This is a genomic window from Paenibacillus sp. MZ03-122A (assembly GCF_024213325.1).
GTDB lineage: Bacteria > Bacillota > Bacilli > Paenibacillales > Paenibacillaceae > Paenibacillus > Paenibacillus polymyxa_B.
In genome coordinates this window covers 173,015-403,700 of record NZ_JANAVI010000004.1, presented here as the reverse complement: position 1 = coordinate 403,700, position 230,686 = coordinate 173,015, and the positions used below count along the sequence as shown (strand labels likewise).

209 protein-coding genes and 4 pseudogenes (2 of these 213 cut by a window edge) are annotated in these 230,686 nt (G+C 44.4%); 47 read left to right on the top strand and 166 right to left on the bottom strand.

Features of this window, described 5'->3' with window-relative positions; translation table 11 throughout:
• The 3 genes from NLX74_RS11900 to NLX74_RS11890 form a co-directional block, all read right to left on the bottom strand.
• Nucleotides 1–652, bottom strand: partial view of an N-acetyldiaminopimelate deacetylase gene (locus NLX74_RS11900; protein WP_250260836.1) — the 5' portion only. Its footprint begins 485 nt before the window's first position; the window shows 652 of its 1,137 coding nt (coding positions 1–652); it begins with the start codon at nt 650–652; its stop codon lies beyond the left edge, outside the window.
• 182 nt (nt 653–834) lie between these two features.
• Entirely contained in the window at nt 835–1,548 is a 714-nt protein-coding gene (gene dapD, locus NLX74_RS11895; RefSeq protein ID WP_061829691.1) for a 2,3,4,5-tetrahydropyridine-2,6-dicarboxylate N-acetyltransferase, read from the bottom strand.
• 212 nt (nt 1,549–1,760) lie between these two features.
• Entirely contained in the window at nt 1,761–2,669 is a 909-nt protein-coding gene (locus NLX74_RS11890; RefSeq protein ID WP_254328841.1) for a hypothetical protein, read from the bottom strand.
• A 233-nt stretch (nt 2,670–2,902) separates the two neighbouring features.
• Between NLX74_RS11890 and NLX74_RS11885 the strand changes: the two genes are divergently transcribed.
• Together NLX74_RS11885 and NLX74_RS11880 are read left to right on the top strand one after the other, a co-directional pair.
• A complete protein-coding gene (locus NLX74_RS11885) occupies nt 2,903–3,847 on the top strand; it encodes a DMT family transporter (RefSeq protein WP_254328840.1) in 945 nt (314 codons plus the stop codon).
• A 75-nt stretch (nt 3,848–3,922) separates the two neighbouring features.
• Nucleotides 3,923–4,771: a sulfurtransferase gene (locus NLX74_RS11880; protein ID WP_254328839.1), complete on the top strand. Its 849-nt coding sequence runs from the start codon at nt 3,923–3,925 to the stop codon at nt 4,769–4,771.
• A gap of 152 nt (nt 4,772–4,923) precedes the next feature.
• Here the strand turns inward: NLX74_RS11880 and NLX74_RS11875 are convergent, their stop codons facing one another.
• The 11 genes and pseudogenes from NLX74_RS11875 to NLX74_RS11825 all read right to left on the bottom strand — a co-directional run bounded on the left by NLX74_RS11875 (nt 4,924) and on the right by NLX74_RS11825 (nt 11,500).
• Entirely contained in the window at nt 4,924–5,394 is a 471-nt protein-coding gene (locus NLX74_RS11875) for a class I SAM-dependent methyltransferase (RefSeq protein WP_254328838.1), read from the bottom strand.
• Nucleotides 5,395–5,415: 21 nt separating this feature from the next.
• On the bottom strand, nt 5,416–5,871 hold the full coding sequence (locus tag NLX74_RS11870) for a DinB family protein (RefSeq protein WP_061829686.1): 456 nt from the start codon (nt 5,869–5,871) through the stop codon (nt 5,416–5,418).
• Between the two features lie 105 nt (nt 5,872–5,976).
• Nucleotides 5,977–6,234, bottom strand: a pseudogene (locus NLX74_RS11865) (GNAT family N-acetyltransferase); the annotation flags it as partial.
• Nucleotides 6,235–6,303: 69 nt separating this feature from the next.
• Entirely contained in the window at nt 6,304–6,936 is a 633-nt protein-coding gene (locus NLX74_RS11860; protein ID WP_254328837.1) for a hypothetical protein, read from the bottom strand.
• 206 nt (nt 6,937–7,142) lie between these two features.
• Nucleotides 7,143–7,640 carry a GNAT family N-acetyltransferase gene (locus tag NLX74_RS11855; RefSeq protein ID WP_235309193.1) on the bottom strand — a complete coding sequence of 166 codons (498 nt, stop codon included), beginning with the start codon at nt 7,638–7,640 and terminating at the stop codon, nt 7,143–7,145.
• Between the two features lie 110 nt (nt 7,641–7,750).
• Nucleotides 7,751–8,200 carry a hypothetical protein gene (locus NLX74_RS11850; RefSeq protein WP_254328836.1) on the bottom strand — a complete coding sequence of 150 codons (450 nt, stop codon included), beginning with the start codon at nt 8,198–8,200 and terminating at the stop codon, nt 7,751–7,753.
• A 510-nt stretch (nt 8,201–8,710) separates the two neighbouring features.
• On the bottom strand, nt 8,711–9,295 hold the full coding sequence (locus tag NLX74_RS11845) for a hypothetical protein (protein ID WP_254328835.1): 585 nt from the start codon (nt 9,293–9,295) through the stop codon (nt 8,711–8,713).
• Nucleotides 9,296–9,463: 168 nt separating this feature from the next.
• The gene (locus tag NLX74_RS11840) at nt 9,464–9,877 is read right to left on the bottom strand and encodes a GNAT family N-acetyltransferase (protein ID WP_075154544.1); all 414 of its coding nucleotides are present in this window, start codon (nt 9,875–9,877) and stop codon (nt 9,464–9,466) included.
• Nucleotides 9,878–9,965: 88 nt separating this feature from the next.
• Nucleotides 9,966–10,415, bottom strand: coding sequence for a GNAT family N-acetyltransferase (locus tag NLX74_RS11835; protein ID WP_254328834.1), 450 nt, complete (start codon nt 10,413–10,415; stop codon nt 9,966–9,968).
• Between the two features lie 174 nt (nt 10,416–10,589).
• The gene (locus NLX74_RS11830) at nt 10,590–10,802 is read right to left on the bottom strand and encodes a hypothetical protein (protein ID WP_254328833.1); all 213 of its coding nucleotides are present in this window, start codon (nt 10,800–10,802) and stop codon (nt 10,590–10,592) included.
• Nucleotides 10,803–10,930: 128 nt separating this feature from the next.
• Nucleotides 10,931–11,500, bottom strand: a complete 570-nt coding sequence (locus NLX74_RS11825) for a TetR/AcrR family transcriptional regulator (protein ID WP_254328832.1) — start codon at nt 11,498–11,500, stop codon at nt 10,931–10,933.
• 240 nt (nt 11,501–11,740) lie between these two features.
• On the opposite strand from NLX74_RS11825, the gene NLX74_RS11820 reads away from it, so the two are divergent.
• Nucleotides 11,741–12,490, top strand: a complete 750-nt coding sequence (locus NLX74_RS11820) for an SDR family oxidoreductase (protein WP_254328831.1) — start codon at nt 11,741–11,743, stop codon at nt 12,488–12,490.
• Nucleotides 12,491–12,855: 365 nt separating this feature from the next.
• On the opposite strand, the gene NLX74_RS11815 is transcribed toward NLX74_RS11820, so the two are convergent.
• From NLX74_RS11815 to NLX74_RS11805, 3 genes are all read right to left on the bottom strand, one after another.
• A complete protein-coding gene (locus tag NLX74_RS11815) occupies nt 12,856–13,245 on the bottom strand; it encodes a hypothetical protein (protein WP_254328830.1) in 390 nt (129 codons plus the stop codon).
• Nucleotides 13,246–13,419: 174 nt separating this feature from the next.
• Nucleotides 13,420–13,884 (bottom strand): hypothetical protein, encoded by a 465-nt coding sequence (locus NLX74_RS11810; RefSeq protein ID WP_254328829.1) that lies wholly within the window; start codon nt 13,882–13,884, stop codon nt 13,420–13,422.
• A 200-nt stretch (nt 13,885–14,084) separates the two neighbouring features.
• Nucleotides 14,085–14,288: a helix-turn-helix domain-containing protein gene (locus tag NLX74_RS11805; protein WP_010345194.1), complete on the bottom strand. Its 204-nt coding sequence runs from the start codon at nt 14,286–14,288 to the stop codon at nt 14,085–14,087.
• A 171-nt stretch (nt 14,289–14,459) separates the two neighbouring features.
• Here NLX74_RS11805 and NLX74_RS11800 point away from each other — a divergent pair, with 171 nt between their 5' ends.
• On the top strand, nt 14,460–14,747 hold the full coding sequence (locus NLX74_RS11800; RefSeq protein ID WP_010345193.1) for a hypothetical protein: 288 nt from the start codon (nt 14,460–14,462) through the stop codon (nt 14,745–14,747).
• Nucleotides 14,748–14,940: 193 nt separating this feature from the next.
• On the opposite strand, the gene NLX74_RS11795 is transcribed toward NLX74_RS11800, so the two are convergent.
• The 13 genes from NLX74_RS11795 to NLX74_RS11735 all read right to left on the bottom strand — a co-directional run bounded on the left by NLX74_RS11795 (nt 14,941) and on the right by NLX74_RS11735 (nt 30,352).
• Nucleotides 14,941–15,708: a hypothetical protein gene (locus NLX74_RS11795; protein ID WP_254328828.1), complete on the bottom strand. Its 768-nt coding sequence runs from the start codon at nt 15,706–15,708 to the stop codon at nt 14,941–14,943.
• 204 nt (nt 15,709–15,912) lie between these two features.
• On the bottom strand, nt 15,913–16,380 hold the full coding sequence (locus NLX74_RS11790) for a DUF2691 family protein (protein ID WP_254328827.1): 468 nt from the start codon (nt 16,378–16,380) through the stop codon (nt 15,913–15,915).
• A gap of 186 nt (nt 16,381–16,566) precedes the next feature.
• A complete protein-coding gene (locus NLX74_RS11785) occupies nt 16,567–17,454 on the bottom strand; it encodes a hypothetical protein (RefSeq protein ID WP_254328826.1) in 888 nt (295 codons plus the stop codon).
• A 199-nt stretch (nt 17,455–17,653) separates the two neighbouring features.
• Nucleotides 17,654–18,187 (bottom strand): YfiT family bacillithiol transferase, encoded by a 534-nt coding sequence (locus tag NLX74_RS11780; RefSeq protein ID WP_160789515.1) that lies wholly within the window; start codon nt 18,185–18,187, stop codon nt 17,654–17,656.
• Between the two features lie 158 nt (nt 18,188–18,345).
• Nucleotides 18,346–18,741 (bottom strand): contact-dependent growth inhibition system immunity protein, encoded by a 396-nt coding sequence (locus tag NLX74_RS11775; RefSeq protein WP_254328825.1) that lies wholly within the window; start codon nt 18,739–18,741, stop codon nt 18,346–18,348.
• 279 nt (nt 18,742–19,020) lie between these two features.
• Nucleotides 19,021–20,139 carry a hypothetical protein gene (locus NLX74_RS11770; RefSeq protein WP_254328824.1) on the bottom strand — a complete coding sequence of 373 codons (1,119 nt, stop codon included), beginning with the start codon at nt 20,137–20,139 and terminating at the stop codon, nt 19,021–19,023.
• Between the two features lie 130 nt (nt 20,140–20,269).
• Nucleotides 20,270–21,088: a site-specific tyrosine recombinase/integron integrase gene (gene xerA / locus NLX74_RS11765; RefSeq protein WP_254328823.1), complete on the bottom strand. Its 819-nt coding sequence runs from the start codon at nt 21,086–21,088 to the stop codon at nt 20,270–20,272.
• Nucleotides 21,089–21,508: 420 nt separating this feature from the next.
• Nucleotides 21,509–23,572: a methyl-accepting chemotaxis protein gene (locus NLX74_RS11760; protein ID WP_254328822.1), complete on the bottom strand. Its 2,064-nt coding sequence runs from the start codon at nt 23,570–23,572 to the stop codon at nt 21,509–21,511.
• Between the two features lie 283 nt (nt 23,573–23,855).
• Entirely contained in the window at nt 23,856–24,395 is a 540-nt protein-coding gene (locus NLX74_RS11755; RefSeq protein ID WP_254328821.1) for a CueP family metal-binding protein, read from the bottom strand.
• A 228-nt stretch (nt 24,396–24,623) separates the two neighbouring features.
• Nucleotides 24,624–27,011, bottom strand: a complete 2,388-nt coding sequence (locus tag NLX74_RS11750; RefSeq protein ID WP_254328820.1) for a polyprenyl synthetase family protein — start codon at nt 27,009–27,011, stop codon at nt 24,624–24,626.
• A 234-nt stretch (nt 27,012–27,245) separates the two neighbouring features.
• Entirely contained in the window at nt 27,246–28,184 is a 939-nt protein-coding gene (locus tag NLX74_RS11745; protein WP_254328819.1) for an ADP-ribosylglycohydrolase family protein, read from the bottom strand.
• A gap of 87 nt (nt 28,185–28,271) precedes the next feature.
• On the bottom strand, nt 28,272–29,357 hold the full coding sequence (locus tag NLX74_RS11740; RefSeq protein ID WP_254328818.1) for a hypothetical protein: 1,086 nt from the start codon (nt 29,355–29,357) through the stop codon (nt 28,272–28,274).
• A 2-nt stretch (nt 29,358–29,359) separates the two neighbouring features.
• Complete coding sequence (locus tag NLX74_RS11735; protein WP_254328817.1) at nt 29,360–30,352, bottom strand: hypothetical protein; 993 nt, start codon at nt 30,350–30,352, stop codon at nt 29,360–29,362.
• 212 nt (nt 30,353–30,564) lie between these two features.
• Here NLX74_RS11735 and NLX74_RS11730 point away from each other — a divergent pair, with 212 nt between their 5' ends.
• Entirely contained in the window at nt 30,565–31,215 is a 651-nt protein-coding gene (locus NLX74_RS11730) for a hypothetical protein (RefSeq protein ID WP_235309119.1), read from the top strand.
• A 32-nt stretch (nt 31,216–31,247) separates the two neighbouring features.
• Nucleotides 31,248–31,817: a DUF1697 domain-containing protein gene (locus NLX74_RS11725; protein WP_235309117.1), complete on the top strand. Its 570-nt coding sequence runs from the start codon at nt 31,248–31,250 to the stop codon at nt 31,815–31,817.
• Nucleotides 31,818–31,931: 114 nt separating this feature from the next.
• Here the strand turns inward: NLX74_RS11725 and NLX74_RS11720 are convergent, their stop codons facing one another.
• Nucleotides 31,932–33,677 carry a methyl-accepting chemotaxis protein gene (locus NLX74_RS11720; protein WP_254328816.1) on the bottom strand — a complete coding sequence of 582 codons (1,746 nt, stop codon included), beginning with the start codon at nt 33,675–33,677 and terminating at the stop codon, nt 31,932–31,934.
• A 285-nt stretch (nt 33,678–33,962) separates the two neighbouring features.
• Between NLX74_RS11720 and NLX74_RS11715 the strand changes: the two genes are divergently transcribed.
• On the top strand, nt 33,963–34,547 hold the full coding sequence (locus NLX74_RS11715; protein WP_254328815.1) for an RBBP9/YdeN family alpha/beta hydrolase: 585 nt from the start codon (nt 33,963–33,965) through the stop codon (nt 34,545–34,547).
• A gap of 79 nt (nt 34,548–34,626) precedes the next feature.
• Here the strand turns inward: NLX74_RS11715 and NLX74_RS11710 are convergent, their stop codons facing one another.
• The 13 genes and pseudogenes from NLX74_RS11710 to NLX74_RS11650 form a co-directional block, all read right to left on the bottom strand.
• The gene (locus NLX74_RS11710) at nt 34,627–35,163 is read right to left on the bottom strand and encodes an SMI1/KNR4 family protein (protein WP_254328814.1); all 537 of its coding nucleotides are present in this window, start codon (nt 35,161–35,163) and stop codon (nt 34,627–34,629) included.
• A 56-nt stretch (nt 35,164–35,219) separates the two neighbouring features.
• Nucleotides 35,220–35,879, bottom strand: a complete 660-nt coding sequence (locus tag NLX74_RS11705) for a DUF2625 domain-containing protein (protein WP_254328813.1) — start codon at nt 35,877–35,879, stop codon at nt 35,220–35,222.
• A gap of 36 nt (nt 35,880–35,915) precedes the next feature.
• Nucleotides 35,916–36,434, bottom strand: coding sequence for a hypothetical protein (locus NLX74_RS11700; protein WP_254328812.1), 519 nt, complete (start codon nt 36,432–36,434; stop codon nt 35,916–35,918).
• Nucleotides 36,435–36,459: 25 nt separating this feature from the next.
• Nucleotides 36,460–36,756, bottom strand: a pseudogene (locus NLX74_RS11695) (hypothetical protein); the annotation flags it as partial.
• Nucleotides 36,757–36,835: 79 nt separating this feature from the next.
• Nucleotides 36,836–37,846 carry a phosphotransferase gene (locus NLX74_RS11690; RefSeq protein ID WP_254328810.1) on the bottom strand — a complete coding sequence of 337 codons (1,011 nt, stop codon included), beginning with the start codon at nt 37,844–37,846 and terminating at the stop codon, nt 36,836–36,838.
• A 259-nt stretch (nt 37,847–38,105) separates the two neighbouring features.
• On the bottom strand, nt 38,106–38,378 hold the full coding sequence (locus NLX74_RS11685; RefSeq protein ID WP_254328809.1) for an Hsp20 family protein: 273 nt from the start codon (nt 38,376–38,378) through the stop codon (nt 38,106–38,108).
• 151 nt (nt 38,379–38,529) lie between these two features.
• Nucleotides 38,530–39,531 carry an ABC transporter ATP-binding protein gene (locus tag NLX74_RS11680; protein ID WP_254328808.1) on the bottom strand — a complete coding sequence of 334 codons (1,002 nt, stop codon included), beginning with the start codon at nt 39,529–39,531 and terminating at the stop codon, nt 38,530–38,532.
• Entirely contained in the window at nt 39,515–40,504 is a 990-nt protein-coding gene (locus tag NLX74_RS11675) for an ABC transporter ATP-binding protein (RefSeq protein WP_254328807.1), read from the bottom strand. The genes NLX74_RS11680 and NLX74_RS11675 overlap by 17 nt, the downstream gene beginning before the upstream one ends.
• 63 nt (nt 40,505–40,567) lie before the next feature.
• Entirely contained in the window at nt 40,568–41,503 is a 936-nt protein-coding gene (locus tag NLX74_RS11670; protein WP_254328806.1) for a DUF1177 domain-containing protein, read from the bottom strand.
• A 13-nt stretch (nt 41,504–41,516) separates the two neighbouring features.
• Nucleotides 41,517–42,788, bottom strand: a complete 1,272-nt coding sequence (locus tag NLX74_RS11665; RefSeq protein ID WP_235309097.1) for a M20 family metallopeptidase — start codon at nt 42,786–42,788, stop codon at nt 41,517–41,519.
• A gap of 134 nt (nt 42,789–42,922) precedes the next feature.
• Nucleotides 42,923–44,515, bottom strand: a complete 1,593-nt coding sequence (locus NLX74_RS11660; RefSeq protein ID WP_254328805.1) for an ABC transporter substrate-binding protein — start codon at nt 44,513–44,515, stop codon at nt 42,923–42,925.
• Between the two features lie 35 nt (nt 44,516–44,550).
• Nucleotides 44,551–45,459, bottom strand: coding sequence for an ABC transporter permease (locus NLX74_RS11655; RefSeq protein WP_254328804.1), 909 nt, complete (start codon nt 45,457–45,459; stop codon nt 44,551–44,553).
• Between the two features lie 36 nt (nt 45,460–45,495).
• Complete coding sequence (locus tag NLX74_RS11650; RefSeq protein ID WP_172828265.1) at nt 45,496–46,506, bottom strand: ABC transporter permease; 1,011 nt, start codon at nt 46,504–46,506, stop codon at nt 45,496–45,498.
• Between the two features lie 414 nt (nt 46,507–46,920).
• On the opposite strand from NLX74_RS11650, the gene NLX74_RS11645 reads away from it, so the two are divergent.
• Complete coding sequence (locus NLX74_RS11645) at nt 46,921–47,250, top strand: hypothetical protein (protein ID WP_254328803.1); 330 nt, start codon at nt 46,921–46,923, stop codon at nt 47,248–47,250.
• Nucleotides 47,251–47,343: 93 nt separating this feature from the next.
• Here NLX74_RS11645 and NLX74_RS11640 read toward each other — a convergent pair whose 3' ends face one another.
• Nucleotides 47,344–48,546: an MFS transporter gene (locus tag NLX74_RS11640; protein WP_254328802.1), complete on the bottom strand. Its 1,203-nt coding sequence runs from the start codon at nt 48,544–48,546 to the stop codon at nt 47,344–47,346.
• A gap of 506 nt (nt 48,547–49,052) precedes the next feature.
• Between NLX74_RS11640 and NLX74_RS11635 the strand changes: the two genes are divergently transcribed.
• Together NLX74_RS11635 and NLX74_RS11630 are read left to right on the top strand one after the other, a co-directional pair.
• On the top strand, nt 49,053–50,789 hold the full coding sequence (locus tag NLX74_RS11635) for a methyl-accepting chemotaxis protein (protein ID WP_302058581.1): 1,737 nt from the start codon (nt 49,053–49,055) through the stop codon (nt 50,787–50,789).
• Between the two features lie 306 nt (nt 50,790–51,095).
• Complete coding sequence (locus NLX74_RS11630; protein WP_254328800.1) at nt 51,096–52,673, top strand: S-layer homology domain-containing protein; 1,578 nt, start codon at nt 51,096–51,098, stop codon at nt 52,671–52,673.
• An 88-nt stretch (nt 52,674–52,761) separates the two neighbouring features.
• Here NLX74_RS11630 and NLX74_RS11625 read toward each other — a convergent pair whose 3' ends face one another.
• The 25 genes from NLX74_RS11625 to NLX74_RS11505 form a co-directional block, all read right to left on the bottom strand.
• Nucleotides 52,762–53,724: a helix-turn-helix domain-containing protein gene (locus NLX74_RS11625; RefSeq protein WP_250260786.1), complete on the bottom strand. Its 963-nt coding sequence runs from the start codon at nt 53,722–53,724 to the stop codon at nt 52,762–52,764.
• Nucleotides 53,725–54,176: 452 nt separating this feature from the next.
• A complete protein-coding gene (locus NLX74_RS11620; RefSeq protein ID WP_039274421.1) occupies nt 54,177–54,527 on the bottom strand; it encodes a hypothetical protein in 351 nt (116 codons plus the stop codon).
• 113 nt (nt 54,528–54,640) lie between these two features.
• On the bottom strand, nt 54,641–55,477 hold the full coding sequence (locus NLX74_RS11615; RefSeq protein WP_254328799.1) for a methyl-accepting chemotaxis protein: 837 nt from the start codon (nt 55,475–55,477) through the stop codon (nt 54,641–54,643).
• Between the two features lie 267 nt (nt 55,478–55,744).
• Entirely contained in the window at nt 55,745–57,202 is a 1,458-nt protein-coding gene (locus tag NLX74_RS11610) for a glycoside hydrolase family 1 protein (protein ID WP_254328798.1), read from the bottom strand.
• 31 nt (nt 57,203–57,233) lie between these two features.
• Nucleotides 57,234–59,147, bottom strand: coding sequence for a beta-glucoside-specific PTS transporter subunit IIABC (locus NLX74_RS11605; RefSeq protein WP_254328797.1), 1,914 nt, complete (start codon nt 59,145–59,147; stop codon nt 57,234–57,236).
• 106 nt (nt 59,148–59,253) lie between these two features.
• Entirely contained in the window at nt 59,254–60,087 is an 834-nt protein-coding gene (licT, locus tag NLX74_RS11600) for a BglG family transcription antiterminator LicT (protein ID WP_254328796.1), read from the bottom strand.
• Nucleotides 60,088–60,673: 586 nt separating this feature from the next.
• Nucleotides 60,674–61,690, bottom strand: a complete 1,017-nt coding sequence (gene moaA / locus NLX74_RS11595; RefSeq protein WP_254328795.1) for a GTP 3',8-cyclase MoaA — start codon at nt 61,688–61,690, stop codon at nt 60,674–60,676.
• 37 nt (nt 61,691–61,727) lie between these two features.
• The gene (locus NLX74_RS11590) at nt 61,728–61,961 is read right to left on the bottom strand and encodes a MoaD/ThiS family protein (RefSeq protein ID WP_254328794.1); all 234 of its coding nucleotides are present in this window, start codon (nt 61,959–61,961) and stop codon (nt 61,728–61,730) included.
• Nucleotides 61,954–62,397, bottom strand: coding sequence for a molybdenum cofactor biosynthesis protein MoaE (locus tag NLX74_RS11585; RefSeq protein ID WP_039274531.1), 444 nt, complete (start codon nt 62,395–62,397; stop codon nt 61,954–61,956). Before NLX74_RS11585 ends, NLX74_RS11590 begins: the two co-directional genes overlap by 8 nt.
• 85 nt (nt 62,398–62,482) lie before the next feature.
• Nucleotides 62,483–63,502: a ThiF family adenylyltransferase gene (locus NLX74_RS11580; protein WP_254328793.1), complete on the bottom strand. Its 1,020-nt coding sequence runs from the start codon at nt 63,500–63,502 to the stop codon at nt 62,483–62,485.
• The gene (locus NLX74_RS11575) at nt 63,495–64,649 is read right to left on the bottom strand and encodes a nitrate/nitrite transporter (protein ID WP_013311332.1); all 1,155 of its coding nucleotides are present in this window, start codon (nt 64,647–64,649) and stop codon (nt 63,495–63,497) included. Before NLX74_RS11575 ends, NLX74_RS11580 begins: the two co-directional genes overlap by 8 nt.
• 165 nt (nt 64,650–64,814) lie before the next feature.
• Nucleotides 64,815–65,345: a hemerythrin domain-containing protein gene (locus NLX74_RS11570; RefSeq protein ID WP_254328792.1), complete on the bottom strand. Its 531-nt coding sequence runs from the start codon at nt 65,343–65,345 to the stop codon at nt 64,815–64,817.
• A 22-nt stretch (nt 65,346–65,367) separates the two neighbouring features.
• A complete protein-coding gene (locus NLX74_RS11565) occupies nt 65,368–66,015 on the bottom strand; it encodes a response regulator transcription factor (RefSeq protein ID WP_023989699.1) in 648 nt (215 codons plus the stop codon).
• Nucleotides 66,016–66,022: 7 nt separating this feature from the next.
• Nucleotides 66,023–67,087 carry a PAS domain-containing sensor histidine kinase gene (locus NLX74_RS11560; RefSeq protein ID WP_039274412.1) on the bottom strand — a complete coding sequence of 355 codons (1,065 nt, stop codon included), beginning with the start codon at nt 67,085–67,087 and terminating at the stop codon, nt 66,023–66,025.
• The gene (locus NLX74_RS11555; protein ID WP_029515512.1) at nt 67,088–67,540 is read right to left on the bottom strand and encodes a GAF domain-containing protein; all 453 of its coding nucleotides are present in this window, start codon (nt 67,538–67,540) and stop codon (nt 67,088–67,090) included. It abuts the gene before it with no gap.
• Nucleotides 67,541–67,585: 45 nt separating this feature from the next.
• Entirely contained in the window at nt 67,586–68,269 is a 684-nt protein-coding gene (gene narI, locus NLX74_RS11550; RefSeq protein ID WP_081330765.1) for a respiratory nitrate reductase subunit gamma, read from the bottom strand.
• Nucleotides 68,269–68,835, bottom strand: coding sequence for a nitrate reductase molybdenum cofactor assembly chaperone (narJ, locus tag NLX74_RS11545; RefSeq protein ID WP_039274409.1), 567 nt, complete (start codon nt 68,833–68,835; stop codon nt 68,269–68,271). The genes narI and narJ overlap by 1 nt, the downstream gene beginning before the upstream one ends.
• Nucleotides 68,828–70,405 (bottom strand): nitrate reductase subunit beta, encoded by a 1,578-nt coding sequence (gene narH, locus NLX74_RS11540; protein ID WP_028542275.1) that lies wholly within the window; start codon nt 70,403–70,405, stop codon nt 68,828–68,830. The genes narJ and narH overlap by 8 nt, the downstream gene beginning before the upstream one ends.
• Complete coding sequence (locus NLX74_RS11535) at nt 70,395–74,069, bottom strand: nitrate reductase subunit alpha (RefSeq protein WP_254328791.1); 3,675 nt, start codon at nt 74,067–74,069, stop codon at nt 70,395–70,397. Before NLX74_RS11535 ends, narH begins: the two co-directional genes overlap by 11 nt.
• Nucleotides 74,070–74,266: 197 nt before the next feature.
• The gene (modB, locus tag NLX74_RS11530; protein ID WP_028542273.1) at nt 74,267–74,944 is read right to left on the bottom strand and encodes a molybdate ABC transporter permease subunit; all 678 of its coding nucleotides are present in this window, start codon (nt 74,942–74,944) and stop codon (nt 74,267–74,269) included.
• Complete coding sequence (modA, locus tag NLX74_RS11525; RefSeq protein ID WP_254328790.1) at nt 74,941–75,792, bottom strand: molybdate ABC transporter substrate-binding protein; 852 nt, start codon at nt 75,790–75,792, stop codon at nt 74,941–74,943. Before modA ends, modB begins: the two co-directional genes overlap by 4 nt.
• Nucleotides 75,793–75,821: 29 nt before the next feature.
• A complete protein-coding gene (gene ric, locus NLX74_RS11520) occupies nt 75,822–76,541 on the bottom strand; it encodes an iron-sulfur cluster repair di-iron protein (protein WP_254328789.1) in 720 nt (239 codons plus the stop codon).
• 109 nt (nt 76,542–76,650) lie between these two features.
• The gene (gene hemG, locus NLX74_RS11515) at nt 76,651–78,072 is read right to left on the bottom strand and encodes a protoporphyrinogen oxidase (protein WP_254328788.1); all 1,422 of its coding nucleotides are present in this window, start codon (nt 78,070–78,072) and stop codon (nt 76,651–76,653) included.
• Nucleotides 78,062–79,171, bottom strand: a complete 1,110-nt coding sequence (locus tag NLX74_RS11510; RefSeq protein ID WP_254328787.1) for a TIGR04053 family radical SAM/SPASM domain-containing protein — start codon at nt 79,169–79,171, stop codon at nt 78,062–78,064. The genes hemG and NLX74_RS11510 overlap by 11 nt, the downstream gene beginning before the upstream one ends.
• Before the next feature lie 14 nt (nt 79,172–79,185).
• Nucleotides 79,186–79,974 carry a YwiC-like family protein gene (locus NLX74_RS11505; RefSeq protein WP_235309064.1) on the bottom strand — a complete coding sequence of 263 codons (789 nt, stop codon included), beginning with the start codon at nt 79,972–79,974 and terminating at the stop codon, nt 79,186–79,188.
• 170 nt (nt 79,975–80,144) lie between these two features.
• Between NLX74_RS11505 and NLX74_RS11500 the strand changes: the two genes are divergently transcribed.
• Nucleotides 80,145–80,567 (top strand): hemerythrin domain-containing protein, encoded by a 423-nt coding sequence (locus tag NLX74_RS11500; protein WP_025718091.1) that lies wholly within the window; start codon nt 80,145–80,147, stop codon nt 80,565–80,567.
• A 29-nt stretch (nt 80,568–80,596) separates the two neighbouring features.
• Here the strand turns inward: NLX74_RS11500 and NLX74_RS11495 are convergent, their stop codons facing one another.
• From NLX74_RS11495 to NLX74_RS11475, 5 genes and pseudogenes are all read right to left on the bottom strand, one after another.
• A complete protein-coding gene (locus NLX74_RS11495) occupies nt 80,597–81,394 on the bottom strand; it encodes a hypothetical protein (protein WP_254328786.1) in 798 nt (265 codons plus the stop codon).
• Between the two features lie 78 nt (nt 81,395–81,472).
• Complete coding sequence (locus NLX74_RS11490; RefSeq protein ID WP_235309061.1) at nt 81,473–81,940, bottom strand: hypothetical protein; 468 nt, start codon at nt 81,938–81,940, stop codon at nt 81,473–81,475.
• 52 nt (nt 81,941–81,992) lie between these two features.
• Nucleotides 81,993–82,253, bottom strand: a complete 261-nt coding sequence (locus NLX74_RS11485; protein ID WP_254328785.1) for a DUF6097 family protein — start codon at nt 82,251–82,253, stop codon at nt 81,993–81,995.
• A gap of 173 nt (nt 82,254–82,426) precedes the next feature.
• Entirely contained in the window at nt 82,427–83,128 is a 702-nt protein-coding gene (locus NLX74_RS11480) for a DUF1963 domain-containing protein (RefSeq protein ID WP_268820013.1), read from the bottom strand.
• A gap of 20 nt (nt 83,129–83,148) precedes the next feature.
• Nucleotides 83,149–83,439: pseudogene (locus tag NLX74_RS11475) on the bottom strand (cell division protein ZipA C-terminal FtsZ-binding domain-containing protein); the annotation flags it as partial.
• A gap of 286 nt (nt 83,440–83,725) precedes the next feature.
• Between NLX74_RS11475 and NLX74_RS11470 the strand changes: the two are divergent.
• From NLX74_RS11470 to NLX74_RS11455, 4 genes are all read left to right on the top strand, one after another.
• On the top strand, nt 83,726–84,472 hold the full coding sequence (locus tag NLX74_RS11470; RefSeq protein ID WP_235309053.1) for an MORN repeat-containing protein: 747 nt from the start codon (nt 83,726–83,728) through the stop codon (nt 84,470–84,472).
• A 271-nt stretch (nt 84,473–84,743) separates the two neighbouring features.
• Complete coding sequence (locus NLX74_RS11465) at nt 84,744–85,829, top strand: WXG100 family type VII secretion target (protein WP_235309051.1); 1,086 nt, start codon at nt 84,744–84,746, stop codon at nt 85,827–85,829.
• Between the two features lie 33 nt (nt 85,830–85,862).
• Nucleotides 85,863–86,699, top strand: a complete 837-nt coding sequence (locus NLX74_RS11460) for a hypothetical protein (RefSeq protein WP_254328783.1) — start codon at nt 85,863–85,865, stop codon at nt 86,697–86,699.
• Complete coding sequence (locus NLX74_RS11455) at nt 86,692–87,177, top strand: DUF5381 family protein (protein WP_254328782.1); 486 nt, start codon at nt 86,692–86,694, stop codon at nt 87,175–87,177. Before NLX74_RS11460 ends, NLX74_RS11455 begins: the two co-directional genes overlap by 8 nt.
• An 18-nt stretch (nt 87,178–87,195) precedes the next feature.
• Here NLX74_RS11455 and NLX74_RS11450 read toward each other — a convergent pair whose 3' ends face one another.
• The 3 genes from NLX74_RS11450 to NLX74_RS11440 all read right to left on the bottom strand — a co-directional run bounded on the left by NLX74_RS11450 (nt 87,196) and on the right by NLX74_RS11440 (nt 90,033).
• On the bottom strand, nt 87,196–87,906 hold the full coding sequence (locus tag NLX74_RS11450) for a 5'-methylthioadenosine/adenosylhomocysteine nucleosidase (RefSeq protein WP_254328781.1): 711 nt from the start codon (nt 87,904–87,906) through the stop codon (nt 87,196–87,198).
• 42 nt (nt 87,907–87,948) lie between these two features.
• On the bottom strand, nt 87,949–89,124 hold the full coding sequence (locus NLX74_RS11445) for an aminotransferase class I/II-fold pyridoxal phosphate-dependent enzyme (RefSeq protein ID WP_254328780.1): 1,176 nt from the start codon (nt 89,122–89,124) through the stop codon (nt 87,949–87,951).
• A 69-nt stretch (nt 89,125–89,193) separates the two neighbouring features.
• Nucleotides 89,194–90,033: a MetQ/NlpA family ABC transporter substrate-binding protein gene (locus tag NLX74_RS11440; protein ID WP_254328779.1), complete on the bottom strand. Its 840-nt coding sequence runs from the start codon at nt 90,031–90,033 to the stop codon at nt 89,194–89,196.
• A gap of 290 nt (nt 90,034–90,323) precedes the next feature.
• Between NLX74_RS11440 and NLX74_RS11435 the strand changes: the two genes are divergently transcribed.
• On the top strand, nt 90,324–90,881 hold the full coding sequence (locus NLX74_RS11435) for a YdhK family protein (protein ID WP_254328778.1): 558 nt from the start codon (nt 90,324–90,326) through the stop codon (nt 90,879–90,881).
• An 85-nt stretch (nt 90,882–90,966) separates the two neighbouring features.
• On the opposite strand, the gene NLX74_RS11430 is transcribed toward NLX74_RS11435, so the two are convergent.
• The 5 genes from NLX74_RS11430 to NLX74_RS11410 all read right to left on the bottom strand — a co-directional run bounded on the left by NLX74_RS11430 (nt 90,967) and on the right by NLX74_RS11410 (nt 95,225).
• A complete protein-coding gene (locus NLX74_RS11430; protein WP_254328777.1) occupies nt 90,967–92,847 on the bottom strand; it encodes a stalk domain-containing protein in 1,881 nt (626 codons plus the stop codon).
• A gap of 165 nt (nt 92,848–93,012) precedes the next feature.
• Nucleotides 93,013–93,300 carry an antitoxin Xre/MbcA/ParS toxin-binding domain-containing protein gene (locus tag NLX74_RS11425; RefSeq protein ID WP_254328776.1) on the bottom strand — a complete coding sequence of 96 codons (288 nt, stop codon included), beginning with the start codon at nt 93,298–93,300 and terminating at the stop codon, nt 93,013–93,015.
• Nucleotides 93,301–93,313: 13 nt separating this feature from the next.
• Nucleotides 93,314–93,799, bottom strand: a complete 486-nt coding sequence (locus NLX74_RS11420; RefSeq protein WP_254328775.1) for a methylated-DNA--[protein]-cysteine S-methyltransferase — start codon at nt 93,797–93,799, stop codon at nt 93,314–93,316.
• Nucleotides 93,800–93,824: 25 nt separating this feature from the next.
• Nucleotides 93,825–94,385: a bifunctional transcriptional activator/DNA repair enzyme AdaA gene (locus NLX74_RS11415; RefSeq protein WP_254328774.1), complete on the bottom strand. Its 561-nt coding sequence runs from the start codon at nt 94,383–94,385 to the stop codon at nt 93,825–93,827.
• A gap of 51 nt (nt 94,386–94,436) precedes the next feature.
• Nucleotides 94,437–95,225, bottom strand: coding sequence for an isocitrate lyase/PEP mutase family protein (locus NLX74_RS11410; protein WP_254328773.1), 789 nt, complete (start codon nt 95,223–95,225; stop codon nt 94,437–94,439).
• Nucleotides 95,226–95,491: 266 nt separating this feature from the next.
• On the opposite strand from NLX74_RS11410, the gene NLX74_RS11405 reads away from it, so the two are divergent.
• Nucleotides 95,492–96,496 (top strand): chitosanase, encoded by a 1,005-nt coding sequence (locus tag NLX74_RS11405; protein WP_061828783.1) that lies wholly within the window; start codon nt 95,492–95,494, stop codon nt 96,494–96,496.
• A gap of 229 nt (nt 96,497–96,725) precedes the next feature.
• Here NLX74_RS11405 and NLX74_RS11400 read toward each other — a convergent pair whose 3' ends face one another.
• A complete protein-coding gene (locus tag NLX74_RS11400; RefSeq protein ID WP_061828782.1) occupies nt 96,726–97,097 on the bottom strand; it encodes a hypothetical protein in 372 nt (123 codons plus the stop codon).
• 453 nt (nt 97,098–97,550) lie between these two features.
• Between NLX74_RS11400 and NLX74_RS11395 the strand changes: the two genes are divergently transcribed.
• On the top strand, nt 97,551–98,360 hold the full coding sequence (locus tag NLX74_RS11395) for a GNAT family N-acetyltransferase (protein ID WP_254328772.1): 810 nt from the start codon (nt 97,551–97,553) through the stop codon (nt 98,358–98,360).
• A gap of 99 nt (nt 98,361–98,459) precedes the next feature.
• Here the strand turns inward: NLX74_RS11395 and NLX74_RS11390 are convergent, their stop codons facing one another.
• The 4 genes from NLX74_RS11390 to NLX74_RS11375 all read right to left on the bottom strand — a co-directional run bounded on the left by NLX74_RS11390 (nt 98,460) and on the right by NLX74_RS11375 (nt 101,259).
• Nucleotides 98,460–99,632, bottom strand: a complete 1,173-nt coding sequence (locus tag NLX74_RS11390; protein WP_254328771.1) for an MFS transporter — start codon at nt 99,630–99,632, stop codon at nt 98,460–98,462.
• A gap of 71 nt (nt 99,633–99,703) precedes the next feature.
• Complete coding sequence (locus NLX74_RS11385; RefSeq protein WP_013311367.1) at nt 99,704–99,982, bottom strand: ArsR/SmtB family transcription factor; 279 nt, start codon at nt 99,980–99,982, stop codon at nt 99,704–99,706.
• A 221-nt stretch (nt 99,983–100,203) separates the two neighbouring features.
• A complete protein-coding gene (locus tag NLX74_RS11380) occupies nt 100,204–100,941 on the bottom strand; it encodes an SDR family oxidoreductase (protein WP_069290117.1) in 738 nt (245 codons plus the stop codon).
• 39 nt (nt 100,942–100,980) lie between these two features.
• A complete protein-coding gene (locus tag NLX74_RS11375) occupies nt 100,981–101,259 on the bottom strand; it encodes an Atu4866 domain-containing protein (RefSeq protein ID WP_254328770.1) in 279 nt (92 codons plus the stop codon).
• 199 nt (nt 101,260–101,458) lie between these two features.
• Here NLX74_RS11375 and NLX74_RS11370 point away from each other — a divergent pair, with 199 nt between their 5' ends.
• Nucleotides 101,459–102,388 carry an AraC family transcriptional regulator gene (locus NLX74_RS11370; protein WP_254328878.1) on the top strand — a complete coding sequence of 310 codons (930 nt, stop codon included), beginning with the start codon at nt 101,459–101,461 and terminating at the stop codon, nt 102,386–102,388.
• Nucleotides 102,389–102,549: 161 nt separating this feature from the next.
• Here NLX74_RS11370 and NLX74_RS11365 read toward each other — a convergent pair whose 3' ends face one another.
• Nucleotides 102,550–103,200 (bottom strand): hypothetical protein, encoded by a 651-nt coding sequence (locus NLX74_RS11365; protein ID WP_254328769.1) that lies wholly within the window; start codon nt 103,198–103,200, stop codon nt 102,550–102,552.
• Between the two features lie 65 nt (nt 103,201–103,265).
• Nucleotides 103,266–104,303, bottom strand: coding sequence for a LacI family DNA-binding transcriptional regulator (locus NLX74_RS11360; protein WP_235309036.1), 1,038 nt, complete (start codon nt 104,301–104,303; stop codon nt 103,266–103,268).
• Between the two features lie 340 nt (nt 104,304–104,643).
• Between NLX74_RS11360 and NLX74_RS11355 the strand changes: the two genes are divergently transcribed.
• Complete coding sequence (locus NLX74_RS11355; RefSeq protein WP_254328768.1) at nt 104,644–105,696, top strand: 2,3-butanediol dehydrogenase; 1,053 nt, start codon at nt 104,644–104,646, stop codon at nt 105,694–105,696.
• 116 nt (nt 105,697–105,812) lie between these two features.
• On the opposite strand, the gene NLX74_RS11350 is transcribed toward NLX74_RS11355, so the two are convergent.
• Complete coding sequence (locus NLX74_RS11350) at nt 105,813–107,807, bottom strand: ABC transporter substrate-binding protein (protein ID WP_254328767.1); 1,995 nt, start codon at nt 107,805–107,807, stop codon at nt 105,813–105,815.
• Between the two features lie 180 nt (nt 107,808–107,987).
• On the opposite strand from NLX74_RS11350, the gene NLX74_RS11345 reads away from it, so the two are divergent.
• The 3 genes from NLX74_RS11345 (at nt 107,988) to NLX74_RS11335 (ending at nt 112,028) form a co-directional block, all read left to right on the top strand.
• A complete protein-coding gene (locus NLX74_RS11345) occupies nt 107,988–109,253 on the top strand; it encodes a VWA domain-containing protein (RefSeq protein ID WP_254328766.1) in 1,266 nt (421 codons plus the stop codon).
• A gap of 269 nt (nt 109,254–109,522) precedes the next feature.
• Nucleotides 109,523–110,866: an amino acid permease gene (locus NLX74_RS11340; protein WP_254328765.1), complete on the top strand. Its 1,344-nt coding sequence runs from the start codon at nt 109,523–109,525 to the stop codon at nt 110,864–110,866.
• A 7-nt stretch (nt 110,867–110,873) separates the two neighbouring features.
• On the top strand, nt 110,874–112,028 hold the full coding sequence (locus tag NLX74_RS11335; protein ID WP_235309026.1) for a VanZ family protein: 1,155 nt from the start codon (nt 110,874–110,876) through the stop codon (nt 112,026–112,028).
• 134 nt (nt 112,029–112,162) lie between these two features.
• On the opposite strand, the gene NLX74_RS11330 is transcribed toward NLX74_RS11335, so the two are convergent.
• The 7 genes from NLX74_RS11330 to NLX74_RS11300 form a co-directional block, all read right to left on the bottom strand.
• Nucleotides 112,163–112,816, bottom strand: coding sequence for a nitroreductase family protein (locus NLX74_RS11330; RefSeq protein WP_061828772.1), 654 nt, complete (start codon nt 112,814–112,816; stop codon nt 112,163–112,165).
• A 51-nt stretch (nt 112,817–112,867) separates the two neighbouring features.
• Nucleotides 112,868–113,260 (bottom strand): MarR family winged helix-turn-helix transcriptional regulator, encoded by a 393-nt coding sequence (locus NLX74_RS11325; RefSeq protein ID WP_025718154.1) that lies wholly within the window; start codon nt 113,258–113,260, stop codon nt 112,868–112,870.
• Between the two features lie 279 nt (nt 113,261–113,539).
• Nucleotides 113,540–114,916 carry an NADP-specific glutamate dehydrogenase gene (gene gdhA, locus NLX74_RS11320; RefSeq protein ID WP_235309024.1) on the bottom strand — a complete coding sequence of 459 codons (1,377 nt, stop codon included), beginning with the start codon at nt 114,914–114,916 and terminating at the stop codon, nt 113,540–113,542.
• 379 nt (nt 114,917–115,295) lie between these two features.
• Nucleotides 115,296–116,687, bottom strand: a complete 1,392-nt coding sequence (gene thrC / locus NLX74_RS11315; protein ID WP_254328764.1) for a threonine synthase — start codon at nt 116,685–116,687, stop codon at nt 115,296–115,298.
• A 214-nt stretch (nt 116,688–116,901) separates the two neighbouring features.
• Nucleotides 116,902–118,245, bottom strand: coding sequence for a TldD/PmbA family protein (locus tag NLX74_RS11310; protein WP_254328763.1), 1,344 nt, complete (start codon nt 118,243–118,245; stop codon nt 116,902–116,904).
• 3 nt (nt 118,246–118,248) lie between these two features.
• A complete protein-coding gene (locus NLX74_RS11305; protein WP_254328762.1) occupies nt 118,249–119,643 on the bottom strand; it encodes a TldD/PmbA family protein in 1,395 nt (464 codons plus the stop codon).
• 420 nt (nt 119,644–120,063) lie between these two features.
• A complete protein-coding gene (locus NLX74_RS11300) occupies nt 120,064–120,330 on the bottom strand; it encodes a hypothetical protein (RefSeq protein WP_254328761.1) in 267 nt (88 codons plus the stop codon).
• A 108-nt stretch (nt 120,331–120,438) separates the two neighbouring features.
• Here NLX74_RS11300 and NLX74_RS11295 point away from each other — a divergent pair, with 108 nt between their 5' ends.
• Together NLX74_RS11295 and NLX74_RS25840 are read left to right on the top strand one after the other, a co-directional pair.
• A complete protein-coding gene (locus NLX74_RS11295) occupies nt 120,439–120,666 on the top strand; it encodes a helix-turn-helix domain-containing protein (RefSeq protein ID WP_235309015.1) in 228 nt (75 codons plus the stop codon).
• A gap of 546 nt (nt 120,667–121,212) precedes the next feature.
• Entirely contained in the window at nt 121,213–121,437 is a 225-nt protein-coding gene (locus NLX74_RS25840; protein WP_367997038.1) for an IS3 family transposase, read from the top strand.
• A 224-nt stretch (nt 121,438–121,661) separates the two neighbouring features.
• Here the strand turns inward: NLX74_RS25840 and NLX74_RS11290 are convergent, their stop codons facing one another.
• Genes NLX74_RS11290 through NLX74_RS11280 form a run of 3 tightly spaced genes read right to left on the bottom strand, consistent with a single transcriptional unit; the run spans nt 121,662 to nt 124,559 of the window.
• Entirely contained in the window at nt 121,662–123,383 is a 1,722-nt protein-coding gene (locus NLX74_RS11290) for a DUF2326 domain-containing protein (protein WP_254328760.1), read from the bottom strand.
• On the bottom strand, nt 123,374–123,601 hold the full coding sequence (locus tag NLX74_RS11285) for an ABC-three component system middle component 6 (protein ID WP_235309010.1): 228 nt from the start codon (nt 123,599–123,601) through the stop codon (nt 123,374–123,376). The genes NLX74_RS11290 and NLX74_RS11285 overlap by 10 nt, the downstream gene beginning before the upstream one ends.
• Nucleotides 123,585–124,559, bottom strand: coding sequence for an ABC-three component system protein (locus NLX74_RS11280; protein ID WP_166156228.1), 975 nt, complete (start codon nt 124,557–124,559; stop codon nt 123,585–123,587). The genes NLX74_RS11285 and NLX74_RS11280 overlap by 17 nt, the downstream gene beginning before the upstream one ends.
• Before the next feature lie 784 nt (nt 124,560–125,343).
• Between NLX74_RS11280 and NLX74_RS11275 the strand changes: the two genes are divergently transcribed.
• From NLX74_RS11275 to NLX74_RS11260, 4 genes are all read left to right on the top strand, one after another.
• Nucleotides 125,344–128,337 carry a contractile injection system protein, VgrG/Pvc8 family gene (locus NLX74_RS11275; RefSeq protein WP_254328759.1) on the top strand — a complete coding sequence of 998 codons (2,994 nt, stop codon included), beginning with the start codon at nt 125,344–125,346 and terminating at the stop codon, nt 128,335–128,337.
• Between the two features lie 12 nt (nt 128,338–128,349).
• Nucleotides 128,350–128,730: a hypothetical protein gene (locus NLX74_RS11270; RefSeq protein WP_254328758.1), complete on the top strand. Its 381-nt coding sequence runs from the start codon at nt 128,350–128,352 to the stop codon at nt 128,728–128,730.
• A 147-nt stretch (nt 128,731–128,877) separates the two neighbouring features.
• On the top strand, nt 128,878–129,342 hold the full coding sequence (locus tag NLX74_RS11265) for an Imm30 family immunity protein (protein WP_254328757.1): 465 nt from the start codon (nt 128,878–128,880) through the stop codon (nt 129,340–129,342).
• A 189-nt stretch (nt 129,343–129,531) separates the two neighbouring features.
• Nucleotides 129,532–129,891, top strand: coding sequence for a putative zinc-binding protein (locus tag NLX74_RS11260; protein ID WP_235309002.1), 360 nt, complete (start codon nt 129,532–129,534; stop codon nt 129,889–129,891).
• Nucleotides 129,892–130,411: 520 nt separating this feature from the next.
• Here NLX74_RS11260 and NLX74_RS11255 read toward each other — a convergent pair.
• From NLX74_RS11255 to NLX74_RS11240, 4 genes are all read right to left on the bottom strand, one after another.
• Complete coding sequence (locus NLX74_RS11255) at nt 130,412–131,536, bottom strand: serine hydrolase (protein WP_254328756.1); 1,125 nt, start codon at nt 131,534–131,536, stop codon at nt 130,412–130,414.
• 620 nt (nt 131,537–132,156) lie between these two features.
• A complete protein-coding gene (locus tag NLX74_RS11250) occupies nt 132,157–132,681 on the bottom strand; it encodes a VOC family protein (protein WP_254328755.1) in 525 nt (174 codons plus the stop codon).
• 51 nt (nt 132,682–132,732) lie between these two features.
• A complete protein-coding gene (locus NLX74_RS11245; RefSeq protein WP_254328754.1) occupies nt 132,733–133,359 on the bottom strand; it encodes a type 1 glutamine amidotransferase family protein in 627 nt (208 codons plus the stop codon).
• Nucleotides 133,360–133,468: 109 nt separating this feature from the next.
• Nucleotides 133,469–134,431 carry a helix-turn-helix transcriptional regulator gene (locus NLX74_RS11240; protein WP_254328753.1) on the bottom strand — a complete coding sequence of 321 codons (963 nt, stop codon included), beginning with the start codon at nt 134,429–134,431 and terminating at the stop codon, nt 133,469–133,471.
• Nucleotides 134,432–134,814: 383 nt separating this feature from the next.
• Between NLX74_RS11240 and NLX74_RS11235 the strand changes: the two genes are divergently transcribed.
• Both NLX74_RS11235 and NLX74_RS11230 read left to right on the top strand, forming a co-directional pair.
• Nucleotides 134,815–137,988, top strand: coding sequence for a contractile injection system protein, VgrG/Pvc8 family (locus NLX74_RS11235; protein WP_254328752.1), 3,174 nt, complete (start codon nt 134,815–134,817; stop codon nt 137,986–137,988).
• Between the two features lie 5 nt (nt 137,989–137,993).
• Nucleotides 137,994–138,416 (top strand): hypothetical protein, encoded by a 423-nt coding sequence (locus tag NLX74_RS11230; RefSeq protein WP_254328751.1) that lies wholly within the window; start codon nt 137,994–137,996, stop codon nt 138,414–138,416.
• Between the two features lie 522 nt (nt 138,417–138,938).
• Here the strand turns inward: NLX74_RS11230 and NLX74_RS11225 are convergent.
• The 10 genes from NLX74_RS11225 to NLX74_RS11180 all read right to left on the bottom strand — a co-directional run bounded on the left by NLX74_RS11225 (nt 138,939) and on the right by NLX74_RS11180 (nt 149,982).
• Entirely contained in the window at nt 138,939–139,820 is an 882-nt protein-coding gene (locus tag NLX74_RS11225; RefSeq protein WP_254328750.1) for a carbohydrate ABC transporter permease, read from the bottom strand.
• 54 nt (nt 139,821–139,874) lie between these two features.
• Entirely contained in the window at nt 139,875–140,756 is an 882-nt protein-coding gene (locus NLX74_RS11220; protein ID WP_039273005.1) for a carbohydrate ABC transporter permease, read from the bottom strand.
• A gap of 26 nt (nt 140,757–140,782) precedes the next feature.
• Entirely contained in the window at nt 140,783–142,126 is a 1,344-nt protein-coding gene (locus tag NLX74_RS11215; protein ID WP_250266436.1) for an extracellular solute-binding protein, read from the bottom strand.
• Nucleotides 142,127–142,260: 134 nt separating this feature from the next.
• Nucleotides 142,261–143,061 carry a response regulator gene (locus NLX74_RS11210; protein ID WP_025723251.1) on the bottom strand — a complete coding sequence of 267 codons (801 nt, stop codon included), beginning with the start codon at nt 143,059–143,061 and terminating at the stop codon, nt 142,261–142,263.
• 2 nt (nt 143,062–143,063) lie between these two features.
• Nucleotides 143,064–144,830: a cache domain-containing sensor histidine kinase gene (locus tag NLX74_RS11205; protein ID WP_254328749.1), complete on the bottom strand. Its 1,767-nt coding sequence runs from the start codon at nt 144,828–144,830 to the stop codon at nt 143,064–143,066.
• Nucleotides 144,831–145,109: 279 nt separating this feature from the next.
• Entirely contained in the window at nt 145,110–146,102 is a 993-nt protein-coding gene (locus tag NLX74_RS11200) for a Gfo/Idh/MocA family protein (RefSeq protein WP_254328748.1), read from the bottom strand.
• 212 nt (nt 146,103–146,314) lie between these two features.
• Nucleotides 146,315–146,758 carry a HEAT repeat domain-containing protein gene (locus tag NLX74_RS11195; protein ID WP_013311410.1) on the bottom strand — a complete coding sequence of 148 codons (444 nt, stop codon included), beginning with the start codon at nt 146,756–146,758 and terminating at the stop codon, nt 146,315–146,317.
• Between the two features lie 216 nt (nt 146,759–146,974).
• On the bottom strand, nt 146,975–147,316 hold the full coding sequence (locus NLX74_RS11190) for a cupin domain-containing protein (RefSeq protein WP_254328747.1): 342 nt from the start codon (nt 147,314–147,316) through the stop codon (nt 146,975–146,977).
• Nucleotides 147,317–147,390: 74 nt separating this feature from the next.
• A complete protein-coding gene (locus NLX74_RS11185; protein ID WP_254328746.1) occupies nt 147,391–148,635 on the bottom strand; it encodes a PTS ascorbate transporter subunit IIC in 1,245 nt (414 codons plus the stop codon).
• A 324-nt stretch (nt 148,636–148,959) separates the two neighbouring features.
• Nucleotides 148,960–149,982, bottom strand: coding sequence for a substrate-binding domain-containing protein (locus tag NLX74_RS11180; RefSeq protein WP_254328745.1), 1,023 nt, complete (start codon nt 149,980–149,982; stop codon nt 148,960–148,962).
• Between the two features lie 338 nt (nt 149,983–150,320).
• Between NLX74_RS11180 and NLX74_RS11175 the strand changes: the two genes are divergently transcribed.
• The gene (locus tag NLX74_RS11175) at nt 150,321–151,514 is read left to right on the top strand and encodes a glycoside hydrolase family 5 protein (protein WP_254328744.1); all 1,194 of its coding nucleotides are present in this window, start codon (nt 150,321–150,323) and stop codon (nt 151,512–151,514) included.
• 213 nt (nt 151,515–151,727) lie between these two features.
• Nucleotides 151,728–152,359 (top strand): annotated as a pseudogene (locus NLX74_RS11170) (LysE family translocator).
• A 204-nt stretch (nt 152,360–152,563) separates the two neighbouring features.
• Here NLX74_RS11170 and NLX74_RS11165 read toward each other — a convergent pair.
• From NLX74_RS11165 to NLX74_RS25655, 4 genes are all read right to left on the bottom strand, one after another.
• Entirely contained in the window at nt 152,564–152,818 is a 255-nt protein-coding gene (locus tag NLX74_RS11165; protein ID WP_254328881.1) for a hypothetical protein, read from the bottom strand.
• A complete protein-coding gene (locus NLX74_RS11160) occupies nt 152,776–153,357 on the bottom strand; it encodes an NAD(P)H-dependent oxidoreductase (protein ID WP_235308961.1) in 582 nt (193 codons plus the stop codon). Before NLX74_RS11160 ends, NLX74_RS11165 begins: the two co-directional genes overlap by 43 nt.
• A gap of 73 nt (nt 153,358–153,430) precedes the next feature.
• On the bottom strand, nt 153,431–154,015 hold the full coding sequence (locus NLX74_RS11155; protein ID WP_254328743.1) for a TetR/AcrR family transcriptional regulator: 585 nt from the start codon (nt 154,013–154,015) through the stop codon (nt 153,431–153,433).
• 439 nt (nt 154,016–154,454) lie between these two features.
• Nucleotides 154,455–155,105, bottom strand: a complete 651-nt coding sequence (locus NLX74_RS25655) for a DUF4183 domain-containing protein (RefSeq protein ID WP_302058560.1) — start codon at nt 155,103–155,105, stop codon at nt 154,455–154,457.
• A 446-nt stretch (nt 155,106–155,551) separates the two neighbouring features.
• On the opposite strand from NLX74_RS25655, the gene NLX74_RS11145 reads away from it, so the two are divergent.
• On the top strand, nt 155,552–155,965 hold the full coding sequence (locus NLX74_RS11145; RefSeq protein WP_250266444.1) for a DUF4183 domain-containing protein: 414 nt from the start codon (nt 155,552–155,554) through the stop codon (nt 155,963–155,965).
• Nucleotides 155,966–156,125: 160 nt separating this feature from the next.
• On the opposite strand, the gene NLX74_RS11140 is transcribed toward NLX74_RS11145, so the two are convergent.
• Nucleotides 156,126–156,863, bottom strand: coding sequence for a cyclase family protein (locus NLX74_RS11140; protein WP_061828742.1), 738 nt, complete (start codon nt 156,861–156,863; stop codon nt 156,126–156,128).
• Between the two features lie 362 nt (nt 156,864–157,225).
• Between NLX74_RS11140 and NLX74_RS11135 the strand changes: the two genes are divergently transcribed.
• Nucleotides 157,226–158,509: a pectate lyase family protein gene (locus tag NLX74_RS11135; RefSeq protein WP_254328742.1), complete on the top strand. Its 1,284-nt coding sequence runs from the start codon at nt 157,226–157,228 to the stop codon at nt 158,507–158,509.
• Between the two features lie 147 nt (nt 158,510–158,656).
• On the opposite strand, the gene NLX74_RS11130 is transcribed toward NLX74_RS11135, so the two are convergent.
• From NLX74_RS11130 to NLX74_RS11110, 5 genes are all read right to left on the bottom strand, one after another.
• Nucleotides 158,657–159,724, bottom strand: a complete 1,068-nt coding sequence (locus tag NLX74_RS11130; RefSeq protein WP_013311421.1) for an ABC transporter ATP-binding protein — start codon at nt 159,722–159,724, stop codon at nt 158,657–158,659.
• A gap of 214 nt (nt 159,725–159,938) precedes the next feature.
• Complete coding sequence (locus NLX74_RS11125; protein WP_254328741.1) at nt 159,939–161,318, bottom strand: sensor histidine kinase; 1,380 nt, start codon at nt 161,316–161,318, stop codon at nt 159,939–159,941.
• Between the two features lie 2 nt (nt 161,319–161,320).
• Entirely contained in the window at nt 161,321–162,031 is a 711-nt protein-coding gene (locus NLX74_RS11120; RefSeq protein WP_254328740.1) for a response regulator transcription factor, read from the bottom strand.
• A gap of 168 nt (nt 162,032–162,199) precedes the next feature.
• Nucleotides 162,200–162,706 carry a hypothetical protein gene (locus NLX74_RS11115; RefSeq protein ID WP_254328739.1) on the bottom strand — a complete coding sequence of 169 codons (507 nt, stop codon included), beginning with the start codon at nt 162,704–162,706 and terminating at the stop codon, nt 162,200–162,202.
• Between the two features lie 159 nt (nt 162,707–162,865).
• Nucleotides 162,866–168,586, bottom strand: a complete 5,721-nt coding sequence (locus NLX74_RS11110) for a WIAG-tail domain (RefSeq protein WP_254328738.1) — start codon at nt 168,584–168,586, stop codon at nt 162,866–162,868.
• A gap of 189 nt (nt 168,587–168,775) precedes the next feature.
• Here NLX74_RS11110 and fabV point away from each other — a divergent pair, with 189 nt between their 5' ends.
• Both fabV and NLX74_RS11100 read left to right on the top strand, forming a co-directional pair.
• Nucleotides 168,776–169,963, top strand: coding sequence for an enoyl-ACP reductase FabV (gene fabV / locus NLX74_RS11105; RefSeq protein ID WP_254328737.1), 1,188 nt, complete (start codon nt 168,776–168,778; stop codon nt 169,961–169,963).
• A 299-nt stretch (nt 169,964–170,262) separates the two neighbouring features.
• The gene (locus tag NLX74_RS11100; RefSeq protein ID WP_013311427.1) at nt 170,263–170,415 is read left to right on the top strand and encodes a DUF1540 domain-containing protein; all 153 of its coding nucleotides are present in this window, start codon (nt 170,263–170,265) and stop codon (nt 170,413–170,415) included.
• A 173-nt stretch (nt 170,416–170,588) separates the two neighbouring features.
• On the opposite strand, the gene NLX74_RS11095 is transcribed toward NLX74_RS11100, so the two are convergent.
• The gene (locus NLX74_RS11095) at nt 170,589–170,828 is read right to left on the bottom strand and encodes a hypothetical protein (protein ID WP_061828735.1); all 240 of its coding nucleotides are present in this window, start codon (nt 170,826–170,828) and stop codon (nt 170,589–170,591) included.
• A 93-nt stretch (nt 170,829–170,921) separates the two neighbouring features.
• Complete coding sequence (locus tag NLX74_RS11090) at nt 170,922–171,293, bottom strand: DUF4190 domain-containing protein (RefSeq protein WP_061828734.1); 372 nt, start codon at nt 171,291–171,293, stop codon at nt 170,922–170,924.
• 223 nt (nt 171,294–171,516) lie between these two features.
• On the opposite strand from NLX74_RS11090, the gene NLX74_RS11085 reads away from it, so the two are divergent.
• Nucleotides 171,517–172,104 (top strand): hypothetical protein, encoded by a 588-nt coding sequence (locus tag NLX74_RS11085; protein ID WP_235308941.1) that lies wholly within the window; start codon nt 171,517–171,519, stop codon nt 172,102–172,104.
• Nucleotides 172,105–172,115: 11 nt separating this feature from the next.
• Here NLX74_RS11085 and lpdD read toward each other — a convergent pair whose 3' ends face one another.
• The 5 genes from lpdD to NLX74_RS11060 form a co-directional block, all read right to left on the bottom strand.
• Nucleotides 172,116–172,463, bottom strand: coding sequence for a prenylated flavin chaperone LpdD (lpdD, locus tag NLX74_RS11080; RefSeq protein ID WP_254328736.1), 348 nt, complete (start codon nt 172,461–172,463; stop codon nt 172,116–172,118).
• 180 nt (nt 172,464–172,643) lie between these two features.
• Complete coding sequence (locus NLX74_RS11075) at nt 172,644–178,148, bottom strand: S8 family serine peptidase (protein ID WP_254328735.1); 5,505 nt, start codon at nt 178,146–178,148, stop codon at nt 172,644–172,646.
• Nucleotides 178,149–178,715: 567 nt separating this feature from the next.
• Nucleotides 178,716–180,341, bottom strand: coding sequence for a S8 family serine peptidase (locus NLX74_RS11070; protein ID WP_069290144.1), 1,626 nt, complete (start codon nt 180,339–180,341; stop codon nt 178,716–178,718).
• A gap of 519 nt (nt 180,342–180,860) precedes the next feature.
• On the bottom strand, nt 180,861–182,642 hold the full coding sequence (locus NLX74_RS11065) for a SulP family inorganic anion transporter (protein WP_254328734.1): 1,782 nt from the start codon (nt 182,640–182,642) through the stop codon (nt 180,861–180,863).
• A 29-nt stretch (nt 182,643–182,671) separates the two neighbouring features.
• Complete coding sequence (locus tag NLX74_RS11060; protein WP_061828729.1) at nt 182,672–183,001, bottom strand: ArsR/SmtB family transcription factor; 330 nt, start codon at nt 182,999–183,001, stop codon at nt 182,672–182,674.
• Between the two features lie 544 nt (nt 183,002–183,545).
• Here NLX74_RS11060 and NLX74_RS11055 point away from each other — a divergent pair.
• The 3 genes from NLX74_RS11055 (at nt 183,546) to NLX74_RS11045 (ending at nt 187,702) form a co-directional block, all read left to right on the top strand.
• On the top strand, nt 183,546–185,003 hold the full coding sequence (locus NLX74_RS11055; protein WP_250260717.1) for an RtcB family protein: 1,458 nt from the start codon (nt 183,546–183,548) through the stop codon (nt 185,001–185,003).
• Between the two features lies 1 nt (nt 185,004).
• A complete protein-coding gene (locus tag NLX74_RS11050) occupies nt 185,005–186,285 on the top strand; it encodes an AAA family ATPase (protein ID WP_254328733.1) in 1,281 nt (426 codons plus the stop codon).
• 262 nt (nt 186,286–186,547) lie between these two features.
• Nucleotides 186,548–187,702, top strand: coding sequence for an MFS transporter (locus NLX74_RS11045; RefSeq protein WP_254328732.1), 1,155 nt, complete (start codon nt 186,548–186,550; stop codon nt 187,700–187,702).
• A 120-nt stretch (nt 187,703–187,822) separates the two neighbouring features.
• On the opposite strand, the gene NLX74_RS11040 is transcribed toward NLX74_RS11045, so the two are convergent.
• From NLX74_RS11040 to NLX74_RS11030, 3 genes are all read right to left on the bottom strand, one after another.
• Nucleotides 187,823–188,575 (bottom strand): amino acid ABC transporter ATP-binding protein, encoded by a 753-nt coding sequence (locus tag NLX74_RS11040; protein WP_254328731.1) that lies wholly within the window; start codon nt 188,573–188,575, stop codon nt 187,823–187,825.
• 14 nt (nt 188,576–188,589) lie between these two features.
• A complete protein-coding gene (locus NLX74_RS11035) occupies nt 188,590–189,258 on the bottom strand; it encodes an amino acid ABC transporter permease (protein ID WP_023989825.1) in 669 nt (222 codons plus the stop codon).
• A gap of 73 nt (nt 189,259–189,331) precedes the next feature.
• Nucleotides 189,332–190,183, bottom strand: a complete 852-nt coding sequence (locus tag NLX74_RS11030; RefSeq protein ID WP_069290151.1) for an amino acid ABC transporter substrate-binding protein — start codon at nt 190,181–190,183, stop codon at nt 189,332–189,334.
• A gap of 278 nt (nt 190,184–190,461) precedes the next feature.
• On the opposite strand from NLX74_RS11030, the gene NLX74_RS11025 reads away from it, so the two are divergent.
• Entirely contained in the window at nt 190,462–191,763 is a 1,302-nt protein-coding gene (locus NLX74_RS11025) for an MFS transporter (RefSeq protein ID WP_069290152.1), read from the top strand.
• Between the two features lie 128 nt (nt 191,764–191,891).
• On the opposite strand, the gene NLX74_RS11020 is transcribed toward NLX74_RS11025, so the two are convergent.
• On the bottom strand, nt 191,892–192,149 hold the full coding sequence (locus tag NLX74_RS11020) for a GlsB/YeaQ/YmgE family stress response membrane protein (protein ID WP_025686368.1): 258 nt from the start codon (nt 192,147–192,149) through the stop codon (nt 191,892–191,894).
• A 296-nt stretch (nt 192,150–192,445) separates the two neighbouring features.
• Between NLX74_RS11020 and NLX74_RS11015 the strand changes: the two genes are divergently transcribed.
• Nucleotides 192,446–192,709 (top strand): YkgJ family cysteine cluster protein, encoded by a 264-nt coding sequence (locus NLX74_RS11015; RefSeq protein ID WP_254328877.1) that lies wholly within the window; start codon nt 192,446–192,448, stop codon nt 192,707–192,709.
• 36 nt (nt 192,710–192,745) lie between these two features.
• Complete coding sequence (locus NLX74_RS11010) at nt 192,746–193,696, top strand: acetylxylan esterase (RefSeq protein ID WP_254328730.1); 951 nt, start codon at nt 192,746–192,748, stop codon at nt 193,694–193,696.
• 168 nt (nt 193,697–193,864) lie between these two features.
• Here the strand turns inward: NLX74_RS11010 and NLX74_RS11005 are convergent, their stop codons facing one another.
• Nucleotides 193,865–194,188 carry a DUF3817 domain-containing protein gene (locus NLX74_RS11005; RefSeq protein WP_069290154.1) on the bottom strand — a complete coding sequence of 108 codons (324 nt, stop codon included), beginning with the start codon at nt 194,186–194,188 and terminating at the stop codon, nt 193,865–193,867.
• A gap of 152 nt (nt 194,189–194,340) precedes the next feature.
• Between NLX74_RS11005 and NLX74_RS11000 the strand changes: the two genes are divergently transcribed.
• On the top strand, nt 194,341–195,345 hold the full coding sequence (locus NLX74_RS11000) for an LLM class flavin-dependent oxidoreductase (RefSeq protein ID WP_029515656.1): 1,005 nt from the start codon (nt 194,341–194,343) through the stop codon (nt 195,343–195,345).
• Nucleotides 195,346–195,666: 321 nt separating this feature from the next.
• Here NLX74_RS11000 and NLX74_RS10995 read toward each other — a convergent pair whose 3' ends face one another.
• The 4 genes from NLX74_RS10995 to NLX74_RS10980 form a co-directional block, all read right to left on the bottom strand.
• Nucleotides 195,667–197,289: a cellulase family glycosylhydrolase gene (locus tag NLX74_RS10995; protein ID WP_302058559.1), complete on the bottom strand. Its 1,623-nt coding sequence runs from the start codon at nt 197,287–197,289 to the stop codon at nt 195,667–195,669.
• Nucleotides 197,290–197,693: 404 nt separating this feature from the next.
• Entirely contained in the window at nt 197,694–197,945 is a 252-nt protein-coding gene (locus tag NLX74_RS10990) for a hypothetical protein (protein WP_025723818.1), read from the bottom strand.
• Between the two features lie 226 nt (nt 197,946–198,171).
• On the bottom strand, nt 198,172–199,932 hold the full coding sequence (gene dhaK, locus NLX74_RS10985) for a dihydroxyacetone kinase subunit DhaK (protein WP_254328729.1): 1,761 nt from the start codon (nt 199,930–199,932) through the stop codon (nt 198,172–198,174).
• A gap of 1 nt (nt 199,933) precedes the next feature.
• The gene (locus tag NLX74_RS10980) at nt 199,934–201,067 is read right to left on the bottom strand and encodes a glycerol dehydrogenase (RefSeq protein ID WP_254328728.1); all 1,134 of its coding nucleotides are present in this window, start codon (nt 201,065–201,067) and stop codon (nt 199,934–199,936) included.
• A gap of 189 nt (nt 201,068–201,256) precedes the next feature.
• On the opposite strand from NLX74_RS10980, the gene NLX74_RS10975 reads away from it, so the two are divergent.
• Complete coding sequence (locus NLX74_RS10975) at nt 201,257–202,288, top strand: PocR ligand-binding domain-containing protein (RefSeq protein WP_254328727.1); 1,032 nt, start codon at nt 201,257–201,259, stop codon at nt 202,286–202,288.
• 805 nt (nt 202,289–203,093) lie between these two features.
• Here the strand turns inward: NLX74_RS10975 and NLX74_RS10970 are convergent.
• The 21 genes from NLX74_RS10970 to NLX74_RS10870 all read right to left on the bottom strand — a co-directional run bounded on the left by NLX74_RS10970 (nt 203,094) and on the right by NLX74_RS10870 (nt 224,614).
• The gene (locus tag NLX74_RS10970) at nt 203,094–203,717 is read right to left on the bottom strand and encodes a suppressor of fused domain protein (protein ID WP_254328726.1); all 624 of its coding nucleotides are present in this window, start codon (nt 203,715–203,717) and stop codon (nt 203,094–203,096) included.
• A gap of 56 nt (nt 203,718–203,773) precedes the next feature.
• Nucleotides 203,774–204,262 (bottom strand): hypothetical protein, encoded by a 489-nt coding sequence (locus NLX74_RS10965; RefSeq protein ID WP_029515665.1) that lies wholly within the window; start codon nt 204,260–204,262, stop codon nt 203,774–203,776.
• Between the two features lie 10 nt (nt 204,263–204,272).
• Nucleotides 204,273–206,999: a hypothetical protein gene (locus NLX74_RS10960; RefSeq protein ID WP_254328725.1), complete on the bottom strand. Its 2,727-nt coding sequence runs from the start codon at nt 206,997–206,999 to the stop codon at nt 204,273–204,275.
• A gap of 21 nt (nt 207,000–207,020) precedes the next feature.
• Nucleotides 207,021–207,413, bottom strand: a complete 393-nt coding sequence (locus tag NLX74_RS10955) for a DUF4280 domain-containing protein (RefSeq protein WP_254328724.1) — start codon at nt 207,411–207,413, stop codon at nt 207,021–207,023.
• 15 nt (nt 207,414–207,428) lie between these two features.
• Nucleotides 207,429–207,953, bottom strand: a complete 525-nt coding sequence (locus NLX74_RS10950) for a hypothetical protein (protein WP_254328723.1) — start codon at nt 207,951–207,953, stop codon at nt 207,429–207,431.
• Entirely contained in the window at nt 207,935–208,582 is a 648-nt protein-coding gene (locus NLX74_RS10945) for a hypothetical protein (protein ID WP_254328722.1), read from the bottom strand. The genes NLX74_RS10950 and NLX74_RS10945 overlap by 19 nt, the downstream gene beginning before the upstream one ends.
• Nucleotides 208,579–209,991 (bottom strand): phage tail protein, encoded by a 1,413-nt coding sequence (locus tag NLX74_RS10940; RefSeq protein WP_254328721.1) that lies wholly within the window; start codon nt 209,989–209,991, stop codon nt 208,579–208,581. Before NLX74_RS10940 ends, NLX74_RS10945 begins: the two co-directional genes overlap by 4 nt.
• The gene (locus tag NLX74_RS10935) at nt 209,988–210,587 is read right to left on the bottom strand and encodes a hypothetical protein (protein ID WP_254328720.1); all 600 of its coding nucleotides are present in this window, start codon (nt 210,585–210,587) and stop codon (nt 209,988–209,990) included. The genes NLX74_RS10940 and NLX74_RS10935 overlap by 4 nt, the downstream gene beginning before the upstream one ends.
• Before the next feature lie 25 nt (nt 210,588–210,612).
• Nucleotides 210,613–211,389: a DNA and RNA helicase gene (locus NLX74_RS10930; protein ID WP_254328719.1), complete on the bottom strand. Its 777-nt coding sequence runs from the start codon at nt 211,387–211,389 to the stop codon at nt 210,613–210,615.
• A gap of 33 nt (nt 211,390–211,422) precedes the next feature.
• Complete coding sequence (locus NLX74_RS10925) at nt 211,423–212,001, bottom strand: RDD family protein (protein WP_254325073.1); 579 nt, start codon at nt 211,999–212,001, stop codon at nt 211,423–211,425.
• Nucleotides 212,002–212,069: 68 nt separating this feature from the next.
• A complete protein-coding gene (locus NLX74_RS10920) occupies nt 212,070–212,582 on the bottom strand; it encodes an RDD family protein (protein WP_367997040.1) in 513 nt (170 codons plus the stop codon).
• A gap of 62 nt (nt 212,583–212,644) precedes the next feature.
• Nucleotides 212,645–215,296, bottom strand: coding sequence for an Hsp70 family protein (locus NLX74_RS10915; RefSeq protein WP_235308898.1), 2,652 nt, complete (start codon nt 215,294–215,296; stop codon nt 212,645–212,647).
• Nucleotides 215,297–215,327: 31 nt separating this feature from the next.
• Entirely contained in the window at nt 215,328–216,017 is a 690-nt protein-coding gene (locus tag NLX74_RS10910; RefSeq protein ID WP_254328717.1) for an iron-dependent peroxidase, read from the bottom strand.
• Nucleotides 216,014–217,333 (bottom strand): normocyte-binding protein, encoded by a 1,320-nt coding sequence (locus NLX74_RS10905; RefSeq protein ID WP_103049361.1) that lies wholly within the window; start codon nt 217,331–217,333, stop codon nt 216,014–216,016. The genes NLX74_RS10910 and NLX74_RS10905 overlap by 4 nt, the downstream gene beginning before the upstream one ends.
• A gap of 47 nt (nt 217,334–217,380) precedes the next feature.
• Nucleotides 217,381–219,258, bottom strand: coding sequence for a serine/threonine protein phosphatase (locus NLX74_RS10900; RefSeq protein ID WP_254328716.1), 1,878 nt, complete (start codon nt 219,256–219,258; stop codon nt 217,381–217,383).
• A gap of 22 nt (nt 219,259–219,280) precedes the next feature.
• Nucleotides 219,281–220,111, bottom strand: a complete 831-nt coding sequence (locus NLX74_RS10895) for a PP2C family protein-serine/threonine phosphatase (protein WP_254328715.1) — start codon at nt 220,109–220,111, stop codon at nt 219,281–219,283.
• A 35-nt stretch (nt 220,112–220,146) separates the two neighbouring features.
• Nucleotides 220,147–220,674, bottom strand: coding sequence for an FHA domain-containing protein (locus NLX74_RS10890; protein ID WP_028542470.1), 528 nt, complete (start codon nt 220,672–220,674; stop codon nt 220,147–220,149).
• A gap of 65 nt (nt 220,675–220,739) precedes the next feature.
• The gene (locus NLX74_RS10885) at nt 220,740–221,288 is read right to left on the bottom strand and encodes an FHA domain-containing protein (protein ID WP_023989858.1); all 549 of its coding nucleotides are present in this window, start codon (nt 221,286–221,288) and stop codon (nt 220,740–220,742) included.
• Between the two features lie 32 nt (nt 221,289–221,320).
• Complete coding sequence (locus tag NLX74_RS10880) at nt 221,321–221,770, bottom strand: J domain-containing protein (RefSeq protein WP_235308890.1); 450 nt, start codon at nt 221,768–221,770, stop codon at nt 221,321–221,323.
• A gap of 130 nt (nt 221,771–221,900) precedes the next feature.
• Nucleotides 221,901–222,326 (bottom strand): hypothetical protein, encoded by a 426-nt coding sequence (locus NLX74_RS10875; protein WP_025685506.1) that lies wholly within the window; start codon nt 222,324–222,326, stop codon nt 221,901–221,903.
• Nucleotides 222,327–222,445: 119 nt separating this feature from the next.
• Entirely contained in the window at nt 222,446–224,614 is a 2,169-nt protein-coding gene (locus NLX74_RS10870) for a hypothetical protein (RefSeq protein ID WP_023989860.1), read from the bottom strand.
• Nucleotides 224,615–225,251: 637 nt separating this feature from the next.
• Between NLX74_RS10870 and NLX74_RS10865 the strand changes: the two genes are divergently transcribed.
• Nucleotides 225,252–227,339, top strand: coding sequence for a vWA domain-containing protein (locus NLX74_RS10865; protein ID WP_254328714.1), 2,088 nt, complete (start codon nt 225,252–225,254; stop codon nt 227,337–227,339).
• Between the two features lie 43 nt (nt 227,340–227,382).
• Here NLX74_RS10865 and NLX74_RS10860 read toward each other — a convergent pair whose 3' ends face one another.
• From NLX74_RS10860 to NLX74_RS10845, 4 genes are all read right to left on the bottom strand, one after another.
• Nucleotides 227,383–228,294 carry a serine/threonine protein kinase gene (locus NLX74_RS10860; protein ID WP_254328713.1) on the bottom strand — a complete coding sequence of 304 codons (912 nt, stop codon included), beginning with the start codon at nt 228,292–228,294 and terminating at the stop codon, nt 227,383–227,385.
• Between the two features lie 174 nt (nt 228,295–228,468).
• Nucleotides 228,469–229,722 carry an L-lactate MFS transporter gene (locus tag NLX74_RS10855; RefSeq protein ID WP_235308887.1) on the bottom strand — a complete coding sequence of 418 codons (1,254 nt, stop codon included), beginning with the start codon at nt 229,720–229,722 and terminating at the stop codon, nt 228,469–228,471.
• A gap of 190 nt (nt 229,723–229,912) precedes the next feature.
• Nucleotides 229,913–230,677 (bottom strand): LytR/AlgR family response regulator transcription factor, encoded by a 765-nt coding sequence (locus NLX74_RS10850; RefSeq protein ID WP_254328712.1) that lies wholly within the window; start codon nt 230,675–230,677, stop codon nt 229,913–229,915.
• Nucleotides 230,674–230,686, bottom strand: the 3' end of a protein-coding gene (locus NLX74_RS10845; protein ID WP_172828267.1) for a sensor histidine kinase. Its footprint extends 1,649 nt past the window's final position; the window shows 13 of its 1,662 coding nt (coding positions 1,650–1,662); the start codon falls outside the window, past its right edge — the gene reads right to left on this strand; it ends in the stop codon at nt 230,674–230,676. Before NLX74_RS10845 ends, NLX74_RS10850 begins: the two co-directional genes overlap by 4 nt.

Genomic DNA, 230,686 nt, shown 5'->3' with positions numbered 1-230,686 from the left:
GGGCTACAACCGTCTGTAATTGTCCCACCAGCTGACAAGCAGCCACTACCATATCATTCGCCTTGTGTGGATACGCAGCATGCCCACCCATACCCTTCAGGTCGATGAAAAGCTCCGACGTATTGGCAAATAGAATGCCCGGGCGAGTCGCAATTGTACCGACAGGATATTCAGGTGCAACATGCAGCGCGACAATTTCATCGGGTATCCAGTCTGCCAGCTCCGTGCTGTCCCGCATAGGCAAGGCTCCGCCCGGCCCTTCCTCAGCCGGTTGAAACAGCACAACCAGGTCATCCTTAATCGGATGGCTTGCAAAGTGAGTAACAATTCCCAATCCAATCGTCATATGTAAATCGTGTCCACAAGCATGCATATAGCCGGGATGGGTCGAACGGAAATCGTACCCCGTCTCTTCTTCAATCGGCAAACCATCCATATCACAACGATATCCATAGCGGCGTTCAGGAGCCGTTCCATGAATGAACACTAACACGCCCGTACGCCATGTACGAATGTCCAACCGCTCCTGAGGGAGCGTTTCCAAATAATCCAGCAAATATTGTTGTGTTTTGTATTCCTCAAAACCCGGTTCGGGAATTTGGTGTAAATCCCTTCGTATTTGGACAAAAGAACGATAGTCGACCGTACTCATTGCTGCTACGCCTCCTCTTTATAGCTCATCAGCTCTTATCGGGCAAAAGAACAAAAGGACAAAAGCCCGGCGCAGCCGCCGAGCCTTGTCCGTTGTGCTTCGTCCCTAAGTTATGCTGTCAGTGCATCATGCTTCTGACAAGGAATCGTTCACCTTTGGTACATTAAAAAAATTTTGCCTTCTTACAGAATGCGCAGTTCTTTCAAAATCTCAGTTTTAGATTTGGTCTTATCGTCAACCTGTTTGATCACACGTGCAGGTGTACCCGCCACTACGGAGTATTCAGGCACATCTTCAGTTACGACAGATCCGGCTGCAACAACTGCACCTTTACCAATTCGTACGCCTTCCAATACGACTGAGTTTGCACCGATCAATACATCGTCTTCTACTACAACTGGTTGTGCAGATGGTGGTTCAATGACACCCGCCAGGACAACGCCTGCACCGATGTGACACATGTTACCTACTTTAACACGACCGCCCAGCACAGCATTCATATCAATCATCGTGCCTTCACCAATGGTGACACCGATGTTAATCACTGCACCCATCATGATGACTGCGTTGTTACCGATGCCAACCATATCACGAATATATGCGCCTGGCTCAATGCGGGCATTGATGCCTTTCAGATCAAGCATAGGAACAGCAGAGTTACGGCGGTCATTTTCCACCACATAGTCTTCTTCTTTCGCGTTTGCGCTATCCAGTACAGGCTTGATATCAGCCCAATCCCCAAATACAACACCACTGTCTCCAGAAATAAAAGCTTGAACATTCTCGCCAAAAGATGCGGAAGCCAAAGCTCCTTTTACATATACTTTAACAGGCGTCTTTTTCTTGCTGTTTTTAATCACGTTGATGACTTCTTGTGTATTCATTTCGATGGACATAGTAAATCTAACAACTCCTTCATCGCTTCATACGACTTCGCAAGCCGGAATGATCTTATTCTCTCATCCTTTATAGCACAAAAGTGCAGGTCTCGCAATTATAGATTAGACCCTTATAGCTCTAACCTAACCCTTAAAATAACAATTTCCAGCGGCGTAACTGCCTTAAATTCATAATTGTAAGCCGCCGACCATCCCGCAGCAAAGTAGGGTTATTTATTAGCTTGCAGGCTCTCCAGCGATGTATAAATGAAGGATTCGAATCCTCCAGCAGGTTCACCTTGTGGAATGTTCACTTTCACGATGAAACCACCTGTTTTATTTTCTACAACAATATATTGCTGTGTCATCTTCGAACCGCTCGCTTGTAAGAACAGACGGCTACTGGACAGCGCTTGAGGTATGGCTGCTTTGTCCAGCTTTTGCACCTTGCCGATGGAGGCTAGATCCTTCTCGCCTTCTTTTTGAAGCTCATCCAGATTAAAGTCGGAGGGCAGCTTCGTAATTTCAGCATAATAGTTATCATCTACAGCCAAGGCAACACGGTTTTGATCGGGAAACAGGGACATCGGATCAAACACATACAGTGAATATCCCTCTCCTTTTGCCAATGTTGCTGTCTGCTTTTCCTTTTTTCCTTCAAGGGTAAGCTCAAAAGTTTGAGTCTTCGAGCGTTCTCCGCCTACTGCTTGGCCAGAACTTCCGTTTTGATTGCCATCTGTTGCAGCCTCTGTTTTTTGTATTTTCGTTAAAGTCAGTTGCTTCGCCGTCGCGTCGCCCTCTACTGCTTTTTCGTTGTATTCAAACGCTACTGTATCGCCTTCTTTAAGTCCAGCTATTACCGTGTCCAGTCCCTCCCCCAATTGGAAGGATTGAGCTTCGCCATTGGTTTCAATCTCTACCGTATGCGGGTCAGCAGCTCCATTGTATACACCTGTGCCTTTTTTAACCTCCGGCTCAGCGATTGGCTCCGGTTTAACTTGCGGCTGCTGTTGCGTTTGCGGTTGGTCTGACCCTTGAGGTGCGGTGTTATTGGTTTGCGGTTTCGTTCCACAGGCTGACAGAGCCAGCACTGCCACTACAGTCAGTAGTATGATTGAAAATGTGTTTTGTTTTTTCATAAAATCCACCTCCACTATGATAGACGAGCTTGTGCAGCAAAAGTTCTACGCAGCATCTCACTTAAACCCCTACCTCCTGCTCCCGTTTATTATATTCTCAGGATTTTGAAAAATCCTAATACCACGGGAATGTCAGGTACGGTATAATGGGCTGTATTAAACCCAATTTTCGAGATACCGCTTGGAAGGAACATAAACGTATTTATTTTCCTCCATACGGATGGAGCTGCCACATGAATCAAGCATATAAACCGTCGTTTTCCTTTGAATTATTGTACATCATAGGTATTATCGCTATTTCGTTCTCCTCGATCTTCGTAAGATGGTCTGAAGCCGAGGTGTCCGTCATCGCTATGTACCGTTTGTACCTAACCAATCTGATCATGCTGCCTTTGGTCTGGAAATACCGCACCGAGCTGTTTAGCCTGACCCGCAAGCAGTGGATGCTGATCCTCTGGTCCGGTATAGCGCTGGGGCTGCATTTCTTGCTCTGGATGGGCTCACTGCGACTGACCACCGTTGCAAGCTCTACCGTTATTATGACATTGGAGCCGATCCTTGTCATGCTCGGTTCTTTTTTGTTTTTCCGGACGGGCACGAATCGCGCTATGCTCATCGGAATGGGTATGGCTTTTATCGGCTCACTGGCCATCGGAGCTGGAGACTTTCATGTCTCGGGACAAGCCCTGCTCGGGGACGCACTGTCCTTCTTGGGTATGGTAGCCGTGTCCATCCATATGCTGATGGGTAAGCATCTACGCGAGCATTTGAGCGCGTTTGTGTATAATTTTTGGGTTTTCGCCATCGCAGCCACATCACTTGCGCTGTATAATATGGTCAATGCCATTCCTTTTACCGGATACGCTCCACGGGAATGGGGACTATTCCTGCTGCTTGCCATTGTGCCTACGCTGTTCGGACATTACCTGTTTAACTGGCTACTCAAATACATTAACGCCACCGCGGTGTCGATGGCGGTACTCGGCGAACCCGTTATTTCTTCCCTGCTAGCTTGGGTGCTGCTCGGGGAAAGGCTGTCTACTTTACAATTTGGTGCAGGCTTTTTCATCCTGTTCGGGGTATGGATTTTTATCCGATATGGAGCGAATTTTAAAAAGAAAGTCATCCATCAAAGTGAGTTGCCCGACACTGAGCACCCCCTGAAGGCCAGCTCTTAACTTATTTACCCCATTTTCATAAACCATACTCAATGGATTAAATTTACTGTTAAATAAAGGAAGGCGGAATCCTCTATGAAATCCATCGTATCCAAACGCTGGCTACTGGCCCGATTGTATGAGCCGGACATGATCATTGCCGACTGCCGTTCCCTGCTCGGACAAGCCGGGGCTGGACGGACTCAATTTAATGAAGACCATATTCCAGGGGCAGTTCACTTCGATTTGGAAGAAGACCTTACCGCTCCTCTAGGTGAGCATGGTGGTCGCCATCCATTACCTAATGTGGATACACTTGCCGCACGTCTGAGTCGTGCCGGGATCAACGCATCTTCACGCATCGTCGCTTATGATGACCAAGGCGGTATGATGGCTTCCCGCTTCTGGTGGCTCCTGCGCTATCTCGGGCATGAGCAGGTATATGTACTGGAAGAAGGCTACAGCGCTTGGAAAGAAGCGAAGTTCCCGGTGACGTCAGACCAGCCGATTCGCATTCCAAGTACATTCACACCGAATGTACAGCCGCAAATGCTCACAAGTATGCAAGAGGTGCAACGTGTATCCGAAGGTTCGCTTCCTCATGGCTCTTCCATATTGATTGATTCGAGAGAGCGGCCTCGCTACCTGGGGCTGGAGGAGCCCATAGATCAAGCAGCGGGGCATATCCCAGGTGCGGTGAATTTCTTTTGGAAAGAAGTATTGGACGAACAAGGTAGCTTTAAAAATGCGGAACAATTGCAGCAGCACTTTGCCGACCTTGATCCAAACGCAGAAATTATCGTGTATTGCGGTTCTGGCGTATCCGCCTGTCCCAATGTACTCGCCCTGAATGAAGCTGGATTTAGCAAGGTCCGTTTATATCCGGGAAGCTGGAGCGACTGGATCAGTTATGAGGAGAATCCGGTGGCGACCGGAGAGGAATAAAAAGTTTTCAACGGATATACAGGTTCTAAAGCCAAATACACTGTCCTAGCGATTAGGCTTACGGCAGTGTATTTGGCTTTGTTTAAAAAATCAACTTGAGCTGAGTGAAGCAATAAAACGATATAGTTGAAGTTGCTTACTTTTTTGAATAGCTATCCAATCTCTTGAACAAATATATATCTTAATTCATATTTTTTCTGTTGTTTTTCTGCATATATCAGAGTTTCTCTTATGGAACCCGTTTCCAATATACTCAAATCATTAAAATGTTCTTTTAAATCTTCTTCAGTAAAGAAGTGAGCATATTTCCCTTTCTTGTATTCATATGTTCCTTCTTCATACCTTTGGCTTGTAGTAAACTCTAATACCGATTCTTGAATAAAATTCGTTTTTAAGTCCCATTCTTTTGCTAGATTTATAGCTGAACTAGATATCTCAATTCCATCAACCTGAAAATAAGAAGAGAACGCCTTCGTATTTCTTCCATATCCAGCACCAGGAACCAAAATATCATGTACATGATTCTTTTTAAACAAATCTATAGCTTGGGTTACAGTTTGACTTGGTTCACAACCCCAAATCATCCCTTCTTCAGTAAATCTTTTGTTCCAATAATCCCCCATATGATTCACCCGCCTATATACTCACATAGCTTTTCTTTTAAGTTCATCAATCTGTCTGATATGATGTTGATCATGCCAGATAAAATCTCTTAAATATGATATTACAGTAAACTTCCCGTTAGCATATTCTTTAGTAAACTTATCGTCTTCAAAACTCTCTATACTCTCCAATATCATGTTACGGTACTGAATAGTCATTTTAATTAATTCTTCTTTCGTTTTTGTTTTTCCATATTCAATAGCATCCTGATTAAATTGTTCAAAATCCATATGTGTTAATGTCAAAGGTTTATTGTTTAATATCGGATTTATTGCTGCTTCAAAAAAGTATTTATCCCACAGCAGTATATGACTTACGACATCCTGAACTGACCATTTACCTTCAGCAATCGTTATTTGCCAATCCATTTCACGAATCTCAGAAACAAAACTGATCCATTCTTTGAACTCCTCTAGTAACCGTGACTTCTCATTCATGGTTTCACACTCCTTTTTTCAAATTATTCATTGTTCCTTTGCCATTCATCTGCCAAAATCGCATATTGATATACATTATGCCAAATGGGTTGTCCTTCTTCCGTTTTATAAAAAAATGCTTTCTTGATATGGTGACCTTCTTTTCGCATCAACAAGCGCTCCAAACGATGAAGCGTTTTCTGGATTACACATCGCAATAATCCGATGAGCCTTTAACTCTTCAAATCCATATTGCAATACTCTTCTACTTGCCTCAGTAGCATATCCATTTCCATAGTATCTTGGGTTGAATATGTATCCTATTTCCCATGTTAAAAACTCAAACGATACGGTTTGATTAAAATAAATGTGTCCTATCATTTTATTGTTTTCTCTTAATAATTATCGCCTCTGATACGTTTATTTAGCCTTTGCCTGAATTACTTTTACCGATCATTTAAACCCTTCTTCATTCATTCTATCTGCTCGTATCCAGCTCATTTCCTCAATGTTTAATAATTCTTTAAACTCTTCTACTAACTGATGCTCAGATTCCAGTTGTGTATAGTAATTATTATTCAAAATATCGTCTAATTGTTTTATTCGCTCATTATCTAGTTCAAAAAATCTAAATGTTTTTAGATTGCAATTTGTAAACTGTTTTGCTATTTTCTCATTGTATTCATTAGATCTCAGAACTTCTTCAATTAATTCAATTCTGATTTTGTCCCCTCTAGGGTCGACATATAAAAATTCAATGTGATCTTCCTCTGGATATCTTTCTTCTGCAAGCTTAATAATTGAAGTATCTAATAACACATATGATATATGAAGACTTGCTATCTCTTGTGAATTGTAAACCACACGGTATCCCCAACAGTGATCTTCAAAATTATAAAAATATAACACTGGGATTTTTTCTGAAATTTGAAATAGACTTTCTGGAATTTCTTCACTTTCTTCTGTATCTTTGGTTACGAAAACAAACCATTTGTCATTTAAATCCTCCGCGTATATAGGATCATGCTCAAGAATTGCTTCTTTATATTTCAATAGTGATAAGCATCCTGAAGTCAATTCACTCATTGTTTTGCCCCTTTTTGTTTCTTTAGTCATATTTCAGCTAACGTTCTTTTATTCATGAACCCCTAAGGGGTTGTCTGCTGAAATTCCTCTCCGAAATCCACCTCGCAGACCCAGACTCCGTAAGGAGCCGCTGCTTGAATATGATGTTAGACGATACCCTTGATCTCTTTTGAGTTGCTTAAAATAATCCCTATTACTACTGTATTTTAACTTCTCAAATCGACAACCATCGTGATTGATGAATCAACTTTCCCAACTTCTTTAAATCCGAATCTCTCGTAGAGCTTCATTGCCGCTGCATTGCTCGGATCAACACTGAGGGATAATTTTTTTATATTCCTTTTCCTAGCTTCTTTAAATAATTCATCCATTAAGGCCATTCCGATTTTTCTTCCCCTGTATTCTTTTAACAAAGCCATTCCTAGTTCGGGTACATCATTATCAATAAATCCAAATCCCTTATTATCCTCGTTAAAATATCGAACTGTTATTGATCCGACGGGTTCACCCTCATGGTTCATTGCTATAAATCCAAAATCCCCATCTCTTCCCCAACCTTCAATATACTTTGATATATAAGGGTCTTTTATTATCGCTTTATCGAATGGCTCTTGACCTTCTGGGACAAATAATGATTCATATAACATCTCCCATAAAAAAAACACATCATCTTTTATTATTGGTCGGATTCTGTATTGCATCATTGAAGTTACCTCATTTCTAGATTCTCAAAGGTTTCACATAACGTTTCTATATTTTCCATAAGAGCCGTAGCTTGAATATTATGTTATGCAATTCCTCCATCCTCTCCAAATCAACATTCCAAAGCTTGGCTTGCTTCTGTTAATTCATCATTTGCCTCTAAATATTTTAATGTTTTTTCAATATCGTCGTGGTCCATTGTTTTCGTTATAATAAGATGTTTAATATTAAATCCTGGTGGTTCCATTTCTTTTTTAAAGTGATTTACTAATTTTTGAGGGGTTGTCACCAAACTCCATCGTTCACTTCCATCCGAAAAAGTAAGGGTCACCTCCACCAAATCAAACTCCTTTGGATCATCATCAAACTTCCATCTTTCTAAAAAAGGCACTTCTATATTTCCTTCAATAAAATGAGCTTTTGATATCCAAACTGCTTTTCCATGGTTTCCAATAATTCTATACTTGTCCCTATCTTCTTTTTTTACGATGTATTTATTGCCCCTTGTAAGTGCATGAGCATAAACGCCTATACTTATACAAGTTATGATTGGTCCCTCCATCAATTCACTTCCATACCGTATTTAATGTCCTTCGCAATTTCTCATAACCTTTCCGCATTCATGAACCCCAAAGGGGTTGTCTGCTGAAACACCTCCCCAAAATCCTCCTCGTAGACCAAGGCTGTAGCGGAGCCGCTGTTTGAATATGATGTTATATGACGGTACTTTGGACTACTTTCAAAATACATTATTTCTTTAAGTATTTTCCCATGTTCTTTTTCGACTGATTTTTATAATCCTTGTTTGTCATCTATGAAGCATCTCCTTGAGAGTTATTCATCATACTGTCATATAACGTCATGTATTCACGAGCCTTCCTGCCTCAACCAACCGAAAGGAGCGGCTGCGACGCAGTTAGGCAGTAAAGGGTTATCCGGCTGAATATACTCTCCTGCTAATGAATCTACTTCTTCGAAACCGCTACTTTAAACTTCGGTCCGGACCAAGAAGTCATAGCCACACAGCGTTGAATATGTTGTTATAGGATAGGGACGCCTACTGATATACTTACTAATATTCTTCAAATTTATATTTTATTAATTTATTTATTTCAATTACTTGTTCTTTATTAAAATAGCCCATTAGGCAACCTTGATCTAAAATTGAAATATACAATTTCATGGATTGTTCAGTCTTTATTAGTTCGTTAAATTTCTTGAATATCTCCATATCCAACCAATCATCATCTACTTTCATTTCCCATCTGATAAGTTCATTCATATATTCAAAAGAGACCCATGCAGTACCATTCTGAATATCTACGTAATCCGTTATATTATTTAAATTAAGTTTTGTCATATTCTCTAATCGTATTATTATTCTTGCATAGTCTCCATGGTCCTCAATACATTCAGTATCTAAATACCAAATTTCCTCAGATACATTTATAAATTCACCATTCACTTCAACTTCTCCACCTAAAGTAAGTAGTAGCAAGTTGTAGGGATCTTCTTCATATTCATTTCTCGAAAATTCTTCCAAAAGTAATTCTTTCTTTAATTCTGCACTCATGAAGATGCCCAATTCAGAAAGTTTGTTTAGTTGATCTTCAAATATTATTTTCTTCTTCTTAAATAAACCAAACAACTTAAACACCTTCTTTTTATGGTTTGCGTCCCTTTTCTATAACGCTTGTATTCATGAGCTCCGTCAGGGGTTGTCTGCAAAAACCCTCTTCGAAATCCAACCAGACCTAGGCTCCATTGGAGACGCAGCTTGAATATTATATTTTAAATGTCACTTCCTTCATTGATTTACTCAACGTCAATTTTTGTTTAAATCCTTTGTCAGTATTATTTCCAGAGGTTCATTCTCAAGCATTAAACATCCAGCATCTCTATATCCAAGCTTTCTATAAAAATGTTGAGCTCCTTCATTCGACTGTGTTGAGGTCATGACCATTTCAAATCCTTTTTGTTTCATTAATTCTTCCCAATAGTGGACAACTTTTTTACCAATACCTGTTCCTCTATATTCCTCATCTATCCATATCATATTCATAAATGGTGTGTTGTCCCAAAAAAATCCATATCTCATCCAACCTATTTCTTGATTGGATTCTCTAATTATTAGAATTTCATTTTCTTTTATTTTTGGTCTTATCAGTGTCTTATGTATGTGCTTGTCTCTTAACGAGATATACTCATAATCTGATTCAATCGCAAAATCAATCTTCATTGTAAATCCTCCCTTCACTCTTCTCATTAAATATCTTCTTGGTAACACTTAGTACTGATGTCTCATAACGTTTGTACATTACATAAGTTTATAAAGTCTTTTTAAAAATGTATAAGTCACCTTCTTCTCTAACTTTAGTAAACCCACACTTTGAATAGAAGTGATGATTCTTCACACTCCAGCTAGGAGTATCCAGCCACCATTCAGTGCTGTCTGGAAATTTACTTTCAATTTTCTCCATCACCTTCGTTCCGATTCCTTGATTTTTAAAATTTGGATCAATAAAGATTCTTCCTAGATTATGCACTTGATTACATTCTACGAATATCAAAGCTCCCCCGATTATTTCTCCATTAAAGAGCACCTTGAAATATTCGCAATTTTGCATCATCTCTTCTTGCCAACTTATGGAGTCATATCCTATTGGCCCAACGGTTTCGTTGTTATTAAAATGCTTTGACTCATCCTCAAAACTGGCCTTTTGTATTTCAGCAAGTTTTTGTGCATCATTTTTTCTAGCTTTTTCTAGTGTCAGCACCCAACATACCTCCATTGTCTTTTTATTTTTTCTGGGGTTGTCTGCTGAAACCCCTCCTCGAACTCCATCCCAACAGGCCAAAGCTCCGTGAAGATTCGATGCTTGAATATTATGTTATCAGAAGTTACCGAACTTCTTCACTATGCATTCAAAATCAATCTGCAATTTTTTTTATCAGCGAATTTTCTTATATGGTCTTTTTTCATTTTGTAGTTTGATTATTAGTTCATATGCATCTCTTTCACTTTTCTGAGCTTTTAGTGACTCTTCTTCTGTTATTTCTATTTCTATCATTTGAACCACTATTCCACCAGCATCAAAAATAATGAATATTCCCCCATCTCTTCGAATTATATTAATCCCATAATTAGCAAAGAGTATATCCATAAAGTGACCTCCAGTTCTTTCGCGTTCTTTATACTATAGTTTTTAGTACTTTTGAGATCTTATTATTATGTTTTAGTAATTCAAGAATTTCTGATAACGTTTGTGTATAAAGCCTCTAAATTAGAGACTCAAATGGACGATGTTCGTTCGTGTCCCTCGACACCACGGTTCAGCAAATTCCAAAATTGTTCAACCATGACCGATGCCGGATATGGCATCGAACGGGTAATCCACCATTCCACTACCCCCACCGCTGCTGAAATTAAAAATTGCACCGTAATGTCCCTGTTCATTTCCTGATCGAGGTTGATCGAATCCAGATGCTCGCTCAGACTTTGCCGAAACATTGTCTCCATTTGGTTCCGAAAAACCGTACTTCCCTTGTTCGTTAGCATTCTAGAGTAGAATGAAGCATGCTGCTCCAAATATTCAAACGTGCTCAGTAGTGCGGTTTTGGAAGGGACATGAAAGAAATTATCTTCAGACATACAATTGCGCAGTAACTCGTTAATTTGAGCTTCCATGCATTGATCGCGTAGATCGTACTTGTCAGCGAAATGCAAATAAACCGTTCCGCGATTGACATTCGCTTCCTCCGCAATTTGATTGATCGTAATTCTCTCGAATTCCTTTTCTGACATCAGCCTCATAAAAGCATCAATAATGGCTTGCCTCGATTTTTGAATACGCCTGTCCATATCCTTCTCCCCTTTGTACCATCCGAAAAAATGAACATTTCGAAGTCCTCTGTTGAAAAATCAACAACCACGCTTGTTTCAACCATTGAACCCCATATATCGCTCTGATACATTCACTTTATAAAATTCATGTTGATGATTCAACATATGTTCAATTTTAGAGGAGCTATAATCATGAAATCTATTGTTTTACAATCTTTGGAATGATTTAAATCACATTGAATTAGGAAGGTTTAAAAATTGAAACTTACAGGAAACACGATTTTTATTACAGGCGGCGGTTCGGGAATTGGACGTGCGTTAGCAGAAGCTCTCCACAATCTTGGAAACAAAGTTATTATCTCCGGTCGACGTAAAGAGCGTCTGGAGGAGACGATTAAAGCGAATCCTGGCATGTCCGCAGTGGAATTGAATGTACAAGATCCTGCCAGCATAGAGGCGACCGCCAAGCAGTTAATCGAAGAATACCCGGATGTTAATGTCTTGATTAACAACGCCGGCATCATACAGCCCGATGACGCGGCGGGCGTGATCGATGAGGATGTTTTGATTTCGACTGTCACTACAAACTTGCTAGGTCCCATTCGGTTGACTTCTGCATTCATCGAGCATTTGAAGTCCAAAGAAGAAGCGGTTGTCATCAACACGACTTCAATACTTGGATTTGTACCGTTAGCGACAACTGCTGTATACTCCGCGACGAAGGCAGCACTTCATACCTATACGCTGTCTCAAAGGTACTTGCTTAAAGACACATCGGTCAAAGTAATAGAAATTGTGCCCCCATGGGTTCAAAGCAACAACGATGAACCGCGTGCGATGCTACTTGATTCATTCATTGATGCAACAATAAAGATACTTGGCACGGATACAGACGAAGTTCTGGTGGAAGAAGCGAAAATGTTTCGAAATAACCCTGGCCCGAACGAAGGTGTTTTTGTGACTCAGCTTAACGATATGATGAATTCTGAACCTCCAAATATTCATTGATCCACCTGTAATTTAATTTTCAAAAGTTTAGGCGAACATGAAGTAGACACTCAGCTCCGTCTATTTCATGTTCATTTTATTGCAACTTGCTCGTGAAGTAAGAAATAGCGCCAAGCTGTCACGTCAATGTTTGTCCCTTAAATAATTCCGTTGATTTCACATAGCGTTGGGCATTCCTGAAGTTCAAGCAATTTAAGGTGACCATTGGGAATACTCGTCAGACTTAACAGGTCGAATGTGTCCGGTGAATCCGCTCCTCCGAAATGCCTCTTCCAGAGTAATCGTCGAGCTTGTCCCGCTCCGATGCGTTTAATTCAATGTTAGATGATGTAACCTACTTCTTCGAGTTGCGTTCAAAGTAATTATTATTCTTGTTTCCATTTATGTGTTTCGAGTAGTTTTCCAGTTTCATAATAATACTTTATTACTTCAATCATAGGAATTAATTCTATACAAATGTTATCGCAATAATTGCCTAACTGACCACCAACAACCAGAAGAATTTCACTGTTTCCCTGTTTATCATTCATAAGAGTATATATATTACCATCAATTGTAATAGACACTATGAAATATTCCGGTCCGCCTCCAACTAATACTGAGTCTGTATCTGATACCTCAAAAAAAACTAATGTAAATTTATCTCCGTCGAGTTTTCTTAAAAAACTTAAAGTGTCTGCCCATGTAGGATTCATAACTATTTCTTCATTGAATGTGTTCCCATTCCATTCATCAATACTAATAGATTTTATCACTTTTTCGTTTCATCCTTTTTAGATGGTTTTATTTATTTAGGTGCTTTCATCTAACATTTCCGCCTCTATGACGTGACCTGACCCTAGATAGCTTATCTTAGGTCAGGTCGTGTGTTATCTGAATATGCTTCTGTGCTTGACACCTAATAACTTACTAGAACTTCTTTCAAAGTGTCAAATCCCTAGATGTAATATTATTAAGTCGTCATTATCTTCAACTAGATTACATAAGGTAATTAGTTCAGAGAGAATTTTTAATAAATTAGCTTTTCTTACTTCAATTTTTTCATATTCACCTTTATCGATTTGGTCTCTCCAAAAATAATTCCCTGTTAACTTTATTTCATTTGGAGCATTTTTAAATATCTCATACCAACCTGTAATAATTTTCTTTAGTACACTCGCTCCATTTGAATGCATAACTGTCAACCCACAGTAATTCAATCCGAATCTATTATCAGTTTCATTTGGTATCCACTTTAATGTATCTGAAAGATACTGAAAGAGTTCATCATCTAATTCAACTAAATAATCGATACCTGATTTACTTTTATTAATTCTCCCATTGTTATTCCTAACAATTTGATTTAATTCAAAACCAATTTTAGGAGCTATAAGAAACTCATGAATTAATGGCATTCTATTCACCTGTTTTCTTAAATGCTAGTCTTTCAGAAAACGTTTCTGTATTCATGAACCCCATAGGGGTTGTCTGCTGAAATTCATCTTCGAAATCCATCCCGCAGACCCAGGCTCCAAAGGAGCCGCTGCTTGAATATTATGTTATACGATGGAATCACTTCTTCGGTTAACCAACATTCATTCTTGATTCTAATCTGTCATTGTTCTGCTATATGTTCCAATAAATCTCCTGGCTGACAACCTAAAGCCGCACATAATTTATCAATCACTTCTAATGATACATATTCATTCGTATTGAGTTTCGCCATTGTAGCAGACGAGATACCTGTCATTTTCAATAAATCTTGCTTCTTAATCTCCCTGTCGATCAATAATTTTTGAAATGGTTTATAACTAATCATCTGATATTCCTTTCACACATCAAGTGAATTTTTCTTTAATTATATGAAAGTATATTTTCTTTATCAAAAACATCTTCAACATGTATTGACTTAATTATTTGATATGATAAAATTATGTTTAATAAGTTGAACTTTTATTCATAAAATCAAATACATTGGAAGGTGTTTAAAATGCATAATTCTTTAGAAGTCTTACTTGATTCACTGATTTATACTCGAATTGAATCTTTATATGGCGAGCTTATCAAAAACAACTCCAGCTACAACCAATTTTCATCCGAACGGAATCTCTACTTCAAGCAGTTACATGAAGGAGTACCGGAGAATATACAGAAGACCCTATTCCTTTACGACGATGCTGAGCTTTCTGTACAAGCTATTTTAGAACGTGAAATTTATTTGCAAGGTTTTAAGGACGCTCTTCATCTGCATAACGAATTACATATATCTTTAGAATGAGAGCCTTCTGGCTCTTTTTCATTTTGATTCTGTCGTATAACGTTAGGCTGTTCGTTAGATAGCTCTTATCTTAGGGGAATGGATGTCTCTGCCTGATTATTCTTCTACAAAACAACTCCTGGTAGATCAAAGGCCGAATGGCCCGAAGCGCGAATATTGTCTTAGCTGAAGGTACTGACTTCTAAGAATTACATTAAGTTTGTTCATGATTTTTTTTACTTTTGCTAGAATTACTTTTCAAGAGATTTCCTATACTATTTTTTCCTGATACTAAGGTGTCAAATATGACAAATGTCAGTAAAGCTTCATTTATAAATTCGAGTCTAAACAATGGCTCGTAGTCTGCAAAATATGACACCTTAACTACGATATAAACTAAAAGCAATAATAAATATAGTGATTTTCTATTTGTGTCAGGATTAAACGTTTTATCTAACCAAATTCTTCTTTTCTTCGAGTATTCATTTGCAGCTAATTTGTAGACAAATGAATTAAGAGACTTAAAAAGTCTATCTCCAAAGTAATAATAAAGTAAAATTACAATAATAGTGCATACGTAAAGAATAGCCTTATTATTCCCGTCTACACCTAAACTCATTAGCAATAATCCAGTTAATATATATAAAATAAATACTAGAACTGCCATTATAAAGAGAACAAGTCCTGGTACAAAAATGAAATAATATACATTAATTATTATAGAAAACAATAAAATTAATGGCGTTAGTAAAATCAAAAGTAAGAAATTAAAAAATTTATTATTTTTAAAAAAGACAATTGTTAGGAACAATAAAGCACCAATTGTAAAGATAAACAGAAACCCAGCAGTAATTACGTGAAATATAATGTCACTTGATTTAATAAATAAGAAATAAGAACAAACGCTGAAAAAACTCATGATAAAAAATGCCAATAAATTAATCTTTCTGTTGCTATTTGGCTTTATGAAATCAAACTTCATTAAATCTACTCCTGATTCCCTATTTATTTTTTCAACACTTTCAGCTTTCTGTATTCATGAAACCCAAAGGGGTTGTCTGCTGAAATGCCTCTCCGAAATTCATTCCGCAGACCAAGGCTCCATTAGAGCCGAAGCTTGAATATTATGTTATCAGATTTCAGCGTCTTCCTTGAATTACTTACAACAATCATTTTTTGTTTTTAATCACCAAACTGATAGTCTTGTCCTTGTATCATTTTCATCAGTTATATATTCCAGAGATTTATATCCCTTTCTCTTTATGTGATCATATAAGTCCTCAAGTTTTTCAAGGTCTTTGCAGTAAACTGTTATGTACACACTATCAATCACAAGAAGAATAATCTGACACTCACTCGCAATATATTCTTCATATGACATTACATCTATTATATTTGCTCCTTTTGGATACGCCTTTAAATTCGCAAATATTAAGTAGTACTTGTTGTAATCAATAATCTTTTTAAGATCTTCTCCATCCATTCCAGTAACCATGTCTGGAAAGAGACTACCCCCTAAAGTATCATCAACAATAAAATATGACTCTTCTCCACCAATAAACCAACTGAAAATAGTTATATCTATTGGCTTTAAAATCTCTCCAAGATGGTTTCCATAAGAATTTGGAATTTCAAAACTTATGCCTCTATTCATTTATTCACCCACTTCACGCTGATTTCTGATAACGTTTCTGTATTCACGACGATGAGAGGCTTAAGGCAGCTAAGCTGCCGGGTCCGACGGACTTTGCCTCGAAGATGTGTTCGCCTGATTCCACTTCTCTGCCGTTCCCTTCGGGCGAACCAAGGAGCCGTCAGGCTCCGCAGCGTGAATATGATGTTAGATGATGCCAATGCCCTCGTCGATTTGCTTACATAATTGTTTCCAATATTCCCATGCCTGTATATATTCCTTTAAGTCATTCGGATGATGACGCACACTAAGCCCTATTCGACAGTAAAGCTGGATCAAAGTTTCCTCAATCAATCTCGTTCTTTCAATATTCCCATGTTCAAGTAAATCCGATGCTTTAAACAATGTGTCAGAATTAATATCGTCAGGCGAAGAACAAAATGCATATAGAAAATCATATACGATTGGTCCCACCATTGGTGATGGATCAATCACACCAATTAATGTTGCATTATTATAGACGAAGTTATGAACTCCAGTATCACCGTGCAGCAAATATTTAGTTCCTTGCTTTGAATCATCATAAAATAGTTTGCTAGCTTTTAATTTAACGTAATTATAGTCTTCTGTTGATAATACATTCCTGAGATTCATCCTTGCTTCATCAATACTTATTTCATTAAATTCCTTCCATGTCTTTCGTGGGTATTCTATTCTTCCCCATGTACTTGTTTCTTTATGTTCCACGTATTTGTTGAGTAAATCCATTATCAATATTTTCATCCAACTACTCTTTGGACCACGATTAAAATGAGTTGTTCCATCAAGAAATGTATAAACAAAATATGAACTGTCTTCGGCTGAAAAAAGGACTTTCGGCAATAATACTGAGTGCTCATAGGTATGAAGCAGTTGTTCAACTAATCTAATTTGGCTTGGATTATCAAACTTTAAGATATATTTAAATTCATACTCTGATTCTAATCTTAAAACTAATCCAGAGGTTGTTCCTGATAGTCTTTGAAAACTTACAATTTGATCATTGATTTTATGTTTCTGAAATAGAAACTTTAACTGATTCGATAGTTGGTTCAATCATTGTAGGCTCCCTTACTTTAGATCTTGCATTGGTTTCATCTAACGTTCCTGTATTCATGACCCCCGAAGAGTTGTCTGCTGAAATACTTCCCTGAAATCCTTCTCGCAGACCCAGGCTCCGAAAGGAGCCGCTGCTTGAATACTATGTTATGCGTTGTTACTGCCATCTTTGAACTCCTTACAATTATCCTCTCTCTTATATGTCTTTCCATTTCTCTCTTCTTATTAGGTTTTCGATTTGGGATGCATGGTGTTTGTTGTGCCAAATAAATCTTTGTATAGCTGTCTCTAATGTAATTATTCCTAATACTTCAGTCTGTATAGTCCGTTTATAGTCTTCTATACTAAGTTCATTGAGCAACACCAAAAAGCGATGATGCAATACTTCAATAAGTGATAGCGAATTCTCTACGGGCAACTTCTTGTAATCAATTAATTCTCCCCACAGATCTTCTCTATATGTATTTGCTAATGGATTATTTTCAGTTAATCCTCTTTTAAATCTCAGGTACGCATTCATATCATTATCAGCTAAGTGATGTATGACCTGCCTTACTGTCCAACCGTTCGGCCGATACGGAGTCTCCAATTGGTATTGTTCGAGACCAATCAGCAATGTATTTAATCGCTTAATTAGTTCAGGAATTTGTTTAATAAGATTTATTATTTCATCATTTGAAAGATTGTTTTTGGGTTGAAATTGACCAATCGGATATTTGATTTGATCCATTGTATTTCTCCTTTCTTCTTTAGAATTTCAATAATTACGCATAACGTTCCTGTATTCACGACCCAGCTATGCTGGGTGTCCGGCGAATGTCGTACCCAGGGCGTATGCCCGCAGCGTGAATATTATGTTATGTGGTGTACCGGACTTCTTGAATCTACTTACAAATGATCGCTTCTGTATTTACTTATGTGCTCTTCTAATGTCTTTCTCGCTTCTTCATAGGTTCTAATCACTTCATCCAATTCGTTCTTCAACTCTTTATGTTCTTTCCAATATTCTTTCTCCACTTTGAGTATCGAACAAAATAAATCTCCGATATATAAATCTCCTGATCCGAATGGGTTCTGTATTAATTGCTCTAAGGCTAGAGGTAAAAGAAAATCTAGATTCATTTGTTGCCCAATCAAAAGTCTTAAATCTTCATTATTCAATTCACAAAGAGGTTTCTTCCTTAATCGATGTACTTGGATCACTAATGAAGAAGCAAAATTCGGTTCACCCCAATATTTTCCTTCAATTTCTTCAAGGGTTTTGGTTAGATCTACTTGTTGCATGGCTTCACCCTCTTAAATAAATGGTTTCCGGTATGTCACAAAACGTTCTCGTATTCACGACGCTCGGCGAATGCCGAGTGTGTCCGGCTCCTACCGGACCGAGGACGTATGTCCGATGCGTGAATATATTGTTATGTGGAGTAATGACTTCGAAGCTAGTACACCATCAACTCAAACGACTAGATAAAAGATCTTGGCACTTATTTAATAATATTCTAATTCGACAGGCTTGATTACATTCGAACTATTGATGGATTTAGAGTTGATTATTTATCAGTTCTAAAGATGCGTCTTAATATCTTGTGACCTCTTCCTGGCTGTTTTAATATGTTCATCGTAATCCAATCCTACCAAGTACTCAGGCAAATCACGATCAGGATAACAAGCTAACCAACATTGTTTTGATACTTCCATACAAATTTTTGCTGCGGACGACACCTTATCCAACCACTCATCTGGTTTTCTCCAAATCTCTCCTTTAACAGGAGTAAAATGAGATGCAGCATCTCTAATTTCTTTTATTTCATTGAAAAATGTTTTAAAAGGTTCTTTAATTTGATTTTCATCAGTTGTAATAACTACTATACGATTATCGGATCTTATAATAGATTGAAACTTTTGAATTCTTTGTTCAAGAGGGATAAACCTACCCTTATGCTTCCCTTGTAAAACTTCAATTTCATTACTTTCTAGTTTGTCTTTATTTCTTAAGTAATAATCGAAACCTATACTATTTATAAAGGCTTCAGTAAAAAAGTAAAAGCTTTGTGTTCCTAATCGTGAATAAGTCGCAACTGTATGATTGTAGCTAGAAAGAATCAGGTAATCCTCTTTTGTTTCAACATCCTTTCCATTGTCTTTATACTTTTTTGCAATTGCATGCATATCTTCATGTACCTCATATGCTTTTACCAACAAATAAAAAGCATCTCTAAGCATAAATTCTTCCTCTATCCCAACAGAAGGAAAATGCGCTCCTATCCCAATTTTCGATTGATATGGCAAGTCCGACGGCCATGGATCGTTGACAAATTCTATTCTCTCTTTGATCCATCCATATTCAATACCATATGAATACGGATTTCGATTTTCTTCAGCAAATAATTCATTAAAATCTCTACCAATCTTTCTGTGGTTTATTTTTGGTTTAATTACAGTTTTATACGTATTGTAAATCCGGACAAGGTATTCATAAAATTGTATTTCTCTAGCATGAAATTCTAAATCAGAAGATTCTTTTATAAAATTTGCAATCTCAAAAATTTTTTCTCTTACTGACTTGTTCATAATTCCACCAGAACTCTTAGGTGTTAATGAAGCAACTAGTTGCAAATAATAGAGCTTTTCAAGCATGTTTATTTTTGATTTTTCAATACCTTCTTCTCTACCAATATTCATATTTATGTTCCTTTCATCATTATTTCACATAACGTATTATTTACGAACTTCCCAAAGAATGCTCTCTTCGTCATATTCACGAACTTCGTGAATCCTGCACTTTTCTCCTTATTCCGGCACTTTCTGCGTTTCAATCCTCCAGCCCGCTCATCCGATCCAACGGACTTTGAATCCGCCCAATGTCCCGTCTGCTCACATGTGTATACCGCTCCGTCGTTCGCACACTCTGATGCCCTAGCAGTTCCTGAATATAGCGAAGATCAATCCCATTCTCCAGCAAGTGGGTCGCAAAGGAATGCCTTAGCGAATGGATACTCACCTGTTTGCGAATGCCCGCTTCAGCCAGCGCTTTTTCAAACACTTTCTGCGCTGAACGTTCCGTCAGGTGGCGGCCTTCCCTCTGCCCTGGAAACAGCCAGTCTGCTGGATGCTCCACCCCTATATACTGCTCGACCACCGCAAAAGCCGCTTCGGATAGCAGCGTTTGCCGATCCTTCCTGCCCTTTCCCTGACGAAATTTCAGTACTTTCCGTTCACGGTCGCAGTCTTCAAGACGCAACCTCACCACTTCGCTTACCCGCAGCCCGGATGTATACGTCAGGTACAGAATAGCCTTATGTTTTAGATTTTTCACTGCTTTCAACAGACGCATAACCTCATTCAGGGACAGCACATCTGGCAGTTTACTCTCCTTTTTCGGACGAACATAGGCGGAGGATTTGGGCTGCTTTAGCACATGGCGAAAGTAAAATTTCAGCGCGCTGATCGCTTGGTTAACATAAGCGTGCGAAAGGCCTTTTTCGAGCAGCGCCAACGCATATTTTTGCACCGTCGCATCATTTATGCTTGCTTCGCTCCCTTGCAATCCGGCAAAAAAGCGTTCCGTTTGCGATATGTATGCTTTAATCGTCTTGCTGCTGTAGCCCCTTGCCACCAATACATCGCGCATTTCTTGCCGCTGATCCGGGTTCCATTCACCTCGTTCCGAAGAAAAGGGAACCGCATCAGCCTACGCGTCCCGCCGATCTTTTTTTTATCCCGATAAAGTAGGTTTATCTTCATCTGACTTGCCTCCTTAGTATATCAGCCGTTCAAAAAATTGGAAATCTAATTTTACACAAAAAAAGGGACTTAAGATGGATATTCATCCCAAGTCCCTGATTCTTTCAGAGTGAATTATTGATCCATTAAGTCCAATTTTCATCATCATAAAGTGTCTTGCCTTTACTTGTCCAGTTCCTCCGTCACATCACCGCAGAAACAAAAGAAGAGCCTGATTATTTTATTAAGAAAATAAGATAAGCCGCAAAAAAGCCCGCGCTGATCGCGGGCTTAACTATATATTTAGTCAATACCATACCTAGACTTGTTACTCAACCTTAAACTGTTTTAATTCGTCTTGAAGCTTAGTGGACAATTGATTTAATTGTTTGGATAGCTCAGCAACCTGTTCGAAGCTTTCCAATTGTTCCTGCGTGCTGGCGCTAACTTCTTCAGTTGAAGCGGAATTCTCTTCGGTGGTGGAAGAGATGATTTCCAGCGCCTGCAAAATCTCATCTTTGTGCTTGTGGACTTTGGAGGTGTTGGTGCTGATCTGGATCATTCGCAATTTCAAATCTTCCAAATCCTTATTAATGCTAAAGAATACTTGCTTCGTGTCCTCCACCGATCTGGCATTTTCTTCTGCAATTTTCAGACCGTGAACCGTATGCTCAACTGATACGCTGGTTTTTTCTTCAATTACACGTACCTTCTTGTAGATTTCCTGTGTCGCCAGTGCAGTCTGCTCAGCCAGCTTGCGAACCTCTCCGGCAACAACAGCAAACCCTTTGCCCTGTTCTCCTGCACGTGCAGCTTCAATGGAAGCATTAAGCGCCAGCAGGTTGGTCTGCGTTGCAATTTGGTTGACCGTATCCACGATGCTTGAAATCTCATGACGGCTCAGATCAATCTCCTGAATAATAGACGACATCGCTTGTGTGGAATTGTGATTTTCTTCTGCCCATCTGGATAACTGATCTACTACAGCAAGCCCCTGTCCACTTTGCTCAGCAGAGAATTGCACCATCGTTTCGATGGCTTTGGCATCATTGGCAATTTCGTCAATTTGGCCGGATAATGCTCCGGTTTTTTGTAAAATGTTATCCGTTTCGATGGATTGGTAGTTCGTTGCATTGGCAATCTCATTAATTGCTGTCGCCGTATCGTTCATCGTGATCGCGGTTCTGGAAGAAATGGATTGCAAATCATTTGAAGATTGATTCAAGACTTGAGCTGAGCCACCCACCATTTGGAGCATGCCTTGAATTTTTTGAACCATATTGTAAATTCCTTGAGAAATTTGCCCGATTTCATTGTTGGATTGCGTATCAAACTGAACGGTCAAATCTCCATTTTCAATCAGCTTGATTTTTGCAAGCAATTTCGGGATTGATCTCAACAGATAACGGAGTGTTATATAACAAATCACAACGAGCAGGATGGTGGCTGCCGCAAAACCGCCAATGGTAATCCAGGTAAACGCTTTTAATTCTGAGAGCACCTCATCTTCAGAAATGGTTAAGCCTACAGACCACCCCGTATCTTTACTGGTTGCATACCCGATATAACGACGTTCCCCATTATCATTAATTAGCTGTACTCCAGACTCGCCGGCAATCATTTTCTTTCCGATCTCCCCAAGATCACCTGTGCTTTCGTTAATCTTTTCTTTCAGCACTTTATTTTGATCAGGGTGATACAAAATATCACCTGTTTTGGATGCAAGAATCGAATAACCTGTGCTTCCAAGCGAATAGCTTTGCATAACGGCAGGGATGTCTTTGAAAGCAATATCGACAGCAGCAAATCCGATTAATTGGTTACTGCTATCTTTAATCGGATAGAAAATGCCCATGAGCACATTACCCGAATTGACGTCCTTATAGGGTTCTGAGTAGTATAAACCGTCTGCTTCAACAGCTGGCTTGAAGTATGGGCGTGTATGGATATCGAAATCCGGTTTAGAAGCAACACCATCATTCTGAAGAAAGAAGCCTTTACCAGATATTCCTGCAATCCAAGCGTCGGCAAAAGATGGCTCTGCCTTTACAATGGCTGCAAGAGTCGCTACTGTTTCGGCAGCATAAGGAGAAGTTTTCACCATTTCTGCCGATGGGGTGGTTTCTAAATATTGCTTAAAAAGATTATTCGTTGACATTTGTTTGACAAGTGATCCCTTTTCCTTAAACAACGCATCGAATTGAGTGACAACGGCCTGCGTTTTGGTCTGGAGCATGGCCTCTTGCTGCTTGACAAGTATGCTTTGCGTGCTTGCAAACATGAACGTCCCCAAGGTTGCAAAGACGACAACGATAATGATTAACAAGACCATGGCTAATGTGTTCGCGATGCTGGATGATCTGATTACCCGCTTTTTTATATTTTGTGACATGCTGCCATCTCCCCGAGGAATATTGAGCGAAAAGCTCTTAGATAATATGTCGGAAGTTTGCAGCTATTTTAATAGGTTTTTAGTATACACAATTTAAAGTTTTGCTATCTGATTCCTCATAGATTCCCTCCTAACCTGTTCGTTAACTCCAGCAAAAGATTAGGGCAGCACAAAGAGCCTCCGTCAGACGTAGGCTCTTACTAAAAGCTATATATGAGAACGCAGAGTTTTGCGGATTTAGAGCGTTTCAGCGATCCGTAAGCTCAACCCTCATACTCCGTCGTTAACCCAACTGCATCGTTGTGATACACGTATCGTTTTTCTCATATGTAGAGAATTCAGTTTCAGCCGTTTTACCTTCATGATTCACGCTAATACGGTATGTTTTATCCCTCGGTAGCCATAGATCAATAAAACCATTGGATTGTGATTTCATGGCGGCGTTCTCCATGATGACATTCCCTTCGGAGTCGTGAACGGTCACATTGAACGCTCCGTTTTTTATTTCGCCTTGGCAGCCCGTTAGACTATGAGTTGCACAAGGGTGGGTCTGTTCCACATATGGCGCAATCGAAACAAAAAACTCGTTGTCAGACAAATCATAATTCACGGTCTGAGTATCGTCCTCTGTGACAATCAACTGACTGGAATTAATGGAAGCGGACTGGGCTGTTGCCTTGCCTGCACTGATATCATGCACCAATTGCTTGATATTTGTCTTCCCCGGGTTGTCCGTCCCTTCTCTCTGAATATTCCCTGCAATTAGGTACGTCCCCAATGCGGCAACAACCAGCCCTGAAGCGACTAAGATTCCTTTTTTCATCTGGAGTTCATCTCCTCGTCTGTTTTGTATTATTATAAGGGAGAATGCACCATAATGGGCAAAATGGGGTGCTGAAGTCACCAGATATTCACAGATCCGTGTTGTGTGCTCAGACATATTTATATCACATTAGAGGATTACCGATGAACGAAGGAACATGAGCAGCTCTTCTGTCTCAACGTAAAAGCACCCCATTACTCTTGTGGAGCAATGGGGTACATTCGTTTTTTAACGGTCCCGGTTCACGACATAATGTATTAAGTGCTTCAGAAAAGCAATATTGCGTGGGATCTCTTCCAATGCTTCCATAGCGAGACAATAGTGTTCCCACATCTCTTTACTGGCACCTCCAAGACCGAGGATGGACACGAAATTCGAATTGTTATTATCAGAATCTTGGCCAACAGGTTTTCCGAGTAAGAGCATATCTCCTTCCACATCAAGCAAATCATCTTTAATCTGAAAAGCAATCCCCATATGATAGGCAAATTTCTTCAAAGCAGCAATTTCCGACTCCTTGACCTGTGCAAGCATGGCTGGCATAACCAGACAAGCCTCAAACGCCACTCCGGTTTTGTAAAAGCACACCATATTCAGCTGCTCCAAGGTCAGTGCCTTTCCTTTGGAATCCAGATCCATCGCCTGCCCCATACACATATCTTCTGCTTTCTGGGCCGAGTATTGTATCAAAGAAAGCACCGTTTCAGCATTGAACTGGTCAAGTGACGATTGTTCTCCAATCGCCTTCTGGATCAGATACAGACCGGTTAATTCCGCGGTAGCGCTATTGTGCACCTGATGCAAGGTTTGACGCCCTCTACGGGTAGACGCATTATCCTGGGAAGGCAGATCATCAAAGATCAGGGATGCGGTATGCATATACTCCAGTGATCTCAGAAGAGGCATGATTGCCGATGCATCTAATCCATATTCGTTCACGCCCATGACCCAAGTCAATATAGGCCGTATCCGCTTCCCGTCCCCTTCGAGACTGTAATTTGCAGCCTCAATAAGCTGTTCTTTCATGGCCGGAATCCCTTGTGGCTTGGTAATTTTCAATTGGTTGTTAATCTGCTCACGGACCATTTTGACCGTATTGAAAAAGTCTTCTTTTTCCCTCGCATCGTTTTTCAGATGGGTAATCATCTGGTCCCGAAGCAGCTTATCTAAGAAATCTACATCATCCGCTTTTTGTACCATCTTCTGAATGAGATTATTAAATTCCGGATTTCCGGATGCAAAGATCTCCATCGTTTCATTATATTTTTCAATACCTACACGTTCTTTATAACGTTTGAGTCCATTCATTGCACGATCCAGTATCACCTCACGAGCCATGGCATCGGAGTCATATACGTTATGGATCAAATAGGAAATAACCACCCAGTATAACTCAAAGGGATTGATCAAATCCGGTCTCTGATGATGATATTTTAAATAGTAGGTATAAGGTGTTACCGCACCGTCTCTCATATCGTCAACCATATCCGCAAAATCATCAGCAAGCTGGTTATAGATACCATAAAAGAATGTTCGTTGCTCAAAGCCCTCATCCGCAGGAGCACTAATCACGGAACGGACAATCAAGCGGGACGAAGAGGACTTCAAAATAACGGGTATATAAAGCTCTTCATTGGTATAAGTAGCTCGCGTTAGATCCTTAACACGGTCAATATCTTGAGAATGAAAAAAGACATAGGCCTGCTCGAAAAAGGTTTGCTGTGTGTCTGGCCGCTGATGTTCCTTAATGTACTCAAATGCATCCGAGAGCTCCGAATGTATGTATTGAATCAACTTCATATGATTTCCAGTCCAATTGCCCAACTCAGGCACAGATCCACTGAGAAGCGCGGCACGTATCATACGGGAATATTGTTCTTTCTCTTGAACGTTCAGAACCTGGGAATCGAGAAGATCATCGATGAAAGGATAGGTTAGACCATAGGAGTAACCAAGCCTGATGGCTTCATCAAGTCTGCGAGCACGTTCCACAGGCGACACTGTATCGTCCATTTCTTCCATCACATGCAGAATAACCCCGACAATGATCTTAATCAGTTTGCGCTGGGCTTGCTCGGCATCCATCTCCTTGGGAATATGGGAGGATACGGACCTAAGTTTGTTGATCACCCAAATTATCGCGGTCTCTATACCTTCCCTCTGGGCCCACCGATACACCCCGGCCAAATTCATAAATTCCGGTTGGTCTCCCCCGTTTGCACGGGTGGATTGGATCAAGTGTTTTTTTACGTCTGCAATGACACGCTGAATCCGGGTATGTGTGTCAGGAGAATCCAGAGCTTTGCCTAGGTCCCTCATATAAATATAGGAGACACTTCGGTCCAGATAATCATCCAATTTGCCTGTATAATTCAGCCATTGAATGTATCTATTATAGTCCCGAGTATCAGGTTTTCTTTTTCTCCGCGAAAAAAAGGATAACCATGAGGAATGTTGAATATGATTTTTTTTCCACTTTTGAATGTCTTCTGTCAGGGTAGTCACATAAGATTTGTCTATGACCTGATCATACAGTAATGCAAAATACTGAATCGCCTTCCGCTCAGCCAGCTGATATCCTCTATTGGCTTGTAATTTTTCATTCATATGATGCATTACCTCTACTTCTCATTTTGTTAAACATGGTTGCATTTCTCCCTGAGGGAACGAATTCGGATCATGTTTTTATCTTTATACGGAAAATAATCTGTGAGGTTACGAAATTTAATGGGGTCGAGGCGATATAAGAAGTAATCCCAAGAGGTGAATCGTCATGAAATATAGTGAACAAAAAAAGCTGGCTCTGCTCCATAAGAAAAACAGCCCAGCTTGATCTTTATAGATATCTCCTTAGAGTGTTTGGTCCTTCTCGACCTTCTGCCATAAAGCCTCAGTCAGTTCATCTATCGTCTCCTTCATCGCCAGCTTCTCGCGCCAACGACTCGGGATACCACTTATTCCGTAATAAGCTCCTGCAATTTGCCCGTACACCGCCCCGGTCGTATCGGCATCATCCCCCAGATTCACTGCCAGCAGTGCGCCCTCTTCAAATGAATTCGAATGGTGGAATGCCCACAACGCAGCCTCAAGGGAACGAATGACATACCCGGTTCCTTGTATTTCGGGCGGCTCCTTATGCCGATAAGATCCCCGAATTATTTCTTCAATGGCTGCCGAATAAGCGGGCTCGTCCTGCCGCCACTTATAACAGACGTCCGCCGATAACATGGATTCTTTGTCCGCTCCTCGCAGACCTGCCACAAGGATTGAAGCAAGCACAGCACAAGCCTCCACACTTTCGGCTGCTCCATGGGTGGTTCGCGAGCTCATCTCAGCGTACTTCACCGCCTCTTCCGGGCGGTTCGCATAGGCCATAGCCACAGGTGCAAGCCTCATAATAGAGCCATTGCCGGCAGTCATGGGGTCAACGGACCCGCTGTACGGATCTCCGGTAGCTTCAAAGCGATGCAGTGCTGCTCTCGTTGCACCACCGATATCAAAGCACGTTCCCGTACTACTCATATATCCCAAGTGGTACCAATTGGTGTATCGGCGCATTTGATCTGCCGGATCAAAGCCATCTTTACGTACCATACTCTCGGCCAAGCAGAGCGCCATCGACGTATCGTCTGTCCACTGGCCCGGCTTTAACCCAAATACACCGCCGCCCACGATATCCGTTACAGGTTCAAATGTACCTGGACTGCTGAATTCCACAGTGGTTCCCAAAGCATCGCCCACAGCCAGCCCAACCAGACATCCCAAAAAACGATCCTTGATAAGTGCCATTTTGGTTTTACTCCCCTTTTCAAATGTAATAACTAACGCATATTTTCCCATCTCGCCAGGAAGGAAGCAAAAATGCTGTAACGCCTTTTATTCGTAGATCAAGGCTGTACAACGGCTATTCGGTTTTAATTCAATGAAAATTCCTGCCTCTTGATGGTAAACAAGTGGATACCGCTCCGTATCTACATCTTCCCGCACACCGCTTGATAGCCGCCATACCTGAAGCGGGACTCCTTTTCCCCATAAGAATAATCGGTCACCGCAAATGACCATATCCGCTTGGGGGAAAGGAAAAGCCCCGTCTTCAACAGGCTTACAATTTAGGGAGGGGATCGCTGGAAGCACACGTCGGTACCCGGGCTGGGTCATATCGAATAGGACAACAGCCGGTTCAACTCCTTCCTCTCCCCAATCTTCCTCCTCCAGTAAATCAGCATCCATCTGTCCCCAAACCGCCAATGTATCGGGTCCTGTCCAGCATACTGGCCCGTCCCAATCTATGGTTTGCCAAAGATGGCGAATTGACGGACCATTCTCCGATTCCCATGGATTCAGCAGCCAATCCGATAACGACCAAGTTCGGACCACTCCTAATGGAGCCCATACCCATCCCGTATCCGCAATCCACTTTCCCCCTGGTGAAATCAGTAGCCTCCCATGAAAATAATCTAGATAGTGCTCATTTTTGCTTTCGCTGTTATAAATAGGGGTAGGTCTTGCTGTCAAAAGCATGCCTGTTTCTACATCCGTCAGATCAAGCCGGTTCCATTCCGTCCCATGAACAAGAATGCATGCACCATCTTGGTGTACAAATGCCAGTGGAAACATACTTTTATCGTAGTGATATTCGTCCCGAGATAATTGCATTTTTTCTTGAGCATGGGCTAAATCATACACTGCCGCATGCCGTCCAAAACGATTGGAGATAGCTACGTACCTGCCGTCAGAACTGGTAACCATTTGGACATGTTGCATGGGATTAAAATCAGGAATACAAATACGTGTGCACAATTCTGCGTTGCCAGAGCGAAGTTCTAGTCTCCACAGTTCTGCTTGTGTGTTTAGTGCCAGCAGGGTTATGCTTTCCTGAGAGTCGCCCTGTAGTGGATGAATGGCTGTAAGGTGTCCGATGGACGGTGGTAAATCAGGTAAAGAAACGTGATGGAATGGCATCATTAAACCCCTTTTATTCTGGATAAATAATAATTTATACCCGCATTTGTGAAGCTGGATTTATCAACAAAAAATCTGATATCAAGCAATGCAGTTAATATTTTCATAAAAACTCCCGGTTTTTTCTTGCAAAACAACTTAAGATATGTAATTTCGCTAGGATTACTTTTGAGAACAAAATAGGAGTAATTCATCAAGATCAAGTTGGAGATAAACTGCTCTGTTGGAGATTGATGCTCATTGGTACAGTCGATCAGCACCTCTAATACCCTATTTTTATTAGAGTTATAGGCTTGTATAAACATCGTTGCTTCTACAAACGGCTTGTTGAAATCATCGAATGGAAAATCATATACATCATGACTACCCAGAATGAAGTTAACCCATTGGCCTTGTAAAAATTTTATTTTTTCCAGCGCTGCTTGTGTATCCATATCCATCTTACTTTTGTGAATATGCTCATGCAAAATGTTAATAAGAATGTGCAGATCATAATATTGTACGTCTTCCATTCTGTACATGATCCTATTATTTTTAATCGTTAAACGATCATAAATGTCGTCACCTAAACCCAGTTCAAATAAAAGATGTTGAAGGAAAAATAGTCTGTCCTGAGCAAACGTGAATTCATTGCCTCTCTCTGCTAGATGTGAAACTTGATATTGATAATAAAAACAAAATAAGTTTTTTCTCCTATAAGCAACATCTTTATGTATATCAAAAACATTAAAAATGAGCGAAAGCAATCGAATCAGGCGTTCAGCATCCAGTTCGCTTCGAATGACATGATCCATTTTTGTAAATAGCGACCTGTCAAACAGATCATGCCATCGCACTAGAGAAACATAATCCTGCTCGTTTATATTCAGGGTTAATATTCTTAAATTTTGCTCTTGATCGGGATAAGAATAAAATAGATATTCATGACTTAAATCAGAAATACGCTCATTAAAATAAGCTCTTAATTTGTAATCGTATATTTTAGAAAATGACATGCTTATCCTCCTTACAAGTAAGCCTGAGCATATTAAACTAAGTACAAAACATTTTCGAACTCCTATATTGTAAAATTAATCTGGATAGACTGGCAAGGCGGCACAATTACAGAAACATATGTTCTCCATATCTATATTATGATATCTTTAGGCTAGAAATGAAACGTTATTGTCGGAGGTCATAGCCTAAAATTAGAAAGGAATGCAAACCTATGAAACAATTAAGTGAAGCTCTGGCCCGTTTTGTACAACAGCAAAACTTATATAATGAAGCCTATGGGCTGTTCCAAAACCACGACATCCAGCCCCGGACGGAGAACCTAACAGATTGCTGGGACAGCCAGATTCCTGTATCCCCCGTACTTGAGTATCTGTATAGCCATTATAAAATGATCGATGCTAAGGCAGCTGGTACACACAAATTGAAAAATGCGGCAGTTGAAATCGGGGATGCCGCGGTTCTCTTTTTTGCTGCACCAGAACATCTGTATCGCCAACAGCTAGGCTATCGCTGGATTACATCTGGTGAGCTTGTCCAAGAATCTTCTTCGTGGCCGCCCCATCATGTCGTGATTGCCACTTTTAATGACGATCCAGTCATTGTCGATACTAGCGAACCCGATTCCCCTGTATATGCTGCATTCGAAGGCGGTGCACCGCAGCAGGTGGCTGACTCTTTGGCTAACTTCTTTACTGCTCTTTCCATCCTGATTGAAGGTGCCTGTACCTTTAAGGGAGAAGTGAAAGATGAAGAAACATACGAAACCAAAACAGAATATATCGAGCACGTAAAACCGCTGCTGCATCATCTGCTGGGCGAAAATCAAACCACGTATTTAATGGAATACCTATCCCTTTGTTAGAAATCCTTTTTTTGAAGAGAGGTGGAGCTTATATGATCTATATCGCATTACTGCGGGGCATCAATGTTGGCGGCAATAACAAGATCGAGATGAAGAAGCTCAAGCAAACGTTTGAAAATGCAGGTATGGAGCATGTGACGACTTACATTAATTCTGGAAACATTATTTTTTCTAGTCAAGGTCAGTCCAACGAGGAATTATCGCTCATATTGGAACAGGCGATTCTGGAGGATTTTAGCTTACCCATCCGTGTCATCGTCCGTAATATAAAGGAGATTCAGAGCATTATGGAGGCACTGCCGAATGAATGGTCTAATGATACACAGATGAAAAGTGATGTATTGTTCCTGTGGGATGAAATTAACGATATTTCCGTTCTGGACAAGCTTCCTTTAAAAACAGGAATAGGCCATGTAATATATACGACCGGGGCCGTTCTGTATTCTGTCAGCAAAGAACAAGTCACAAAAAGCGGGTTAACGAAATTAGTCGGCACCAAGCTGTATCAGCAAATGACGGTGCGGAATGTGAACACAACACGACAGATCTATAAGCTGATGCAAACGGCTGAACAGGAAGAGTTACGAGATACGAGCTCCTGACTGTAGTCCAAAAGCAACCTTAGAAGAGTAAACTCAAAAAGGGAGCCTATTTACGGCTCCCCAACTTTTTTTCTTCGATGTAATGTTTTCCCTAGTCTTTGTGTATTGGCCTCGTTAAATTTTAAAACCTTCGACCAGTTCATTCAGTCGGGCCGCGCTTTCCTTCACCTGATCAGACTGGTGTGCCACTTCAAGAGATTTCTCCGTCGATGAAACCATATTCTCTGCAATGTGCTGAGTGGATATAGCAGACTGTTCGCTGGCTGTTGCAATCTCATAAATCGCTCTTACCATGGTTTGGATAGTTTCATTTACCTGCTTAGAGGTGGCGTTCAAATCATTGACCGTGTTCGTATGCTCCACGGCATCATTGTAATATTGTCCTGCTGTATCCTCAAGCAGCTGATAATCCTTGCCTACCTGAGCTTGCAGGAAGTGCAATAATTCTTCGGCATTAGTAGTTAAATTCTCTACAGATTGCACAACTTCTTGAGTAACACTCTGAATTTGGTCTACCGCGTGTTTGGAGCCGTCTGCCAACTTGCGAATCTCGTTAGCCACAACCGCAAACCCTCGACCTGACTCACCCGCACGAGCCGCTTCAATGGATGCATTTAGAGCCAGCAAATTGGTTTGTGCCGTAATTTCTAAGATGGACTGAGAAAGTAAACGAATTTGGTCTACGCCCTTAGCTCGTTCTAGCGCTTCCTTCATCTTTTCATTGGCCTTCCGGTAAATTTCCTTGGCTGCTTTATTGGATTCACTAGCCGCATGCTTCAATGTTTCGGCTTTTACACTTGTATCATTGGCAGACTGAGCTCTTTCTTGAGTTTTGACCGAAATGTACTCTGCTGCCCGCTGCATTTCTTCCGCAGAATGGTTCATATTTTCGGTGTATGCCGAAGTCTCTTCCATAGCTGCTGACAGCTGTTCGACCGTGGCAGATACATCTCTAATCCGCTCATTGAGATCTGTCATATTATGATTCGTCTGGTCACTCAGTTGGTTAATTTGGCGTGACTCATTGATAACCCCCGTTATGACCATTGAGGTTGAATCTGTCATTTGTTGAATGGCACGAGCAATGACAGCGATCTCATTATTTCCTTTGAGCAAGGTAGGATCAAGTGCTGCCGTTAAATTCCCTTGGGTAATCTCCTCACAGTATTTCGTAATTGTACTCATCCGAAAACGGATATTTCGAATGGCCGCAAAGGAGATGGTGATAAGAATAGCCAGCACGAGTGCCAGAACCGTGATCAAAACAATTGTACGCATTTTAATCTCATTTTGCGTATTTTGATATAAGTTGGCGGATTGCTCATTGTTATAATCTGAAATCGTAGTCAACATCGTAACAATTGCCGTACTGGATTTATTAATCCGGCCTCTCTCTTCCGTGTCATACGTTCCGATATTTTTTTTGACTGCCATGATTTGCTCAATATCCTGATAATATGTGTCTATACTCCCCCGTAGTTCCTCGTACAATTTCTGTTCCTTAGCATCCAAATTCCTTTGTGAGAATTCATTTAGTCCAGTTGTAACGCTATCTTTTCCTTTCTGCACTTGCTTATACTGTTTATCTGTGTACTCCTTATTGTCAAGTATTTTGGTATAATTAGCCCGCATATTATAGAAATCACTTTTGACTTCAAGAATATTCGTTTGGTGTTGAAAGCGATCCACATACAAAATACCTTGACCCTCTTTAGCTTGATACATACCGATAACCCCTACCAACGATACAATGAGTAAACCCACTAAGCTGATTACAATCATGGAGATCATCGTTGTCGTAACCTTTAAATCTCTAAAACCTTTTCCTTTTTTAGTCCTGTCTGATAGCTTGTTACTCATCCAAACCCCTCCAGATCGTCTATGGATAATAGTTCACGCTGCAGATCACAAAACGTGATGATATATATCTATATATCGGTAGAAAGCGCTTAAATTTATAAGTAAAATAACGGTACTGCAAAAATAAGAATATTATAGTAGGCAACTTCATATTTGGACTTGCTATGTAACTCAAAATTTTAGATATTCATGGGCTTAAAAAATTTGCTAAACTAGAAGAGGAGTCCTTACACGAAGTGGGGCACATATAAACAACGAACGCTGAATGATGGGAGAGAAAGTATTGTGACAAACATACAAAATAAAAAACAAGTATATATAATCCACGGATACACAGCTTCGCCAGCCGATCATTGGTTCCCTTGGTTACAAGACAAATTACAGGAAGATGGAGTACCGGTAGGTATACTGGAGATGCCCAACTCGCAATCCCCCAAACTTAATGAGTGGATCGAGCATCTATTACAAAATATTAAAGTTCTACATAAAGACACCTATTTTATTGGTCATAGCTTGGGATGTGTATCCATATTAAGATACCTACAGCAAGTAAGTATCCCAGAACCACTTGGTGGTCTCGTTTTCGTTTCCGGTTTTACTGATCCAGTGCCGAGTCTACCGTCATTAGATGAATTTACAAATGGCCATTTGGATTATCAGCAAATCATGGATTCGCTAAAAGCGCGTTCAGTTATCGCTTCAAAGGATGACACAATTGTGCCCTTTTCACTCAGTAAGAAACTAGCTGAAGACATCCAAGCCGATTTCCATGAAGTAGACCATGGAGGACACTTTTTACAAAGTGACGGTTTCACCACCTTACCGATGGTACATCAAGTGTTAATTGAAATGATGAATGCAAATAAGTAGCATGACAGGCTTAATTTGAAAACTTACATAACCCGCAAAATGGAACCGGCGAAGGGTTCATTATTGCGGGTTCAATACATCAATACAATGCCCATTTTTCCGTACACAGCTCTATAAATGAATGGGCAACCTGTTCACATTCGTCATATCCCAAACTACCAGAATGAGCAAAAAGAACGGGATACTCATTGTTTCTTTTTTCCTCTCTCATATCAAACATATAGTGGTTTCCGCACCCATCCATCGCAAACGATACAGCACCCGGCATATATTCCGGTAACTCGTAGGCAAGGTTCATTTCTCTCAAATCTTCGGTATTGAAAAACTGAAAATAACGTTCTCCATTTTGAAACTCCCCGCCGTTAGAGTATCTCAAAAAATCCATATAGCTGTCAGGAAATTGCCCTTGGGGCAGATGCCAGCTCCCAGGATCTAAAGGTTTATATTGATCATAGAATGGAGACGACTTTGGAAAAGGGTTCACTTGTCTTTGCTTGATTTCGTGAATCTCTTGTTCCGATAGCTTTATGTTCCATGTTTTCAAAAAATTTGCGATTTGTTCATCCGTTGCTTCCAGACTTTTTACAAACTGCTGTTCAAAGTGAATACTCCACATATCAGCCAACCTCCATACCTCGATGCCTCTAAGAGTTGTTATTTCTACCGAGCAAGCTATTCCTTATCCACTACCGCCTGCCATGCTTTTGAAATGTCTATAGGCGACTTGCTGCTGGTCTCCCCTCCACCTTCCTGAGTCCATAGCGGCGGATAATATGCAAATACCTCTCCCGGCTGAAGTTGCTCCATATCCTTCTGCCAACCGTTCCAGCGGAATGTCTGGTAGAACAAGTCTAAATCTCCCTCAGCCAACCAGCCCAAGAAACCGGAATAGGCCAGCTCTGTGGATTCCCATTCTAATGCATCTGGTGCAAAATAGTAGATATGACCACTACGTCCGAATTTCCCTGTATCCAATCCAAAAAATCCACCTGCTGCATCATAAGCCACAATCAGCATCCCCTCAAGCGCAGGAACACTTTCCGGCTCTTGAAGCCCGTTCCATGAGGTCAAGCTACCAAAAATTCCAGAGCCACCTGCACCCAGCAAGGTGATCCAACCGTAATCAAACACGATTCCTCCTGTCTCATAGGCAACTGTTCCCAAATACGACTTCGTACTCACCTGCAAACGGTACAGCGTGTCCCCAGGAGCGGATTCCGATTTGGACGATACAATGTGATGAGAATTCCGGCCTTCTTTCAGAATATTTGTGACCTCTTCCCATGCATGGTTATCCTTATCCACCAGTTCATCAACCGTTAAAGTATGCATGTTCATTCCCCTTCCCGCATATCCTAAAATTCCCTTTCAACCCGCGAACTGATTTTTGAAAACCTGCGTTTGATCTAAAATCACCCACTGATTCACTTCGTCGTATCCTTTTACAATTGCCGTGACCTCATGCTTCGGATACATCCACTCGGATGGTGTCTTTTCCTCATATGTACGAGTGTCTGACAATCCGACCGCATGATGCTGGAAAATATGAATAATCGTACCGTGTGGGAAAAATGCTTCAATATAACCCTTTACCTTAGTCCCAACGGGCAGTGCATTTTTGATTTGATGCCATTCCTGGTTGAAGGTGTGAAGATAATTGGACCAGACTTCTTCAAACTCTTTTTTTGTAATTTGCGTATAATAGGGCTCTGTATTATCAATCGCTTTCTCAGCTAATAAGAAATGATACTGCTCGTGCTTGCGATTAGAGGCGATATACGTGCCATCATCCTGGATGACAATTTGTCGATAGGCTATTCCATCCGAATCTATTTCAAAATACCAGGTTCCCATGCCTGGCTCCGGGCAATCTTTAAGATACTTCATGTGCTCCTCCTATTAAAAAACCAAACCTTCGAATGCCTGCTGAAAAGGTTACGCCTTCCGCCTTGATGCTCGAAACACTTGTGTAATTCAGCTTTTTCTCTTTGCCACGAGCCGTTTTAGGCAAAACAAATGCCCGGTCACGCGTAAGAATCTCTACATTGGTTTCTCCATAGGTATCCTCAGTGGAAGAAATTCGCTTGCGAATGACATCCCCATCCATACAAATAAAGTATCCATTTTTAATTTCTACCACGTCCCAATGTTCTTCCAGCGTCTCCAGCCCGAAGTACGGTCGTAACGCGTTCGTTAGCCAACTATTCATCTGCTCCTCCTGTTCCGAGTACATCTCAATGGACTCAGCTCAATTTTTCCAGAGACTATAACATAACATGGCATACAGCTCATTTATTCCTATATATTACAGCTTGGATCAACTCCTCCTGAATCCAGCTACTTTTGGTAGACAGTTGGAGCAAATCAGCAGAGATCTGTTTGACTTGCTCTTGCAACACGTGTGATTGATCCGTTCCTTCCAGAAAGCGACTCAAAAAATGAAGAAATACGTCTACCTTCCTAAGCAGCATCAATATAGGCAAAGCATCAATCTCGTTGTGGCTTAAATGAACCTGGCGGCTGAAACCCCGGCAAAAATCCCGAACTGCTGTCGTCTCCTCCGGTTGTCCCAAAAATCCAGATAAGATGACCGCCGGCTCCATGACCCGAACGTCTAGCGTACAAAATTCAAAATCAAGCAGTGCAGTTACTAGACTATGATCCGAATCCTTTACTAACAAATTGGAAGCGTTCAAGTCTCCATGTACAAGCTGATGCGGCAACTCTTCCAATGCATGAAGCGAATCTGTAATCTCTTCATAAACTTCTCCTATCAATCGCAGCTCTTCATGTAAATCCTTTAGAGGCTCAGGCGGATGTAAACAAAAGCCTTGAATCGTTTCCCGGTTACACAATGGATAGGATTGCTGCAAAGCATAATACGGTCGATAGACTGGGGTCATATCAAGATTGAATGTCGCAAGCACAGCCGATAATTCGCCCGTAGCCTCGCCCAAAGAATAGGCAAAGCTTGAATCCTGCTTCAGGGGTGATATGCCTTCTATGTATTTGAACAAACACACATATTTACCGCTTTCCCTCTCCAGTTGAGCAAGCGTCTCTCCCGTGACCGTCGGAATAGGCTGGGGTATTCTGAATGATAGAGAATGCTTACTCAGCTCCTGCAAAACCGCATGCTCAAATTCAATTTTATCCCGATCCCTGTGTGTATCGTAGACGCGCAGCACCCCGCTTCGTCCACCACTCTTAACAAAATACGTCGTATTATTCCAACCCCCGGTTCGTTTCTGCAGCGTTCCGTTCCACTCCGGCCAGTGCCGTCTTAGTATTGCTTCCAAGGATGTATCCTCCCTTCTTCGTGTCCATAGCATCGGCTGACCCCGGTATGCGAGAAGTATGGTTATAATAGCTTTACAGGTAATTTCATTATTTTAGCATAGCAGATAGCCTATTTTATAGCAGAGGGCGACTCTAATTCATAAGAATTTAAACCGAAGGAGGGATACCTCACTTACAATGTGATCGAGTCTTTTTAAACAGGACGTACACAAAAAAACAGGACTGGTTAATCAGCCCTGTCTTGTACATCATACCCCTTTAGTCAATCTGGATCTGTCTCCGGGAACGATCGTCATCCTGACGTTTAGGAATTTCAAGTTTCAATACACCTTGATCCAGTTTTGCCTTAATGCCTTCTTCATCAACATGATCCACATAGAAGCGTCGGACAAATTCCCCAGAACGGCGCTCCCGTCGAATCATTTTATTCGTATCATCCTTCTCTTCATGATATTCATTCCGTTTAGCACGGATCGTCAAATAATTATGGGCAATATCGATGTCGATATCACGTCTGAAAGTTGCTGCCAAATGGAGCGAGGCTCAAAGTTCAAAAGAGGCTGAAAATACTGAAATAACCCGATCCTAAGCGATCTGTCAAAAATAGTTTTAGATTTCAACCAATTTGACCTTTTTTGACCTTTTAACTTCACAAGAGACTACATATTCTTTGTCAGCCAACTCAGGCTTGCCCTGCTATCGCTTGTTCAGGCGTGGAAGCTGGGTACAAGTGACAGGCCACCTGCCGCCCCGGTGCAACTTCGGCAAAGATGGGCTGTACTTTGCTACATATCTCCATGGCTGCCGGGCAGCGATTATGAAACGCACAGCCACTTGGCGGATTTTCTGGACTGGGCACATCCCCTTTAAGTACAATCCGATCACGTTCCGCTTCTGGATCAGCTACAGGTACCGCAGACATTAACGCCTTTGTATACGGGTGCAGCGGCTCTCTGAACACTGCTTGGGTCGGTGCGAGTTCGACCAGCTTGCCCAGGTACATCACACCCACGCGGTCGCTGATAAATTTGACGACCGACAGATCATGGGAAATGAACATATACGTCAGGTCATATTGTTTTTGCAGGTCCTTCATCAGATTGAGCACTTGCGCCTGAATCGACACATCGAGGGCCGAGACTGGCTCGTCACACACGATAAATTTGGGATGAAGCGCCAGTGCCCGTGCGATCCCGATCCGCTGGCGTTGACCACCCGAGAACTCATGCGGATAACGATGGGCGTGATAAGGAGACAATCCGACCACTTCGAGCAGCTCTTCCACCCGCTCTTTGAGCTGCGTTTTGCTTAGCTTTTCATGCGTGATAAGCGGTTCTTCCAGCACCTGCTGTACTGTCCATCTGGGATCAAGCGAAGCAAACGGATCTTGAAACACCATCTGCATATCCGTTCTGAATTTACGCAGCTGCTCTGTGTTTAGCTTACGTATATCCGTGCCATTAAACAGAATCTCTCCATCCGTCGGTTCGATCAATCTGAGTATTGCCCGTCCGGTTGTGGATTTGCCGCAGCCAGATTCCCCCACGATTGCCAGGGTTTCACCCTGCTGTACAGTCAGGTTAATACCATCCACCGCTTTGACTGCTCCCACCTGTTTGGAAAAAAGTCCTTTTTTGATCGGATAGTGTTTTTTCAAATTACGTATTTCAAGCAGTGTACTCATGATATCCCTCCTGCTGTAGCAAGCAGCGGCTTTTGTGTCCGGGTTCCACTTCTGTAAGCTCCGGGGCCTCTGCACGGCAAATTTCCTTAGCAAACTGACAACGTGGTGCAAAGCGGCAGCCTTTTGGCATATCGAGCGGGTTGGGAACCTGGCCCGGAATGGAAGCCAGACGCTCCTGATCACTGTTCAATTGCGGCAGTGAGGCTAGCAAACTTTGTGTATACGGATGCTTGGGATCTTTAAAAAGCGTTTTAACATCCGTTTCTTCTACGACTTGTCCGGCGTACATAATCACGACCCGATCGCACATTTCAGCAACGACACCAAGGTCATGAGTAATCATCAGAATGGAAGTTCCTTCGGACTTCTGTAGCTCACGCATCAAGTCAAGAATCTGTGCTTGAATGGTTACATCGAGTGCCGTTGTCGGTTCATCGGCGATCAGCAACTTCGGATTGCACACCATCGCCATCGCAATCATCACCCGTTGGCGCATACCGCCCGAGAGTTCATGCGGATAAGAAGTGGCTACTTTTTCTGGACGTGGAATTCCCACTTTCGTCAGCATTTCCACAGCCATGTCTTTTGCTTTGTGTTTGCTTACACCGTGGTGGTAGCGGGCAGACTCCGCAATTTGTTTGCCGATTTTGAACACAGGATTTAGCGAAGTCATGGGCTCCTGAAAAATCATAGCCATCTCGTTGCCACGAATCGAGCGCATTTTCCGCTCCGAAAAATCCAGCATGTTTTCACCGTTAAGCCGCACTTCGCCAGCGGCTACTTTCCCAAGTCCCTTGGGAAGGAGCTGCATAATGGAAAGGGAGGTAATGCTCTTGCCGCACCCGGATTCGCCAACGATTCCGAGTGTTTCGCCTTTGCCAACCGATAGATCGACGCCGTCCACAGCCCGGATGGTGCCAGCCGCAGTCTTGAACTCCGTCCGGAGGTTGGTTACTTCAAGCAGTTGTGTCATGCCCTCTTCCTCCTCCTTGTCCATCATTGAACCTTCATGTTCTTTTTATCTTAAGGAATAAGCTTATTCAGACTTACCCATCGTTTGCAGATGCTTCATGGTACCGTACAATTTAGTAATATGCTGAAACTCCTTTTCCGAATGAAAAGAGCATTGCCCACGTCCATAAGCTTTGGCTGTTTCTACAGCCAATTTGGCCGCCAGCGCAATATCGCTTTCGTGGCTGGCCCCCGTTGCACTGCCTGGGACAGGAGCAGCGGCTGTGATGGCTACACCAACCACTGGAGCGGAAGTGGCCACCGCTGGCTGCAAAATGCTGTTGATGTGATACAGGTCGTTACCATAAGGTGTGATGTCCTGCGTAGTTACAGCAAACGTGACACACGGTTCGCCAGTAACGGTCTGCACAATATCGACGAGGTCTTCACTAATTCGTAGCACGTAGCCTTCACGTACCGTTGGGGAAATGGCAATACCTTTATGGTTAATGACCCGATTCCCTTTAGTCGTATCAATAGACAGGATCGCTTCCATTTCGGGTGTCACTTCATATTTGTTCATCGTCAAAATATCTACGGGTGAATCCATAAATGGAACCGGATCATGGGGCTGAGTAGGTGCATCTGGACAAATATGTGTACAGATAATCACATCTCCATCAAGCACATCTCCTTTGGACTGCATGCTCAAAAGTTTAGCCGCCGCCGAAATTGCCGCTGCCGCACCGTCACCATCGGATACAAATCCGATCATCTCCGGTCGTGCTCCTAGTCCACCAAGTCGCCCTACTACACCCAAGGTTGGAGAATCGCCCCCCTGAATGCGACCCGTTTTACCGGCAATGACAATTTTAATAAAATCCGTAGAGCCCTTTTCACCTTGCACAGTGGTGACCGTAATCTCCGCTTGACCCAGTTGTTCCAAATAAGCTTTGACTTCTGCCCCGCTGGCGAACGGATTATCCAAAAGGTCATAAACTTCAAAAACTTGTTTCATCATACGGCAGATCCCCTTATGCTTCTTTTTGTGTTGTTTTCAGATATTTAAGCGCCGTCAAGGCGTATACTTTCGCAGATTGAATAATCTGCCATACCGGAGCTTTTTCATTAAAATTGTGAATGGTCGACAGTTCGGCAGGCCCGTATTGCAATACCGGGATGTTGTATTTGCGGAATGCACGTGCATCGCTGGTTGCCCATTGCAATACGCCATAGGCCTCTTTACCGCTGACCTCAGCGATAGATTCCACAAGCTCCTGTACAATCGGCTCGGTGGGCGGGGTCCAGTTGGCATTACCATAAAATCCGAATTGTCTGGGCTCCACGTCAATGCCAACACTTGCAAGCAATTCTTTGGCTTTGGCCAGTACATCCCGGTGGTCTACACCAAATGGAACACGGGAATCCACTTGCACTGTGCAACGGTCCGCAACCACATTGACTTTCGTGCCCCCCTGGATCGTACCAATGTTCACCGTTACATGATCAAACGCTTGTCCATAGCTTGGGTTCTCTCGTTCGCTTGCATAACGCTTGGAAATTTCAATGATCTCTTTGACTTCTTCCGGGATGTCCGGCTTGATGTCCCACAGTTGTTGCAGCGCTTCAATCCCTTTTGCCGCCTTCAAAATAGCACTTTCACCTGCAATTGGCTGCAAACTGCCATGACCCGGTGTGCCTTCAACAGTAAATTCAAACCAGCAGCTTCCTTTTTGCCCGATGGTCGGGTTTTGCGGGCCTGAAGGCTCTGCGATCACAGCAGCTGTTCCTTCAATCAGCTTTCTTTCCAGCACCCAAGGTACTCCAAGATGTCCCCCTGTTTCCTCGTCTGGAACTACAAGCAACGACAACGCACCTTCGAGTGGTACGCCTAGTTTGGAGAACAGCGCAACGGTAAATATTAATCCGCCCAGTCCGGCTTTCATGTCCGAAGCACCGCGACCCAGGAGATAGCCATCACGTATTTCACCACAAAACGGATCAAAATCCCAACGAGTACGATCCCCTGCCGGCACAACGTCTGTATGCCCACAGAAAATCAGTTTTTTTCCGTCCGCCGTTTCAGCGCCATAATCAGAAATGAGATTCCACATATTCGGCCCGGATTCATGCACCTTTGTTTCTATACCTGCTTCTTTAAGATAGTCCATAATGAACTGACTAATTTCGCGTGAGTCACCTGGAGGATTTTCCGAAGGAAATTGAATCAACCGCGAGCATAGCTCAAGCAATTCGTCCTGCCGTTTATCTATTTCATCAAGAACTAATGTTTTCCAATCTGTCATTTCCATTCAGTCCCTTCACGTTTTCCATTTAGCCAACTACATTTTTTACGATCCATCGGGATCAGCTTCATCCTTCAGGTGTAAAATGATAACCTTCGGCTGTAAAAACCGAAGGCATAAGGTAAGATCACAACTTACTCTTTATTCAATGAATAGAATCGGATAACCTCATCTGGGTAGTAGACATATCCAGTGACGTCTTTGCTCATGCCAACAACGCGATTGTATTCATACAGGTACGCCCATGGCGAATCTTGATTTATAAGTTCTTGTGCTCTGCCATACAGCTCTTTACGTTTATTTTCATCTTGCTCTTTGCCTGCTTGTTCCCAAAGCTTATCCACTTCTGCATTAGCGTAATGCATATAATTCGATGAACCGCCGCTGTACATCAGAAACCCGAGATGGTAACCAGGGTCGTTGACGAAGGAAGTCCATTTGGAAATGTATGCTGTCAGGTTGCCTTCTCGTTGCTGTTCAAGGAACTGTGCACGAGCAACATTGACAACATTCATCTTCACGCCAATCTTGGCAAGTTCAGCTTGAATCAATACGGCATCATCTGCCCAGTCCTGGAAGCCGGAGCCCAGTGTCAGGTCAAAATTAAACCCATTAGGATAACCCGCTTCTGTAAGCAGCTGTTTTGCTTTGTCCAAGTCGTGCTTGTAGCTGTAGCCCGCATCGGTGTAGCCAGGCGTGTTACTCGCTACAGAACTCTTCATTTGTTTCGCTTGACCGTACATGACATCGTCGATTAATTGGTCGTAAGGAATGGCATAAGCAATTGCTTGACGCACTTTTGGATCATTAAAAGGTTTGACTTTGTTATTCATGGCGAAATACAGAATCCGGTTACTTGCATTGGACTGAACCTTCAGATCAGCGTTGGTTTCCAGCTTCGAAACATCCTTTGCAGGAATCTCAATCGCCATGTCCACATCGCCTTTATCCAGCAAAAGTACACGGTTGGAAGCTTCCTTGGTAAACTTCATCGTTACTTTGCTCAGATTTGGCGCTCCTTGCCAGTAGCTGTCATTAGCATTAAAGACAGCTTCTGTCGCAGGGTCCCATTTTTCAAGTTTGAACGGGCCTGAACCTGCCGCATGTGTTTTCAAATAGTCACCATCGCCATTTTCTTTGACAAGCACATCATCCACAATGGAGAAGTTGTACAATGACAGGATTTGCAGAAACATATGATTGGGTTGGGACAATGTAACGACAACGGTGTGCTCATCTGGCGCTGTAGCGGTTTTAATGGAACTCATACCATACAGAAAGCTACCGGAATCGGAATTTTTAAGCCGCTCAAAGGAATACAACACGGAATTGGCGGTTAGCGGGTTGCCGCTTTGGAATTTAACGTCTTTACGCAGATGGAGCGTATAAGTCATGTTATCTGCGGACACATCCCATTTTTCAGCCAGCATGGGCTTAATGGCTTCCGTATCTGCCACTTCGCCGCTATCCGTAGACTTTTTGCCGTAGGTCACAAGCTGATCATAGAGCGCAAGCACAAGGGTGTCCGATGTAAGATCACTTGCTTCAGCAGGGTCCATGGTTGACCCTCCCTCCGAGTAAGCAAGTGTAATCGTCTTTGGTGGGGATGGGGCATCTGTGCCCTTCTCTCCAGATGAAGCGGACGGGCTGTTAGCATTGCTCGCACAACCTGCCGTCCATAGCAACGTAGACAAGACGACAATTAGAGAAAGACTTTTTTTCAACATGGCTTACGTTCTCCCCTTTAATGATCTATTTATTTTTATTTGCTAGAGCGCAGTCTAGGATCAAGAACATCCCGCAAACCGTCTCCAAGCAAATTGAAGCCCAAAATAGCTGTCGCAATTCCAAGACCCGGGAAGGTTACAATCCACCACTCACCGGAAATGATATACGCTCGCCCTTCTGAAATCATTGCGCCCCATTCAGCAATTGGGGGTTTCACACCGAGTCCCAGGAAGCTGAGACTGGCTGAGGTCAGGATGGCGAAGCCCATTCCAAGCGTTGCATTCACAAGCAGTGGGGCAAGTGCATTAGGCAAGATGTGGCGAAACAGAATCGTTCCGTTCGTTACACCAATCGCCCGGCTGGCCTCAACAAACTCCTTTTCCCGGAGAGAGATGGTTTGTCCGTGAATCAGCCTGGCGAATTCGGGTATGCCTACAATACCCACGGCGATAAGTGCACTCATCAGTCCTGGTCCCATCGCTGCAGCAATAGCCATGGCGAGTACTAGAGACGGGAAAGCCAACAGAATATCCATGCAGCGCATAATAATGCTGCCCATTCGACCGCCATAGAAACCTGCGATGGCTCCAAGCGGTACGCCGATGATAAATGAGATCGACACGGCGATCATCCCGGTCCATATGCTGATTCTGGCTCCGTAAATAACACGGCTGAGAATGTCGCGTCCGTAATTATCGGTCCCAAACCAATGTTCCACACTTGGCGGCAGCAGCTTGTTCGCCGGATCGGTTACATAAGGATCATGTGGAACGATCCATGATGAGAAGATGGCAATGAGCGTCCAGCCAACGATAAAAATGAATCCGATTAAAGCGAGTTTATTGCCAAACAGTAATCGCCAAAAGGTCTTACGTTTCGGTATAGCGGCTGCATTGGGCTGAGGTACAGCCGCTTTTGCCACCAAATCACTTGCAGTGCTCATCCGAGTACCTCCCCCTACTTTTGTGCTTCATTGTTATCACTCGTACCGGATACGTGGGTCAATCAATCCGTAAACCAAGTCGACTCCAAGATTGATAAAGCTATAAATCAGCGCACTTACGAGGGTAAATGCTTGAATCGGTGCGTAATCAGCCGCCAAAATGGAGTCCGTCACATAACTGCCCACTCCTGGCCAGGTAAAAATGGTTTCGGTAATAACCGCTCCACCAATCAGGTAACCGACCTGCAAACCAAGTACGGTAAGCGTTGGAATAAAAGCGTTAATGAGTGCATGCTTATAAATGACAATTCCTTCGCGCAGACCTTTGGCTCTGGCTGTGCGAACAAAATCCTGACCGATGACTTCCAGCATGCTGGAGCGCATCATCCGTGCCACAATCGCCATAGTGCCTGTGCTGAGACAGACAGCTGGCAGAACCAAATGGGATAAACTGCTTTTTAAAGCTACAAAATCACCGGTCATCAGACTATCCAGTACATAAAGTCCCGTAACGTGCGTCGGCGGATTGATATCACCGCTAATTCGACCCATGGGCGCAGGAGCGATGCCCCATTTAGCATAGAAAATATAAATGAATAACAGGCCAATCCAGAAAATGGGCATACATGCACCGATCAAGGAAAACACGCGAGAAATGTGATCAACAATCGATTCTTTACGGGTTGCCGCCAGAATACCGATCGGGATTGCCACCAGAATCGCAATAACCAAGCTTGCCAGCGCCAACTCGATGGTTGCTGGAAACCGGGTAGCAAAGTCGCTTGCCACTGACTGTCCGGTGTGATAAGCCTGACCCAGATCACCATGGAACAATCCCACTACATAATGAAAGAATTGAATGTACTTCGGTTGATCCAGTCCCATACTGCTGCGAATATTTTCAATCGTCTCGGGTGTAGCCTGCTCCCCCGCAAGCATCACGGCAGGATCACCTGGAAGCACTCTTGAGATCATGAATGTAATGACGACAATACCAAGCAGTGCCGGAATCATTTGTACCAATCTACGTAGTGTGTATACGGCCACAGCCCGTCCCCCCTTATCCGTAATCCCTCGTCTCTTTGTCATCTTTCTTTTCATAACTTGTTATTTTTATCATTGTACTAAGGAACAATAACGGTTTCCACGTCCTGAATAACTAAAAATAATGACGAAATTTGTCGCTTGCGCACTAAAGTGACTCAATATGTAATTTAAATGTTATATATTTATCCGATTTGAGAAATCAAAAACAGCATAATGCAAAACAGGCAATCCCCTTTTAAAAGGAAATCGCTTGTTTTTTGTAAATATGGATTGTAGTATTAGGTCGATTAGGAAAGGAGAATCACAGTATTGGAAACGAACTACAGAAAGCTGTTGGAACAGATGATGACACCCTATGATGAAATGCTGTAGAGTCTAATAGGTGATCACGCCGATCTTTCGAAGGTCGATTATTTGGAAAAGCACAGTGAGAAATATGGAAAAAGTGATGCCAATTATACCAATCGCTTGAAGGTGGTTTTGGCTATGTACAATCGCGAGGATCGATATGCCCCGCATTACGAACCGATTATTAGAAGGTTGCTCGTTAATGAAATTATAGACAGGGAAACGAACAGTTTTCAGGGGAGTGGCGATGCTCTGTATTACGCCGTTTTTTTACTGCAAGGTATATCTAGTATTGTCTTCGGCTACAGCTCGAACCACTCCGCGGCACGCTCCTCTTCTTCCAGCACCCTGTACATTCCTTCCCTCCACTTCACCGCATCTTCGCCACCAATATGAAATAGACAATTGAGACCTTTTGACTATCATTCAAACCAGCAAACAAAATAGGCTTCCCGTGAATATAGCGCGAAAGCCTATGGGTTCATCAAATTATTTGGCCTTCTGAGATACCAGTTCACGATTCCCTTTTCTCTTTCTTATCCCCAACATAATGACGGCCATAACAGCTACCAGAACTGCTATAAGAGCAAAAGGAATATATTTATCCACCCGATATAGCGTCGTTGTCAAAATAGGAGCAATAATCGCAGAAATGCCTTGGACAGTGGCCACCAGACCAGCGGCTCCTCCTTGCTGTTCTTTACTGACAGAAAGAGAAGCACCGGCCATAAATCCAGGCATTAGCAAGCCTGTACCTATACCAAACATAAAAAACGCTAAATTGTAAACGACCATGCTGGCTGACATGAGGAATAGCAGCATACCGACAATAAGGAACAGAGAGCCGAGCAAAATCATCGGCTTGGGTTGCCATTTAAGCCATTTCATTTGAACGATCTGTACAATCAACATCGCTGCCCCAGAAAACATAAGCCCAAAGGAAACCACTCTTGCTGTTTCTTCGGATGAAAGGCCTAATTGATCTTGAAAATAAAATCCGCCTATAACCTGGATGGTCACAATACTAATCATCGTAACCAAACCTGCAAACAAATACATTCGTAGACCAGGTTGAAAAGGGTTAATCCGAGCTGGCTTTTGCTGAATAACGGGCTTGGCAGACGGAATTGCCAGCGAGGCCACTACAAAGGCTACAGCCGCAATCACGATTCCAAAATAGAGAGGCCACAGCAAGCCTATTAAAGTAAAGGCGCCTGCAATAGCGGGCCCAAATACTAATCCAAGTCCATTGGCCGCGCTAATGATAGCCATCCCACTACCTCGATCTTCGCCCTCGGTCACATCTCCCATATAAGCTTGGGAGGATGACAATACCGCCGGGATAAACCCGCCGATCAAGCCGCGTGTAACAATCAGCAGGACTAACAGCATTCCCCCGCTGAGCCAACCCTTTAATCCTGCAAAAAGAGTAAGCGTAAACAGCAAGCAGCTTACACACATCCCTATGAATCCAAGCAAAATCACAGGCTTGCGTCCCTTTGCATCACTCAGATTCCCCCAAATTGGAGCCATTAAGGCCATCGTTATGGAGCCAAGCGATATAATTAACCCAGAATGACTTTCTCTTAACCCCAGCTCACGAATAAGGGGAGGCATAATTGGAGCAATGAGCATGAGCCCTAGCATAGCCACAAAAACACTGAAAAAGATGCTCCCTTTGATTCTATTCATCCTCGCACACTCCTCTGATATAGATTCTCTCTATGCAGAAGTATACGGAGCATACCAAGAAACTACTGCCTGTATACGGATAAATTTGCGGTTAAACGGATTTAATTTAGCATATAAAACAGCGGCCAGCCTTCAGGACAGTATAAGATGGTCTTAATTCTATGGTCCAATGGGCACCGTTGATTATAGTGACCCTTGACGCATAGTTCGCCTGGGTGCCGTAACATGATACGAAGTTTAGACGGTTGGAAAGATATTATCTTTCCCGGAAAGGGAAGTCTCTGAAAGAATCAGTCTCTTTTTATAAAGGTCGCTCCTTCGTTGTGAAATGAACTACATCGGTCTCTTCATCACTGACAAGATGAAAGGGCTTAATTTCCTGACATGTTATTACGATATATGATGTACAGTCTTTTATCTTTTGTAACTACCGTAGTTGTGGGTTGAGTCTGTATATCGATGTCTAAGGAGGAATTGCAGTGAAAAAAACAAAGATAGGATCAATAATGAAGGTGAGATCGTTAAGAACAAAGTTAACCATAATGTGCTTGATTATTTTAATTGTACCCACTTTCGTGATTGGAATCAGTTCTTATTTTGTTTCCAAGAATGAAATGAATGAATCAGGCAAAGTGGCACTTAAAAATAGTGTGCAAATGGTAATTGGTATGATTAGTCTCCTCAATGGGCAAGTCGAAGCCGGTAATTTAACATTGGAGGAAGCACAGGAAAAACTGCGTATCGAGCTGCTCGGTGTAAAGGATGCTAATAACAAAAGACCAGTAAAGATTGAATATACTGTAGGTAAAACAGGTTATCCGTGGGCAGTCAACCAAAATGCCGTTTCAGTGATGAACCCTTCAAATGAAGGCCAGGATTTAATAAATACCGTATCAGAAGACGGTGTGTATCTGGGAAAAGAGTTTGTAGAAGTCGGTACAAACGGCGGGGGATTTGTCACTTATAAATGGGCTTTACCTGGTACAGATCAAGTGGAGACGAAAATTTCGTATGTTGAAAGGGATCCTTATTGGGGTTGGATCATTGGTTCTGGAGCATATTTTAACGAATTTAACAGCGGGGCGACCAAAGTCCTTTATATTGTCCTGATTATTACGACTGTTGCGGTTATTCTGGGAGCAATTATCGTAAGCTTTGTTTCGGGGCGTTTTACGAAGCCTATTCTCGTGATCGCAAAGCGACTTAACTCCGTCGCAGACGGTGATTTAACGGTCGAAGAAGTCAAAATTCATTCAAAAGATGAGATCGGCGAGCTTGCACAGGACTTCAATCATATGATTAAAAATATTAGATTTCTGATCGGTGAGGTAAATCTGTCCACAAAGCAGGTAGCTACTTCCTCGAAAGAATTGACCCTTGGAACAGAGCACACTGGACAGGCAACCGAGCACATCACCATCGCGATTCAAGAATCGGCGGCCGGTGCTAAAGAGCAGCAGATGATGCTCCAGAAGACAACCAGCTCGCTTGAAGAAATTTCAATAGGTATGCAGCGGATCACGGAGAGCTCCTTGGCCATTGCTGATTCGTCTGCAGACGCGATGGAAATGGCGAGCGTTGGTGGTACTGCTGTACAACATACGGTGAAGCAAATGGACCTGATTAACCATTCCGTCAATGAAACCGATGCGGTTATGAGAATGCTGGATGAACGCACTCAACAGATCGACACGATGCTGCATGCCATTACGGACATCGCACAGCAGACCAACCTGCTTGCCTTAAATGCTTCGATTGAGGCTGCTCGTGCAGGCGAAGAAGGCCGTGGTTTCTCCGTCGTTGCTGCAGAGGTGAGAAAGCTGGCCGAACAATCGAACCAGTCTTCCGGGCAGATTTCCGAGTTGATTCAGAATATGCGCAAAGATATGGAGCATTCGCTTAAGACCATGGAACGCGTAAAACAGGATGTCGACTCTGGTATTAAAATTGCCAATGAAACGGAGCAGCAGTTTAACAAAATTGTGGCGTCCACCAATCATATCGCACAGCAAACAGAAGAGCTCGCGAGCATTACGGAGCAAATAACCGCAAGTGTCCAGGAAATTTCAGCGAGCGGAGAGAACGTCTCAAGTCTGGCGCTTCAAGCGGCGGACAACTCGCAGAATATTGCAGCGTCTGCAGAAGAACAGTTGGCTTCAATGCAGCAGATCACCAGCCTGGCAACGACCTTGTCGGATATGTCTCAGAAGTTACAGGACCTAACGGTCAAATTTAAATACTAGTGGAATAAACTGTAGTTTCCAATATGGTTTCATTAAAAGCCTTCTTACCGTGAGATTAGCATTAGTTCATGGTAAGAAGGCTCATTTTTTTCCGAAAACGTCGCGCTAAACTGACCATTCGTATTATGAAGGGCTCGCAAATCGTGATCTGTTAATTGGGCATAGTTTTTGTCGATTTTGTTCAGAATTGGTTCAGAAGCATTTAGTATAGTAATCCAGTAGTGTAAGAAATCATATTAGTAGGTTAGTCATCATGGAGAATCTTAGTAAGCTCATCGTGACACCGGAAATTTATGGAGGAAGTTTATGAGTAAATTCAGGTCTTTTTGTTTAACTTATCTTGCTGTTATCGTCTTATTTGGGACCTGGACATGGAGTTTTTCCGAGAGTGCTGTGTATGCAACCTCCTCACCAGTACCTAGTGTAACAGATGCTGTGTATGCTACTGAAACCACGGTAACGAGTTGGACAAATCCTTCTAAACAAGGTCAATCCGTAACGTTTAGCATCAAAACCATCTCAACCCCACAAATTACGAAGGATTTAACTGGCACCGTGGTTCTTATGGATGGTACGAATATATTAGATACGCTTACGTTGACGCCAAATGGGATTGCAAATGGATATGCCACTGCGACCTATACCACAAGCAATTTAAGCGTGGGAAGTCACCCGATTACTGCTATATATAGTGGGGATGCTCGATTTGTCCCCAGTACATCTGAGCCATACATTCAGGTCGTAAATGCACCTGCGCCTACAACTTCACTGAGACCTACAGCAACTACAGTATTGAGTTCGCTGAATCCGTCTAAGCAAGGTCAAGAAGTAAGATTTAGCGTGAGGACAACTTCAAACCCACAGACTTCGGGCGATTTAACCGGAACGGTCATCCTTATGGACGGCACGGATGTATTAGATACGCTTACGATGGAGCCAGTGGGCATTTCGAATGGCTATGCCAATGGGTACTACACTACAAGCGACTTAAGTGTGGGAAGTCACTCGATCACTGCTATTTACAGTGGAGATGCTCGATTTGCCCCGAGTACCTCTGAAGCGTATATACAGGTTATAAATGGAGATGCAGACACTGGGAATACTGGCGGAACTGGTGCTACTACTGGTAACGGCAGCAGTAGCAGTAAAAAAGATAAGAAGGATAGTACAGATAGCAGTGAGTCTATTTCTTCTAGCGAAACAACCACACCTTCATCACCATCGGTTTTACCGACAGATTTGCCGACTCCTGAAATCATGCCAGTAGAGCAATCAGAGGTTGTGCATGAAAAGTATATAACCGGTTATCAGGATGGCACATTCCGACCGGACCAGTCGATTACACGAGCTGAAACTGCCGCGATGATGGCTAGAATTATGAAGTTGGAAACAAAAGAAAGCTCATTGGCATACAAAGATGTACCTAGCACGTATTGGGCGAAGAATTCGATTATAGCACTCACGACACAACACTTCATGAATGGATATGCAGATGGAACATTTCGGCCAGAGCAACCCATTACCCGTGCAGAAATGGCAGAAATACTCGCATCCTGGAAGCAGCTTAAAGGAACGCAAACTGCAGCATCTCCTTATACCGATATCGAAAAGCATTGGGCAAGAGATTCAATTAAAGCGCTAGCTGAGGCAGGATGGATTACTGGTTTTAACGACAGCAGCTTCCAACCCAATCAATATATAACACGAGTAGAAACCGTTACAATTTTGAACACCACCTTAAAACGAGGACCCCTGGAAGGTACGACCCAGGCTACATGGAAGGATGTACCCGCAGATTACTGGGCATTCAAAAATATTGAAGAAGCGTCTCGTACCCATACCTCAACCATCAATTCAGAGGGTATTGAAACTATCGTGAATTAAGCACCAAATAAAAGCTGGAATCCTTTCTATACAGGGTTCCAGCTTTTTATTTGCCTGATATTTTTAAAAAACGGTCAAAAAATAAATTTTAAAATACCTTCTTTAAGGAGGATGGCTTCACTCCGTATTCCCGGAAAAATTGCTCTGAAAATGCACTCACATTGCTATATCCTACAGCCATCGCAGCTTCAGTCACATTGCTTTCTTGGCTTCGGAGCAGCTTCATCGCATAATCGAGACGAATTTGGCGCAAATATTCAAATACAGTAGTTCCAAAGCAGGCTTTGAATCCTTTTTTTAATTTAAAATCGTTTAATCCAACCTTTTGGGATAATGTGATCAGCGAAGGTGGATCAATCATGCTGGATTCAAGGATCTCCCGAGCCATATGCAGCTTTCTGACATCATCTTTAGACAAACCTTCGGGCATAGGTGTTAAATCAAATAATTGAATCATAAATCGATTTAAAATCTCAAGTGCCGCTGCTTCCATTAACAAAGGCGATTTATGCACACTTTTCAAGTCTTTGATCAAGTGTTCAATCATCACTATACTTCTGTGATCCAGTTCAAAACTAAAGTGATGGAATGCAGCTCCCTTAAGAATTTGATTAAATTCAATAGCTACCTGCCGACGAGCCGCTAACTGTGAAGCCGCATAATTAAACAACGAAATCGGAATGCCAAGTGCAAATGATTGGTATTGTTCGTTAACCGGAGGATGGAAACATGCTTTGAAATCCTGTAAAAAAATAAGAGCACCCTGCCCCATCGGGAGTGTATAATCCAGACCAGCCACATTCACATGACGTTGACCGGAAAGCGCAAATTGAAGTTCAATCATTTGGCCTCTGGAAGAAAAATTGGTCGGATACGGCTCGTGATATTGAATGTGCGAATATACAATCTCAATTCCGCTGTAAGTTGTAACTCGGTAGATATGCCCATGACCCGCTTCCGGTAACATCATATACGTATGCTCATTCTGTTGTCTAAACGGAGTTTTTTCCAAATAATGCTGATATATTAATGATAACGAGTTTGAATTCACAAGCGTCCACCTCAAATGTTTTCATTCATTCCGATGCTACAAATGAGAATCGTTATCAATAATAGTAGCCGAATTTGAATGGTTTGACCAGACCTATTGGAGTAAGCTGTGGAGACATTCGGGGGTCTATTAATCCCAATCCATATAAAACGTTGCCTTCAATTTACCCTTGTCACATGCTGGGCAGCTTAAATGATGAGGAGCATTGTTTTCAATGTGTTTCTTTTCCATGACGCTCGTGCATCTAGGACAAGCATAAGAACTCCTATACTGTGATGAGTCGGATTTCATCTCTATAAACAATTCATTGCGCATAGCCTGACAGGTCGGACACACATATAGAGCGTTATAAGCATCATATCTCGTGCCTATGAATTCCTCAATACGTCGTTTAAGGACAGTATCCTGTACAAACGAAGCAATGGAAAAGTTTCGATTATGGATAATGACTCTCATTCATAAATCCAGCGTTCAATGATCCCCTTTACTCTTTGCACATGTTGCTGTGATAAGGAACAAATAATAACCAATTCGTTTTTCCCATTCGTATCTAACCAATGGTGAACGTCATCCTCTTCATTAACCGTTTCATGAATGATTCTGATGGATTTATGACTTATTTCTGACTTAGCCGAAAAAATGGGGTTCATATCCATGATTTTCTGACCATTAGAAAAGGAGGTGTTGTAATAAGGAATCACCCAGTTCTCCTTATCCTGATCTTGTACTACATTTAGAAATACACGCACCCAATAATCCTCTAGTTCTGTGTAACTCTGTTCATTCAACCCATTCAAATTCATACATGTATCCACTCCAAGTTATTCATTAAATAAACGTAAAAAAGTCTCGGCCAGTGATCTACATTTCCATGACGGAATGCACAATTCACAGACCGAGACTTCTTTTTCATTCTTTATTTTACATCAACATCATTTGTGATTTTCTCTATTAAACCTCTCAAACCTTGGTTGGTTTCATTTAATTGATCGATAATATTCATAAACTCCGACACAAGCTTGGCCTGCTCTTGGGAAGATACAGTAATCTGCGTAATCTCTTGTTCCATGTTATAAACGGATTGTCTGACAGCTTGCAAGGATTGCTCGATTCGTCCAGTTGCTTCCTTGGTGCCCGTAGACATCTTGCGGATTTCAGCAGCGACAACTCCAAACCCTGCTCCTGCCTCACCCACCCGAGCAGCTTCAATGGCTGCATTTAATCCAAGCAAGTTTGTCTGCTCTGAAATATCCTTGATGTAGCCTGCCACCTCAGTCACATTACCAGAGTCCTCAACCGCCTTTTTCGTATTGCTTAAAATGTCCTCGGCCGTCGCACTAAGCTCCTCCGAATGAGCCGCCACATGCTGAATCCCTTCAACTAGCTTGCTTGTAACATCCTCTGCTTGACTCATCAACTTCTTCAATTGATCTTGATCATCCATACTATAGGTGATGCACATTACTGCCTCGATCTCATTCTGTTCATTCTTAATCGGATGAAAGTAAGCATCGGCAGCAAACCCGAAAACTTCGGCATCATAACGCACTCTGGTCTTTTCTCCGCCTACTAGCATTTTGAAGTTCTTGTGTACATCAGGAAGAGCTTCGCCTGCCTTGAAGTCATAGACTAAACTTTTACCCGACTGAAAGAATAGAAATTTTTCCCGATCCATTACGGAAATTAAAACATCTTGTCGTGCAGCTTCTCTGATAAACGGCATGGCAGTCAAAACAGCTTCTACTTGATTCATAATATGTATCCACTTCCTTATATTTTGATATAAGTCCTATCCTCTATTTCGACATTTTTATCCCATGTGTTTAGTGAATTTAAAAGATGTTGAGTCCCTAACCTATAAACAATCTCCGTAGTTTCCTGAAGGGAATCCATTTTTGTGGCCGGGATACATATCCATTCAAGGTATTGCTTTCATGTCAAAATGTAAATTCAAACAGCGCGTACCGATTAAAATGGGCACGCGCTGACCGTATGAATTTTATGAAACAGGCACTAAGATTTAATCCAGCTGCTCTCCATTGGTTTCGATCACATTCTTATACCAATAAAAGCTCTTCTTTCTGGATCTGGCAAGTGTCCCTTTGCCTTCATTATCCTTATCAACGTATATAAATCCATAACGCTTTTTCATTTCACCGGTTCCCGCGCTTACCAGATCAATACATCCCCAAGGCGTATACCCTATTAGGTCTACTCCATCAGCAATCGCTTCTTTCATTTGCTCAATGTGTTGCTTCAGATAATCAATTCGATAATCATCGTGAATGGAGCCGTCTTCTTCCACTGTATCTACGGCGCCAAGGCCATTTTCAACAACCATTAACGGGATTTCATATCGGTTATAAATGTTATTGAGGGACCATCTCAATCCCTGTGGATCGATCTGCCAATCCCAGGCACTTGCTTTCAAATGAGGATTCTTTAAGCCCATAGATAAGTTCCCTCCCACCTTCTCCTGGTTAGGATCGGCACTGACACAAGTAGAGGAATAATAGCTGAAGGTATAGAAATCTACGCAGCCTTCTTTTAAGATGTCCTCATCCTCTTCTTGCATTTTGATCTGAATGTTATGATCTCTAAAATAGCGTTTGGCAAATCCCGGATAAGCTCCTCTTACTTGAACATCTGAGCATAGGAAATTGCTTAAGTTATCCTTTTGTTGGGCCAGTAGAATATCATCAGGATGACATGTAAGTGGGTAGGAACACATATAAGCAATCATACAACCGATTTTAAAGTCCTTGTTGATTTCATGGCCCAGCTTTACAGCCTTTGCACTGGCAATAAATTGATGATGCAACGCCTGATACAAAACCTGCTCATCCTTCACTGTAGCATGGGCAAGCTCTCCATTCCCCTCCGGCATCATAGCTCCAGCCATGAACGCGCCAAATGACAAGGTTAAAATATTGATTTCATTAAAAGTTAACCAGTATTTTACGACATCTTTGTATCTATTAAAAAGCACTTCACAATATCTCACATAAAAATCTACGACTCTGCGATCTAACCAGCCATTATATTTTTGGGTCAAATGAAACGGTGCTTCATAATGTGAGATCGTAACCAAAGGCTCAATATTATACTTTTTCAATTCTGCGAATACACGATCATAGAACTGCAAGCCTTGCTCATTCGGCTCTGCATCATCTCCGTTAGGAAATATTCTTGACCACGCAATGGACATTCTAAAGACCTTGAATCCCATTTCCGCAAATAAGCGGATATCCTCTTGATAGCGGTGGAAAAATTCAATAGCTTCGTGACTCGGATAGTTCACCCCTTCTTCCAGTATAGGTGTAATTCTTCGGGAAGTCGTATGCGTTCCAGCCGTAATCACATCAGCAGTGCTTAAGCCTTTACCTTCTTCATTATATCCACCTTCAAATTGGTTGGCAGCCGTTGCACCTCCCCATAAAAATCCTTGTGGAAATTCCAATTTAGTTGTATTTTTCATTGTTTAATTCCTCCTCAACATTTAATTAAGATCAGACTACGACGGTCAATAAATCCTCTTGATACTCAATCGCCTTCTTCTCTGTTTCAATGACATCCAGGTAATTCGTAGTATTGGCAACGATAACAGGTGTGGTCAAAACATAACCAGCCTCTTTTATAGCTTCCATATCAAACTCCATAAGCAGCTGGCCTTTTTTAACAGCATCTCCCTGTTTCACTTTAGGATAAAAATGTTTGCCTTTTAATTTGACCGTATCTTTGCCTACATGGATGAGGACCTCAACACCGTGGTCACTTGTAATTCCAATCGCATGACCTGACGAAAATAATGATGTTAATACACCATCTACAGGTGAAACGACCTTACCTTCAGAAGGTTCAATGGCAATCCCTTTACCCAGAGCACCTGTCGAAAAGGCTTCATCTGTTACTTCAGATAAAGACTTCACTTCACCTTTTAATGGACTCATCACCGTCTCTTGTTTTACTAAAACTTCTCCTTTGGCTGCTCCTGGTGCGCTGTCTTCCTTTTTTGCTTCTTTCACTTCATCATCTTTAAATCCGCCAAAGAACATAAGCAAGAAACCTAATACAAAGCTTACCAGGATACCGATAACAGCCCCATAAAATCCGTTGTCTATTCCTGCCGGACTGATATAGCTCGGGATAGCGAAAATACCCAATCCACCAATAATGTAGCCTTTAGTTCCCATCATTCCTATAATACCGCCGCCTACTGCAGATGCTATACAGCTTAAAATAAATGGTTTCTTACGTGGTAATGTAATCCCGTAAATCGCTGGTTCTGTCACACCAAAAATCCCGGAGATGACGGCTGGAATGGAAAGTGATCTCAGTTTTACATTTTTGGTTTTAAACAAAATCGCCAGTACGACGCCTGTCTGAGCAAAGGAAGCTCCCAGCGTAGCCGCAAGAATCGGATCGAATTTAAGCACTGCTAAGTTGTTCATAGCGATAGGAACAAGTCCCCAGTGTAATCCAAAGATAACAAACACTTGCCAGAAAGCGCCCATGATTATGCCTTCAATAATTGGACTTAAGTTATACACAAAGAGGGTTGCTGCCCCAAGCAGTTGACCTGCCCAAGTCGAGAGAGGTCCAATCACAATCAATGCTAAGGGTACAATAACTAACAATGTGAAAAACGGAACCAAAAATGTTCTCACTACGCTAGGGATTAACTTTTTAAAGAAGTTTTCTATTTTTGAGCCTACATAGGTGGATATGATAATCGGAAGAACGGTTGACGCATAACTCATCAGAATGACCGGAATACCTAAGAAAGTGATATATACCGGTGACTCAAATATAGTCCCGCTAAATAGAGTGTATAGTGGCTTGCCCGAAGCTGTTATCGTGCTAAATGTCGGATATACAAGTGATGCACCTATAGCCATACCTATAAAAATGTTGGCATTGAACTTTTTAGCTGACGTATACCCCAGGAAAATAGGAAAGAAGTAAAACAAACAATCACCTAAAGCATTGAGAATTTGATAGGTACCCGATGTAGTGGCCAGCCAGCCCAAAGCTACAAATAGGGCAGTGAAGCCCTTAATCATACCCGTGGCACTTAAGACACCCAACGTGGGTGTAAATACACCTGAAATGGTATCAATGAATCTATTGAACAAACTCGCTTTTTCACCTGAGGCTTCTTCTGAATCTCCTGTCTGAAAACCGCCTACAGCAGTAACATCAGCATAAACCTCAGGTACATGGTTACCTATAACAACCTGGTATTGCCCGCCACTCTTTACCACAGTGACAACACCATCCATATTTTTCAAAACCTCTGTATTGGCTTTACTTTCATCTTTTAGTTTGAAGCGCAAGCGTGTAATACAATGAGTTAGACTATTCACATTTTCTTTGCCGCCGACATTTCTGATGATGTCTTTTGCTAATGTCTCATACTTCATTGTAACTTCCCCTTTATTTGTATTTATAAAAAAAGGCGAAACCAAATAGATCAAATTCGATCTAGGTTGGTTTCGCCTGCATTACCAGTAACAATCCAAGGGTTATTCAATTTTGTCTTTGGGTCACACGCTGAATATGAATCGTTATATACAGCTTCTCCTCATCTGATAATACCGTATCCAAGTATTTCTCAATCTTCAGCATGCACACATAGGCCTTTTTGTACTTTGCTTTCACTTGCCTCCACAAAAAATCGTCTTCCAGTTCTACTTTTTCTTTTTTATTTAATCGCTGAAAGAAGAATCTTAAATGTGTAATAAATCGCTCATAACTGATCGAGTGTTCATCTATGGTGGTATTATAAGAGTATTTAATAATATTCAAGATGTCGTGTATTTTTTGAGTTTGCTGAGCAACGTCTGCTACCTTGTTGTAGGAGCCGTTTACTTGAGCGTTGATTAAATGAAGAGCAATATTACCTGCTTCATCTTCTGACAATCGTTTGTCTGTTTCTTCTTCAATAAACTCCAGTGCTTTTAAGCCAACCGCAAATTCTTTGGGATAAAATTTTTTAATCTCCCAAATTAACGGATTTGCATTTTTAAACCCTTCATCAAACATTTTAAATGCATTGTTCATGTGATCCGTAAGCGAAACATATATATAATCGCTCAATTGTGCTTCTAATATGCTTTTTCCATATTCAATGATGTCATAGCATAACGAAACATATTCTGATGGAACATCCTCTAACAATAACTTGAATTTCTCTGAAGCATCTTTATGTTTAAGCACAAAGACCTTTTCAATTAGATGCTCTTCTACTTGTTCGCCTGTACTCTTTTTGAATGCAATACCACGACCCATAACAACAAATTCATCTCTTTTTTGATCTTTGGCTATTATGGCGTTGTTATTAAATATCTTCGTTATGATCATCTAACTGCCCCCCTTATCCCATCAAATTTAAAAAAGGATTTAGATGCTGGGCGAAATTTCAGATAGGTCACAAGACGGTAATAGCCGATCAAATCTTCGTCGTAAATCAAATTCAAATGTATTGATTTACAACTTTATGTTATGAAAACGCATTCATAATAAGAGACAAAAGCCTTACGTTTTCCATCATTGATCTTGAGTGCTCCCAAACCGATCTGATATTCCGTTCTGAAAATGGATATAGTCGGTTAACCACTTCCCATGACATCATTTTTCGGATGTCGATTCGTTGGTCGACGTCATCATCTTTGTTGTTCAGCACTTGTAAGGCTTTATATCACTCACCTTTCTGCGTTATTGCTGGGCAGATATTCATATCATGCAGGATATCGTAAAGCTCGTATTCTAAAAAGAAAAGGCAAAACCCAACACATGGAAATTGAATTCCATGCCTCGGGTTTTGCCTTTTCAGTAACAATCCCAAAATCATAATAACATCGAATTTAAGTTTTGCCAACAAAAATGTTTACGCCTTCTTTTCCGGAGCAACCACATCAAATACAGCACATTATTATGGTATAAAATGTCATCCACCAATGTAGGACATGTTAATCTTTTTTTTGTTGTTGGCTGTCTGCTCCGTACGTTCATCGGAATACCGATCTGTACGTTGTTCCCATACTGAAGTAATCACATCGAGCAATTCCTGGTCATTCGCCCCGTTGCGAAGCATCTGGCGTAAATCAAATCCGCCTGAAGCAAACAAACATGTATAAAACCTGCCATCGCACGATAAGCGGGCACGTGTACAAGACGAACAAAACGATTCAGAAACTGAAGTAATAAAACCAATCTGTGCGTCGCTGTCTTTATAACGATAACGCTTTGCCACTTCTCCAAAGTAATCCCGATCCATCGGCTCCAGCTCGTACGCACTCTTAAGTCGTTCAACGATTTCTTTTTTGGTTAGTACCTTTTTGAAGCTCCATCCGTTGTCATTCCCTACATCCATAAACTCGATAAAGCGAAGGGTTATTCCCTGCTCCTTAAAATAAGCAGCCATCGGCAAAATCTCCGAGTCATTAACGCCTTTTTGAACTACCATATTGTTCTTGATTTCAAACCCGATTTCTCTTGCATATTCGATCTGCTTCAAAATAACATCAGGCTTAATCCCCCGGCCATTCAACCGCCCAAATAGCTCGGGGTCGAGAGCGTCCAGACTGACATTAAGCCGTCGTAGCCCCGCGTCATAGAGAGGCTTAGCCTGCTGTCCTAGCAGCACACCGTTGGTGGTCAAGCCGACATCTTCCACTCCGTCAATGGATAGGATTTGGGAGACCAGGTCGGATAGATTCCTGCGCATTAATGGTTCACCGCCCGTGAGTCGGATCTTTTTTACGCCCAGGGATACAAAGAGCTTCGTCAGCCGGTGAATCTCTTCAAACGACAGACATTCATTTTGGGGAAGAAAGGCGTAATCGTCACCGAAAATTTCTTTAGGCATGCAATAGGAACAGCGGAAATTGCAGCGGTCTGTAACCGATATACGCAAATCACGAATGGGCCGCTGCAACTTGTCTTTCAGTGGATGAAAATTCATACGCCCCCTCCTTTCTAGTTGTTTAACATCGTTATCATTAGCCGCCGCTGACTGGGGGAATGAAGGCTGCAATGTCTCCATCCTGTAATACATCCGTAGACAACGCATACTCTTCGTTTATCGCAATTCGCACAGACTGGATTGGCATATCTGGATATTGATCTGTTATCCAATTGAATAAATCGCCTACTGTTTGGCCCGCCAAATCTGCCAATTCTTCTGTTTTTCCCGTCACCTCACGGAGTCCCGCAAAGTAGTACAGCTTAATCATGACTGATCTCCCCCGGCTTTTTCTTTTGACCTCCGACCCACTGCGTTCCATCTTCCCAAATCTCTCGTTTCCAAATAGGAACTATTTCTTTAATTCGTTCGATCGCATATTCATTTGCCTCATACGCATCCGAACGGTGAGGTGAAGAAACGGCAATGACAACGGCGATATCACCGATTTGAAGCTCGCCAATGCGGTGCGCGATTGCCACTCGCGTCCCTTCCCATTTCTGTTCGATTTCGCGACCAATCTCTGTGAGTTTTTTTTGGGCCATGGGGACATAGGCCTCATAAGCAAGGTATAAGGTCCGTACGCCTTGAGTCCATTCTCGTACGTGCCCTGTAAAAATAGTCACCGCTCCTGCTTCCGGCCTTAGGACATAATCCGCATAAGCCTGCGGGATAATGGGCTCCGTTACGATTTCAAATACACTCATCTTTTCCACCTTCCAGCCACCGGACAAGCCACTCTCCGGTGACAGACTCTTTTAAATGTTTCTGCTTTTTGTATCTACATCTCATTTAACCGAACAGCTGATGATATAGTTTTTGACCGTTGGCAACACTCCGTACACCGTGTATGAGAAGCCTTCCGTTTTTGAATAAAATCATTCGATGCTTAAAAGCATAAAATTCAACGAAATAAGGGGTTCTTTTTACACGATCTGCTATAAGCCTGCCCATTTTCTCTGCATCATCGAGCGTGATCGGACGTTGTGGGTCTGGAAGAACCTGGACCACGTTCCGTCCGCACAGAGCCGCATACGCCGAGCGACGTGATGCTGTCAGTGCAGGAAACGTAGGATGCTCTCCACAGGTTGGACAATCTTGGTTACGGATGCGGGAAATCCCTATGTCCATCTGCGTATTCTCCCATAGATCAAATAGATGAACCTTGCGGCGCATCTTATCACGTCTGTCGCTCAGCCACTTCATGGCTTCTGCACATTGGAGGGCAGCTGTCACCTGGACTGCGGGTGAGATGATTCCAGCCGTATCGCAGGTCTGATTGATCGCAGGCAACGATGGCAGAAGGCAGCGTAAACAAGCAGACTCTCCCGGCACGAATGGAAAAACAACGCCTGTGCTTCCAACACAGGCTCCGTAAATCCATGGAATTCCTATCTTCAGTGCAGCATCGTTGATAAGTAGACGAGTTTCGAAATTGTCCGTAGCATCCATCAGCAATATACTTTTGCTGGCAAGTTCTTGAACAAGCTCGGCATCCAAGTTATCGAGATATGTGTGCAACCGCACGTCTTCTCGTATGGCTTTCAGCCTTTTTTCAGCTGCCATAACCTTGGGCTGCATTTCCGCGGCGTCCTGCTCCGTAAACAACTGCTGACGTTGCAGATTCGACACCTCTACATAATCCCGGTCAACAAGATGCAGCTCTCCAACGCCCGCTCTTACCAATGTTTCGGCAATGGCGGAACCCAGTGCCCCGCAACCGATAATGGTGACGACAGCAGCGGATAGATTACGCTGCCCTTCGCCACCAATGGGTCTAAATAAGATCTGTCTGGAATAACGTTCATTCATTAGATTGTGTCCCTTGATAATACAGCCATATGACGAGGATCAGGCTAGCCAGCGCCACTTGGGAGAGGAGCATGAATCCAATGGAATATTGGCCAGTAGCGGCATGAATCGTCGATAACAGGATCGGAGGGAAAAAGCCACCGAGACCGCCCATCATGGATACAATTCCGTTAACTATACCTGCTTGTTTATTAAAATAAAATGGAACTAGCTTGAAAATGACACCGTTCCCCACTCCAGCACTTACAGCGATCGCCAAGCAGCCTACTGTATACAGGGTAATCCCTGGTGAAAAAGCCAAAAGAATCGCAGCGACCGTATAAACTGTGAACGTGCCTACCAGCAGGAACAGGGGCTGAAACCGATCCGCCAGCCAGCCACCGATGGGACGGAAGAATGTGGCAATCGCAATAAAGCCTGCTGTACGCATCCCTGCATCCACTTTAGCCAGCTCAAAATTCGATACCAGGAAATTCGGCAAGTACACCGTGAACGCTACAAATGAGCCAAAAGTAATAAAATAAAAGAGCGAGAAAAACCAAAGCTTTTCATTTTTGTAAACCCCTTTGATCTGTTCCATAATAGGCGTCTTTACTTTAGCTTCATGACGATCCCCTAAGAAGAAATTCAAAACGATAAAAACAAGCAGCAGAATGAGATACAGCTTCACTGTAAGGGCCCAGCCAATTTGTGTAGCCACAATAGGGGCCGAGAAGGTAGTGACGGCTGTTCCCAAATTCCCTATACCATACATTCCATTTACAAACCCATGTTTTTCCTTTGGATAATACTTCGGTAGCGAAGTCACCCCAACCGAGAACACAGCTCCTCCAATCCCAAGGAACAAGCCACCGATAATTAAATCCGTCATCGTAGAAGCTTCACTAATGTAGTAGACGGGAAACAAAAGCAAAATAAAGCTAACGAGAAAAACGATTCTTGCTCCAACGATGTTGGCATAATAACCAAGCGGAATGCGCAGAATCGATCCAAGCACGACCGGAATCGCCGTAACCATGGCCAATTTTCCGGGTGGAATAGCAATATCCTCCGTAATGAACGGCATAAGCGAAGAAATGATAACCCATACCATGAATCCAAGAATCAAGTTCAATGTTTGTAGCGGCAACTGCATTTTTCTAATCATTTAACTCACCTTTTCAACGTTTTTTCTGTCGAATTATTGATTTGAATTTATGTCCTCATTGTAGCCGCTAGTCGATCTGTTCGAATATAGGGGACTCCCCTTTACCTGACAGGGGACTCCCTGAAAATATAAAAAGCCGCTTCTATAAGAAGCGACTTGGTCTTTTTAAGAGATAAGTGTATTTAATTTGTCACATAACTTGGTTAGATCATTCCGATTGATCTGTTGCTCTGCCATAGGAAAAAGTACAGTTTCTTCTTTTATAAAATGTACAGTCAGCACTTCGAACGCCTCTCCCGCGTTCTTGGTCGCCTCCTGAATCTCATCAAGCGTGAGCAAACTCAGATCGCCCTCCGTTTGATAAAGAAAATGATCGATATAGCCCTCTATTTCACGGTGCTCCTCCTGTATACCGACGAGCGGTCCCTGCTCAAAACCAATGTAGGTTCCTAGCATAGAGAAGAAATGTTCTTCTTCCTTTTCGGTATGTTTCTTGAGGGGTACCCTAAAGTCGATAATCTGCATTCTCAGTTTTTCCAGTTGCTTGCGGCCTTCTTCCAAATCTAGTATTCTGTGCTGCTCAAACCACAATACAATGGCATGCCATTCATCCATCAGATATGTTAGATATCGATGCTCATTTTCAAGAATACGCATGGCAGGTTTGGAAAAGCGCAGTTTCTCATTTTCCAGCACGCGGATTTCCTCCATTCATCGGCTAAAAATCCAGCATTTTTTTCTTTAATGCATATTGGACCAGTTCAGGCCGGCTTCTTAAATTCAATTTTTCCATGATCTTCGCTTTGTTCGCTTCCACCGTCTTGACAGAGATGAACAGCTTTTCCGCAACTTCCTTGTTACCGTAACCTTTTGCGACCAGAGGCAGAATCTCCAGTTCCCGCTTGGACAGGATCTCATAAGGATCTTCTGATTGTGACGTTGTATCTTTTTTGATGAACTCACGAACGAGAGAAGTAGCCATTTTAGGATGGATATAAGTCCCACCCCCATGAATGGTTCGTATGGCAAGTAATAGCTCCTCATCTGGAGCATTTTTCAAAACATACCCTGAAGCACCATTCTTTAAAATATGAAAAAGATATTCTTCATCATCATGCATGGTCAGAATCAGAATTTTAGTATCAGGGTGGTCTTCTTTAATCTTGCCTGTGGCGATCAATCCACTCTCGCCTGGGGGCATGCTGAGGTCCATGATCAGAATATCTGGACGATATTTAGCTACCATTGTATACGCTTCAATGCCGTCTGCAGCCGTTCCAACAACCTCCATATCCGATTGGAAGTTCAAAATCATGGAAAATCCGCTCCGTACAATTGCATGGTCATCCGCTAACACAATTTTGATCACGTCTTTACTCCTCCTCATGTCCAATCGGAATTTTTAAAAATACTTTGGTTCCTTGACCAACATTTGAAAGAACGCCAAAACTTCCACCTACCAGTTCTGCTCTCTCCTGCATGCCATATAAACCAAGTCCCGTTCCAATAGGATTGCTCCCCTTTTCAAAGCCAACCCCATCGTCCTCTACAGTCAAACGAAGCGTATGATCGTGCTCAGACAAAGAAACTTTAACCATATCTACCTGGGCATACTTCAAGGCATTGAGAACAGCCTCCTGGCAGACACGGTAAATGACCGTTTCCTTTTCACTTCCATATCGCTTTTGGGGAAGATCCGACACAAATTCAACGACAAGACCAAAGCTTTGTTCAACCCTCTTAAAGTGGGAACGAAATGCCGCTTCAAGCCCAAAATCATCAAGTGTGGCGGGGCGTAGTTCCACAGACAGGTTGCGGATATCATCCAGCAATCGCGTCATGGATGCTTCAGTCTGCTTCATGTTTTTGATGAGCTGTTCATCATTCGTCATGTATTTTAACACCCGCAGCTCAACAACCGCACTCATCAATTCCTGGGCGACGCTGTCGTGCAGTTCCCTGGAAAGCCGTTTACGCTCATTTTCCTGCGCTTCAATGACATGCTTCATCATTTTGTTTTGATACAATTTTTCCTGCGTCTGAAATTGCGGAGTCAAGTCCCTCAACATCAACACCCTTGTTCCATGTTCAGAATCAATGGTGTGAAAAGAAGCGGCATAGGGGATCATTCCGTTGCTCTTTGTTTCCAGATAAACCTGAAAAGAAGCGAAATCCTTGGATTCTGGCATATTGAAATAACAATCAAGGCAGGTACGGGGCTCCGTTTCGCTTGTATAGCCCCTGCATGTTCCACACAAAGCTTTTTCCTTCCCTTCATAGAGTTGAATGAGGACGTCATCGCTCACAATCTCCTCCGCTGCCGGGTTCATAGCTAGGGTGTTCCCTTGCCCATCAAAAAAGAAAATGGCTTCTGTACTGTTCTCAAACAACTTCACCATTAGCGCATTCAAAGAGCCAGTCCCTACAGATAATGTCAATTACATCACTTCCTTCCCGTTCAACTCTCCAAATCCCCTATGCGCCAAAGCTTCCAAATCACGCATCATGGCTGCGGTCATCAGCAGTTCTTCCCGAAATCCACCAAGCAGTACGCCCGCGACGCGAGCATCATTCCATAGGGGAACAGCCCCGAGACTCTTGAGCTTCTCGGATTGAACGATCGGGTAGTTAAACAGGTTGTCTGCCCCCACATATTGATGAACAGATGGAATGAAAACGGATTTCCCAGTTTTGAACACGACTCCTGCTATGCCCTTTCCGGATTGCAGTACAATTCGCTTAAAGCGATCATTTAAATTACCGGCTGCATTTTTCCATTTAATTACGTATTGATATTCGGCCGGTTCAACCAGAGCAAGCGCCATGAAATCATAACCGAAATGTTCGCGTATTCGCTCAAGCTCCCTTTGATAATCCATCCTATTATTCATCGCTCTCTCCTAATAGAATTAGGAAAGAAGGCAGAGCCCGCTTTCCTAATTCGATTTATGTCTTCTGTAAAGGATATAACTTCTGCGCACATAATTCAACGGAACACTCCACACATGTACAAGCCGGGTAAACGGCCAGAATGCAAAAATCGCAAAGGCCATAAGGATATGAAGCTTGAAGGACATCGGTACGTCTCTCATCAGTGTCGGGTCGACACGGAATATGAATAAACCGCGGAACCAGATTGAGATCGTCTCTCGATAATCGAATTCTGGCTGTACCGCATTCGTTACGAGAGTCGCAAACATCCCCATGCATACAATGGCCAAAAGCAATACGTTTACGATCAAATCAGACGCTGTACTTAAACGGCGCACATTGCGTATTGTAAAACGGCGAGAGGTGAGAATCAACATACCGAGGAACGTCATGGCTCCGAATATACCACCAATATAAACTGCCCCAATATGATACAGATGATCATTTACACCCAGTGCATGCATCCAGGTTTTCGGTATGCCCAGACCGGACACATGCCCCATAATAACCGGGATGATACCCAGGTGGAACAAGAGGCTTCCGATCATCAATTGTTTTTTTTCAATAAACTCACTTGATTTCGCTGTCCAATTGAACTGGTCGTTTCTGTAGCGGAAAATATGGCCTACAATAAAGACGACCACGCACATATAAGGGAAAATGACCCATAAAAACTGCTCTAGCATCATCATTGCGCGGCCGCCTCCTGTTCTACGCAAGCTTTAAGCGTTTCGCGCAGTCCCTTCACCAGATGAAAATACGGGCTTTCCATTTTTTCCAGCGCTTTAAGCAAATGATATGTGCCGTCTTCCAGGATCGCGATTGGCATGCGGAAGTTTTCTGTCGTCTTCGGATCTTGCGCCCATTCGGCGGCATACAGAAATTCACACATGAGCGGAAGGTAATCTGGCAGCTCTCCATCTGGCATTTCAAGACCGTACATCTCATATAGCACCTTTAACTTGACCAACATTTGTCCCCGTTCTTTTGCATCTTCGAATTTAAAGTAAGTCATATATAGTGCACAATTCTTTTGAAAATCAAAGGTTTCCGTATACATTTCCTGAATCTCTTCCATACTGAACTCTTGCATAAGGGACCAGTAGGTGTTCGCATACGTATATGCCGGATGGTTCGGATCAAACGATGCTTCCAGAAAAGCTGGATGAAAATCCAGCTTTTCCGGGTACATGAGTTGCTGAGCGAAAAACCCGAATGATGGCTTGCATTCATACAACTTCGCTACATTAATCACGCCAAATACCCCCGTAGAAGTTTTCTTCATACATTTCTTTGCCCGTTTTCAAAGGCTCTTCCATCCCCATCGAACTTGCCATACTACAGCCGTCACATCCAGAGCCAGAACCCATGTTTCCCATGGTATCGCCGTAACCAGCAGATCCTTGAGCCCGGTACGGATTCGAATATCCTTCTTTATGTGATGTCGGAATGACGAAACGATCCTCATACTTGGCAATCGCCAGAAGTCGATACATCTGCTCAGTCTGCCGCGGTGTCATGCCGATGCGCTCAAGACGGCTTTCATCGAAAGATTGTCCTGTGGATTGGGCACGCATATAGGAGCGCATCATAGCCATTCGCTGCAAGGATTCCTTCACAGTTTGCGTGTCGCCCGCTGTCAGCATATTGGCAAGGTACTGAATAGGGGTGCGCATCTCTTCGATAGCCGGAAAGATCATATCGGGATTCTCAATTGAGTCTTTCCCTTCAAAGTAATTCATGATCGGACTGAGTGGTGGCACATACCAGACCATAGGTAATGTGCGGTATTCCGGATGAAGCGGGAATGCCAGCTTGTGCTCAATAGCAAGCTTGTAGACCGGCGAGTTCTGCGCTGCTTCAATCCAGTCCTCCGAGATACCGTCTTTTCTCGCTTGAGCAATCACTGCCGGATCACTTGGATCCATGAACAGGTCGCATTGCGCTTTATAAAGCTCTTTCTCATCCTGCGTAGAAGCGGCCTCAAGCACTCGATCCGCGTCATACAGCATAACGCCGAGGTAGCGAATTCGTCCTGTACATGTCTCGGAGCAGACTGTCGGCAGACCAGCTTCCACACGTGGGAAACAGAAGGTACATTTTTCCGCTTTGTTCGTCTGCCAGTTAAAGTACACTTTTTTGTATGGGCAGCCCGTCATGCAATACCGCCATCCACGGCAGGCTTCCTGATCCACGAGCACGATTCCGTCCTCGTCCCGCTTGTACATGGCGCCCGAAGGACATGACGCGACACAGCTTGGATTTAGGCAATGTTCGCAAAGCCGTGGGAGATAAACCATGAAAGACTTCTCAAAGTTAAATTTAATCTCTTCTTCGATTTTCTGAATATTTGGATCAAGCGGACCCGTTACATGCGCCCCCGCCAGATCATCTTCCCAGTTTGGACCCCATTCCAAATCCATTTTTTCACCCGTTACCGCAGAATGCGCGCGTGCCACAGGTGAATGCTTCTGTTCGCCAGCGTTGGTCAGTTGCTCGTAATTATAAGTCCAGGGCTCATAATAATCCTTCATTTCCGGCATGTCTGGATTGTAAAAAATCTTACCCAGTGCTATCTTGGACAGCTTGTTGCCTGACTTCAGTTCCAGTTTCCCTTTGCGGAGCTGCCAGCCCCCTTTATATAATTCCTGATCTTCCCAGCGCTTCGGATAACCGATACCCGGTTTGGTTTCCACATTGTTAAACCACATATATTCCGCACCTTTGCGGTTCGTCCAGGTTGTTTTACAGGTCACGCTACACGTATGACAGCCAATACACTTATCCAGGTTCATGACCATGGCAATTTGAGCTTTAATCTTCAAGCCAGTTAACCTCCTTCATTTTACGTACCGCAACGTACACATCACGCTGGTTGCCGATCGGACCATAATAGTTGAATCCATAACTAAGCTGAGCATATCCACCGACCATCTGGGTTGGTTTGAGATGGATTCTTGTAGGTGCGTTATGACTACCGCCGCGTGTATCCGTGATTTCGGAGCCTGGCACTTGAATGTGCTTATCCTGAGCATGGTACATGAACATCGTTCCTCTTGGCATCCGGTGGCTGACAACGGTCCGGGCGGTTACGACGCCGTTACGGTTGTATACCTCTACCCAGTCATTGTCGGCAAGATCGTGTGCCTCTGCGTCTTCGTTGTTGATCCACACCGTAGGACCTCCGCGAAACAGTGTAAGCATGTGCTGGTTATCCTGGTAGGTGGAGTGAATATTCCATTTACCGTGCGGTGTCAGATAACGGAGCACGAGTGAATCTTGCCCGCCTTTTATTTCCCGATCGCGAGGGCCGAACACCATTGGCGGCAGCGTCGGTTTGTAGATCGGCAATGATTCCCCAAATTGTTGGAAAATCTCATGATCAATATAGAAATGCTGTCTTCCCGTCAAAGTACGAAACGGAACGAGACGTTCAATATTCGTTGTAAATGGTGAATAGCGGCGTCCCTTCTTGTTCGAGCCAGTGAATACTGGTGTCGGTATAACTTCCCGTGGCTGTGCCGTAATACTTTGGAAAGTGATCCTTTCCGCTGCCCGATCGGCCGAGATATCTTTGAGTTCCACACCGTGAAGCTCTTCTGCCTGCTCATAAGCCTTTTGCGACACCCGTCCATTAGTCGCGGATGAAAGGTGGAGAATTGCATTGGCTACTTGGCGAGCTGTCTGGATTTTGGGCAGTCCGTCTTTAATGGATTCATCGTAATAAACTCCGTTCAACTTTTTCATTTCCTCATATTCGTCCGCTACGGAGAAGCTGACGCCATGCGCACCTGCTTTCCCACTAGTCAAATTCGGACCGAGTGAGATAAACTTATCGTGAATTTTAGTATAATCGCGTTCGATGATGCTGAAATTCGGCATGGTTTTACCCGGAATCGCTTCAATCTCGCCCTTGGTCCAATCCTTTACAAGACCCATCGGCTGTGAAATTTCGCCTATACTATCGTGTGCGAGCGGCGCAGTCACAAGGTCTTTATATATGCCTGGCAGGTACTCTTTTGCCATATCCGAAAAGACTTCCGAAAGCTGGCGGTAAATATCCCAGTCCGCGCGGGATTCCCACAGTGGATTAACAGCCGGATTAAACGGATGCACGAAAGGATGCATGTCTGTTGACGACAAGTCTGTTTTTTCGTACCAGGTTGCCGCAGGAAGTACGATGTCCGCGTACAATGGAGTTGTTGTCATCCGGAAATCAAGTGCAACCATCAAATCAAGCTTTCCTTCTACATCTTCTCTCCAGACGATTTCCTCAGGTTTCTGTTCTTCGTTCGGCCGGGCAAGCAGGGCATCAGATGCTCCGAGTAAATGTTTCATGAAATACTCTTGTCCCTTCGCCGAACTGGAAATCAGATTTGACCGCCAAACAAAGAGTGAACGCGGGAAGTTCTCGGCTGCTCCAGGATCTTCTACAGCGAAGCGTGTCTTACGTGATTTAATCTCTTCCACAGAATGATTGATGATGTCCTCGTTGGACTTCTTGCCTAATTGTGCAGCCTCTTCGGCGAACAGCAGACTGTTTTTATTAAACTGTGGATAAGAAGGCAGCCAACCCAGACGTGCTGCGAGTACGTTATAGTCTGCTGGATGTCTGTAACTGACATCCCCGCCAATCGGTGACTTCAAGGTGTCTGTTCCACTTTCTTCGTAACGCCACTGCTCTGTTGCAAAGTAGAAAAACGATGTAGCATTTTGCTGCCGAGCCGCCCCTTGCCAGTCTTTTGCAAAAGCAATCGTTGACCAGCCTTCGATTGGGCGGAGCTTTTCTTGACCCACATAATGCGCCCAGCCTCCACCGTTTACACCTTGGGAAGCAGTCAACACGACAAGATTCAAGATGGACCGATAGATCGTGTCACTATTGAACCAGTGGTTGATACCCGCACCCATAATAATCATGGAGCGACCTTTAGTATCGATAGCATTTTGGGCAAATTCCCGAGCAATCTGTACCACAACAGACGCCTTCACACCTGTGATCTTCTCCTGCCAGGCAGGGGTATAATGCGAAGCTTCGTCGTAATAATTTTTGGCGTTATTAGGGCTGTCATTGCGTGCGACACCATACTGGCTCATCATCAAATCGTACACAGTTGCTACGTAACGCTCCGAGCCATCTGCCAAGCGTACTTTTTTGGCCGGAATTACACGTTTGAACGTTCCATTACCGGCGTTATCAAAGTAAGGGAATACGATTTCTTCCCATTGCTCGCCATGACCTTCCACAGTGAGCGCGGGCTCAACCTTTGTTCCATCTTCCCGTTCCAGAATCAGGTTCCATTTCTTATCCTGCTCCCAGCGCTGTCCCATCGTACCGTTCGGGACCAGCATTTCCCCCGCCGCTTCGTCATATATGACCGGCTTCCAGTCCGCATGCGGCGAAGCATCCCCCAGGTCACTCGCCCGTAGAAAACGTCCACCTTTCCAGGCTCCCTCGTGTGGATCAAGCAGAATCATAAACGGCATATCCGTATATTGTTTGGCATAGTTAATGAACATCGGTTCTTGGCGCTCTTTGTAAAACTCATCCAAAATAACATGCGTCATAGCCTGGGCTACGGCAGCATCTGTACCCGGATTTGGGGCAAGCCAGTTGTCAGCGAACTTCACATTCTCCGCCAAGTCGGGAGCCACTGATACGACTTTTGTTCCCTTATATCGTACTTCCGTCATAAAATGAGCGTCTGGCGTCCGGGTAAGCGGTACGTTCGATCCCCACATAATCAGGTAACCCGCATTGTACCAATCAGAAGATTCCGGTACATCCGTCTGCTCCCCCCAAATTTGAGGAGATGAAGGAGGAAGATCGGCATACCAGTCATAAAAACTCAACATCTGCCCACCCAGTAGCGAAATGAATCGGGCTCCCGAAGCGTAGCTTATCATTGACATCGCCGGGATTGGCGTAAAGCCCGCAATCCGGTCAGGACCGTATTTACGAATGGTATAGATGAGTTGTGCCGAGATCAGACGCAGGACATCGTCCCAAGTGACACGGACATGACCGCCTTTTCCGCGAGCTGATTTGTAGAGCTTGGCTTTCTCCGGATCTTCCACAATGCTTGCCCATGCTTCCACCGGATTGGCATGCTCCTGGATGGCCGCCTGCCAGAGCCGCAACAGCTTACCGCGCATATAAGGATATTTCACGCGTAATGGACTGTATTCATACCAGGAAAATGTAGCCCCACGCGGGCATCCCCGCGGTTCAAATTCTGGCATATCTACACCGCAGGAAGGATAATCGATCTGTTGATTTTCCCAGGTAATGATGCCGTTTTTGACAAAAACCTTCCAACTACAGGAACCGGTGCAGTTCACACCGTGAGTCGTCCGAACCACTTTGTCGTGAGACCAACGCTGACGATATACGTTTTCCCATTCTCTATTTTTTTCCTCAAGGATTGACCAATTTCCCGAATAGCTTTCGATCGGTTTAAAAAAGTTGAGGTTGTATTTCTTTTTCATCGATGACCAACACTCCTTTTTAGAAAGAATCATCCCAACGCAAGTTCCAAGGGAAGACTCATTCGCTTACTCTCATTATGTAATTCATTCATCTCTGTTCCCATTAGGGAATGTCCTATAGCGCTACAGGAAATCCCTCGTTCTATGGAAAGATACAAAAAAGCTTCCCCTGCTAAAGGGAAGCTTGTATGAAGTAATTAATTGTTCTTTTGACCCGTTAACAGGAGCATGATAAAAGAAATGAGTATGATAGAGCATGTCCACGCCCACGCCATAGGAAGATGACCAGCATCCACTGCAATATAAATGGCCGTCGGAATCGTTTGTGTTTTACCCGGAATATTTCCGGCAATCATCAGCGTAGCACCAAATTCGCCCAGGCCGCGGGCAAAACCGAGTATGAAGGCAGCTTTAAAAGAAGGGAAAATTAAAGGGAAGGTGATGTATCGAAAAACCTGCCATTCACTTGCACCCATCGAACGTCCCGCGTTTTCCAAGTCCCGGTCAACAGAAGACAATCCCATTCTCAGCGTCCGATAGACTAGAGGAAAAGCTACTACCACCGCTGCTATAACCCCTGCCCACCACGAGAATATAATAGGCTCGCCAAACCATTGCTCCACAAACCGTCCGAACCCGCTTTTTCGTCCAAGTAATATGAGCAGTAAAAAACCAACAACCGTCGGTGGGAGTACCAAGGGCAGCATAAGCACGGTTTCAACAACCGTTTTCCCTTTAAATAATCCCAACCGCGACATTGACCATGCCACAAGCAAGCCTAATATGATTACGAGAACGCTGGATAACAGTGCAACCTGCAACGATAATCGGATAGGAGGCCAATATTCATTCCAATCTATATCTTGCATGCTCACTTCGGTATGGTAAATCCATACTTATCCATAATATTCAGAGATTCTTGCGATTGTAAGTATGCATAAAAGTCTTCGGCTTCTTGAATGTGCTTTGTAGCTTTGACAATCCCGACTGGATACTCAACAAGTGAATAGGTTTTGGGATTCACCTCAAAGGCGATTTTTGCCTTTTGTGAAGTCAATGCATCTGTTCTATATACAAATCCGACATCTGCATTCCCAGTTTCCACATATTGCAGCACTTGTCTAACGTCTTTCGCTTGAACCAGCTTGCTCTGTAACGTGTCCCAAAGCTTCGCTTTCATCAGCGCTTCCTGTGCGTAGTTACCCGCTGGAACACTTTCAGGAATTCCGATCGCAACTTTCTTCACTTCTTTTTTTGTTAAATCGGTTACACTCGCGATGTTCATCGTCCCGTCTGCAGGGATAACCGCGACCAATTCGTTCGTCAGCCACGTTTTTTGTTTTTTCGTATCTATTAACTGCTGATCAACAAGGGACTTCATGTTTTTGGTCGAAGCGGACAAAAACAAATCCGACGGCGCTCCTTGCTCAATTTGTTTTTCCAACGCACCAGAGCCGCCGAAGTTAAAATTCAATTTGATGTCTGTATGGGTTGATTCGTATGAATGCTGAATTTCTTTGAGCGCATCCGTTAAACTTGCTGCTGCGGATATGGTAAGCTCAATAGTTTCAGCCGTTTTCGAAGATGTCTGGCTGGAAGATCCGTTCTGATCCGCACTGCCAACATTTGAATCTAGTTGCTGTTTCGTACCGCATCCTGATAATAATAAAATGATGGAAATAACCAAAACGAAAACAGTGCTACTTTTAATTAATTTATGCATTTGGTTCGGCTCCTCATGTTAGTTCATCATCAATTAATCGGTTTCGCTATTAGCTGTGCCTGTCTCGTACGTTCGATCAGTGTACAATTTTCAAGAAGAATATGATTAAAAATATCTGCTTCCAGGTCTTCTAACCGCTTCAATACGAGTCGGTGCGTACCACAAGCTTCCTGCATCGGCTCAAAGCCGTTTGTGATCAAGCGCATTTCTTTCAGGAATTCCACCACCGTTTGATGCTCGTCTTGCAACTTGGACAAAATTAGATTCAACTCATCTGCTCGTTCCACTGTTGATTCTTGTAAAAATGCTTCAATCATCGGAAATACAAGGTCCTCCTCATTTTGAATATGTTCCGATAATTCCTGTTTAAGCAAGGTGAACAGTTCATTAACTCGCTTGAGATGCGGATAACGTTCACCGTGAACCCGCGTTAGTTTGGTTACATACGGCGTTAAGGCCGATAGTTCTTCCCGAAGCTTCGTATGATACTCATTTTGAATATAGGCGATTAGTTCTTTTGGTTCGAGTGAAGGAGGTTGCATTTGCTTATGCTGTGCCTGCTTTTCTTCCACTTCATGTATCTGCGTCAGCAGTTCACCAGCGTGGAGGCCTCGATCGGCTGCTGCTTCACGGAGCGATATTTTCCCTCCACAGCAGAAATCAATCCTCAGTTTGCGGAACAGATCTCCCGTTTTGGGTACTGCTTTCACAATGTCCGCCACCCATGTTTCTTCCGTTAACTGGCTCATCTTCCATTCCTCCATCTTATTTCGATTTTATGCTTAACTTTCATTCTACGTCTCCCTTAAAGCTGAACCAATCAGGGGGTTCCCTCTTTCACTAGTGGAAAGAGCCTGATTATAAAAAATCAGAAAGCAACTGTTCAGCCGCTTCTTTCCCTTGAGCGATGCAATCTGGAATTCCAACGCCCCCATAGCCGGCACCGCATAGAAAAACACCCGGTAAATACTGTGCGAAGTCCTGTCTCATCTTCGCCATATGCTCTTTGTGTCCAATCGGATATTGCGGCATCGATCGATCACACCTACTGACTTCAACGAATTCCGGTTCCGCTTCCAGGCCCATTAAATCTTTCAAATCTTTGCGCGCGGCATCCACAAGTTGATCGTCTGTCATCTGAATCCAATCCTGTGCGCCTGCATGTCCGATGTAGGTCCGTAAAAGCGTATATCCTTCAGGAGCAGTATGGCTCCACTTCGTCGAAGACCAAGTACATGCCGTAATCTTTTTGCCTTCTTTGCGGGGGACTAGAAATCCCGTTCCCTCAAAAGCAAAATTAAGATCTGTGTTTTTATAAGCAAGAGCAATATTGGCTACGGAAACATAGTGAATCTTGTGTAACCAGCTAGCACTTGCAACGCCGGAAAATAATGTAGCCGCTTCAAAAGCTGGAACAGCGCAGATCACCGCATCCGTATCTATTTTTTGTCCGTGTTCTAAAATGACCTGATAACCGCTTTCCTTCCTTACTTCAACTACACCTTGCCCCATAACAAAACGTACGGTATCCAGCCTTTCCTTTAGCCGCTCCACGATCGTAGATAATCCTAGCCGATAAGAAAGAAACATACTTTTCTTAGCGATATCCGGCAGTTTGTCTTGTACTGCTGGCTTTTTTCCCGCCCCTTTAGACATACCCTTAATCAAACTTCCATGCTTTTGTTCCATTAGTTTAAATTGAGGGAAAGTTGACATAAGGCTCAGAGAATGAGTATCCCCAGCGTAAATTCCAGACAGCAGAGGTTCTGTAATCTGGTCCAGAACTTCTTTGCCGAGACGCCGTTTGATAAAATCACCTAGTGATTCGTCCGCATCACCTTTCTTCGCCGTAATGATTAAATCCAGGGCTGCCCGTGCTTTTCCCAGTGGAGAAATAAGTCCTGTCCGAATGAAAGGAGTCAGCTTTGTTGGGATGCCCAGAATGAAGCCCATCGGCATCGTATGAAGTTTGCCCTTATGCAAAATACAAGCAGATTTGGCTTTCGGGTTTGTCGATACCAACTCTGCTTCCAGCCCCAACTCCATGGTCAGATCCAATATTGCCGTCTTTCTGGCCAAGAAAGCATCCGGTCCTTTTTCGATCATAAAATCGTTTTGGCGAACGGTTTGCAGCTTTCCTCCCAGACGTTCACTTTTCTCCACCAGTGTAATCTCCACTTCAAGCTGCCGATCCTCAGCCAGCTTTTTCACATAAAAGGCAGCACTTAAACCACTTATTCCTCCACCGAGAATAACGACTTTTTTAGAACTATTTTTCATGAAAACACTTTTCCTCTCCAACCCCGGGTATATAAGCGCAATAAGGGTCACTCTCCAAATAGTCTCCTGTTATTGCAAAAGCCCTTGCTCTGGAGCCCCCACAGATGGCCTTGAATTCACAGACTCCACATTTACCTTTAAGTAGGGACTTATCTCTAAGATTCATCATGATCGGAGAGTTGCGATAAATATCTGCCAGGCTATCGTTTCGTACATTCCCGCACATAAGAGGCAGAAAACCGCTCGGGTATACTTCGCCGATATGACTAATAAAAACAAATCCATCTCCATCATTTACGCCTTTAGGAGCACGTCCTAAAATATCTGCCCTCTTTTGTCCGTCTGCTACACTGCTCTCACCTGCATTGTGCTTTTGCTGCAGTACGACCCTCCGGTAGTGGGGAGCTTCTGTAGCCTTCACACCGTACGGCATCTGTTGCTGTATTTGATACAACCATTTCATTACGGCTTCATGCTCATCAGGAGTAATCATATCTTTCTCCATGCCACGTCCGGTTGGAACAAGGAAAAATAAACTCCATAACACGGCCTGCATTTCCTTTACCCTTTCTGCAATTTGCTCCAGATCATGGAGGTTATACCGGGACACCGTAGTGTTCACTTGAATAGGGATATTCAGTTCCTTTAAATAACCAATTCCTCGCATGGTTGTATCGTAAGAACCCACCGTACCCCGAAAATGATCGTGAATGTCTGCACATGAACCGTCCAGACTAAACGCCCACCGCGATAACCCAACTTGCTTTGCTTTTTCTACCGCTGCTCGTGTCACTTTAGGTGTGGCACTGGGGGTCATCGAAACCGACAGATTTTTCTCTTCAATTGCATATCGAGCCAGTTCAAACAGATCAGGACGCATCAAAGGATCTCCGCCTGTGAACACAACCAACGGATGATTCATTTCAGCGATTTGATCTATCAGCTTCTTACCTTCTTCTAGTGTCAGCTGGCGAGGATCCGGTTTGTACTGAGCTTCCGCTCTACAGTGAAGACACTTTAAAGCACAAGCTCGGGTAACCTCCCAGATGACTATAAACGGATCAGTATGATAATCACGCGGCGTTTTCAAAGGTATCATTGATGTCTCTCCTTTTAGAAGTATAAAAACAACACAAAAACATAGAGCATCATTGAAAATCCAATTTCCGCCATGCCAACTTGTTTTGCCTTTAATCCGAGTTTAGGAAGCCATATGGCCCGTATCAAAAAAATCAAAAAAGGAACAAACAGAGGTAACTTTAAGCAGGTAGCAAACAACAAAATCACCAAATGATAGATGACGGAAGCATAATGGTAACGTATATTTTTTCTTTCACGAATGATCGTTTTGACATACAAAGCAGTTCCGATAAAGTAAAGCACCAAAAGTAAGAATAGCTCTGTTGCTACTCCCCAATCCTCTCCTCCTCCCATATAAATAACAGGGTATATAAAAGAACAAAAGAGTAGAATTGCAACAATGTCATTAAGTAAAGCACGTTCATTTTTCGTTTTTGCAAAATAAATATTAGCCATAAAAAAGAGCAATAGAAGAGCTCCATACCAGATCAAGGCAGGCTCAAACCATATCAGTGAAATTAACAAAGGAAGTAATATCACTCCGTATACAACGGCGGGTTTGCGGTATCTTTCACTGCTGCCTGTTTTGATCCATTGGAGGACAGGAAAACTGAATAAGTAGATAAAAAACCAGCACACAAATAGGGGGATATGAATGAGTTCCCCTCGAGAAGCAGCTAAACCGAATAAAAATGGAAGAATGAGCATGGCCCAAGCTCCATGTTGATTGGGTATGTATCTGCTCATCCCCTTCAAACCCTTGATCCTTTTTTCACAATCTTTTTTATGTCTGTTATTTCGGTTAATCGATTCATCATCCATTCCCCCAAGATTGAGTTTTATCTTCTAACCTCATTCTAAGTATTATATGAAATTGAACCAATTAGGGAGTTCCCTTTTCCTTAGGGGGGAAAATCCTAACCGAAAAAATAACGCTATTTTCTTATGCTATACTGTACTAAAAAAAGGGTACAAAGAAAGGATGAACTGTTATGGGAGGACCTTCTTTACGTCAACTGCATGCTCATCATGCCATTCATCAAGGCGGGCTATCTGGCGCTCTAGATAAGACGAGAGAAGTAGAGGAATTACTCGAAGCAAAAGAATTCAAGGTGGCGCGCCAGGCTGCCGACCACTTGATCGAATATTGGGAAACCCGCATTCTTAGCCATGCTGATGCAGAAGAGGAAGGATTCTATCAGGAAATGGTCGAGAAAAAACCGGAACTGCAGGAGGCTGTCGTCAAACTTACACGGGATCATGATCTGCTCCGAATCATTGTAAAAGAGCTCAAAGCCATGATCCGTGAAGAAGGGCTTACGCCTGAAGTTCTTCAGCAGTTCCACGCGCTTCTGGTTGTCAATGCCATTCATAGTCGGGAAGAAGAACGTTTGTTGTTTGAGGAACCGTCATGATCAAGATGTGGCATAACGATTCACTTTCTCTATAAAAACGCACCGAAGAAATAGTCCAACGCCTCCTGCGAGTATCCGTCATCTCCTTGCCAAGCTGCTACGGAATAAAAATCATGATTGCCGTGCTGTCGTTTACGAGGCGTGTCCTGTGGAACCAGCAGTCCGGCATATCCCCACACCTCCATGACTACATCACGCTCGTTTTTGCTGGATGGAAACACATCCTTCCAGCGCTTTTCCAATTGACGTGCACTGCTTTGAGCATCACAGTTCTGAACAGCTTCGAGCATGTTATGAAGTATAGTCAGATCCTCATCGGAAATCTGAACAGCCTCTTCTTGACTGAACAATTCAAGGTCCATCCAGCAATACAGAAGGTGGTTCAGACGAATACCGCCCCATTTGATTCGTTCAAAATTCAGTACATTCAAATCTTCATTGACATATTCCTTATCAGACATCAATTTATTAAAATTACAATCCCCACAGCTACTGTAATTGGGCAAGACGACAGGCCGCTCCCCATAGGTGTGCAAAGGAAGTCCTGCGGTTAATGCCCAGCTCGATAAGGCGCTTCGTAAATGAACCTTTTTCGTGGAAAGACTGTGCAAAAACGCTGCTGCCACTCGCTCTTTTGTAGCCTTTTGCTGGTGCAGCTCATGCAGCCTGTTTATAATCTCGTTATGTGTAATGGTGATCGGATCGAACATCAAGCCCTTACTTTTGGCATATTCAAAATCCTCACCCGAAAAAGATTCCCGCTCCTGCTTCCAGCCTCTAGAGGACCAGAATGTGTTCATCAGTATTTTTTTCGCCTTTTTATCCACAACACATCTCCCTTACTCATCCAACACCCTCACCTTCAGCACAAAGCGCAGGGTTGTCGTGTATTTTATGTAAGATCACTATTCATCTTTATACTTAAAAGCAATGGCCGTATTTCCCGACCGTGGGTCAAAATAAGAAGAGATTTTCCCCCAGTTCAGTTCATATTCCATATAGGGGTAAGGCTTTGTTTGACGATAGCTTGGCTTTACGGACAAATGTTGCTGTAACAAACGATCATGCTCCCTTTGTCGCTTTCTCTCTCCTTCCTCAGACCAATTATCCCACGAAGTTGGAAATTCATCTCCCTGGAGCGAAATCTCCACGACAATTAGGTTTGTATCCTTAAAGCATACAGACAAAAAAAATTGCCGACACAGCAAAGAAACCTGATCGAAATGATACCAGATGTAGTCATTCCCTAGCTTTCTTACAGAATGAAAATATTTAGAATACCAAGTGGTCTCTAACAACTGATCTTCCGTTAAAGATGAGTAGATAGCACGCTCACCATCGACCTGAATGATTCCCGATTCCCAGTCATTCATTGCTGTCACTCCTTCAGCTATTATGCCAATCTCCTACAGTTACTCTCTGTCCTCATTTGTCCATATGATTGAAAATGGCCTGCCAGGCCCGATCTAGCACGCGTGTATGTAATTGCTTGGCATAAACATTTCTAACGATGGCAAGAACGATCACACCCACGAATACAACACTGAGCAAAGTGATAGAGGGAACCCAATGGTCAAACATGGCATTCGCCAGCACTTGCAGCAAATGTCGTTCTGGTTGTAAATATTCCACCGCTGCAACGATGCCTGCTGCCAGCAATATGATCACAGATATGATCATAAGCATTACATTGATTACTTTGTATTTAGCAAGCCCTCGCTGAAAAACGCGAGTTCCCGCATATTGCTAAAACATTCATATCTTTTCACTCCATTTTCGACAGCTTCTAAACTACGAGTATATTGGGTTGCCATGCTCTACAAAACGATCGGTTCCAGACTGCTCTCTAAATGAGCCTATTAGTAAAAATCAAAGTAACCCCGCCAGACTCCTTCATTCTGATGCTTGGCAAAATAAAAGCTGCCTCCATCCACAATATTCAATTGGGCTTTGGCATCTGAGGCAATCTGAAACACAAATTCATAGCCCTCGCCAAAGTCGATGCCTGGTTGAATAAAGCTGGGATAGCCACCGATTTTGTGAACCGCATATATTTCCTCTACGATGTCCCCAAAATAGTCGGGTTCCTCCTCGTCCATCTGGTTGAGAACATCGCCGTATTCCTCAGGGATATCTTCACCGTCCCAGACCGGATAATCATTCTCTTTAAGTTCGGGGAACAGCGGAAATGCTTTGATTTGCATAAATGCCGGACCAAAATCTTTTTCAACCAAATCCTCTACCGACGTATACTCACGAATACACATATATCCTTCCATGTCCTCATGATCCAGTACATGGGGAGACAGGAAGACGGTCAACAGCTTGACACTGTGCATAGCTTCAGGGACAAAGGGCAAGGCAGGCAAATACAATTGCATGATCGGAGCCATAACATTCCCCTGTACATCAATGGGTTGTTCCTCCGTTGGCAAAGCCACTGTAACTCTACCAATCCAGCTCTGTTCAAGGGAACCCGACGGTCTGCGACCCCCTGTATGAAAAATAGTAGCATTACGTTTTAGAATCGTTCTTAGCTTCTCAATAGAGTTGCTGGACAACGAAATCACTCCTTTCTAATCTAGAATAGAAACGCAACAACATCCTCGCCTGCTTTAAATCCAAACTCACTTAATCGATCTTCCATCTCTTGAATCTGATGTAGATAATCTTCCGGCATAGCTGGCAGACCCTGTTCATTCACTAATGTCCCGCCGAGTCTGGCGCGCGCATATTCGGCACTTTTCCACATTGCCTCAAACACAGTTTGCGGCTGCACGGTCCGTACCCCATCCATACTGAAAATCAAATCTGCAAAGCGATCCTCCGCGAGTGTACTCAACCCAAAAAAGCCAGGCTCGGTTCCCGTATGTACGCTAAATAGTTAAGCATCAGGCTCCACTTGATGGATTCCTTTTATGGTCTTCACAGGCTCATATTCCAACTCCACGGCAAGGATGCTAGATACATCCTCACTCCCATGTTCAGGTAAATTCATGAATCTCTCTCCTAACTAGCTGTTTTCACTTTACAGTTTCCTATAATTCTCAATATATATTAAACTATAAATCACCAAGTACAAAATAGTATAAAAACGGTGCTGGGTTGTTGAACATAATTTTTTAGAATTTCAAAGCTTCGAAAGGGGAGTACTCATGATGCAAAAACTTTGGCAAAAAGGGAAAGATCTGTCTCTGCCTATTATGGTGTCCGCATCGCTGATATCTGGAGCGCTGTCTGTAAGTACACCTGCGGCGAATGCGGCTGCAACCAGGGAATTGCTTCAGCTATCTGGTCAGACGACTTACTATGGAGAGGTTGAAAATGGGCAGCCCAACGGACGTGGTACGATCAAATGGAGCCAATATAAGCAGTATTCGGGTGATTTTGTGAATGGCAAGCGTTCAGGTACTGGAAAATATATAAATCAATACACGGATGCAGATGGACAAAATCATAAAATCGTATACAACGGCACATGGAACAATGACACGATGAGCGGCAAGGGTACGCAGACTGAAAAAGTGACGCAAATGGACGGAACCGTACGTTCGAACGAGATTCAAGTAGGTACTTTTCAGAACAATGGATTACAGAACGGCTACCAAGTGATCCACGCTGTGGCCGATCCAGACTACAGCTTCACTTATAAAAATGGAAAAGAAGTGTTAAATATCTTGCACAGTAATCAAGATCTCGTCCAAAGGTGGCAAAAAGGAGAGCTCTTCTCCGTAATTTATAAAAATGGCTCTGTCCAAAAGGAATACTCCATGTTCCCTGAAGAGACTGCTACCAAAGAACGTCAAAGACAAGCGTCCATCAAGTATTTCAAAGGAATTACCGCCAAGGTCACTCCTCACTTGCAGCAGTTTGAAAAGCTGTCCAAGCAGATTCCGCTAAAATAATTAATACGACGCGAAACATGCATTAGCCTCTACGCATGAAGGCCTCTCTTTCTAATGGAAAGCTCCATTTGAAAAGAGGGGCTTTTTTCGTTTTCGTTATGAATAACTTATAAGAACTTCGGATCATAACACTCCTACTTTTTTCCCTTATGAATCCTCAGGAACTCATACAAATGACTTATTTTTCACTTAAATCCCCTCCTTTTTTTGCTAACCCCCACTAGATTCACTAAAATATAAGTAATTATTTTAATCATCCGAGGTGGACATCATGGCTAAAATTATGGTTCCTCCTGAGAAACTAGAGGCGGTTTCCAGGCAGTTCGCACAGGCACGTGAGCTGGGGGCACAAATTTGCGGACAACTGTCACAGCATATTCAGATGTTGGAAAATAGCTGGGCAGGAACAACACAACAGCGCTTTTATCAGGATTTTCATAAAGCTCGTGGACAAATGGATGCTTTCACTCAAACTGTCGGTTCTGTCAGCACAGAGCTGCGTTCCATTGCAGTAAAATTCAAGGAAACAGATACCCAAGTAGACACGGGTATTAATAAAGGAGATCACAGCGGACAGATCGGCAGCAGTGAAGGGACAACTTCCGGGAAAAAAGGACCCGATCCAGCAGATATAGCCATTAACAGCATTTCAGAAGCCAATAAATGGCGCGGGCAACTGGGATTTGCCGGAACAGCTATCTATAGCGGTCTGGCTTCCACCCTTGTGCTCACCAAAACAGTAGAATTCAAGAAAAGTCTGAAGAATCCCACTCGAGCGGTTATACATAATGCGGCATGGGTGAAAGGCAAGGGTAACAATGCTTTTATGCGTAATTTAGGCAAAAGCCTAAACCGCCAATTCGCCAAACCCGGTATTGTGATGAAGGGGTTAAAGGGCTTTGATCGATTAGCTGGAAAGCTTCAAATGGGTAAGCTCGGCCTCGGATTCAATAAAGCCAACAGCTTTCCTCAGTGGACGCGGAACGTTATCGCCGGGGTGGAAAAAGGCCGATATGGCATAGCCACCCGCCAAATTCCCGGCATGATTGCCAAAAAGCTGTACCCTATTAATGCCACCATGAATATTGTGGGCGAGGGTATCAGTCTGGCTGGAAAATGGAAAAGCGGGAAGCTTACCGGAACGGATGTGGCTGTATCTGCTTCTAACGTAGCGATTAAAACCGCCGCAACTTATGGCGGTGCTGTGGCTTTGGGAGCCGTAGGCGGCGCTATCGGTGGTCCGGTCGGTGCAGCCGTCGGTGCTTATGTCGGCGGTACGGTGGGAAGCTGGGCAGGTGGAAAAGTCGCCAAATTCGCCGAAAAGGGGATACGTTGGGCCAGCAAACTATTTAAATGACATATACCTAACAGATGGAGAAGGAGCCTGACTATGGATAAACAAACGGTAATTTTAACGCTTGAGGAACTAGGCTTTGCCTTGACCGCACTGGGCGCAGAAGATATGGCTTCTGGTCTGCTCCAATCTTATTACGGGGAACTAACCGAAGATCGCTGGGAACTGCTTTTTCATGCTGCAACGCATAGCCTGATATCCAAGGGTCTGATGGAACAACGGGATGACGAGCAACAACAGCTCGAATTTGATGAGTTCATTGTTGAAATGCTAGCTCATCTGGTACAAAGTCGTCAGATGCTACGTGGCTACAAGGAGCAACAGGATAAGCAAAATACATTAACGATACACCATGGAAATGAACGTTTTCTGTATCATTTCTCCAGTCACAATGAACTCCATTTCTTTCGCTGGTCTTCTCCAGAAGACTGGCATCGTGACATTGATCAATTGTTCGGCCTACTTGCTTCGAACTTCAATGCGCACAGCCGATACGTCGATCTGACCGAAGAACAGTGGAATGAGTTAACCTCATCCAACTTCAGCATGCAGCAAATGACAACGTGGAAGCTTCATGAGTCGGCCCAACAAATAATACAAGACTGGCGAGAGGATTTTGATCGTAATCAGTGTAGCCTTAATAATTTGAGCCAAATGGTATACACGGATACGGATGAAGATGGTCCTTCTGTTACGAATCTGCTATTTGTTCTTAAAGGAATGAATGATGTGTGGATTGTAAGAAATACAGAACTGGATATGCAGGCCATCCCATGTCTGCGTATTGAAAGTGTAACCGAAGCTGACTGGAGAGAACGGATAACATATTTCATTCAGGAGTTTGTACGCGACGAGGCGGTATTCCGTGGATAAAATTGTATATCGAAGATCTTTGGCATTTTGGAAGGCCATGGGCAGCTTGATGTTTGTGCTGATTTGTCTGTTTTTGCTGCTGCTCATTTTTATCGACGAAGATATCTCAGCTCTACAAATCTTCTTCTTTATTACGTCCGCCATTGTCGGACTTCCTTTTTTCGGTAGCTATCTTGTGGTTTGTTTGAGCAGAACGCTTCGTAAGGATACCCACCTGTTCATCTTTGACGAACACAGCATTTCCGATGGTATTCGAACTGTCCCGTGGGCTGCAATCACTAAAGTCGAATTCGAAGGAGCCTCCATCCGCAAATGGCTGCGCCCTCGCTTTCCCGCCTTTATTTTTCATCTGAATGACCGCAGCACCTGGGAAGTCAGCACCGATTATGTGTTGAACGATATGGAGCTGAACCAAGCCGGGAAACAACTTCGAACTCTCATTAACCAGCATGGCAAGCCAAAGAAAAAACGTTCCTGAATAGTGCCATTGAATATATCAAAGCTTGTCTCTATCATATGCAGCTACAAGAGCCACAACCACTGCTGCCGAGTTGGCCGCAGCCAAATCAAGATTGGAGTCAAAAGAATCCGCCGCTTCTACACCGGCAAGATCAGACAAAGAACGGACAGCCAAAAATGGAACACCAAACTGGTACGCAGTCTGAACGACCGCGGCCCCTTCCATATCCGTCACTTTCGCTTCAGGAAACTGGCTACGGATAAAATGGGCGCGCTCAGCCTGGGAGATAAAAGAGTCTGCCGTCGTAATCAAACCTTTGACGATCTGCCCCTCAATCCTGGTCTCTGCCAGCGCTTCTGTCGCAAAAGCAAGCAGCGCTGGATCGACAGGATAACTTGCCGGCATCTGTGGCACCTGTCCGTAGGTATAGCCGAACGCCGTTCCGTCCACATCGCTGTAAGTCAGCTCGGTCGCCACTACGACATCGCCAACATGCAGCGCTGGATCGAGCCCACCCGCAGACCCGGTATTAATGACAAGCTCCGGGCTAAATCGCTCAATTAACAGCGCCGTAGTCGAGGCTGCGTTCGCTTTGCCAATTCCTGATTGCAGCAGAATAACTTCCTTGCCCTCAAGCTGGCCCGTATAAAAAATCCCGTTCGCAATCTGGGTCATCTTTATCCCTTCGATCTGCGCTTTCAAATCTGCTATTTCTTCCTCCATAGCTCCGATAATCGCTATACTCAAAGTTCTTTTCCCGCTCCCTCCATGAATTCCTTGTATTCCAGCTTATACTTGAAAAACACCCGTTGCTGCGATGCGCTGCACCGCCTCCAGCAGCCTTTCCTCACTGTTTACCAGACTGACCCGCACATGAGAAGCTCCTGCACGACCAAAGCCTTCTCCAGGAGCGACCGCAACATGCGCTTCGTCCAATAAAAAGTCTGCAAAGGAAGCCGATGTATACCCTTCTGGCACCTTGAACCAGGCAAAAAAAGACCCTTGAGGAGTAGCTACATCCCAGCCAATACCTCGTAACGCTGCAATGAGAACATCACGGCGCCGCTCATATAGCGCCGCGAGCTCATGTACCGGTTCCTGCGTGCCCAGCAATGCCACAGCTCCCGCATCCTGTACCGCTCCAAAAACAGTGCTGTAGGCATGCGTATGATAATGCTTGAGCGCACCAATGATGGACGAATTTCCCACTGCAAATCCGAAGCGCCATCCAGCCATGTTATACGTTTTGGAAGCCGTATACGTCTCGACGCCATACTCCTTGCCGCCGGGGATTTGCAATAAACTAATCGGCTTATATCCGTCAAATCCAAGAGCACCGTAAGCAAAATCATTCATAACCGGAAACTGGTACCGAGCGGCATAATTCAGCGTCTTTGTCAGGAAATCTGCAGTAGCTACTGCTCCAGTCGGATTGTTCGGATAATTAATCATGAGCAATTTGACCTGCTCTGCAATTTCTTCCGGCACGGTTGTATAATCAGGCAAGAAACCATGCTTCTCATCAAGCGGAATCGTATGAATTTTGGCTCTTGCCAGCGCAGCAGCGGAATAATATTGGGGATATGCCGGATCGGTCGTCAATAACCAATCACCTGGATTCAATAGCGCCTGTGGAATCCCCATTACGCCTATGGCTGAGCCGTTGAATATGGCAATCTCTCGGTCAGGATCCAGTTCCACGTGATACTCCCGTTTATAGAACGCGGCGACAGCCTCCAGCGTGCTTTTTTTTCCATGAAAAGGCGGATAACCCTGATTGATCGGTTGATCGACCGCTTCCTTCAAAGCGCTGATGATATGCGCCGGTGTCGGCTGATCCGGGTTGCCAGCTGCCAAATTGATTACATCTATTCCCTTACTTTTATGCAGATTCACCTTGTCATCCATTGCGCTAAAATAGTTGTCAGGCAGAGCCTTGACGAGATCAGAGGATGAAAAAATCACGTTCATCTCCACCTTCTATCCATAAGATACAGGCTGACAACGTCAGCCCGCAGAAGATAATACCCCATATTATTTGAAATAGCTTGGCAGCTTGTAGCCTTCATAATCAGGATTCGATTGGATGTACTTTTGGAATTCATCTGAATGATAGCCTTCAATAATGTCTTTGACGAAGGGCTTATCCTTGTTCTTGCTGTCCACAGCGACCACGTTCGTGAACGGATCTGTCATATTTTCAAGCTTTAATGCCGAGGTCAGCTTTATTCCATTCGATACAGCAAAGTTCCCTTGTATAGCCGCAAAATCAACATCCTCCAGTGCACGTGGCCCCTGTGCCGGGTCGGTAGCAACAAATTGCAAATGATGCGGATTAGAGGTGATGTCGTTCACCGAGGTTTGCAATGGATCAATATTGTCCTTTAACGTAATCCAGCCTACTTCCTTCAAAATATTCAGCGCACGCAGCATATTGACTGGCTCGTTGGGCAGGTTGATTTGGGCTCCCTCACTGATTTCGTCAAGGCTAGTATGCTTGCTGGAGTACAATCCCATTGGAGGAGTCGGGACCTGCACAGCACCAATCAGATCAATATTCTCCCGCTTATTCATAGAATCCAGATAGAGCGAGTGCTGGAACACATTAGCATCAATATCCCCCTTTGCCACGGCTACATTGGGCTGAACACCGTCTGTAAACTCTTTATATGTAATCGTATAGCCTTTCTTCTCCAAATATGGTGCCACACCATTCTTAAACTGATCACTGTATGGACCGGGATTAAAGCTGATATGCAGTGTTTTCTTTTCTTCACCCGCAGCGTTGTCCGACGTATTCTTGCTGGCGCAACCTGAAATAAAAAGCACGACTGCTCCCAGCAGCAATATAAATGAAATCCATGGTTTCTTCATTTTGATGTCTCCCCCTGCTCCTTGATACCCTCTACTTTTGGTGAGTTAGAATGTTTACAATCGCTTAAAATACCAAGTAACTTTATGCGTTTTGTAGATATTACAATGATTTTTTATTCACTGTCAACAACATTTAATTACGCATCTTCTGCATAGCAAAAAAGGGGGCACAAACAGAGATCCCCTTGAAAGCAAAACACTTCACACGTTTGTCATATACTTCCGTTTTAAATATACCCCATAGGGGTACATTTAAAATATATAATTAAAACCCTAAAGGAGCTGTAAATATGAGAATGCAATGGGCTTTGCTCGCTGGTACAATCATGATTATTTTGAGTGGGTGCGGAAACAGTAACACGCCGAACAAGGAACACACGACAAACAGCAGTCAACAGCACGACACATCGGATATGAACCATTCCACTTCCAGTGAGCTTCCTACCGGACTAAAAGAAGCTGAAAACCCAGCCTTCAAAGTTGGCAGCCAAGCGACTATTCGAGCTGACCATATGGCAGGCATGAATGGGGCTACTGCCACGATTGTTGGTGCTTATACGACTACTGCTTATACGGTCTCATATACTCCAACCACTGGAGAAGAAAAAGTGAATAATCATAAGTGGGTTATTCATGAAGAGATTAAAGATGCAGGCAACGAGCCCTATGCACCGGGAACGGAGGTTATCCTTACAGCAGATCATATGAAAGGGATGGATGGGGCTAAGGCTACCATTGATTCCGTCGAGCCAACGACCGTATATATGGTAGACTATACGCCGACTACAGGAGGGGAGTCTGTCAAAAATCATAAATGGGTGACGGAGAGTGAGCTTTCAGCCCATTAGACACTTACAACACAGGCGCTTATGATAGCAAAAGGGAGCCTGACATCGGCTCCCTTTATACGGCTTTATTTGGGTTTGGACAAACCTACTTCGCTAAATTCAGCTTGGCATCCTTGATATCATACAAAGCCCCTTTGTTGGTATCTACAAGCTTTTTCATTTGTTTGTTGGCTGTTCCATTTGCAGGCACGATTGCATTAAAAATAACACCATTTTTCTGTAATTGCTCGTTGATTTCATCTACTGAAAAACGGGCTTTACCCAGATCTGTATTCTTATCATGAACTGGTGCATCTGTAATGAATATGATCGTTTTGGAATTAGAATTTTTGGGGAATTTACTTATAGCTAACTGAATAGCTTCTAATCCCGATTCCTTCAAATCCCCACCAGCGGAAGGGCGCAACATATTCAAATTACCTTTTAACTTGTTTTTATCGGTCGTAAACTCCAAAAATTCTAAATCTTTATCTGCCTTCAGATTGATATCCCGAAATGCAACGACAGCAAATTGGGAACCTGCTGGAACGGAATCAACAAAGCCTTTCACCTTCTGTCTCACATAATCCAGCGTCCCTGTCATACTACTTGTAACATCTATGACGAACACAATATCCGTAGATTTGGAGAAGGTGGTGGATATCTTTTTCAGAATCGTTGTATTGGATTGTGATTCGGAAGCATCTTCATTTTCCTCCATTAATTGTTCACTTTCACTGGTTGTCAAAACCTGCGGTGGAGCAAGAAAAATCACAACGCTCTGAGCTGCAATATTCCACTTTACCTTCGCACCTAGCGCCTCGCTTACAAAGCGAATAGGAACCATTACTTTGCCGTTAATGAGCCTCGGCGCCGCATTGAGACGCACTAATTTACCGTTGATATAGGCATCTCTGGAGCCTACAGTTAACTTGATCGTTGTATTTCCTTTGGTTGCAGTAACGGTCTTGGTAGCTCCATCCCATTTCACTTTCGCCCCAAGCGCCTCAAAAACGGCACGAAATGGCACCAGCATACTTCCGCTAATAGAGGTCGCAGGCTGCTCATATTGTTGCAGTTTCCCGTCTATAAACACCTCAACCTGCTGAGCCTTGTTATTATTTATGGGAACAAATTGGGGTACAGACGCTGCCGAATTTCCCGACTGGTCGATCATTTTGATATAAAAGTAGTATCCACCCGTAGATAAATTCAGGTTACTCAAAGGGTAGGTAAACTTTGTTTCCGGATCGAACTGAATCCGTTTAATTAATTGAGCATCTGCATTTTTGACCATAACGTATGAAGTGTACGTGGGTTGAATATTTTTTATTTTCAAACGAACCGAAAATGACGTACCTGAAGAGTTGATTGTAAATGTACCCGGAAAATTTTCTCCAGACGGGATAGTTAAAGGGATTTCCGGTGACTCATCAACCGCTTGGTCCACTTTAGGCTCCACGACAGGCTGGGTTACTTGAGATTCAATTACTTTCGGTTCGTCCAACTGTTGAGCAACCTCGGGTTTACTGGGAGTGGAAATCTCTTTTATATGGGTCTCCACCTCAGGCTGCGTTACTTTCGGCTCCTCCTCCTCAAGTGGAGTTACTGTAGATTCATCGACTGACTGCACAGACCCTTTCATAGTTATAGGAAGTTCTATATGATTTTCTGATCCTGAATAAGGTGCTGGTCGTGAATCCGCAATCGTAATTGTAGAGTTGGCATAATCAATCGTAAAGTCACCAGAAGGAATTTCAATATAGTTGCTATACAGACGAATTGGCGTATCAGGCTTAATCGTAAACGGGAGATCGAATTTAAACACTCTGTTTACTCCATTACCATCATCAAGGGTAAGCTTAAGCTTATCTCCATTTCTGAATACTGTCGAATTGGCTGCGTGAACACTTTCTGTACACAAAGTGAACAACCCTACAAATATCGTTAAAAACGAAAGTAGGAACATCATTCTTTTGAGCTTCATTCTTATTTCCCCTTTTGCATCTATTCTTGTCGGTAAATCATAGCATAGGGTTAGATGAAGTTCATGCCATATGATTACAGTTATGGATATGCGAACTCACTTTTTCCACCATTCGCGCTCTGTTCATCTGTTCAATGTTCATATGTATCTCCTTGGTCCGCTTCTTCAACGTGGCATACGTAATATAGCCGCCTTCAGTGCTTTAGTCCCTTCTTCGCTTTTCAAATAATGCGACGGTGTTTCGTGGCCGAGTGCGGGGACTTTTCGATCCATCCAAGTCAGCAAATACTCCCCCATATCGGGCAGCAGCACAATCTGAATCTCCTTTGGAATTTTACTTTCGGCCACTTTTGCTCTTATAGCCGGATCTACCTGATCATACCGCTCCTGATAGAGCTGAACCATGTTGGCCCAGCTCTCCGGCTTAAACTCTTTCAAATATATGTCTCTCATCTACGAACCCTCCTTAGGGCCTCAGACAACGCTTCTCATGCTGGAGCAACCATTCTTTTCTCCATAGCCCTCCTGCATAGCCCGTTAGTTTCTGATTGGAACCGATAATTCGGTGACATGGAATCACAATGCTTAGCTTATTTTTTCCATTAGCACTGCCTACGGCTCGGATCGCTTTTTCATTCCCAATAGCAAGAGCAATATCTTTATAAGCTGTCGTTTTACCGTACCCCACGGACACCAGAGCATTCCATACTTTTTGCTGAAAATCCGTACCTTCAAAGGCATAAGGAAACGTAAACTCAAAGCGCTCACCTTTAAAATACTCGTCAAGCTGGGTAGCGCATTCCGCTAATACTTGGATTGGAACCTCTTCTATAGCCCTCGTTAAGAGCTCATTCCGATTAGAGAACATAATAGAATAGACAGCCTCATTTGTGCCCTGTATCTCTATCTCTCCAATCGGCGATACATACTTCAATACGTATAGTTCGCTCATAAAAGGATACGACCTCCTTCCTTTTCTAATCCTTACTCAACTTTCTATACTCACTAGGAGAACAATGGTTCAAGCTGCGAAACGCCTTATAGAAATGGGAGGGACTTTGGAAGCCCGTCTCATAGCAAATCTCAAGATTCGTAAGATTTGTACTTTTAAGAAGATAGGCTGCCTTATCTACTCTTATTTTTTCCAAATACGTACGCGGGGTTTCGGCGGTTTCCTGTTTAAAGATCCGATCCAAGTAAAAGGAGCTTATTCCGATATGATCCGCAATATCCTGCAATACAATTTTTTCCTTGTAATGATTGACCAAGAAGGTTACCACATTCTGCACAAGTCTGATATACGGCGAATGGTCTGTATGGGGCTGGCATCTTTTGCAAGCACGAAAACCCGCTTTTTCCACTTTGTCCAAATCAAAGTAAAACTCCACATTTATTTTTTTCGGCTTTTTGGATCGACAGGAAGGTCGGCAGTATATGCGAGTTGTTTTCACAGCGGTAAAAAACAACCCGTCATACTTACGATCACACGCTATAATTTTCTCCCACATTTCTTCAAAAGAAAGACTAAGGTTAGCCATGATCGAATGCTCTGTCCTTTCTATAGTTCATATTCATCAGTTCATATTCATCTAGCTCAAGGATTTTGCAAAATCCTCATATAAATGTGATGTATCTTGTAGCTCTATCAACTGTTCGGCATTCTTTTGCAAAGCAACTATTATCTTATCAGAAAATGCATTTCCAAAGCTAAACCGTTTAACACCTAACTGCTGAAGCTGGTGGACATTCGTCAGACCCGGCAGGGATAAAACATTAAGCGGAGCATGTATATGAAACACAACTTCCCTGATCTCTTCATCACTCTTTAATCCTGGAACAAAAATTCCGCTCGCACCACTATCCACATACGCTTTGGCCCGCTCTATGGTCTCTGAAAGTGGGGCATCCATCTGCAAATATGTATCCGTTCTTGCGTTTATAAAAAACTTTTGAAACCCACGCGCATCCAATGCTGTTCTTATTTTGGACAACAGGTTGCTGTGTAGGCCCACTTCTCGAAGCCCCTTTTGCGTTTTCAAAGAATCCTCAATATTAATCCCTGCAACTCCCACATCGGCTACCCTTAAAACATGCTCAACAATCGTTGCTGTATCCTCCCCATATCCTGATTCAATATCTGCCGACACTGGAATTTGAACATGCTCAGCAATCGTCCGAATAACGCTTACATGCTGGTCAAAATCAATAAGCTCTCCATCTGAGAATCCAAGCGTATTGGCAATTCCCCAGCTCGTCGTACCTATCGCCTTAAAGCCTGCCTTCTCCAGAGCCACCGCAGATAGCATATCCCAGGCGTTCCCTAAAAATAAAAGTTCCTCTGATGTGTGAAGTGCATGAAACTGATGAATTTTGTTCATAAATGTAGCCTCCTGATATGTGATGTATCTCATTTTATCAAGAGACTATCTTTGTTTCGTCCTCATTCTTGCACTTATGGTCTGTAGGAATCTGGGAACAACTAGGTCCATTTATTCACATATAAATCATAATTTTTGAAAAAAACGGTTATTTAAGCTCTATTCAATCCTATGCTTCTTATCTATACTCTTGCTAAATCAATTCGAGTTAGATGCAAATCTACGCTTTTAGTCTTTCACAATTACATTATTATAGGAGGAGTTATATGTATAAAACAAAGTTCCTTATGATCTTGCTAAGCTTTACTGTAATCGCTTCTTTCTCTAGCTTATCCGGCCCTTCACCTAGCAAGGCTTTTGCTGAAGAGAATGGAACTCCGGTGCAGAAAACGATCGATTTAAATGAGGGCTTCGACCATTCAAATGAAGCTAGTATAGAGCCATTATCCCTTACCAGCGAAGAAGCTACTAGCCAAGCAACGGTTACAGCTATTGATCATGATGCTAATTTCTCACCTTCAACACTTCAGTTTCTGAAGGCTAATACAGGACTCGACGGTGAGCAATGGGATAATATTATGAAGCTAGTGAACAAACCAGAGCAAGATTCTTTGAAATGGACTGAATTCTATGGCTATGCTGAAGATATCGGCGATAATCGCGGATACACAATCGGTATCTTTGGAGCAACAACAGGCGGTTCAAATGATACAGGACCCGATGGTCCGGACTTATTCAAAGCTTTTGATGCTGCTAGTGGAGCTAGTAACCCTTCCATTGCAGGTGGATTAACACGTGCTGGTCTGAAGGGGAAAATGAGTGGTTCGATTCTAAAACTCAGCGATAGCGATAGTGTAATCAAGAAGAAGATCAACGCTCTCCAAAACAATGAAGCTTGGAGAGAAGCCATGTGGCGTACGTTCTATGACACCTATATCGAATATAGTGTACAGCAAGCACAGAAACGCGGATTTAATACTGCTCTGACGATTGGATCATTTGTCGACACAGCACTCAATCAAGGCGCTACTGGTGATTCAGGTAGTCTTGAAGGAATCCTCTCACGCTCAGGCAGTAGTACGAATGAGAAGAAGTTCATGACTAGCTTCTATGCTAAGCGTACATTGGTTGTCGATACCAATGATTATAACCAACCTCCCAATGGTAAGAATCGTGTGAAACAATGGAGCTCTCTCTTAGCTTCTGGCGAAACAGATCTTAAGAACGCAGATGCAGCTGTGATCAAAGCAACTAATTGGGAACTGAAGTAAATATAATATACGTCATTAGGAGGGCATATCGTATGTCCTCCTTTATCTATTTTTCATGAACATTGAGTTGGCGATGACTGCTTACAACATCCCATTCTCCCATACAGTTCCTCTCATCATTCGAGTATGTAGGTCGCGTGTACAAATAGAGAGACTGTCCCAGAAGCCCGAAAGTTGCAAGCTCCTGAAACAGTCTTGTAAAATGGTTTATGAAGTCGAAATAAGGCTGTTAGATGATTCGATAGCCAGATGGCAGTCTACCGCTACTGCGGATATTACGGATTTGCTGCAACGTCAAACGTTGATTGGTAGAGATAATAGATTCCACATCATTCCCGCGAATCAGATCATCCAGGTCGGCGATGTTGCGATTGCCTCTAAACACACGGAAGTTACCTCTAAACCGCGTGCCAGTAAAGAGTACAAGGGTAGCATTGCTGCTGGTAGAAAAGAAACGCAGACTTTCGATGCCGTCGAGAATGTTATCGGTATTACGAATGCCTAGGTTTCCTCTGAATACTCTCCTGGAACCCCGAAAATTTTCTTCGTTGTAGACTGTAAGACGTGGATACGTTTGAGATACATATGCTTTGTTGTCCATGTTGTAATTCCTCCTTTCAACTTTATCTTATGCCTCACCATCCGATTGGCGCGGGCCTTGCAGCATCCATCTAAAAATGGTTATATGATTGAATAGAGCAGACGCAGACTTGAAAAAGGAACATATGTTCTGTATAATCTAGCTTAGCAATTTGGAAAATCCTGAACTAACGGAGATGCGGACATGGACGATAAATTTATTGAGGAACTACGTGAAATTAGCAGAAACGACAAGCGAAGATCCGAATTTCTTATTAAGGGTATGAAGGAAACACTTCAGGAAAGAAAAGAAAAAAACTTTATCGAAAGATGGATTTGGCGACAAAAAAATAAGAAGCTTATAGCGCGGAAGTTTAAATCCTAGTAGATATAACAACTGGATCTTCATAGCATCTTACTTTTCATAGCACTTTAAAAGTGCTTAGTTCATAGCTCATTTTTAGGAGGCCGAGTCATGATTGAGCTACTAGTCCCAAACGACGATATATTAAATCAAAATCAATTTTTGGCTGATGAAGTTCGATACAATTTGATCCATCGAATTTGTGAGTCAGAAGGGTCAACATGCCTCAAAACGTCTGATAAAAATATGATCTTTGCTCAATCCCCCGGACATAAGGCTTGGCTATGGATCTCACAACAAATCACAGATAATCATAAGTTGACCTATATAGAAGAACTCTTACGTTATTTAAAAGGAACCACACTATCAGGTGTATGTGGTGATGCCAAAACAGTCGAGAAGTTCGCAAAAGCTTACGCACAGCGTCATGCTGCTCAGGTACATACCCACATGGTCATGGAATCTTATTTCTGTCCTAAATATAAAAAGCCCTCGGGCGTTGAGGGAATGATCCGACAATCCATCCCAGAGGATGTACAATTAGTTGCCCAGTTTCTAGCTGGTTTTTCAGAAGAGGCTTTAGGTAGTTCTATTGATCCGGTTAGTCAAATATCGGTTGCGGAGAAGACCATCAGGACAGGAAATTTGTATCTTTGGATTGTAAATAACATGCCCGTATCCATGGCTAATATTGCTCACCGCTCGCCGAGACATGCTCGCATTAATGCTGTGTATACCCCGCCTAATTTGCGAAAGAAAGGTTTTGCCAGCGTTATGGTATCCGAGCTATGTTGCATTTTGGAAAATGAGCATTTAGTACCCATGCTATATGCAGATTTAAAAAATTCGGCTTCCAATCAAGTTTATAAAAATATCGGCTTTAAGGAAGGCGGCAAAATCACTGATATTGCGTTTGAATAAGCCCTCCTACTGCAAGAGAGCATATTATTGCTCATTCAAATCAAACAAGGCCCGCAATGTTATCCTTCGCTGGGCCTCCTCTTCACTTATCTATGCACTTTACTCCGTAACACCCAATCCCGTGTGAACTGAGGATCTTCGTGAAAGTAAATATACAGCTACAATGGCGATGACGACACCGGCTGCTCCAAACCAAGTGATGGAAGCCAGCGAAACCTGACCAACAACTACACCGCCGATTCCGGCTCCGGCTGCCATAGCAAGCTGCATCGTAGACTGATTGAGACTCAGCATCACACCGGAAGATTCAGGCACAAGTGTGACCAGATTATATTGTTGAGTAGGTCCAGTTGTCCAGGCTGCGAACGACCAAAGGATCAATAAAGCAAATACTGCACCTAGAGAATGAGCGGCGATAGGAAGTAAAAGCAAGGAAAAGACATGCAGCACCATGCCCCCGAATAATGTAAAGGAAATACCCTTTTTATCTGCGCTGTATCCACCGATTTTCGACCCGATCAGACTGGCGATCCCGAAGGCAAGTAATACTGAACTTAGCATATTATTCCCTACCCCTGATACATTCAGCAAGTACGGTGAAATGTAAGTATACGCGAGGGAATAACCCCCTCCCCAAAAGAAGGTAATAGCCAATCCCAAAGCGACTTCAGGCTTTTTCAGAAGAGCAAACTGTTGTAGTAAGGGGATCGGTTGATCTCCTTTCAAGCGAGGAAGCGTCATAACGATAACGATCAAGGCAATAATCCCTGTCAACGCAATGCCGAGAAATACGGTTTTCCAGCCATACGCAGAAGATATCATTCTTCCAAGTGGCACCCCGATAATCAGCGAGGCTGTAAAACCCATAGTGACTGTAGCAATAGAACTGGCCTGTTTGCCGGCTGGGGCAATTTTTGCTGCAATGCTCAGAGCTGTAACCACAACCATCCCCGCTCCGAGGGCCATAAGAATACGTGCAGCAATAAACATTCCAAAGCCCGGCAGTGCAAAGGACAGAACATTGGCAACTGCAAATAATCCAAGGGAACTCAAGAGCAGTTTGCGTCTGTCCCATTTAGCGGTTACTGCCATCAGGATCGGTGTTCCAATCGCATAAGCCAGAGAATAAACGGTAATCAACTGACCTGCAGCCGCCACTGTAATTCCCATCGTCGCCGAAATCTGATCCAAAATACCTGCGATGATATATTGAGATGTGCCTACCAAAAAACTGACAATGGCCAAAATATACACTTTCCACGTGCTCTGCATTTTTAAATAACGCCTCTTTTCTTTTTATATTTTTATATTTTTACAAATATCGAAATTAAGACTAAAAAAATTTATGTTATTAGGAACGGGGCATATTTCTGCGCTGCTTCCACATCCAAGCTGTAATAAATAAACGTCCCCTCTTTACGGTATGTGAGCAGTCCCGACTCTGCCATTTGCTTCAGATGGTGCGACAGTGTTGAAATAGCTACACTGTTCAGCTTCTCGCCCAGCACAGAGCAGCATTGGTCACTTTCCTCTTTTAGCAGAAGTGCTATTTTGAGACGAGTGGGTTCTCCAAGTGCTTTATATATTTTTACAGCTTGCTGCATCTCTGTTGTATCTTTCACCCTGTTCGGCTCCCTTCTGTTCCAGTCTTAATTTCGATGTTTGTCGAAATAAAGTTATCACAAACATTTGTAAAAGTAAACCCGTTTATTATAAAGGTACAGCTTTTTTAAACTCTGAGGTGTGAATAATAGTCTTTCTCATCCGATAAATAACCCCCCATCCATAAAGGATGGAGGGAAAAATGACTGAGTAGAGAGGGGGAATCTTGGACGCCATGGCGTTAATTCGGGCTTGCCGTGGGTCTGACAATAATTTCATTAACATCTACATCCGCTGGCTGCTCCATGGCATACAGAATGGAACGGGCAATGGCATCAGGCGAAATCGAAATACGACGGTACTCTTTCATTCCTTGCCGGGCCTCTTCATCTGAAATACTGTCAGCAAGCTCAGATTCGGTTACTCCTGGCGATACCAGCGTCACACGAATATCTCCCCCCACCTCCATACGCAACCCTTCAGAAATTGCCCGAACCGCATACTTCGTTGCGCAATACACCGCCGCAGTCGGGGTTACACTATACGCGCCAATAGAGGCAATATTAATAAACTGACCAAATCCTTGCTTTTTCATAATCGGAAGCCCTGCCGCAATCCCATGCAGAACGCCCCGTATATTTACATCAATCATGCGATCCCATTCCTCTACCTTCAGGGCTTCTAATTTTGAAAGAGGCATCACTCCCGCATTGTTCAAAATTACATCCACACGCCCAAATGTTTTTTCCGCGTACTTAATGAACGCTTCCATCTGGTCCCTCTTAGTCACATCCAGTTGCTGATAATCAGCCGATCCACCTTTCAAACGAATCTCGGATGTCAGAGCCTCTAGTCGCTCTGTGCGTCTGGCCCCTAATATTACATGAGCCCCATGGTGAGCAAGTAAACGGGCAGTAGCTTCACCGATCCCACTACTTGCCCCCGTAATAGCTACGACTTTCCCTTTAATATCCAACATGCTTATTCCTCCTCTAGTTTAAAATATCACTGAAACAGATTACTTTTTTACTTCCCTGTAAAAAACCATCCCTGCATGATACAAAACACCATTTTTGAATACACCATCTGCCGTAAATCCGGTGTCGTCCACATATTCGATATAGTCATCTTCTATGATATAGCTGCCTGTATAGGCACTTTGTCTCTGACTCCGTGCTTCATCATAACGGCCATTAGGCAAGAGTTCTTGACGGATATCTCCGTCTTCAGTTACCCACATCCCTATATAGGGATGCTGCGAAGCGTGTACACTTTTTTCCGCTTTGTTACTCTTCATGACTCCCACTCCTTTGCCCTTCTATTTTTTTCTCAATTGCTCATTAGGTGTTGTATCTGCATCTTATTATGAGAGGAATGTCCATCAGCCCGGTAGAAGAATCAGAGCAAATTATTGCCTAATCCTCCGAAGACCCTTAATATGTAATAAACTACTGAAAATGAAAATGGGCTACTTTGCAAAGAAGGGATGTGTCATGATGGGGGCAACCAAAATAGAGGGTTCTACCATGGAAAAACAAGCCGAGTTGGCAAGGCTCATAGAACGATTTTCAAATCAGGACGGAGTTCTCACTACAGCCATATCTTCGCTTCACTTCGTCCGAAGTTCAAATACAACCGTTCGTATACATCAAGTCCATGAACCTGCCTTATGTATTGTGGCACAAGGCAGAAAAGTCGTGATGCTCGCAGAGGAAAGTTACCATTACGGCACATCCGACTACCTTGTTGTGTCGGTGGATTTGCCGATCTCGGGGCAGGTTATCCAAGCGTCAGCAGAAGCTCCTTATTTGTGCCTTCGGCTCAATTTTAATCCACATCAGGTTTTGGACCTGATCAAAGAATCTGCTTTTCCCACAAGCCCAATGCCTGATTCCAGACGAGGCTTGTATGTAAGCCAAACCAACTCTCTACTGCTGGATGCCGTGATAAGGCTAGTGCATCTTTTGGAAAACCCGCAGGATGTTCCGGTGCTGGCTCCATTAGTCATTCGTGAGATACTGTATAGGATTTTACAGGGTAATCAGGGGGAATCTTTAAAACAACTGGTCATGACCGGCAGCCATTCCAACCGGATTGCAGAAGTCATAAAGCGGATTAAGCAGGATTATGATAAGCCGTTGCGTATTGAGGAATTGTCCAAATTAGCGAATATGAGTCCTTCGTCACTACATCGACATTTTAAAGAGGTTACGGCTATGAGCCCAATGCAATATCAAAAACAATTACGTCTACAAGAGTCCCGCCGCCTGTTGTTATCCGGATCAGCGGATGCGGCAGATGTCGGTTTTCAGGTAGGTTACGAGAGCCCCTCACAATTCAGCCGCGAATACGCCCGCTTGTTCGGCCTGCCTCCAATTAGTGATATCAAACGCTTGCGCTCGGATCAGGATCACCCGACCATTTGAACCCGTTGTTAGATGAACATCTGAAACTACTGGTCCTACTAACGCTTATCCCAATCGTACATGGTAGGATGTAAAAAGACAGTACAAAACAGCCGCTCCTCCGGTAGAGACGCGGCTGTTCAATATATTCCTCTATGCATGTGGTCATCACTATTTGAGCATCAATACGGATTATCCAGCTTGACGAACAAGGCTCGAATGACATCCTTCTCTGCCGAAGTTAGCTTTTGTCCTGCCTGCCATTGTTGAATCTCTTTCTTGACTTCCTTGGGTTCTCTATAGCTGAGAGCATACCCGATGCTTCCTATACCTTGTATGCGGTTGGTTTTGTCCATATTTGCCAATGCTCGAGTCATCGCAGTTCTATCTCTTGTAAACAAATCTCCCATAAGACCAGCATAGCTTTCGCTTAAAGCTCCATCCAATCCGTCAGAAGCCTGGATCACATTTGCAAAGCTTTCCGATGGAATAAAAGCGTGCTGCCTGCACAGATATTCGATAATTTCCAGGCTTTGATGTTCATTGATTTTGTTCATCTTTCCCCATTGAATTCCTGCTAAATGGTCCGTCATATGACGGACTTTTGCTTCATCACTGAGGGATGAATCCTTATAAAAGGACAGCACTAGCTCCTCTTTACTTTGCTGGGTATGCTGCGTATTGACTGCAATTTGCTTGGACTCCCCATTGTTTGCCCCGGACGGCGCCGCAGTTTCAGCATCCTGTCCCACTGGATGGGGAGTGCACCCTATGGTTACAGCCAGCAATAGTGCAGTACAAGCTACAGATACAAACCCATTACCTTTTAACATGAATCCACTCTCCTGTCTGAACAAACAATGGACGTTATAATTGCCCAAAATCCACTCATACCCTACTACTCGTCACGTCCCACCGTAGGCTTACGGATCACGGAGACGCTAGATTCCCTCACGATCAGACGAGGCTCGAATTGCACACGCTCATAATCCCCAGGTGTCTGTTCCTGAATCCTCTTGAGCAGCAGCTCCGCAGCCAACCGTGCCACCTCTTCCCCCATGATGGAAACTGAGCTGATCTGAGGAGTCGTTACCATAGCCCACAAATTGTTATCAATACCGACTACAGCAACCTCATCTGGCACCTTTACACCCAAATCCTTAAATCGATTGACGATCCCTATCGCCACCATATCATTAACCGCATAAATAGCATCCGGCATATGTTTGAGGCTGTAAAAATAATCGGCTGCACGCAGTCCTGTCTCAAAGGAAAAATCATCACCAAAATAAACGAGTGAAGGGTCCACATGCTGGAGAGACTGCTCATAAGCGAAGTATCTCTCCTCGATTTTGTCCTTCGCAGCGCCTGCATAGGCGATTCTTGTTCTGCCGATTTTAAGTAAATGCTCCATCACGAGTCTTCCCTCTTGTCGGGCCAGACTGACAATATCCGCTTTGACATCTTCGCCCAGCTTCTTGCCATAGTTAATAATGGACACGGGAACGCTGGCTTTGTTAATCATGTCTACCAACATTTTGGGATACGCCAGCGGCATAATGATGAGCCCGTCGACATGCAGCTTCTTGACCTCACGAACTGTTTCAAGCTCCATTCTGGCATTCCCGGCGGTATTGATTTGCACGACCCGGTAACCATGCTGCTTGGCGGCCTGCTCTACGGACCAAGCGATCTCTGGAATAATCGCGTTACGAATGTCTGGCACGGCCAGTGCGATTTGTCGTGTCTGACGAACTTTCAAGCTCTGAGCCGAGGTGTTGGGCGTAAACCCCATCTCTTCAATCACTTGCAAAATCAAGGCTTTCGTTCTCGGGCTGATGCCCTCACTATCATTAATAGCTCTGGAGACAGTCGCAATACCGACTCCTGCCCGCTTGGCTACATCCTCTATGGTTACTTTCTTTTGATCTGTCACGCCCAAAATCCTTTCAAGAACGGAATCGTTTTCTGACTTTCTAAGATAAAGTCTTAATGTTGATATTATACCACAGATTGAGTGTCTAAAAATTGAAGTCGTTTTCTTCTTGTCTTTGCCTCACCTAAAAAATTCGCAAAATCTCTTTGTATAAAAGTAAGGAGCCAAATATAGCACTGTAGTCACAAGTGATTATATTCACAAAAAAATCAAGTGCTTTTTGCATTAAATTGGTTTGACAATGTGTAAAAATTGTGACATATTATTTTTCGGAAACGTTTCCTAATTCATTCACTTTTATAGAAGCAATGATCATATATTCTTCAAGGAGATGACAAACATGCAAGCATTGAGATGGCATGGAGTAAAAGACTTACGATTGGAAAATATTGAGCAGCCCGCTGCTCTGGCAGGAAAAGTAAAAATTAAGGTAGAATGGTGTGGCATTTGCGGAAGTGATCTTCACGAATATGTAGCAGGACCGATCTTCATTCCCCAAGATGCTCAGCATCCATTGACTAGCGAAAAAGCGCCGATCGTAATGGGACATGAATTCTCTGGACAAGTTGTCGAAATCGGCGAAGGTGTAACCAAGATTCAAGTTGGCGACCGTGTAGTTGTAGAACCGGTGTTTGCATGTGGAGAATGTGATGCATGTAAACAAGGCAAATATAATCTTTGCGATAAAATGGGCTTCCTCGGTCTGGCAGGCGGCGGTGGTGGATTTTCTGAATATGTCGCAGCTGACGAGCACATGGTTCACAAAATTCCAGAAAGCGTATCTTTCGAGCAAGGCGCATTGGTAGAGCCTTCGGCCGTTGCTTTGTATGCTGTTCGTCAAAGCCAACTGAAAGTCGGCGACAAAGCTGTAGTATTTGGCGCTGGCCCTATCGGATTGCTGGTTATTGAAGCGTTGAAAGCTTCGGGTGCATCTGAGATTTATGCAGTAGAACTTTCCGAGGAGCGTAAAGCTAAAGCTGAAGAGCTGGGTGCTATCGTGATTGATCCTAAAACTTATGATGTGGTGGAAGAACTGCACAAACGGACCAACGGCGGTGTAGATGTAGCCTATGAAGTCACTGGAGTACCTCCTGTGCTGACTCAAGCTATTGAATCTACTAAAATTAGCGGACAAATCATGATCGTCAGCATTTTTGAAAAAGAAGCTCCGATCAAGCCTAACAATATCGTTATGAAGGAACGCAATCTGACTGGTATTATCGGCTACCGTGATGTATTCCCGGCTGTCATCAGCCTGATGGAAAAAGGTTATTTCCCTGCCGACAAGCTGGTTACCAAACGTATTAAACTCGAAGAAGTGATTGAGCAAGGTTTTGAAGGTCTCCTGAAAGAGAAAAATCAGGTTAAAATCCTGGTATCTCCGCAAGCCTAATATCGAAAACAAACCAGATGTCTGCTCTATGCAGACATCTTTTTATAAAAAAACGCTCTCCTTCCTGCGACATACTGTCGTCAAGATGAGTAGCGTTTTTTTGATTACCATGTGGATTACTGAGTTACATTTTTCAGAACATCGTCAATCATTTGACTGTTTGCAATTGTACCTGTATACAACCAGCTGGAATCCTTACCAAAATCGTATACATGGCCTTCTTTAACGGCTGGAATTCCCGCCCATACAGGATCTTTTACAATATCTTCTTTACTTACGTTTTTGCTGTTCACGATAAAGATATAATCCGCATCCAGCTCGGCCAGCTTCTCAAGCGATAAATTACTCCAGTTCGCCTTAGCCGTTTTGGAAATCTCCTGTACAACTTGTGGAATCTTGAATCCCAAATCCTTATACAATACATCACCGCTGGATAGATTCTGGTTTACGACATACACATTTTTATCCGTTACCCACAATGCCGCCGCAGTTTTTTGTCCTACCGTCTGACTCAGCTTGGCTTTAGCCTCTGCTGCTTTTTTGTCGTAGTTGCTCAATGCCTGCTTCGCTTCACTGCTCTTATTCAGCACTTCACCCACGATCAGCAGCTCTTGACGCCAATCATTGTTCATATTAGTGCCTACCACGTAGGTTGGAGCAATCTTAGAGTATTGATTATATTTGTCGCCTTCCACCATGCTCGCACTGTCCATAATGATTAAATCAGGCTTGAAGTTCAGAACCGCCTCAAACGGAAGATCTGAAGCAATGGTGGGAACGTCCTTCAGTTCTTTTTGCAGGTAACCTTGAACTGAATTTTTCCCTACCGACCATTGGGCTACAGGTTTAACCCCCAGCGCAACAAGATGATCCTCCAGATAAGAAGCGATCACACGCTGAGGCTGAGCCGGAATTTTTACCTCATGCCCAAGTGCATCCTTCAGCACCCTTTCCTGTGATGTTGGTTCCGCTGATGTTTTATTGGTCCCTTGGGAAGCGCCATCGGTTGCCGTAGGACTTGATGTGCCTGAGCACGCGCTGAGCAGCAGGGTAAAACTAAGCAATAAAATAAATGCCATGGAATGCTTTGCGTTTCTATTCATTCGTAAAATCCCTTCATCATGATTTTGATAATGATTATTATCCTCAATAACAGTATGCAGGGCGCCACTTATCGAATCAATGGAACATTCAGACATGCTTAATGGATTATCCAGACTGGTATCTCTCACAAAAGCAGATGAATATAGGCTGTCCCGGTAATGAACCGGGGATACACCCGTATATTTTTTGAATGCCCGGCTAAAGAAATAGACATCCGGGTACCCCACACTGACAGCGATATCCTGCAAAGTCGCATCCGTCTTCCGCAAAAGCTCCTTCGCCTTGTCCATTCGCAGTTGAATCAAGTACATAATCGGGCTACAATCCGTTTGTTTTTTAAATAACCGGGTCAAATGTCTCGGACTGCATTCCAACAATCCGGCCAAACGTTCCAGCGTTACGGACTCCGCATAATGGATCTGCATAAATCGAATGGCCTGTGTCACAATATCCCGCGCAGAAGTTCGAGCCTTCGGTTCCTGCAATTGCCGTATACATTCATATGCAAAATCATAGAACCGACCCTGAGCCTGAATCTTGGATAGCGTCTCTTGATCCTGCCATGCTTCATCCAGTAGTTGCAGCTTTTGATACAGTATAACCGGATAAGGCGGTGCAAAACCATGAACTATCGAAGGATGATTATACACCGTATGTCCAGATAGAGAAGTCGCTTTATATAGTACAAGGATATATTCAATCCCGCATTGCGAGGGTTTCATATTCAGTTCAAAGCCTTTGCTGCCATGCAGTATGTATCCTGAATGTGGCGTATCCTTCCAATCACCATCCAAACGCACGCTACCCTGCAATACAAATACAAAAGCCTGCGCTGGAAGACGATACGGTTGAAGCAACTCTTCCGGCTCCAGTCGAATATGCCGGACATCCATGACACGGATCGACGAATGGAGCCATAGGGACAGCAGTTTGTTTAACTCATCAGCTTCATGTCCCTTGCTCATCCCGATATAGGAACCTGCCTGCTTTTGCCGATCCTGCTTCACGTATCAAAGCCTCCGCTTCATAAATATCATACTTTTTTTCCAAACCAACCTTATTATATATCATCTTTTACTGCGTCTACCATGAGACAAATATTCCTGCACGAAACAAGGTCAATATACCATTTCCATGGTACAATTTGTATAAATACAAGATTTAAAATACATAGGGGGTTTGACAGCATGAGCGGTTCCAACATTGCATTGAGTACAGGAGCTAATGCACCATTCGGTAAGGAAGATACAGTGCGGGTCACCATTACATGGAAGCATGCACCTGCCGAACTGGATGTTAGCTGTTTTATGGTAGGAGCAGACGGAAAGGTTTGCTCAGATGACTATTTCGTTTTTTACAATCAACCCGCTGACCCGCACGGCCATGTACGATTACAGCGTCCAAATGACAGAACCACTGAGTTTACTGTAGCGCTCCAGGAACTGGAACGAACCGGGGTGGAAAAATGTGTGTTTGCGGCCACAGTGGACGGCCCAGGTACTTTTGCCGATGTGGTCGGCTGCTCAGTTACTGCTCAAGGCAAGCAATCCCATATCACCTACAGCATCACCGAAGCCACCAGTGAGACATCGCTTGTGCTGGCAGAAGTGTATCGTCATACGTCTGGCTTTAAGCTTCGCGCAGTGGGACGTGGTTTCAACGGAGGACTAAAGCCGCTTGCCGAGGCTCACGGTGTCACCGTAGAGGAGACGGAATCGCCAGCAGCACCGTCAGCGGATAAAGCTGACATGAAAGAAACTTCTCCTGTGAGTGGAAGAATCAATCTGCACAAGCAGAATGTACAATATTCACTAAAAAAGAAACAGATAGACCGTGAAAAGGCACGGGTAGCGGTTGTATTCGATGCTTCTGTTTCTATGTTCAAATTGTACACGGGTGGGACGGTGCAAAAAGCCTGCGAACGTGTGTTGGCTGTAGCCGCCTGTATGGATGACAATGGTGAAATGGATGTATGGTTTTTTGCAGACAAAGCCAAGCGTGCTCCAAGCGTCACAGAGAAGAATTTCGAGAATTACATTCATATGAATTATGCTGAGCCTAGTGAAGATAGTGAGCTAGGGTGGGGAAATAACGAACCAGAAGTCATGAAGGATATCATACTAAAATATACAAAAGAAGATCCCAACGATATAATCCCGACCTACATTATCTTTTTCAGTGATGGAGGTATTTATGAACAGAAAAAAATAGAACAACTGCTGATTAAAAGCTCGAGCGCCCCGATTTTCTGGCAATTTGTAGGTCTTGGTCAAGCCGATTACGGAATCCTTCGAAAGTTGGATAAGATGCGCGGACGCGTAGTGGATAATGCAGATTTCTTTGCCTTGGATGACTTCGACTCGGTGACGGACAGCGAATTATACGACCGTCTGCTGAATGAGTTTCCTGGTTGGCTCAAGCAAGTGCGGGCAAAAGGAATATTGCGGAGCTAATCCTTCACCGCAATGCGATACTCCTACATGATCACTTAAATATTCACCGAGCAGAGCAATAAAGGCAGAATGACCGCAGATAGAGCAATCATCAGCGCCAGCATTCTGCCTCTGTTTTCTTCAGTTTGTCCTCTATCGATTTCAATCTCCCTACCAGATCCTATTTCTTTCATTTCCTAATTGGATATTTTCATGTAGTATAAGTCTAATTGAAGTAACCCTGTTTGGGCTATGCTGAAGCTATACACTATATGAAGGAGGATTTCATATTGAAATCAAATGAAGCAACTTTGCACAAAAAGCTGCTCCCACGGCATATTACCTTTATGGCTATGGGTGGAGTCATCGGGACGGGTATTTTTAAAGGCAGTACCGAAACGATTAGCTTGGCGGGGCCTGGAGTTATTTTATCCTATGTCTTCGCGGGACTCCTGCTCTTGGTCGTTATGGGCGCAATTGCCGAGATGGCTACCGTCTATCCCAACATGAATATGAAGGATTTTATTCGCAAAGCTTTTGGAGAACGACTGTCCTTTATTATCGGCTGGTTGTATTGCTTCATGTGGCTGGCCGTCTGTATCATTGAGGTCATTGCTGCGGGAAGCTTCCTGCAATATTGGTTGCCAGATGTTCCTCTATGGGTACTCAGTTTAGTGAGTGCAGCTTTCATTATTGTCGTCAACATGCTGAGTGTTGGCGGTTTTGGGGAGCTAGAATTTTGGCTTGCGGGTATTAAGATTGCCATGATTATTATCTTCATCGCCTTGGGTGGCTGTATACTGTTCGGGATTATTCCCACTGAAACTCCACCTTATCTAAGCAACTACGCGCAGCACGGCGGATTTCTACCCAATGGCTGGTTGGCTATCTTTTCAGCGCTGCTGGTCGTTACCTTTTCATACGGCGGGTCCGAGCTGATTGGACTGACGTTGACGGAGACAGAAAATCCGGAAAAGGTACTGCCTAGAGTGGTTAAAAGCTTTATTCTTCGCGTTGTTTTGTTCTATACGTTGCCCATTCTCATCATTTGTGGCTTGATTCCCTGGAACCAACTGGATGCGAATACCAGCCCGTTTGTACAGGTATTGTCTTCTGTAGGGCTTCAAGGCTCGGCTCATGTCATGAACTTTATTCTGATCACTGCTGTACTGTCTGCCGCCAATTCGGGGATTTACGGGGCTACACGTATGCTACATTCGCTGGCTATCAATGGAGAAGGTCCCAAATCACTCGCCCGCTTATCTTCAAACGGGGTTCCGGTAAATAGTCTCAAATTGTGCGCGGTAGTCCTGATTGTCGGTTCCATGGTTGCTTATCTCGCTCAGGACGGACTGTTCCGTATTTTGATGGCTGTACCTGGCTTTGTCGTGCTGCTCGTCTGGAGCTGCATTTGTCTGTCCCAATTGAAATTGCGCAAATCTTATCCAGTGGAGCCTACTTTCAAGATATGGGGATTCCCTTATGTAACGGCGGTCACAGTAGGATGCCTATGGGTAATTGCGTTCCTATTCTTGCTGGACCCGCAAAATCGCATTAGCATTAGCGTGTGCCTGGCTTTCATGGCATTTCTGATCATCTGGTCTTTGGTGAAGTTCCGGAGAAAGCAGGCGTAAGCAGCACATGATTCAATCGTATCTATTTCCTGTTTCGTATGCCTTTCTTGCGTTTCCTTTTGCTGCGTTATTGTTTACACTGCCTTTTCTAATCGTGCAATATCGCAGGCATGGCTATATTCACAAAGCTAGAGCATGGCTGCTTTATTTGATGCTTTTATACTTGATGAACGTCTTCTTTCTGGTCATACTCCCGCTTCCGGCATCGCGTCATAATGCTGCATTAGCCGGGGGAGCGTTGCAGTTGATGCCCTTGCAGTTCGTTCATGACATTATAAGAGAAACTTCCGTCTCACCCGCCCATCCCTCCAGCTATGTTCATTTACTGAAGGAGCGCGCTTTTCTGCAGGTCGTTTTTAACGTTGTGATGACCATGCCTTTCGGTATGTTCTTACGTTATTATTTCCGTGCACGATGGGGATGGTGTCTGATTCTGTCCTTTATCCTGTCCCTCTTCTTTGAGGTGACACAGCTGACAGGACTATATGGATTTTTTGACCATGCGTATCGCGTGTTCGATGTAGACGATCTGATGGCTAATACCTTGGGCGGTATGCTAGGCTTTCTATTAGGCGAATGGTTTTCACGCTTCCTGCCCCGCTTGGAACATCTGGACAAGCATGTGGACATGGCAACGAAGCGAGTGTCCTATACCCGACGGGGCGTAGCCTTTTTCGTGGATTCTATCATATGGATCGGGCTACTCGGCATCATGGAGTCTCTGCATGTTCCTGCTGCTTTCTGGGTTTCCAGTGGAGTCTACTTTATGGGGGTCCCTTACCTGACGAATGGACGAACTCCTGGGAAATGGCTGGTGCGTATTCATCTTACAGGGACGGGACAACGGATTTCCCTGTGGGGGCTCTTCAAGCGTTACATTCTCTTGTATTGGTTGTATTTTGGACTTAATTACGTACTGGGTGGACCCGTGCTGTGGTCTCAAGTCTCTCCATGGGTAAGTGTTCTGATCAGCCTTTTGTTGTTGGTGATGAATGGATGGTTCTTTTTCCATCTGGTCATACGTCTAATCAAGAAAGCCCCGTTATTTTATGAGGAGCTTAGCCATACTTCGCACCAAATTATATGGCCCAAGCATTATCATCATCCTCAGAATGACACCGCTGATTCGGCAGAGACATCGGGAGAAAATACCGTGACATGATAACCGAAAGACTGACAACGTGATAAGCACCCGCGATCTACGTTGCATCCAAGCAAATAAAAAACAGGCGAAGCAAAGGGATTTCCTTTGTCCGCCTGTTTTTTTTGTTGTGTATAGATGTTAGTTCGTTTTCCTTATTTCCACTGTGCAATTTGATCAATAGGCAATCGTGTGGACGGATGACCATCGTTGATACCTTTACCCATGGAAATGAGCATAACAGGGACATAACGATCTTTTTCCAGACCAAAGGCTTCAGCAATTTGATCCTTTTCAAAACCGCCAATAGCGTTGGTGTCGTAGCCATGAGCGCGTGCTACCAGCATAAGCTGCATGGATACCAAGCCACCATCGATCAGGACCGTTTCTTTGTTCACAACTGGATCAAGCGCTGCAAAATGGGCTGCTACTTTTTCCTGTTGCATTTCTTTGACGTCTTTTGGCATATAGCCCAGTTCTACAGCTTCTCCGAAAATTTGTTCGAAATTATCAAAGTTGTTCAAATCTCCAAACACAGCGATCACTGCCGAAGATGTTTCTACTTGACGTTGGTTGAAACGGGCCAATGGTGCCAGTGTAGCTTTACCTTCAGGGCTGTCAATGACAAGGAAACGCCAAGGTTGCAGGTTAATGGAAGATGGTGCGCGTGTAGCTTCCGTCAAAATCTCGGTCATTTCCTCGCGGCTGATCTTCACGGACGGATCGTATACTTTTACAGAACGACGTCCCAGGGCGATTTCTTTAAAATCATTCGTTTTTACAGTACTGGATGTATTCGTATTATTCATTCCAATCTCTCCTTGTCCCTCTGTGGGTATAGTAATGTTAAAAAAATGTTGTCAGTCCATATCAGATATGTGACTATTCATCACTTGCAGCATATCAGCTAGTTGGTGCCGTTGGGTCTCGTCGAAGCTCTGTAGTAGCTGAGCTACAAACTGCGAGCGCTCCTGCTTAAAGATGACAATGCGTGCACGCCCATAATCGGTCAGGCTTACCAAGGTAACCCTGTTGTCCTCTGGCTTCGTGCGTCGTGTGACCATAGCTGTCGCTTCCAGTTGTTTCAAATGGCGCGTTACGGCTGCAGCGTCAATGCCAACCTCTTTTTGCAGCAGAGTTTGACTAATCTCCTCCACTTGATACAACTTGCACAATAGCTGCAATCTGGATGCGCTGACTCCTGCACAACGCTCAAACTTGGAGCTAATCTGCTTGTTCAGCAACAACAGCATGTCAAAAATATACTCAGGCTCGGATGGTGTCTGGGTGATATCAATCTCTCCTCCCTTAAGCATATCGCTGGGCTTGATGATCCGACCTTTGATCCATCAATTATTGATCTATCAAGTAATATACATCCTCTTTAAAAATAAATCAAGTCCCTGAGAAAAATAAAGTGCTCTTTGCAAATAAAAGCTGAGCGACTCACACAGAGCCACTCAGCTTTTGTTTCATTAGCTTACTTGTTCAATCATCATGTAATAGGAGATAAGGGTTGGTATACCGTTAAGTTAAACAATCCCGTGGGACAGCATTGCGTCGGCCACACGCACAAATCCTGCGATATTGGCCCCGACAACCAGATTGCCCGGTACGCCGTATTCCTCAGCCGCCTTCACGCTGTTAGCATAGATATTTTTCATAATATCATGCAGCTTGGCATCCACTTCCTCAAAGGTCCATGACAGACGCATGCTGTTCTGCGACATTTCAAGCGCCGAGACCGCTACTCCGCCTGCATTGGCTGCCTTGGCTGGTCCAAACAGAACTCCATTGCCCAAAAACACTTCAATGGCCTGTAGCGAGGATGGCATATTGGCACCTTCGCCTACAGCTTTTACACCATTGCTTACCAGCAACTGGGCTGCTTGCTCGTCAATCTCATTCTGTGTGGCGCATGGCAGTGCGATGTCGCATGGGATCGACCAGATCCCCGAACAGCCCTCTGTATAGATTGCGCCTGGACGCTCTTGAGTATACTCGCTAATCCGCAGACGATTCACTTCTTTCAGCTGCTTTACCAGCTGCAGATCGATACCGTCTGGATCATAGATGTAGCCATTCGAGTCACTACATGCCACGACTGTAGCACCGAGCTGCTGTGCTTTTTCAATCGCATAAATGGATACGTTCCCTGAGCCCGACACGACGACGCGTTTTCCTTCAAAGGACGATCCCTGAGCCTGCAACATCTCGTTTACAAAATATACACAACCGTAGCCAGTCGCTTCTGTACGTGTGAGACTGCCTCCGTAATGAATCCCTTTACCCGTCAGGACGCCACCTTCATGTCCTCCGCGAATCCGCTTGTACTGCCCGAACATGTATCCGATCTCACGTCCGCCTACACCAATATCCCCTGCCGGAACGTCGGCATCTGGACCAATATATTTATACAACTCCGTCATGAAGCTTTGTGTAAAACGCATCACTTCGTTATCTGATTTCCCTTTGGGATCAAAATCCGAGCCGCCTTTACCTCCACCGATGGGAAGACCCGTCAATGCATTTTTGAAAACTTGCTCAAAACCCAAAAATTTGACGATTCCCAGATATACAGACGGATGGAAGCGAAGTCCACCTTTATAAGGCCCTATCGCACTGTTAAACTGTACGCGGAAGCCGCGGTTGACCTGTACAACCCCTGCATCATCCACCCAAGGTACACGGAAGGTAATGACTCGCTCCGGCTCCACTAGCCGTTCCAGAAGCCCCTGCTGCATATACTTAGGATGCTTAGCCAATACCGGAATTAGCGAATCCAATATTTCCTTGACGGCCTGATGGAATTCATTCTCATGAGGATTGCGCGCGATAACCTTTTCAAAAACGGACTGTACATATTCGGCTGCTGCTTGTTGACTCTGCTCTGGACGGATCATGGTCATTATTTAATACACCCCTTTTATAATTAGCCCCTCTGTTAAATGACGGAACGACGTTATTCTGCACCTTCGAGAGTGGAACTTTATGTATTCATAAAATTTAGTTAACTATACATGATTTTTTATAATAATACATCTAATTCGCCTATAAAAAATTTTTGTATCCTTCATCAAATAACTCTATGAACCTCTCATTGCCTGTTAGTTTATTAAAGCTAAATCCCTTGATTCACGGGCTTTTTTCACGATTTCTAAGGCCCTAACACCTTACTCCACATGGCATTATAATGTGAACAAATTGAAACTAAAACATACAGCACATCTGGAAAATATGGAAATAAAAAAGAGGCTCGCGCAGGGCGTAGCCTCCTTTCCCATTCTTTTACATATAAAAAGCTTCAAGCTGACGCACAATTTCTGCCTCGTCATGCTCTACCACCTGCTGATGCTGCGATTTCGAGAATAATTGTTCAATTTGCGTCGGGAACTCCTGCTTGATGTCCACCAGACGAATAGCTTCATCAAATTTGGCCGGATGCGCTGTCGCAAAGGTCACACATACTTCGTCCGCGCCATTATACGCTTCATACGCGGCAATACCGCAAGCCGTATGCGGGTCGAGCAAATAATCGTACTCGGCTTTGTATTTTTTGATCAGCTCCAGACACTGCTCATTCGAAGCACCGAGCGCTTCAAAATCCTGCTGTACCCGTTTCAAATCCTCTGCACTGATCACAATCCGCCCCTCGGTCTTGAGGTTATTCATGTATTCAGATACCTTGGCTGTATCTTCTCCAAGGAAGTAATACAGGTATCTTTCGAAATTGCTCGCCACCTGAATATCCATCGAAGGACTGTATGTGCTTTTAAAGTCGCCTGGCTTGTATTCGCCTGTCTTCACAAAGCGCTCCAAAATATTATTTTCATTGGTGGCAATGATCAGCTTATGGATCGGCAAGCCCATTTTCTTCGCAAGAAAGCCGGAAAAAATATTGCCGAAGTTGCCAGATGGCACACTGATATTGATTTTTTTCGTACCCGCTGACTCCTGCGCCCGGAAATAGGCATAGAAGTAATATACGGTTTGCGCCAAAATACGCACAAAGTTAATCGAGTTAATCGCCCGCAAATGATGTTTAGCTTTGAAATCCAGATCGGCAAACAGGTCCTTAATGACCTTCTGACAATCGTCAAAGTTCCCTTTGACGGACAGATTCAATACATTTTCATCGTCAACTGTCGTCATTTGCAGCTCTTGTACCTTGCTCACCTTTTGGTGTGGATGCAAAATACAGATTTTAATGCCTTCCTTGCCACGCACACCCTGAATCGCTGCCGCCCCGGTATCGCCCGAGGTTGCACCCAAAATGTGAATGATCTCATTCTGCTTTTTGGACACGTAGGAATAAAACTCACCCATAAATTGCAAGGCCACATCCTTGAACGCAAACGTAGGCCCGTGGAACAGCTCCAAAATAGACAGGGAATCGTTGATCTTCTTCACTGGCGTAACTTCCGGGTGACGGAAGCTCGCATAACTGCGCTCCACCAGCTGCTCCAAATCTTCACGAGGAATCTCATCATTGATATACAGCGCAAAAACTTCCAGCAGCAGCTCTCTGTAGCTCAATGTAGCCCATTGTTCTAACGTAGCCGCCGACACAGTCGGAATCTGCTCCGGTACCATCAGACCTCCATCGTCAGCTAACCCCATGAGCACGGTATCAATAAATCCCTTGGCTTCTACTCGACCTCTAGTGCTAATATATCTCATATACATCCCCCAATAAAAATTCAATTCGAACCTTTTTTCGAATATATTATTGTCTATAATACCCTGTCGCGGTGCTGTAACCAAGCCTTTTTTTCATATTTCAAAGACTTTCTCCTACTTTACCATACCCTGATGCATCAGGCATCTGTCATCGCTAAGCAATTTAAACGTCAGGAACAGCCCGTGAGTCTGAAAAAAGAGGCCGCTCCAGTCATTAGGAACCTGAAATCGAGAGTGCAGCCAGCTTGAGCGAAGGGGATGTGCAGCTTCCCGTAAAACGCAAATCGTTGCCAACTTCCTCTACCTGCTGCAACACATCAAAGAAGTTACCCGATACGGTGATCTGATTGACTGCTCTGATCACTTGCCCCTGCTCAATCCAGTATCCCAGACAAGCCAGCGAAAAGTTACCGGACGCCGTATTCGTACCCGCATGCAGCCCTTGCAGCTCTACGATCATCAACCCGCGATCCGTCTTGCGAATCATGTCCTCCAACGTAGACGTGCCTGGTTCCACATACAGATTATGATACGACACACCAATTTTACCGTTATAGCTGCCCTTGGAAGCATTAGAGGTACTTTCCACCCCAGCCTTGCGGGCTGTCTTGCGGTTATGGAAATACGTCCGTAGTTCCCCGTCCTTGATGATCTCATTACGATGGGTTGCGCTGCCTTCAGCATCAAACGTACTGCCTGCGGGAACGTTCTCCATCAGCGGATCATCGATCAGCGTAATACGCTCGCTTGCTACCTGTTGCCCCAGTTTCCCAGCTAATCGCGAAAAGCCTTTATCCACCGACTCCGCTGAAAATACCGACGTATACGCAGCCAGCAATTGCGCTGCTGCATCATGACGGAAAATGACCGGATAGTTATCCGATTGGATCGTGTGCGCCCCCAGCTTGGAAACAGCCTCTTTTACGGCTTTATGCGCCACATCCACAATATCAATTTCCTCCACACTCCGCAAAGAGTAATCATGCCAGCCTCCGGTAACGGTCTCGTCATGGTCTGCTGCAATCACATATACATAAGCGGTCGCCAGACTTTTACGACGATGGCAGTGCAGTCCTTTGGTGTTCACAATCAGGACCTCATTTTCACGAATGCTGACCGAGCAATGTCGAGCCATCACAATCCGTGGATCTGCGGCAAGCGCTGTGCGCTCCATTTCCAGCGCCGCTTCGATCAGAATCTCAGGAGCCGTGTCAGCCAACACTGCGGCATAGACAGGCTGCTCAGGGTAGCTCTCAGAGCCTGCGAACAGCTCATCCTGTTCCTCGCTCTCCAATATGTCCGCATTGCTGCGTGCCTCTTCCAATAAAAAGTCGATCACGTCCGGTTCCAGCTTCTCTGTAGAGGCATAGCCCATTTTCCCGTTAATGACACCCCGGAAGGAAAGCCCACCGTTCTCCACGATGGTATATTGGTCAATCTCTCCCTTCAGTACCTTCACTGAGGTAGAGCGTCCATTTACATAGTAGATTTCCATATCCGCGTAGCCGATTTCCCGACCTTTCGTGAACAACGCTTCCTGAAATTGCTGAATATTCATCGCCTATTCCCCCTTCCGTCCGCCGACGGTCATCTCGGACACTCGTATCGTCGGCTGTCCGCAGTTGACCGGAAGACTTCCGCTGACCGAACCGCACATCCCCTGACCATGATCCAGATTGTTGCCGACCATATCAATATTTTGTAGGGTTTCGATGCCTTTGCCGATTAGCGTTGCGCCTTTGACCGGCTCGGCAATTTTGCCGTTGCGAATCATGTACGCCTCTTCGACTGCAAAATTAAACTCGCTCGTCGAGGTGTTTACCGAACCACCGCCCAGCGATTTGGCATAGATCCCGTACTCCGTATTGGCAATGATCTCTTCACGGGTAGACTCACCATTCGCAATAAATGTATTGTTCATACGGGACGCAGGCGCGAATTTATAGGACTGTCTTCGTCCTGACCCTGTCGCAGGCACACCCATCTGACGCGAGCCCATGCGGTCGATCAGATATCCTTTTAAAATACCGTTCTCGATCAGTACGTTGCGCTGTGTCGTTGCTCCTTCATCATCGATATTGAGCGAGCCCCACGCGTTCGGAATCGTTCCATCATCTATAGCCGTGACAAGCGGTGAAGCCACCTGCTGCCCGATCTTATTGGCAAACACGGAGGTCCCATGGGCCACCGCCGTAGATTCCAGCCCGTGTCCACACGCCTCGTGAAAAAGAACGCCGCCGAAGCCGTTCTCAATTACGACCGGCAGTCTGCCACTAGGCGCATATCCCGCTTTGACCATCGTGGTCGCAATACGAGCGGCGTGTCTCGCATTCTCTTCGATATTCAGGTTCTCCAGAAATTCAGTTCCTGCATATGCGCCCGGCCCGCGAAAGCCAGATTGTCTATGCTCCCCATCAGTCGCAATCGCGCTTATTCTCATACGTGTATACGTACGGGTATCCTCCACCAGCAGCCCGTTGCTATTGGCAATCAGCACGTTTTGGATTGAGTTACTGATCCCAATGGAGGTTTGCGTGATGGAAGGATCATATTGGCTTGCCGCCTCATGCGCCCGTCTCATCATATCAATCTTGGCACGCTTCTGCGAACCGTCAGGAATGATCGCAATCGGATGTTGGTTAGGGATAGCATGAGGATGGAGTGTAATGGTGTGTGTACCTGGTACTCCACCTCCGCGAATGGCCTTGGCAGCCGATTTGGCCAGTCGGATCAGGCTCTGTTCGCTCATATCACTGGTGTAGGCATACACCGAAAAATGCTCCTTCATGATCCGAATACCAATCCCAAAATCCCGGCCTGACAGCGCCGTGTCCACGACGCCTCCGGTCATGCCCAGTTGTCCATTCGTACGGTCCTCGACGAACACCTCTGCAAAATCTCCGCCCGTCTCCAGCGCGGCTTGCAGCATATCCTGAATCTGTGTTGGATGTATCATCACGTTCCTCCTCGTTTTTGCCATGTTTCTTACTGTACGGTTAAACGTTCAAGATCATATGCGGGTTCATATTTATTTCCCATAACTTTACTATACATGATGTTGGGAGTGGGTGTAACTATCTGGGCGGCAGTGTTGTGAGGAGCGTGAAGATTTCATGTGTGGAGATTGGGAGAGAGAAAATGGGAAAACCCGATCAGACCGTGAAGGGTCATGTCGGGTTTCTTCATTGAAAAAGGATTTAGTGGCTGGATTGAGAACGTATGTGCATGTAAGACCGCTAGGGGGACGATCATTCTTTTGATCGCTGTAGCCTCCAGATTTTTTGATTATATTTTAACGGTAAAAATCCGGGTTCAAAGGCGAACACTCAGCTTCTTCAGAACGATTCCGTCCCCTTCGCTGCTGCTTGGGTTTGCTTCATTTTGTTTCCATTTCTAACTGATTAGTTAAAATACTTTTCTCTAAACGGATATAGTACAAAACATGGTTTAGTTCAATCTCCGTTGAGTGTAAATAATAAGCCGCTTCCTTAACTGAATCCATGCTCAACGCTCCTGCTTTGGCAGCGATAATGTTAAACGCATCTCCAAGTAATTTAATACAAGTTTGAATCCTCTCTGTGTATTGCTTTTCAAGTTCTACTAACTTTTCATACTCCGCTACCATGTCACTCTGAGAAGTCAAAATATTCCCCACCTTTTGGTACGTATATGAGTACCAGTTTTACAAAAATTATATGTTACGTTTATGCGTATCGTCAAGAAAATTTTGTAAAATAAGGTGGGAAACCTAATGGCAAAGAAAGTAGTTGTGAAAATTAACGAAATTACGAGAACACACAATATCTCCTTGAGAGAACTCTCACGTTTATCTGATGTACGACACGCTGCTCTAAGCGAACTTCAATCAGGTAAACGTGAGAGCATTAATTTTAATCATATTGAAAGAATAGCCGAAGCCATGGATATTGAAGATATTCGGGAGATTATTGATTTGGTTGATGAGGTAGAACAAGAGTAGTTATCATTTGCTATTATTCCTTACCCAGAAACCCATAGGTATGCCGAGCAACCTCTTGACCATTAGTATTTGAATAGAGTACTATAAAGCCCTTTTCCAGCAAACGTTTGAGTTTGTCATTATTCTCTTTACCACGTCCACGTCCAGTTTCGATGGTCATGATTGGGAAGAGATTTTTCTGAACGGATTGCTATTATTGGATTTTAAGTTGAAAGTATCTTAAATGGTTATGTATTCTGTTCTAGCATCGAATTTCTTGTTCATTATTTTTCGTGCAAAATATAATACATGAAGGTTTCACTTGTTTGTTTAGCATCTGTTAAAGTGTATGCCAGCGGAAATTCGCCAGTTTGCTCTGTTACATCGTCAAGTTGATATTGCCATATATGGTATTGTCTTTTTTTGATTACGTTATCCTCCGATATTTTAGTTTAAACATAGAACTAATGTTCTTATTTTATTGTATCGTATACATGTTCGTATTAAAAGAGTTTACTTTGGAAAAAGCGTTCCTTAAGAGAAGAAAAGTTTATGTTTTGAAAACAAGTGAGAATAGGACGAAAAGACCCAGCACATGCTACTAGGCCGTTGAAACTTGAAGGTTGTCCCGAGGCCACCTTTAAAATCATGAAAACAGAATTCGTAAACCAAATGAACTTTCATAGCCTTCGTCACTTGGAACTGGAATTCTGTGATGATGTGAACTTGTATAACAAACACCAGATACATGGAACTCTGGATTATATGACATCCATCAATTACAGAAAATAGCCCTTAAAAAAGTTGTTTAATTTACTGTTAAAAATCTAACACCTCCCTTTTGATTAGCCAGGGCGATTACCTTGGTCATCGCATTTCCTCCCTTCGACGTAAAAAAGCCGACTGCGCTGAATTTCAGGGCAATCGGCTCTTAATAAATATCTATATAAAAAGAGAGCGTCCGGTAATCCTGGCGCTCTCCTGGTCACACGAGATGATTTTAATTTCAAGATAAGTTATTCCTCTATTTTAAATAACTTATTTTCCTGAGATAATTCTACAACAATATGGGCTTTATCAAGTAGGCTTACAGGCAACTTATCCTTCAGAATAGAAACCACTAATTGAATATTTTCTTTACTTACATAATCTGCAACTTTAATCAGTTGATTATCATGCATTAATTCTTTTTTGTCATTTAGAAGGAAGTGCAAACTCGGTATTTTTTCCTCATCAGCAAATAATATAGCTGCAAGATCAAAGCATAAAATCTCACCCTGTTTTTTGCCTGAGCTTAAATTAGCATTGAATGCGCTGAATTTATATATCTGCTGCTGGCTCTTTTTATGAATAACTTTATCATACTTCAATGCATACTTCTCACCGTATAATTCAAAAGAAATTTCAGAAAAATGTTTATTAAACTTATGAATTTGGCCTCTTAACTTTTCTTCAAAACTTCCTGAAAATAAAACATCATCAATTACTTTAATTTGAGCATCAATCTCACTAATATTTTCCTCTACTTCATCTAATTGCGAGATAATACTCTCATATTCACCCTTAATTCTATACTTATCATTCAACTCAGTTATAATCTTTTCTAACTCCTCAAAGGAGTCACCTTTAGATATAGTCATTGCCAACTCTCTCTCCTGAGATAACAATGTATTTAAGTTCTTTTCTTCAGTCTCAATTTTTACAGTTAAAGAAGGTAAATCAGCAGTTATAAACTTAATTTTTTCTACAACCATATTGTTGTGGTACGCTACTAACTCTTCAAAGGTCTTTTGTAAGTTAGAAATATTTGCATTAGCCTCAGCATACAGTACTTCCAATTGCTTCAAGTCAATATTAGCTTTGCTATTTTCAATCTCTTTTTTAGCCTCTTCTATGAGGTTCTTTCTAATTTTCATTTTACTTATGTTTGAACTACTTTTATTTATTTGAAATTTTACAAAGTTAAGTTGATCTAACTGATTTTCAAAATTTTCGTTCAAATTGAAATTTGATTTTTTCTCATTTAATTGAGCTATTTCTGCTTCAATCATTTCTAAAGCAATTTCATAAGCTGTTTTTGTTTGCTTTTTTTCCAGTCTTTCCTTGAAGGCTTCTTCTTGTTTTATTTTTGCCACTAATGCTTGCTTCTTTGCCCCTTCATCAAAGTCACAACCTAATAAGAACAAATATAAAGTCTCATATTCCACATCAGAGGTATACTTGTCCAAAGTCTTAAGTGTATTACTTATATTCTCATCCTTGTATCTAATATTGTGAGAGATGATCTGTCTGAATGTGGGTTTCTCAGCCTTATGGTCGGGAAAAAGAAGCCCCTGTAACTCGTCTTCAAAATCCTTATCAAGTATTGACTTCCCATTAATTTTCCTAATGTTCTTTTTTCTTGGCAGAAAATTGCGTTCAATTACTACTTCATCTGATGCCTCATCTGATAAATCCTCAACAAGAATAAGAGTAATCAATACTTCTTCGGTTACAAGAAAATCTTTAACCAACTCATAGACTTCCTTTTTATTCTCTGTATCAGAATATATTATTGAAGCGTTAGACCCTAAACAAAAGTCAATTAGCTTTAATACTGTTGTTTTCCCCACATTATTCCCAGTAGATTTATCATCATTGGATGGTGTTTCGTCAATGATTAGGTTCAAACCGGATTGAAAAGTCAGCTCTCTTATTGTCCCTGCGCGACTCGTTATTTTCAGTGTTTTTATGAACATAATTCCACCCATCCATCATCGTCTATCTTTGCAGAATCAATTAGATAAAGCCAATCTAAACAAAGCATGAAAGTGGGAAAAGACATGTTATATTGGCTTTTAATCCTATGATACAGATCAAATACTTGTTGTTTGGCATGTTGTTTAAGTTCTTTCAAAACTAAAGATCCATTATAGTAAATGCTAAGCTGTGGATGTATATTATCCGGCAATAACATGGCTATATCCCTCCGGATTCTTAAAAATTTTGCATCGTATAAAAGCATCTACGACTAAAATACAGACGCAGAGTTCCAATTCTTCATACGGAATTTCAATATAATTTTTGCTCTCGATAATTATCTTGGTTATGTTATCAATTATACTGTAGAAAAGTTCTTTAGAGTTAGCTTTTTCATGTTGATGCATTGTATACTGCTTTTTGATAATTTGAAAAACGGAAAAGCTTTTATTCGAGCCTTCCCTATCAAACTCAGCATATTTTTCATCTAACTTTTGGTAAAATATCTTGTAATCATCAATTGTGTCTTTGACATCCGATAAATCATTGAAGGTTATTTTCTTATCAATCTCAAAGGAATTAATCTCTGGCGATTCAATACAGTTAGCAAGATTCTCATTTGCAAGTATGTTTATGATGGTCGCAAGATTCGTATCTACTTTAAGTAGATCAACATCATTTCCAAGTTCCTTTTTTACAAACTCAAATACCTCACGCTGTTTGTCGATTTCCATGCTCAGTATAACATTTAATAATGTGTTTATATCCACAATGTCATCCGTGGGAGAAAAAGCAGCATTATGTGGATTAATAAAACTCATATCCCGAAGTTTGGTTGCATCCTTAGCAATTGAAACAAAAATGAAACGGTAACCTGAATACCTACGGAATATATCCTTATTTAACGAGCCTTCAATTTTTTGTTTTGTACAGGTTGAAGATACTTGAGCAACAACTTTGTGGTTTACATCCACCAAATCAATACCTTCAACATTCTGTTTAAGTATATTCATATTAACCAACGTAAGTCCAAACAATAAATTCATTAATTCGGCAAAAAACGTCTCTGAATATATATTCAAATCCAATAAATTGATCTTTCCTCGTTTTTCAATTCGTCTTGCCAAAACCTCCAGCTTTTCTTCTATATAATTGAAGTATTTACTTCGATTCATTAGTCATACATACCCCTATTCAGAAATGATTTTAACCACGTTCATTGACTATTCGACAAATCATTGGAAATTCCTCTTCCTATTGAAGTTCAATAAAAAAAGCGTCTAATAAAGACGCTCCATACACTTTACTACATGTCTACACACTCGACGTCAAAAACCAAGGTTCAGCACGACCGAAACCTCGATTTTGTCCTTCTCACCTTATTTTGAAATCAGCGCCATCCTTCGTGAAGGTCATGAAACCCGCAAAGTGTTGAAAACAAAGGATTTCTACGTATCTATTCGTTTCCCGTGCCCCTTATGCATGAAAATAATCTATGTTCCCGCACTCAACCCTAAAGCGATTTTTTGAATGCAGGAACATATTCAAATTACCCTCTAGCCCTCGTACATCAATGCTTATTATCCCGATATATTACTACCACGCACTTCACATGTATCGAGATGATGGAAGGGATATACTACCTATCACCTCCTACTTATATGTTTTTTCTACTTTACACTTCTCTCCTATATCACCTGCTTCCAAAAATACACATAGTAAATCCCCCAACCAATGGCCATTCTGTAAACTAAATCTCTCTTTTAACCGATAAATACATATGCTGGGTTGTTTATTAAATATCACCTCTAAACCTGTATAGCGCACAAACCTTGTAATACATATCTATCTTGACTCACAGTTCTACTCATCTGCGGCTTTTGTAATCAGAAGCAATTTCAAGATGACGTGCTTTACTTGGAAATACCCATCGCATCTAGAAAGGAGTCTTGAACTCACTTGAGCGTATTATCAGATGGGATCGGATATGAAAGCCTGCGCTTTTATGGTCCCTTTCAGCCACTACACATCGAACAACTTCAAATAACACGTGCCATTAACGATCATGCCTATTTACATATCAGTGGCATGCTCTCCGAAGAACAAGGAGCTGCATGCGTCGGACAGGATATGGAGCAAGAACCCATTGTGATTCGTCAGTTGGATGATCAGGGACAATTACTGAGAAGATTGTTCCATGGGATTGTCATGCGTATGTCCGTACATTGTGTGCGAGGCGTGTATACGTTTGAACTGGAGGCTGCTTCCCATTCGTACCAGATGGATATTAAGCGTAAAAGGCGCTCCTATCAAGATATTCACCGCACCTATGATGATCTGGTCACTGCGCTGGTTCGAAAATATCAATATGGAGATGCCATTGATACGGTAAGCAACTATGCCAAACTGGAGACATTTGTTTTACAATATGATGAGACCGATTGGGCGTTTTTAAAACGTCTCGCTTCTCGCTTTGGTTCCGTACTTGTGCCAGAGGTAACCGCAGCCTCGCCCAAGGTTTTCTTCGGGATGCCAGAAGGCAAGCAACATAAGGTAGAGCGTGATGTATTTTATCGTGTTCGAAAAACGTTTCATGAGCTGGATGCGGAAAAGCCTGACGAACGTGCTAGCTCGTATATCACCTATATGATCGAAAGCCTGCAATACTATGCGCTGGGCGACCTCATCACGTTACCCATTGGACAAGGCAAAGAATTGGTCGTGGTTCGAGCCGTAACCACATTAACGGATGGCTTACTGCGTACTCGCTATGATCTTCAATCCGAACAGGATATCCGCTATACCCGGCATGAAAACGATCAGGCCACCGGGATTTCACTGACAGGAACGGTGCTGAAGGTACAGCAGGATTTTGTACAGCTTCAACTGGACATTGACCCGAAGCAAGATCCTGCTAAAGCGTGCTGGTTTCCCGTAGCCACCCGTTATGTCGCGGAAGAACATAGTGGCTGGTACGATATGCCTGAGATCGGGGAACTGGTGGAATTGTATCTGCCTATACACCGCGAACAGGATGCCTATGTCACGGACTCGCTACAACAACAACGCCACGCAAATGGACAGCCGAATGTGAAGGTATGGCAACATGTGCAAGGTAGCGGCGTAGAAATGTCTGAGCATGATCTGACCCTATCCACCTCCGGTGAATTTTCCATTACACTGCATGAAAGTAGCGGCATTACGATTGACAGTCCGGGGAATGTGCAGATTCAGGGTGGTCACGTGAAGCTTGATGCTGGGCAGGAACTTTCGCTCGAAGCTGGAACGGCGCTGTATCTAAAAGGCGGAGCCAGCAGCATGGTACTGGATGGTGAAACGGATACCAAAGCTCCGGTAATATATCAGGAAGGTACGGTGAAAGCTCCTGTTTTCGTGACTGACCTCCCTCCTGTACCTGAGCCACCATTGATGAGCATCAAAGCCTATGAAGCAGCTCAATCAGCAGCCAAGGATTCATCTAGCAGTCAAGCCTCTACCCCTAAAGCAAAAGTCACCAGTCCAGCAGAGCTTCAACAGGCGAATGCCAAGATGGGGACAGTATCCAAGCTATTAGGCTCCATTCCAGTAATGGGAAAAGTGGCTGGCGTTGTTATGGGAGCACTAAGTGGACCTGCTGCGGGTGTGATTCTGCAAGCCACCGCAGCAATCCCTGTTCGTAGCAAAGGAACACCTACCGTTAGAAACAGTAGCAAGGGGAATGAAGTTCATCCGTTAAAATACTTGGCTGGTTTAACAATGCAGGGACTGGTCAGTCAATACGAGTATGAGCGAGCTCAGGAAGCCTATTATAACAAGTGGATTTTGGGGAAAGTGTATACAAGTGCTCGTCATGTGGCGCATTCCGGTGGAACATTGGAGCTGGTTCAAAACTTGCTGAAAGAGTCTAAGATGATGGTTCATGCGTATCAGCAGGTTCCTAAAAGTGTTCGTAAAAAATGGATTAGGGATTATATGAAGCAACAACCTCCTCCTAAGCCGCTTTCCCCAGAAGAAGAAAAATTACAGAGAGCAAGAAAGTATGCGCAAAGTATTCGTGACTGGGAAGCTAATCGTCCCGAACCCCCTAAAAAAAGCTTTGGCGAGGAAACCACACTCTTTTTCCAGGGCATGGAGGAAACAGTTCAAGCGAACGTTGAAGGCTTGAAACAGTTAAAAGATGCTCTTATCGAGCATCCTGTGGATACTATAAGTACTATAGTGTCGGGCCAATTTGAAGAGGCAAAGGGAGATTTGGTATTTGCTAAAAATTATATTTTGGATCAGGAAAATGCCAGAGATGAGTATCTCAAAGGTTTAAAAGAAGACGATAAACGGATGTTAGAGAAGGGCCAAAGTTACATGGAGGGTGAGACATTAGCTGGGATGCTAATTAGCTCTCTTCTGGGTAAGGGAAAAATAAAAGGTGGAAAAGGGACACATCATAATTCCAAAGATGTTTCAGAACCAAAACCCTTGAAGCCAACGAATGAGCCGAAATCGAGTGTAACTAAAACTGAGGGGACGGGTAAACCTAAAACCAGAATAGATATTATGAATACGGTTCAAGAGACATTGAGTCCTGCTGCGAAGAAAATAAAAGAATTAGACCCGGATGCTAAAGTGGGGTATAGAGGTTCTTTGGCAACAGGTCAGAAAGGCCCACATAAGGGGAACGCGCCATTTGATCCAACGGACTTTGATATTGATGCATTTATTGTCAGTGATAAGCTGGCTTCAAAATTTCGGATTGATGATACATGGAGGTCAGGGGCAAAAATTAAAGAGGTTGAACAATTACAAAGGCAAGCCGATAAAATCCTTAAAGAATCTTTAGATGGTCTAAGGAGAGTGGATAAGAAAGGGAGACCAGACAAGCTTACTTTTCGTATATTTACGCAAGAAGAATATAACCAAAAAATTAAAGCAGGTACTCAAATAATTGATCATGATTAGGAGAAAATTAATATGAAAAAATACCCTTACTTTACTTGTTCCCTACCAATAGAATCTGAGGAAGATATCTTTGGTGTTGCAAAGATTATTTCAGATAAACTGGTTGGTGGTATTCCATTTGGTGGATTAGAAGATTACATTTATGAAGAAGTTCCGGCAGTATATATTAATGCAAATATATTGGGTTTTGAGTTAGTTATACAAGGGTATGGAGGAGATGGTGGATATTTATTAGAAGTCAATCCAAGCCCATACAATGAAAGCCCAGACGATACTGAAAGAGTGACGGTAGAAATAACAAGATACATTGCCTCACTTTTAGAAGGAACGGAAAAAATAAAAATAAAATATGAACAAATTAATGAACAGAACTATATTGAAATTTCTGAATAGGTCATTTTTTTACGATTAAAAAACTACCCAAAGCTTATTCCTACTTGAATCATGAGTGGGGATGGGCTTTTTTTATGAAACAATGACTTGTCATCCCTCTCCATCAGAGTTAACATACACACTCAAACCGCAGGAGGGGAAGAGAATATGAATGAGAAAATTAATTTACTATATAAAATGCGTTTTATGGAAAACGAGGGGGACAATATAGAGGTATTTGAGAATATACTGAATGAAATGTCCCTTGAAGGAACGAATGATATAATTCTCGATCTTTGTACAATCTTCGAAGATGAAGTTGCTGAGCCGTCAGCTAATGATTATCTTATTGAAACTATATTTTATATTGCAAAACGTAATGATTTAGAAGAGGGCTTATACAAATTGGCTTTGGGCACTTCCAAAATGTTGCCCCATGCAGAATTTTGGGCAGAGAGAATCCATCGGACACTTTTAAATTCAAAAGAATTAGTAATTTCTTACGGTAAAGCTTTGGAGAAACTAGAAAATTCAACTAAACAGACAATTAAAGAAATTTTAATGGTGATTAAGAATGACGATTCAGATTTATATTTAGATAAGGTTAATTCTCTATTAGAAAAAATAAGTTGAAAATGGGGATCTGGCTGAATTGTATATACACAGTTAGCCCTATAATAGATTTTTCAAAATAATGTCGTGATCACGATCACGGTTTAGACTGTAAATTTAAGTTAAAATATAAACAATTTAAATTTGATTTCAGCTAAAACCAAAGATACCGTGATGGATCACAAAGAAAAAACAAGGAAGTGTACAAAGATGAAAAGAACTGATTTACCTCTTGTCTATTCTTGTTCTGGATGTTCCTCCGCAGCACAAACCGCTAACATGATCGCTATACAAATGGATCGAGAAAAAGTCGCAGAAATGTCCTGTATTGCTGGTGTTGGTGGTGATGTCAAACCCCTTGTCAGAACAGCAAAATCGGGACGTGACATCATTGCAATTGACGGCTGTCCCTTGTCCTGTTGCAAGAGTTGCTTAGCAAGGCATGCAGTTCAACCCAAACACCATTTCCTGCTGTCTGACTTTGACGTACCCAAAATAATAGGTGAAGATCCTAATCCCGATCATTATAGGAATGCTTACACACAAATCTTAGAACAAATTGGACAATAATTCTTAATCAAAATAAAAGTGTGTATCGAATTTTTACTGGTGGCTCCTAACACATCTTTAAGGGTCACCAGTATTATTTTTATACAGCAACATCTTTTTAATAAGGGGAATAATTATCGAATGTTTAAATGAATTTGTCTCACAATTTAAAATTGACAAAATTCCTATGCGTCCTTGTTCAAAAGAAGATTTTTTATGTACCAGACTTAAAGAGCAATTAGTTTGTTAACTGTTCCCAAACTATCAAGCTTTATTTCTTAACGTCAACATGTAATGTTCCATTGATCGTAGTAGTATATATTGCCCCCCCCCCCCCAGAAACCTGGCACACAAAGTCTCAAACCGACGTTCTAAAGGAGTGGATGTAATGTATGAAATACTAAATAAAATACAAATAAAAACTTGATATATCGCTAATAAATCATAAAAAGACACGAAATACGGTTTTTAAATGGAAAGTAAGCCATGATCCAGTAAGTATAAGCGGAATCAGCAGCATTTTTACAAAATAAAAAAACATTCAATTTCTTCCCTTATCATATGATAATTTGCTTCTTACCTCTTCTTGAAATGCAGTATCCGTTAATAATTTGTAAAAAAACAAATCCAGCTTCTGCTTGAGCCAAATATGATCCACCCCAGAATCATCTTGAATAAACATGGCTAGTTGAATGTCATTTCCCTCCCGATCCGTACAATATAAAGCCTCTGTTAGAACAGAAATGGTAGATCCACCTTTGTTTCCGAACTCTATTAACTTGGAGTTATCCACTTGTCGCTGAATTAGCATTTTTAGATATGGATTTATAGTAGAAGGAACCAATTCCTCCTTGTGTATGAGCTTCATGAGGTAAGCATATTCTTTAGTCGTTGAACGAGGAAGCTTGCGCGATTCCAGCACTTGAAGCTTTCGTACATAATTCTGCCTGGTGTTCCATTTCTGAATACATTCTAACCCCTGATCACGATTTAAAATCTGATGAATTTCAATAGATTTTTTCATAAATTCCTCGTAGCTCATCTCACTTATCTTTTGTATCGACTCTTTAAAGCCTATGTTTTCAGTCTCTTGGATATAAGGAGACATGAATCCCGCAGATGAAAAAGGAAAGATTTTATCATGAGAAGAAAGTGAGAGCTTCATAATATTCTCATTTATCTTATCCAAACCCATTTTCGCCATTAGAAATTCTGTATTGGCATTGGAGCTATATGCTAACATACCGTGAGTAATATCCAATAACGTAATTTTACCTTGAACCTCTTTATGGTTTGCGCGAATGGATTGGATCCAGTTATGATGAGCGTTACCATCGGAACCAGGGATATAAAATTTATTTAATTCCTCTAAAGGAACAAGTTCCTGCTCGTCTAATATTTTCGCCACAACTTGGCGAGCAAATTCGATAGCAATGATCACTTTGGCCGTGCTGGCAAGCGGCATTTTAACTTCTGAGTTATAGCTGATTTTCTCCATACCATTTTTGATCATAAACAAAGATGCTTTACTCGGATTTTCCTTTAAAAAGCTCAGAACATCCATTTCTGTTTTCTTATTATTTTGGCGCTTCGCAATGAACAAAAACAGGATACATATGAGAACAAATATTAAAATTATAGCTACTATCCATAAAATTATTTTCATGCTTTGCTCCTTAATGGACACGCTTAGGGTAAAGTTCACATAAATCATCACAGTTCCCCACAGGGATCACTTTTCTTTTAGAAGCTATATAATCATACAAATAACCGCCTATACCCATTTTTTTGAAAATAATTATAAAGGGAACCGCCCACCAAAGATACGGTATTCTTGTACAAATTTGTGCAATAGAGTCAATTCCGCGTTGTATTTTATTGGGATCATTCAGTGAGAAACTATGCATTCGCCTTTCTAATTCATTAACAAACAGGACACCAACCATCATAAAAAACCAGAATTTGTTTGTGTTGAAAGCTTACATATCCTAATCTTCTTGTTTTTCTTCGAATTGCAATTGATATTTTCCGGAAACTGATCTTTATAAAATGGTATAACTTTTTATATTTTCAAATCGAACCCCTTTTCCAAACTTTTTCTGCTATGCATTAATCGTTATTATTGCTCTTCAAGCCTTATGTACCAGACTTGAAGAGCCTCTCTTCATTTATCAACTAGATCCTCATTGAAGAGCAAAATACCAATGCTTCCTATATTCAATCTTTCCTTAACATCATTTCAGCAGATAGTCACTTTAATACACTTTACCAAAAAAGTGATTGCCTTTATTCTCCACTAAAGCTTTTAGCCCATTCAGCAACCCTACGACTACTTTCTTCTTCTGACAAATCCTCGATCCTGGTCATAATAGACCATCTTACTCCACAAGGATCCAATATACTTCCGAATCGATCACCTGAAACAAAGTTTGTAACTGGTTCCCTTACTTTTGCTCCTCTTGCTACTGCATTTTCAAATACCTGATCAACATTCAACACGTAAATTCCTAAAGAATAACACGCATTGTCTTCATCTGGCGGCAAAACCAATTGATATGCCGGATTCGCTGCTCCCAGCTGCAAAAAACCATTTCCAAAATCTAATTCCGCATGAACAATGATTTTATTGCCATTCTCATCAGGATATTCAGTAATATCCTTAACCCTTGCATTGAAAACACTTTTATAGAACTCTATTGCTTCCGAAGGATTCTTCACTGTAATAAAAGGGGTAATAGATGTAAAGCCGTTGGGTGTTCCCTTCTTTGTATATTTACCTGACACTCCCGTATATTCTCTGCTTTCAGTCATTTTAACTCCTCCTTTAAATGATCGTAACAGTTCAATTTTATGCTTATACCTTCATTGGATTGAATCCATCAACTCATAGTAATATCTGGATGCACGAGTCTTATTTAGACTATACCAGGCTTCTAATGTTTTAGAAGAAAACACACCCAGAGCTTTCAAGACGTGTACGGAAAATTCCAACGGAGCTGTTCCAGATGCTGTGATCAGTTTTCCATCCGTTACAGCAGACTCCGTTTTGTAATACTTTTCGCCCGTGTAGGTGGGACAGGTCATTTGGAGGTATTCCAGATCATTGCTTGTATGCCAACGTGAATTCAGCAATCCTGCCTGGGCAAGTCCGATGGTAGCACCACAAATCGCTGCAACCCATATCCCTTCCTCTAAACACCTCTCAGCGAATTTTAAGATGGGTTGGTGAATGGTTTCTGTCCATGTATCTCCACCGGGTAAAATCAATGTATCTGTGCTTTCAATGCTGCACTCATCCAGTTTGATGTTAGGCAGGATTTTCAATCCGCCCATTGTAGTTACAGGGGTCTTTTCCATTCCCACGGTAACTATTTTGGATGGGACCAGCCCCTTTTTATAATATCTCCCCGAGTTCAGTTCGGCAGTTAAATAACCTATCTCCCAATCTGCCATGGTGTCAAACACATAAAGATATACTGTATTATTCATTTGCAAATTCTCCTTATTTTATAATTCATCGAGTGATACCAACTCTCGGTAATCTATGATTATCCTCATTATAAAAAAGCTTCACTGACATCTGCTGTCAGTGAAGCTATTAACGTTGATAATATTCCATTAACTCCGACGCAACAGCGACAAGCTTTTTCTTCAAACTCTGTGGTTCGATGACTTGAATGGACTTCCCGTAGGGTAGGAGTAAATAAGGGACATATGTATGAAGTGATTTTTCCTCAAGCAAAAAGATGGCTTGATTGGATGCCCGCTCTTTCAGATGATGCCCCAAAAACCAATGCAGACATAAGTCATCCAATGCCTCTGGCCTGCCTTCGATCATTAAAGAAATTAAACCGTCCTTGCCTACTAAATCAGGTAACAGATTTTGCATAAAAAATTCACGAGCCGAAAAAGCCTCAGGACGCTTAAATATGGTGGGAGTACGCTTGATTTGTAGAATCCGATCTGCCCGAAAGCTACGGATCTCATTTCTTAGGTGGCAAAATGCAACAGTGTACCATTTGTTGTTCCAGTAAACCATTCCATAGGGGTCTATCACCCTATTCTTGGGTTGTTCTTCATGGCTTGTGCGATAATCCATTTCTACAGAAAATTCGTTGGCTACAGCTTGCTCCAATTCCGCCAATATCGGCTGAAGAGAAGGGTCTACCATGCGGTTAATCACTTCAAATCCGGCTAAATGACGGCTAAGTATACTTTCCTGCTCTTGATTCGAATACATTTTTAATTTTGATGTCGCATTGCCTAATGCCTCACTCAAAGGGTATCCAGCCTCTTTTGCAAAAATAGCAGCATGAAGGAGTGCCTTTTTTTCCTTCATATCAAATAGTAGAGGCGCTCTGATAAAATTATTCAGCAAGCTATACCCGCCATTATGACCTGGGTCGGATATTATCGGCACTCCACTGGCACATAGTGCATCAATATACCGATAAACTGTCCTTATATTTATTTCTAACTTTTCGGATATTTGCTTTGCAGTCATTTTTACGCCCGAATTCAACATCCATAGAATGGCCAGCATATTATCGTTTTTTGGCATAATAAGAACCCTCATCTTTCATTAAAGCTCAACTTTTATAAATATCTTCTTATACTCCCTCTTACCATCTATTATATGCTTTTTTCTACTCAAAACTCTCCCCCGGTATCTCCTGCTTCCAGAAATACACATTGTAAATACCTCTTCCAATGGTTCATTCTGTAAACTAAATCTCTCTTTTAACCGATAAATACATATGCTGGGTTGTTTATTAAGTATCACCTCTCGTTTCTTAATACCAAACAACCCCCGTAATACATTACATATCTATCTTGACTAACAGTTTGTACTCATCTGCGGCTTCTATAATTCAGAAGCGAATTCAAGACGACGTGCTTTACTTGGAAATACCCATCGCATCTAGAAAGGAGTTATGAACTCACTTGAGCGTATTATCAGATGGGATCGGATATGAAAGTCTACGCTTTTATGGTCCCTTTCAGCCACTACACATCGAACAAATTCAAATAACACGTGCCATTAACGATCATGCCTTTTTACATATCAGCGGGTTGCTCTCCGAAGAACAGGGAGCAGCTTGTATCGGTCAAAATATGGAGCAAGAGCCGATTGTGATTCGTCAGTTGAATGATCAGGGACAATCGCTGAGAAGATTGTTCCATGGGATTGTTACACGTATGTCCGTACACTGTGTGCGAGGCGTATATAGGTTTGAACTGGAGGCCGCTTCCCATTCCTATCAAATGGATATCAAACGTAAAAGACGCTCCTATCAAGATATTCACCGCACCTATGATGATCTGGTCACTGCGCTGGTTCGAAAATATCAATACGGAGATGCCATTGATACGGTAAGCAACCATGCCAAACTGGAGACATTTGTTTTACAATATGAGGAGACCGATTGGGCGTTTTTAAAACGCCTCGCTTCTCGCTTTGGCTCCGTACTCGTGCCAGAGGTAACCGCAGCCTCACCCAAGGTTTTCTTCGGGATGCCCGAAGGCAAGCAGCATAAGGTGGAGCGGGATGTATTTTATCGAGTACGAAAAACGTTTCATGAGCTGGATACGGAAAAGCCAAGAGAACGTGCTGGCTCGTATGTCATGATCGAAAGTCTGCAATACTATGCGCTGGGCGACCTTATCACGTTACCCATCGGACAAGGTAAAGAACTGGTCGTGGTTCGGGCCGTGACTACACTAACGGATGGATTACTGCGCACCCGTTATGATCTTCAAGCCGAACAGGATATCCGGTATGCGCGGTATGAAAACGATCAGGCCACCGGGATTTCGCTGACAGGAGCGGTGCTGAAGGTACAACAGGATTTCGTACAGCTTCAACTGGATATTGATCCGAAGCAAGAACCTGCTAAAGCGTGCTGGTTTCCCGTAGCCACCCGTTATGTCGCTGAAGAACATAGCGGCTGGTACGATATGCCTGAGATCAGGGAACAGGTGGAATTGTATCTGCCTACACACCGCGAACAAGATGCCTATGTAACGGATTCACTGCGACAACAACGCCACACCAATGGTCAGCCGAATATGAAGGTATGGCAACATGTGCAAGGTAGCGGCGTAGAAATGTCTGAGCATGAGCTGACTCTATCCACCTCCGGTGAATTTTCCATTACACTGCATGAAAGTAACGGCATTACGATCGACAGTCCGGGGAATGTGCAGATTCAGGGTGGTCACGTGAAGCTCGATGCTGGGCAGGAACTTTCGCTCGAAGCTGGAACGGCGCTGTATCTAAAAGGCGGGTCCAGCAGCATGGTACTGGATGGTGAGACGGATACCAAAGCTCCGGTGATTTATCAGGAAGGTACGGTGAAAGCTCCTGTTTTCGTAGCCGACCTCCCTCCTGTACCTGAGCCGCCATTGATGAGCATCAAAGCATACGAGGCGGCGCAAGCTCCATCAGCAGCTAAGACATCAAGCAGCACTCCTACCGCCAAAGTGACAAGTCCGGCTGCACTTCAACAGGCCAATTCTTTGTTGGGCACGGTATCCAAGCTATTAGGCTCCATTCCAGTGATGGGAAAAGTGGCTGGTGTTGTTGCGGGAGCGTTAAGTGGACCTGCGGCGGGCGTCATTCTAAAAGCAACCGCAGTTATCCCCGTTCGGAGCAAAGGAACTCCTACGATTGGAGGCGGTAAGGGGAACGGCATTCATCCGTTGAAACACTTGGCTGGTTTAGCAATGCAAGGGTTGATCACTCAATATGAGCATGAGCAAGCGAGACATGCCTACTATAGCAAATGGATTCTGGGAAAAGTGTATACAAGCGCACGTCATATAGCGCATTCCGGTGGCCCATTAGAGCTGGTTCAAAACTTGCTGGCAGCATCAAAAACTATGGTTCATGCCTATCAACAGGTACCTAAAAGTGTTAAAGATAGAATGCTGAGGGAATATAAAGAACAAGAAAAAGCTAGAACTGAAGCTGCTCTTAAAGCAGAAAAAGAAGCTAGAGCTAAAGCTGCCCTTAAAGCAAAAAAAGAAGCTGCGCCACCGGAGCTGACGGAAGAAGACTACGAAAGAATCTGGCAGGATTATCTTAGGGCAGCATATACCGAAGACTTTACACCCAAACTTAAACCGGGGAGTTTTCGAGGAGAAGATGGTCTTGTCCGTACTCGTGACGGTAAACCGGATCGCCAATACTATAGTGAATGGAAACATAATTATCCCGGCGATTTCTTCATGCTAACTAGGAAGCAAGGAGTATCCGACGAAGAGAAGAAATGGATGTTCTATGCTATTATCACAGAAAACCCTCTTATGTTTGGTGGTCGAGGGGGGATAGACCATACTAAAGAATTAAAGGGGATACTTTCAAAACTGGGTAGAGGAAAAGGGTTCTTTAATATTTCTTCTGGAGTAAGTGCAAAAGTAAGAGTCCAGGAATTATTAGCGAGACAACAAATAGAAGCTAGAGAAAACATAGCTAACCCAAAAAATAACCAAACTCTTGAAACCAAAGGCTACAAACCACAGCCAAATGAAAGGTTAACAACGAAAAACCAATATAAACAACAGGATCAACAGGCAAGGAAAACGCTACGAGAGACTGCCTCCAAGGCAACTAGAGAAGAAAATAGTAAAATTCAAAAGAAGGTCATATATAATGTAACTAAGAGTACAAATACAAGAAAATCCTCAAATATAAAAGAATATTTAAAAAAGGAAAAAGAAATTGTTAAATCGAAGAATACTATACCTGTAAATTCCTCTATAGAGTCTTTAACAAGAGACCAGGCCAGACAAGGAGCACAAGATCTATTGAAAAATGGGGAAATTAGCTTATCCAATTTAGAATCTATGATCCCCCCAGATACGTCAAATACATTTTTTCCAACAAGTACAATTAAAGATGGAGCAAAGTACGAATTTTTACTGGCTGATGGACAGAAGGCAATTATTCGATGGCATTCGCCAGATCCTATAGCTGCAAGTAAGTACTCTGGGTCAGTATCAGGAACACGTTGGACTGCACAAATAAAAATAGGTAATAAACAATTAAAAACCGATGGAACATGGACTAAAAATCAATCCTTAAATGAAGTTCACATTCCAATAGAGGGGAAATAAAAAAAATGAATCTTAAAGAAATTGAGAAATTACCCGATGTATTACCAACAGAAACATTAGCATTGATGTTTCAAAACGTATTGAATGAATTTAATACTGGTCAAATTGAGAAAAAGGATTTTTTATTAATTCTTAGCCAATTAACAGATAGACAAGTTATGACCTACGAGTTATTGGAAAGTGAAGTAAGAAATAGTATAGATAAGGTTCTTTACAGGTTATGGAATACTGATTCTTATGATGATGTAGATATCATTCTTTCAATTGTTGTAAACCTCGGACTAAAGAATTGCTTTCAAAAAATTAAAGATTCAATAAAGCAAGATAAGGATATAAATGAATTAATATTGGAAGAAATAATAGAAGCAATTGATGAAGTTGGTGAAAATATTTCGAATCCATATCATGGTTTAGAAAGATTCAAATAGCCATGTCAATAGCTTGTTAATAACTTCGGACAAATTTTGTTTATAATATTAACAGATATACAAACCAATAACTTAACACAAATATGATAGCCTTTTAAAGGCACAGTCCCACTTGAGATACGAGTAGGAATGTGCTTTTTTTATGCCAAAAATAAGCAGTCAATTAGCAGAATGAATCCCAATTCCTATATGAATAACACAACTTGCCATTCCTCACTATCAGGGTTACCAACCACATCATAACCTCTGATCTATTCACACAATTGGTCAGTAAATAAATATCAACACGTTCGTTTGCTTTCCATTTAATTTCTGAAAAAACTTTAAATTATAGAGTTACTTCATTAAGTATTCCCTTCACCTCAAACCTAGACTCACATAAAAATGCCCCCCTAGCATTTATGGACAAACCAAGAGGCTTGTTCCAACATCTACACTAGGGGATGCTCTTTAACTTTGGCAGGGAAATTTGTATCCCGATAGCTCTTTGCCCATACCGTTTATCAGCTATGCCTTGAATGTTTACCCCTTAACCGACCCGGCTGCGATCCCTTCCACAATCCGGTCACTCATGATGAGGAACACTAGCAAAATGGGCAAAATGCTGATCATCAACGTAGCTCCGATAGCTCCCCAGTCGGTCGTATATTGTCCGATAAAGTTCTGGACACCAACGGTCAGTGTTTTGTTTTCGTCCGAGCTGATGAACGTATTAACGAAAATAAACTCATTCCAGTTATAGATCATGTTAATAATAGATGTCGTTGCCATGACAGGGGTTGTCATGGGCAGCACGATTCGGAAGAACATCCGGTTGACGGAGCAGCCGTCCATAACGGCCGCTTCTTCCACTTCACGGGGCAAGGCGTAATAGAAACCCAGCAAGATCATCATCGTTGTCGGCAGATTAAAAGCAACATACGACAGGATGATGGAGAGTGAAGTATCTGTTAAATGCAGTTTGAGAAACATACTGAACAACGGAATCAAGGTGGAATGGACTGGAATCATCAGTCCGACCATAAAGAGTCCGAGAACCAGCTGACTTCCTTTCCACCGCATACGCGTAATGGCAAACGTTACAAAGCTGGCTAGCAGCACCGTCAGCGCCACGGATATGACCGTAATCCACACACTATTGAAAAAATACCGCCCGATATTGCCGCTGGTCCACACATTCATATAGTTCTCCCAATGCGGCTGGGACGGGAGTGCAAACGGCGGAAGGTTAAACACTTCCTGATTATTTTTAAGCGAGAACAGCATCAGCCACACCAGCGGTAAAAGCTGCGTCACCGCCAAGATGATTAAAATGATATACAAAGCGGCATAACCGACCCGAGTTAACATTTTGCCGCGGGTAGCGGCTCCTAGCGGATAGTTGGCGGCTGCCTGGGTTTTCATATCCGTTCCTCCCTCTTCCTGTCCTTTGTTACCCTCATCTATTAGCAAGCTGCATTATGAATACTGGATGGTGTCACTCGTAGCCGTAACCTTGCGGATCAGCCACGTAGCGATTAGACAGATGAGCAGCAGGGCAAAGGCTGTAGCACTGCCGTATCCAAAATCAAAGCTGCGGAATGCCTGGTGGTACATGTAAGAGGCCATCACTTCACTGGCTCCATTCGGTCCACCGTCCGTCATGACGTAGATGAGATCAAAATATTTGAGCGAGCCGACAATAGACAATATGATCGTAACGTTAATCACCTCGCGCAGCAGGGGCAATTTGATACGAGTCGCAATCTGCCAGGCACTGGCCCCGTCGATTCGGGCAGCCTCCATCAACGTTTCGGGAATGTTTTTCAGCCCGGCATAATAGATCAGGATATAAAAGCCTGCATATTGCCAAATAATCGGAATGAACAAAGCAAACAGCACCAAGGACGGATTAGCTAACCATTCAGGCGGATTGTGGACTCCGACCGACGCCAGTATGGAATTGAACACTCCGTTCGTTGGATGATACATTTTGAGCCACAGCTGTGCGATCGCTACAGATGACAACAGCATGGGAATCAGATAAATTTTCCGCAGCAGATTCGCTCCCTTGATTTTTCCTGATAAAATCATCGCAATGACCAGATAACCGATCAGACTGATGCCTGAAAACAAGGCCAACAGCAGCGAATGCCAGGCACTTTGCCAGAATGCACTGTCTGTGAGCAAATGTTGATAATTGTCCAGCCCCACAAAGGTCATAGAGCCGATTCCATTCCACTGATTCAGGCCGTAATAGCCGGTCAGTACGATGGGCACATATATTACGGCGAATAACAGCAGCAGAGAAGGCAATACATATAGAGCAATGACAAGCTTATTGGACATGACCTTTTCCACGGTCGGACCTCCTTAGGTGGTCAATTTCAATTTTCTTTCTCGATGGCAGCCTTATGCCGCTCGGCAAATTGTTGCGGTGTCACCGCTTTACCAAACAATGCCTGAATCATATTCAAATGTACCTGTGCTGCATTCGGCTTCATCTGTACATCGGCGAACAAGGTAATGCTGCTGGCTTGATTCAGTCCGTTCAGCAAATCGACATACAGCTTGGGCAATTTTTCTTTGGAGGTGTCCACTTTCGTCGCCGGAATTACGCCCGCCTGTGTGACCGATTGCTCTCCCCACTTGACTACGAAGTATTCAACGAACGCTTTGGCCTCTTCTTTTACCTTGGAATTTTCCGAAACGAACAAACCTACTCCCGGACCTCCTACCCAACTGTTCTCGTTGCCCTTGCCGCCTTCAACCATCGGGAATTTAAAGAAGCCAATTTGATCTTTAAATGCTTGCGGGATTGCAGGATTGGTCGTAAAATTCGGCAATTCCCAAGTAGCCATTAAATACATAGCCGCTTTGTCGTTCATAAACTCGGATTTTCCCTCATCATTGGACAAGCCGTTAAATCCTTTGTTAAAGGCATTCATATCCACAAGCGTCTGGACTTCGGAGGCCGCCTGAATTAAACCAGGGTCATCGAACGATCCTGAGCCGTCAATCGCTTTTTTCAGCGTTTCGTTACCTGCTATACGGTCCGCCAGATACATATACCAGAGCGAGCCGGTCCAGCGGTCTTTATTGCCCAATGCAATCGGTGCAACTCCGTGATCCGTAAGTGTTTTCACAACTTGCTTAAATTCGTCAAATGTCGCAGGTACCTTCAAGTTGTATTTTTGGAATATGGCTTTGTTATAATAAATAGGTGTAATGTTCAATTCAATCGGAAGCGCATACGTTTTGCCATTCAGCGCATAAGCTTCGGTCGTTCCCGGTACGAATTTGTCCTTCAGCTTGGAACCATTCAACAGGTCATCCATCGGCGTAAATAATCCACCTTTAACGTAAGGCTCCATAAAACCCGCTGCCCAGGTGATGCCGATATCCGGCAATTCATTGGAAGCTGACAGGACTTTGAGTTTGTTTTTATATTGTTCATTCTCCAGCACTTCCTGCTGAATGACGACATTCGGATGATCCTTTTGGTATTGATCTATAATCTGAGTCACAAGCTTGCTCTGCTGTGCCGAACTTCCCTCTGGCCACAGGTGCATCATTTTAAGTGTAACCTTTCCCCCTTCTCCACTGGAACCGCCTTGACCATCCTTACCAGCACCGCAACCGGATAGCACCAGCATAAATGACAGCAGCAGGGTCAACCCAGCAAACCATTTTTGATGTGAGCGCTTACGCAAACCATACTCGTTGGACATCGTTAGACCTCCGTTTATTGTATTTATATTTTTGTAACCGTTATCATTTGTAAGTTTAGCACTTCATTCCTGCTTCCAACAGGGTACACTCATTGGGTATAATTCCACTTTTATTGGGTTTGATCTGCCTACTGTCAGTCAATATTCTCTGGTCCTGTACGCATCTGCTGCCTGTAGCGGCTAGGACTTATCCCCTCGGTCGCTTTGAATACTTTAATAAAATATTTATCTGTCCGGTAGCCTGATCGCTCGCCGATTTGGGCAATCGTCAACTGGGTATGCAGCAGTAGCTCCTTGGCTCGTTGAATCCGCAGTCGATGCAGATATTCGCTGAAGGACAAACCACTTTGCTCCTTGAATAAAACACTAAAATAGCTCGCATTCAGGTGTGAATGCGCGGCAGTCTGCGCCATCGTAATGGATTCGTGAAGATGCTCCGCCATATAGGTGAAGGCACGTCGTACCGGATCACTAAGAGTAGCCGCCTGGAGATCAAGCTCTAGCAGAACAGGGTCAGCCAGCTTGTCCAGCTTCTCGTACCGCTGCCGCTCCTCTTCCAGCCGAAGCGCTTCATTGACCGCATTCAGCAGCTCCTGCTTATCAATCGGTTTGAGCAAATAATTGACGGCTCCCAGACGAAGAGCCTGCTGGACATAATCAAACTCCGCATAACCCGAGATGACAATGATCGCTGGTCGTCGTGAATCCCGTTCCAGAGAGCGGATTAAATCCAGACCACTGAATTCCGGCAACCGGACATCCGTAATCAACAGATGAACCGTCTCCGCACGCAGTATATTTAATGCTTCCAAACCATTATCGAATGTCACAATCCGGTATTTCCCGGCGGCCCATTGCTCCAGTGTCTGGTGTATCCCCTGACGTGTTCGCTGTTCATCGTCTACAATGACAATGGTTTTGGATGAAACACTCATTCCTACCGCCCTCCATATTCATCAGGAATTTCAAAAGCGACCACAGTTCCTTCCTGCTCAGCACTATGTATCAGCATACCGTCCGTTGGATAAGATGTGCTGTCATAATAGAGCGCGAGCCTGCGCTGCACATTCACTAGTCCCATACCGGTTCCCTTGCTTTCGCAGGCTGCTCCCCCCATCAACGCTGTACGCACAGCTGCAAGTTCTTCCATTGTCATTCCAGGTCCGTTATCTATGACCGCGATCTTGGTCCAACCCGATCTGGTCGAAGGAGTGACACTGATTTCAACGCGGCCGTTGCCGATGCGATTTTCGACACCATGCAAAATGGCATTCTCTAGAATAGGCTGGATCAGCAGCTTAGGAAGCGGAATTCTGGCTGCCTCTGAAGGCATATGAATTTGCCAGCTCAGACGTTCACCCAGACGCATCTCCATCAGTTCCAGATAACGACGGATTTGCGCCATTTCTTCCCCGAGGGTCACCCAAGAGTCATGGTGAGCCGGTTCGATCACATAACGAAATAGCCGCGACATAGACACCATCAGCCCGGCAAGCTCCTCCTCTCCCTTCTCCTGTAGCGACCAGTTGAAAGCATCCAGCGTATTAAAAAGGAAATGCGGATTGATCTGCGCCTGCAGAGCTTTAAGCTCGGTCTGGCTTTGTAAAACCTCCTTCTCGTAAATGACATGGATCAATTCATTGATATCGACAATCATCGTATTGTACTCTGCGTTCAATTCTCGCAGCTCGACCGCTGCTGCCGGTTCTGGATTCAGAGCCAACGCCCCTTCCCGTGAACGACGCATCGCCTGAATCAAGTGACCTATCGGTCTTGTAATCAACGTAGACAACATAAAGGACATAAACAGGAATAGCACGGCACCAAGAGATGCGGAAATGATAAGTGTAGTCCGTAAAACCGTAATTCCGTCTGTGACGACGCTAACCGGAATCAGAATCAGCAGCGACCAGCCCGTCCGCTCCGACTGCTGAACCGCCTTCACATATTCCCGCTCCCCAATATGAACCGTCTGTGTCTTGCTATGCAGTACACCTGACAAATCCGTCTGGTTCATTGGTTCACCCGACAGAAGCTGGCCTTGACGATCTACAAGCAGCATGGTTTCATCCGCTTCTTCATTGACCGCTGACGCACCATTCAGTCCAAAATAACTTCGCTCCATACGGGTAATCAAGTACCCTCCACGTGAGAACCAGCGATCCACCAGACTTACCTGCCGAATTGCCAGCAGTGACCGAGGGTCTTCGGGATCAATACCGATCCAGACCAGTCTTCCTTTCATCTGATTCGCTTCACGGATGTCTGCCTGTCCGATACGTTCCTCCAGACTGCCCTCTCTAATCGGAAACAACATCTTTCCTTCGGCGGTATACAGCTCCAGCGAGCCGACACTCGGCATATATGCCTGATAGCTATGCATCACTTGCAGCAGGGATTGGCGCTGTCCGAAATTTACCTTGCCCCCGTTACGCTCCTCCAGCAAAATATGCTGAACAGACGGGTGATTCGCGACCTGCTCCGTCAAGTTGTCCATCTGGCCGATTAATGCATCCAGCCTACCGCTTGCTTGTACCGCGGTCTGACCAATATGTCGCTCGGCACTGTCTTTTAACAGGTGAGATACATTGAGATAAATGAACGCACCCGCCACACTCATCATAATGAGCATCACTAGTATAAATCCGATAAAAATCTGATTACGTAATGTGTTTAATGTCTGAAACCTTGACCTTGAACGCATATGCCTTCTCCCCCTGAACCATCGCAGAAAAAATGGGTGCTGATAACGCTTTCCTTTTCCTATTCTATCGCATCATTCGTCTTTGTTGGCGTATTTTCAGCAGAGATTAATCAAAATGGGCAGGAATGCTATGAAATAGAAAGATCGTAGGGTAAACGAAAGAAATGACTCCCGACAAATGCAGGAGCCATCTACTGACCAGTTTAACCGAAGCTTCTTTCAAATCACCCAAACTAAGGTACCGTCCAGGCTCCAAAGCTTGGATATAAAATAGATATCCTATTGGAGCGCAGCCAAAATGCGGTCGCACAGCTCCATCGTTTTCACGTTGTCCCGTCCACTTGAATCAGGCGTCCGTCCTTCTTGGCAGCAGTTCATGAAATGTGCGATTTCACCAACAAAACCGCGCAAGTACAAATCACGGTATCCGCCCGACATCGCGGAGGCTGACGGTGTCAGAACCGTATCATTTTCCGCAAGGGATTTCCAAGGAAGCTCTGTATGACTCTCCGACTTGTGAATGATCAGTGTGTTTACCTCATCCGCGTTCGCAAAACCGTGATCAAAGGTTACCGTGATCCCTTCACTCTCGCGTGTCCATGCTGTCATACCTGCGAAGTATAGGCTGCCCACTACACCATTTTCAAATTTCAGGGCAATCGTATGGGAAATACACTCACCGTTATCGTTCGCAAATCCGGTAACCTGTACCACTTCCCCGAACAAATAACGTACCAGATCGACCATGTGGACCGCCGCCAGCTTCATGAAATCTTCGCCGGTTTTACAAAACAGGGTACTGTCCACGAGAAATTTTGCCTGAAATGAGCGTGCGGCTCCAAGCGAGCCACCCTCAATCAATTCTTTTAATTTTATGTATACAGGTGCGTAGCGCTTCATGAAGCCGACCATCAGGACAACGCCTGCTGCTTCTGCCGCATCTGCAATTTGGGCCGCTTCCTCCGCATTCCAACCCAGTGGCTTGTCTACAAAGACATGTTTTCCAGCCTTAATGCAGTCCAGTACGAGCGAAGGATGATCTGCCGCTTGTGCAATCACGACAACTCCATCACAGTCTTCCTGCTCCAGCATAGCCTTGTAATTGTCATAAGGTGTGCCGCTGCTTCCAAACCGCTGAAGTGCTGTCTTCGATCTGCTTAGATCTCTAGTCGAAATCGCCTGAATTTCAGCCCCTGCCCTAATGACAGCAGGATATATATTTGTTGAAGCGTGAAAGCCAGCCCCGATAAAACACAACTTCGCCTTGCTCATGTTAGTCCCTCCCATGTACACACTAAAATAATCCGATCCCATCGTACCATATTGCCGAAGTATATATACAGTGGATAAAGATAAAGGGCGTGATTCTTAAGAAGAACAAGCTAAAAAAACCTTAACAAAGATAATCCCTTATCCTTGTTAAGGCTCTGTCTGCATCACCAGTATTGATCCTTAAATACACATTCAATTACAGGGTTCAGACATTATCTTGTAGATAACGAAGCCCATTTTTGCTCCAGCCACTGATCAAATTCAGCACCCTTGTCGCCTTCGTAGATGTCATAAATATCGACTCTCATCTTGTGCAGCTTCTCGCGAAAATCGTTATAGGTATGGTCGGCTGGCAGGCTTTTTTTAATCCGCACCAGAATCTTCGTTAGACCCTTAACAAGTTCACCCTCTTTGCGCACAGGCGGCTGTACATTCTCGCCCCATTCCTGAAGTCTGCGGTAAGCGGCTTCCTGAACGGCATATACTGTATCATTATTCAAACGGTGTGTCAGCAAGTCAATCGTCTGCTGGTTCTTCCATGCACCCAGATCATTTACCGCGGCTAGGCGTGTTTTCCAATCGGAGGTTCGGTTTGCAGCTACTTTAAGCTGCTCATATACTTCTGCAAATTCTTGCTGAGTTTCGTTGTTTTCCAAAATCATCTCATCCTTTTCTAAAAATCACTATATTACTGTTCATCACGATTGCCGTTTGTTAAATATAACATACTTGCAGGTCTTCTTCTAAAAAAGATAAAAATGAAATGTATTGGACATGCCAGAAGGCATCATCCGCCTCAGTTGGCTGCCGCGGAAAGGCTTCGTAAATCCCTCCAGATCTCGGGGTAGATAAACCGTATTTTGTAAGGGGATTTACAGAAAATCTGCACGTGCTGGTGTAAATGCATCTAGCAGAATACCGCCATCCTCCAGTGGGATACAGCCATGAAGAGTATCGGATGGAAAATGAATGCTGTCTCCTTCTTTGACGGTCTGGACTTCCTTGGTTTCGCCATTATCAATTATGAACTCAAAACTTCCCTTTATTATATAAGTGACTTGTTCATGGACATGCTTATGCAACAGGATCTCCCCTGTTTGCGCTTTAGCAAACATCACTTTGACATACATAAGCTGGTCGCTATGGGCCAGCACTTTCCGGGTGGTATTACTGTCAACGATGTCAATTTGAATATCTTGGTCGTTAAAAAACATGGATAATTCCTCCTCTTTTTAAGCACAAATAATTTAGATAAGTTATTTTGAAAAAACTCATAAATCGATTTAGTTTAAAACCAGCGGAAAATAAGCCAAAGTACTCCGGAAAGGGTAGTAAAGTCGGGATCGGCGAACGTTACCCCTTCGGCACCCAAAAAAGAAAAGAGCGGCAAGGTGAGGGCCGGCAGCAGACAGAGCAAGAATCCATTAAGACAACTGGAAATAACAGCTCCTCTGAAACCACCGCTGGAATTGCCAAATATCGCGGCTGCTCCGCCAGCGAGGAAACAGGCCATGATCCCCGGCACAATGACAGGCAATCCAACAAACGGGAAAAGAAAGACGCAGGCAACGCCTGTGAAGAAGCTGACCAAGAAGCCTACCAACGCGGAATTGGGTGATTTATCGAACAGTACCAGAACATCCACACCAGGGATTGCTCCAGGTGCGAACACTTGGGAGAAGCCTTTGAAAGCGGGTACAATTTCAGTTGTGAACAGCTTAACACCTGCTTTTGCGATATACAAGCCGGCAGCAAAAATAGCTGACTGTTCGAGGATAAAGACGATATATTCTTTGCCATCCGATAATTTGCTGACATAATCAGAACCAGCAACCAGTCCAGATACCAGTAAAAGCACAAGCATCGTCAAGGTCGTTGCAACATTGGGGTCGCGCAAAAAACTGATGCGGTCATTAATGTTCACATTTTCAGTGTCATTTTCACGGTTGCCAAAAACTTTCCCTAAATAGGTACCTAGAATGTATGAGGTCATGGAAGCATGAGCAATCGTATATTCATCCGATTTAATAATGTTTTTGCTGGCATTTCGGAGTAGGTAAGGAAACACCGCCATATAGCTCCCGATTACCAAAGAACCGACGATGATCGTAGTTAGCGAACTGAGACCCAGACCTTTCATAACGGCTGTAGCGGCAAAGCTCATAAACAAAATCAAGTGAAGAGACAAATAAATGTACTTGAACTTGGTCAGGCGTGCAAGCACGATGTTAAGGATCATGGAAAAGAGCAGAATAAGCGCAGCATCCGCCCCGATCTGATCAATGGTCAGTGCCATAATGGCTTCATTGCTAGGTACGACACCTTTAAGGTTGAACGCATAAGAAAAAATTTGGCTAAAATTAGTGAGGACGCCTCCTAAAATGCCGCCGCCCACCTTGATCATGGTGAAGCCCATAAAAGAAAGGGTAGTTCCCGTAATAATTTCTGATACTTTCTTTCTCTGGAATATAAGGCCGAGTAATGTCACAATCGCGATAATGATGGATGGCTCCCTGATAATGCTCATAAACATTTCCATAGTGATCTCCGACTTTCTTTTATTTTTTTCCATTCTTACTAAATCGATTTAGTAATACACGAAAAAAATTTCCCTTCCGGGAATGTAAAAAGAAGCAGAATCATTTTTGTGAATTAAATCACAACTAACTCCATACATTATTCGTCTAAGCTCCATTCCTCCCCTCTCTTCAATCGCAACATCACTAAAATCAGGACATACATAAATGAAAGGGTATTCATGACTCGAATCATAAGACCATTATAGCTCTTTATTTTCTTTTTACAATAGAATTCATAAAAACGTTTTCAAAAAGATAAAAAGGACTTATTCAATCATTCAGTTCAGTTTTTGGACAGATTCTCTGTGGTTAATGACCGGATTCATTCGGATGATTTCTGACAGCTCCTCATGATCCTGTTCTTTTTGATCAATTTTCTCCAGCAGTAGCCTCGCACTTCTTTTCCCCATTTCAAAACTCGGCTGGGAAACGGTTGTGATCGGCGGATTATAAAAAGATGCAAAGGATACATCATCTATGCCAATCAAGGAAAAGTCATTAGGTATGGTCAGATGATTATTTTTTGCATAAATCAGTACCTGCTCCAAAATCATGTCATTCGTAGCAATGATTGCAGTGGGCGGATTCTCCATGTGGAATAGTTGTCCAATCAGATTGGGCATTTCATCCAACCTGCCGCTTTTGATGTAGTTTTCATTCACTGGGATGTCATGTTTGCCCAACGTATTTCGATAACCTGACAGTCGCTCACTTCGTGTAGTGATCGCTTTTTTGCCTAAGGGGAACGTGATAATCCCAATGTTGTTATGACCATGCTCAAAGAGTGCTTCAACCGCAAGCTCGCTGGCCTTTTCATTATTCAATAGCACCGTATCTACGCTGATTTCATCGATTTTTCGGTCCACAAACACGAAAGGATAGCCATTCTTGACAAGAGAAACATATAATTTCTTGTTCTCTTCCGTCGGGAAAATGATAAGTCCATCCACTTGCCGAGCAATCATCGACTGGACATACTTTTTTTCTTTGAGCGAATCATCATCGGTATTGCAGACAATGACCTGGACATTTTCCAGTTGACATTCATCTTCAATGGCACGCACGACTTCTGTTGTAAATCTCGATAAAATGGTTGAAGAAATAACTCCCACAATGAAGGTCTTCTTCTGTTTGAGACTACGTGCTACCTCATTGGGTATATAACTGAGATCCTCAATCGCTTGCTCGATCTTCTTCTTGGTGTTTTCACTCATATAGTTGTATCTCTTTTGCAGAAACTGCGAAACTGTACTCTTCGACACTCCGGCACGTTCTGCAACTTCCTTCATCGTTGTTACCATAATTACCCTCCTTTCTTTTTCTGCATGTCAGGCGTGTTATTTTATCAAATATATATTCTGCAACCTGTATGTAAAGTGAATTTCACTTTATTATATACCTTCTTTTACAGCAGGAAAATATAATAAATAAAGAGTTAGAGCGAGCCATCCAGCCCATAAACAACCGCTCCCACAAAAGCTAGACACTTAGCTTAACTATCCGTTGTTACGAATCTATTGAATTCGAACGAAATCTTAGAAAGATACGAATTTTATGAACTTGTTTGATGGAAGTTTTGAGCATAAAATAAAAATGTAATCGGTTACAATTTCTTTTAAATAAAGGAGGAAGCAGAATTATGAAGAAAAAAGGAATGAAAAAAACATTTTTCGTCATTGCCTCCCTCGTAATGGGCTTCACACTGTATGGCTATACTCCCGCTTCAGCAGATGCAGCCAGTGTGAAAGGATATTATCACACCCAAGGAAACAAGATTGTAGACGAATCCGGGAAAGAGGCGGCATTTAACGGTCTGAACTGGTTCGGTTTGGAAACTCCTAATTATACCTTGCATGGACTGTGGAGCCGTTCAATGGACGACATGCTAGATCAAGTGAAGAAAGAAGGCTACAATCTGATTCGTCTGCCTTACAGCAATCAGTTGTTCGATTCCAGTTCTCGTCCAGACAGTATTGATTATCACAAAAACCCTGATCTGGTCGGATTAACTCCGATTCAAATTATGGACAAGCTGATCGAAAAAGCTGGACAACGCGGCATTCAGATTATCCTTGACCGTCACCGTCCAAGCTCAGGTGGGCAATCCGAGCTGTGGTACACATCCCAGTACCCTGAGTCTCGCTGGATTAGCGACTGGAAAATGTTGGCTGATCGTTATAAAAGCAACCCTACCGTCATTGGTGCGGATTTACACAATGAGCCACACGGTCAAGCAAGCTGGGGCACAGGCAATGCCTCCACAGACTGGCGTCTGGCGGCACAACGTGCAGGGAATGCGATTCTGTCCGTGAATCCGAATTGGCTGATTCTCGTAGAAGGTGTAGACCACAATGTACAAGGCAACAATAGCCAATACTGGTGGGGTGGCAACCTGACAGGTGTAGCCAACTATCCTGTCGTTCTGGACGTACCGAACCGTGTCGTATATTCTCCACATGATTACGGCCCTGGTGTGTCTTCGCAGCCATGGTTCAACGATCCGGCCTTCCCGTCCAACTTGCCAGCGATCTGGGATCAAACCTGGGGCTACATCAGCAAGCAAAACATAGCTCCGGTACTGGTCGGTGAATTCGGCGGTCGTAATGTTGATTTGTCTTCTTCTGAGGGGAAATGGCAAAATGCACTCGTAGACTATATTGGTGCCAACAACCTGTACTTTACGTACTGGTCCCTGAATCCGAATAGCGGCGACACAGGCGGTCTGCTGCTGGATGACTGGACTACCTGGAATCGTCCGAAGCAAGATATGCTGAGTCGAATTATGAAGCCTGTTGTTTTCGTAGCGGAACAAGCGAAAGCGACCGCCGAATAAGCCTATCGCCTGCTCCGCGTAGTATACTCATTGTAAAAGCCGCTTTCCCTCCTTCAGGATCAGGTTATGCCAGACCTATGAAGAGGTGAAAAGCGGTTTTTTTAGGTAAACTTACATATACGTATAATAGATATTGAAGATTGACAATGAGCTATTTACTAAATTATCATTACCTTTTAATGTATTTCATAATGAAGAGGTGGTGCTCACAAAATGTTTGGAATCGTAAATTATGAAGTATTTTTGCTTACTGGAATCCTCCTAAATCTAATTCCTGGTGCAGACACCATGTATATAATCGGGAGAAGCATTGCACAGGGCAGAAAAGCCGGTGTGTATTCTGTTTTCGGTATCATTAGTGGTTCTTTGATCCATACGTTGTTAGTTGCTTTTGGTTTATCAATTATACTTACAAAGTCAATTATCGTATTCAACATGATTAAAGTAATTGGAGTTATTTATTTAGTTTATCTAGGGGCTAGAATGCTATTAGATAAAACAAATGCAAGTTTTAGAGCATCTGAATCCAATAAACAACACAGCAACAGAAAAACATATCTACAAGGGATGTTGACCAGTCTTACAAATCCCAAGGTTTCTTTGTTTTTCATTGCCTTTCTTCCACAATTTATTGATACAAAGGCTTCTGGGCCCATTCCATTTATCATTTTAGGACTTACATTTTCGTTCACCGGATATGGTGCTTGTTTATTGCCTATTTTTCCTCTTACATTACCCATAAAATAAAAGTCAACCAAAGGCTTAGCAGCTATTTAAACAAAATAACCGGGATAATCTTCATCGGATTAGGATTAAATCTTCTTCGAACAAAGGCTCCTCAATAAACCTGAATAATTGTTCTCAAATGTTCCACTAACAGGAACGTTTTTGAATTCATCATATGACCGCCTATGCTAAATGGTGGTCATATTTTTTTCAAGAATCAACACAGTACAATAACAGCTAAGCTTTCCCTGTGCTAGTTGATATGGAAACGGGGCAACGTTATCGATGGGAACCCAGCACAGTCTGTTTTTTATTCCTATGCATTATTGGGGCCCTGCCGGTCTAGCGATCGGATTTATTTTAATCGTTGCATCGATATTTATATAACGTTGATTGCAAACATGAGCGATTCCAAACACCGCAATGCGAGCTAGTTGCTCCCGATGCGGTGTTTTTCCTTTTCGCAGGTCAATTATGATCAGATACCACCATGGTTTACCTGTAGCCAATGGATTTGGGGCAGGCAGGTGAAAACCTAGCTCATGTTTCGCCCCAGCTGCTCCACCTTGCTCAGCCAATCGTTGCGCTGCTGATCCGATAATTTATTCATGAGATCAATCGCAGTAGAATGCACTGGTTTGACGCCACATAGATGCAGCGTGGAATCCTTCATCATTCGATGCCCAGGCTGTCCCTGAAAAAATCGGTAGTACCAGTGTGGACCGTCCATCGTTGTAATGAGGCGGGCCGTTCTTCCTTTTAGAAGCTTGTCAGGCAGGGGTTTTCCTTTTTGATACTTAAACGCAAATCCCGGCATAAAGGTACGGTCAATGAATCCTTTCATTAATGCAGGCAAGCTGCCCCACCAGATCGGAAAGACAAAAACGAGATGTTCTGCCCATTTAATCGACTCCTGTGCTTGAATCAAATCAGGCTCCAGCGGCAATTTATTACGATATCCACCTAATAGATTTGGATTAAAATCAAGCTCGGATAGCTGCAACAAACGAACCTCTGCCCCTGCAGCCTTCGCCCCTTTTACATAGGATTGAGCCAACGCTTCTCCATAACTGCCAGCGACAGGATTCCCTTGAATTACCAATATTTTTTTAGACATATAAACTATTCCTACCTTCATATTATGTTTTTAGTTAGAAAACACTAACTTTATATTTAAAAAGAAAAGGTCACTACTGACCTTTACTTAATAAAGCAGTTAAACGTTGTTTGACCTCTGTTGCAAATGGGACCAACTGCTGTGGAAGTTCACCTTCGAGGCTGGACACGGACAAGCGTGTAATAGCTCCAATGATGAGCACACCGGATAGCTGGACATCCTGCTTCGGCAGTTCACCTTGTTGAATCCCCTGTTCGATGAATTCAGTCAACGCCTCCAGCGGCTGACGGACATTTTGGCTCTGGCTTGCTTCAACATACAGCTCATGATGCTGTGATAGTAGAAGCAAGCCATACTGGTCCTCATCATGCATATTCAGCACTTCATCCACCAGTTGATGGAAACGACTGACGAAGCTCCCACTCTGCTTGCGATAGAAGTCAATTAATGTGGTGTAGCTATTGCAATATTGCCCGAATACTTCCAAAGCCATCGCATCTTTACTCTTAAAATGCTTATAAATCGCGGCATCCGTCACACCGGCAGCCTCTCCAATTTCTTTGACTGAAATCCCGTCAATTCCTTTGGTTGCAAATAAGCACATCGCTGCCTGCAGAATATCTTTCTTTTTGCTGTCTATATGTGTTTTCTTATTCATAAGCTTATAGTAAGCGATAACTAACTAAAATGCAAATTATATTTATGCAGGCTCATTCCCCCTTCATACCTTCATTTAAAATATATTGGTTTTAACCTAAAATATATGTTTTATAAGTAAATGATTATAAATACCTTAAATCATACGTGTATCACCCCATTTTATTCATATAAAATAGATATGTAATCGAATAAAACGGGCGCTAGAACAGGTGGGACTCATTATGCTTAAGGTGCACACAGTCACCCAGCAGGGAAAAGACTCAGGCAGTCTTGGCCTATGGAGCGACGAGCACATTTCCCCGCTGCAAAAAAGTCGTGCAAGCTATCCATGACCAAGGCTCCAAAGCCGGTCTTCAGCTTTGGCATGTCGGACGCAAAGGCTCGTTGCCCCAAGAAACAGCTGTATCTGCCTCTGGGTTGCCTCACCGCAAATCGTATCATCCACTGGATCGCACACTAAATTGGACAATTTCCACAATAATAGGTGTGCCGGAGAGAATTGCCTCTCCTTCGTTAAGGCGAATCGTCAGCGATGAAGGTGTTAGGCTATACAATGTGCTTTCTTGTATCATGCCATTAATGTATAGATTGGCGTAACTGTTGCTTCCGACATTAAAACGCTGAAAGACCTCCTGTACACCATCTACTGAAAATTGATCTGCCATAATCGTGATTGAAGATTCAATTGTAGCAGGCGCAAAATAAAAATACCGCTCAGCCGTAGGAACAATTTCAATATTTGAAATGTCAGCTGCCGGACCGGTTGGGCCTGTTATACCTTGGGCTCCAGTAGGGCCCGCTATACCCTGTGCTCCAGTAGGGCCAGGTGCACCTGTTGCACCTGAAATACCTTGTACTCCAGCCGGACCTGGCACTCCTGGCGCTCCCCGTGTTCCTGCTGGGCCCTGTATTCCTGGTATTCCTTGGACTCCCGGTGCTCCCGCAGTTCCCGGTATGCCTTGCGCTCCTGCTAAACCTGGAATGCCTTGTACTCCGGTCAAACCAGTTCCACCCTGTAACCCTGTCAAACCGGGGATGCCTTGTGCTCCTGCCGAACCCGGAACACCTCGCTTTCCTGCCTGGCCCATTCTTTTCCTCCGCTTGACAGGAGTATTTTTACACCGTCGTTGCATGATTAGTTTTCGATGCTTTTTGGCATGGAAGCCCGTTTTTGTTCTACCTTTGAATGAATAACTTGTTTTACACTTTTTACGTTTGTTGATCTTGCAATGTACGGTTCTCTTTCCTTGCCTTCTTAGTGATGAATCGCGTCTCCTCATACCAGCCGTATACACCTCCTTCTCACATGCTTATTTATGTATTGTATGCATATCCCCCTTTAGGGTTTTAGGCATTTGTAGCATGCCGATCCCAAGTATCCGCTTCCATTTATATTTGTAGCAAAATAGGGCTTCTCCATTTACCCTATTATTAATAGAAAGGTTAATATGCCGTTTCCAAATAGGTTAAAAAGTCATTTATTGATTAAGAGCCAGCAAAATGGTTCATACCACAAAGAAAGGAGATAAGAACCATGCCAATCATAAAACCTGTATATACAGCAGTAGCTACTGCTCCCGTAGCAACTGGTGGTGCCGTAACCACGACTGTAACCCCAGCCGTGACTCGTTTTTTTGCAACCATTACAGCCGGGATGATCGGCGCAACAACAACAACTGTTCCTGCCGCAAGCTTTGTTGATGACGCAGATGCTCCAGTTGTTGCTTTGCCGACATTAGCGGCTACGGATTCTTCTAATTATTATATTAACGGAGTTATTCAGCAGAGCTCCTTATTCACTCTAACCACAGCAAGTTTGGTCATTGCCTCCGTAGATATTACACCAGGTGTCCCAGTTGTTATAGAAATATCCGACTTTAGCGGCACGACCTCTACTATCACAACTCCGCCTACCATCTCTGCGCCTACGGTCACTATTATCACTTAACACTTTTCATATTTTTGATTCAAGATGGACTGAACGGTCATTTATGCTGTACATTACCCCATATAAGCTAGAAAAGACCGATTCAGATGTCGATATCTGAATCGGTCTTTTAGTTCAAGATGATTATATAATCGTTTTCAAATGACTGGGTACTGTATGATTAAGGCAAAATAGCAAAGGAGCGCACCGGAAATCCAGGGGAATCTTGAATGCTCGGAACGATATTATATATGACCGCGCCCGTCGGGGGTAGCTTGTCCAAATTCGTCAGCACCTCAACTTGATACCGATCCTGCTCCAATATGTAATATTCCCCTACCAGCTTGCCAGCATTGCGATAAGCTACAGAGGAATCAGTATCTAGTGTTTCATGTCCAATGGCAGCTACATTCCGTTCTTCTACCAAAAAGCGTAGCGCTTCCAGCGACCAGCCCGGACAGTGTGCATCTCCAGCGTCATCCTTGTTTGAGAAGGCATCTGAATCAGGCCAACGTTTGCTCCAGTCACTGCGAAAAGCGACAAAGGACTGATCAGCAATGCGTCCATGCTCTTTCTCAAAGTCCAAAATATCCGCAACCGTAAGTTCATAGTCAGAATTGGCTGCAACGGCTGCTGAACGGTCAATGACAACTAGCGGCAAAACCAGTTCCTTCAACGAAAGCTCATGCAAGTAACGTTTGCCCTTCACAAAATGAACGGGTGCGTCAATATGAGTCCCATACTGACCGGGAAAGCAGTATTGTTTTACAAAAAAGCCATCATCGTGGGTAAACAGGGTATCCACCTGAACATTATCGAATACTGGAAAATGAGGGATTTCAGGATAAAAAGCGTGGGACAAATCTACCCACTCTTTTTGCTTCAACAACTTCAAGATATCTGCTAAATGCTCTGCCATGATGCCCATTCCTCCTCAGCTTTATTACAAGCCATTTTACTTGAGGATTCTTCAAAAATCTATAAATCGAAATGAAATCGTTAACATTCTGAGAAAAACACATAAACAATTCCATATATTCATATATACATTTCCTATTCCGTGTGATTGTTAACGTTTTCATTATTACATATACGTCTTGATTGGAAAAAGAAGGGGTCTATTGAATTATATAAAAAATTCGACAAAAATTTTAGTATGTAACTTTTATTATATTAACAAATACTGGAACACAAAGTATGATAGAAAATGTAGAAACCACAGGAGCACCCGGGACTCCCTTCGTTCATCTACTCCATTAATCCAATATACGGAGGTATTTTATGAAAAAGAGATTTTCACTCGGAATCGCAGCGGCTCTACTGTTCACTACTCTGGCTCCTATAGGTGCACCTGCTCATGCAGCCAGCGATATTGGCAAGGAGACGCTCGGCAGCAAAAACGGATGGGCAGCCTTTTCTACAGGCACAACAGGTGGAGCTACGGCGACTACCTCCAATATTTTCACCGTAACGAATCGCAAGCAACTTGTCGATGCCTTAGGCAAAAGCAGCAACACAGTGCCTAAAATTATTTATGTCAAAGGCACGATCAACGCCAACGTCGATGACAATAATAAACCGTTGGGATTAAACGATTACAAGGACTCTAAATATGAGTTTGACGCCTACCTCAAAGCGTATGACCCGTCCACCTGGGGTAAAAAGGCTCCGTCCGGCACATTGGAAAAGGCACGCGAAGCTTCACAAAAAAATCAAGCCAGTCGCGTCATTATTGATATTCCGTCCAATACAACCATTGTCGGGCTGGGTAGCGACGCCGTCATTAACGGCGCAAACCTCCAGCTGAAAAAAGGGACAGACAACGTTATTATCCGTAATATTGAATTTCAGGATGCCTACGATTATTTCCCTCAGTGGGACCCAACAGACGGCAGCACAGGCAATTGGAATTCGGAATATGACAGTATTACAGTTAACGGCGCCACACATGTATGGGTAGACCACAATACCTTCAATGATGGGTCTCACCCCGATAGCCAAAATGGCACCTTTTACGGTCAAGAATACCAGCATCATGATGGACTTCTCGATGTGATCAACCAAGGCGATCTGGTTACGGTTTCTTACAATCATTTTTACGATCATGATAAATCGTCGATTATTGGCAACAGTGACAGCAAAACAGCAGATGAAGGAGCTTTACGTGTAACCTTGCATCACAACTATTATGAAAACACGGTACAACGCACACCACGTGTACGGTATGGACAAGTCCATCTGTACAACAATTACTATACAGGTGATGTAAAACGCTCCGAATATCCTTCACTGTATATATGGGGTGCAGGTAAATCCTCCAAAATCTTCGCCGAAAACAATGTCATTGACGTTGCCGGTTTATCTGCAGCTAAAATCGTGACTGTCTTTGGAGGAACTGCCCTGTCAGATACGGGCACAATCCTGAATGGACAAGCTGTTAACGCAGGCTCCAGCGTGGGTCTTAGCTCCTCTGTAGGCTGGAAACCATCGCTGAACGATAAAATTTCCCCATCCGCCAGTGTGAAGGCAGAAGTCACTTCCCAAGCCGGTTCCGGTAAGCTGTAAACTCTGCCCGCTAATACCAATAACCACAGGCGCATACAACCCTGCGATTTTACACCAAAAAGGCTGTTTCCTCCGTAGAATGATTCCACACGGAGAGAACAGCCTTTTTTTATTTCTCATTGGTTTAGTTATAAATTACGTTGCGCATTAACTGCCGTATTGTTCTACCAAAACCGGCTTTTCAAATGCGTTATCCAGCTTGCGAAGTTTAGCCTTTACCGCTTCTGGTGGCTCAACCGCAGGCGCATCTGGATGCAGCAACCATGATTTTACAAAATGCGTATCGGATAATTGAAAGAGTGGAGGCTCTTTCTCAAAGTCAATTTTCATAGCATAAGAACTGCGGGCTGCAAAAGCATCCCCTACAGGTGGGTGAAGCAGATCCGGAGGTGTTCCCGGAATAGCCGCCAGCTTCTGACCATGGCTGTCCAAACTTGGCATAGAAGCGAGAAGGCCCCATGTATATGGATGTTTCGGGTTATAGAAAATTTCATTAACCGTACCTGTTTCCACGATTTGTCCTGCGTACATAACGGCAACACGGTCCGCCATCTTCGCCACAACACCGAGGTCATGCGTAATAAAGATGATGGAAGTATCGATCTTTTTCTGAAGATCCTTCATCAGCTCCAAAATTTGAGCTTGAATCGTTACGTCCAACGCAGTCGTCGGCTCATCGGCAATCAGAAGTTTCGGATTAGCAGCCAATGCCATCGCAATGACGACACGTTGACGCATACCGCCACTAAATTCATGCGGATATTGGTTAAAACGCTGTTCAGGATGTGGAATACCTACCAGATTCAGCAACTCAATACCCCGCTTGCGAGCAGCATCCTTGGATATTTTTTCATGCTTGAAAAGCACTTCCGTGATCTGCTTGCCGACTTTCATCGTAGGGTTAAGCGAAGTCATTGGGTCCTGAGAAATCAGGCCAATTTCCTTACCACGAATTTTTTGCATCTGCTTTTCCGTTTTATTAATCAGCTCTTGTCCGTCAAACATAATTTGACCCTTTTGATAGATGCCCGGAGGGGTCGGAATCAACTTCATAACAGCTTGTGAGGTTACGCTTTTGCCTGAGCCGGATTCGCCCACAATCGCCAGCGTCTCTCCTTTATTGACATGAAAGTTTACGCCACGAATGGCCTGCACTAGTCCCTGACGGGTCTTGAAAGATATCGTTAAGTCCTTCACTTCCAAAAGGCGGTTCATCTCATCACTCTTTCATTTATTATTCATCACTATTATTGACCACTATCTAAAAAAACGACGTCCAGGAGTCAAGGTATATACGATTAATTTTACTCAGTTTAGTACCTACCAGTCAAGCTATATCTAAAATATCACCAAAAACCTATCATACTATGTTAGATAAATGGGATATTAGGCCGAAAAAACGATCATTTTTACCCATTTTTGTACTCATTTATAACATGTGCTGGATATAGCTGAAGCGTGCTCCACCCAATGGCGAACGGGTGCAGAGTAGTTCTCCATTCAACCGGGTAGCAATTTGACGACAAATAGCCAATCCAAGACCTGTGACACCATTTGAGCCCGCATAGAATCTTCCGAACACCTCGGCTGCCTCTTGTTCGGTCAGCCCTCCTCCATCATCATCCACATGCATAACCCATACAACCTCCGGTGTTGTCCCTGTCTCCAAATGAATGACAACCTCCGTAGAGGTGTGCCGAACTGCATTTTGCAACAAATTCAACATCATACGGAACAATTGCTCGGCCGGAACGGCCACATGCAGGCCCTCTCCCTCCACTCGAAGCGAGATAGAACGTTCAGCAGCCACCGGCATCAATAGATGAACAGCATCCTCCGCCATGCTTTTAAGATCAACCAGAGAGACAGGCCATTCCTCATTCAGCGCTTCCAGCCTTGATAGCTGCAGCAGCTTTTCCACCATGTCAATTAACCGCTGGGACTGCACTTTGATGATACTCAGCCCCTCGTCCTGGGATACCACTTGATCCTGAATGGCATATACATAGCCTTGAATGGACATTAACGGTGTCCTTAGCTCGTGAGATACATTTTGTAGAAATTCAATTTGACCCTGATGGTGCTGCTGAATACGGGCGGACATGGAATGAAAGGTACCGATCAGCTCGCCAATCTCACTTTTATCCGCCTGCGGAAAATCACTATCCTGCGGCTGATTAGGCTCATAGTTGCCTACCGCCTCCTTCAATCGTTTAAGCGGACGCACTAGACGCGAGACAACCATCAGACCAATGACGAGAATCACCAAAAAACCCGCGATGATAGACAGTAATGTGGTTCTCATTAACGGTACATACAGTGCTCGCAAAGAAGATAAGGGTGAGTATACAAAAATACGAAAAGGCTGTCCGGGCAATTCTTCATTCGTAAACAGTACCTTTTTACCTTGAAGCACAGCTACCCCTTCATGTGTAGCGGTCAGATCCTGGGGAGACGGATGAACCGATGCAAAAAATCCCTGGCGGATCAAAAGCAAACGCTCGATCTTTTTGCCTTCCATTCCAGAGACGCTTGAGTCGATGATGCGGTTATCCGTGCTTAAAATAAAGTAATCGGCAGATAAAAGCACGCCCTTGATAACATAGTTCAATTCAGCATTATCCAGTCGATCAAAGCCTCCGTCGCTCATAATATGGACGGCTTTGCGCGCCTGCTCATGGAGCTTGGATTTAGCCTGATTCACCAGAATGTCGTCGATAAGCCTGATGAATAAAACGACCGTAATACAGACGGTAATAAGCATGGCGATGGACAGGGAAAGCAGTATTTTAGCTCTCATCGTACGCATGGTTATAACTCCTGAACCGTTGCTTTATAGCCGAAACCCCATACGGTGTTAATGACGAGCGTAGAGTGAAATTCAGCTAACTTTTTACGAATCCGTTTGACCAGATCATCCACAACCCTCACATCACCTATAAAATCATAGCTCCACACCTGCTGAATCAGATGTTCTCTGCCAAAAGGTCTCTCCAGATGATTCGCAAGAAACAGCAGCAGGTCGAATTCACGTGAGGTCAAATTTAGCTCTTGTCCGTCCACTGTGACTTTACGAAAGTCAGCAAAAATACACAGATTGCCCGCATGGCAAAGATCTGCGCTTCCTGCCGCTTGTCTATCGTCCGATGCAGACATTCCGGCCTTGCTCAGTCTCAGCATCGCTTTAACCCTTCCTACCAACTCTCTTGGATTAAAGGGCTTGGTCAAAAAATCGCTGCATCCCAGCTCCAGCCCGTGAATACGGTCGTTTTCTTCTCCACGGGCAGAGATCATAATGATCGGCATTTCTGTAAAATCACGAAGCTGAGTCAGTAGAGAAAGCCCATCAATGCCAGGCATCATAATATCAAGAACGAGACAATCCGGACGGTTCGTACGGATATGCTCTACCAGTGTTTTACCACTGGAAAAGGAAGTGACCTCGTAGGATTCTTTTTTCAAATATTCAGATATTAATTGCAAAATGAACACATCGTCATCCACTACTACTATTTTTGTCATGGCCTTAACCCCTTGCCGTTGTTCTGGATGCTTCCATCCTCTCTTTAAGCTTAACAGAAGCCCAGCAGAATAGACAAAAGACGGGTATACCGTTCCCGGTCCCGTCTTTCTTATCATGAATCGCTGCTGTATATGCCAGGCGAGCTGAAAGCTAATTACACATCCATCTTATTTCTTGGTTGTTACTACTTTAGCAGCTGTTTTTGGCGCTTTTTTCACTGTTTTTGCTGGGACTGCTTTTTTAACTGGAGCTTTGTGGGTCACTTTTTTAGCTACGGCATGATGTGCACGAGTTTTATGAGTTGTTGCTTTGTGTTTAACAACATTATGTTTTTTTGCATGATGTTTAACTGTACGGTGCTGCACTTTCACTGCTTTTGTTTTGTGGCTTGCCACTTTTTTCGCAACGGATTTTTTGGCAGGGGCTTTCTTCGCTTTGGTTGTTGTTTTATGAGCTGTTGCAGCTTTTTTAACGGGTGCTTTCACCACAGGTGTTTTCGTCACAGGTGCTTTCGCCGGTGTTTTGGTAGCCGGAGTCGTAAACGCAGGAGCTTTGGTCGCTGGTGCAGTGCTCGCTGGAGTCGTTGTTGCTGTAGCGGCGAATGCACTGCTTGCTCCTCCCAGTACACTTACTACGGTCAATACGGCTGCTGCATTTTTAGTCCATTTTTTCATGATTGAATCACCTCTCCTTTAAAGTATCTTTAGCTTATCAGGAGAATTCGGGATAATTGTGGAGCAAATGTGTGAAAAGTATATGAAATAGCGTGCAGACTCATGTATTTAGAAATTACATGAGTCTGTACGCTATGAGTTCTACAATAACCATCTTCACTAGCCAATGGCGATCCAGGAAATAATACCATAGTTATGCGAGGTTTCGTTCCACTTGGTTACGACGATCACTGCTCCATTCGGCGTCTGAGATTTCAGCGTCGCATGAAAGAGAGGGTGGTTCGTCATCGCTACCAACGTGTAGTCTGGGTTTACAAAAGGCTCCCCGAATACAATGGTCACTTCCGTCTCTCCTTCACTACCTTTCAAAAGAAACGGCGCTCTGCCAAACTGCTGCAATGCGGGCTGATTCGCACAAGTACGGACCGGAGTGATGCTCAAATGCTCCGGCTTCACTGCGTTCAGCTCCAACTCACGTGAGCCTACAGAGCCTTCCACCAGATGATGACCCTCAATGCTCTGCTCTGCCACATGATGACTTTGTACCGCAGCAGCCTGCAGATGCTCTGGTCCCACAGCTTCCGGGCTCAGTACCTCGCTGTCGACGGCCTGAGCTTGCAGATGGCTGCGAGATATACTGTTTGCCTGAAGTCTGTCGCCACTGACACCTTCCTCTGGCAAAAGTCCGGAGAGATGAATATCTGTGGACAGCTGAGCCAGTGTCACCGAGCCCGGCTTTAGGTGATGCGAATCAATAACTTCCTCTCCAATGTGGTGGCTTTCAATAGCTTCCTCAGCCACATGGCGGGACTGTATCGTTCCATCTGCAAGCTTGCTGGACGTCACCGCACCTTCCTGTATAGCATCCTCAGCCACCGCCTGCCAGCCTACATGCTGTGGCTGAATTGCCCCTGCTTGCAGATGTTCCGACTGGATTGAATCCAGCGCGATATGCCTGGACTGCACCACGCCCTCTGCCAGTGCGGACCCTTGGATCGCCCCATCGGCCAAATGTTGAGCGTGTACGGCATGCTCCGTCAAATGCACGGAGTTTACGCTGGCTTCTGCCAGATTCGAAGCACGCACCGCCCGAAGCGCAAGCTTCTCAGCGTTCACGCTGCCTGCCTGAAGCGCGTGAACCGATACACTCCCGGGTGCAATATGCCGGGTCATCACTGCCGAAGCCTCCAAATGGGCAGAGGTGACAGATTCAGGAGCCAGATGGCTCGACTGGACGGCCTCTTCTGCCAAATGATTGGCTTGCACCGCTTCGTCCGTAATATGCCACGGCTGGACCGAATGAGGAGATATTTTGGCAGCAGTCACGCCATCATCCGCCAGTTTGTCGGACGTAACCGACTCATCCTGCAAAGCATCGGTTGATATTGCTTGGGATGCGATATGCACACCCTGAATGGTTCCAAGATGCAGATGGTGCGGCTGAATGGACTCCGGTGCGATATGCACGGACTTCACCGCCCCCTCTGCCAGCGCTCTGTCCTGTACTGCGCCCGTTGCCAAGTGCCGGGGGTGTACGGCATGCTCAGACAACTGTGAAGGGCCGACGCTGCCTTCCGCGAGATTCGTCGCTTGCACCGAGCGTGCCGCCAGCTTTTCCGAGGTGACGCTTTCTGCTTGAAGCGCACGACCTGACACACTGTCCACAGCCAGATGTCTCGCAAACACCGAGGAAGCCTGTAAATGATCAGAGGTGACGGATTCCGGGGCCAAATGGTTGGACTGGATGGACTCTTCTGCCAAATGATTGGCTTGCACCGCCTCGTCTGTAATGTGCCACGGCTGGACCGAGTGGGCTGACAGCTTGGCGGCAGTCACGCCCTCATCCGCCAATTTGTCGGACGTAACGGATTCATCCTGTAAAGCATCGTTCGATATGGCCTGTGAGGCGATATGCACACCCTGAATGGTTCCCGTTTGCAGATGGTGCGGCTGAATGGACTCCGGTGCGATATGCACGGACTTTACTCCCCCCTCTGCCAGCGCTCTGTCGTGTACTGCGCCGGGTGCCAAATGCCGGGGATGTATCGCCTGCGCAGACAGATGTGAAGGACCGACGCTGCCTTCCGCGAGATTTAACGCTCGCACCGAGTGTGCCGCCAGCTTTTCCGAGGTGACGCTTTCTGCTTGAAGCGCACTACTGGATACGCTATCCGAGGCCAGATGGCTCGCAAGCACCGTTGAAGCTTGCAAATGGGCAGATCTGACGGATTCCCGGGCCAAATGGTTGGACTGGACAGCCTCTTCTGCCAAATGATTAGCTTGCACCGCTTCGTCTGTAATGTGCCACGGCTGGACCGAGTGGGCAGACAGCTTGGCGGCAGTCACGCCCTCATCCACCAGTTTGTCGGACGTAACGGACTCATCCTGCAAAGCATCGGTCGATATCGCGTGTGAGGCGATATGCACACCCTGAATGGTTCCCGTTTGCAGATGATGCGACTGGATGGACTCCGGTGCGATGTGTACGGATTTCACTGCCCCTTCTGCTAGCGCTCTGTCCTGTACTGCACCCGTTGCCAAGTGCCGGGTGTGTATCGCTTGCGTGGACAGATGTGGAGGGCCGACGCTGCCTTCCGCGAGATTCGTCGCTTGCACCGAGTGTGCCGCCAGCTTTTCCGAGGTGATGCTTTCTGCTTGAAGCGCACTACTAGATACGCTATCTGGAGCCAGATGGCTCGCAAGCACCGCTGAAGCCTGCAAATGGGCAGAGGTGACAGATTCCCGGGCCAGATGATTGGACTGGACGGCTTCTTCTGCCAGATGTTTGGCTTGCACCGCTTCGTCTGTAATGTGCCACGGCTGGACCGAGTGGGCTGACAGCTTGGCGGCAGTCACACCCTCATCCGCCAGTTTATCGGACGTAACAGACTCATCCTGCAAAGCATCGGTCGATATGGACTGTGACGCGATGTGCTCTCCCTGAATGGTTCCAATTTGCAGATGATGTGGCTGAATGGATTCCGGTGCGATGTGCACGGACTTCACTGCCCCCTCTGCCAGTGCTCTATCCTGTACTGCTCCAGCTGCCAGATGCCGAGTGTGCACCGACTGCGCAGAAAGATGTGAAGGGCCGATGCTGCCTTCCGCGAGGTTCATTCCTTGTACCGAGCGCGCTGCCAGCTTTTCCGAGGTGACGCTTTCCGCTTGAAGCGCACGACCGGACACACTATCCGGGGCCAAATGTCTCGTGAGCACCGAGGAAGCCTGTAGATGCACCGAGGTGACCGCTCCTGCAGCCAGATGTGCCGAATCCACGGCCGCCACAGCCAAATGGTTGCTTTGTACAGCTTCGTCCATAATATGTCCGGACTGCACGGCATGGGCAGACAGTTTGGTGGGAGTTACGCTTCCCTCCGACAGTTTGGCAGAGGTGACCGATTCATCCTGTAAGGCCGGAGTCGCTATAGCCTGCAATGCGATATGCTCTCCCTGAATGACCCCGCTTTGCAAGTGCTCCGATTGGATGGATTCGGGCGCAAGATGTACAGACTTTACAGCGTTCTGGGCTAATTCCGTCTCCTGTACTGCTCCTGCAGCCAAATGCTGAGTGTGTACGGCTTGCGCAGCCAAATGTCCGGGACCCACGCTGTTTTCTGCCAGATTGGAAGCCTGCACAGCACGGGCCGCTAGCTTCTCAGAGGTGACACTTTCTGACTGAAGTGCATGACCGGATACACTGTCGGGGGCGAGGTGTTTGGTTTGGACCGATGCAGATTGCAAATGATTAGAGGTGACGGATTCCGGAGCGAGATGATTCGCCTCCACCGCTTCAACAGCCAGATGGTTACTCTGCACCGCTTTATCGGTAATATGCCACGGCTGCACGGAACGAGCAGACAGCTTAGAGGAAGTGACACTACCCTCAGCTAACTTAGGAGCCGTAATCGCCAAATCATTGATTTTATCCGTGGCCACACTTTCCGGCGATAGTTTCAGTGAAGTAACGGCATGATCCTGCAAATGATGGGAGTACACCGCTCCGCTGGCCAAATGCGCGGTTTGAACAGCGCCTTCCCCTAGTATGTCCGCAGTAACGGACTGTTCTTGCAAAGCCGAGGTTCCAACACTGTCTTCCCCAAGATGTTTGCTCAGCACAGAACTCTGGGCCAGATGGGTTGAATCGACGGATTGAGCCTGCAATGCCTTTCCACCCACACTGTTGTCGGCAAGGTGGTTTTCACGAATTCCCCCCGTTGCAATGTGTGCGTGTGTAATGGCTTGAGGGGCAATCTTATTTCCAGTTACCGCTCCTGTGGCAATTTTAGGTTCTGTCACTGCTTCGTCAGCAATTTTGTCAGACTTAATCGCGCTCGAGGCAATGTGATTTTCCTTGACAGCCTGATTCGCCACATGGTGTTCCAACACTGCCCCCTTCCCTAATTTCTCGCTCGTCACAGCCCCGGAATGCAAATGTTGCTCCGTAACCGCCTCCGATGCAATATGATCTTTTCGAATGATTTCCGACTGGAGGTGTACGGAAGAGACTGCCTCCGGAGAAATTTGGGGACCTTGTATGGCTGCTGTAGCAATATGTCTGGTAAGTACCGCCTCGTCGGCAATTTTGTGTGGTAAAATGCTCTGATCCGATATCTTGGATGAAGTGACGGATTGATCGACAATTTGCAATGAGCCTACAGACTGATCTGCCAGTTTATTGGACTGAATGCTCCGATCCGCCAGGTGGCGGGCTGTCACTTGGCCCGTTCCAATCTGCTCTTCCCCGATGGAGCCAGGACTCAGATGCTTTCTTTCGATCGCTCCAGCCTGAATGTGCGCACTGGTCACTGCCTCAGACTCCAGATGGCGCCCGCTAACAACGCCTTCCTCCAATTGTTCCTTACCCACAATTCCATTGGATAGCTGCTTGCGATTAATCGAACCGGGGGCCAGATGCCTTGCATGAACGGCATGCTCGGTCAGGTGTGCACTCTCAATGCTGCCAGCTTGGATTTTAGCTCCATCCACAGCACCATCCCGCAGTTTGGAAGTGGTCACAGATTGATCGCCCAGCTTGGAGCTGTCGACAGCTTCATTAGCCAAATTGTTCGATTGAATCGTACCACTGCGAATTTTATCCGAGGTGACCGACTGATCTTGAAGCATATCTGAAGACACGATCCATTGCTTGAAGTGACGGCTCTCAATGGAGCCATTCGCAATATGATCACCGCTGATAATCTTATCAGCCAGCTTCTCAGGAGTGATGCTGCCATCTCGAAGCTTTTCACCACCGATGGAGCGATCCTGCAATTTACTGCCTGACACCGATGCGTCCGACAGATGTTCCACCGTAATGGAGTCTGCGGCAATCTTCGAAGAAGTCACAGCACCGTCGGCTATCTTAATCGTTTGAACGGCATAATCCGCCAGAGATTCCGTGTGGATGCTCTCTTGTTTCAGCTTGCTGAAATCTATGGAAGCGGGAGCGATCTTCTCACCCGTCACAGCGAAATCGCTCAAATCGTCTGTATAGATGAAAGCATTGTTTACATGTGGGGCCTTCTTATTGCTCAAAATTTCCTCCACATCAATTGGATCAGGTTCTGGTTCTGGCTCCGGCTCTGGTTGTGGTTCTAGCTCTTGGGGTTCCTCCATCGACACTTGAGTCTCCTCTGCATCCTCACCTTCAACCTCTTTCTCATGCGAAACCTCGATTTCAGGTTCGACAACAGTCTGTAGCTCCGGCTCCTCTTTGGTTGGGGGAGGCGGAGAAGCAACTTGATGAAGTCTTGCTTCTGTCTCCCTCTCCGCAGGCTGTGGCTTCACGCGCTGTATCATACTTAATTCATTCATATCCGGGTCAATTACACTATAGAGCGGCTTTTTGTTTCTTATGGTTTTGCGGCTCTTATTCTTCAAGCAGCTCTCTCCCTTCTCGTATTTATCGTTACAGCATCATATGCAGGCCCTTAGGCACTTGCCACCCCGTGCAAGGATACACTTTTGGTTAAAAAGGATACTTACTGAAATCCACGTTTGAAAAAAAATAGTTAAAAGTTAAAATAGTAAGGGTGAAGATCGCTACAAGAAGAGAGGAATTACAATAACATGATTATTAAACCAAGAACACGTGGCTTTATCTGCACCACTGCTCATCCGGTGGGCTGTGCCCAACATGTTCAGGAGCAAATTGACTATGTACAGGCCCGTCCTGCTATCCAGGGACCCCGTAATGTACTTGTGATCGGGGCATCTGCCGGATATGGGTTGGCTTCTCGCATTACTGCTGCCTTCGGTGCGCGTGCCAATACAATTGGTGTATATCGCCCTAGTAATGCTACGGCCACACGTACAGCATCGGCAGGCTGGTACAATTCTGCTGCATTTGAAAAAGCTGCTCAGGAAGCTGGGCTTAAATCCTTAAGCGTGACAGGCGATGCCTTCTCGGATGAGGTCAAAGCCAAAACGGTGGAAGCCATTCGCGAAGAACTGGGACAAGTCGATCTGGTGGTTTACAGTGTCGCTTCAGGTCGCCGTACAAATCCTCGCACAGGCGAAACGTTTAATTCCGTGCTCAAACCTATTGGTAAGCCTTACACAAACAAGACCGTTAACTTCCACACCGGGGAAGTCAGCAGCGTGACGCTTGAACCCGCAACAGAAGAAGAAGTACAAGCAACGGTAGAGGTTATGGGTGGTGAGGACTGGAAATTGTGGATTGACGCCTTGCGTGAAGGCGGTGTATTGGCTGATACTGCAACAACCTTCTCCTTTTCGTACATTGGTTCAGATATTACGCAAGCCATCTACAGAGAAGGCAGTATCGGAAGTGCAAAGGATCATTTGGAGGAGACAGCGCATCAGCTGAACGATCAGCTGAAAGTTACAGGCGGACGCGCCTTCGTCGCAGTCACCAAAGGACTCGTTACCCAATCTAGCTCCGCTATCCCTGTCGTTCCTCTGTATATTTCTGCTTTATATAAGGTAATGAAGGAAAAAGGGCTGCATGAAGGGTGCGTAGAACAGAGCTACCGCCTGTTTGCTGAGCGTCTGTACGCACCAGAAATTCCTGTAGACGAAGAAGGGCGTATTCGTATTGATGATTGGGAACTGCGCGAAGACGTACAGGCAGAGGTTGAGAAGATATGGGAGGCGCTGACGACCAACAATATCTACGAATTGTCAGATCTTGAAGGATATCGTCACGAATTTTTCCAACTGTTCGGCTTTGAGTTCGAGGGCGTAGACTATGATGCTGACATCGATCCCATCGTAAATATTCCTAACGTGCGCTAAGTCTTTTCATATCGTCATTATGTCAGAAAAACAAAAAAAAGCTGTTCTCCAGCAGAGAAACATTTCGTTCTGCATGGAGGACAGCTTTTGTTTTTTAATTAAAAGGGACACTTGTGTCCGCTTCGAACTGCAAAATGAAGCAAATATTGCAATTTTAAATTTCATTTGATATTGTACAAGTAGGCATAGCAAAATCCCTCTTCCTAACAAGAGGGTAAACACAGTTGGACAAGTCCTACCTTGACTGACCGTGATACTATTTGCTCAGCCCATCACATCCATATAAGGAGGTGTACAACATGGCAAAAGACGTTCTGTGTGAAGTCAATTCATGTACGTACTGGGCCCAAGAAAATAAATGTAGCGCTAGCTCCATTTATATCGTAAGCAACAGACCTGAAGACACTCACAAATCCGAAGAAACAGACTGCAAAACCTTCGAAGCCAAGTAAATCTTTGATTTCAAGCCTAAGCTTTATAATGAAGGAGCCCATGCCCGGGTTCCTTCTTTCTTATGATATTCTAACAAGAATGATAATTATTATCAAGTCCTTTTTCGGTACAGAAAAACGCTATTCAATCCACACAATCATTTCTCTGCTCAACGTCTGGTTGCAGGCTTACTTTATAAAGTCACGCCGAAAAGGACCCTGCTGTTCTCTCTAAAAACAAAAAAAGAAGCGTCGCTCTGAACGATTCGCTTCTTGTGCTTGACCTTTTGTAATTGTTCTTGCTTGGTCGGCTTCATTCGTATGTGCTGTGAAATCTCGCCATAATGGTCATTCGTTTTGCGGCTCTGTGCCGCACAATAGATTCCAGCGCGTTTTGCCTTGCTCAGCGCTTTTTGTGTTTGAGTACGTGCCATACGGCTTCACTCTCCTTCTTTGGACTCCTTTTATCATAACATCCAATAGTCAAATCGTGAATGGTTTGTCTGACTCAAGCATTCTTCAATTCATTAAATGTCTGAAAAAACATCTGGATCGCCACTGGAGGCCGCTACAATAAAAACAATAACTATAAAAATGATGATCAGTGTATAAATCAGTGTACCGATAATACTACATACCAATCCAGCAATGGCCATACCTCTGCCTTGCTCGCCATGACGGTTAATTTCCTTCAGGGAAAGACTGGACAAAATAATACCCACAATTCCGATAATCAACCCGAGATAGGGAATGACCACAGATAAAATCCCAAGCACCATCGAGGCAACAGCTTTACTATTCGTAGGTGGAACTACTGGGGGCGGGTTAAATGGGGCGTTATAATCGTTCGTCTCCTGAAAAGGATCGGAAGATCGAGGCTCCTTGTACAAATCACTCATCTGTTAAATTCAACTCCAATAAGTAAAATAGCAATTATATAAGTTCTAGGGTACCACAATCTTACAAATCAGGACAGTACTTATTTCAATTTTTTAAATTAGAACGTTAAAAAGAAGAAACATAGCGATATTAGCACTTTTTGAGGTAACCGGGCATACAGTATTTTACCTGTTACAGATCAATTGCGCTCCATGAGAGCATCCTGCCAAGGAGGTCGGAGCTATGCTATATCGTGCAACATCCCGCAGAAAGGGCTCGCCTCACAAACGTTTAAATGCAGAAACACTTAGGAAAATATCCGCTGCCATGCTACCCTTTTACAAAGCTATTGCAACCCGACGTGCTTTTGCCGTCCAATGGTCACGAGCTGTCGTTCAGGGCAATTTGGATCGGATGAAATCCCTTCTCTGCTCAGTAGCGCCATTTGCCGCCAAACAAGGCTTAGGCACGAATGGCATCGGCTACTTCATTTCCTTTTTAGCTCAGCCACCGATGCTTTATTATACGAATGGAACGACGATTCCACCGGGGACTGTGCAGTTTACGTTTGAGCCGAGAGTTCATCGCGCCATCGCAAAAGCCGTTTTTCCGCTGTATCGCGAATTGGCACGTAATCCATGTTTTGCTTCTGCCTTAGCTAAAGCGATCAACAGACAAGACCAGCGTGCAGTTCATGTCATGATCCGTAGTTTGATTCCATCCTCTGCACTGAAATCCGTACAAATTGAGGATGATGGCTTTGCCTTGCTTTTTAAGTATCCCTTTAGCAAGTATCCCTATCGCAATCTGCTCTTTCAGGAGTTCACTTAAAAAGGTCGCTACTAGCGTGCTTGCTTGAGTTTTCCAATGAGCTCTTTTCCCAGTTGTATAGCCATATCTGTCAGCACTCTGATTTCGTCCTTGGTTGCATGATCCAAATGTGCCCCGCAGCAAATGGCAAAATTGCCCGCAAACTCTTTTCGCAAGCGAACTGCAATTTCTTCGGTAATATAAAATTCCTTATGGTTTTGTAATTGCACAGTTTGAATCGGCTCGAGCCTGGCCCCTGCTGTAATCGTTCCCAAATGGGGCTGATCACCGCCAGAAATGAGTACAATGATATCTTCCCCCATAAAATAGGCATCCAGCACAAGACGGATACGTCCGCTTTCTTTTTGCAAATGTATCATATAATCCTCTCCTGCTAAAAAATATTATTGTGAAACGATTCACTTTATGACCATTATTCATTGTATCGCTTCCTGAACGGCTCGACAATTAAAAATGGCCCACAGCAGCCTCTATAAACCGTGGCTTGCTGTGGGCCTTCATTGCTATTCTAGAAGAAGCCTTCCCTTTCCTACTGGCTGTTAACGGATTGTGATCGTATGCACAGTCTTACCGCTTGCGCCGTCATTATCCGTCACCGTTAGCTCTACGGTATACGTTCCAGCTGTGGTGAATTTATGCTTCACCTTGGAACCGACTGCCGTATCGCCATCGCCAAAATTCCAGCTGTAGCTGACGATTTCACCATCTACATCACGGGAAGCTTTGGCGTTAAATTGTACATTTTTGTTCTTCTTAGCTGATTCATTAGCCTGAATAATGGCTACTGGCTTTTCATTGGATGTAGGTGGATTCGGATCAGGGTTCTGTCCTCCACCATTGGTTACATACAATTTTCCTGGCGCCTCCGTCTCCACTTCATTTCCCGCTGCATCCCTTACCCGGATCACGATGACTCCGCCTTCCAGATTCAGAGAAGATGAAGTGAAATAAGTACCTTCATAGTGGCCTGACGAAGTTTCATTTAATGGAATATCGTTGCGGCCCAAAGTGGACAGGTTGAAAGGCAGCTCCACATGGAAGGACGCCTCCAAACCGGATGCACTGTCAAAGGATACTCGTACCGGCTGCCCTGGAGTAATACGCACATCCTCCGCAGGGCTAATGTTTTCAAGCTTCGGCAGAGCTGTATCGACATACACCGAGCGCGTAACGGTTGTTTCGTTTTCAGCAAGATCCTTGGCCGTCACCGTAATTTGATTTTCGCCTTCGTTGATAAGCAATCGCTTGTTAAAGCTGCCATCACTTCCAAATTCAGCGGGCTCACCGTTAATCGACAATTCGGTGAGGAACTCGTCGTACACGGTACCGATAACACTAACTACACCCGCGTTCGTACGGGCTCCTTCATCAGGAGAAGTCAGGATCAGACCCGGTTTAGTCTGATCGAGCGTCACAACTACCGTTTCGGAACGATCCGTTAATTTGCCGTATACCGCTGCTTGAACACTTAGCGGATTAGCACCTGGCTGAAGATCAACCGACAAACTGAACTGACGATCCTTCACTTTCGTTGTGCCAGCCAGTTCCTTACCGTTAAAGAGCTGAATATCGGCTCCTTCTGCCGGGGAAGTTCCTGTTACGGTAATCGACTCTTCCTGCGTATACGTAGCCTTCGTAGGAGTCGTAATCGTTGGAGCATTCACCGGATATCTGACGATAGCCCGGATCATGTAGTTCCCTTCCTCCTCAGGTGATTGGCTCCATGCTCCGCTTACACCTTGCCAGCTGCGAAGTGCATTCGGGCCACTCTCATCTGTAGCAAGACCTGGCGACTGTGTGCCTACAGCAGACTGTGTATATACGATGTAGAAGTCACCTTGAACCGTCACCGGCTCTGGAAGCTGCACCGTCGTCCATTGTGTCTCATCCCTTACGGCAGTCCCGTCGAATGGACCAGCCAATAATCGTCCAGGTGCTCCTGCCGCACCGGAGGCGTCATAGATAGAATATTGGAATGCCGTTCCTCCCGGATTCGGAAAGGCAGAGTTCCAGAACAAAAGCGATGCTCCTGTCACTTGAGCCACTTCCGACTCAGGCGTCATTCTGACTGCCCATGAATTGCCTGCCGCGTTAAAGGCTCTAGCATTTTCTCCTGTCCCGTCATCGTAGGCAATGCCTCCCTGGAACCCGATGAAAGGTTTCAACGTGACATTCGCTTCCACACTACCGTTCGCAGGAGCAGTAACGGATACACTGTCGCTATAATAATTCTCAGCTGAAATGGACAATGTGTATGTTCCTTCCAGCACGTCCAGCGTAAATTCTCCAGCCTCATTCGTCTCTACCGGAGCAATACGTGCATCCTCCAGCACCAACACTTTCGCTTTTTGGATCGGTTCACCGGATTGCTTGTCGGTAATGACCCCGTGAATCGTACCGTGAGGTACGGCCTGAAGACTAAAGTTTGCTCTGATGACTTTGTTATTCTCAATCGTGACTGCTTTCGTTTGAGGCACATAACCATAGGCTTCAGCCTTCAGCGTATAGTCGCCCGCTACATGGGTAAAGCTGTATTTGCCCGTGGTCGGATCCGTTTTCACCGAACGTCCGGTTTCCAATACCGTAACCGTAGCGCTGGCTGGAAGACTGTCGAGACCGACACGTCCACTATCCACCGTTGTTTCTGCCGGCTTCACTTTCTCCTGGAATTCACTCTTTTCAGTGCTTGTAATTTTGTACAGCGGGAATTGTTCTTCCGCTTTTTCCAGCTTGATACTCGACTCAGGTACGATGTCCTTGGTCACTGTCGCAGCTGGAATGCCCAGCACACGGAAATCGTCAATGTACCAGCCGTTCTTGTTCACACTGTTATCCGATTTCAAACGGAAGCGAATTTGAATCTCATTGCCGGTGTAGCTATCCAGATTGTAATAAACTGGAGTCCACTTTTTCCCGTTCGTGTTGTGAGAGAACTTGCCCAGCTCGCTCCACGTGTCGCCATTGTTTTTGGACACTTCCACATAACCGTAATCATAGCCGGCCTCAATTTCAAACCAGTGATTGAAGGTCAGTGTTGCGTTGCGTACAGCCTGCAAATTAATTTTGGGAGAAACCAGCGAAAATTCAGCTCCGTTCTCATAATTGCTATCCAGATCGGTTGCCCACACATTGGGTCTGGACGCTGCGCTCTCTGGTCCTACTTCCTTGGGAATGCCGCGTTCCCACTCATCCTTGGTACCGGAATGAGTCCAGCCATTATCCGAGCTGCCGTCAAAATGATCGCTATACAGCGTATCTGGCACGTCTACTCTCAGAGAAGCCTCATTCGACTTGATTCCTTCATTGCCACTATAATCCTCAGCCGCCACTGCATAATGATAGGTCGCTCCACCGACCGTGATGGTATCTGTGAGTGTCAGTGCTGAGGTTGTACCGATGGAAGTATAATTTTTGCCTGATTGGGTAGAACGATACACCTTGTACTGCTTTACATCCTCATCGGAGGAAGCATTCCAGGCCAGTGTGACGTTGCCCACAGTATCTGCTTCAGCAGTCAAATTGCTCGGCGCAGCAGGTGCAACGGTGTCTGGCTCCTGAATCGACAGATCGTCAATATACCAGCCATCTTTCACAACCGTATTGTCACTCGTAAAGTTGAACAGGAGGTATACCTTTTGACCCGCGAATGCCCGCAAATCAAGATATTGTGTTTTCCAGCCGTTGCTGGTGCCGGTAAACGATAATACCTGCTCAAACGCATTCTGATTGTTTGTGGTTGCTACGTACACTTTGCCGAAATCAGAATTGTTTTCAAGATCGTACCAATGCTTGAAGCTGACCAGTGCCCCTTTTGAGCTCTCGGTCAGATCAATCGGAGGGGCCATAAAATAACTGTTGGAGTTGGCCTGATATTGGCCTTCGAGATTAGTCGCGATGACCTTTGTACCCGAATGTGCGCTTTTAGGGCCGCTTGTCGGAGTTCCCCATTTCCAAACACTGCCCTGTCCACCGATATTAATACCGGCAATGTCTTTTTCGAAGTCTTGTGTGTAGCCTGGTTTTACACCTTTGGAGATTTTAACCTTGTATACTTCAGTTTCAAATCCATTATTACCATAATCATTTACACGAATATAGTATTCCAGACCAGCGCTGTCCACCAAAAAAGTCGGGATAGACGCTTGATATGTACCATCTTTGCTGTCGCCGGAGGTCCGTTCCAACGGAATATATACATAGTTTGACGTACCTGTTGTTTTGGCAAATGCCTCAACGGCTGTCACGCCGACATCATCCGTTACATGAGCAGTCAGAGGTATATCAATACCCTCGAATGCCGCTGCGGGCGGTGTATGCTCGAGAATAGGTGCTTCCAGATCGTCGCCACCCGTTACAACTTTACCAGACACGGAACCCAGACCTTGCATGACCGAACCGACTGCATCCAGCGCATTAATGACACCATGTCCGTAACCATTGTTTGGCGAAGTAGGATATGTGCTGTCCGTGCGCGGTGTAGCTGTGTTCATCAAAATTTCCTCAAGCTGATCTACGGTAAGCGAATGATTCGCTTGCAGCAACAGAGCTGCAAGGCCCGCAACATGAGGTCCCGCCATGGAAGTACCGTTATACCCGCCTTTATAGGCGCCACCAGCGACAGATGACCGGATATTCACACCCGGTGCGGAAACTTCGGGCTTCACCTCACCATAGGGTGAGGGTCCTAACAATGAGAAGCTGGCCAGATTATCATTGCTATCCGTGGCTCCAGTAGCGAAGGATTCCGGATAGTTTGCCGGATTGGCTACCGAGGCAGGTCCGCCCGGATTGGAAAGAGAGGTATTACCTGCGGAGAATTCGGGGAAGATTTGAGCATCCCGCCACGCCTGAACCACAGGCCGGAACCATTCATCAAGACCCGGTCCGCCTCCCCACGAGTTGTTCACTACGTCTGGAGCAAGCTCGGGATGAAGATTCCCTTGGGCATCTTTTGGCGCAAGCAGCCATTGACCGCCATCCAGTATAATCGCATCCGTCGTTTCCGGATTAAAAATCCGAACCGCAATCCACTTCGCACCAGGTGCAACGCCAACTCGATTCGTTCCGTTTTCCTCAGAGCCGACCATCGTGCCCATCGTATGTGTACCATGGGAATCGTCTTCCTGATCGACCGGAAGCGTCGCATGACTATGCGGATCGTACCAGCTCAGCTCGGGATTCACGACATTGCCTGCCGCGTCCAAACCCCGCCATTTACGATGAAGGGCCGGATGTGTATAATCTACACCTGTATCCAGATTGGCAACCACGATTCCGGTTCCGTCAATTCCCTTTTCCCACACTTGTGGTGCGTTAATATGGGATATGTTCCATTCCACCGTAGATGGGTCTACAGCGTTCTTACCTGCATTGCCAGGCTTAGCCGATGTTTTGCCATCGTCCTTCTCCAGCTCTACAGCCTTCTCTACCGTTGCAGACTTCGCCGTTGCTGCTGTGGCTGTTTCAGCCGTTTTGGCATTTGCTCCCTCTGCTTGCTTGTCAACCGTCACCTTTTGCAGATAACGCGTTTCATTCGGCAAGACTTTATCGACCTCAGGCAGCTGCGAAATATGATCCAGCACCTCCTTGGTGCTTGTTACAGCCAATGCATTGACAATAAAAAAGCTTTTATATTCCTTCACTCCGCCGCTCTCTGATTGCTTATCCAAATAATTTTCAAGCCCATATTGGGTTCTTGAAGCCGTTTCACGCAGAGAACTGATCACATGGCTGCGTGCAGCCATTTTGGCAGCGGAAGGTGTTATTTTCTCAAGTGAGGCTTTTTGGAGAGCATTTTGGGAAACCTTGTTGGTGTCTACCTGTTCTTTTAATTTGACCAGATAGGTAACATAGTTATTCTCCTCAAACTGTTTGGTCAGTTTCGGGGACACCTTCGCGGTCGTGACCTTGTGCGAGGCTGATTTCAGCTCCAGCTTGGAGCCATCCGGTGTGTTATTCGCCAAAGCAGGTTGAACAAAGGAAAAGGCCATTAGCAAAGATAGTCCGATAGATAGTGGTTTCTTGAATCGTTTAGGTTTAATCAATTACTTCTCCACTCCTTTTACTAGGTTTAATGTTTCTGGAATAACCTGTACAGAGTAAGACCTCATACCTTACACATCAAACACACGGGTTGCGCAACACGATGTGGTTGGCGACCACCTCCTTCATAGAATATAGAGGCACAAAAATATTTGGCTGTTCATAGATGGTGGTACTTCATAGGTGAGTTTACAATCCCAATAGGAAGCGATGAAATTTAGTAGAAACCAAGGAGAACAAGCAGGAGAACTTCGAAGAAAAGACATGTTATATCATTACAGTTTATATTAAAAATTGATATATAATCATATATTATGGAATAGTATAAAGTTATCAAAACAGATATACAAGTCATTTTTTTGCATTTTTCTTGAAATTCTATGACTTTTATATTCTTTTATGTACGAAAACCCCTTTTTTGCGGCTACGTAATAGTGCATTACACGGCTAACAGGTGTATGCAATCTCTGTACGAGCCGCTCAAAGGGATTTCGGGGGTCTTTCTTAATCCTATCTTTCGCTCTATATCTTGTTTATTGGAAGTCGCTTATGGGATTTTTGCAAAATCCTCACTTAAGTACGGAGTTCACCGCAGCAAGCGCGTCGATCAGACCATATCCGTAACCATTGTTCGGTGAAGTCCGATACTGGCTATCTGTCAGCGGCGTCGCTGTTTTTGAAATAACATCCTCCAGTTGATCCACAGTCAAAGATGGCTTGGCCTGAAGCAGTAATGCCGCTAATCCAGCAGTATGCGGACCTGCCATGGAGGTACCATTCCATCCCCCCTCATACACTCCACCCGGTACAGAAGAACGGATGTTGACACCAGGAGCCGAAATTTCAGGCTTCACTTCGCCATAAGGAGAAGGACCGCGCAGTGAGAAGCTGGCCAGCTTGTTGTTAATGTCCGTGGCTCCTGTTGCATAAGCTTCCGGCAGATTTGCCGGATTGGCTACAGACCCAGGTCCGCCCGGATTGGACAATGTTGTGTTGCCTGCGGAGAACTCAGGGAAAATCTGAGCCGCTCTCCACGCCTTGGTGACTGGTCGATACCATTCATCCAGGCCAGGTCCGCCGCCCCAAGAGTTATTCACCACATCCGGTGCAAGCTCAGGGTGTTTTTTACCGTTTTTATCTACAGGAGCAAGAATCCACTGCCCACCATCCAGCAAGATGGAGTCGGTCGTATCTGGATTGAATACTCGAACCGCAATCCATTTGGCGCCAGGGGCAACACCGATTTCATTCGTACCGTTGCTGTCCGAGCCAACGCTCGTACCCATGGTATGTGTACCATGTCCATTTGAATCAGTTGGCAGCGATGCTCCATCAACCGCATCATACCAGCTCAGTTCTGGATTAACGACCTGACCGGAAGCATTCAGACCACGCCATTTTCTTTTCAACGCCGGGTGAGTATATTCAACGCCTGTATCCAGATTGGCGACTACAATGCCTTTGCCGTCGATGCCTTTGGCCCAAACCTGTGGTGCTTTGATTTTAGAGATATTCCACTCGACACGGCTTGGCGTTACCGCATCTTTATACACGGATTCTTCCACTGATTTTTGCGCATTCTCTTCCGTCACAGCCGTATCTACAGCGGCTTGATCTGCAACTGCTTGGTCAGCTGTAGATTCCTCAACTACGGGCTGGGCATCCTTATCTATTTCTACCTTTTGCAGTTCCCGCTTTTCATCCGGTAAAATTTTGTCGATCTCAGGAAGTGTGGCGAGATTATCCATGACCTCTTTCGTGCTGGTTACCGCAAATGCGTTCACGATAAAGTAACTCTTGTACTTTTTGACGTTTCCGTTATTGACTTCCTTCTTTAAGTATTCCTCCACGGATTGTTGCGTTTTTTCTGCTGTATCCATGAGAGAGTTCACAACCGTTGTACGTACAGAAAGCTTAGCAGCAGCGGGTGAAATTTGCTCTGCAGAGGCCTTTTGGAAAGCATGCTTGGCAACTGACTCCGTATCCACCTGATCTTTTAATTTAACCAGATAGGTAACATACTCACTAGCACTGAATTGTTGGTTCAGCTTGGCAGAAACCTTGGCGGAAATCGTCGATGCTCCTGCTGAGGTGGTTGTGCTGGAATCACCATATACCGGAGAAATCAGAGAAAAAGCAAGAAGAGCGGTAAAACTGACCGACAGCGTCTTTTTGATATTTTTCGACTTAATCAATACTTTCCATCTCCCTTTACTTGGTTTTTTAATTCTCAAGGACAACCTTCCGGGCAGCTACGTCAAAAGCTCACAAAATAGCCTCTGGTACTCACCTCCTTTAAAAAATATAGATACCGCCGGGGTGATATCCATAGGTCATCATTCTGAGGTGAACAACCCTTGGTGCAGACCGTAAAGAACGAGCATCGGGTAGAAACAGGTGGACAAGTTTGAAAATGATAAGTGAAAAAAATGAAGAGAAAGGTAGGATAAGAAATTTAGAAATAATCGAGGAGGTTAATGTGCAAGTATTAAAATACAATTTAAAACAAAAAAATGAAACATATGGTATCTTTTGAATCTAGTATAGTGTCATAAAATCAGATATTCAAGCATTTTTTTGAATTTTATTCCTTTTTTTCTTGAAGAAGAGAAAAACCTCTTCCATTTTCGAAGCAAATGCAAGTCTTCATTATGCACTTGGTTTCGGGGATTAGAAGAGATTTTTCGGCATTCAGCAACAAATTTAAAAGAGTGTTATCTGCCGCTATTTACAGGTATAGGAACCGAAACGGCTCCATCTGGAAAGGAAGATTTGGTTTGCAGCGATCTGCGGCACAGACTCGTACATTCTCGGAAAGCCATTTGCCTACATCCACAGCAATGATCCTGATTCACCAGCGCAAGGGCAGCCGTCAGGGCCTCTCCTGTATGTTCGAAAAAATGCTTTTGTCCAATCATGTCGTAGCATCCGGTTTTCTGTAGTAATGCCAGCGGTTGAGGCTGGAGCCCGGAAACAAGCACCGTTCCGCCAGACTGCCGGTATTTCTGAATTAATGCGGTAAAGTTACCTTCTCCCGTCATATCCATAAAAGGGACCTTCCCCATACGCAACAACAAAATCCCTTGTAGGTGGTCAGTCCGACCTCCCACACCTGAGTTTTCCAATACCGAGGCTGCACCGAAAAATAAAGGGCCTTCCACATTGTAAATAGCCACCTGTGGACAATCATGCTGATCTGTGACCATATGGGCGCCTACTTTTTCATGTTTTACAGAAGGATCAGGAAGTACCTTATCTACTGAAAGTGTACTGCTCATACGTTTAACAAACAATACAACTGCCAGAATTAAACCTACCTCCACAGCCGTTGTCAGCGTCGTAAAAACTGTCAGCAAAAAGGTGACAACCAGCACAATAGAATCCGCTGTCCGCGTTTTGAGAATGTGTGCAAAATGCTTGCGCTCACTCATATTCCAAGCTACTACCATCAGCACCGGAGCCATACTGGCCAACGGAATGTTAGACGCATAAGGTGCGAAAAGCACCAGGATGAGGAGCACCACGAACCCATGTACGATGCCTGACATAGGAGAAACAGCACCGTTACGGATATTTGTGGCGGTGCGGGCAATTGCACCTGTCGCAGGAATTCCGCCGAACAGCGGTGTCAGCAAATTAGCTATCCCTTGTCCAACCAGTTCACGATTGCTGTTATGCCGGGCTCCCGTCATACCGTCAGCTACCACCGCTGAAAGCAAAGATTCAATAGCTCCCAGCATTGCAATAACAAGTGCTGGCGGCAAGAGTTTCACGATCAAATCCCACGTCATCGCGGGAATATGTAGCTCAGGCAAAGATGCTGGAATTGCGCCATACGCAGAGCCAATCGTAGCCACCTGCCCTGGAAAAAGTAAAGCTGCCACCAGTGTTGACAAGAGTAGACCAACCAGTGAGCCGGGTATCTTGGGCCATTTTTTAGGCACCAAAATAAGCGCGGCAAGACAGATACAAGCCGTCAGGATACTATATACATTCAGTGAAGGAAGTCGATGGATGAGCTCTGCCATGGAAGGCAGAAAAGTTTCATGCCGCTCTACCCCACGCAAGCCGAGAAAGTTAGCAATCTGACCGCTGAATATCGTCACGGCAATACCGGCCGTAAAGCCAATTGTTACTGGCTTGGGAATAAACTTAATCAGTGCCCCCAGCCTTAGCACTCCCATTAAAATGAGCATAATACCCGCCATAAAACCGGCTATGAGTAGGTTCTCATAACCGTATTGCATGACAATAGCCAGCAAAATCGGAATAAATGCACCCGTAGGTCCTCCGATCTGGAATTTTGACCCTCCCAGCAGCGAAACCAAAATTCCCGCAACAATGGTCGTATACAGCCCATATTCCGGCTTTACTCCTGATGCAATGGCAAACGCCATACCAAGCGGAATCGCCACAATCGCTACAATACTTCCGGAAATGAGATCCTTACGCAAAGCCCCTGCGTTATAGCCTTCGAACCTTCCTATCCACTTCATTCCTGTAACCCTTCTTTTCTGTAATAGCATTACTTCTCGTTACGTATACCTTCCAGCAACGAGATCGCTTCGACCAAATGATTGTCAAAAATCCGTCGCGCCACCGCAAGTAGCTCCTTCAAAAGCGGATCACGTAGTGAATACACGACCGATGTACCTTCCTTGAAGCTGTTCACCAAATTTTTGGCTCGTAAAACGGCCAATTGCTGCGATACGGCAGAACCTTCGGAACCGAGCGCAGTCTGTAGCTCGTTCACATTCCGTTCCCCTTCACTCAGCACCTCCAAAATGCGGATGCGCAGAGGGTGAGCCAATGCTTTGAAAAAGTCGGCCTTAAATTTCTGGAGATCTCCTTCCATGCCTGCTCCGTCCCCCTCACAGAATTGTCCTATAAACGTTCAACAATATCTGAATATTTGAATATTTAGTACAATATCAGCTTTGGGCCAATTGAACTATGATGTTACTCACACTTCACCGTGAGTAAAGTTACATTTTCCCACACTTCTACCTTTCAGGGTTGACAGCTTCCACAGGTTTCCATTAACATAGCAATTAACTTTAAGAAAAGGGGGCCGACAGACATGACTGAGCTTTACATGATAACGACAGACAGACAGCATGATACAACCACATATTTGAGTTTTCGTCTCATCGGCCCCGTTCGGGCGACATGATGGGTGATATCACGCTGTCTGACGGCGTGATTAGCCAGGCTTTTTTATTTTTTTATGCTATTGGAAGAACAGGTTATTTTACGTATTTATGATGTGTTGATCATAAAATGTAATGACACTTTCGGTGCAGGAAGCCGTAGACGACAAGTCTGCGGTTTTTTTTGTTTTTTTAATCTTTTATGCAAGTATTTATGAATTTACTTGAAGAAGGGAACTACCCATTTATATGAATATACAACATACAACCGACTCGTCCTTGCATGAAGGACCATACAGCCATCTGATGAAGCTTCCGGCAGGTGATCTAACCGTATATGCTTCTCAGCAACTTTTCTCCTCACTAGATTACAAGGTGTTCGAGATGGCTAATAACAATTTACAAATTCCGGGTATCCGCTATATGGGATACACACCAGATGTACATGTAGGCGTCGGAACCTGCATCGGTACGACTGCTGTATGGGGAATAGAGGACGGCTATGTATCTCCCTCCATCGTTGGCAGTGATATTGGCTGCGGCATGCGCGTACACCTGACCAATCTGCACAAGGATGCTTTGAAGGAAACCAAGCTGCGCCGTAAGCTGGTCAAAACCATTGACAAATACTTGCCCATGGAAGCCCACCAGCGCGGGCATTATTCGGATATCCGACTGGAGCATATTGTACGCAAGGGTCTGCACGGCTTACCCAACAAATATATTCCGGACAGCTACACTCCTAAGAAATCCACCTCACTCACCCATGTAGAGCACAGTAAGTTCTCCTTTGACGAGGAGGTGCTGAATCTTGTCGAAGATCGTACGTGGCATCGGGCTCACCGACAGCTCGGCACGCTGGGTGGAGGCAATCACTTCGTCGAAATTCAGGCGATTGAAATCGCGGAGGAAAACCGCGAAACAGCTGAAGCTTGGGGTATGTTCGACGGTCAGGTGGCTGTGATGATTCATTCGGGATCACGGGCTTGGGGTGGAGCAGTCAGCCAGGCCAGTTCATCTGCCATTGCCAAGGCAATGAGCCGTCTCGGGCTCGGTACCTCTGATCCGAGACTGGTATTCGCACCGCTGGATCATCCCGAGGCTGCACATTATGTCGATATGATGTATTCGGCGCTAAATTATGCCGTGGTGAACAGACATCTCATCGCATACTCGGTGCGTGAAGCCTTCCGCGATGTCTTTGGTACAAAGTGCGAGTTGCGTACTTTGTACGATCTAATGCACAATTATGCTTGGGAGGAATCCCATCCCGATCACGGCAGCGTGTTTGTGCATCGTAAAGGTGCTACACGTGCTCTTCCAGCAGGACACCCCGACAATCCGCGGCCTTATCAGGCGACAGGGCATCCGGCCCTGATCCCCGGCTCTATGGGGACAGCCTCTTATATTATGGTAGGTTTACCAGGCGGTCAGGATAACTTCCACTCCATTTGCCATGGAGCAGGCCGTATTCGTTCGCGTTCTGCGACCAAACGACTCGTCAGTGTGGACGATTTTGCAGGAGCCCTGGGTGTAGGGACAGACGACGAAATTGTGGTCAATCAGGCATCACTGGAAAGCATTATCGACGAATCTCCGCAAGCCTACAAAAATGTAGATGATATTATCGAAAGTGTCACCGGGGCAGGACTCGCAGCAGTTGTAGCCAAATGCAAGCCGCTAGCCGCCCTGAAAGGAGCCAAATAATTTGAGTATAGACATCCCAGCTATTTACGAATTTGATGAACGTACAGATGGACGCATTACCGGTTATGCCGCTTATGCCCGTCTGATCGACGGTATCAGTGAAGCGCTCTATAACCGCTATGGCGTAAAATACGTGCTGTATGCCAGCGACGATCCCAATATTGAGTATTGGGATCTGCTGGAGGAAGATATTCGTTCAGGCAGTCCCGATCTGGAACATGTGGCACGGGTTTTCGATCGTTTGGAGGAACGCACCATCCAGTATGACGATGACGGACCGACTCCTGAATACGGCGTGCATCTGTCGATGCGTAATAATGTATTTGCCTACCCCAAGTGGGGCATCGCGCTGGCGCGAGTTCCCTTTTTCCGTGAGAATGGCGTGTACAATGAAGATTACGTATTTGCGATAGGCGACCAGGAGCTGCAAGGCTTCCTCGCGGGAGTACGCGGTCGTGAACGTAAGCAGAATATGAAGCGTGTCACCGTTTTTACCGACACAAACCGTGGACTTTCTCGGCAGGCAGAGCCGATAACCCGCGCAATTACGCGGGATGACGTGATTTTGAAAGCGGAAATCAAACGGGATATTTTCCGATCACTCGATCAGTTTTTTGAAGCGGATCGTACCTTCTATCAGACTTATAACATTCCTTATAAGCGTGGTATTTTGCTATATGGCCATCCGGGCAACGGTAAAACAACACTCGTAAAATCTATTGCCAGCAGTGTACCGGGTCCGGCAGCCTACTGGCAAATTACGGAGTATACAACCAGTGAATCGGTCAAAGAGGTGTTCGAGGCGGCTACTCGCCTGGCTCCAATGGTGCTAGTCATTGAGGACATTGATTCCATGCCTCAGGAGGTGCGTTCCTTTTTCCTGAATACCCTCGACGGTGCTACATCCAAGGAGGGCATCTTCCTGATCGGAACGACCAATTATCCCGAAAAAATCGACCCGGGTCTGATGAACCGGGCAGGGCGTTTCGACCGGGCTTATGAAATCAGTTTGCCTGACGAAGCGCTGCGACTGGCATATCTCAAGCTGCGTAACTTCCTTGTTTTTGCAGGGGAAACAGGTACACAGAAGGCGGCAGCCATGACTGACGGGTTTTCCCTGGCTCAGCTCGGAGAACTGTATGTCAGCACTGCTCTGGAGTGGCATGAGCAGGGAAAAGCCGATATTGAGCTGATTATTAAAGGTATGCGGGGCGAGCTCGATAAGAGCCGTAAGCAGGACTGGTTAAAAAATGTGGCCGAAGGACGTGTCGGGTTCTTCTGATTTATCCTTTCATTGCCTTATAAAGAAATTTATGTTATGTTGATAAACAATAAAGTATCGAAAGGGTGACCTTAAGCCAATGATCTACTAATCCTATTCCACCAAAGAAAAAAATCGTAATCTTACGAATTTTCTGGATAGGATTAGTGTAGGCTTTTGGGTATTCACGATAAGCGCATTGCTTCTTTGACGGGAGCAGTGTATCTTCTTGTTCGTACGTCTACCTCCTATCCAGAAACCAATGGATCAGGAGGTTTTTTGCATGAAAAGAATACTTGTAATCCTAATGATTAATATCTTCATCGTTATGGTGGGCGTTGGTTTAATTACCCCCATCCTGCCAGAACTGATCATTGAATTTGGTGCCAGTGGGCGGGCGATCGGTTTATTGGTAGCAGCCTATGGAGTGACACAATTCCTGCTCTCTCCAATGACTGGGCAACTGTCTGATCGATATGGGAGAAAAGCATTCATCGTCGTAGGTGGCATTGTTTTTGCTGTAGCTAAATTTATCTTTGCTATCGGAGATGAGTTATGGATGCTGTATACCTCAAGACTTCTGGAAGGAATGGCAGCAGCCCTGATTATTCCGCCCATGATGGCATATGTGGCGGATATTACAACAACCGAAGAACGCGCCAAAGGAAATAGCCTGCTAGCCGCAGCCATGTCATTCGGATTTGTCATCGGTCCTGGACTTGGTGGTCTTCTTGCAGGATATGGAACGAGAGTGCCGCTGTATATAGCAACGGGTGCGGCTATTATTGCAGTTATTTTTTCAATGATTTGTTTACCAGAAAGTTTATCGAAAGAGCAAATGAAAGCAGCGCGGGCAAGAATGATTCAGAAGAAATCTATTTATAAACAATACGCGAGATCGTTGAAGTCAAAATATACGATGCTCTTTGTACTTGTCCTGGTGATGACCTTTGGACTCGCTAATTTTGAATCTGTTCTTGGTTTATATGTAACGAACCGTTTTCAATTTTCAGCGCAACATATTGCTGTCATTCTGACCGTAGGTGCTGTGATCGGAGTCAGTATGCAAGCATTAGTTGTTGCTAAGATAATCAATAAGTTTGGTGAAAAAAGGGTGATCAAAGGATCGCTACTTTTCACCTCAGTTGCTTATATTTTATTTCTCTTCGCCAAAGATTTTTGGAGTATCTTCCTTGTCACTTCCCTTATTTTCTTTGCCACCGCTATGCTCCGTCCAGCTCTTAATACACAATTATCGAAGATGGCAGGGAATGAGCAAGGATATGTAGCTGGTATGAATAATGCCTATATGAGTGTTGGGAATATTTTAGGGCCCACTCTTGCGGGATTTTTATTTGATGCAAATCTGTTCGCTCCATTTATAGCAGGCTGTTGTATTCTGTTGATTACTTTTTTGCTTACATTAAAAATGAAATAAAAGAGGACAACTGATGAGCAAAAGGCAGCTACGGGTGCGAGGCTTTATTTTTGAAATGCCCGGCTGTAGCTGCCTTTTATTCAGTCTAAACGCTTATTTTAATAAATACTGTATTTCCCATTATTCCACTTCCCCGCTCAGACGATTCAAAAACTGAATAGCCCGTGGACTGGTGGGCTGCTCCAGAACCTCATGCGGCGTACCCTGCTCAACGATTATGCCCTGATCCATCAAAATCACATGGTCTGCGACCTCGGCTGCAAACTTCATTTCATGGGTAACAATGACCATCGTCATCCCTTCGGCAGCCAGCTGTTTTATAACCTTGAGCACTTCGCCTACCAACTCGGGGTCAAGCGCGGAGGTCGGTTCGTCGAACAATAGTACCTCAGGTTCGACCGCCATTGCCCGGGCAATACCGACCCGTTGCTGCTGTCCTCCCGACAACTGATGCGGATAGGATTCCGCTTTATCAGCCAACCCCACTTTTTTAAGCAACTCCAATGCACGTTTGCGCGCCTCGTCCTTGCTCTTTTTCTGAACCGTGACTTGTCCCTCCATCACATTTTGTACGGCTGTCATATGCGGGAAGAGGTTGTAGGATTGAAATACCATCCCTGTCCGCTTGCGCAGCGCCAAAATGTTTTCTTGCCGGAGCTTCGTTCCTTTCGCAAAATTCAGTGCAATATCCCCTACTTGGATCTCTCCTTGGTCAGGAACCTCCAGCAAATTCAAGCAGCGTAAAAGCGTTGTTTTACCAGAGCCGGAAGGACCGATGATAACAAGCACTTTCCCCTTATCCAACGTCACGTCAACACCCTTAAGCACTTCCAGCGAGCCGAACGATTTGTGTATATTCCGAATTTGGATCACCGGTACAATCTCCTTTATCTGACGGAAAAACGGCCTAGTCGCTTCTCCAGGTAATTTTGCAGCACAGTCAAAATGGTGCTAAACAGCAGGTAAATAACTCCCGCCTCGGTATACACCAATAGCGGTTCGTATGTGGTAGCTACAATCTGGTTAGCCGTTCTGAACATTTCCACATAGGTGATGGTCGCAGCCAGTGAGGTATCCTTCACCAAGCTGATGAATGAATTAGCCAACGGAGGTACGGACACACGGGATGCTTGCGGAAGCACGATACGACGCAATACTTGCCAGCGCGTCATCCCCAAGGAGTACCCCGCCTCCCATTGGCCTTCCTGAATGGATATGATAGCCGCACGCATAATTTCAGAGCTATAAGCCCCTACGCTGAGGGTAAAGCCGATCACTGAAGCAATAAACGGGTCCAGTGTAATACCTACGGAAGGTAAACCATAAAAAATAATATACAATTGCACCAGCAAAGGAGTTCCTCGAATCACCCATACATAGAAGCCGAAAATCAGCTTGAGTATTCTCCATTTGGACAGCCGGGCCAACGCTGTAATCAGCGCCAGCACGAGTCCAAGAGCAAAGGAGATAAGCGTGAGCGGAATCGTAAAAGAAACCCCTGCTTTTAGCAGAGGCAATAATGAATCGATAATGATTTGTATTTGGCGATCATCCATTGTACAGACATCCTTTGAAAAGATAGGTTTGAGAAGATTCGGTTCGACTTGGCGAACGTTGGGTCTTCATTTATTATTTGGATACGTCGGCTCCAAAATATTTCTCGGAAATTTTCAGGTACGTACCGTCAGCCTTCATATCAGCCAGCGCTTTGTTTACTTCCTTGATCAAATCTTCGCTGCCTTTATTGAATACAGCTGCGCTGTGTGAAGCATCTGAAGATTCGTCCACCTTTTTAATTGGTGCGTCAGGCTTTTGCTTTTTCAGATCAAGATAGGATAATCCATCATTGACGGTCGCATCCACCCGCTTGGAAGTCAGGAGGTCAATGGCTTGGTTGAATCCCTCTGTTGCCACAATTTCTGCGCCGTTGCTTTTCGCGATTTGAGTCAGGTTACTGGTCAGGGATTGCCCAGCCTTTTTCCCTTTTAGATCAGCAAATTTCTGGATGTCTGTATTGTCTTCGCTTACGATCAGAACTGCCTTGGAGACAATGTACGGATCAGAAAAATCATATTTTTGCTTGCGCTCATCTGTAATGGATACTTCATTGAACACCGTGTCAAACCGCTTGGAGTTTAACCCTGCGAATATGCCGTCCCATTGCGTCTCGATAAACTCCGGTTGTACACCCAGGCGTTTGCTCACTTCAGTCGCAATATCGACATCGAAGCCTGTCAGTTTACCTGCAGCATCGTGGTAGGTAAACGGAGCATAGGTGCCTTCCGTGCCAATTCTTAGCTTGCCGCTTGCTTTTACAGATTCAAGAGTAGCTGTAGCAGTAGTATCTGCTTTTCCATTATTAGATCCGTTATCTCCGGTAGATGCATTATTGTTACTGGCGCCTTTATCGTTGTTACCGCAGGCCGAAACCAGCAATGCCATCACGATGAGTACAATCGGCAAAAAACTAAATTTTTTCATGGTATCCACACTCTTTCCCTTTTTCTTGATAACCTAGCACGCGGCTGGTCATTGAATAGTACATCATTCATTTTCACGCGTCAATGCTTTTATCCAATAATCCCTATGCAAAAGGTAAGCTATATATCTTTGCAGCCTAAAGTTATTCTAGGTTGACTCTTTCATTGGCAGGCTATTCATTATAACTCCCCTCACTGCAACTTTTTCTGTACCCTTACGTTAGAGATTTCGTATAATAGGTTTTAATATGCAGTTTAGAAATATACCGGAGTGTGATCATGGATACCCAAAATTCAACCTTATCCTCTACATCACCTGAAGGAAGTCACTCGGCCTGGGCTACCTTCACTTCACCTTTAAAACAATCCAAAGCGTTCACTTTGTTGTGGCTTGGACATTGGATCGCAATGTTGGGGAGCTCAGTCACCACAGTCATTTTGCCACTGGTTATCTATTCCCTAACAGGCTCGACTACTATTATGGGACTGGCGATGACTGTTTATATGTTGCCTAACGTACTTATTCTGCCTTTCGCAGGCATGATCGTGGATAGAATTGACCGAATTCGTCTCCTTCTGTTTACGAATATCGCCCGGTTTGGACTGATGTTCATTGCGGCGGTGCTGATGTTTACAGGCGGGATGAAATTGCCGGTTCTATTCGTTGGCCTAGCGTTGTACGGATTGATGGACGGTATCTTTAATCCTGCTTATTCTGCCTTACGTGCACAGGTATTCACACCGGACATACGCAATGCAGCCAACGCACTTAGTCAGATCAGTATACAAGCCGTCCGTCTACTTGGCCCTCCGTTAGGAGGCTTCATTGTATCTTTTTCCTCACCTGGTGTTGGCTTTGGACTGGATTCTATCGCTTATCTGATATCTTTTGCCTGCTTTTGGATGTTAAGCGCTCATTTGGCCTCCATCATCGGCAAAGGTCAGGTAGATCCAGAACAGCAAGATCAGGGTAAGCAGCATTTTCTCAAGGATTTTATCGCAGGCTTTACCATTCTCAAAAGCCACCCCTGGCTATGGATTACGATTCTTGCCTTTTCCTTCATTAATATTTGTTATTCAGGCATTATCGCTGTACTCATTCCGTGGCTGTTCAAGGTTCATCATGGCTACAGTCCAGTCGTATACGGCATTGCGATGGCAAGTAGCGGCATTGGCGCTATGCTGGGGGCCTTTGTGTATGGATCACGCAAGCATTGGAAGCATCGCGGTCTACTCGCTTACTTAGGAGCTTTTGTCAGCGGTCTTGCTTTACTACTGTTGTCTGTAGTCACTTGGATGCCAGGACTGATTATGAGCATGATGCTCGAAGGATTTGGCATTATGATATTTGCGATTATCTGGGAGACAAGCCTCCAGGAATTAGTCCCAGCCGAGTCTTTTGGACGTGTAGCTAGTCTGGATCTAATGTTTTCCTTTGCCCTGCTCCCTGTCGGCTATCTGGCAGTAGGTGCTGTGGCAGATAAGCTTGGTGGTATGTTCACAATTGGCATGTTTGCAACCATCGGCATGTGTATCGTGCTGGGCGTTCTAAGTGTTCCTCATATCAGGCGGTTTCAATAGGAAAAATTCGTCACTTTTCCTCAAAAAAAGCTGCTCCCACAGGTTCATTTTCGAACCTTGCGGAAGCAGCTTCTTTTCCATTTTAGCCTTGCGCCCCATAGGGCTAGTCTATTCAATGATTCGTAAAGTTAGCCTCTACTCCGTCCAACGGAACGGAAGATCAAGCTTACAATCACGACCAGCACAATCGCACCAATTAATGCAGGAACGATGTAGAACGATCCGATTTCAGGACCCCAGTCTCCCAGAATCAAGCTACCCAACCATGCACCGATAAAACCAGCGATGATGTTACCTATCACGCCACCCGGAACATCACGACCTGCGATAATTCCTGCCAACCAACCAATAATACCACCAACAATCAATGCCCATAACCAACTCATTTTGCGTCACCTCGTTTAAGTTTTTATCGTTGTGTTCTATTATTAACCACTCGAACTCCTTTTGAACACACAGAAGACAATTGGTTAATATTACCACAGAACGAAACACTGATTTAGGAGCTTGATACCATCCTACGTGCCTCTACGAGTATTTATACCCCTTGGGTGAAAAGTGTATCTAATATGCGCTTATCCTTGTATTCCTGCTTTTTTTGTGCCATCCTCACATTATGGCTTCATTAATGTCACTTCATGCATAAGTTACAAAAATAACAGATTTTAAGGAGTGACCCCAACTGGAGTGTCGAGTAGGATGTGCCGCGTGCTGTATTGCCATTACGATTTCTTCCCCTATTCCCGGCATGCCAGATGGAAAACCAGCTGGTGTTCCTTGCCCTCAGTTAACTTCCGATTACCGTTGCCGATTGTTTGGCAAACCTGAGCGCCCAGTTGTATGCGGTGGATTCCAGGCTGATGAGGATACGTGTGGAAGCACTAATGAAAGAGCATTTGAGCTGCTGAGAGAGCTGGAGGAGTCAACTTTACCGGGTAAATCTTAAGGAGAAGTTCATTCTATATGAAGGAGAATCTTAATTATGAATGTTATTGAAAAAAGAATTGCCGAATTGAAGCAATATCGGCCCGATCTTACCGCCCCGAAGGATATAGATTTATTCTGGGCCAAAACATTGGAAGAAGTTCACGCCAAACCTGTACATGCGTTCAAAACTCTCGTAGAAACGCCATATCCTCATATTCTTGCTTACCGAGTTACTTTTGAGGGTGTCGATGATACGCCTCTGCATGCCTGGTATGTACGCCCCCGATTTGCCGGAGATCAAAAGTTGCTGTGTATCGTTCTGTTTCATGGCTATACAGGCGGAAAAGGCTATCCTGAAGATTATTCCTCTTGGCTCATGCTTGGCTTTGCGGTATTGGCCGTAGATGTGCGTGGCCAGGGAGGAGAAACGGGAGACCGTCTGGGTGATCCTCATGGTACGGTTAAAGGCTGGGTAACGAAAGGAATATTGGACAAGGATACCTGCTACTACAAAACGATTACAACCGATGCCCTTAGAGCCGTAGATTGGGTAGCGGAGCAGTCGGATGTCGATTCGGCTAAAATCGCAATCAGTGGCGCCAGTCAAGGCGGCGGACTTTCATTAATGGTGGCTGCGCTCAGCGATAAAGCTGCCATTACGGTAGCGGATATCCCCAATATGTGTCATATGGATTTTGGTATGATGAATTCTACCAGTTCCCTGACGGAAGCAGCTGAATTCGCCAACCGATTTCCGGAGCATTTGGAGCAGGTACTACATACATTAAGTTATTTTGACGTGATGAATCTGGCTCATCGCATACGTACCCCGATCATGGTATCGGTAGGGTTCAAGGATACGGTGTGTATGCCAGAGACGATTTTCGCCGCTTATAACCGTATTGAATCACCGAAAACGATTGAAATTTATCCGTTTACCGGACATTGGGTTGAAGGCTTTCAAAGACGCAAAACGGCAGAATTTTTAGTTCAGCATTTTTCTTAATTCGATTTCCAACGCTCGAAAGTACAATATATAGAATGATTCCTCCGGTGCACAAAAAAAGAACACCACGCATCAAACTGCGTAATGTTCTTTTCTACTGCATCGGGGCCAGTCCCGCTTACGCCCGACAAACTCCTCGACAACTCACACGAAACAAATCTTCTAAGATTACGATGCAGCTCGCTGTTCTGCTGCCGAATCCCCTGCCCATTTTCGCACCCAAACAAAATCCATAATCATCAGACCAAACGGGATGAAGGAGGCAAACATAATAAAAAGAGGCCGCCGTATAGACCAGTGCAGTGCTGTTTTTCCATAGATTAAAGCAACGAGGAGCAACAAAAAGCTCACCCGGTATATGTTACCAATCACCATAACCGCCTGGGTCATGCCCGCAGCTTGCAGGGGCTGGTGGGTGAATAGTATCGCCAAATAAGCTATAGCTTGAATCCAGAGCATGAGTCGGACACGCCCCAAAGGTGTTCTTAACACAAATTTAATCCCCTCTCCATAAGCAAGGATGTTCTCTCATCCTTTACACATCCTTTATTATAACGAAAAGGTTCCCAAACTCCAACCTATCCATTTTTGAGTTTTGACCTAATGAGTTGTGTCTGATACAGTTGTGTAAGAGGTGATTATAAATGCTTAAATTGGGTATATTGGACCAATCTCATATTCCTGAAGGCGGTACTGCTCAGGATGCATTATCCAATACAACAGATTTAGCGCGTGAAGCTGATCAACTGGGATATAGCCGTTATTGGGTATCCGAACATCATGCGTCCAAAACACTAGCGCACTCCAGCCCTGAGGTGCTGATTGCGCATTTGGCTGCTCACACATCACGCATTCGTGTGGGTTCAGGCGGTATTATGCTGCCACACTATAGCGCGTATAAAGTCGCCGAAAACTTCCGCTTGCTGGAGGCGCTCCATCCAGGACGCATCGACCTGGGAATAGGGCGTGCTCCCGGTGGTTTACCCCTGGCTACTCGTGCCCTGCAGGAAGGCAAGTATCAATCTGTCGAACAATATCCACAGCAGATTCTCGATTTAATCGATTACTTCCATGATTCGGTGCCTGACAATCATCGATTTGCCGGTCTTCATGCCTCCCCGATGATATCGACCGTTCCTGAATTATGGTTGCTCGGCTCCAGCGGAGAGAGCGCCAGATTGGCCGCGATGATGGGTGCCTCCTATGCCTTTGCCCAATTTTTCGGGACTCCAGGTGGTGTAGAAGCTACCGCACGTTACCACGAGCAATTCCAGCCTTCGATCCTGGGTGATAAGCCCCATTCCATGGCGGCAGTTACGGTGGCCTGCGCGGAAACCGAAGAGGAAGCTGAGCAGCTGGCGTCCAGTGCTAGTTTGTATTTCCTTTTGCTCATGCAAGGTAAAGAAATGAGTTCTCTTCCGTCGGTGAAAACAGCAATGTCCTATCCGTACACGGAGTTGGATCGTGAGCGGCTGCGTCAGTCTGCAGCCTGGCGCGTTGTTGGTACCCCTGAACAGTGTAAAGAACAACTGCTAAGACTGGCTGAGCAGTATCGTACCGATGAGTTACTGGTCGTTTCATCCATTCATGACTTTGATAAACGTGTTCAGTCCTACCGTCTGCTGGCCAAAGCTTTTGATTTGGTATAAATGTGGTTGAACAGAGGAAGAGCTTCAGAAACACAAAAACCCCCGCCTGCCTATGATGGCAACAGCGGGGGTTTGTCGTAGAGAAGGGTTCATTGGAACCACCCCCTCTGCACTATGGAAGTAATTCAAGCACCACAAAAGTCGAATATCATATGGTACTTTGGTAGTATATAAACCGACACTAAAGGGCGGGTCGTCCACTCCTAAAGTTCCAGTATCCATATACCAAAGACGTATGCTTTATACTCCAAAGCTTAGAAAAATTGCACCCTAAAGTCCCATATCTTTACTCGTTTCGATAAAGTTAGTAACGGTTAAATTCTAAGGTTCTATACCCCAAACCAGCTTACCCTGCTGATATACGGTGCCATGGTCCCAGTCTGCGAATGCTGTTTGGGTAGCACCATAGGAGTAATCGTTGGTCTCATCAAAATTGCTCCAATTTGCAGCATGAATCCGGGGTTGAATTTCTCCACTTTCCCCGCCAGGCTGAATCGTTCCCGCTCCATCTGTGAAAGAAATCTCCACATATTTATCAGCCTTGGACTTTGGATTCGGCAATGTTACAAAAGTTGCTTTTACCTTTTCAGTCCCAATCCTAGCCCAGTCCACAAAAAACTGTTGAGCTTGTTTGCTTTCATCTGTGTAATAGTAGCGAATTTTTAGATCACTCAGCTTCACAGCTGTTTTTCCTGTGTTTTTGATATTAAATTCAGGGCGGATTGCGTTATCCTTGGCGTTCGTGTCACCAGTGCGATACTGAAGCACAATCCCTTGATCGTTACTGCCTGGTGTACTTCCTCCGTTGCCGTTATTGCCGCCGTTGTTGCCACCACCGTTATCACCGCCAGTATTGCCAGTATTGCCATCTCCGCCGTTATCCCCACCGTTGTTTCCGCCTCCACCATTGTTGCTGGAGCCTTCCAGAATCGCCTGTTTTACGAATTTGCCGGAAGCCGACAATTGCGAATCAGGCCATCCGCCCTTACGGTCAGCACCAGGCAACAGCGCAGCAGAGGTCTCATTTTTATCTGCCAGCGACCAGTTAGTCCAGCTGATTCCACGGCTTGCAAGAAAATCAGTCCATACTTTGGATTCATTCAGGAACGGACCACCGTTACCCGAAGCATCGCTTGTACCCCACTCGGTAGCAAATATGCCCACGCCTTTGTTCAGCGCATAATCCACCCGATGGCGCAAGTACTGTCCATGCGTACCCGCATAGAAATGTACGGTATACATTGTATTCTTGTCTGGAAGTGGATGGTCTGCTGCATCATGTACATCCTGACTCCATGTGCCTGTTCCTACAATAATAATATTGTCCGGGTCCTTAGCTCGAATAACCTGAGATACCTCAGACGCATAAGGTCGGATTTGATTGTTCCAGTTCACATTCCCATTCGGCTCATTGGCAAGTTCATAGATTACGTTAGGCAAATGGCCGTACTGAGTCGAAAATTCATTAAAGAAAGCTTTGGCTTCATTTTTATGAATGTTCGGATCGCCATCTGAAAGAATGTGCCAGTCAATAATGACGTACAAGCCCAGTTTCTGTGCTGCCTCAATCGCTTCCTTCACTTTATTTTTCAAAGAAGGGTTGGCAATATAACCATTTTCTTCAGTGTACAGTGCAACCCGGAATACGGAAATGCCCCAATCGTCCCGTAGCCATTTCATAGAGTCCTGATTTACCAGATCCCCAAACCATTGGACGCCGTGAGAGCTAATCCCTTTGAGTTGTACAGGTTTACCGTTTTTATCCACCAATTTACCATTTTTTACTGAAAGTTGTCCGTAACGTTCCACAGGGGTCGTCCCGGCAGCCTCCGCTGTTTGCGTATTCCAGTTGAATCCGTTCGTTAACGTTAATAGCAATACTGCTGTTAGCATCACCGCTACTCTTTTTGCGATCCTTGGCAGGACCCATTGCCCATTCATCATTTACACATTCCTTCCTTTTTATAAAGTAGATGAGACTTATCAGTACGTTGTTCTCCGCTCTTTCGCCCCCTCCTTCATACAACAAGAGGATCAGGTCCAAACATCGATGTCACTTACCTGTATATGGATGATACTACTATTATAGTTAGTTTCATGTTACATTTCGACTCTATGATTGAAAATGAACAGGAAGTCACGGTTTTGGGATGTGTTCTGCTTGGTTGGCTACTATAGAATACTAAAGGGACAAAAGACTCATTTACCGATAGCAAAATTCGGAGAATTTTTAGTTGTTTGATAAAAAAAGACTGCTTCCCGTGCCTTGGCTCGGTAGCAGTCTTATAGATGATCTTATATGTGATCGAATAATGTTACAAATTTCGTCTTAACGTAGGATCTCCCTATTACCCCTGAGCAGTTGCTTGAGGTTCTTTGGTCGTCTGATCTTCCTTCATATCGCCGCCATCCGTCGCTTGATCTGTCAGTACAGTCTCAGATGAGTTACCTATTACCTTGTCAATAAGTTGCAGCCAAGGTTCTTCACTACCTCCACAGCTCTCAATATCACCGAGCAGGGACTCTAGCGTGGTTCCTTCTTCTGGCAAATCAATAACTAAACTGTCTTCGTCAACTTGGATGGTGCAGCAGGTTTTCATTGTAAATCCCTCGCTTAATTCATATTTGAGCATGCAGTAAGCTAGCTCAGATGGGATGAACTCCCATGGATTCCGGGATAAGCCCTTTGAATCCGTCTGAAATTATAAACCTAATGCACATCAATTGCAATGAACAAACCTTGAACTTTTAAGAATTAGCGAGTGTTACAGGCAGGAATGGATATCTAAACGAAGTGTTCGTGCTAGTAATTTTGGATTTATAGAATTAGTTCAAACATTCAGCAAGCTCCGTAAAAATCACTCCAAGCGCATAAGCCCCCGCGTCTGGATAACCAAGGCTTCTCTCTCCTACTGTTCCGGCACGGCCCATGCGCGCCACGATGTCTTCCGTCTTTTTGGCCCCTGATACAGCGGCTTGAGCACCTCTTACAAAGGCTGTCTTCACGTCAAAATCTAATTTCGCGCTCTCCGCCCAGCTATCCGCACTTGGCACTAATGCATCTATAAGCGTTTTATCGCCCACGGCGGCTCCTCTGCCGAAAGAACGTTCGCCTGTGGATTGTATGCCTTGCACCGCAGCCTGCATCATATTTGCGAATTCAGAAACGGTGAGTTCGGTGAGTTCGCCCGCAGATCGTGCCGCTGCGCGAAATGCTGAGCCCCAGATCGGACCCGAAGCCCCACCGCAGTACTCCATGATGACGAGCGAGCATGAATGAAGAAAGGCTCCCATCGTCAAAGAATCTTGATTCAGGATGTCTCTCCATTCCCGTTTCAGCTGACGAAATCCCTTAGCAACGCTCATGCCAAAGTCGCCGTCGCCTGCATGAGAGTCAAGATCGCAGAAAGATACCTCATTCTTGATGATAACCTCGCTCATCTTATCGACTAAGTAGATAAGATTGTTCAACGTAACTTTGTTGTTCTCAATAACCGCGAAGGCAGGGTCCGTTTCTACCTCAAAGGATACTTGCCGATTTTCGTCTGCTACAGTTGAAATATCCATGAATTCGACATGATCAACAGGTCCAGCCACCTTGAACGCAGGTGCGTTGCTTTCATAGGAGAGGAGCGTTTTCAGTTCGTTGTCCAGCTTCATGATGGAAACCGAGATACCTGCCATATCGATACTCGTCATATAATTGTTGACAAAAGTGCGATCGATCGTGATCCCCTTCGCTGCTAGTTCGCGAGTGACCGAATGGTTGAAAAGGTACAGTTCTTGCAGAGGCGTACCGCCGAAACCATTGATCAACAGGGCGATTTCTCCGCTGAAGCCAGTTTCGATCTGCATGTCTCGAAGGAGATCGGTTACCATTCTGCCTGCCAGCGTGTCCGCATCCGTCAGCTTCTCGCGGCTGGTCCCAGGCTCGCCGTGAATGCCGACGCCGTACTCGATTTCATCATGCCCGAGCTCTAATGTTGGCGTGCCCTTCGCCGGCACGGTACACGAAGTCAGGGCGAATCCGATACTGCGTACATTCGCAGCGGCTTTCTCGGCCACTGCTTTAACTTCCGCCAGACTCCGGCCCTCTTCCGCCGCTGCACCCGCGATCTTATGGACGAGTACCGTTCCCGCCACCCCGCGCCGTCCGACTGTATATAGGCTGTCTTCTACAGCGATGTCGTCCTCAACCTTTACATAGTCCACTTCCAGACCGTCTTCAGTGGCCAAATGGGCGGCGTTTCTAAAGTTCATAATATCGCCGCTGTAATTTTTAATAATCAGCAGCGCACCTTTTTTCCCAGTTGTTGCTCGGATGGCCTGATATACTTGAATTTGTGAAGGAGAGGCGAAGACATCACCGCAGACCGCGGCATCGAGCATCCCTTTGCCAACGAAGCCGGCGTGGGCGGGCTCATGCCCGCTGCCACCGCCGCTAATGAGCGTTACTTTCTCCGCGTTCAATTCCTTTTTCTTGAGCACTTTGTATTTTGGCAGAAATTCCAATTCGGGATGCGCAAGCGCAATACCACTGCACATCTCAAGGACCAAATTTTCCGCACGGTTGATGACCTTTTTCATGCTACTTTACCTCCGCTTTGTACTGGCTCCCGATACGGTCGGCCGCAGCGATTGCCGCTGCAACCTGCTCCACTGTGACCGGAAACGGCATGGAATGAATCGATTCCTCCAGAATGCAAGCCTTTGCAGCTACTTCCATGAGTTCTTCCTGGCTGATATGATCGACGCCGATATCAGCCAAGCAGACCGGTAAACCGACGGCTAAACAGAAATCAAGGACCTGATGTAATTCTTCCGTGGGTGCGTTTTCGAGCACCAGCTGTGCGATCGTGCCGAATGCAACTTTCTCTCCATGATAATAATGATGCGTGCCTTCCAAAATCGTGAGTCCATCATGAATTGCATGGGCCGCCGCAAGTCCGCCGCTTTCGAAGCCGAGGCCTGAGAGTAAAATATTAGTTTCAATGATATTTTCGAGTGCTTGCGTAACTTGGTTTTCATCACATGCCGCTTTTGCTTTGGCACCGTCTTTCAACAGCATTTCATAGCATAGCGTTGCAAGTGCAATCGCCGCATTCGTACCTACTGCTGGCGCACACTGTCCTTCGCGCACTCCGTTAGGCAGTCCGGCATTGACCCTGGAGTAAGAACGAGAAGTCGCACGGGCTTCAAAGTAAGTTGACAGTGCATCACCCATGCCTGATACAAGGAATCGGGTTGGTGCATTAGCGATAACGGTGGTGTCGACTAATACGACACTCGGACTTTGCTTAAAATAGGCGTAATCGTCGAAAGCGCCTTCTGGGGTGTAAAGAACGGCCGAGTGGCTTGTCGGTGCATCCGTCGCAGCAATCGTCGGACAGATGATTAGCGCTTCCCCTTGAGCCACGCATTTCGCCGCGTCGATCGCTTTTCCACCGCCGAGACCTACGATACAATCGCATCCATTCGCAGTAGCAATTTCCAGAAGTCTGGACACTTCCTGTCTGGAACACTCACCCATAAAACCGCTTTCAATAAAGGTTACGTTATATTTACCCAAAGTGGAATCAAGCTTATCTTTTACCCGCGCCACATCGTCAGGATGCGCAATCAGTAAAGCGGATTTGCCGAAGGTGCTCACATAGTAACCCAAATTCAACAATTCGTTTTCACCTTGTACATATTTGCTTGGGCTGATAAAAGCTTTTCTCATCTATAATTCCTCCTTATGATTGTGTTGGCTTCGTTCTGATTAAGACTATAACCGAACCATGTAAACTTTACATTGGAGGAATCAAGGAATATATTATAATTTACAATCGTATTTTTTTGCACTGAAGATCACGAATTGTACTTTTTTGTTATTGCTTACAGAATAATTTACCTATAAGGGATGAGAATCTTGATACGTGAACATTTGAGCATCCAGAAAATCTTTGATTTGAAAAAGTGGGAGCAGTTGCAAGATTCATTAGCATCCGTTACCAAATTAGCCATTCTCACCGTCGATTATAAAGGGAATCCCGTAACTAGCCACAGCCAATGCCAATCGTTTTGCAAGAAGGTTCGCCAAGATGAGAATCTCCTTCCCTACTGCCAAAAATGTGATTCTCGCGGTGGACTTGAAGCGGTGCGTTCCAACAAACCTTATATTTATCTCTGTCATTATGATATCATCGACATCGCGGTACCGATCATTATCGACGATAAGTACATCGGCGCCGTCATGGCAGGTCAGGTCCGCTTAGCCGATCCTTCGAGCGTCTTACATCTCGAGCAAATCCTCACCTCAAAAAATGAAAAACTGTACAGTTCCAAATGGGAAGAACTTAAGAACGACTACGCCGATCTGCCGTCCATGACCTATCAGGAAATTCAGACGATCTCCAGCATGTTATCCTTATTGTGTAATTATATTGTTGAAGAAGCGATGAACAAAAATCTTCTCGCAGAAATGTTCGAGAAGGCGTCAGCCACACAGTCCACTCCACAGTTGTCCGAGATCCTTCCTGGCTACTCGTTGGAGCATATCGAAAACCTTAAGAAAGAAATGAATAATTTCTTAGCAGATGCCTATCTGAATTCCTCAGGAGATGTGGATATTTCGTGCGGAAATCCCGTACTAAAACCCGCCTTCGAATATATTTTTGAGCACAAAGGTGAAACTTTTTCTCTGAAAGCCATGGCTGACTTGTGCCACATTAGCCCAAGCTATTTTAGTCGGCTGTTTGCGAAGGAAACGGGGGAGAACTTTTCCAGCTATCTTTCCCGCCTGAAGATTAAATGGGCGAAGCAGTTGCTCGAAGCTACAGATATTCCTGTATCTCAGATCAGTAGCGAGCTCGGCTTCAATGAGCCGGGGTATTTCATTAAAATATTCAAAAAGTATGAAGGCACAACGCCCGCGGTGTACCGAAAGTATTACAAAGGATAAAAAAAACGAAAAACAGATGATTCACGGGCCTAACGTCACCATGATCATCTGTTCATATTGTTCTGCTCAAGTTGCGTATCCAGGTGTGCTTCCAGGCTGCCTGAGATTGTGTTTTGCGTTCAATAACCATCCCCTTTTTATCAGCAATTTTATGGAGTGTTTCGTTACTGTAGTGTTTCTGACTGATCCTGAACGTTCGTTTCATTGTGCATGGATTCCTATTTATGAACTCCTAAAAAGGGCTTATTCCTTGATACGACAACCCCGTTGACTTCTAGCTTAATTTCGAACACATCCGTCTTGCATAAAAATGTAGAATTTCAGCAGATTAAGGAATGCATAATTCATATAACAAGCGACTTTAGTCTTAGTGACTTTTTACCTGTTTTTAGATATATGTCAACTTTTTATTTAAAAGAATGCATAGGCTTTCATAGGGTCGATTTATTTAGAAAGAAGCTAATTATTGAAAAACCCCATACAAGTTTACTGCTTGTTTTGGGACTAGAGTTATTCACCAGTATTTGATAGTGTCACCATACTACTTAGGTCATCCAGTCGTTTACCTTTCGTTTAGTCGTCTCTATCGGAATGTCTTTTCACGTTTGATAGCACTTTGGACTATATTGGGATGACTACCATAGCACACAACTGTTCATTCTCTTCAAGTAAAAAACTTATTCCTCTCATTTTTCGAGTGAAATAAGTTTTTTAAAGATTAATTATAATTTTTGGAGTCAATTAATTGAGTAACTTCATTTCACAATCTGTTATTTTTGCTCTCTTTAATTAGCTATTAATATCCTTATTTACATGCATTTAATCTATTAACTTCAACAATATCATTTACGTTGTATTCATCAAACTTTTCAAGAAGAGCACCAAAACCTTTTGATAGTTGAAATTCCATTTCTTCCTGATATATTGGACAAACAACTAAAAATTGTATTGTTTTTTTATCTTTACTTAACATTAACGAGCTAAATCCTTCATCTTCACGAATGGGAGGTAATAATAGCATACAAGTGAAATTATTGTCATTTGCAATTGGTTCTGGAGGATCCCCATTAGGTATAGTGTCTCCATAACAAAACCATGTGTTTCTTTCATGCGGGAACTTGCCAAGTTTTCTTAGCCAACCAAATGGCCAATAATCTTTAAAATCTTTAATATCCTCTTTAGCCACAGGCCATGATGCCGGAAGATACATGATAAGTTCTGTATATTCCCAATCTTTATTATCTTCTGAAACTTGTGTAGGTAATAAGCTCATTCCTGACGTTATAATAGTATGAAAGTCTCTTTGGTCGTTTGCTCGAAAAATGATTAAGTTTATATTTAGACTTTCTGAAACGGTCTCTATATTTATTAAATCTGGCTCACCAATGTATTTCTTATAATGTTCTAATAATTGATTATTTATATCCAATATTATCACTTCCTCTTATAAGCAATCTCTTTGTATTGAAGTCCTCCTATAGGCTGTTAGAATACCAATAGGCTTCCTTGAGGCCACTTCCCTTTCCAACCACAAGGTATATGTCCTGAATTATATATTTCCAACAATTCTGTATGAAAGCCTGGTTTTACATACGTGCTATATGCATATTCCATCATTGCAGTAAGCAAATCCCACTCAACGCTCTCATATATACAATTGTTTAATTTATTTCTTTCTATAAATGTAGAAATATTTTTAAGGACTCCATCCTTAAGTAATAATTTAGCCTCCATAGTAATATTATTCCACTGTCTGTATTCTTCTCGCCAATTCTCATGTAGAGTCGAAGTTAGTTGATTTCTTATTTGGAGTCTAACATTATCCCAAGTAGAATTAACTTTTTTTTCAACATCAACCCAGTTACGTACTTGCGTAACATTAACATTGAGTGTAGCATTAATAGCATCCCCACAGTTACTGAAAAAGTCAATTTTAGATATTGTATTATCGTAAAAATCCTTTACTTCGTTCATTTTCTTCCCCTCAGTTTAGTTTTATTTTTTGAAATAAATATTTATATATAGAATTTATTTGTCCTGGTATTTTTGGTATTGGATCATCATCTTGTAAACCATATTTTAACCGTTGGCTTCTAGCTTTCTCCACTACATCTAAGGTTTGTTTTTCGGTTAATCCGGCCTTTCTCAACGATTTATATAACGCTACGTTATATTCAGCATTTGTAGGAATTAAACCTTTTTTATCCCCTTTTCTATATCTATTAAAAAATTCTTCCATAGTTTTATGTGCCATAAAATGTGGTGAACCAACATCCTTAAATGCATTGCCCTCTAATTCGATAGTATATCCTTCATCTGACGGGATTACCTGTTTGCCATTCCCATCTTTTTTAAATGCAGCATCTTGATTAAGGTGATGCTTTTGCTTCCCAGATTTATCATATTTCCACTCACCATACTTCTTAACAGTTACTTTTTCTTTACTTCCTACTGGCCCCTCAACCTTCTTCGCCGAGTTCTCTTCCATTTCCTTCATGACCTTGTTGTAATTCTTCTGCACATCTGTCTGTGGAAGTGGTCCGCTGTCCATCTTATTAACGTGCGGAACTGGCGCTCCGTTGGCTGTGGCCAACTTACCGGGGTTGAGGCCGTCTGCCATTTTACTTAGTTGCTCATTGAACTTCTGACCCAGTTTACTGCCGGTCTGCTCCAGTTTGGTTACAGCTTTACCAAAGCCTGCCCCGACCGCATCTACACCTTTGCTAATCCATTGCGGTGTAACTTTGCTGCTTACCTTTTCCGCGAATCCGCCGATGGCCTTGCCTACTTTGGAATCCAGTACGCCCACGGTGACAAAGCCCAGTCCTGCGTCTTTTGCTACTGAGCCCCAGTTGATCTTTTCACCACTTAGCACCTGACTCGCCAAATTTTCCGCGGCATTTGTTACACCGCCGATCGCTGCTTTTCTTAGCAACGTTCCTCCTACACCGAGTGGACCAAAGATCGCTCCAGACACTGCCCCGATCCCCGCTTCTTTTAAGCCGGTCAGGGCATAGTCACTAAAGTCGCTCACTTCCCCTCGGGCGATATCCGATGCCGCCAAACTCGCTACGCCCAAGCCGCCTGCAAGCAGTGCTCCTCCGGCTACCGCCGCAATGACCACCGTACCCGCTCCAAGCGTCGCTACCGTAATGGCCGCCACCACGGCTACAGCTGCCACAACCGCCAAACCGCCCAAAATATTCATCCCCAGCTTGCCCCAGTTAAACGGTTCAGGGGGTGGCGGCGGTGGAGGTGGCTCGCCTTCCTTCGGTTCATCATCAAACGGCGGGTATGCAGTTCGGTCGCTACCGTCCGCCCAGACGTTTCCTCCCAACACGTGGTATTCGTTTTCTACCGAAAGCCCCGTGCTTCCTCCCGTCTGATACGCCATGACCTGACTGGTTCCGTCAATAATGATTTTCTTCGGCGTATTCAGAATGATTTCCTGCTCTGCTTCTAACGATAACTTCTTGGGACTAGTTATTTCAATCCCAGTAGCATCGTCCAGACTCATTTGCAATGTCCCACCCGGATCACCCATGATATGGATGCGACCCGGTGCCATTTTCAGCTCACTTCCATGCTCCGTACCAAAATATCGATCATTGGGATTACTCGTTTTCGCGCAACCGTCTCCATTTGTACGAATCGCACCCAAAATCATTGCTCTGGAACCAGACGCATCTGGAAAATACAGGCTTGCCTGTGTTCCCACCTTCGGCATACTGTACATCGCACTTCCCGTTGGGGGAGCGAACGGGTACCAATGCGGCTCGGATACTCCATCATCCTTATCAATCGCCAGCCGTAGCTTCACTTCCTCTCCCCGTACCGCCAGAACCTCTCCTTCCAGAGAAATTCCGATCGTTTTGGGATTGGGGATGAAATCGCTGCGAATACCCTCCGCACGGGCCAACACATAACTGAATAGCAAATGCCCCTTTTCCATGCGGCTTCGCAATTCAGTTACAATCATCTTTTTCTGGCGAAATTGCACCTCGTCTCCAAGAGCATACCGTTCTCCGCTTTCGATCTCGTATTTGAAAAAGTCGGTATCATGTAGCCCGGCTGACGTTCCGCCTGCCCGCTGATAGCCCTTTAAATCTTTACTTGCCGTATAAGGCGTATCCTTCCGAATCGTTCGCTGGGTGCCAGCTGGCATGCCGAAATACAGCTTCGGTGCGGCGGACTCCCATATGTCGCTGACCACCACTGTATGTAAACGGCTCGCCATCCGTTTCATAAGCTCCCAGTCGGTTTCATCATATTGTAAAATGGCTTCGCCTACCGACTGCTCTCCGGTCTGGAACAAGACATCACTTCGCTCATAGCCTTGAGCAAGCTTATGCACTAACTGTTTATATGTTTGTTTTTCCTCAGGAAAAGACCGCTTTCTTTTAACAATATCCAGCTCAAATGAGCCACTAATTCCTTCCAGGGTAAGTGTATATACTCCATTATGGTTCTCAACTTCCACCGTATGGACGACACCCTTAAATAAGCTGATTTCCTCTTGTCCATTCTGCGCATACACATGTAACTGATCCTCTGAGGTCGCATCTAGCGCAGCCGTGGCATGACTCGACTCCTTACAAATGCCTGTGAGTATAATACGCCCATGCTCACTCGGCTTCCACTCGATCTGAACATCCTTTAAGACCTGAATGGGGTAGGGGGAATCTATTCGAATCTGATCATATCCTATCATGTTTTCAAACCTCCCTTCCAGCTACTCCTCCTGCTGGCCATTCGTATGAAATTCGATAAATCCATGATATAAACAAGTCTGAAATGAAGAGGTCGTCAAGGCTGGCTGGCCTTCCACCTTTGTCTGTTCTTTTGTGTTTTTCCACTTATCCGTCAGCATCGGCATGCATGGCTTTCCTGAGATTGTGGAGCCATCTTCGGCGATCAGATATATAGTCTCGGCACTCGGCTGTTCCGGACTGTTACAAATTCCAAAATGAGGGACATTCTCAGGAGAATAATCTCCTTCATTCATCATGGGTTTACCATTAACAAAAGCCCCGTGGCTGTTCGGCAAATTGATCTTTCGAGGATGGGTCCCGCAAGTGCAACGCATACAGGCCCCCCGTACGACATAATACTCATTGTCTGACATGTTTCCTTTCCCTCCCTATTTCACCTGTACTTGCTCCAAAGCGATCCCGGTATAATCACGGCGCAATATACTTTCCGCCACGTCTAAACGGACAATGATCATCGAGGTAGCACTCTCCTGGATTCTAAATATCTTGTGGCCCCGAATAGCATCTGCACGTAATACCAGCTTTCGAAACACACTTTGATCCAAATTCCATTCGCTTTCTGGATGTACTGCTGCAAGCCGCTCCATAAAAGGAATATAGTAATTCTTCTGTATCTTCTGTTCGATCTGTGTAAGTATGGTTAATTTCAATGGCAGATCCGGCATATAGGCCTGGACAAGACGCTTTAAAGCATCTGAAATAAGAGGAATGGGACCTTCTAGATAATCAATAAAAATACTTTCTGCATCTGCCTTCACGTGAAACATCAATGGTTTGACAATATCCTCCGGCTGCAAATCATACAGCTTCCACGGATCAATCGTTTCCATCACCTTTTGTAACGTAGGAACATTGGTATACCGCACATCCTGCTTTAAGAGGAAATAATCCATGAAGATTCCCCCTCTCGTATCTCAGCTCTCTCACTACGCGTAAAACGGCACAATATTTCGCTATCATCTCGATATTCTCCAGCAAATATCGTGCATGCATTTGCTTTTGGCATCCTTTCTAACGAAGGGGAAGCGATAAAAACTGGCATCTGGCTTTTCAAGAACTCAACAGTGAGCAGATGATATTTAACCGCCTCAATTTGTTGAATTTGTTCAATATCCATCGTTGTGATCTTACGGGCATAATCTGATTTAAGCTGTTCCAGCTTAGTCATGCGATTGAACAGAGGCTCGAAAACAAAGTCTGCCGACCATTCCACAGCGCATTCAGTCTCATCCAGAAACCAATTTTCATCATAGGCATCTATACGATAAACCGCTTTATTTTTCATAACACGAGTTCTGAGTAAGGAGATATAAATATATCGAATATCCCCCTTACGACCTTGCTCATGCTGAAGGGTAGCGAGCTGGCATAGCGACTCTAAAGCTACTATAAGCTCGTCTTCAATGGCTTGCTGGCGCGTCAGAAAGTTGTTTTCAATAAGAGCCAAATCATGTATCCATTCCGTGAATACGTGCTTTTCCAGCAAATCCTGCAACGCAGCATCCCGATCCATGAGCTTCATTCAATGTTCACCTTACCCCCGGTTAATCTCACATCGTCCATGATGTCGAGTTTGGCTCCGGATTGAATAAAACTCACGCCTTCTTTCCCCTCCATAATAATTTTCGCTCCACCTGTAATTTGGATATCCTCCTGAGCAGACAGGGTTATTTTTTTGTTACTGTTAATTTCGATCCCGCCTTCATCCGTGAGGCGCATGAGCATTTGCCCACTGTTGATAATTTCTACTGCACCAGGCTTGAAAACGACTTGTTTGCCGTACTTGGTGCTGATACTTTTGACCGCAGGATCACTTCTTTTAACGGGATCAGAGGAGGCAAGATCGACAGAACTGGCGGCAAAAGCATGCTGCTCCCGTTCATCCGGAAAGTACAGACGAATTTGATCCCCTGCTTCCGGCATAACATACCAGCCGCTGCCATCAGGAGAAGAATAAACCGTAGAATAGGGAAACCACATAGCCCCGGATGCAGTCGAGCCTTGATCAATTTCCAGCTTGATTTTCACTTTTTCTTTGGAAATATCAATCACCTTGCCAAACAGAGAGGCTCCTGACAGATCATAGGCATAGACGGTTGAGCATTTTAACCCATGTGCATCCCGTAAAATGTAACGATTAACAATCAGATTTCCTTCTGTGGTCGTCTCCGCCCTAGCTATGTAAAGCGTTCTTTTATGAAAAATGACAGAGCTACCGAGCTCTAGCACTTTGTTGCTGGTCACTTCATAGCTCAAACTGTTAGACTCGCCATATTCCGGCAGTCCGTTACGGGACATGAGCTTGTGCTCCTTCAAGTCTTTTTTTATGGAATAGTTATGTTCGTTCAGCGGTTGAGGGGCACTAGAATGGGGGACACCAATCACATATTTCAGTCCTTGTTGCATCGTAATTGGAATTAAAGCAGCATGCAGCCGAGATGCAATTCTTTTGACAAAAGCCCAGTCTGTTTCATTGTATTGCACTAATAATTCACCGATAGCTGCGCCATGAGAAGCCTCATCAATCACTTCTGCATCAGTATATGAACTTGTAACATGCGAAAATAGATTGTTATATGATTCCGCTGTTTTTTGGAATGAACGACGTTTGGGGCGAATGTCCATCATTAAGGTTTCACTGCTAGCCTCAATCGTAAGCTCGCGTACTCCGTTTACAGCTTTTACAGCAATATTCGTGACGATTCCCTGAAAAAACCGGATCTCCTTGCCTTCACTTTTTAAGAAGACTTCGATGTGCTCATCTTCATCTGCTTTTTCTACGTATTGATCCAGCTTGTCCTCCGAAACAATTCCACGTATGCAGAAGCTCACATGTTCGTTTAACTGTTTAATGAGATGGATACTTAATACACGCTGAAACTGATAAGGGGCCACCTGAACATCTGCTGTGGTGTAAATGGGGTTACTCATTCATATCCCTCCTTTTCTGCCTCGTCAACCGTTTGAATGGTACGAATCATCTGCAGGGCGACATCCCGCCATTCAGCATACTGCTTATACGGACAACAAAATGTTCCCATGACCGTCTTTCCTTCCAGCTCAAAGTAGAACATATTGTGGTAGATGGGCTGGTCCAGCGCAGGACTTTTAAAGTCAAAATAGCCAATCTGCTTACCATGTACCTCTTGTATTTTTTCTTCATAAAATACATGGGCAGGATTCATATTTTTCATCATTGCCTTCATGCCAGAAGTGAGCTGTTCCACCCATTCATCTTGTAGCGTCTGGTCCACCCGATTCAGGGTAACATCCACACTGCCCAAATCATTCGTCAAAATCATTTCTGGACGTTGCTCATGAGGATATTTAATCTTTTGCAAATGCTTGGGCATTGGACTAAAGATAGAGGGCACATGCATTTTCAGCCGATCTTTAAAAAAAGATCGCTCTTCAAACACATAGGATTGACCGTCAATGATTATGGGTCCTGCTAAAATATCGTTAGGCCTCTTCAGCTTCTCCATCTCGCGGAGCTGATCCAAAATCTTTTCATCCTCATATTTCATAATGCACACTCCTCTACCTGATTTTCTAATCCACAATCATCCGTCCGGCGCCGCCGCCCTGCCAACGGCCTGCTGTTCGTTTTCCACGTCCGGCGCCTTCTAGAATAAGAACTAGCTGTCTATGCAACTGAGCATGAGAATAATCTCTGTATTCCGCACCATTTCGGTTTGCAATGTAATGCTGAATGGAAACTCTGTCTACGGCTTCTGAGTTCAGGCATATGAGCGCAAACATACAATCCATCGGATCTGTTGCACCACTTTTAAGCAGCTCGGATGCGAAGTAGCGCATCGTCTCTGGGCGCAATGTACTCTGCTTCAAACCCGCAAAAGGAGCATGAATATCACTCCATGTATTGAATTCGGTTGCCATGTCGGCAAAATCCTGATAATCCGAGCGAAGCACGGCTCCATCTTTGAGCTTGAATCGGCCCAGCTCCATCTTATCCAGACCGATCTCTGCCTCATCCTCCAGCACGATATCTGCATGATGGGCTGTGAAATCCGGGCGATCTGTTTGTTCCAAAAAGAGCAACTTCAACACCGATAGCCGCCCCGTGGCCGCATACGGCACTTCCTGCTCCTGCTCCAGCAGGTATAGTCTATCCTTGTGCTTCACGATGCCTCTACCAATGGTCAGCGTGTTCTCCCCGACAGTTACGTTCATTCCGGTGATAATACCATCCGAAAAATCCTGATACCCGATATCCAGAAAACTGCGTGGGTAGTCTCGCAGGTTCTCCAGCATCTCGGTTTTTAGAATACGGCCCTTCTCAAACTTCGGCACGATATGGGTTAACATGTGGTTTCCTCCTCTCTTCGCTCTGCGACGTCATTACTGCTCTTCTTTATTCAAGGGAACGGACAACCGATTTACGCCGGGCGCAGGAGCCGGAACAGTCACCTCTGGAATCTGTGAGTTAAGCTTTATATACTCCGAGTAATTGAGCCATTTTTTGTTTACCACATAGGAACAAGCGATTTTGTCATGCAGCGCCTGCTTCTTCGCTGTGAAGGCCACCATGATGTAACCGACAAATATAGTGACCAAGCTAATGATCTTACCCCAGTAGCGGGCGTTGGCCCGTCCGAAAGATATTTTTTCATTATTTTCATCCACAACGACAAGCCCCGCAGCCAGCTTGCCGACCGTTCCTCTGCATTTTGATGATTCCATGATGGTGTGGTAAAGCCAATCCAATAAAAGAGGGCCAAAAATAATAATAGCTCCCAAAATTCTCACCGACACATCGTCTAAGTGTGAAACAAACTCCAAAAAATTCGGCATTTTTACGAACGCAGAGACAAACCCTATCGTCACAAACGGCAACGTATCAATCAAACGAATAGTCACAAATAAAATAGTATAATCTAGCAAATGGGCTAAAAATCTTTTCCAAAAACCAGCGTACATCCTGCTGCTCCTCCTGTTTAAAGCCTGCTGTTCATCAGAATCTTTGAGTCTGTGTGCCAACCTAAATATCACATCCCGGTTCCGCGATCAGCCTGCTCACGAAGGATATAGTCCAGCTCGCGTTTGTCCACAACATAGGTACGGGCAATCAGATCGTGGAGGGCCTGTTTTCTCGCCGTAAAGGCTGCCATAATAAAACCGACGAACAAAATGATGACTGATAGAAGCTTACTCCAGTAGCGTGCACTTGCACGTCCAAAGCTGAGCTTATGGTTAAACTCATCTACCACAACGATGCCGAGAGCCAGCTTGCCCACCGTTGCTTTGCATTTGGACGATTCCATAAGCGCATAATATAGCCATATAGCTCCCCAATTCAGCAAGGTCTGTCCTATTGTTTTCATTGTAAAAATATAAGTCGATCCATCTGAGAGCAAAGAGCTTTCTGCCGGAGACGGTACCCAATCCCCTAAGGTCCGAATCACAAGCCAGATCAATCCAATTATTAAAAATACAAACCATACAATAAGGCTATCGATGATATAAGCCAAAGTTCGCTTCCAAAAACCTGCATACAGCACGTTATCCCCTCCAAGTGTTGTGTACTTTTCTGATTTCAGCATTTTGTGAAATCCTTAATTTACTATTTCGTGCCGTCAAAGAAATCCAGCTCGGAGAGATCATTTTCGAAAGCAAAAAAGCGTTTGGGTCCCAGATGCAGCAATTCATCTCGGCGGGTAATCGGGACTACATAAAAGCCCCAGCGGCTATCTCCGACAAAAACAAAATATTTCGTTTCCCCATTACGGATGGAGTCCGTATCATCCTGCGGGATATCCCGCCCGTACAGCACGGCAATTTCCTCATACGGCATGGGTTCAAAAGCTTCTGGCCGACTACGGTACACATGACGCTGACGCAGCTTGCCGCCGTCGGCCGTTAGGAAGAACTCTACCTCAGCCGCATGAGACGGCCGGGAAATAGAACCGCGTACCCGGTTGCTTTCCAAACTCGCAATCAGCTCCTTCTCGCGTCCCGTATGCGTCCATGCGCTGACCGTGTACGGAATAGCCGGAATATGATTGGTAATGACAGGCTCAATCGTGCCCATTTTTTTAGCGTTCAGGTAACGGATAGCCCCGCGCAGACAGGCCATTTTCAACTCAGGTACTCTGCTGAGGTCCTCTGCCTTTTGACGAAACTCAATACTGCGCCCCGGTACAAATTCCTTGAGTGCTTCGCGAAATACGTCAATCCGGCAGGACTGCCCGGTTAGCTTGATAATCGAATAATCCTGCAAGCGCCCCTCCAGATAAAACTCATCCAGAAACTTGCGCACAATATTGTAGATGTCTGCCTTAAGAAGTTGCTGTATCTCCCGAATGTTAAACACCACATCAGGCAACCCATATTCATCACGAAATCGTCCGTTCTCGATGACTGATACCAGCCAACGGTCCATCACTGCAATGTTCAGGTCGCTTTCAGCAGATAATACCTGCTCGGATTCGAAGCGGCTGCGTAAGATTCCCGTACGCAGAAAAAATTCCTTTTTCATATTTTCTGCCGCGCTCCATAACAGATGAAAATTACTCAGTACCCGCTGATATTCATCCCGTGTAGCATGTTCATACTGTTTGAACGCGGTGGGCAAGATGGCCTCTGCCTCACGGTAGCGTTCCTCCAGTCCCGCATATACAGCATCTACACCAAACTCATCCACATGACGGTATAAATCTCCCGAAGGAATGCCGATCAGGGCATCAATATCGGTGTCAGGCAAACGAGTCTCGGCAGCATAATAACCTGCAAATACAATTTTCATAAACTGCATAATCCGATACGTCAGATTGTTTCCACCAAAATTGGTATCCCCATTTTCATACGTTGTGTGAATATCCAGCTTGTAAGCAATACGTCCGTCCTCAATTCGGAATCGGCAGGAAGACAAATCTGTCGTGCCTCCTCCACAATCAATGACAAGTGCCTGATACTCCTCACCGTCCGCAAAAGTCCCTCGTTCCATCTGGTCTGCCAGCGTGTTGTACAGCACAGCCAGCCCTTCGTCCAACGCATCCTCCGCTTCAATCTGGTAATCCGGCAAAATATCGCTAAACATCTCTATAAACTGGGGCTGCAGCTTGACCGGAGCAGAAAAGTGCAGGTTGCGGAACCGACACTTAAATTGCTGCTCGGCTGTAGCAATCACATAACGGATAAAAGCAGCTAAAATATCGCTGCGGGAAGCAGTTGCCGTATTCCCCTCGGAATCCATTAATTCCTCGATTCGCTTATAATCGTTGACCCAACGCTTGATCCCCCGCAATACTGTCGCACGGCTGCCTGCCACGTCAGATCCACGTAGTGCATCCTCCCCAAATACATAAAGGATATGTTCTGGATTGGAGCAGTCTGCGACGCGAATAGCAGTCGGCAATACTTCAATCCAGTCGCCTTCTGCCCCTTCTGGGCCGGGGAATGACACATAATTGATGGCGTTCAGCCTTACCGTGCTGCTCATACCTGTATCAGGAGCCGTAACGTAGGAACTATCCAAATAGGCACCTGCTGTGGTGTTCGAGGTGCCAAAATCAATCGCAAGTACCGCATCTGTTGTTTCCGTGCCCCGAATGATCAGCTCTGCCACCGGAACCCGGTGACCTTGAAGCTTCAGCGGCAGCATTGGCTTATCTCCATAGTAGAGGTTATAAAAATATTCTGATTCCTGTCTTCGCAGAAATAGCAGGCTATAACTATGATTGGACGTCTCTCGCAGTTCAGCGTCGCGATGACGAGAAAGATAATATACGCCTGCTCGTCCCTCATCCTTCACCAAATTCAAAACACCGCACAGTTCTCCTGTCGCATTCACCAGCAGCACATTAGATGAGCTCAGCCAAGGCAAATCGGATTCGATCCGGTAGTTGTCCATGCGACCTGTGCGTACACCCTGATACAGCGTGATTTTAGCGGGAACCCGGATACCGCTGCTCTCCTGCCGACGGTCGTTCCAGTTTCGCTGTAGTGCCGATTCCATGCGTTCAAAACCACCAGGATTCGGCCTTGTGATGAGTAGATGCTCCTCCGCACTCCGAAATCGCAAAATCACGCGAATCAATTCTTCACGTGCCAGGCGATTGGCAAAGCCCTCGACCAGTCGTTCCTTATCGCATATCCCGCGTAACTGAAAGGTCGTCATTTGCTCCAATTCCGCCCGCGTGTATTTCGCCGTGAAGCGTATGCTTTTTCGATCGGTGAGCGGGTCTAGCAACCTGTATGTATAGGGTCCGTTCATCGTTCACATGTCCTTTCTTAGCCATTTAGCCTTAATAGAGGGCGATAGCGTCTATTTTCATCGTAGGATCTTCCTCTAAAATGCCGAAATGACTTGTCCAATACAATTCCGTCGTAAAACGTGCCGGAAGAAACAAATCCAGAATCAAATCCACTTTAATCCGTGACAATGGCGTCTCCTCTTGGCCGATATAGATGAGTAGTTCGTCTTTTTCCTCACAATTGGTGTAAATGATTGAGCGATGAAAGACGCGCCGCATCGTTTCTTTTAGTAGATGTACGGCTTCTCCCGTCTCATACAGGCGCAGCAGTCCTTCAGCAATCGCGTCCTGATCCTCACGGTTTAATTGTCCAAAGCCTTCCTTTACCTTCAGGCCAAAAATGCCCTCTGCAATATCACGCCGAACAAACTGGATATGGTACTCCCGCCGATTCATCCCCTGATACAAGTCCATTTCCGCCAGAAAATGCATCATAATATCAAATAGCGATTCTCTCAGCTCCAGATACTCTTCAGCATCCGGTGGAAACAGATCCCGAAAAATAGAATAAAAGCGGTAGTACGGATTGATTTCCACTACCTGCTCCAAATGGGAAGTATTCAACTCTGCCAGACTAAGCTCCATATACGGAGAGTAGCTGACAGCGGGTACGAAGCGGAATTTATCTACATCCAGCCCCTGTTCCCTCGCGCGCATGAGCAAATCCCAGACGTAATTCACACCCATTCTCCTTCACACTTGTACTCCGGAAAATACATCTGCACTTCTGATACCAGAAAGCTCATCAAATCGGATAAAATATAAGCAGGCGCGGTGGGCAAAACATCGTCAGAACCACGTCTGAACCCCAAACGCATGATCTGCTTGCCTTCCTCTGTCCGTACGTTATCGCTGACAAACGGATTTAACGGATATGTCTGGGTTTTGGTTACAAGGTTGCTTACATCATTTCTCCCTGCGCCTCCCCAGATGTCCACACGTTCCAGCTCCAGCCCTTGCGCTGCTTCAAACGAGTTTACGATGCGCATGATTTCCGCCTTGGCACGGACAATCACGGCCTGTTTTCCTGCATAGCGGCCCAAAAAGCTGTCCTGTCGCCGATTGGACAATAACGGATAAGTCTGACGACTAAGTCTCGTTGTAACAGGCTTCGTAACCTTCAACACATTCCATTCGCCAGACTTATCACGTGGTGTGACAATCGTCAGTTCCTCTTCTGTACGCTTGATATACCGGATATCGCCTTCAGTCCCATCAATCAAATAACCATGCTCAGGACCTGTTTTTCGCAAAGGCAGCACATGCTCATAGTTCACACGATCCATAGCGGGTATAGGAAAACCGCTGTTCTTTAGAGATAGCCTTTCAATGTTCCAAAGCGGAAAAACGTCGCCCTTCTTAAAAACGTCGAATTCCTCCAATGAAATTGTAATTTCATGAATTTCTTCATGGGCGGCCGGCTCGCCGTCTCCACCAATCAATACACAGTCCACAAACTTATAAGCGTACGGGTGATTAATTGTTTTCCATGGCATACCATTTTGCATAAACGTGTGATATAACTGCTCAATTTCCAAAATATAAGAACGGTTATGCTCCAGACGAAAACGAATCGGATAATTGCCGGTTTCCGTGACCAACATTCCTGAGAAAATTCGCTTGCTGCGCACCAGCGCTGAGATACGTTCGGTCTCCATCTCAAGAAAAAGCGTAAACAGCGGCATCGCACCGCCTTCGCGTACCACCTCTGCCACACGGCTGATGTCCATCTGCTTTTCCTCCGTATCAGACGGTAACACAGGATATAAAAATTCATGAATTGGGTCATAGTCCTCACGCGATGTCAATGACACGTACACATCAATCTTTTCTTCCGTATTCTCAATTTCCTCAAATACCCGCCGTTCTAGCTGGCGGGTCATTTCTTCCTGATATTCGACGAGGTTCATAAATACCCCCGCCATCATATTTTTCAGTAAACGTCTCTGCTCTAAATCGTCCATCTTGCTCAAACGGTCCTGTACCAGCTCTTTCACGACGTCTCACTCCTTTCCGGCTCCAGCATTCATTGAACATGAAAAACTTAACCTCCGTTCGCAGCAGCCCGATCTTGGTTCTCTGAATCAGACGCCCCTGCTGCTTTAGAAGCGGAATCAGCAGTTCCTTGCTCTTTGTTGGTATCCACCTTGGCCGAAGGGGCAGTTCCATCGCCTGTACCACTGCTCTTTGCAGCCGAAGAGGCTTCCTTCTTCGCGGGTGTAGTTCCCGCTGAAGCCGTTGGCGCAGCCTTCGTTTGCGATTCTGCAGCAGGGGTTGCAGCAGCGGAAGATAAAGCTCCACCCGCTGTGTCCCCTGCGTCCGTGTCGTTCAATGCTCCATCAGACAATCCCAATCCAGCAGGAAGCTGACCATTTTTCTGCTGTTCCGCGCTCTGCTTTTCCTCCGCCTTGGCAATGCTCCGCTCCAATGCCAGAACACTTTCGAGCTTATCGATCTCCTGATAAATTTCCTGTGCCCCGCTATAGGCATCAATGGCTCCTTCATAATCGAGATCCTTCATCATCCGATCCCCTTTGGCCTGAAGTTTGCCAGCTTGAATCTCCTTGAGCTGCTGCTGAATAGCTGTCAATTTATCGTTGGCCTCGGTAATTTTCTTCTCCAGTTCTTTTTGCGCGGACGTATAACCGGATTCCATCGCAGCTTTGTTTGCTTTCTTGTATAGCTTAAGCGCATTCGTGTAATCGCCGCCCTGAAATTTTAAATCTCCGTCCTTCATCCAGCTCGCTGTCTCGGCATAGCTGTCCAATTGGTCGATTTTATGCTCAATATCCTTCACATTAAACGGTGGATATAGCCCGGCGCATTTCCGTGCTTTCTCGTAGCTGGCTTCAGCTTTGGTAAAGTCCGCCTTTTCCACGTAGCCGTCTCCGTCCACCAGCAATTGAGATAGTTTCTGCTCGGCTGTATACAGTCGCTTATGAATCTTATCGTTAATTTTAACCGCCGCGTTTTTCGCTTCGCTGTAGGACTTGAGCGCCTTCGCATAATCTCCTGTCCTTGCATAATCATCTGCGGCTTGAGCTGATTCGATCATCGTTTCCAGTGCAGCTGCCTTATTCGCAGCCATACGAGCCAGCGTAATCCATGCTCCCCCGCCCACAACAATAAAGACAAGCAACGCAATCAAAATCCGTTTGATCAACTTGCGGCGGTTTTTAGGCTTTTCCTGAAAAACTTTATTTACATAAATGGCCGCAGCCGTGTAATTATTCACCGTCCGGTGCTGTTTGCTTAGCAGAACCTCTTCCAAGGTGTCCGTCAGCATGACCGGGTCCTTCGCTTCCTCCAGCGCCCCCAGCATTTCCGCCAGCTCGACGTCCTCCCACATCCCTGAGGTGGCAAGCAGGATTACATCTCCATCTGCAAGCTGGGTCTTTTTGGCGTAATGGGCATGAACTCCATTCGGATTTCCCAAGTATTCCAGCAGATTACCTCGTTCCTCATGTGTGCTGGTCGCTTCGTCTGGAATGCGTCCATCATCTGCCAATGACTGAGCCAGACTATGATCCTTACTGCGAAAATTAAGCCTTCCATTGCGAAAATGATATAGCCGCACATTACCGCACGAAACATACACCATTTTGTTATAGTTGGTCACTACCATCAGCAGACTGGCTTTGAGCCGAACGCGACGGCTTTCAAATTGCAGCCATTCCTGCGCTTCACGCAGATCTCTCATCAAGCGCCGTTTGGACATGGAAGGCTTCTCCATGAAGTTTTCCAGCACCGTTTTGACAACCATTTCTGCGCTGCGCAGCTCCTGATCCGAATCCAGACCGTCTGCGAGGACATAACAGGCCATGTCGTCCGTCTCCATGAATGCAAAATAGTCCCGGTTGTCTATGTAAGAGCCCGCTTCCGACACAAAGGCGGTACTAAAATCGCTGTTGTCCTTGCGCATCGCTACCCCCGTCTTTCTTGTTTCATCCTATCGCCAAAATAAGTACTGTCGCATTATCCTGACTTTTAAAGCCTTTATCATTAATGGCGTCGATCATGGCATCCGCTGTTTCCTGCGGTGTTCCACCCTTGCGCATAATCTCTTCCAATTCAATCTCCGTCAGCGCCTCCTGAATGCCATCGCTGCACAGCAGCACATGATCTCCTGAATACAGACGAATCGGTGCATTACCCAGTTCCATGCTCTCAAAGCCCTCATAGCCCAAGTAGTTGACCAGTTGATTGCGCACTGGACTCGTTTTGGCTTCCTCCGAAGTCATTTGTCCAGCAAGCACTCGTTCCTCCAGCAGTGTTTCTGCTGTATGCTTGGAATTGACTGTCTGGAAATGACCATTGCGGTAAATCGTAATCAGACTGTCGCCCACCGCTCCGTAATACAGCTGATAGCCGCACACAATGACCGCAGCCAGCGTCGTTCCTCCGCCCTGTCCATTCAAATTTTGCAAAATGCCGCGATTACTTTGAGTTGCCGCCTCTGCAAAATATCCGTTCAAATTCGTTGCATCTTCCAGCTTGGCAAACGCCTTCGTAAAAGTCGTCACAGCCAAGGTGCTGGACATACGCCCATTGGCCAGCCCACTGATACCGTCTGCGACAACAGCCAGCGTACCGACAGGTGTCGTCATACTGGCGAAATAATCATCCTGCTCGCTCCGGCTCCCGATCGTTTGACCATTTCCGATCTCAATTCCACTCATGATACGGCTACCGGAACTTCGCGTCAGTCGTATACGGATCATGAGCAGAACAGCGAATAGTACCGCAGCTCCACTTACAACAAAATAAGGTTGCATATCGTTACCTCCCTGCACCATTGCCCAATTCCGTCCTAGTTTTCGTTATCCCACTCAAAATGGGCGCCACACAGCGGGATAAAGATAAATTTGCTATGTCCCAGCTGAATCACGTCATAGGCAGCCAGCTCTGCTGGTGAATATACCGCCTCGTTATTGTGGTACGCCAAACCTGATGAATCGCCTGGCAGCAAGTAAAAGTTACGTTTCTTCGGATCATACACAATGACCGCATGATTTCTACGGGAAATCGTGTTGTCCCCGATAATGCGGACATGCATTTCCTCTGCGCGCCCGATAAAGTTTTTCTCCGCCATAATGCGATAATCCTGACCCACCTGTGCTCCTTCGATGCATACCAGCCATCCGGTTACCGGATGAATGCCCACCGTCTCGCCCAAATACGGCATTGTTTTGTCGTTATCTCCTGCGACGTTTGTTTTCGCTGCTGGCTCCGCGCTCTTGGGTGCAGCTATATTTACTACCGTGTTGCAATATGGACACGTATTTCCGTGCTTTCGTGTACTGAACATGTGTCCGTTCGGGCATCTTGTCAAACTCATAGTCGGTTCCTTCCCCCATTGTCATGATTGTCTTTTTAGCTATCTGAGGATTTTGTAGCCCTCATCTATTTAACGAGCAGTCTCGTATTGGCAATATATAATAAATCACCTGAGTAAATCCGGTATGGCTCACCGCTTTCCAACTTCTTGGTTACACTTTCGTTGGCAGACCGCAAGCCTGTACCATTACCGGAATCCACATCCTCCACAAACCAGTCGCTGTTCACCCGGTTGAGTACCGCATGCTCCACACTTACCAAGGAGGCATAGTCTGTACCTACCAAATCAATATCCGCCTCCGAACGCGACGTTGTTTTACCAATTAAGAGCGACGTTTCGCCTTCGATATACCATTCTTTAATGGACTCGCCCTCTTCATCAATCAACACCAGCTTGGCAATCCGTTGACGCTGTGCCTTTGGCTTGGCCACGGGTACAACGGACACCAGATTGCGCAATATGTATACAAGCACGCCGATTCCAATACCTATCGCGACCACGGTTTTCAAACCGCTGTAGCCTGTACGATTAAACACATAAAAGGCGATCGCTAGCATCAGCCCGAACATGGCAACATCTATGATGAAAACCCATCTGTTCTGCGCCGTTTTCACTGCTTGCTTCCCCCATTTCTATCCTGAAATCATCACTTTTTACGAATACCGAAAAATTGGTTAAACATCGCGGAGGTATCCGTCGGATCACCGGGTTTTTTCGTTTTTTTCCCTGGTGAGCCCTCCTTCGTTTTCGGATGAAAACCAAAAAATTGCTCAAAGTCAGTTCCTATATCAGCCGGATTGAATCCTTTGGCTGCCGTACGCGCACCGCTGGAGGATGCAGACCCTCTCCCTCTCTCTTGCTGTTCCCCGCCAGCTCCCTCAGTTTTTCGGATGAGCTCGGCATCGTATGCCTGCCGCAATGCTTCGTCACGCAAGGTATTGTAAGCCTCGTGAATCAGCTTGAACTTGCGCGTTGCTTCCTCGCTTCCCTGGTTGGTATCAGGATGATACTTTTTGGCCAGTTTACGGTAAGCCTGCTTAATCTCTGCCTCCGAAGCATCCCGGCTGACACCGAGCAGCTCATAGTAGTTGGTCATTGTGTGATGTTCCCCTCTCCGAAAAAAATAAATATTAAGAGACCCGTAGGCCTCTTAATATTTATCCACCCTGCACTTGTGTGCCGGGTGAGTGTGTTTTTAAGCTGCACTTAACGTGAAGACGTTAAGCTTAAACCGGATATCCGCCGTCGATTGTAGCCAGCTCGGTTTTGTCTTTCTTTTGTTTGATGTAGAGTGTAAATGCACCTACACCTTCTGTGTCGCCGAAGTGCTCGGTGTAGTCTACAACGAAAGCATTCGGGAAGTGGATTTTACGCACAACTTGATCAGCTGCGATAACTTCCAGTGTTACTTTACGGTAGCTGTCTGCTTTTTCAGCAGGAACCAGAGACCACAAAGCCAGTTTCAGCGTGTCATCCGCGCTGTCACCGTCTACTGCTGTGATGATTTTACCGCTGATGCGCAGCGTGGAGCCTACGTCAGTGGAGCGTGCATTGGAATCGTCCGGTGTATCGGTGTCATAAATAACCGTTTGGATGTTATCCAAGCCCAGCTCGATTGTTTCTTGTCCTTCTACTTTCAATCTGAATCCCATGTGTGTTGCCTCCTTGAAATTAGGTAATATGATGGCGGGAGATGCAAAGCTTCTCCGCGATTTATGTATAAAGGCGGTTCTGGATAGAAACGCCTCTAACATCTTTCGTAGTGCTCGGATCATGATTTGACCGAGCTGGTTCCCTTAGTGATCATGACTTCCAGGTTCTTCACATTACCGTTGAAGACCAGATCGATATGGCACATATTGCTTTTCTCATCAATAATGAAGCTCATATCGTCTCCGTCCTGAATGATCGAGTTAACAGATCCTCTGCTGCTCAGCCACTTGCTCTTCTGGCTACTCGGATTGTTACTGAAGAAGCGGACGATATTTTCGTGTTTGAAGTCCCCTGTCTGGTAGCGCAAAATACGTTCAATGTACGTGCTGACCAGCGTCTTGTAGATGGAGTCAAAACCGTCCTCGGACATCGCCATGCTTCTCGCCTTGTAGACGGTAATCCGGCGGATATCCTTATCCTGGATCTGAGCATTCTCCGACGAGAATACAAAGCCGAAGTTTTTACGGTTGATGGCATCCTTGATCGTGTTGGTGAATCCGGTGATTTCCTTGGCCATCGTCGTTACCGTGCGCAGGCTGTTGTCTCCTGCTTCGATGTCGAAGCGTACGCCAGGGAAGTTCTTATTGACGGTTTTAAACGTCTCACGCAGGTATTCAGGACACTGATAGGAAGCGACCAAGCCAGCAGCAACGTAGGCTGCACCCACATAAACGCCCTCGATCCACAGCTTGAGAATATCCTCTTTCTCCTTAGAGAGCTGTACACCGTCTTCGGTCTGTAGCATTTTGCTGTCGATAATGACACCCGATTTGTCCTTCGGAATAATCGTAAAGTTCGGTACACAAGGAATGGCAAATTCGCTATATTCTCTGCGAACGAGACTGGCGCATTTATCGACATATTTGTCGATGCCCGCTGTCGCCATACTGTTGAAAGTCGTTTCTTCACCGGATTCAAAGTTAAAGAACATTTGAATTTTGTAATCCTTCACGACTTGCAGCAGCATCGAGAGCGATTCCATAGAATTTCCGCCCTGCTTAACGACCTTCTCGTTACCCTTGAAGCGTTCACGTGAAACCTTTACCTTACCGGCTGCCTCCAGCTCGACAGATGGAACGATACCGAACCAGATCGTGTCGCTGAATTCATTCTTAGCATTCACAGTGTTCAGGTACGTTTCCAGGCGCGGGATATTGCTGCTTTTCACCAGCATGTCCAACTTGTTGTTCGCCACCAGCATTGTCGGCAGCATGCCTTTGCTCTTCGTTGCATATTGATCGAAGAACATTTTGACACCGAGGATTTTCTCTACAAGCGGCTTAACCGCCTTTACGAAATCGTCCTTGGCATTTTTATAGAACTCCAGATACGTGTTGTAGTTTTGAACTTCAACCGCTGTATCCACCTTCGTCTGAACAGCTGGCAGTGGCACAAATGTGCGAACCACCAAATCCTTCACATAGTCAGAAGGCGTATCTGTGATGGAGTTATAATCTTCTTCGAATACTTGGGAGAGATCGCCAGTGCTGTTTTCATCCAACAGCATCAGCTCAGTGCTGTCGCTCTTCGGCGCTTCAATAATTTTCAGTTCGCCGCTTTCCCCAATGGAGAGCATACCCACCTGGATCAGCTCACCGGAGTTTTCCTCTTGGGCGCCACCGAGCAGAAGGCGGGTTTTGATGTCCTCAATTGCCAGTGGGAGCATAGCCATAACGTTGTTATAGTTCTGACTCGCTTCCTCGAACATTCCATTCAGCTTGTCACCCATGTCGAGTTTCTTCGGATCGCCATCATCCAGCTTGTCGTATTCACCGTACATATAGTGAATCTCTTTGCGGACTTGACGAATATCATCCATAACCTTTTTCGGTGAAATCATATCCAGCAGATTTTCAAATTTGAAATCTACATTGGTGATTCCTTGACTGCGCTTGGTATCAATGAGCGTAAACAACATTTTCAGAAAATCATTACTTTGATTTACACGAATTTCAGAAATGCTATCCTCATCAATTCCCTCTGGCTTTTTAAGGGTGTAGACGACTTTTTGATTGGCCGCGTTAAAAAACGAATACACGGTCGGTGAAAACTTATCCAAAAATTCGTCAAAGCTGCGCACCAGAAGGTGCTGATTAATTTCCTTGATCTTCTCATCGCTCAAGCTGTCAATACCCTTCACATCACCTACAATGGTGATCAGGTCCAGCTTTTCCGGGTTAATCTCTTCAAAAAGCATTGTCCGGTTGGTTTGATAAATGATTTCCATCGCTGTCGGCAAATGAACAAAGTATGAGTTATAGGTCCATTGCTCCATATACGGACATGGGATGTCCAATTTGAAACGGACGAAACTCATTTTTAGTTCTTTTGCCTCCTCCCCCCTACTTAACATTTAAATTCGTCAAAGGATTGAGCTTATACCACATTTAAGGTACAGGCATGTAACCTCGAAAATCGGTCCGAAGCGTTATTCGGCTTTTAACGGCAAAGCATGCAAGTGAGATGTATTTCCAAAATAAAAGTCAGATAACACAGAAATTTTAAATTTATGATTTCGTATTCCTAACTTCAATCCCAATTTTTGCCGTTGATACGAGAGCTATCATACAAAGCACCCTTCAGTTTTGTCAATTTCTGTAGTCTCAGATTGAAACAGGGCATTTTGACTCATTTTATGCGTGAATACGTAATTTTTATGATATGTTAGACCTGTTTCTTCAGGGAAATATTCACAAATGGAACTCAATTACCGATAGAAGTTCATTGGATATTTCTGATAAGCGTAAAAGAATCAAATTCATGGCTAATGTGAGGGTTATCAGCTATTTTGATCCTTTATCCCTTATATCCCAAGGATTAGGAGAGCTGATCCCCCCACGTTGGCCTCGGCGATGGAGGAGCTTATGTTCAGAATAAGGAAACTAGGGATTATCGTTTTCGTGACTTTTGTACTATTTTTACAAATGAGCCTAAATGGGGTCATTTGCACAGTAAATCAGGCTAATGCAGCATCTTTGGGTGCTGTCCCGATCGAGGGTTATGATGCCGTTTTTGTACTGGATACCAGTTATTCCATGAGGGATACCGATCCTGAAGGCATTGCGGCCGAAGTCATCAATATGTTTATGGATTTGAGTGATGCAGACCGTACGCGCGTCGGATTCGTTGCCTACAATCACCACGTGGTCGCCTCGAAACCACTAACTTCGATTGCCGTGGCAGCGCAAAAATCCCAGATCCAGCAGGAAATCAGAACGCTAAACCGTTCCGGTTATACGGATTTGGGACTTGGGTTGCGTAAAGGCTCGGAGCTGCTAGCGGCAGGAGCATCCCAAGGGCGTCAGCCTTTTATGATTCTGTTGTCTGATGGAGAGACTGATTTTGGTGCCTCCTCTGGTTCACGATCCAAGGGTGACTCCAATAACGATGTGTCCTCTGTCATCAAATCTGCACAGACCAAGGGATATCCGGTGTATACGATTGGTCTGAATCATGATGGCACAGTGAATCGACAAGAACTCGAACGGATCGCTTCTCAAACGGGTGGAGCTTCTTTTATTACGAGTAGTGCCGAGGATCTGCCGGAAATTCTGAACCGTATATTCGCCAGTCAAATTCGTTCCAAGCTCGTCCCAATTGCTGCAATTACGACTACTGGCGAGATGCAAGACTTAACTGTAACTCTACCTGATTCTAGTATGGAGGAAGCCAATTTGGTGCTTTTGTCGGAGCATCCCCTTCTGGAAACACAGCTATATTCCAATTCAGAAAATGTCCGCAGGTACAAGTCGAGCCGCTATGCGATTTTAAAAATCGAGCATCCACAGGCAGGTAAAGTGAAGTTGAAGCTACGGGGCATACGCGGGGATTTGGTGAAAATCAATTTACTTGGCAGCTATCGACTGGAAGCCGAAGCTACCATGGGAGCAAAGCAAGCAACGGCAACTCATGGTGACAAGCCTGTGCAGTTGCTGAAAGGTCAAGCGACACCGTTTCAAGCTCAGCTTCTGTTGCCGGACAATCAAAAGCTTACAGATGAAGCCGTATATACGTCTCTCCAAGCCCATATTGTAGTTACTCCCAAGGGGGGCACAGCCAAAAAGGTGCCTATGACCTATAAGTCAGGAGCCTTTCATACCGAATATGCGTTCCCTCAAACCGGGGATTATACATGGCAGCTATCTCTGGATAGTCCGCAATGGTACCGTAAGGGAATTGTACATAAGGTTCACGCGGCCAATGCAGCACCACAGGTCTTAAAAGACCTGACGATTCACCTGGTAAAAGAAGACGGCGATTCCCGTCGAAGTTTATCAGATTTTATTGTTGACCCCAATCATGACAAGCTGAACTATAAGCTGGATGCAGAAGTCGCTGGGGATACGGTCCATGCTGAGATTAACGGTAATGATCTGCTGCTATCCGAGCTCCACACAGGTGACTCACAGCTGAAGATTACCGCTACCGATCCGGAAGGCACATCCAGCAGCGCTACGCTAACCGTTTCTGTACAATCCCGGTATACAGCCATTAAATGGACGGTAGCCATCAGTGTCGTAGTAGCCGCTCTTCTATATTGGTTCTTGCGGCCGAAGCCGCAGTTTGCCGGAAGAATCGAAGGATATTTTCTCGCTACAGCAAGTGGACAGGAGATTCCGGTAAAATCTTGGCCGCTCACCTCCTTTCCGGGTCGTAAGGTCAGCTTGCAGGAATTGTTCCGTACGCTTGACGTTCACGAACCGTTGCCAGAAGCGGAACGGATCGTATTTTCCGCAGGTAAAAAAGGGAGCCTAATCGTAAAACATGATACACGCTGCGCCTTACAGCATGGAAAGATCAGATTAGCCCGTAACAAAAAAGCGGTCATGGAGTACAGCGACAAGCTGTACATTACATTCGAGGATGGTGTCACTGAAATCGAGCTGCGATACAAAGCGATTAAACCGAATACTTCAGTGTACACCGACCATATCCAAGCTCCGACAGGATAATGTCCGTCACAACGTAAAAAAAGAGAAGCGTCGTCTCTTACGATTAATGAACCGTAAGAGTAGGGCGCTTCCCTTTTTTTATCCAATATTCCGCACGTAGTGCGGCTTTAAACCATCGAAGTGAGCGGCAACGCTTGTTAGCCTGTACCTCCAGACCTCGCCGAATGACATACGGCAGCAGAGAAAGTCCCGTATTTTCAATCTGAATCCGCTCGGAATGATCTGCAAACAATCGGCCCGGCACATCTGGCGGAGGTGTTCCTTTTTGGCAATAATACAGCGTGGCGGCCAAACTATAGATATCCGACACAGGCCCCTGCTGCGAACGATTAGAGTAAAATTCCAGCGGAGAATAGCCCGCCGTGGTGAAGATCGGATGCTCTTTGCCTTCAAAATGCACAGCCGAACCAAAATCAATCAGCTTGATGTTGCCATTTTCCCCAATCATAATGTTGCCCGGCTTAATATCCCGGTGAATAATTCCTTTGTCGTGAATGTACTCCAGGGCATCAATTAAAGGTAGCACCGTGTGGTACAAAAAAGTGGGATCAGATGTTGGCACAGCTTCTTCTTTCATCATTCGATCCAATGTCTTGCCTGCACAGTATTCCATGACCAGATAGGCAGTTCCATTTTCCTCAAAGTGATCTATATAACCGACAATTCCCGGATGACTTAACTCCTTCAACATTTGCCCTTCACGCAAAAAATAATGCATAAACTCTACGTATTTGGATTGCATAGAAGCACCGCAAGTGACCGTTTTTCGATCCATCCCTCGCAAAGCCAGGGCATTCGGAAAAAATTCCTTCACAATGACCTTTTCTCGGTTATCCAACAGCCTTGCCGTATACACGATGGCCAGCTCACTGCGGGACAAGGCGCTTCGAATTTGATATGTATTTCGCAGCTTCGTATTGCGGGCAAGCAGATTCCCGCTTGTATCCACGATCATGACTCGTCCTCCTGTCAGGTTCTTAGCTTATGTTTTTTGTATATATCGGCTTATTACACATCTTTTTATTATACCGTAAAATAGATTATTGGAAAAACAAATAACCTGCCATAATCTCCCTTAGAGAAATGACAGGTCTTTTGGCATTCATCTGGTTCTTTTTTCTCAAATCGTTTAACCCAGTTTCGTTCCAGGCTTCATGCTGCGCACACTGTTCGTATTTTTCTTCCGTTCACTACGCAGTTTGCCTTTGCCTTGTTCTGGAGTGCGAATGGTGAGGGCAATTAGGAACGATACGACACACAGCACAGCAATCGTGGTAAAGGTCGGGATGAATCCACCGAGCAAGGCTGCAATAAATGACCCCGCCAGCGCACCCAGGCCAAAGCCTTGATACACAATACCATAGTTTTTGCTTTGATTTTTCAGACCGAAGAAATCAGCTACAATGGCAGGAAAGACTGTAATGTTGCCGCCGAAGCAAAAAGCAATTCCTGCTACACAGGCAAAAAACAAACCAAAATTCAGCGGTACCAAACTCAGTACTGTAACTGCGACCGCCGTTGTTAATAGAGCACCCGCTACTACTTTCAGACGACCTACTTTATCCGATAGCGCACCCAGTATGATCCGACCCGCCGTGTTGAAAATAGCCACCATAGCGACCGCATTAGCGGCTGTTGCTACATCTAGGCCGGCCATCCGTACGCCGATATCTTTGACGACTCCAATCAGGTAGAGACCACTCATACAAGCGGTAAAGAACATTACGAACAGCAGGTATGCCTGCTTGGTGCGCAGCATTTCTTTAACGGTGTAGTCCCGCTGTACAACTCCATTTTGTACCGAAGGCTTGTTCACGACTACAGCTTCTCTTACCAGGAAGGAACCACCCACAATCATAATCAGCACGATCATTCCCCAATATAAAAACGCTTGCGATACGCCAACGGACTGAATCAAAGAACCATTAATATACTTGAATATAAGACTGCCTGTTCCATATGCCCCGACCGAAATACCGGAAATAAGTCCTTTTTTCTCAGGAAACCATTTAATCAGATTCGACAGTGATGTAATATATGCCGTTCCATCCGCAAAACCTACGACAATGCCCGCCAAAATGTAAAGCAGTGACAGCGAAGTTACCTGCGAACTGAGCATGAGACCGGCTCCTAACACGACACCTGCACACAAAATCAGACGACGTAATCCCCATTTATCCTGTAGTTTGCCTGCGAATAATGTAGCAAACGCCAGTGCAAAACTGGTAATTGAAAATGTAATGGCAACCGAACTGAGGTTCCAGCCAAAGCGGTCCACCAACGGTTGATTAAATAAACTCCATGTGTAAATGGTTCCTAATCCCATCTGGACAATAATTGTTCCAAGTACAACCAGCCAACGGTTTCCGCTGTTTGTTTTCATATAAATCTCCTCTTTTCATTCCGGCTCTACAGCGTCAATTTGTTATCATGATAACCGGGAATCCAGTACGCTTTGCGCCTGTGGAGGAGCAAGTCGGTAAGGATTCTCTCTACATGGATTATTATAACGCTGCATGTCAGCCAGAAATCATTTGAGGAATGAAATGCACATATAGCGGAATGAAGTGCCTTTAAAGCCGCATAATTTGCCGAAATTCCTTGGCCTTGCTGCGGCTCACCGGAATTTCTGCTTCTAGTTCACGCAAACGTAGGAGATACGTATGATTGAACCAAGGTACAATTTCACGGATCTGCGACAGATTAACCGTGTAAGATCGGTGACAGCGGAAAAAGTCCTGCTGCGGCAGCCGGGCATGAAATTCCGAAATGCTCATCGGCATCGTATATTCTTCGTGCCTTGTAAAGACACGGGTCACCTTTTCCTGCGCACACGCATAGTAAATATCGTTTGCATCCGTTACGATGATTTTGTCATTTTTCAGCAGATTAATACGACCTGGCGCAGCAATGGTGCTGGCTTCGGCAGCTCGGGGTTGCGCCGTCTGGACAGGCTCCTGTATTGGAACGTTCTGCTGCTCATAAGCATTTTCCAGCTTACGCAGCATAGATGCGATCCTTTTTTCATCATATGGTTTGAGGATGTAGTCGAACGCCTCCAGTTCAAAAGCCTGCGCCGCATGTTCTTTATAGGCGGTCGTAAAAATAATGTAGGGCTTTTTGGCAAATTTGCTAATGTTCTGTGCCAGTAGCATCCCGTCCAATGAAGGAATGTTAATGTCCAGAAAGATCGCGTCCGTCTTCTGATCTTGCAGAAACCGAAACACATCTAGCCCATCCTCGAAACTATCAGTCACCTCAATGTTGCTATGAGTCTGTATAAGATACTCCAGCTCTTCACGTGCCGGAAGCTCGTCTTCTACAATTATGGCCTTCATGACTTCTCC

Bases quoted from the DNA above. Each gene is read 5' to 3' on its own strand.
- NLX74_RS11185 (WP_254328746.1), bottom strand. From the start codon at position 148,635: ATGTTTATGAGCATTATCAGGGAGCCATCCATCATTATCGCGATTGTG.
- NLX74_RS11875 (WP_254328838.1), bottom strand. From the start codon at position 5,394: ATGGGGGATTATTGGAACAAAAGATTTACTGAAGAAGGGATGATTTGG.
- NLX74_RS11750 (WP_254328820.1), bottom strand. From the start codon at position 27,011: ATGCATCATATGAATGAAAAATTACAAGCCAATAGAGGATATCAGCTG.
- NLX74_RS10850 (WP_254328712.1), bottom strand. From the start codon at position 230,677: ATGAAGGCCATAATTGTAGAAGACGAGCTTCCGGCACGTGAAGAGCTG.
- NLX74_RS11215 (WP_250266436.1), bottom strand. From the start codon at position 142,126: ATGTCCAACGAGTATGGTTTGCGTAAGCGCTCACATCAAAAATGGTTT.
- NLX74_RS11780 (WP_160789515.1), bottom strand. From the start codon at position 18,187: ATGGATCAAATCAAATATCCGATTGGTCAATTTCAACCCAAAAACAAT.
- fabV (WP_254328737.1), top strand. From the start codon at position 168,776: ATGATTATTAAACCAAGAACACGTGGCTTTATCTGCACCACTGCTCAT.
- NLX74_RS10880 (WP_235308890.1), bottom strand. From the start codon at position 221,770: ATGACCAACTACTATGAGCTGCTCGGTGTCAGCCGGGATGCTTCGGAG.
- NLX74_RS10980 (WP_254328728.1), bottom strand. From the start codon at position 201,067: ATGAGAAAAGCTTTTATCAGCCCAAGCAAATATGTACAAGGTGAAAAC.
- NLX74_RS11605 (WP_254328797.1), bottom strand. From the start codon at position 59,147: ATGAAGTATGAGACATTAGCAAAAGACATCATCAGAAATGTCGGCGGC.
- NLX74_RS11145 (WP_250266444.1), top strand. From the start codon at position 155,552: ATGCCAATCATAAAACCTGTATATACAGCAGTAGCTACTGCTCCCGTA.
- NLX74_RS11310 (WP_254328763.1), bottom strand. From the start codon at position 118,245: ATGAATATTCAGCAATTTCAGGAAGCGTTGTTCACGAAAGGTCGGGAA.
- NLX74_RS11775 (WP_254328825.1), bottom strand. From the start codon at position 18,741: ATGCAACAAGTAGATCTAACCAAAACCCTTGAAGAAATTGAAGGAAAA.
- NLX74_RS11365 (WP_254328769.1), bottom strand. From the start codon at position 103,200: ATGTTAAAAGGTAATGGGTTTGTATCTGTAGCTTGTACTGCACTATTG.
- NLX74_RS11095 (WP_061828735.1), bottom strand. From the start codon at position 170,828: ATGGCACGTACTCAAACACAAAAAGCGCTGAGCAAGGCAAAACGCGCT.
- NLX74_RS11035 (WP_023989825.1), bottom strand. From the start codon at position 189,258: ATGGATGATCGCCAAATACAAATCATTATCGATTCATTATTGCCTCTG.
- ric (WP_254328789.1), bottom strand. From the start codon at position 76,541: ATGAGCCAGTTAACGGAAGAAACATGGGTGGCGGACATTGTGAAAGCA.
- NLX74_RS11370 (WP_254328878.1), top strand. From the start codon at position 101,459: ATGGGGGCAACCAAAATAGAGGGTTCTACCATGGAAAAACAAGCCGAG.
- NLX74_RS11860 (WP_254328837.1), bottom strand. From the start codon at position 6,936: ATGAGTGAATTGACTTCAGGATGCTTATCACTATTGAAATATAAAGAA.
- NLX74_RS11575 (WP_013311332.1), bottom strand. From the start codon at position 64,649: ATGATTAGAAAAATGCAGTTGCCGCTACAAACATTGAACTTGATTCTT.
- NLX74_RS11635 (WP_302058581.1), top strand. From the start codon at position 49,053: ATGAAGGTGAGATCGTTAAGAACAAAGTTAACCATAATGTGCTTGATT.
- moaA (WP_254328795.1), bottom strand. From the start codon at position 61,690: ATGAATTTTCATCCACTGAAAGACAAGTTGCAGCGGCCCATTCGTGAT.
- hemG (WP_254328788.1), bottom strand. From the start codon at position 78,072: ATGAAAAATAGTTCTAAAAAAGTCGTTATTCTCGGTGGAGGAATAAGT.
- NLX74_RS10940 (WP_254328721.1), bottom strand. From the start codon at position 209,991: ATGAGTAACCCCATTTACACCACAGCAGATGTTCAGGTGGCCCCTTAT.
- NLX74_RS11825 (WP_254328832.1), bottom strand. From the start codon at position 11,500: ATGGACAGGCGTATTCAAAAATCGAGGCAAGCCATTATTGATGCTTTT.
- NLX74_RS11175 (WP_254328744.1), top strand. From the start codon at position 150,321: ATGAAGAAAAAAGGAATGAAAAAAACATTTTTCGTCATTGCCTCCCTC.
- NLX74_RS11115 (WP_254328739.1), bottom strand. From the start codon at position 162,706: ATGAAAAAATGGACTAAAAATGCAGCAGCCGTATTGACCGTAGTAAGT.
- NLX74_RS11230 (WP_254328751.1), top strand. From the start codon at position 137,994: ATGAATCTTAAAGAAATTGAGAAATTACCCGATGTATTACCAACAGAA.
- NLX74_RS10855 (WP_235308887.1), bottom strand. From the start codon at position 229,722: ATGAAAACAAACAGCGGAAACCGTTGGCTGGTTGTACTTGGAACAATT.
- NLX74_RS10965 (WP_029515665.1), bottom strand. From the start codon at position 204,262: ATGAACGAAGTAAAGGATTTTTACGATAATACAATATCTAAAATTGAC.
- NLX74_RS11735 (WP_254328817.1), bottom strand. From the start codon at position 30,352: ATGTCATTTTCTAAAATATACGATTACAAATTAAGAGCTTATTTTAAT.
- dhaK (WP_254328729.1), bottom strand. From the start codon at position 199,932: ATGAAAAAGGTCATCAACCGTGCGGAAAATTTGGTCCTTGAGATGTGC.
- NLX74_RS11670 (WP_254328806.1), bottom strand. From the start codon at position 41,503: ATGATGAAACAAGTTTTTGAAGTTTATGACCTTTTGGATAATCCGTTC.
- NLX74_RS10990 (WP_025723818.1), bottom strand. From the start codon at position 197,945: ATGAAAACCTGCTGCACCATCCAAGTTGACGAAGACAGTTTAGTTATT.
- NLX74_RS11640 (WP_254328802.1), bottom strand. From the start codon at position 48,546: ATGAATAGAATCAAAGGGAGCATCTTTTTCAGTGTTTTTGTGGCTATG.
- NLX74_RS10870 (WP_023989860.1), bottom strand. From the start codon at position 224,614: ATGGAAATCATTTATCAAACCAACCGGACAATGCTTTTTGAAGAGATT.
- NLX74_RS11390 (WP_254328771.1), bottom strand. From the start codon at position 99,632: ATGCAGAGCACGTGGAAAGTGTATATTTTGGCCATTGTCAGTTTTTTG.
- modA (WP_254328790.1), bottom strand. From the start codon at position 75,792: ATGCATAAATTAATTAAAAGTAGCACTGTTTTCGTTTTGGTTATTTCC.
- NLX74_RS11415 (WP_254328774.1), bottom strand. From the start codon at position 94,385: ATGGCTAACCTTAGTCTTTCTTTTGAAGAAATGTGGGAGAAAATTATA.
- gdhA (WP_235309024.1), bottom strand. From the start codon at position 114,916: ATGACCATGATCCGTCCAGAGCAGAGTCAACAAGCAGCAGCCGAATAT.
- NLX74_RS11620 (WP_039274421.1), bottom strand. From the start codon at position 54,527: ATGAATTTGAATGGGTTGAATGAACAGAGTTACACAGAACTAGAGGAT.
- NLX74_RS11380 (WP_069290117.1), bottom strand. From the start codon at position 100,941: ATGTTGGATATTAAAGGGAAAGTCGTAGCTATTACGGGGGCAAGTAGT.
- NLX74_RS11705 (WP_254328813.1), bottom strand. From the start codon at position 35,879: ATGCATACTTTAACGGTTGATGAACTGGTGGATAAGGATAACCATGCA.
- NLX74_RS11045 (WP_254328732.1), top strand. From the start codon at position 186,548: ATGAAAAGAATACTTGTAATCCTAATGATTAATATCTTCATCGTTATG.
- NLX74_RS11710 (WP_254328814.1), bottom strand. From the start codon at position 35,163: ATGTGGAGTATTCACTTTGAACAGCAGTTTGTAAAAAGTCTGGAAGCA.
- NLX74_RS11030 (WP_069290151.1), bottom strand. From the start codon at position 190,183: ATGAAAAAATTTAGTTTTTTGCCGATTGTACTCATCGTGATGGCATTG.
- NLX74_RS11590 (WP_254328794.1), bottom strand. From the start codon at position 61,961: ATGATTAAGCTGTACTACTTTGCGGGACTCCGTGAGGTGACGGGAAAA.
- NLX74_RS11880 (WP_254328839.1), top strand. From the start codon at position 3,923: ATGAAATCCATCGTATCCAAACGCTGGCTACTGGCCCGATTGTATGAG.
- NLX74_RS10875 (WP_025685506.1), bottom strand. From the start codon at position 222,326: ATGGGATTCAGATTGAAAGTAGAAGGACAAGAAACAATCGAGCTGGGC.
- NLX74_RS11465 (WP_235309051.1), top strand. From the start codon at position 84,744: ATGGCTAAAATTATGGTTCCTCCTGAGAAACTAGAGGCGGTTTCCAGG.
- NLX74_RS11205 (WP_254328749.1), bottom strand. From the start codon at position 144,830: ATGCGTTCAAGGTCAAGGTTTCAGACATTAAACACATTACGTAATCAG.
- NLX74_RS11330 (WP_061828772.1), bottom strand. From the start codon at position 112,816: ATGAATAATACGAATACATCCAGTACTGTAAAAACGAATGATTTTAAA.
- NLX74_RS11210 (WP_025723251.1), bottom strand. From the start codon at position 143,061: ATGAGTGTTTCATCCAAAACCATTGTCATTGTAGACGATGAACAGCGA.
- NLX74_RS11790 (WP_254328827.1), bottom strand. From the start codon at position 16,380: ATGAATAGAGGCATAAGTTTTGAAATTCCAAATTCTTATGGAAACCAT.
- NLX74_RS11160 (WP_235308961.1), bottom strand. From the start codon at position 153,357: ATGTCTAAAAAAATATTGGTAATTCAAGGGAATCCTGTCGCTGGCAGT.
- NLX74_RS11425 (WP_254328776.1), bottom strand. From the start codon at position 93,300: ATGAGAGACATATATTTGAAAGAGTTTAAGCCGGAGAGCTGGGCCAAC.
- NLX74_RS11800 (WP_010345193.1), top strand. From the start codon at position 14,460: ATGCATAATTCTTTAGAAGTCTTACTTGATTCACTGATTTATACTCGA.
- NLX74_RS11760 (WP_254328822.1), bottom strand. From the start codon at position 23,572: ATGTCACAAAATATAAAAAAGCGGGTAATCAGATCATCCAGCATCGCG.
- NLX74_RS11000 (WP_029515656.1), top strand. From the start codon at position 194,341: ATGCTTAAATTGGGTATATTGGACCAATCTCATATTCCTGAAGGCGGT.
- NLX74_RS11700 (WP_254328812.1), bottom strand. From the start codon at position 36,434: ATGAAGTATCTTAAAGATTGCCCGGAGCCAGGCATGGGAACCTGGTAT.
- NLX74_RS11805 (WP_010345194.1), bottom strand. From the start codon at position 14,288: ATGATTAGTTATAAACCATTTCAAAAATTATTGATCGACAGGGAGATT.
- NLX74_RS10890 (WP_028542470.1), bottom strand. From the start codon at position 220,674: ATGAGTTTGACAAGATGCCCGAACGGACACATGTTCAGTACACGAAAG.
- NLX74_RS11730 (WP_235309119.1), top strand. From the start codon at position 30,565: ATGAAACAATTAAGTGAAGCTCTGGCCCGTTTTGTACAACAGCAAAAC.
- NLX74_RS11585 (WP_039274531.1), bottom strand. From the start codon at position 62,397: ATGAGTGTATTTGAAATCGTAACGGAGCCCATTATCCCGCAGGCTTAT.
- NLX74_RS11485 (WP_254328785.1), bottom strand. From the start codon at position 82,253: ATGCTTATGATCATATCTGTGATCATATTGCTGGCAGCAGGCATCGTT.
- NLX74_RS10915 (WP_235308898.1), bottom strand. From the start codon at position 215,296: ATGAACGGACCCTATACATACAGGTTGCTAGACCCGCTCACCGATCGA.
- NLX74_RS11295 (WP_235309015.1), top strand. From the start codon at position 120,439: ATGGCAAAGAAAGTAGTTGTGAAAATTAACGAAATTACGAGAACACAC.
- NLX74_RS11085 (WP_235308941.1), top strand. From the start codon at position 171,517: ATGCTATATCGTGCAACATCCCGCAGAAAGGGCTCGCCTCACAAACGT.
- NLX74_RS11610 (WP_254328798.1), bottom strand. From the start codon at position 57,202: ATGAAAAATACAACTAAATTGGAATTTCCACAAGGATTTTTATGGGGA.
- NLX74_RS11400 (WP_061828782.1), bottom strand. From the start codon at position 97,097: ATGGACAACAAAGCATATGTATCTCAAACGTATCCACGTCTTACAGTC.
- NLX74_RS11405 (WP_061828783.1), top strand. From the start codon at position 95,492: ATGTATAAAACAAAGTTCCTTATGATCTTGCTAAGCTTTACTGTAATC.
- NLX74_RS11270 (WP_254328758.1), top strand. From the start codon at position 128,350: ATGAAAAAATACCCTTACTTTACTTGTTCCCTACCAATAGAATCTGAG.
- NLX74_RS11190 (WP_254328747.1), bottom strand. From the start codon at position 147,316: ATGTTTTTTAACGACCAAGATATTCAAATTGACATCGTTGACAGTAAT.
- NLX74_RS11345 (WP_254328766.1), top strand. From the start codon at position 107,988: ATGAGCGGTTCCAACATTGCATTGAGTACAGGAGCTAATGCACCATTC.
- NLX74_RS11440 (WP_254328779.1), bottom strand. From the start codon at position 90,033: ATGAAGAAACCATGGATTTCATTTATATTGCTGCTGGGAGCAGTCGTG.
- NLX74_RS10860 (WP_254328713.1), bottom strand. From the start codon at position 228,294: ATGATCGTGGATACAAGCGGGAATCTGCTTGCCCGCAATACGAAGCTG.
- NLX74_RS10960 (WP_254328725.1), bottom strand. From the start codon at position 206,999: ATGATAGGATATGATCAGATTCGAATAGATTCCCCCTACCCCATTCAG.
- licT (WP_254328796.1), bottom strand. From the start codon at position 60,087: ATGATCATAACGAAGATATTTAATAACAACGCCATAATAGCCAAAGAT.
- NLX74_RS11140 (WP_061828742.1), bottom strand. From the start codon at position 156,863: ATGGCAGAGCATTTAGCAGATATCTTGAAGTTGTTGAAGCAAAAAGAG.
- NLX74_RS11890 (WP_254328841.1), bottom strand. From the start codon at position 2,669: ATGAAAAAACAAAACACATTTTCAATCATACTACTGACTGTAGTGGCA.
- NLX74_RS11745 (WP_254328819.1), bottom strand. From the start codon at position 28,184: ATGGCACTTATCAAGGATCGTTTTTTGGGATGTCTGGTTGGGCTGGCT.
- NLX74_RS11240 (WP_254328753.1), bottom strand. From the start codon at position 134,431: ATGCCAAAAAACGATAATATGCTGGCCATTCTATGGATGTTGAATTCG.
- NLX74_RS11010 (WP_254328730.1), top strand. From the start codon at position 192,746: ATGAATGTTATTGAAAAAAGAATTGCCGAATTGAAGCAATATCGGCCC.
- NLX74_RS10895 (WP_254328715.1), bottom strand. From the start codon at position 220,111: ATGCAACCTTATTTTGTTGTAAGTGGAGCTGCGGTACTATTCGCTGTT.
- NLX74_RS11025 (WP_069290152.1), top strand. From the start codon at position 190,462: ATGGATACCCAAAATTCAACCTTATCCTCTACATCACCTGAAGGAAGT.
- NLX74_RS11850 (WP_254328836.1), bottom strand. From the start codon at position 8,200: ATGGAGGGACCAATCATAACTTGTATAAGTATAGGCGTTTATGCTCAT.
- NLX74_RS11615 (WP_254328799.1), bottom strand. From the start codon at position 55,477: ATGAATCAAGTAGAAGCTGTTTTGACTGCCATGCCGTTTATCAGAGAA.
- NLX74_RS10955 (WP_254328724.1), bottom strand. From the start codon at position 207,413: ATGTCAGACAATGAGTATTATGTCGTACGGGGGGCCTGTATGCGTTGC.
- NLX74_RS11655 (WP_254328804.1), bottom strand. From the start codon at position 45,459: ATGAGCACTGCAAGTGATTTGGTGGCAAAAGCGGCTGTACCTCAGCCC.
- NLX74_RS11325 (WP_025718154.1), bottom strand. From the start codon at position 113,260: ATGCTGTTGTTGCTGAACAAGCAGATTAGCTCCAAGTTTGAGCGTTGT.
- NLX74_RS11490 (WP_235309061.1), bottom strand. From the start codon at position 81,940: ATGAATGACTGGGAATCGGGAATCATTCAGGTCGATGGTGAGCGTGCT.
- NLX74_RS11840 (WP_075154544.1), bottom strand. From the start codon at position 9,877: ATGAAGATTGATTTTGCGATTGAATCAGATTATGAGTATATCTCGTTA.
- NLX74_RS11265 (WP_254328757.1), top strand. From the start codon at position 128,878: ATGAATGAGAAAATTAATTTACTATATAAAATGCGTTTTATGGAAAAC.
- NLX74_RS11125 (WP_254328741.1), bottom strand. From the start codon at position 161,318: ATGCGTACGATGAGAGCTAAAATACTGCTTTCCCTGTCCATCGCCATG.
- narI (WP_081330765.1), bottom strand. From the start codon at position 68,269: ATGATGCTAGAGCAGTTTTTATGGGTCATTTTCCCTTATATGTGCGTG.
- NLX74_RS11555 (WP_029515512.1), bottom strand. From the start codon at position 67,540: ATGAATAATAGGATGGATTATCAAAGGGAGCTTGAGCGAATACGCGAA.
- NLX74_RS11280 (WP_166156228.1), bottom strand. From the start codon at position 124,559: ATGAATCGAAGTAAATACTTCAATTATATAGAAGAAAAGCTGGAGGTT.
- NLX74_RS11020 (WP_025686368.1), bottom strand. From the start codon at position 192,149: ATGAGTTGGTTATGGGCATTGATTGTTGGTGGTATTATTGGTTGGTTG.
- NLX74_RS11505 (WP_235309064.1), bottom strand. From the start codon at position 79,974: ATGGATGATGAATCGATTAACCGAAATAACAGACATAAAAAAGATTGT.
- NLX74_RS10935 (WP_254328720.1), bottom strand. From the start codon at position 210,587: ATGAAATATGAGGATGAAAAGATTTTGGATCAGCTCCGCGAGATGGAG.
- dapD (WP_061829691.1), bottom strand. From the start codon at position 1,548: ATGTCCATCGAAATGAATACACAAGAAGTCATCAACGTGATTAAAAAC.
- NLX74_RS11755 (WP_254328821.1), bottom strand. From the start codon at position 24,395: ATGAAAAAAGGAATCTTAGTCGCTTCAGGGCTGGTTGTTGCCGCATTG.
- NLX74_RS10945 (WP_254328722.1), bottom strand. From the start codon at position 208,582: ATGAAGCTCATGGATCGGGATGCTGCGTTGCAGGATTTGCTGGAAAAG.
- NLX74_RS11120 (WP_254328740.1), bottom strand. From the start codon at position 162,031: ATGACAAAAATAGTAGTAGTGGATGACGATGTGTTCATTTTGCAATTA.
- NLX74_RS11180 (WP_254328745.1), bottom strand. From the start codon at position 149,982: ATGGTAACAACGATGAAGGAAGTTGCAGAACGTGCCGGAGTGTCGAAG.
- NLX74_RS11055 (WP_250260717.1), top strand. From the start codon at position 183,546: ATGAATATACAACATACAACCGACTCGTCCTTGCATGAAGGACCATAC.
- thrC (WP_254328764.1), bottom strand. From the start codon at position 116,687: ATGAGATATATTAGCACTAGAGGTCGAGTAGAAGCCAAGGGATTTATT.
- NLX74_RS10925 (WP_254325073.1), bottom strand. From the start codon at position 212,001: ATGTACGCTGGTTTTTGGAAAAGATTTTTAGCCCATTTGCTAGATTAT.
- NLX74_RS11355 (WP_254328768.1), top strand. From the start codon at position 104,644: ATGCAAGCATTGAGATGGCATGGAGTAAAAGACTTACGATTGGAAAAT.
- NLX74_RS11795 (WP_254328828.1), bottom strand. From the start codon at position 15,708: ATGAAGTTTGATTTCATAAAGCCAAATAGCAACAGAAAGATTAATTTA.
- NLX74_RS11470 (WP_235309053.1), top strand. From the start codon at position 83,726: ATGCAAAAACTTTGGCAAAAAGGGAAAGATCTGTCTCTGCCTATTATG.
- NLX74_RS11060 (WP_061828729.1), bottom strand. From the start codon at position 183,001: ATGGAAGGAGATCTCCAGAAATTTAAGGCCGACTTTTTCAAAGCATTG.
- NLX74_RS11100 (WP_013311427.1), top strand. From the start codon at position 170,263: ATGGCAAAAGACGTTCTGTGTGAAGTCAATTCATGTACGTACTGGGCC.
- NLX74_RS10995 (WP_302058559.1), bottom strand. From the start codon at position 197,289: ATGATGAATGGGCAATGGGTCCTGCCAAGGATCGCAAAAAGAGTAGCG.
- NLX74_RS11090 (WP_061828734.1), bottom strand. From the start codon at position 171,293: ATGAGTGATTTGTACAAGGAGCCTCGATCTTCCGATCCTTTTCAGGAG.
- NLX74_RS11395 (WP_254328772.1), top strand. From the start codon at position 97,551: ATGATTGAGCTACTAGTCCCAAACGACGATATATTAAATCAAAATCAA.
- NLX74_RS11155 (WP_254328743.1), bottom strand. From the start codon at position 154,015: ATGAATAAGAAAACACATATAGACAGCAAAAAGAAAGATATTCTGCAG.
- NLX74_RS11665 (WP_235309097.1), bottom strand. From the start codon at position 42,788: ATGACAGATTGGAAAACATTAGTTCTTGATGAAATAGATAAACGGCAG.
- NLX74_RS11680 (WP_254328808.1), bottom strand. From the start codon at position 39,531: ATGAGTACACTGCTTGAAATACGTAATTTGAAAAAACACTATCCGATC.
- NLX74_RS11675 (WP_254328807.1), bottom strand. From the start codon at position 40,504: ATGACACAACTGCTTGAAGTAACCAACCTCCGGACGGAGTTCAAGACT.
- NLX74_RS11250 (WP_254328755.1), bottom strand. From the start codon at position 132,681: ATGACTGAAAGCAGAGAATATACGGGAGTGTCAGGTAAATATACAAAG.
- xerA (WP_254328823.1), bottom strand. From the start codon at position 21,088: ATGCGCGATGTATTGGTGGCAAGGGGCTACAGCAGCAAGACGATTAAA.
- NLX74_RS11335 (WP_235309026.1), top strand. From the start codon at position 110,874: ATGATTCAATCGTATCTATTTCCTGTTTCGTATGCCTTTCTTGCGTTT.
- NLX74_RS11285 (WP_235309010.1), bottom strand. From the start codon at position 123,601: ATGTTATTGCCGGATAATATACATCCACAGCTTAGCATTTACTATAAT.
- NLX74_RS11535 (WP_254328791.1), bottom strand. From the start codon at position 74,069: ATGAAAAAGAAATACAACCTCAACTTTTTTAAACCGATCGAAAGCTAT.
- NLX74_RS11725 (WP_235309117.1), top strand. From the start codon at position 31,248: ATGATCTATATCGCATTACTGCGGGGCATCAATGTTGGCGGCAATAAC.
- NLX74_RS11245 (WP_254328754.1), bottom strand. From the start codon at position 133,359: ATGAATAATACAGTATATCTTTATGTGTTTGACACCATGGCAGATTGG.
- NLX74_RS11130 (WP_013311421.1), bottom strand. From the start codon at position 159,724: ATGAACCGCCTTTTGGAAGTGAAGGACTTAACGATATCTTTCAAGACC.
- NLX74_RS11740 (WP_254328818.1), bottom strand. From the start codon at position 29,357: ATGCCATTCCATCACGTTTCTTTACCTGATTTACCACCGTCCATCGGA.
- NLX74_RS11305 (WP_254328762.1), bottom strand. From the start codon at position 119,643: ATGATACATCCAACACAGATTCAGGATATGCTGCAAGCCGCGCTGGAG.
- NLX74_RS11810 (WP_254328829.1), bottom strand. From the start codon at position 13,884: ATGCCATTAATTCATGAGTTTCTTATAGCTCCTAAAATTGGTTTTGAA.
- NLX74_RS10865 (WP_254328714.1), top strand. From the start codon at position 225,252: ATGTTCAGAATAAGGAAACTAGGGATTATCGTTTTCGTGACTTTTGTA.
- NLX74_RS11135 (WP_254328742.1), top strand. From the start codon at position 157,226: ATGAAAAAGAGATTTTCACTCGGAATCGCAGCGGCTCTACTGTTCACT.
- NLX74_RS11510 (WP_254328787.1), bottom strand. From the start codon at position 79,171: ATGATACCTTTGAAAACGCCGCGTGATTATCATACTGATCCGTTTATA.
- NLX74_RS11855 (WP_235309193.1), bottom strand. From the start codon at position 7,640: ATGATGCAATACAGAATCCGACCAATAATAAAAGATGATGTGTTTTTT.
- NLX74_RS11720 (WP_254328816.1), bottom strand. From the start codon at position 33,677: ATGAGTAACAAGCTATCAGACAGGACTAAAAAAGGAAAAGGTTTTAGA.
- NLX74_RS11375 (WP_254328770.1), bottom strand. From the start codon at position 101,259: ATGAAGAGTAACAAAGCGGAAAAAAGTGTACACGCTTCGCAGCATCCC.
- NLX74_RS11500 (WP_025718091.1), top strand. From the start codon at position 80,145: ATGGGAGGACCTTCTTTACGTCAACTGCATGCTCATCATGCCATTCAT.
- NLX74_RS11430 (WP_254328777.1), bottom strand. From the start codon at position 92,847: ATGAAGCTCAAAAGAATGATGTTCCTACTTTCGTTTTTAACGATATTT.
- NLX74_RS11580 (WP_254328793.1), bottom strand. From the start codon at position 63,502: ATGAATGAACGTTATTCCAGACAGATCTTATTTAGACCCATTGGTGGC.
- NLX74_RS11410 (WP_254328773.1), bottom strand. From the start codon at position 95,225: ATGAACAAAATTCATCAGTTTCATGCACTTCACACATCAGAGGAACTT.
- NLX74_RS11435 (WP_254328778.1), top strand. From the start codon at position 90,324: ATGAGAATGCAATGGGCTTTGCTCGCTGGTACAATCATGATTATTTTG.
- NLX74_RS11770 (WP_254328824.1), bottom strand. From the start codon at position 20,139: ATGAATATTGGTAGAGAAGAAGGTATTGAAAAATCAAAAATAAACATG.
- NLX74_RS11630 (WP_254328800.1), top strand. From the start codon at position 51,096: ATGAGTAAATTCAGGTCTTTTTGTTTAACTTATCTTGCTGTTATCGTC.
- NLX74_RS11460 (WP_254328783.1), top strand. From the start codon at position 85,863: ATGGATAAACAAACGGTAATTTTAACGCTTGAGGAACTAGGCTTTGCC.
- NLX74_RS11260 (WP_235309002.1), top strand. From the start codon at position 129,532: ATGAAAAGAACTGATTTACCTCTTGTCTATTCTTGTTCTGGATGTTCC.
- NLX74_RS11885 (WP_254328840.1), top strand. From the start codon at position 2,903: ATGAATCAAGCATATAAACCGTCGTTTTCCTTTGAATTATTGTACATC.
- NLX74_RS10900 (WP_254328716.1), bottom strand. From the start codon at position 219,258: ATGCGCAAGGACAACAGCGATTTTAGTACCGCCTTTGTGTCGGAAGCG.
- NLX74_RS11870 (WP_061829686.1), bottom strand. From the start codon at position 5,871: ATGAATGAGAAGTCACGGTTACTAGAGGAGTTCAAAGAATGGATCAGT.
- NLX74_RS10930 (WP_254328719.1), bottom strand. From the start codon at position 211,389: ATGTTAACCCATATCGTGCCGAAGTTTGAGAAGGGCCGTATTCTAAAA.
- NLX74_RS11420 (WP_254328775.1), bottom strand. From the start codon at position 93,799: ATGAGCGAACTATACGTATTGAAGTATGTATCGCCGATTGGAGAGATA.
- NLX74_RS25655 (WP_302058560.1), bottom strand. From the start codon at position 155,105: ATGGGCCAGGCAGGAAAGCGAGGTGTTCCGGGTTCGGCAGGAGCACAA.
- lpdD (WP_254328736.1), bottom strand. From the start codon at position 172,463: ATGATACATTTGCAAAAAGAAAGCGGACGTATCCGTCTTGTGCTGGAT.
- NLX74_RS11830 (WP_254328833.1), bottom strand. From the start codon at position 10,802: ATGGATATACTCTTTGCTAATTATGGGATTAATATAATTCGAAGAGAT.
- NLX74_RS11225 (WP_254328750.1), bottom strand. From the start codon at position 139,820: ATGAAAACCCAGGCAGCCGCCAACTATCCGCTAGGAGCCGCTACCCGC.
- NLX74_RS10950 (WP_254328723.1), bottom strand. From the start codon at position 207,953: ATGGATTATTTCCTCTTAAAGCAGGATGTGCGGTATACCAATGTTCCT.
- NLX74_RS11660 (WP_254328805.1), bottom strand. From the start codon at position 44,515: ATGTTGAAAAAAAGTCTTTCTCTAATTGTCGTCTTGTCTACGTTGCTA.
- NLX74_RS11255 (WP_254328756.1), bottom strand. From the start codon at position 131,536: ATGAAAATAATTTTATGGATAGTAGCTATAATTTTAATATTTGTTCTC.
- NLX74_RS11200 (WP_254328748.1), bottom strand. From the start codon at position 146,102: ATGAGCAAGGCGAAGTTGTGTTTTATCGGGGCTGGCTTTCACGCTTCA.
- NLX74_RS11290 (WP_254328760.1), bottom strand. From the start codon at position 123,383: ATGTTCATAAAAACACTGAAAATAACGAGTCGCGCAGGGACAATAAGA.
- NLX74_RS11065 (WP_254328734.1), bottom strand. From the start codon at position 182,642: ATGAAGTGGATAGGAAGGTTCGAAGGCTATAACGCAGGGGCTTTGCGT.